The sequence below is a fragment of the Streptomyces sp. NPDC038707 genome, from assembly GCF_040636485.1.
In the GTDB taxonomy this organism is placed as follows: domain Bacteria; phylum Actinomycetota; class Actinomycetes; order Streptomycetales; family Streptomycetaceae; genus Streptomyces.
On sequence record NZ_JBEZUP010000011.1, the window covers coordinates 1 to 230,686 of the forward strand.

The 230,686-nt window shown below is 71.7% G+C and carries 190 protein-coding genes, 5 tRNA genes, 5 pseudogenes and 1 riboswitch (1 of these 201 cut by a window edge); of the genes and pseudogenes, 63 read left to right on the forward strand and 137 right to left on the reverse strand.

Going from position 1 to position 230,686, the window contains the following annotated elements; genetic code table 11:
• Positions 1-352: 352 nt before the first annotated feature.
• The 3 genes from AB0E62_RS17030 to thyX all read right to left on the reverse strand — a co-directional run bounded on the left by AB0E62_RS17030 (position 353) and on the right by thyX (position 4,045).
• Positions 353-2,038 (reverse strand): ribonuclease J, encoded by a 1,686-nt coding sequence (locus AB0E62_RS17030; RefSeq protein ID WP_362193502.1) that lies wholly within the window; start codon positions 2,036-2,038, stop codon positions 353-355.
• 159 nt (positions 2,039-2,197) lie between these two features.
• Entirely contained in the window at positions 2,198-3,097 is a 900-nt protein-coding gene (gene dapA, locus AB0E62_RS17035) for a 4-hydroxy-tetrahydrodipicolinate synthase (RefSeq protein WP_362193505.1), read from the reverse strand.
• Positions 3,098-3,307: 210 nt separating this feature from the next.
• Complete coding sequence (gene thyX, locus AB0E62_RS17040) at positions 3,308-4,045, reverse strand: FAD-dependent thymidylate synthase (protein ID WP_362193508.1); 738 nt, start codon at positions 4,043-4,045, stop codon at positions 3,308-3,310.
• 188 nt (positions 4,046-4,233) lie between these two features.
• Here thyX and AB0E62_RS17045 point away from each other — a divergent pair, with 188 nt between their 5' ends.
• Together AB0E62_RS17045 and AB0E62_RS17050 are read left to right on the forward strand one after the other, a co-directional pair.
• Positions 4,234-4,470, forward strand: coding sequence for a hypothetical protein (locus tag AB0E62_RS17045; protein WP_030784786.1), 237 nt, complete (start codon positions 4,234-4,236; stop codon positions 4,468-4,470).
• A 102-nt stretch (positions 4,471-4,572) separates the two neighbouring features.
• Entirely contained in the window at positions 4,573-5,127 is a 555-nt protein-coding gene (locus AB0E62_RS17050; RefSeq protein WP_362193512.1) for a hypothetical protein, read from the forward strand.
• Between the two features lie 96 nt (positions 5,128-5,223).
• Here AB0E62_RS17050 and AB0E62_RS17055 read toward each other — a convergent pair whose 3' ends face one another.
• From AB0E62_RS17055 to rpsO, 5 genes are all read right to left on the reverse strand, one after another.
• Positions 5,224-5,676 carry a hypothetical protein gene (locus AB0E62_RS17055; RefSeq protein WP_362193515.1) on the reverse strand — a complete coding sequence of 151 codons (453 nt, stop codon included), beginning with the start codon at positions 5,674-5,676 and terminating at the stop codon, positions 5,224-5,226.
• A 13-nt stretch (positions 5,677-5,689) separates the two neighbouring features.
• Positions 5,690-6,442, reverse strand: a complete 753-nt coding sequence (gene dapB / locus AB0E62_RS17060; RefSeq protein ID WP_362193518.1) for a 4-hydroxy-tetrahydrodipicolinate reductase — start codon at positions 6,440-6,442, stop codon at positions 5,690-5,692.
• A 26-nt stretch (positions 6,443-6,468) separates the two neighbouring features.
• On the reverse strand, positions 6,469-7,848 hold the full coding sequence (locus tag AB0E62_RS17065) for a pitrilysin family protein (RefSeq protein WP_362193521.1): 1,380 nt from the start codon (positions 7,846-7,848) through the stop codon (positions 6,469-6,471).
• Positions 7,845-10,064 (reverse strand): polyribonucleotide nucleotidyltransferase, encoded by a 2,220-nt coding sequence (locus tag AB0E62_RS17070; protein WP_362193524.1) that lies wholly within the window; start codon positions 10,062-10,064, stop codon positions 7,845-7,847. The genes AB0E62_RS17065 and AB0E62_RS17070 overlap by 4 nt, the downstream gene beginning before the upstream one ends.
• A 329-nt stretch (positions 10,065-10,393) precedes the next feature.
• The gene (gene rpsO / locus AB0E62_RS17075; protein WP_030784803.1) at positions 10,394-10,684 is read right to left on the reverse strand and encodes a 30S ribosomal protein S15; all 291 of its coding nucleotides are present in this window, start codon (positions 10,682-10,684) and stop codon (positions 10,394-10,396) included.
• 267 nt (positions 10,685-10,951) lie between these two features.
• On the opposite strand from rpsO, the gene AB0E62_RS17080 reads away from it, so the two are divergent.
• Positions 10,952-11,245 carry a DUF397 domain-containing protein gene (locus AB0E62_RS17080; RefSeq protein WP_030619136.1) on the forward strand — a complete coding sequence of 98 codons (294 nt, stop codon included), beginning with the start codon at positions 10,952-10,954 and terminating at the stop codon, positions 11,243-11,245.
• Between the two features lie 67 nt (positions 11,246-11,312).
• Here AB0E62_RS17080 and eccD read toward each other — a convergent pair whose 3' ends face one another.
• Positions 11,313-12,821 (reverse strand): type VII secretion integral membrane protein EccD, encoded by a 1,509-nt coding sequence (gene eccD, locus AB0E62_RS17085; protein ID WP_362194033.1) that lies wholly within the window; start codon positions 12,819-12,821, stop codon positions 11,313-11,315.
• A 355-nt stretch (positions 12,822-13,176) separates the two neighbouring features.
• Here eccD and eccCa point away from each other — a divergent pair, with 355 nt between their 5' ends.
• The 4 genes from eccCa to AB0E62_RS17105 all read left to right on the forward strand — a co-directional run bounded on the left by eccCa (position 13,177) and on the right by AB0E62_RS17105 (position 20,781).
• Positions 13,177-17,145, forward strand: a complete 3,969-nt coding sequence (gene eccCa / locus AB0E62_RS17090) for a type VII secretion protein EccCa (protein WP_362193528.1) — start codon at positions 13,177-13,179, stop codon at positions 17,143-17,145.
• Between the two features lie 201 nt (positions 17,146-17,346).
• On the forward strand, positions 17,347-17,817 hold the full coding sequence (locus tag AB0E62_RS17095; protein ID WP_362193531.1) for a hypothetical protein: 471 nt from the start codon (positions 17,347-17,349) through the stop codon (positions 17,815-17,817).
• A gap of 8 nt (positions 17,818-17,825) precedes the next feature.
• Positions 17,826-20,120 (forward strand): DUF6571 family protein, encoded by a 2,295-nt coding sequence (locus tag AB0E62_RS17100; RefSeq protein ID WP_362193534.1) that lies wholly within the window; start codon positions 17,826-17,828, stop codon positions 20,118-20,120.
• Positions 20,121-20,160: 40 nt separating this feature from the next.
• Complete coding sequence (locus AB0E62_RS17105; protein WP_362193537.1) at positions 20,161-20,781, forward strand: hypothetical protein; 621 nt, start codon at positions 20,161-20,163, stop codon at positions 20,779-20,781.
• Between the two features lie 394 nt (positions 20,782-21,175).
• On the opposite strand, the gene AB0E62_RS17110 is transcribed toward AB0E62_RS17105, so the two are convergent.
• The 5 genes from AB0E62_RS17110 to AB0E62_RS17130 form a co-directional block, all read right to left on the reverse strand.
• Positions 21,176-21,478, reverse strand: a complete 303-nt coding sequence (locus AB0E62_RS17110) for a WXG100 family type VII secretion target (RefSeq protein ID WP_030619120.1) — start codon at positions 21,476-21,478, stop codon at positions 21,176-21,178.
• Positions 21,479-21,516: 38 nt separating this feature from the next.
• Positions 21,517-21,858, reverse strand: a complete 342-nt coding sequence (locus tag AB0E62_RS17115; protein ID WP_189756285.1) for a WXG100 family type VII secretion target — start codon at positions 21,856-21,858, stop codon at positions 21,517-21,519.
• Positions 21,859-21,977: 119 nt separating this feature from the next.
• Positions 21,978-23,072 (reverse strand): S8 family serine peptidase, encoded by a 1,095-nt coding sequence (locus AB0E62_RS17120; protein ID WP_362194036.1) that lies wholly within the window; start codon positions 23,070-23,072, stop codon positions 21,978-21,980.
• Between the two features lie 198 nt (positions 23,073-23,270).
• On the reverse strand, positions 23,271-25,112 hold the full coding sequence (locus AB0E62_RS17125) for a hypothetical protein (protein WP_362193541.1): 1,842 nt from the start codon (positions 25,110-25,112) through the stop codon (positions 23,271-23,273).
• Positions 25,109-25,525, reverse strand: coding sequence for a hypothetical protein (locus AB0E62_RS17130; protein WP_362193544.1), 417 nt, complete (start codon positions 25,523-25,525; stop codon positions 25,109-25,111). Before AB0E62_RS17130 ends, AB0E62_RS17125 begins: the two co-directional genes overlap by 4 nt.
• Before the next feature lie 459 nt (positions 25,526-25,984).
• On the opposite strand from AB0E62_RS17130, the gene AB0E62_RS17135 reads away from it, so the two are divergent.
• The 4 genes from AB0E62_RS17135 to AB0E62_RS17150 all read left to right on the forward strand — a co-directional run bounded on the left by AB0E62_RS17135 (position 25,985) and on the right by AB0E62_RS17150 (position 30,019).
• On the forward strand, positions 25,985-26,497 hold the full coding sequence (locus tag AB0E62_RS17135; RefSeq protein WP_362193547.1) for a hypothetical protein: 513 nt from the start codon (positions 25,985-25,987) through the stop codon (positions 26,495-26,497).
• A gap of 65 nt (positions 26,498-26,562) precedes the next feature.
• Complete coding sequence (locus AB0E62_RS17140) at positions 26,563-28,863, forward strand: hypothetical protein (protein WP_362193550.1); 2,301 nt, start codon at positions 26,563-26,565, stop codon at positions 28,861-28,863.
• A gap of 155 nt (positions 28,864-29,018) precedes the next feature.
• Positions 29,019-29,420 carry a hypothetical protein gene (locus AB0E62_RS17145; RefSeq protein WP_362193553.1) on the forward strand — a complete coding sequence of 134 codons (402 nt, stop codon included), beginning with the start codon at positions 29,019-29,021 and terminating at the stop codon, positions 29,418-29,420.
• Positions 29,421-29,461: 41 nt separating this feature from the next.
• Entirely contained in the window at positions 29,462-30,019 is a 558-nt protein-coding gene (locus AB0E62_RS17150) for a hypothetical protein (protein ID WP_362193555.1), read from the forward strand.
• 388 nt (positions 30,020-30,407) lie between these two features.
• Here AB0E62_RS17150 and mycP read toward each other — a convergent pair whose 3' ends face one another.
• Together mycP and eccB are read right to left on the reverse strand one after the other, a co-directional pair.
• Positions 30,408-31,613, reverse strand: a complete 1,206-nt coding sequence (mycP, locus tag AB0E62_RS17155) for a type VII secretion-associated serine protease mycosin (RefSeq protein WP_362194039.1) — start codon at positions 31,611-31,613, stop codon at positions 30,408-30,410.
• 81 nt (positions 31,614-31,694) lie between these two features.
• Positions 31,695-33,224: a type VII secretion protein EccB gene (eccB, locus tag AB0E62_RS17160; protein WP_362193558.1), complete on the reverse strand. Its 1,530-nt coding sequence runs from the start codon at positions 33,222-33,224 to the stop codon at positions 31,695-31,697.
• Between the two features lie 197 nt (positions 33,225-33,421).
• Between eccB and eccE the strand changes: the two genes are divergently transcribed.
• The 3 genes from eccE (at position 33,422) to AB0E62_RS17175 (ending at position 39,162) form a co-directional block, all read left to right on the forward strand.
• The gene (gene eccE, locus AB0E62_RS17165) at positions 33,422-34,759 is read left to right on the forward strand and encodes a type VII secretion protein EccE (protein ID WP_362193561.1); all 1,338 of its coding nucleotides are present in this window, start codon (positions 33,422-33,424) and stop codon (positions 34,757-34,759) included.
• Positions 34,760-34,836: 77 nt separating this feature from the next.
• The gene (locus AB0E62_RS17170) at positions 34,837-35,544 is read left to right on the forward strand and encodes a hypothetical protein (protein WP_362194042.1); all 708 of its coding nucleotides are present in this window, start codon (positions 34,837-34,839) and stop codon (positions 35,542-35,544) included.
• A 321-nt stretch (positions 35,545-35,865) separates the two neighbouring features.
• Entirely contained in the window at positions 35,866-39,162 is a 3,297-nt protein-coding gene (locus tag AB0E62_RS17175; RefSeq protein WP_362194045.1) for an SCO5717 family growth-regulating ATPase, read from the forward strand.
• Between the two features lie 154 nt (positions 39,163-39,316).
• On the opposite strand, the gene AB0E62_RS17180 is transcribed toward AB0E62_RS17175, so the two are convergent.
• From AB0E62_RS17180 to rimP, 9 genes are all read right to left on the reverse strand, one after another.
• The gene (locus AB0E62_RS17180; protein WP_362193564.1) at positions 39,317-40,264 is read right to left on the reverse strand and encodes a bifunctional riboflavin kinase/FAD synthetase; all 948 of its coding nucleotides are present in this window, start codon (positions 40,262-40,264) and stop codon (positions 39,317-39,319) included.
• A 207-nt stretch (positions 40,265-40,471) separates the two neighbouring features.
• The gene (locus tag AB0E62_RS17185; RefSeq protein ID WP_362193567.1) at positions 40,472-44,002 is read right to left on the reverse strand and encodes a trypsin-like peptidase domain-containing protein; all 3,531 of its coding nucleotides are present in this window, start codon (positions 44,000-44,002) and stop codon (positions 40,472-40,474) included.
• 337 nt (positions 44,003-44,339) lie between these two features.
• A complete protein-coding gene (gene truB, locus AB0E62_RS17190) occupies positions 44,340-45,245 on the reverse strand; it encodes a tRNA pseudouridine(55) synthase TruB (protein WP_362193569.1) in 906 nt (301 codons plus the stop codon).
• On the reverse strand, positions 45,242-45,700 hold the full coding sequence (gene rbfA, locus AB0E62_RS17195) for a 30S ribosome-binding factor RbfA (RefSeq protein WP_362193572.1): 459 nt from the start codon (positions 45,698-45,700) through the stop codon (positions 45,242-45,244). The genes truB and rbfA overlap by 4 nt, the downstream gene beginning before the upstream one ends.
• A 52-nt stretch (positions 45,701-45,752) precedes the next feature.
• A complete protein-coding gene (locus AB0E62_RS17200) occupies positions 45,753-46,046 on the reverse strand; it encodes a DUF503 domain-containing protein (protein WP_362193575.1) in 294 nt (97 codons plus the stop codon).
• Between the two features lie 176 nt (positions 46,047-46,222).
• On the reverse strand, positions 46,223-49,300 hold the full coding sequence (infB, locus tag AB0E62_RS17205; RefSeq protein ID WP_362193578.1) for a translation initiation factor IF-2: 3,078 nt from the start codon (positions 49,298-49,300) through the stop codon (positions 46,223-46,225).
• Positions 49,301-49,445: 145 nt separating this feature from the next.
• Positions 49,446-49,742: a YlxR family protein gene (locus AB0E62_RS17210; RefSeq protein WP_362193581.1), complete on the reverse strand. Its 297-nt coding sequence runs from the start codon at positions 49,740-49,742 to the stop codon at positions 49,446-49,448.
• 160 nt (positions 49,743-49,902) lie between these two features.
• On the reverse strand, positions 49,903-50,889 hold the full coding sequence (gene nusA, locus AB0E62_RS17215) for a transcription termination factor NusA (RefSeq protein WP_362193584.1): 987 nt from the start codon (positions 50,887-50,889) through the stop codon (positions 49,903-49,905).
• 2 nt (positions 50,890-50,891) lie between these two features.
• Positions 50,892-51,413 carry a ribosome maturation factor RimP gene (rimP, locus tag AB0E62_RS17220; RefSeq protein WP_362193587.1) on the reverse strand — a complete coding sequence of 174 codons (522 nt, stop codon included), beginning with the start codon at positions 51,411-51,413 and terminating at the stop codon, positions 50,892-50,894.
• Between the two features lie 241 nt (positions 51,414-51,654).
• Between rimP and AB0E62_RS17225 the strand changes: the two genes are divergently transcribed.
• The 3 genes from AB0E62_RS17225 to AB0E62_RS17235 all read left to right on the forward strand — a co-directional run bounded on the left by AB0E62_RS17225 (position 51,655) and on the right by AB0E62_RS17235 (position 53,660).
• On the forward strand, positions 51,655-52,167 hold the full coding sequence (locus tag AB0E62_RS17225) for a hypothetical protein (RefSeq protein ID WP_362193590.1): 513 nt from the start codon (positions 51,655-51,657) through the stop codon (positions 52,165-52,167).
• The gene (locus AB0E62_RS17230) at positions 52,164-52,679 is read left to right on the forward strand and encodes a ferritin-like domain-containing protein (RefSeq protein ID WP_362193593.1); all 516 of its coding nucleotides are present in this window, start codon (positions 52,164-52,166) and stop codon (positions 52,677-52,679) included. The genes AB0E62_RS17225 and AB0E62_RS17230 overlap by 4 nt, the downstream gene beginning before the upstream one ends.
• Before the next feature lie 81 nt (positions 52,680-52,760).
• Positions 52,761-53,660: an aminoglycoside phosphotransferase family protein gene (locus AB0E62_RS17235; RefSeq protein ID WP_362193596.1), complete on the forward strand. Its 900-nt coding sequence runs from the start codon at positions 52,761-52,763 to the stop codon at positions 53,658-53,660.
• A gap of 362 nt (positions 53,661-54,022) precedes the next feature.
• Here the strand turns inward: AB0E62_RS17235 and AB0E62_RS17240 are convergent, their stop codons facing one another.
• The 6 genes from AB0E62_RS17240 to dxr form a co-directional block, all read right to left on the reverse strand.
• The gene (locus tag AB0E62_RS17240; protein ID WP_362193599.1) at positions 54,023-55,726 is read right to left on the reverse strand and encodes a proline--tRNA ligase; all 1,704 of its coding nucleotides are present in this window, start codon (positions 55,724-55,726) and stop codon (positions 54,023-54,025) included.
• A gap of 73 nt (positions 55,727-55,799) precedes the next feature.
• Positions 55,800-56,330: a GNAT family N-acetyltransferase gene (locus AB0E62_RS17245; protein ID WP_362193602.1), complete on the reverse strand. Its 531-nt coding sequence runs from the start codon at positions 56,328-56,330 to the stop codon at positions 55,800-55,802.
• Between the two features lie 20 nt (positions 56,331-56,350).
• Positions 56,351-57,199: a GNAT family N-acetyltransferase gene (locus AB0E62_RS17250; RefSeq protein ID WP_362193605.1), complete on the reverse strand. Its 849-nt coding sequence runs from the start codon at positions 57,197-57,199 to the stop codon at positions 56,351-56,353.
• A gap of 354 nt (positions 57,200-57,553) precedes the next feature.
• A complete protein-coding gene (gene ispG, locus AB0E62_RS17255; protein WP_362193608.1) occupies positions 57,554-58,711 on the reverse strand; it encodes a flavodoxin-dependent (E)-4-hydroxy-3-methylbut-2-enyl-diphosphate synthase in 1,158 nt (385 codons plus the stop codon).
• 170 nt (positions 58,712-58,881) lie between these two features.
• The gene (locus tag AB0E62_RS17260) at positions 58,882-60,186 is read right to left on the reverse strand and encodes a site-2 protease family protein (RefSeq protein WP_362193611.1); all 1,305 of its coding nucleotides are present in this window, start codon (positions 60,184-60,186) and stop codon (positions 58,882-58,884) included.
• Entirely contained in the window at positions 60,183-61,451 is a 1,269-nt protein-coding gene (gene dxr, locus AB0E62_RS17265) for a 1-deoxy-D-xylulose-5-phosphate reductoisomerase (RefSeq protein ID WP_362193614.1), read from the reverse strand. The genes AB0E62_RS17260 and dxr overlap by 4 nt, the downstream gene beginning before the upstream one ends.
• A 154-nt stretch (positions 61,452-61,605) precedes the next feature.
• On the opposite strand from dxr, the gene AB0E62_RS17270 reads away from it, so the two are divergent.
• The 3 genes from AB0E62_RS17270 to AB0E62_RS17280 all read left to right on the forward strand — a co-directional run bounded on the left by AB0E62_RS17270 (position 61,606) and on the right by AB0E62_RS17280 (position 63,849).
• On the forward strand, positions 61,606-62,064 hold the full coding sequence (locus tag AB0E62_RS17270) for a lamin tail domain-containing protein (RefSeq protein WP_362193617.1): 459 nt from the start codon (positions 61,606-61,608) through the stop codon (positions 62,062-62,064).
• Between the two features lie 5 nt (positions 62,065-62,069).
• Positions 62,070-62,513, forward strand: coding sequence for a hypothetical protein (locus tag AB0E62_RS17275; protein ID WP_362193620.1), 444 nt, complete (start codon positions 62,070-62,072; stop codon positions 62,511-62,513).
• 322 nt (positions 62,514-62,835) lie between these two features.
• A complete protein-coding gene (locus tag AB0E62_RS17280; protein ID WP_362193623.1) occupies positions 62,836-63,849 on the forward strand; it encodes a LacI family DNA-binding transcriptional regulator in 1,014 nt (337 codons plus the stop codon).
• Between the two features lie 53 nt (positions 63,850-63,902).
• On the opposite strand, the gene AB0E62_RS17285 is transcribed toward AB0E62_RS17280, so the two are convergent.
• From AB0E62_RS17285 to AB0E62_RS17315, 7 genes are all read right to left on the reverse strand, one after another.
• Positions 63,903-64,616 carry a hypothetical protein gene (locus AB0E62_RS17285; protein ID WP_362193626.1) on the reverse strand — a complete coding sequence of 238 codons (714 nt, stop codon included), beginning with the start codon at positions 64,614-64,616 and terminating at the stop codon, positions 63,903-63,905.
• 34 nt (positions 64,617-64,650) lie between these two features.
• Positions 64,651-66,858 carry a glycoside hydrolase N-terminal domain-containing protein gene (locus AB0E62_RS17290; protein ID WP_362193629.1) on the reverse strand — a complete coding sequence of 736 codons (2,208 nt, stop codon included), beginning with the start codon at positions 66,856-66,858 and terminating at the stop codon, positions 64,651-64,653.
• A complete protein-coding gene (locus tag AB0E62_RS17295; protein ID WP_362193632.1) occupies positions 66,855-68,825 on the reverse strand; it encodes a beta-galactosidase in 1,971 nt (656 codons plus the stop codon). The genes AB0E62_RS17290 and AB0E62_RS17295 overlap by 4 nt, the downstream gene beginning before the upstream one ends.
• Positions 68,822-71,002 carry a 1,4-beta-glucanase gene (locus tag AB0E62_RS17300; protein WP_362193635.1) on the reverse strand — a complete coding sequence of 727 codons (2,181 nt, stop codon included), beginning with the start codon at positions 71,000-71,002 and terminating at the stop codon, positions 68,822-68,824. Before AB0E62_RS17300 ends, AB0E62_RS17295 begins: the two co-directional genes overlap by 4 nt.
• Before the next feature lie 234 nt (positions 71,003-71,236).
• A complete protein-coding gene (locus AB0E62_RS17305; RefSeq protein ID WP_362193637.1) occupies positions 71,237-72,184 on the reverse strand; it encodes a carbohydrate ABC transporter permease in 948 nt (315 codons plus the stop codon).
• Entirely contained in the window at positions 72,181-73,197 is a 1,017-nt protein-coding gene (locus AB0E62_RS17310; protein WP_362193640.1) for an ABC transporter permease subunit, read from the reverse strand. The genes AB0E62_RS17305 and AB0E62_RS17310 overlap by 4 nt, the downstream gene beginning before the upstream one ends.
• Positions 73,194-74,876 carry an extracellular solute-binding protein gene (locus AB0E62_RS17315; protein ID WP_362193643.1) on the reverse strand — a complete coding sequence of 561 codons (1,683 nt, stop codon included), beginning with the start codon at positions 74,874-74,876 and terminating at the stop codon, positions 73,194-73,196. The genes AB0E62_RS17310 and AB0E62_RS17315 overlap by 4 nt, the downstream gene beginning before the upstream one ends.
• 334 nt (positions 74,877-75,210) lie before the next feature.
• Between AB0E62_RS17315 and AB0E62_RS17320 the strand changes: the two genes are divergently transcribed.
• Positions 75,211-78,045, forward strand: coding sequence for a glycoside hydrolase family 3 C-terminal domain-containing protein (locus AB0E62_RS17320; RefSeq protein WP_362193646.1), 2,835 nt, complete (start codon positions 75,211-75,213; stop codon positions 78,043-78,045).
• Positions 78,046-78,569: 524 nt separating this feature from the next.
• Here the strand turns inward: AB0E62_RS17320 and AB0E62_RS17325 are convergent.
• The 3 genes from AB0E62_RS17325 to AB0E62_RS17335 form a co-directional block, all read right to left on the reverse strand.
• Positions 78,570-80,015 (reverse strand): aldehyde dehydrogenase family protein, encoded by a 1,446-nt coding sequence (locus tag AB0E62_RS17325; protein WP_362193649.1) that lies wholly within the window; start codon positions 80,013-80,015, stop codon positions 78,570-78,572.
• A gap of 155 nt (positions 80,016-80,170) precedes the next feature.
• Positions 80,171-81,748 carry a PucR family transcriptional regulator ligand-binding domain-containing protein gene (locus tag AB0E62_RS17330; RefSeq protein ID WP_362193652.1) on the reverse strand — a complete coding sequence of 526 codons (1,578 nt, stop codon included), beginning with the start codon at positions 81,746-81,748 and terminating at the stop codon, positions 80,171-80,173.
• 105 nt (positions 81,749-81,853) lie between these two features.
• Entirely contained in the window at positions 81,854-84,319 is a 2,466-nt protein-coding gene (locus AB0E62_RS17335; protein ID WP_362193655.1) for an ATP/GTP-binding protein, read from the reverse strand.
• Positions 84,320-84,621: 302 nt separating this feature from the next.
• Between AB0E62_RS17335 and gabT the strand changes: the two genes are divergently transcribed.
• Together gabT and AB0E62_RS17345 are read left to right on the forward strand one after the other, a co-directional pair.
• The gene (gene gabT / locus AB0E62_RS17340) at positions 84,622-85,956 is read left to right on the forward strand and encodes a 4-aminobutyrate--2-oxoglutarate transaminase (RefSeq protein ID WP_362193658.1); all 1,335 of its coding nucleotides are present in this window, start codon (positions 84,622-84,624) and stop codon (positions 85,954-85,956) included.
• A gap of 401 nt (positions 85,957-86,357) precedes the next feature.
• A pseudogene (locus tag AB0E62_RS17345) lies at positions 86,358-86,993 on the forward strand (phosphatase PAP2 family protein); the annotation flags it as partial.
• Here AB0E62_RS17345 and AB0E62_RS17350 read toward each other — a convergent pair.
• The 8 genes from AB0E62_RS17350 to AB0E62_RS17385 all read right to left on the reverse strand — a co-directional run bounded on the left by AB0E62_RS17350 (position 86,935) and on the right by AB0E62_RS17385 (position 96,623).
• On the reverse strand, positions 86,935-88,758 hold the full coding sequence (locus AB0E62_RS17350; RefSeq protein WP_362193661.1) for a glycoside hydrolase family 18 protein: 1,824 nt from the start codon (positions 88,756-88,758) through the stop codon (positions 86,935-86,937). The pseudogene AB0E62_RS17345 and the gene AB0E62_RS17350 sit on opposite strands and share 59 nt — an antisense overlap.
• An 86-nt stretch (positions 88,759-88,844) precedes the next feature.
• Entirely contained in the window at positions 88,845-89,303 is a 459-nt protein-coding gene (locus AB0E62_RS17355; protein ID WP_362193664.1) for a hypothetical protein, read from the reverse strand.
• Between the two features lie 111 nt (positions 89,304-89,414).
• A complete protein-coding gene (locus tag AB0E62_RS17360; protein ID WP_362193667.1) occupies positions 89,415-90,845 on the reverse strand; it encodes an FAD-dependent oxidoreductase in 1,431 nt (476 codons plus the stop codon).
• Between the two features lie 57 nt (positions 90,846-90,902).
• Complete coding sequence (locus AB0E62_RS17365) at positions 90,903-91,703, reverse strand: ABC transporter permease (RefSeq protein ID WP_362193670.1); 801 nt, start codon at positions 91,701-91,703, stop codon at positions 90,903-90,905.
• Complete coding sequence (locus AB0E62_RS17370; RefSeq protein ID WP_362193673.1) at positions 91,704-92,633, reverse strand: ABC transporter permease; 930 nt, start codon at positions 92,631-92,633, stop codon at positions 91,704-91,706.
• Positions 92,633-93,784 (reverse strand): ABC transporter ATP-binding protein, encoded by a 1,152-nt coding sequence (locus tag AB0E62_RS17375; RefSeq protein ID WP_362193676.1) that lies wholly within the window; start codon positions 93,782-93,784, stop codon positions 92,633-92,635. The genes AB0E62_RS17370 and AB0E62_RS17375 overlap by 1 nt, the downstream gene beginning before the upstream one ends.
• 2 nt (positions 93,785-93,786) lie before the next feature.
• Positions 93,787-95,034, reverse strand: a complete 1,248-nt coding sequence (locus AB0E62_RS17380) for a spermidine/putrescine ABC transporter substrate-binding protein (RefSeq protein WP_362193679.1) — start codon at positions 95,032-95,034, stop codon at positions 93,787-93,789.
• Between the two features lie 53 nt (positions 95,035-95,087).
• Positions 95,088-96,623, reverse strand: a complete 1,536-nt coding sequence (locus AB0E62_RS17385; RefSeq protein ID WP_362193682.1) for a gamma-aminobutyraldehyde dehydrogenase — start codon at positions 96,621-96,623, stop codon at positions 95,088-95,090.
• Positions 96,624-96,831: 208 nt separating this feature from the next.
• Between AB0E62_RS17385 and AB0E62_RS17390 the strand changes: the two genes are divergently transcribed.
• A complete protein-coding gene (locus AB0E62_RS17390; RefSeq protein WP_362193685.1) occupies positions 96,832-97,395 on the forward strand; it encodes an NADAR family protein in 564 nt (187 codons plus the stop codon).
• Between the two features lie 481 nt (positions 97,396-97,876).
• On the opposite strand, the gene AB0E62_RS17395 is transcribed toward AB0E62_RS17390, so the two are convergent.
• On the reverse strand, positions 97,877-98,626 hold the full coding sequence (locus tag AB0E62_RS17395; protein ID WP_362193687.1) for a DUF4190 domain-containing protein: 750 nt from the start codon (positions 98,624-98,626) through the stop codon (positions 97,877-97,879).
• Between the two features lie 426 nt (positions 98,627-99,052).
• On the opposite strand from AB0E62_RS17395, the pseudogene AB0E62_RS17400 reads away from it, so the two are divergent.
• Together AB0E62_RS17400 and AB0E62_RS17405 are read left to right on the forward strand one after the other, a co-directional pair.
• A pseudogene (locus AB0E62_RS17400) lies at positions 99,053-100,178 on the forward strand (adenosine deaminase).
• A gap of 128 nt (positions 100,179-100,306) precedes the next feature.
• Complete coding sequence (locus AB0E62_RS17405; RefSeq protein ID WP_362193690.1) at positions 100,307-100,990, forward strand: glycerophosphodiester phosphodiesterase; 684 nt, start codon at positions 100,307-100,309, stop codon at positions 100,988-100,990.
• On the opposite strand, the gene AB0E62_RS17410 is transcribed toward AB0E62_RS17405, so the two are convergent.
• Positions 100,944-101,582 (reverse strand): NAD(P)-binding domain-containing protein, encoded by a 639-nt coding sequence (locus AB0E62_RS17410; RefSeq protein WP_362193693.1) that lies wholly within the window; start codon positions 101,580-101,582, stop codon positions 100,944-100,946. The two genes, AB0E62_RS17405 and AB0E62_RS17410, sit on opposite strands and share 47 nt — an antisense overlap.
• A 72-nt stretch (positions 101,583-101,654) precedes the next feature.
• Between AB0E62_RS17410 and AB0E62_RS17415 the strand changes: the two genes are divergently transcribed.
• Positions 101,655-102,029 carry a helix-turn-helix domain-containing protein gene (locus tag AB0E62_RS17415; protein WP_362193696.1) on the forward strand — a complete coding sequence of 125 codons (375 nt, stop codon included), beginning with the start codon at positions 101,655-101,657 and terminating at the stop codon, positions 102,027-102,029.
• Between the two features lie 148 nt (positions 102,030-102,177).
• A complete protein-coding gene (locus AB0E62_RS17420; protein ID WP_362193699.1) occupies positions 102,178-103,344 on the forward strand; it encodes a serine hydrolase domain-containing protein in 1,167 nt (388 codons plus the stop codon).
• On the opposite strand, the gene AB0E62_RS17425 is transcribed toward AB0E62_RS17420, so the two are convergent.
• Together AB0E62_RS17425 and AB0E62_RS17430 are read right to left on the reverse strand one after the other, a co-directional pair.
• Positions 103,334-103,867, reverse strand: coding sequence for a hypothetical protein (locus AB0E62_RS17425; protein WP_362193702.1), 534 nt, complete (start codon positions 103,865-103,867; stop codon positions 103,334-103,336). The genes AB0E62_RS17420 and AB0E62_RS17425 overlap by 11 nt on opposite strands.
• Before the next feature lie 31 nt (positions 103,868-103,898).
• Positions 103,899-104,543 (reverse strand): nitroreductase family protein, encoded by a 645-nt coding sequence (locus AB0E62_RS17430; RefSeq protein ID WP_362193705.1) that lies wholly within the window; start codon positions 104,541-104,543, stop codon positions 103,899-103,901.
• A gap of 85 nt (positions 104,544-104,628) precedes the next feature.
• Here AB0E62_RS17430 and AB0E62_RS17435 point away from each other — a divergent pair, with 85 nt between their 5' ends.
• Positions 104,629-105,309, forward strand: coding sequence for an IclR family transcriptional regulator C-terminal domain-containing protein (locus AB0E62_RS17435; RefSeq protein ID WP_362193708.1), 681 nt, complete (start codon positions 104,629-104,631; stop codon positions 105,307-105,309).
• 19 nt (positions 105,310-105,328) lie between these two features.
• Here the strand turns inward: AB0E62_RS17435 and AB0E62_RS17440 are convergent, their stop codons facing one another.
• The 3 genes from AB0E62_RS17440 to AB0E62_RS17450 form a co-directional block, all read right to left on the reverse strand.
• Complete coding sequence (locus AB0E62_RS17440) at positions 105,329-105,820, reverse strand: hypothetical protein (protein ID WP_362193711.1); 492 nt, start codon at positions 105,818-105,820, stop codon at positions 105,329-105,331.
• A 35-nt stretch (positions 105,821-105,855) separates the two neighbouring features.
• Positions 105,856-107,049, reverse strand: a complete 1,194-nt coding sequence (locus AB0E62_RS17445; protein ID WP_362193714.1) for a spermidine/putrescine ABC transporter substrate-binding protein — start codon at positions 107,047-107,049, stop codon at positions 105,856-105,858.
• A gap of 156 nt (positions 107,050-107,205) precedes the next feature.
• Positions 107,206-108,090, reverse strand: a complete 885-nt coding sequence (locus AB0E62_RS17450) for a helix-turn-helix transcriptional regulator (protein ID WP_362193717.1) — start codon at positions 108,088-108,090, stop codon at positions 107,206-107,208.
• A 140-nt stretch (positions 108,091-108,230) separates the two neighbouring features.
• Between AB0E62_RS17450 and AB0E62_RS17455 the strand changes: the two genes are divergently transcribed.
• Positions 108,231-109,235 carry an aldo/keto reductase gene (locus AB0E62_RS17455; protein ID WP_362193720.1) on the forward strand — a complete coding sequence of 335 codons (1,005 nt, stop codon included), beginning with the start codon at positions 108,231-108,233 and terminating at the stop codon, positions 109,233-109,235.
• A gap of 64 nt (positions 109,236-109,299) precedes the next feature.
• On the opposite strand, the gene AB0E62_RS17460 is transcribed toward AB0E62_RS17455, so the two are convergent.
• The gene (locus tag AB0E62_RS17460) at positions 109,300-110,739 is read right to left on the reverse strand and encodes a gamma-aminobutyraldehyde dehydrogenase (RefSeq protein ID WP_362193723.1); all 1,440 of its coding nucleotides are present in this window, start codon (positions 110,737-110,739) and stop codon (positions 109,300-109,302) included.
• A gap of 170 nt (positions 110,740-110,909) precedes the next feature.
• Between AB0E62_RS17460 and AB0E62_RS17465 the strand changes: the two genes are divergently transcribed.
• The 4 genes from AB0E62_RS17465 to AB0E62_RS17480 all read left to right on the forward strand — a co-directional run bounded on the left by AB0E62_RS17465 (position 110,910) and on the right by AB0E62_RS17480 (position 115,163).
• Positions 110,910-111,431, forward strand: a complete 522-nt coding sequence (locus tag AB0E62_RS17465) for an Lrp/AsnC family transcriptional regulator (RefSeq protein WP_030612872.1) — start codon at positions 110,910-110,912, stop codon at positions 111,429-111,431.
• 19 nt (positions 111,432-111,450) lie between these two features.
• Positions 111,451-112,815 (forward strand): aspartate aminotransferase family protein, encoded by a 1,365-nt coding sequence (locus AB0E62_RS17470; protein ID WP_362193726.1) that lies wholly within the window; start codon positions 111,451-111,453, stop codon positions 112,813-112,815.
• 189 nt (positions 112,816-113,004) lie between these two features.
• Positions 113,005-113,745, forward strand: coding sequence for an ATP-binding cassette domain-containing protein (locus AB0E62_RS17475; RefSeq protein WP_362193729.1), 741 nt, complete (start codon positions 113,005-113,007; stop codon positions 113,743-113,745).
• Positions 113,727-115,163, forward strand: coding sequence for a hypothetical protein (locus AB0E62_RS17480; protein WP_362193732.1), 1,437 nt, complete (start codon positions 113,727-113,729; stop codon positions 115,161-115,163). Before AB0E62_RS17475 ends, AB0E62_RS17480 begins: the two co-directional genes overlap by 19 nt.
• A 10-nt stretch (positions 115,164-115,173) precedes the next feature.
• Here the strand turns inward: AB0E62_RS17480 and AB0E62_RS17485 are convergent, their stop codons facing one another.
• The 11 genes from AB0E62_RS17485 to rpsB form a co-directional block, all read right to left on the reverse strand.
• Positions 115,174-115,971, reverse strand: a complete 798-nt coding sequence (locus AB0E62_RS17485) for a maleylpyruvate isomerase family mycothiol-dependent enzyme (protein ID WP_362193735.1) — start codon at positions 115,969-115,971, stop codon at positions 115,174-115,176.
• 22 nt (positions 115,972-115,993) lie between these two features.
• Positions 115,994-117,013, reverse strand: coding sequence for an ABC transporter ATP-binding protein (locus AB0E62_RS17490; RefSeq protein WP_362193738.1), 1,020 nt, complete (start codon positions 117,011-117,013; stop codon positions 115,994-115,996).
• The gene (locus AB0E62_RS17495) at positions 117,014-118,615 is read right to left on the reverse strand and encodes an iron ABC transporter permease (protein ID WP_362194048.1); all 1,602 of its coding nucleotides are present in this window, start codon (positions 118,613-118,615) and stop codon (positions 117,014-117,016) included.
• Between the two features lie 47 nt (positions 118,616-118,662).
• Positions 118,663-119,736 (reverse strand): thiamine ABC transporter substrate-binding protein, encoded by a 1,074-nt coding sequence (locus tag AB0E62_RS17500; RefSeq protein WP_362193741.1) that lies wholly within the window; start codon positions 119,734-119,736, stop codon positions 118,663-118,665.
• Between the two features lie 83 nt (positions 119,737-119,819).
• Positions 119,820-119,927: riboswitch (TPP riboswitch) on the reverse strand.
• A 23-nt stretch (positions 119,928-119,950) separates the two neighbouring features.
• Positions 119,951-121,057, reverse strand: coding sequence for a 23S rRNA (adenine(2503)-C(2))-methyltransferase RlmN (gene rlmN, locus AB0E62_RS17505; RefSeq protein WP_362193744.1), 1,107 nt, complete (start codon positions 121,055-121,057; stop codon positions 119,951-119,953).
• A 49-nt stretch (positions 121,058-121,106) separates the two neighbouring features.
• A complete protein-coding gene (locus AB0E62_RS17510) occupies positions 121,107-122,279 on the reverse strand; it encodes a cytochrome P450 (protein ID WP_362193747.1) in 1,173 nt (390 codons plus the stop codon).
• Positions 122,280-122,742: 463 nt separating this feature from the next.
• Positions 122,743-123,882, reverse strand: a complete 1,140-nt coding sequence (locus AB0E62_RS17515; RefSeq protein ID WP_362193750.1) for a phosphatidate cytidylyltransferase — start codon at positions 123,880-123,882, stop codon at positions 122,743-122,745.
• On the reverse strand, positions 123,882-124,439 hold the full coding sequence (gene frr, locus AB0E62_RS17520) for a ribosome recycling factor (protein WP_362193753.1): 558 nt from the start codon (positions 124,437-124,439) through the stop codon (positions 123,882-123,884). Before frr ends, AB0E62_RS17515 begins: the two co-directional genes overlap by 1 nt.
• 175 nt (positions 124,440-124,614) lie before the next feature.
• Positions 124,615-125,373, reverse strand: coding sequence for a UMP kinase (gene pyrH, locus AB0E62_RS17525; RefSeq protein ID WP_030785074.1), 759 nt, complete (start codon positions 125,371-125,373; stop codon positions 124,615-124,617).
• A 216-nt stretch (positions 125,374-125,589) separates the two neighbouring features.
• Positions 125,590-126,426, reverse strand: a complete 837-nt coding sequence (tsf, locus tag AB0E62_RS17530; protein ID WP_362193756.1) for a translation elongation factor Ts — start codon at positions 126,424-126,426, stop codon at positions 125,590-125,592.
• A 147-nt stretch (positions 126,427-126,573) separates the two neighbouring features.
• Positions 126,574-127,461, reverse strand: a complete 888-nt coding sequence (rpsB, locus tag AB0E62_RS17535; protein WP_030785090.1) for a 30S ribosomal protein S2 — start codon at positions 127,459-127,461, stop codon at positions 126,574-126,576.
• Positions 127,462-127,734: 273 nt separating this feature from the next.
• On the opposite strand from rpsB, the gene AB0E62_RS17540 reads away from it, so the two are divergent.
• Entirely contained in the window at positions 127,735-128,313 is a 579-nt protein-coding gene (locus AB0E62_RS17540; protein ID WP_362193759.1) for a M23 family metallopeptidase, read from the forward strand.
• On the opposite strand, the gene AB0E62_RS17545 is transcribed toward AB0E62_RS17540, so the two are convergent.
• The 9 genes and pseudogenes from AB0E62_RS17545 to AB0E62_RS17585 form a co-directional block, all read right to left on the reverse strand.
• The gene (locus AB0E62_RS17545) at positions 128,303-128,860 is read right to left on the reverse strand and encodes a helix-turn-helix domain-containing protein (RefSeq protein WP_362194051.1); all 558 of its coding nucleotides are present in this window, start codon (positions 128,858-128,860) and stop codon (positions 128,303-128,305) included. The two genes, AB0E62_RS17540 and AB0E62_RS17545, sit on opposite strands and share 11 nt — an antisense overlap.
• Positions 128,861-128,925: 65 nt before the next feature.
• Positions 128,926-129,768 (reverse strand): RNA polymerase sigma factor WhiG, encoded by an 843-nt coding sequence (whiG, locus tag AB0E62_RS17550; RefSeq protein ID WP_362193762.1) that lies wholly within the window; start codon positions 129,766-129,768, stop codon positions 128,926-128,928.
• Between the two features lie 320 nt (positions 129,769-130,088).
• Positions 130,089-131,249 carry a DNA-processing protein DprA gene (gene dprA / locus AB0E62_RS17555; RefSeq protein ID WP_362193765.1) on the reverse strand — a complete coding sequence of 387 codons (1,161 nt, stop codon included), beginning with the start codon at positions 131,247-131,249 and terminating at the stop codon, positions 130,089-130,091.
• Positions 131,246-131,887 (reverse strand): annotated as a pseudogene (locus AB0E62_RS17560) (ATP-binding protein); the annotation flags it as partial. The gene dprA and the pseudogene AB0E62_RS17560, both read right to left, overlap by 4 nt.
• A 180-nt stretch (positions 131,888-132,067) precedes the next feature.
• Positions 132,068-132,574: a peptidylprolyl isomerase gene (locus AB0E62_RS17565; protein ID WP_362194054.1), complete on the reverse strand. Its 507-nt coding sequence runs from the start codon at positions 132,572-132,574 to the stop codon at positions 132,068-132,070.
• A 150-nt stretch (positions 132,575-132,724) separates the two neighbouring features.
• Positions 132,725-133,309 carry a DUF6262 family protein gene (locus AB0E62_RS17570; protein ID WP_362193768.1) on the reverse strand — a complete coding sequence of 195 codons (585 nt, stop codon included), beginning with the start codon at positions 133,307-133,309 and terminating at the stop codon, positions 132,725-132,727.
• A complete protein-coding gene (locus AB0E62_RS17575) occupies positions 133,306-135,909 on the reverse strand; it encodes a site-specific integrase (protein ID WP_362193771.1) in 2,604 nt (867 codons plus the stop codon). Before AB0E62_RS17575 ends, AB0E62_RS17570 begins: the two co-directional genes overlap by 4 nt.
• Positions 135,906-137,084: an integrase gene (locus AB0E62_RS17580; RefSeq protein ID WP_362193774.1), complete on the reverse strand. Its 1,179-nt coding sequence runs from the start codon at positions 137,082-137,084 to the stop codon at positions 135,906-135,908. The genes AB0E62_RS17575 and AB0E62_RS17580 overlap by 4 nt, the downstream gene beginning before the upstream one ends.
• A 136-nt stretch (positions 137,085-137,220) precedes the next feature.
• Positions 137,221-137,502 (reverse strand): annotated as a pseudogene (locus AB0E62_RS17585) (ATP-binding protein); the annotation flags it as partial.
• Between the two features lie 168 nt (positions 137,503-137,670).
• Here AB0E62_RS17585 and AB0E62_RS17590 point away from each other — a divergent pair.
• From AB0E62_RS17590 to AB0E62_RS17600, 3 genes are read left to right on the forward strand one after another with little or no spacing between them, the layout of a single operon-like run.
• Entirely contained in the window at positions 137,671-138,774 is a 1,104-nt protein-coding gene (locus tag AB0E62_RS17590) for a tyrosine-type recombinase/integrase (RefSeq protein WP_362193777.1), read from the forward strand.
• Positions 138,775-138,776: 2 nt separating this feature from the next.
• Positions 138,777-139,112: a helix-turn-helix transcriptional regulator gene (locus AB0E62_RS17595; RefSeq protein WP_362194057.1), complete on the forward strand. Its 336-nt coding sequence runs from the start codon at positions 138,777-138,779 to the stop codon at positions 139,110-139,112.
• On the forward strand, positions 139,112-141,544 hold the full coding sequence (locus AB0E62_RS17600) for a hypothetical protein (RefSeq protein ID WP_362193780.1): 2,433 nt from the start codon (positions 139,112-139,114) through the stop codon (positions 141,542-141,544). The genes AB0E62_RS17595 and AB0E62_RS17600 overlap by 1 nt, the downstream gene beginning before the upstream one ends.
• A 57-nt stretch (positions 141,545-141,601) precedes the next feature.
• On the opposite strand, the gene AB0E62_RS17605 is transcribed toward AB0E62_RS17600, so the two are convergent.
• The 16 genes and pseudogenes from AB0E62_RS17605 to AB0E62_RS17680 all read right to left on the reverse strand — a co-directional run bounded on the left by AB0E62_RS17605 (position 141,602) and on the right by AB0E62_RS17680 (position 153,727).
• A complete protein-coding gene (locus tag AB0E62_RS17605) occupies positions 141,602-142,831 on the reverse strand; it encodes a hypothetical protein (RefSeq protein WP_362193783.1) in 1,230 nt (409 codons plus the stop codon).
• Entirely contained in the window at positions 142,797-144,137 is a 1,341-nt protein-coding gene (locus tag AB0E62_RS17610; protein WP_362193786.1) for a hypothetical protein, read from the reverse strand. The genes AB0E62_RS17605 and AB0E62_RS17610 overlap by 35 nt, the downstream gene beginning before the upstream one ends.
• Before the next feature lie 235 nt (positions 144,138-144,372).
• Positions 144,373-145,077: pseudogene (locus AB0E62_RS17615) on the reverse strand (magnesium chelatase domain-containing protein); the annotation flags it as partial.
• Positions 145,078-145,440 carry a YraN family protein gene (locus AB0E62_RS17620; RefSeq protein ID WP_362193788.1) on the reverse strand — a complete coding sequence of 121 codons (363 nt, stop codon included), beginning with the start codon at positions 145,438-145,440 and terminating at the stop codon, positions 145,078-145,080.
• Positions 145,441-145,566: 126 nt separating this feature from the next.
• Entirely contained in the window at positions 145,567-145,875 is a 309-nt protein-coding gene (locus tag AB0E62_RS17625) for a DUF2469 domain-containing protein (RefSeq protein WP_014675276.1), read from the reverse strand.
• 56 nt (positions 145,876-145,931) lie between these two features.
• Positions 145,932-146,450 (reverse strand): NUDIX hydrolase, encoded by a 519-nt coding sequence (locus AB0E62_RS17630; protein WP_362194060.1) that lies wholly within the window; start codon positions 146,448-146,450, stop codon positions 145,932-145,934.
• Between the two features lie 37 nt (positions 146,451-146,487).
• On the reverse strand, positions 146,488-147,273 hold the full coding sequence (gene lepB / locus AB0E62_RS17635) for a signal peptidase I (RefSeq protein WP_362193790.1): 786 nt from the start codon (positions 147,271-147,273) through the stop codon (positions 146,488-146,490).
• Positions 147,274-147,469: 196 nt separating this feature from the next.
• A complete protein-coding gene (gene lepB, locus AB0E62_RS17640; RefSeq protein WP_362193792.1) occupies positions 147,470-148,492 on the reverse strand; it encodes a signal peptidase I in 1,023 nt (340 codons plus the stop codon).
• The gene (lepB, locus tag AB0E62_RS17645; RefSeq protein ID WP_362193794.1) at positions 148,380-149,471 is read right to left on the reverse strand and encodes a signal peptidase I; all 1,092 of its coding nucleotides are present in this window, start codon (positions 149,469-149,471) and stop codon (positions 148,380-148,382) included. Before lepB (AB0E62_RS17645) ends, lepB (AB0E62_RS17640) begins: the two co-directional genes overlap by 113 nt.
• A complete protein-coding gene (lepB, locus tag AB0E62_RS17650) occupies positions 149,464-150,165 on the reverse strand; it encodes a signal peptidase I (protein ID WP_362193797.1) in 702 nt (233 codons plus the stop codon). Before lepB (AB0E62_RS17650) ends, lepB (AB0E62_RS17645) begins: the two co-directional genes overlap by 8 nt.
• A gap of 44 nt (positions 150,166-150,209) precedes the next feature.
• Positions 150,210-150,560, reverse strand: a complete 351-nt coding sequence (gene rplS, locus AB0E62_RS17655) for a 50S ribosomal protein L19 (RefSeq protein WP_069778487.1) — start codon at positions 150,558-150,560, stop codon at positions 150,210-150,212.
• 136 nt (positions 150,561-150,696) lie between these two features.
• Positions 150,697-151,530, reverse strand: coding sequence for a tRNA (guanosine(37)-N1)-methyltransferase TrmD (gene trmD, locus AB0E62_RS17660; RefSeq protein WP_362193800.1), 834 nt, complete (start codon positions 151,528-151,530; stop codon positions 150,697-150,699).
• Positions 151,527-152,072 (reverse strand): ribosome maturation factor RimM, encoded by a 546-nt coding sequence (rimM, locus tag AB0E62_RS17665; protein ID WP_362193803.1) that lies wholly within the window; start codon positions 152,070-152,072, stop codon positions 151,527-151,529. The genes trmD and rimM overlap by 4 nt, the downstream gene beginning before the upstream one ends.
• 82 nt (positions 152,073-152,154) lie before the next feature.
• Positions 152,155-152,394, reverse strand: a complete 240-nt coding sequence (locus AB0E62_RS17670) for an RNA-binding protein (RefSeq protein ID WP_005479813.1) — start codon at positions 152,392-152,394, stop codon at positions 152,155-152,157.
• 5 nt (positions 152,395-152,399) lie between these two features.
• The gene (gene rpsP / locus AB0E62_RS17675) at positions 152,400-152,819 is read right to left on the reverse strand and encodes a 30S ribosomal protein S16 (protein ID WP_030785131.1); all 420 of its coding nucleotides are present in this window, start codon (positions 152,817-152,819) and stop codon (positions 152,400-152,402) included.
• 305 nt (positions 152,820-153,124) lie between these two features.
• On the reverse strand, positions 153,125-153,727 hold the full coding sequence (locus AB0E62_RS17680) for a hypothetical protein (protein ID WP_362193806.1): 603 nt from the start codon (positions 153,725-153,727) through the stop codon (positions 153,125-153,127).
• A 519-nt stretch (positions 153,728-154,246) separates the two neighbouring features.
• Between AB0E62_RS17680 and AB0E62_RS17685 the strand changes: the two genes are divergently transcribed.
• Positions 154,247-155,104, forward strand: a complete 858-nt coding sequence (locus tag AB0E62_RS17685; RefSeq protein WP_362193809.1) for an SAM-dependent methyltransferase — start codon at positions 154,247-154,249, stop codon at positions 155,102-155,104.
• On the opposite strand, the gene ftsH is transcribed toward AB0E62_RS17685, so the two are convergent.
• The 6 genes from ftsH to AB0E62_RS17715 form a co-directional block, all read right to left on the reverse strand.
• A complete protein-coding gene (gene ftsH / locus AB0E62_RS17690) occupies positions 155,101-157,053 on the reverse strand; it encodes an ATP-dependent zinc metalloprotease FtsH (protein WP_362193812.1) in 1,953 nt (650 codons plus the stop codon). The two genes, AB0E62_RS17685 and ftsH, sit on opposite strands and share 4 nt — an antisense overlap.
• Positions 157,054-157,146: 93 nt before the next feature.
• On the reverse strand, positions 157,147-158,700 hold the full coding sequence (gene ffh / locus AB0E62_RS17695; protein ID WP_362193815.1) for a signal recognition particle protein: 1,554 nt from the start codon (positions 158,698-158,700) through the stop codon (positions 157,147-157,149).
• A gap of 84 nt (positions 158,701-158,784) precedes the next feature.
• Positions 158,785-161,238 (reverse strand): [protein-PII] uridylyltransferase, encoded by a 2,454-nt coding sequence (locus tag AB0E62_RS17700; protein ID WP_362193818.1) that lies wholly within the window; start codon positions 161,236-161,238, stop codon positions 158,785-158,787.
• A 29-nt stretch (positions 161,239-161,267) separates the two neighbouring features.
• Positions 161,268-161,606: a P-II family nitrogen regulator gene (locus AB0E62_RS17705; protein WP_030612756.1), complete on the reverse strand. Its 339-nt coding sequence runs from the start codon at positions 161,604-161,606 to the stop codon at positions 161,268-161,270.
• On the reverse strand, positions 161,603-162,940 hold the full coding sequence (locus tag AB0E62_RS17710; protein ID WP_362193821.1) for an ammonium transporter: 1,338 nt from the start codon (positions 162,938-162,940) through the stop codon (positions 161,603-161,605). The genes AB0E62_RS17705 and AB0E62_RS17710 overlap by 4 nt, the downstream gene beginning before the upstream one ends.
• Before the next feature lie 339 nt (positions 162,941-163,279).
• Positions 163,280-164,758, reverse strand: a complete 1,479-nt coding sequence (locus AB0E62_RS17715) for a hypothetical protein (protein ID WP_362193824.1) — start codon at positions 164,756-164,758, stop codon at positions 163,280-163,282.
• A 458-nt stretch (positions 164,759-165,216) separates the two neighbouring features.
• On the opposite strand from AB0E62_RS17715, the gene AB0E62_RS17720 reads away from it, so the two are divergent.
• Positions 165,217-165,873, forward strand: coding sequence for a bifunctional DNA primase/polymerase (locus AB0E62_RS17720; RefSeq protein WP_362193827.1), 657 nt, complete (start codon positions 165,217-165,219; stop codon positions 165,871-165,873).
• 113 nt (positions 165,874-165,986) lie between these two features.
• Here AB0E62_RS17720 and ftsY read toward each other — a convergent pair whose 3' ends face one another.
• On the reverse strand, positions 165,987-167,192 hold the full coding sequence (gene ftsY, locus AB0E62_RS17725; RefSeq protein ID WP_362193830.1) for a signal recognition particle-docking protein FtsY: 1,206 nt from the start codon (positions 167,190-167,192) through the stop codon (positions 165,987-165,989).
• 170 nt (positions 167,193-167,362) lie between these two features.
• Between ftsY and AB0E62_RS17730 the strand changes: the two genes are divergently transcribed.
• Positions 167,363-168,814: a cytosine permease gene (locus tag AB0E62_RS17730; protein WP_362193833.1), complete on the forward strand. Its 1,452-nt coding sequence runs from the start codon at positions 167,363-167,365 to the stop codon at positions 168,812-168,814.
• A 1,543-nt stretch (positions 168,815-170,357) separates the two neighbouring features.
• Here AB0E62_RS17730 and AB0E62_RS17735 read toward each other — a convergent pair.
• The 4 genes from AB0E62_RS17735 to AB0E62_RS17750 form a co-directional block, all read right to left on the reverse strand.
• A complete protein-coding gene (locus AB0E62_RS17735; protein ID WP_362193836.1) occupies positions 170,358-171,776 on the reverse strand; it encodes a sugar porter family MFS transporter in 1,419 nt (472 codons plus the stop codon).
• A gap of 249 nt (positions 171,777-172,025) precedes the next feature.
• Positions 172,026-175,715 (reverse strand): AAA family ATPase, encoded by a 3,690-nt coding sequence (locus tag AB0E62_RS17740; RefSeq protein WP_362193839.1) that lies wholly within the window; start codon positions 175,713-175,715, stop codon positions 172,026-172,028.
• A 249-nt stretch (positions 175,716-175,964) separates the two neighbouring features.
• Complete coding sequence (locus AB0E62_RS17745) at positions 175,965-176,168, reverse strand: hypothetical protein (protein ID WP_030612740.1); 204 nt, start codon at positions 176,166-176,168, stop codon at positions 175,965-175,967.
• A 381-nt stretch (positions 176,169-176,549) separates the two neighbouring features.
• Complete coding sequence (locus AB0E62_RS17750) at positions 176,550-176,831, reverse strand: acylphosphatase (RefSeq protein ID WP_362193842.1); 282 nt, start codon at positions 176,829-176,831, stop codon at positions 176,550-176,552.
• A gap of 158 nt (positions 176,832-176,989) precedes the next feature.
• Between AB0E62_RS17750 and AB0E62_RS17755 the strand changes: the two genes are divergently transcribed.
• Together AB0E62_RS17755 and AB0E62_RS17760 are read left to right on the forward strand one after the other, a co-directional pair.
• Entirely contained in the window at positions 176,990-178,261 is a 1,272-nt protein-coding gene (locus AB0E62_RS17755; RefSeq protein ID WP_362193845.1) for a CAP domain-containing protein, read from the forward strand.
• 58 nt (positions 178,262-178,319) lie between these two features.
• Positions 178,320-178,715 carry a helix-turn-helix domain-containing protein gene (locus AB0E62_RS17760; protein ID WP_362193848.1) on the forward strand — a complete coding sequence of 132 codons (396 nt, stop codon included), beginning with the start codon at positions 178,320-178,322 and terminating at the stop codon, positions 178,713-178,715.
• Here the strand turns inward: AB0E62_RS17760 and mutM are convergent.
• The 8 genes from mutM to recG form a co-directional block, all read right to left on the reverse strand.
• Positions 178,688-179,548, reverse strand: coding sequence for a bifunctional DNA-formamidopyrimidine glycosylase/DNA-(apurinic or apyrimidinic site) lyase (gene mutM, locus AB0E62_RS17765; protein ID WP_362193851.1), 861 nt, complete (start codon positions 179,546-179,548; stop codon positions 178,688-178,690). The two genes, AB0E62_RS17760 and mutM, sit on opposite strands and share 28 nt — an antisense overlap.
• 91 nt (positions 179,549-179,639) lie before the next feature.
• A complete protein-coding gene (gene rnc, locus AB0E62_RS17770; RefSeq protein WP_362193854.1) occupies positions 179,640-180,518 on the reverse strand; it encodes a ribonuclease III in 879 nt (292 codons plus the stop codon).
• Positions 180,519-180,537: 19 nt separating this feature from the next.
• On the reverse strand, positions 180,538-180,711 hold the full coding sequence (rpmF, locus tag AB0E62_RS17775; protein WP_007493396.1) for a 50S ribosomal protein L32: 174 nt from the start codon (positions 180,709-180,711) through the stop codon (positions 180,538-180,540).
• A 2-nt stretch (positions 180,712-180,713) separates the two neighbouring features.
• Complete coding sequence (locus tag AB0E62_RS17780; protein ID WP_362193858.1) at positions 180,714-181,358, reverse strand: YceD family protein; 645 nt, start codon at positions 181,356-181,358, stop codon at positions 180,714-180,716.
• A gap of 130 nt (positions 181,359-181,488) precedes the next feature.
• Positions 181,489-182,598 (reverse strand): cell division initiation protein, encoded by a 1,110-nt coding sequence (locus AB0E62_RS17785; RefSeq protein ID WP_362193861.1) that lies wholly within the window; start codon positions 182,596-182,598, stop codon positions 181,489-181,491.
• A gap of 57 nt (positions 182,599-182,655) precedes the next feature.
• Positions 182,656-183,165, reverse strand: a complete 510-nt coding sequence (coaD, locus tag AB0E62_RS17790) for a pantetheine-phosphate adenylyltransferase (RefSeq protein WP_362193864.1) — start codon at positions 183,163-183,165, stop codon at positions 182,656-182,658.
• Positions 183,162-183,749 carry a 16S rRNA (guanine(966)-N(2))-methyltransferase RsmD gene (gene rsmD / locus AB0E62_RS17795; RefSeq protein ID WP_362193867.1) on the reverse strand — a complete coding sequence of 196 codons (588 nt, stop codon included), beginning with the start codon at positions 183,747-183,749 and terminating at the stop codon, positions 183,162-183,164. Before rsmD ends, coaD begins: the two co-directional genes overlap by 4 nt.
• Before the next feature lie 41 nt (positions 183,750-183,790).
• The gene (recG, locus tag AB0E62_RS17800; RefSeq protein WP_362193870.1) at positions 183,791-185,995 is read right to left on the reverse strand and encodes an ATP-dependent DNA helicase RecG; all 2,205 of its coding nucleotides are present in this window, start codon (positions 185,993-185,995) and stop codon (positions 183,791-183,793) included.
• A gap of 525 nt (positions 185,996-186,520) precedes the next feature.
• Between recG and AB0E62_RS17805 the strand changes: the two genes are divergently transcribed.
• Entirely contained in the window at positions 186,521-189,478 is a 2,958-nt protein-coding gene (locus tag AB0E62_RS17805) for a tetratricopeptide repeat protein (protein WP_362193873.1), read from the forward strand.
• Positions 189,479-189,515: 37 nt separating this feature from the next.
• Here the strand turns inward: AB0E62_RS17805 and AB0E62_RS17810 are convergent, their stop codons facing one another.
• The gene (locus AB0E62_RS17810) at positions 189,516-191,273 is read right to left on the reverse strand and encodes a DAK2 domain-containing protein (protein ID WP_362193876.1); all 1,758 of its coding nucleotides are present in this window, start codon (positions 191,271-191,273) and stop codon (positions 189,516-189,518) included.
• Between the two features lie 258 nt (positions 191,274-191,531).
• Here AB0E62_RS17810 and rpmB point away from each other — a divergent pair, with 258 nt between their 5' ends.
• Positions 191,532-191,717, forward strand: a complete 186-nt coding sequence (gene rpmB / locus AB0E62_RS17815; RefSeq protein ID WP_003993230.1) for a 50S ribosomal protein L28 — start codon at positions 191,532-191,534, stop codon at positions 191,715-191,717.
• A 93-nt stretch (positions 191,718-191,810) separates the two neighbouring features.
• On the opposite strand, the gene thiD is transcribed toward rpmB, so the two are convergent.
• Together thiD and AB0E62_RS17825 are read right to left on the reverse strand one after the other, a co-directional pair.
• On the reverse strand, positions 191,811-192,596 hold the full coding sequence (gene thiD, locus AB0E62_RS17820; RefSeq protein WP_362193879.1) for a bifunctional hydroxymethylpyrimidine kinase/phosphomethylpyrimidine kinase: 786 nt from the start codon (positions 192,594-192,596) through the stop codon (positions 191,811-191,813).
• A complete protein-coding gene (locus AB0E62_RS17825) occupies positions 192,593-193,558 on the reverse strand; it encodes a thiamine-phosphate kinase (RefSeq protein ID WP_362193882.1) in 966 nt (321 codons plus the stop codon). Before AB0E62_RS17825 ends, thiD begins: the two co-directional genes overlap by 4 nt.
• Positions 193,559-193,827: 269 nt before the next feature.
• Here AB0E62_RS17825 and AB0E62_RS17830 point away from each other — a divergent pair, with 269 nt between their 5' ends.
• On the forward strand, positions 193,828-194,061 hold the full coding sequence (locus tag AB0E62_RS17830; protein WP_030612688.1) for an Lrp/AsnC ligand binding domain-containing protein: 234 nt from the start codon (positions 193,828-193,830) through the stop codon (positions 194,059-194,061).
• Positions 194,062-194,081: 20 nt separating this feature from the next.
• A complete protein-coding gene (locus AB0E62_RS17835) occupies positions 194,082-194,603 on the forward strand; it encodes a DUF3515 domain-containing protein (RefSeq protein ID WP_362193885.1) in 522 nt (173 codons plus the stop codon).
• A 13-nt stretch (positions 194,604-194,616) separates the two neighbouring features.
• On the opposite strand, the gene AB0E62_RS17840 is transcribed toward AB0E62_RS17835, so the two are convergent.
• The 3 genes from AB0E62_RS17840 to AB0E62_RS17850 form a co-directional block, all read right to left on the reverse strand.
• On the reverse strand, positions 194,617-195,774 hold the full coding sequence (locus AB0E62_RS17840; RefSeq protein ID WP_362193888.1) for a D-alanine--D-alanine ligase family protein: 1,158 nt from the start codon (positions 195,772-195,774) through the stop codon (positions 194,617-194,619).
• A gap of 123 nt (positions 195,775-195,897) precedes the next feature.
• Positions 195,898-196,908 (reverse strand): NAD(P)H-dependent glycerol-3-phosphate dehydrogenase, encoded by a 1,011-nt coding sequence (locus tag AB0E62_RS17845; RefSeq protein ID WP_362193891.1) that lies wholly within the window; start codon positions 196,906-196,908, stop codon positions 195,898-195,900.
• A complete protein-coding gene (locus AB0E62_RS17850) occupies positions 196,905-197,675 on the reverse strand; it encodes a 1-acyl-sn-glycerol-3-phosphate acyltransferase (RefSeq protein WP_362193894.1) in 771 nt (256 codons plus the stop codon). Before AB0E62_RS17850 ends, AB0E62_RS17845 begins: the two co-directional genes overlap by 4 nt.
• Positions 197,676-197,828: 153 nt before the next feature.
• Here AB0E62_RS17850 and cofC point away from each other — a divergent pair, with 153 nt between their 5' ends.
• Together cofC and AB0E62_RS17860 are read left to right on the forward strand one after the other, a co-directional pair.
• Positions 197,829-198,479 carry a 2-phospho-L-lactate guanylyltransferase gene (gene cofC / locus AB0E62_RS17855; RefSeq protein WP_362193897.1) on the forward strand — a complete coding sequence of 217 codons (651 nt, stop codon included), beginning with the start codon at positions 197,829-197,831 and terminating at the stop codon, positions 198,477-198,479.
• A gap of 10 nt (positions 198,480-198,489) precedes the next feature.
• Complete coding sequence (locus tag AB0E62_RS17860; RefSeq protein WP_030785223.1) at positions 198,490-198,693, forward strand: hypothetical protein; 204 nt, start codon at positions 198,490-198,492, stop codon at positions 198,691-198,693.
• Positions 198,694-198,764: 71 nt separating this feature from the next.
• Here the strand turns inward: AB0E62_RS17860 and AB0E62_RS17865 are convergent, their stop codons facing one another.
• The 4 genes from AB0E62_RS17865 to leuC all read right to left on the reverse strand — a co-directional run bounded on the left by AB0E62_RS17865 (position 198,765) and on the right by leuC (position 202,095).
• The gene (locus AB0E62_RS17865) at positions 198,765-199,430 is read right to left on the reverse strand and encodes an HU family DNA-binding protein (protein ID WP_362193900.1); all 666 of its coding nucleotides are present in this window, start codon (positions 199,428-199,430) and stop codon (positions 198,765-198,767) included.
• 137 nt (positions 199,431-199,567) lie between these two features.
• Positions 199,568-199,798, reverse strand: coding sequence for a hypothetical protein (locus AB0E62_RS17870; protein ID WP_362193903.1), 231 nt, complete (start codon positions 199,796-199,798; stop codon positions 199,568-199,570).
• Positions 199,799-200,071: 273 nt separating this feature from the next.
• Positions 200,072-200,665 (reverse strand): 3-isopropylmalate dehydratase small subunit, encoded by a 594-nt coding sequence (leuD, locus tag AB0E62_RS17875; protein WP_362193906.1) that lies wholly within the window; start codon positions 200,663-200,665, stop codon positions 200,072-200,074.
• 5 nt (positions 200,666-200,670) lie between these two features.
• Positions 200,671-202,095: a 3-isopropylmalate dehydratase large subunit gene (gene leuC / locus AB0E62_RS17880; RefSeq protein WP_362193909.1), complete on the reverse strand. Its 1,425-nt coding sequence runs from the start codon at positions 202,093-202,095 to the stop codon at positions 200,671-200,673.
• A 207-nt stretch (positions 202,096-202,302) separates the two neighbouring features.
• Between leuC and ndgR the strand changes: the two genes are divergently transcribed.
• Positions 202,303-203,019 (forward strand): IclR family transcriptional regulator NdgR, encoded by a 717-nt coding sequence (ndgR, locus tag AB0E62_RS17885; RefSeq protein WP_023546516.1) that lies wholly within the window; start codon positions 202,303-202,305, stop codon positions 203,017-203,019.
• A gap of 262 nt (positions 203,020-203,281) precedes the next feature.
• Here ndgR and AB0E62_RS17890 read toward each other — a convergent pair whose 3' ends face one another.
• Positions 203,282-203,779: a DUF4188 domain-containing protein gene (locus tag AB0E62_RS17890; RefSeq protein WP_362193911.1), complete on the reverse strand. Its 498-nt coding sequence runs from the start codon at positions 203,777-203,779 to the stop codon at positions 203,282-203,284.
• 80 nt (positions 203,780-203,859) lie between these two features.
• Here AB0E62_RS17890 and AB0E62_RS17895 point away from each other — a divergent pair, with 80 nt between their 5' ends.
• A complete protein-coding gene (locus AB0E62_RS17895; protein ID WP_362193914.1) occupies positions 203,860-204,504 on the forward strand; it encodes a MerR family transcriptional regulator in 645 nt (214 codons plus the stop codon).
• 59 nt (positions 204,505-204,563) lie between these two features.
• On the opposite strand, the gene AB0E62_RS17900 is transcribed toward AB0E62_RS17895, so the two are convergent.
• The 6 genes from AB0E62_RS17900 to AB0E62_RS17925 form a co-directional block, all read right to left on the reverse strand.
• A tRNA-Glu gene (locus AB0E62_RS17900) sits at positions 204,564-204,636 on the reverse strand.
• 43 nt (positions 204,637-204,679) lie between these two features.
• Positions 204,680-204,751: transfer RNA gene (locus AB0E62_RS17905), tRNA-Gln, on the reverse strand.
• A 21-nt stretch (positions 204,752-204,772) separates the two neighbouring features.
• Positions 204,773-204,845: transfer RNA gene (locus AB0E62_RS17910), tRNA-Glu, on the reverse strand.
• A gap of 29 nt (positions 204,846-204,874) precedes the next feature.
• A tRNA-Glu gene (locus AB0E62_RS17915) sits at positions 204,875-204,947 on the reverse strand.
• Positions 204,948-204,968: 21 nt separating this feature from the next.
• Positions 204,969-205,040 (reverse strand) — tRNA-Gln (locus AB0E62_RS17920).
• Between the two features lie 91 nt (positions 205,041-205,131).
• A complete protein-coding gene (locus AB0E62_RS17925) occupies positions 205,132-205,863 on the reverse strand; it encodes an HAD family hydrolase (protein ID WP_362193917.1) in 732 nt (243 codons plus the stop codon).
• Between the two features lie 41 nt (positions 205,864-205,904).
• Between AB0E62_RS17925 and AB0E62_RS17930 the strand changes: the two genes are divergently transcribed.
• Positions 205,905-206,189, forward strand: a complete 285-nt coding sequence (locus AB0E62_RS17930) for a hypothetical protein (RefSeq protein WP_362193920.1) — start codon at positions 205,905-205,907, stop codon at positions 206,187-206,189.
• A gap of 62 nt (positions 206,190-206,251) precedes the next feature.
• Here the strand turns inward: AB0E62_RS17930 and gltX are convergent, their stop codons facing one another.
• From gltX to AB0E62_RS17945, 3 genes are all read right to left on the reverse strand, one after another.
• A complete protein-coding gene (gltX, locus tag AB0E62_RS17935; protein WP_362193923.1) occupies positions 206,252-207,736 on the reverse strand; it encodes a glutamate--tRNA ligase in 1,485 nt (494 codons plus the stop codon).
• Positions 207,720-208,505 carry a fumarylacetoacetate hydrolase family protein gene (locus tag AB0E62_RS17940; protein WP_362193926.1) on the reverse strand — a complete coding sequence of 262 codons (786 nt, stop codon included), beginning with the start codon at positions 208,503-208,505 and terminating at the stop codon, positions 207,720-207,722. The genes gltX and AB0E62_RS17940 overlap by 17 nt, the downstream gene beginning before the upstream one ends.
• Before the next feature lie 234 nt (positions 208,506-208,739).
• Positions 208,740-208,934 (reverse strand): hypothetical protein, encoded by a 195-nt coding sequence (locus AB0E62_RS17945; RefSeq protein WP_362193929.1) that lies wholly within the window; start codon positions 208,932-208,934, stop codon positions 208,740-208,742.
• A 572-nt stretch (positions 208,935-209,506) separates the two neighbouring features.
• Here AB0E62_RS17945 and AB0E62_RS17950 point away from each other — a divergent pair.
• The 10 genes from AB0E62_RS17950 (at position 209,507) to AB0E62_RS17995 (ending at position 223,753) form a co-directional block, all read left to right on the forward strand.
• The gene (locus AB0E62_RS17950; RefSeq protein WP_362193932.1) at positions 209,507-213,412 is read left to right on the forward strand and encodes a nitrate- and nitrite sensing domain-containing protein; all 3,906 of its coding nucleotides are present in this window, start codon (positions 209,507-209,509) and stop codon (positions 213,410-213,412) included.
• A 9-nt stretch (positions 213,413-213,421) separates the two neighbouring features.
• Complete coding sequence (locus AB0E62_RS17955; protein WP_014675212.1) at positions 213,422-213,835, forward strand: roadblock/LC7 domain-containing protein; 414 nt, start codon at positions 213,422-213,424, stop codon at positions 213,833-213,835.
• Positions 213,836-213,946: 111 nt separating this feature from the next.
• Positions 213,947-214,345, forward strand: coding sequence for a DUF742 domain-containing protein (locus tag AB0E62_RS17960; protein ID WP_030612634.1), 399 nt, complete (start codon positions 213,947-213,949; stop codon positions 214,343-214,345).
• Positions 214,326-214,901 (forward strand): ATP/GTP-binding protein, encoded by a 576-nt coding sequence (locus AB0E62_RS17965; protein ID WP_181793988.1) that lies wholly within the window; start codon positions 214,326-214,328, stop codon positions 214,899-214,901. Before AB0E62_RS17960 ends, AB0E62_RS17965 begins: the two co-directional genes overlap by 20 nt.
• Positions 214,902-215,280: 379 nt before the next feature.
• Positions 215,281-218,589, forward strand: a complete 3,309-nt coding sequence (locus tag AB0E62_RS17970; protein ID WP_362193936.1) for a nitrate- and nitrite sensing domain-containing protein — start codon at positions 215,281-215,283, stop codon at positions 218,587-218,589.
• A gap of 10 nt (positions 218,590-218,599) precedes the next feature.
• Positions 218,600-219,013 (forward strand): roadblock/LC7 domain-containing protein, encoded by a 414-nt coding sequence (locus tag AB0E62_RS17975; protein ID WP_004983065.1) that lies wholly within the window; start codon positions 218,600-218,602, stop codon positions 219,011-219,013.
• Positions 219,014-219,109: 96 nt separating this feature from the next.
• Complete coding sequence (locus AB0E62_RS17980; protein WP_362193939.1) at positions 219,110-219,688, forward strand: DUF742 domain-containing protein; 579 nt, start codon at positions 219,110-219,112, stop codon at positions 219,686-219,688.
• Entirely contained in the window at positions 219,669-220,250 is a 582-nt protein-coding gene (locus tag AB0E62_RS17985; RefSeq protein ID WP_093769009.1) for an ATP/GTP-binding protein, read from the forward strand. The genes AB0E62_RS17980 and AB0E62_RS17985 overlap by 20 nt, the downstream gene beginning before the upstream one ends.
• Before the next feature lie 86 nt (positions 220,251-220,336).
• Complete coding sequence (locus AB0E62_RS17990) at positions 220,337-220,621, forward strand: hypothetical protein (protein ID WP_362193942.1); 285 nt, start codon at positions 220,337-220,339, stop codon at positions 220,619-220,621.
• A 36-nt stretch (positions 220,622-220,657) separates the two neighbouring features.
• Positions 220,658-223,753: an NACHT domain-containing protein gene (locus AB0E62_RS17995; RefSeq protein ID WP_362193945.1), complete on the forward strand. Its 3,096-nt coding sequence runs from the start codon at positions 220,658-220,660 to the stop codon at positions 223,751-223,753.
• A 61-nt stretch (positions 223,754-223,814) separates the two neighbouring features.
• Here AB0E62_RS17995 and AB0E62_RS18000 read toward each other — a convergent pair whose 3' ends face one another.
• The 5 genes from AB0E62_RS18000 to AB0E62_RS18020 form a co-directional block, all read right to left on the reverse strand.
• On the reverse strand, positions 223,815-224,006 hold the full coding sequence (locus AB0E62_RS18000) for an acyl-CoA carboxylase epsilon subunit (RefSeq protein ID WP_362193948.1): 192 nt from the start codon (positions 224,004-224,006) through the stop codon (positions 223,815-223,817).
• Between the two features lie 21 nt (positions 224,007-224,027).
• Positions 224,028-225,623 (reverse strand): acyl-CoA carboxylase subunit beta, encoded by a 1,596-nt coding sequence (locus AB0E62_RS18005; RefSeq protein ID WP_362193951.1) that lies wholly within the window; start codon positions 225,621-225,623, stop codon positions 224,028-224,030.
• Between the two features lie 154 nt (positions 225,624-225,777).
• Positions 225,778-228,078 (reverse strand): polysaccharide lyase 8 family protein, encoded by a 2,301-nt coding sequence (locus AB0E62_RS18010; protein WP_362193954.1) that lies wholly within the window; start codon positions 228,076-228,078, stop codon positions 225,778-225,780.
• A 34-nt stretch (positions 228,079-228,112) separates the two neighbouring features.
• A complete protein-coding gene (locus AB0E62_RS18015; RefSeq protein WP_362193957.1) occupies positions 228,113-228,619 on the reverse strand; it encodes a hypothetical protein in 507 nt (168 codons plus the stop codon).
• A gap of 1,085 nt (positions 228,620-229,704) precedes the next feature.
• Positions 229,705-230,115 (reverse strand): ATP-binding protein, encoded by a 411-nt coding sequence (locus tag AB0E62_RS18020; protein WP_362193960.1) that lies wholly within the window; start codon positions 230,113-230,115, stop codon positions 229,705-229,707.
• A 112-nt stretch (positions 230,116-230,227) separates the two neighbouring features.
• On the opposite strand from AB0E62_RS18020, the gene AB0E62_RS18025 reads away from it, so the two are divergent.
• Positions 230,228-230,686: the 5' portion of a helix-turn-helix transcriptional regulator gene (locus AB0E62_RS18025; RefSeq protein WP_362193963.1), read on the forward strand. It continues 363 nt past the right edge of the window; 459 of the gene's 822 nt are visible here — the first part of the coding sequence; its start codon is at positions 230,228-230,230; its stop codon lies off the right edge, out of view.

The following is a 230,686-nucleotide window of genomic DNA, read 5'->3' on the forward strand; positions in this document are numbered from 1 at the left end:
GGCGTTGACTTTTGGCACGCTGTTGAGTTCTCAAGGAACGGTCGCTTCCTTTGTACTCACCCTCTCGGGCTTTCCTCCGGGCGCTTCCCTTCGGTCTTGCGTTTCCGACTCTATCAGATCTTTTCTCGATCCGATTTCCTCGGTGCTTTCCAGGTTCCCGCTCTCGCGTTTCCCTTTCCGGCGGTTCCGACTTTATCAGAAGTTCTGAGCCGGTTTTCCCACCCGCTCCGGGCGACCATGTCCAGCACCTGAAGTGCTGGGGTTCCCGGGTGGGCGGAGCCGTAAACGTACTGGAGCGGGGCGCCTCGATGCAAATCGAGGCGCCCCGCTCCAGGTCAGTGCCGACGGGCCGTCAGACCTCCACGACCACGGGCAGGATCATCGGCCTGCGGCGATAGGTGTCCGAGACCCACTTGCCGAGGGTCCGGCGGACCAGCTGCTGGAGCTGGTGGGGCTCCACCACGCCGTCCTGGGCGGACCGCTCCAGGGAGTCCGTGATCTTCGGGATGACGGCGGCGAACGCCGAGTCCTCGATGCCGGAGCCGCGGGCCTGGATGTGCGGGCCTCCGGTGATCTTGCCGGTGGAGGAGTCGATGACGACGAAGACCGAGATGATGCCCTCGTCCCCGAGGATCTTGCGGTCCTTCAGGGCCGGCTCGCCGACGTCGCCGACCGACAGGCCGTCGACGTAGACGTATCCGGCCTGGACCTTCCCGGAGATCTTGGCCTTGCCCGCGACCAGGTCGACCACCACGCCGTCCTCGGCGATGACGATCCGGTCGTGCGGGACGCCGGTCAGGGCGCCCAGCTCGGCGTTGGCCCGCAGGTGGCGCCACTCGCCGTGCACCGGCATCAGGTTTCTCGGGCGGCAGATGTTGTAGAAGTACAGCAGCTCGCCCGCGGACGCGTGGCCGGAAACGTGCACCTTGGCGTTGCCCTTGTGGACGACGTGGGCGCCCCAGCGGGTCAGGCCGTTGATCACGCGGTAGACCGCGTTCTCGTTCCCCGGGATCAGCGAGGAGGCGAGGATGACCGTGTCGCCGTCGACGATGCGGATCTGGTGATCGCGGTTGGCCATCCGGGACAGGGCCGCCATCGGCTCGCCCTGGGAGCCCGTGCAGACCAGGACCACCTGTTCGTCGGGCAGGTCGTCCAGCGCCCGGACGTCGACCACCAGGCCCGCCGGGACCTTCAGATAGCCCAGGTCGCGGGCGATGCCCATGTTGCGGACCATGGAGCGGCCGACGAAGGCGACCCGGCGGCCGTACTCGTGCGCCGCGTCCAGAATCTGCTGGATGCGGTGGACGTGGCTGGCGAAGCTCGCCACGATGATCCGCTTGCGGGCGCCGGCGAAGACCTGCCGCAGGACGTTGGAGATGTCGCGCTCGTGCGGGGTGAAGCCCGGGACCTCGGCGTTCGTGGAGTCGGTGAGGAGGAGGTCGATGCCCTCCTCGCTCAGCCGCGCGAAGGCGTGCAGGTCCGTGAGGCGGTTGTCCAGCGGCAGCTGGTCCATCTTGAAGTCGCCGGTGTGCACCACCATGCCGGCGGGGGTGCGGATGGCGACGGCCAGGGCGTCCGGGATGGAGTGGTTGACGGCGATGAACTCGCAGTCGAACGGGCCGACGCGCTCGCGGTCCCCCTCCGCCACCTCCAGGGTGTACGGGCGGATCCGGTGCTCCTGGAGCTTGGCCTCGATCAGGGCCAGCGTGAGCTTGGAGCCGATCAGCGGGATGTCCGGCTTCTCGCGGAGCAGGAAGGGGACACCGCCGATGTGGTCCTCGTGACCGTGCGTGAGGACGATGCCCTCGATGTCGTCGAGGCGGTCCCGGATGGACGAGAAGTCCGGCAGGATCAGGTCGATTCCGGGCTGCTCCTCCTCGGGGAAGAGCACTCCGCAGTCGACGATCAACAGGCGGCCACCGTACTCGAACACCGTCATGTTCCGGCCGATTTCGCCGAGGCCGCCGAGCGGGGTGACCCGCAGGCCGCCCTGGGGGAGCGGCGGGGGCGGGCCGAGTTCAGGATGCGGATGACTCAAAAGACTCTCCTCAACCACGCGCGCCACGTACCGGTCGGGCACGTGGCGCGCATGACGTTCGTGCAGAAGCAGTTGTTGTGTGGGGTGCGGGCACCGGTGGCCCGCGTCTGCGGTTGTCGATTCAGTTGTGAAGCCCGTGCTGTGGTGCCAAGTCTTTAATCAGAGCTGTACCCCGCCGGCAGCAAGATCGATCTTGAGCTGGGCGATCTCCTCGGCGGAACACTCGACCATGGGCGAGCGCAGCGGTCCGGCGGGCAGGCCCTGGAGCGCGAGGGCGGCCTTGGTGGTCATCACGCCCTGGGTGCGGAACATGCCGGTGTACACCGGGAGCAGCTTCTGGTGGATCTCGGTGGCCTTGACGACGTCACCGGAGACGAACGCGTCCACCAGGGCGCGCAGGTCGGGGGTGACCAGGTGGCCGACGACCGAGACGAAGCCGACCGCGCCGACCGAGAGCAGCGGGAGGTTCAGCATGTCGTCGCCGGAGTACCAGGCGAGACCGGAGCGCGCGATGGCCCAGCTCGCGCGGCCGAGGTCGCCCTTGGCGTCCTTGTTGGCGACGATCCGGGGGTGCTCCGCGAGCCGGACCAGGGTCTCCGTGTTGATCGGGACGCCGCTGCGGCCGGGGATGTCGTAGAGCATGACCGGCAGGCCGGTGGCGTCGGCGACGGTCGTGAAGTGCCGGTACAGGCCCTCCTGGGGGGGCTTGTTGTAGTACGGCGTGACGACCAGCAGGCCGTGCGCGCCGGCGCGCTCGGCCTCGCGGGCCAGCTCGACGCTGTGGTGGGTGTCGTTGGTTCCGACTCCGGCGACGACGTGGGCGCGGTCGCCGACGGCTTCCAGGACGGCTCGTACCAGGTCCGATTTCTCCGCGTCGGTGGTGGTGGGGGACTCGCCGGTGGTGCCGTTGACGATCAGGCCGTCGTTGCCTGCGTCCACCAGGTGGGCGGCGAGCCGCTGCGCGCCGTCGAGGTCGAGTGCGCCGTCCGCCGTGAAGGGCGTGACCATGGCGGTGAGGACCCGCCCGAAGGGGGTCTGCGGAGTCGAGGTCGGAGCCATGGGTAACACGCTACTCGGTGCTGGATGCGGGGTCTGCTCGTGGGGTGTCGGGAAAGTCAGGACAAAGAAGGAGCCCGGCACTGCCTGCTCGGGGGTTCAAGCAGTGCCGGGTCCGTTTGATCAGGCTAGATGAACTTCTACAAATGCCGCAATACGGACACTTCGCGAGGCTGATCCGTACGCCCGTTCCCGGTGCGGGGACAAGGTTCCTTACGGAGCCACACGCCCGTTCGCGTTGAAGGCGGCGTACGTCAACGGCATGAGCTTCGCCCACTCCGCCTCCATCTTCTCGCCCACCATCTCGATCTCCCGCTGCGGGAAGGAGGGCACCTTGGCCAGCTCGTGCTGGGTGCGCAGGCCGAGGAAGTGCATCAGGGAGCGCGCGTTGCAGGTGGCGTACATGGAGGAGTACAGGCCGACGGGGAGGACCGCGCGGGCGACCTCGCGGGCGATGCCCTGGGCGAGCATCTCCTGGTAGGTGGCGTAGGCCTGGCGGTACGACTCCTCCATGGCGCGTCCGGTCAGGGCGTGCTGCTCCTCGGTGCCCTCCACGAAGACGTACTTGCCCGGCCGGCCCTCCTGGACCAGCTTGCGGCCGGCGTCGGGGACGTAGAAGACCGGCTGGAGCTCGCGGTAGCGGCCGGATTCCTCGTTGTACGACCAGCCGACGCGGTGCCGCATGAACTCGCGGAAGACGAAGATCGGGGCGCTGATGAAGAACGTCATCGAGTTGTGCTCGAACGGGCTGCCGTGCCGGTCGCGCATCAGGTAGTTGATCAGGCCCTTGGAGCGCTCGGGGTCCTTGTTCAGTTCGTCCAGGGACTGCTCCCCGATGGTCGACACACGGGCAGCGAAGAGCACGTCGGAGTCCGCCGCGCTGTGCTTGACCAGTTCGACGGTGACGTCACTGCGCAGGTCGATCTTCAGCTCATCCGGGGTGCGGGTCACGGTTGGACAGGTCCTTCCCACTGCTGCTTGAGGTTCGCGCCCACTGTACGGGGGGACTCGGCCGCGAACGAAAGCGACCTTGCCTGCGATTTTTTCCGGACATGGGGCACCTTTTGTGTCACTCGAACGTCTTTACCGGTGAAGCATGCCCATTCGATCTTCGTTTCCCGAAAGGAGCGGCAGCCGCCATGTTCCGTCGGCGAGAACCCGTACCCTTCGCCTTCCTGGCCGAGGCGGACAGGTTCCGCAGCAATGTGACTCCCCCGCCCCGACAGCGAGCGTCCTTCGGTGAACTGGCCGGGCGCTGGCTGCTGGGCCTCACCCTCGTCGCCGGGATCGTGGGGGCCCTGATAGCCGGCATGCCGGCGCTCTCCACGCCGTCCGACGCGCCGGCGCAGCAGTCCCAGGCGTCCCAGGGGCGCTGAGCGCGGGGCGCTGACACGTCCGGACGCGCACGGCTGGTGGGCGCACACCCGGCCGGATAGCCTCCGGGCACAGCCCCCGCGAGGAGCGAGTGAGGACCAGCCGTGCCCCTGCCCTTTCCGACGGCCGACCGCACCTTCGAGACGGCAGCCGAGAGTGCCCTGCCCCATGACGACCCGGACCGCTGGCGGCGCCCCTACCGGCCAGGTCCCTGGCGGGTGGGCATGGCCGCGCTGTGGCTGCTGCTCGCCTCGTTCGTGCTGTTCGGGGCGGTGTTCACCGCGCTGACCGGCTCGGTGACCAGTGCCGTGGCGGTACTCGTCGCGGGGCTGCTGATCATCGCGGGCGCGCTGCGGCTGCTGCGCATGGGCGTGTGGGTGAGCCGGCGAGGGCTGCGCCGGACCGGCTTCCTGCGGACGCGCACGCTGCCGTGGGCGCGGGTGGTGTCGGTGCGGACGGTGCAGCGGCCGGTGCGCTGGCTGGGGCTGCCCCGCACGGTGCAGGGTCAGGCGCTGGCCCTCGTCCGCACGGATCTGCCGCCCGACGACACCCCGCCGCTGCTGACCACGCACACCCTGGATTTCCTGGGCCGGCCGATGGCCTTCGACCGGGCCGCGGACACGGTGGAGGCGTGGGCGGCGGAGTGCGGACGCGACTGACCGCCCCAAAGACGCCACCGGCGCGGGGTGCCGGGCCGCAGATGCCGGGCCGCGGACGCCGGGGCGCGGGTACGGCCGGGGCGTCGCGGGCCCGGGTCAGGCCCGCACGGGCTTTCCGTCGTGCAGGGCGATGGCCCTCTGCATGGCCTTGCGGGCCCGCGGGGTGTCGCGGGCGTCGTGGTAGGCGACGGCGAGGCGGAACCAGCAGCGCCAGTCGCCGGGGGACGCCTCCGTCTCGGCCTTGCGCCGGGCGAAGACCTCGTCGGCCGAGTCACGGTCGATCCGGCCGCTGGGCAGGCGCTTCAGCTCGTCCACCGGCAGGCCGCCCTCGGCCTCCAGTTCGGCGGCCAGCTGGTTCGCCCTGCGGACGAACTGGGTGTTCTTCCACAGGAACCAGACGCCGATGACCGGCAGGATCAGCACCGCCACGCCGAAGGTGACGGTGAGGAGCGTGCCGGACTGGAGGAGCATCACGCCGCGGCTGCCGACCAGGACGAAGTAGAAGACCAGGACGGCGGCCGTGACGAGGTAGGTGATCTTCGCGCGCATGACGTGTTCGGGCTCAGCTCAGGTCCAGGAAGTGTTCCAGGCCGAAGGTGAGGCCCGGAGTGGTCACCACGCGGCGGGCGCCGAGCAGGATGCCCGGCATGAAGCTGCTGTGGTGCAGCGAGTCGTGCCGGACGGTCAGGGTCTCGCCCTCGCCGCCGAGCAGCACCTCCTGGTGGGCGAGCAGGCCGCGCAGCCGGACGGCGTGCACGGGGACGCCGTCGACGCTCGCGCCCCGGGCGCCGTCGAGGGCCGTGGCGGTGGCGTCCGGCGCCGGGGCCGTGCCGGCCGCCCGGCGGGCCTCGGCGATGAGCTGGGCGGTGCGCGTGGCGGTGCCGGAGGGGGCGTCCACCTTGTTCGGATGGTGCAGCTCGACCACCTCGACCGACTCGAAGTACGGCGCGGCGAGCTGGGCGAACTTCATCGTGAGCACGGCGCCGATGGAGAAGTTCGGCGCGATGAGCACGCCGGTCTCCGGGGACCGGTCGAGCCAGCCCCTCAGCTGCGCGAGGCGCTCGTCGGTCCAGCCGGTCGTCCCGACGACCGCGTGGATGCCGTGGCGCACGCAGAAGTCGAGGTTGCCCATGACCGAGGCCGGGGTGGTCAGCTCGACCGCGACCTGGGCGCCGGTCTCGGCGAGGGTCTCCAGCTTGTCGCCCCGGCCGAGGGCGGCGACCAGTTCCATGTCCTCGGCGGCCTCGACCGCCTTGACCGCCTCGGAACCGATCCGGCCCTTGGCACCGAGGACCGCCACGCGCAGCTTGCTCATGTTCCTGCTTCCTAACCGGTGGTGTTTCAGGCGACCGCGTCGTGCAGCCGGGCGGCCTGCTTGTCCTTGATCGGACCGATGACCGACAGCGACGGGCGCTGTCCCAGGATGTCGCGGGCGACCGCGCGGACCTCGTCGGGGGTGACCGCGGCTATCTTCGCCAGCATGTCGTCCACGGACATCTGCTCGCCCCAGCACAGCTCGCTCTTGCCGATACGGTTCATCAGCGCGCCGGTGTCCTCCAGGCCGAGGACGGTGGAGCCCCTCAGCTGGCCGATCGCGCGGGCGATCTCGTCGTCCGAGAGGCCGTTCTGCGCGACGTGGTCGAGTTCGTCGCGGCAGATCCGCAGCACGTCGTGGACCTGGCTGGGCCGGCAGCCGGCGTAGACGCCGAACAGGCCGCAGTCGGCGAAGCCGGAGGTGTACGAGTACACGCTGTAGGCGAGGCCGCGCTTCTCCCGGACCTCCTGGAAGAGACGGGAGGACATGCCGCCGCCGAGGGCGGTGTTGAGCACGCCCATGGCCCAGCGGCGGTCGTCGGAGCGGGCGAGACCGGGCATGCCGAGGACGACGTGCGCCTGCTCGGTCTTGCGGCCGAGCAGTTCGACCTTGCCGGCGGTGCGGAGCGTACGGCGGCCGTCGCGCGGGGCGATGGGCAGCGCCTCCGGGTTCCTGAGGGCGCCGGCCTTCTCGAAGGCCGCGCGGACCTGGCGGACGACCTTGGCGTGGTCGACGTTGCCGGCGCAGGCGACCACGAGGTGGGTCGGGTCGTAGTGCTTCTTGTAGAAGCGGCGGATGCGGTCGGCGGTGAGGGCGTTGACCGTGTCGACGGTGCCGAGGACCGGGCGGCCGAGGGCGTTGTCGCCGAACATGGTGTGCGCGAACAGGTCGTGCACGCAGTCGCCGGGGTCGTCCTCGGTCATGGCGATCTCTTCGAGGATCGCGCCGCGTTCGACGTCGACGTCCTCTTCGAGGATCAGCGAGCCGGTCAGCATGTCGCAGACCACGTCGATGGCCAGGGGCAGGTCGGTGTCGAGCACGCGTGCGTAGTAGCACGTGTACTCCTTGGCCGTGAACGCGTTCATCTCGCCGCCGACCGCGTCGAGCGCGGCGGAGATGTCGAGTGCGCTGCGGCGGGCCGTGCCCTTGAAGAGCAGGTGCTCCAGGTAGTGCGTGGCGCCGTTCAGGGACCGGGTCTCGTCGCGGGAGCCGACGTGGGCCCAGATGCCGAAGGTCGCGGAGCGGACCGAGGGCAGCGTCTCGGTGACGATGCGCAGGCCGCCCGGGAGGGTGGTCTTGCGGACCGTGCCGATGCCGTTGCTGCCCTTGATGAGGGTTTGGGTACGGGCGACGGCCCGCGCCTCCGAGGAGGGGCGGGCCGTCGCCTTCGAGCTACGGGACGTCACTGCTCGGCGTCGTCCTTCGACTCGTCAGAGCCTTCCTCGCCCTCGATCACGGGGATCAGGGAGAGCTTGCCGCGGGAGTCGATCTCGGCGATCTCGACCTGGACCTTCGCGCCCACGCCGAGGACGTCCTCGACGTTCTCCACGCGCTTGCCGCCGGCGAGCTTGCGGATCTGCGAGATGTGCAGCAGACCGTCCTTGCCGGGCAGCAGGGAGACGAACGCACCGAAGGTGGTCGTCTTCACGACCGTACCCAGGTAGCGCTCGCCGACCTCGGGCATCGTCGGGTTGGCGATGCCGTTGATCGTGGCGCGGGCGGCCTCCGCCGAGGGACCGTCGGCGGCACCGATGTAGATCGTGCCGTCGTCCTCGATGGTGATCTCGGCGCCCGTGTCCTCCTGGATCTGGTTGATCATCTTGCCCTTGGGGCCGATGACCTCACCGATCTTGTCGACCGGGATCTTGACGGTGATGATCCGCGGGGCGTTCGGGGACATCTCGTCGGGCCGGTCGATGGCCTCCATCATCACGTCGAGGATGTGGAGACGGGCGTCGCGGGCCTGCTTGAGGGCCGCGGCCAGGACGGAGGCCGGGATGCCGTCCAGCTTGGTGTCGAGCTGGAGGGCGGTGACGAACTCCTTGGTGCCGGCGACCTTGAAGTCCATGTCGCCGAAGGCGTCCTCCGCACCGAGGATGTCGGTGAGGGTGACGTAGTGCGTCTCGCCGTCGATCTCCTGGGAGATCAGGCCCATGGCGATACCGGCGACCGGGGCCTTCAGCGGCACACCGGCGTTCAGCAGCGACATGGTGGAGGCGCAGACCGAGCCCATGGAGGTCGAGCCGTTGGAGCTCAGCGCCTCGGAGACCTGGCGGATCGCGTACGGGAACTCCTCGCGCGCGGGCAGCACCGGCACGAGGGCGCGCTCGGCGAGGGCGCCGTGGCCGATCTCGCGGCGCTTCGGGGAGCCCACGCGGCCCGTCTCGCCGGTGGAGTACGGCGGGAAGTTGTAGTTGTGCATGTAGCGCTTGCGGGTCACCGGGGAGAGGGTGTCCAGCTGCTGCTCCATGCGGAGCATGTTGAGGGTGGTGACGCCCAGGATCTGGGTCTCGCCACGCTCGAACACCGCGGAGCCGTGCACCCGCGGGATGGCCTCGACCTCGGCGGCGAGCGTACGGATGTCCGTCACGCCACGGCCGTCGATGCGCTTCTTCTCCTTGATCACGCGCTCGCGGACCAGCTGCTTGGTGAGCGAGCGGTACGCGGCGGAGATCTCCTTCTCGCGGCCCTCGAACTCCGGAAGGAGCTTCTCGGCGGCGAGCGCCTTGACGCGGTCCAGCTCGGCCTCGCGCTCCTGCTTGCCGGCGATGGTGAGCGCCTGGGCCAGCTCGGGGCGGACGGCCGCGGTCAGGGCCTCGAACACGTCGTCCTGGTAGTCCAGGAAGATCGGGAACTCGGCGGTCGGCTTGGCGGCCTTGGCGGCGAGGTCGGCCTGGGCGCGGCACAGCACCTTGATGAAGGGCTTGGCGGCCTCCAGACCGGCGGCGACGACCTCCTCGGTCGGCGCCCCTGCGCCGCCCTCGACCAGCTTGATGGTCTTCTCGGTGGCCTCGGCCTCGACCATCATGATCGCGACGTCGCCGTCCTCCAGGACACGGCCGGCGACGACCATGTCGAAGACGGCGTCCTCCAGCTCGGTGTGGGTCGGGAAGGCGACCCACTGGCCGCTGATCAGCGCGACGCGGACGCCGCCGATCGGGCCGGAGAAGGGCAGGCCGGCCAGCTGCGTCGACGCGGACGCGGCGTTGATCGCCACGACGTCGTACAGGTGGTCGGGGTTGAGGGCCATGATCGTGGCGACGACCTGGATCTCGTTGCGCAGGCCCTTCTTGAAGGACGGGCGCAGCGGACGGTCGATGAGGCGGCAGGTGAGGATGGCGTCCTCGGAGGGCCGGCCCTCACGGCGGAAGAAGCTGCCGGGGATCTTGCCGGCGGCGTACATCCGCTCCTCGACGTCCACCGTCAGCGGGAAGAAGTCGAGCTGGTCCTTGGGGTTCTTCGAAGCGGTGGTGGCCGACAGCACCATGGTGTCGTCGTCCAGGTACGCCACGGCGGAGCCGGCGGCCTGCTTGGCCAGGCGGCCCGTCTCGAAGCGGATGGTGCGGGTGCCGAAGGGGCCGTTGTCGATGACGGCTTCGGCGTAGTGGGTCTCGTTCTCCACTAGCGTTTTCTCCTCGTCTTCGTCCTGTGCCTGCCCGTGTGGCAGGGGGACGGCGTGTGGAGAGGCGCTCCGTGCGGTGCGGGCCGGTCTTCGATCGAAGCACCCGGGGCTTCTCCCCGGGGGCCACTACCGAGGACCGGCGGCGACTGGGTGCGCTTCTCCTCGTTCTGTCTTCTACGCGGTGCGTCGTGCTACCACACTACAAAGCGTGAGTGACACTCCGCACGTTTCCACGTGTACGGCCGTGGTGACCGTGTGTGCGGCTCAGTCCCGCATACGGCAAAGGGAGCGGTCCCCGAGTCGTCGGGAACCGCTCCCCTCATGGCGACTTACTTGGCGCCGCCCGCCGCACCGCGGCGGATGCCGAGACGGTCGACCAGCGCACGGAAGCGCTGGATGTCCTTCTTCGCCAGGTACTGCAGCAGCCGGCGGCGCTGACCGACCAGGATCAGCAGGCCACGGCGGGAGTGGTGGTCGTGCTTGTGGGTCTTGAGGTGCTCCGTCAGGTCGGAGATCCGACGGGAGAGCAGAGCGACCTGGACCTCGGGGGAGCCGGTGTCACCCTCCTTGGTACCGAACTCGGCGATGATCTGCTTCTTCGTAGCGGCGTCGAGCGACACGCGTACTCCTCATGGTGTGTGAGTGGCCACCGAGTGCCCCCGGTCTACGTCTCGGGGGAGCTTCCGTTACTCGGGAGGCGGGGATCCGCTGGGCGCGGCCTCCAGAACACGGACGGTTCCGGGGGTGCGTACACAAACGGCCGTCACTCAGGGTACCAGGCGATCGCGGGCGCCTTGCGCCCGGTCGGCGAACGCCGCCGCCCCGGTGGCGCGCGCCACTAGGGTGAGCCCCGGGATCGTACCTACCTCGGGAAGGGGTCGCCGCAGATGGCGGAAACGGAAGCGGAGATGAAGGCGCGCAAGGAGCGCGAGCGGGACGAGCTGTACGCGCTCGACATCTCGGGCGTGGAGTGGCACTGCGCGCCGGGTACGGAGGAGCACGAGGAGCGGGTCGAGATCGCGTACCTGCCCGGGGGTGCGGTGGCGATGCGGTCCTCGCTCGACCCGGACACCGTGCTGCGCTACACGGAGGCGGAGTGGACCGCGTTCGTGCTCGGGGCGCGCGACGGGGAGTTCGATCTGAAGCCGATGGCGCACAACGGGGGCCTGGACGTGCAGTGAAGTGAGCGGCGCGGCGTGAGAAGGGGCGGTACGCGCGCGTACCGCCCCTTTTCGCGTCGTGTCCGCGTCAGCTGGTCATGGCGCGGGCCTTGGCGTACACGTCGAAGACGGCCAGGGCGAGCGGGATCAGGGTGAGCAGGACGAAGCCCTCGCAGATCTCCAGGAAGCGGCCCCAGAAGGGGGTCAGGCCGCCGCGCGGCAGGATCAGGCCGAGGGCCGTGACCAGGGCCGTGGCCAGGGCGATGGCCGCGATCAGCCAGATGGTGCGGATGTCGAGGTCGGTGCGGTCACCGGCCAGGGCGGCGCGCATGACGTGGTCCGGCGGGTTGAGGGCGAGGCCTAGGCCGAGCAGCACCAGGCAGGTGAGGCCGGCGGCGAGCACGGGGGCGACCTGGGCGGTGTAGCGGAACAGGCCGGCGCGCATGAGCATGGCGATGCCGGTGGCGAGGGCGAGCAGCTGGGCCCAGACGTCGTCGGAGAAGCCGAGCACGGCGCAGGCGCCCACGGCGAGCAGCGCGCAGCCGCCGACCATGCCGACGAGGAGTTCGTGGCCGCGCCGCGCCTGTGCCTCGATGCGCTCGGTGTCCACCGTTTCCTGCGCGGCGGGCTCGGCGCCGTAGGCGGGGCGGGGGGTGCCGCCGCTGCTGGGGTTCTCGAAGCCGATCGGCAGCCGGGCGAACCGCATGGACAGGCCGGGCAGGAAGGCGAGCCCGCAGACGGCGACCGGGGCGCACAGGGCGGCGGTCTCCCGGGGGGCCCAGTCGGTGAGGGTCGCGATGAAGACGGCGACCAGGGCGACCGCGGAGGCGGACACGAAGGCGACGAAGGGGCCGTCGCCGTGCGGTGAGCACAGGGCGAGGACGAGGGCGGCGACGAGGACGGCCGCGCACGCCAGCAGGAACTGGAGTCTGCCGATGCCCTCCCCGGCGCTCAGCGGCAGCAGTCCGCTGCCGGCGACGCCGATGCCCGGCAGTGCGCCGAGGCCGAGGGCGACGGCCGAGCCGCGGTCGTCGTAGACGCGGGCGCGGACGGCGGAGAGCACGACGAGCAGGACGCCGGTGACGGCGGCGAGGATGCCGGCCAGGCCGTGCATGTCGTGGCGCGGGTCGGCGGTCCACGCGACGAACGCGAGCAGGGCGGGCAGCACACCGCCGCCGGCCAGGCCGGCGGCCCGGGTCAGGTCGCCGCTCCACAGCTTGTGCTGCTTGGTGACGGAGGAGGCCACGGCCTCGGCGACGTCGTCGAAGACGGCCGGCGGCAGGGACTCGGCGAACGGGCGCAGGGTGAGCAGTTCGCCGTCGAGGATGCGCTGGGCGGCGAAGGACCGGGCGCTGTCCAGCACGGTGCCGTCGGTGCGGACCAGGTGGTAGCCGACCGGGGCGCCGGCCGCGGGGCTCTGCTGGGACAGCCGGAGGATCTCCGGGTAGAGGTCGGCGACCGGGACGTCGTCGGGCAGGGCCACGTCGATACGGCTGTCCGGCGCGACGATGGTGACCCGGCAGAAGCCGAGTCCGGTGCCGGACCCGGAACCGGAAGGGGCTCCCGTCCCGGGTCCGCCGGTGGCGGCGGCCGTCATGCTCACCTGCTGCTCCCCCTCAGTGGTGGTGGTGCGTCTGTGTGGTGCTCAGTGGTGGTGGTGCGTCGTCGTGCTCAGTGGTGATGGTGCGTCCGTGTCGTGAAGGTCCCGTGCCGGTTCGCCCGGTGCGCGGCGACCCGGCTGCCGTGGGGCGGGATTCCGGGGCCGCTCCCCCTCTCCCTTGAGGGGTTTGCCCCGGTATGTCCAGCCTGCTCGGCGTGTGCTCACGCGAACATCCGGCACCCTACCGCTCACCCGTGGGGCGTGAACTCAGTAGGATCGCGCGGCGGCCTGCGCCCGCCGGACACGGGGCGGCGGGCGGAACGCCTGGGTCGGGCAAGGGAATTGGTGAGCGGTGAGCCAGATTGTCGTCAAGCGCCCCCCTAGGGCGCTTCCGTCCGAAGTGCCCACGGAAGAGGTCGTTGTCCAGCCACCGCCCGAATTGCCGCGGGGGCATCAGGAGAGCGTGCTGATGCAGCTCCTGCCCACCCTGGGCATGGGCGGCTCCGTGGTCTTCTTCTTCACGAACGGCCAGCCGTTCATGAAGATCATGGGCATGATCATGATCGCCTCGACGGTGGCCATGTCCATCGCGATGGTGGTCCGCTTCCGCCGCGGCTCGCAGGGCCAGCTGGCCGACATGCGCCGCGACTACCTCAGCTATCTGTCGCAGACCCGCCGGTCCGCCGTGGCCACGGCCGGGAAGCAGCGGGACGCGCAGTACTACCTGCACCCCTCCCCCGAGCAGCTCTGGGCGCTGGTCGCCGAGGGCAGCCGGGTGTGGGAGCGGCGGCCCGGCGACGAGGACTTCGCGCACGTCCGCATCGGCCTGGGCGCACAGCCGCTGGCGACCCCGCTCGTCGCCCCGGAGACGGGACCCGTCGAGCAGCTGGAGCCGCTGACCGCGGGCGCGATGCAGCGCTTCCTCGCCGCGCACGGCAGTGTCGGCGACCTGCCGATGGCGGTGTCCCTGCGCGCCTTCTACCACGTCACGGTCAGCGGCGAGCCGCAGTCCGTACGGGCCTCGGCCCGCGCCCTGGTCGGCTCGCTGGCCTCGCTGCACTCCCCGCAGGACCTGGTCATCGCGGTGGCCGCGGGCCGGGAGGCGCTGGCGCACTGGGACTGGGTGAAGTGGCTGCCGCACGCGCAGGCACCCGGCGCGGTGGACGGCGCGGGCTCGCGCCGGCTCATCGGCTCCGACCCGCGCGAGCTGGAGGACCTGCTGGCCACCCGGCTGACCGGCCGGCCGCGTTTCCATCCCGCCGCGGCGCCGCTGCTGGACGAACCGCACATCGTGCTCGTCCTGGACGACCTGTCCCTGCTGCCGGACTCGGTGCTCGCCAACCCGGAGGGCCTCCAGGGCGTCACGGTCCTGGAGGTGGTGCCGGGCGAGCTGACCACGGCGGGCGGCGACCTGTCCATCGTCGTCCAGCCCGGCCTGCTGCGCCTGGAGTCCGGGCACGGCGAGGTGTACGAGGGCAGCCCCGACGCGCTGTCCTACGAGTCCGCCGAGGCGCTGGCCCGGCAGCTGGCGCCGCTGCGCATGGCCTCCGGCGGTGACGACGACGAGCCGCTGCTCGCCAACCTGGAGTTCACCGACCTGCTCGGCCTCGGCGACGCGGCCTCCGTCGACACCAAGCGGACCTGGCGCCCGCGCGCCCTCGCCGAACGCCTGCGGGTGCCGATCGGCCTCGGCGAGGACGGCCGGCCCGTGATGCTGGACCTGAAGGAGGCCGCGCAGGAGGGCATGGGCCCGCACGGCCTGTGCGTCGGCGCCACCGGTTCCGGCAAGTCGGAGCTGCTGCGCACCCTCGTGCTGGGCCTCGCGGTCACCCACTCCTCGGAGACCCTGAACTTCGTCCTCGCCGACTTCAAGGGCGGCGCCACCTTCGCCGGCATGGCGCAGATGCCGCACGTGGCGGCGGTCATCACCAACCTCGCGGACGACCTGACCCTGGTCGACCGCATGGGCGACTCCATCCGCGGCGAGCTGAACCGCCGCCAGGAGCTGCTGCGCGACGCGGGCAACTACGCCAACATCCACGACTACGAGAAGGCCCGCGCGGCCGGCGCCCCGCTCCAGCCGATCCCGTCCCTGGTGCTGGTGATCGACGAGTTCAGCGAGCTGCTGACCGCCAAGCCGGACTTCATCGAGATGTTCGTGCAGATCGGCCGGATCGGCCGTTCGCTGGGCGTGCACCTGCTGCTGGCCTCGCAGCGCCTGGAGGAGGGCCGGCTGCGCGGCCTGGAGACCTACCTCTCGTACCGGATCGGTCTGCGCACCTTCTCCGCGGCCGAGTCCCGGGCCGCGCTCGGCGTGCCCGACGCCTACGAACTGCCGAACGTCCCCGGCTCCGGCTTCCTGAAGTACGGCACCGACGAGATGGTCCGGTTCAAGGCCGCCTACGTCTCCGGCGTCTACCGCTCCGGCGGCCGGCAGACGGCCCTGTCCGCCGGCGGGCGCCTCCCGGTGGACCGCCGCCCGGTGCTGTTCACGGCCACCGAGGTGCCGGTGCGGTACACGGCGATCCCGCAGCAGCGCACCGACTCCGAGCCCGAGGTGGACGAGGCGCTGGCCGACACCGTCCTCGACGTGATCGTGCGCCGGCTGGAGGCGCAGGGCCCGGCGGCCCACCAGGTGTGGCTGCCGCCGCTGGAGAGCCCGCCGGCACTCGACGCGCTGCTGCCGGGCCTGGCGGCGGTGCCGGGCCGCGGTCTGACCCAGCCGAACTACGAGGGCGCGGGCCGCCTGGTGGTCCCGGCCGGCCTGGTCGACAAGCCGTACGAGCAGCGCCGCGACCGCCTGCTCCTGGACTTCTCGGGCGCGGCCGGCCACATGCAGATCATCGGCGGCCCGCAGTCCGGCAAGTCCACCCTGCTGCGCTCCCTGATCTGCGGCTTCGCACTCACCCACACCCCGCACGAGGTGCAGTTCTACGGCCTCGACTTCGGTGGCGGCGGAATGGCCGCGGTGGACGGCCTGCCGCACGTCGGCGGCATCGCCTCCCGCCTGGACCCGGAGCGGGTGCGCCGTACGGTCTCCGAGGTGTACGGCGTCCTGACCCGCCGCGAGGAGTACTTCCGTACGGCCGGCATCGCCTCGATCGCCGACTACCGCGCGCGGCGCGCCCGCGGCGACATCTCGGTCACCGACCAGCCCTGGGGCGACGTCTTCCTGGTCATCGACGGCTGGGGCAACTTCCGTACGGACTACGAGGGCCTGGAGCCCGCGGTCCTGGACATCGCCGCGCGTGGCCTCGGCTACGGCATCCACCTCGTCATCACCGCGTCCCGCTCGATGGAGGTCCGCGCGAACCTGAAGGACCATCTGATGAACCGCCTGGAGCTGCGCCTGGGCGACGTGATGGACTCGGAGATCGACCGCAAGGTGGCGGCGAACGTGCCTGCCGGGGTCCCCGGCCGCGGTCTGACCCCGCAGAAGCTGCACTTCATGGCGGCGGTTCCGCGGATCGACGGCCTCACCTCCGACACGGACCTGGCCGAGGCCACGGCCGCGCTCACCACCGAGGTCGGACGGCACTGGCAGGCGCCGGGCGCCCCCAAGGTACGGCTGCTGCCGCGCCGGCTGGACGCGGCCGATCTGCCGCCGGGCGACCGCTTCCCGCGGCGGGGCGTCGCGTTCGCGCTCGACGAGGAGAACCTGGAGCCGGTGTTCGTCGACTTCGACCAGGACCCGTTCTTCCTGATCTTCGGCGAGAGCGAGTCCGGCAAGTCCAACCTGCTGCGGCTGCTGATCCGGCAGCTGACGCTGCGGTACGGCGGCGACGAGGCGAAGTTCTTCGTGGTCGACAACCGCCGCGCCCTGCTGGACGTGACCCCCGCCTCCCACCTGGCGGAGTACATCCCCATGTCCAGCCAGATGGACCATCACATGACGGCGCTGGCCGACCTCATGCAGCGCCGCACGCCGACGGCGGACGTCACACCGCAGCAGTTGCGCGACCGCAGTTGGTGGCGGGGACCGCAGGTGTTCGTCGTCATCGACGACTACGACCTGGTCTCCACGTCCAGCGGCAACCCGCTCAGCGGTCTGACGGAAATGCTGCCGTTCGCCCGCGACGTGGGCGTGCGCTTCATCATCGCCCGCTCCTCCGCGGGCGCGGGCCGGGCCTCGTACGAGCCGTTCATGCAGCGCATGAAGGAACTCGGCGCCCAGGGCCTGATCCTGGCCGGCGACCCGGCCGAGGGCGACATCCTCGGCGGAGTCCGCCCCCGACCGATGCCGGCGGGCCGCGGCGTCTTCGTCTCCCGCAAGCGGGGGAAGCCGTTGGTTCAGACGGGGTTGGTGGAAGTGGAGTACTGAGTCACCTCCCGGCCTGCGGCACCAGATGCGCACCTACCGGATCCCGGCAGCCATTCGACTGCCGGGATCCGGCGTTTTTGCGGCACGGCGGCCGAGGGACCGGTTACGGCCTACTTCACCGATTGTCCTTGCAGCGTCAGGCGGCTCGTCATTAGCGTCGCATCGCGCGCGGTGAATCGCCGGTCCGAGCAAGGAGCCCCGATGGCCTGGGATGAGTGGGAAGACCTGAAGCGTCAAGCAAGCACGGAAAGGACGCCCCGTACCCAGTTGGACCAACTGGCCGACAGCGCCGGTGGGGGCGGCAAGGACTTGATAGTGCACCAGGACGACCTGGGCGCCATTGGGCATGAGGCCTATGCGCTGCATGATGCGCTTCGCAAGCAGGCGGACATCGACGGCATGGGCTCCGACGGGCGGAGCGCCGGCACCACCGCGCAGGCCGCGAACGAGCTCAGGAGTCACGGTTTCGCCACCGGGCCGGCGCTGTCGAGTTCCGTCAGGACTTGGACGAGCCAGGTGAACTCGCTCCTGCAAGCCTGCGCGACGATCTCGAATCACCTCAATTACTCACAGAAGACCCATACGCACGATGATGCCCTGATCGCCGCGTCTCTGAAACGGGCAGACGGTTCCGCCACACCCGTATCCGAGCTGAGTAAGTACTTCAAGTAACGGGAGTCATGGTGACCGTCTCGATGAGCGGCCTGACAGAAGTCGATCTGAGCAAGCTGGAGGCCAGTGTCACCGACTGGAAGTCGGTTGTGGACAAGCTCGATACCTTGGCGACCAGAGCCGAGGGAGGGTTACGAGCCAGGGCCGAGAGCGCACGGTGGGCTGGAGTCAACTCTGATGTCACCCGCGAGTTCGTCCGTAAAACGGCCAAGGAGTTCAGGGACGCACACGCCGAGGCCGAAAGCATCTACAAGGTTCTCGACGACGCGCACAGGGAACTCGTCGCCGTCCAGAAGAAATTGAGGACTGCCCTCGAGGAGGAAGCTCCCGCGCTCGGCGTCAAGGTGTACGAGTACGGGAGCCAGGGCGAGGGCCCGGTGATCCATGTCTTCTTTCCTCACGACCGGACGACGGACGACACCCGCACCGAGGAGGAACTCGGCAAAGCTCACGAACTGGCGACGCGCATCGCCAACCTGGTGGCCCACGGCCAAGAGATCGATGCTTCGGTGGCGCGCGCCCTCGCCAAGAGCCACGGCAGCGATGCACATGACTTCGGGCACGAAACATACACTTCACTCGACGACGCAGAGCAACAGCGGGCCACCGAATTGGCCGGGTTGGGCACCAGGATGAGCGATCGCCAACTCGCAGAATTCAATTCCATTATCAAATGGAACGCGAAGAACCCAGACTTCAGCACAGCGTTCTACGCATCACTCGGCGGCCCCGAAAAATTGCTGGAGTTCTACGGCCGCATGTCGCTCGACGGCACCGAGGGCGATGACAAGAAGCGTCTGGAACTGACCAGGCAGCTTCAACGGAACCTGGGAACCGCGCTGGCCACCGCAACCGACCCGGACAACAAGGCACATCTGCCGTCTTCCTGGGGTGAACGGTTCAGAAAGTTGGGCACAAAGCCGATCGAGCTGTATCCCGGGGCAACGACCTTGCCTTTCGGTTATCAGATTCTCGGCGGCCTGCTGCGGTACGGACGCTATGACCCGAGATTCATCAGCCCGATCGCAGAACATATCGTCCAGCTGCATCACAAGAACCCCGATTTCTTCATGCGCAACAAGCCGATGCCGGGCGGAGCCGACACGAACTGGGGGTTCAACCCGTCGGGCAAGGACGGTGCCGGGTACGATCCGCTCACGAGCGTGCTCGAGGGGCTGGGGCACAGCCCCGAGGCGGCGAAGAAGTTCTTCTCCGACGACATCCGCCCGACGGTGTACAACGAGGACGGCACGGTGAAGAAGGGTGCCGCCTTGGGCTATACGTACTTCGATGAGTTGACGAAGAAGGATGTCGAGTGGGCGCCCGACAGCCTGGCGGCCCCCGGCAGCGACGCCGCCGCGCACGCCCGCGAAGGCGGGCCGGACGCTCTGGGCCATGCCTTGGAGGCTGCCACGTTGGGACACTCCTACGACGACCCGGCACCGACATTACGTCGCGACAGCGTCTCAGCCGCTGTCATGGCGAAGGTCGTGGAGACATACGGCGATCCGGAAAGGATCCAGGATCCCCTAGCGGACAGCCTCGGTCGAATGGGAGCCGGTTACATCGATGACCTGAACTGGGCCCTGAACGAAAACCGTACGGACAGTCTGTACTATCCGGCGAACTCGACCGGACACGCGCAGTTCGGCGATGGAAACGCAATCAAGTTCCTGAGTGCGGTCGGACAGCACCCCGACGGCTATTCTGAAATCTCTACCGCTCAGCAGGTCTACGGAACCACCGCCTTGGAATCCCAAGTTCACGACGGTCACATCAACCAGCCACACGCACGGGAGGTAGTCCGTACCGGGGCAGAGATTCAGGGCATCCTGGATCAATCCCGGGCGGACCAGGTCAGGGCCGAAGGACTCGCAAGGGACGAGGCCTACAACAAGAGCCTGGAGAAGAAAGCCGGCTGGATTCAGTTCGGTGCCGGTGTCGGTATCGCGGCCGGCGCCGCTTTCCTCCCCCCGGTGGCCGCAGCCGGAGTAGCCGGCACCCTCATTCCCGTGTTCACCGACGCCGGCACGGGCGCGATCGGACAGCAGATCGCGAATGTGATCAGTGACGGCGCCGAGACGATGCAGCACGACAGTGCGGCTTCCGTGCACCAACAGACCAGCGAAGTCTACCGAGTCGGCCACAAAGCCGCCGCGGCGCCAATGGAAAGCTTCATGCGCAACCACGGGATCCGTCACGACGACGATGGGTTCGGGCAGGACCTGGAAGAGGCTTTGAACAGCGGCTATGTGAAGGGTACCGATGGAGAAAGCCAGCGGGGGGTGCTGCCCAATGCCTAGCCGAACCGCTCACCGAACGAGGCCGCTGCTTCTCGGCGCCATGCTGCTCACGGTCGCGCTCGCAGTCACCGGATGTCAGGAGGGTGATGCGCAGTCCAAGGACCCAGCCCATCAGAACAACACCGGTCATTCCTGCTCACAGGTCCTGAGCGCGGAAGCCAAGGCTGCCATGCTTCGGCTCGCTGATACTCCCGCGTCGACGAAGGCCGAGTACCTGGGCGAGCCCCGACGGACCGCCGAGCAGCTTGCCGCCCAGTATTTGACGGGTAAGACCGATGAAACGGGACTGAGTTTTTGCGGCGCCTATACGAAATCGTCCGGGCCCGCATCCGTAGAGGTGGAGTTCTCACTGAGCCGGAGGCTTCCCCGGGAGCGCGCGACTGCCACGGATTTCACGCGGTATCGCATGGGAAAGACGGCGCTCGTGGGGACCAAGACCGCCTTCCTGTACTTCGACTGCGCCAGCGCGAAGTTCGACGGGACCACACAGCTGGTCCGGGGAGAGGTACGCACCGCTCACGAGAACGCCGAACCACCTGCCGCCGCACGGAAGGATCACCTCCGTGTCCTGCACGACTCCAGCCGCGCCCTGTCGGGCCTGCTGGGGTGCGAGACGGGCTCCGGGATCACCGGACCGTTCGTCATGCCGGCCAGGATCTAGGCGGTCGGTGACGGGTACGCGCGGTGACCGGGAGTCGTCCGTTCGGGGCCGTGTGGCTCAGGGGGGCAGGGGGGCGTACGCGAGTGTCGCACCGAGGTCGCGTACATCCGCCTCAGGGGCCATGGACGCCCGCGCAACGCTGCCGCGGTGGCAGCCGCCTCGGATCCAGTAGCCCCGAGCGGGTACGTCATCCGTATCGGCGACGCGTACGGCGCCGACGTGTGGGTGATTACCACCGATCGGGTGCCGGCGCTTCGGCACGAGCATCGTCCCGGTTCCCTCGTAGGGCCGGTGCGCCCGGCACGACAGAGGGTGGGCACCTCCCGTGCGTGCCCACCCTTTTGCCCTGTCGCGCCGGTCCGTACCGTGCCGGTCGGTACCGTGCCGGTGCCGCTTACATGAAGTAGCTGGCGGCCTTCCGGTCGCCGCCCTGGTAGTCACCGCCGGCCGCGTGCACGACCTTGCCGATCTGGACCAGGGCCTCGTGGATGCCCTGGGCCTCGCGGTCCCAGGCGGCCTGCTGCTCGGTGTAGGCGTTGTGGGCCTCGCCCTCCCACATGCTGGCGACGCCGGCGACCTTCTGCTTGATGGCCTCGAGGCCCTCCTCGAGCCGCCGCGCGTGGTTGGCCAGCTGGGTGGCGGTCTCATCGAGACTGCCGTAGGAAACTTCGAGCTCGCCGCTGTTGTTGACGCCCATGATTGCTCCGTTGCTGAAAAGTGGTGACCTGGCGGGGATCAGTAGCTGGACAGGGCCGAAGTCGAGCCGCCGACGCTGACGTCGATGCTCTGGACCTGCGAGCGGACCTCGTCCTCCGTGCCGTCCTTGATCTTCCGGGTGGTGCTCATGGCCTCGATGAACTTGGCGAGGATGTTGCCGATGCGGACCATGCGCTCGTTGATCTCGGTCTGCTTGGCGTTGAACGCGCCGGCGCCGATGCCCTTCCAGTTGCCCTCGAGGCTGTCGATGAGGGCCTGCAGTTCCTTCAGCTGGCCCTTGATGCCCTCGAAACGGTGCAGAAGCTCCTTTTCAAGGACGATGATGTCCTTGTCACTTACCTTCTGGCGCTGCGTCGCCATTTCCATGCCTTTCTGTGTGAACTGACCTTGCCGGGCGCTGAGTCATGTGTCGGGCGTCAGCACTGATGGCAAGCGGGTCTCTGCTCACTCGGCGAATGAGCAGGTATGCGGGAGACCGCTCAGGCGTTACGGCGTGCGCGCAGCACGGCGAAACCGGCGCCTCCGATGACCAGTACGGCGGCTACGGCACCGATGATCACCCAGGTCTGGGTGCCGCTGCCGGAATCGGTGTCCTTCGCGGCGGGGGCGGAGGTGGGACCGTTGGCGGAACCCGTCTCCTTGCCCGGTTTCCCGGACGGTGTCCTGGCCGAGGAGCTCGGGGACGCCGTCAGCGTGCCGTTCTGGGCGGCGAGCGGATCGACGTCGGGCGGCCCGGGGTCGATGTCCTTGTTGATGAGCACTCGGCGCGGGCGGACACCGCCGTAGCCGAGGTACCTGCTGGGTGTGTCCTTCGGCCAGGAACGGGCGGCGGTGTCGACGAGGGAGCGCAGGACCTGGTTGGCCGTCCAGTCCGGGTGAGCGGACCAGATCAGGGCGGCGGACGCGGAGGCGATGGCTGAGGCGGGGCTGGTGCCGTCGGTGTCGCAGTACTCGGTGAACGTGCCGTCGCACCAGGAGGGGATGTGCAAACCCGGAGCCGAGAGGTCCACGTAGTTGTTGAACGTGGAGAACTTGGCCACCGTTCCGGTCTTGTCGAGGGCGGACACGCCGATGACGCCGGGGAAGTTGGCCGGATAGGAGGGCATATTGCCCTTGTCGCCGTCGTTGCCGATGGAGGCGAAGATCAATTTGCCTTTGGTCACCGCGTACTTGACAGCGGTGTCCGTGCCGTCGTGGATGTCCCCACCGGTGAAAGACATGTTGATGATTTTTGCATCGGTATCGGCGGCTGCCCGAATCGCTTTCGGCACGCTGGGCGTCCTGGCGATCTCCTCGCCCACCAACCCTCCACCATCGATGCGGAAGGGAATGATTTTGGCGTCCGGAGCGAGACCCTTGATGCCCCCGCCGGCTCCCGTACCCGCGATGATCTCGGCCATGGAGGTGCCGTGCCCTGCTTTGTCGTGGGTGACGTGGTAAGACACAGACTTGGGCACTTCGTCCACCAGCACCTGCCCCTTGAGGGAAGAAGTCGCCGGATTGACCCCACTGTCGATCACGGCGACCTTCACCCCCTTGCCCGTGCTGATCTTCCAGATGTCGTCAGCACCCATGAAGTCCAGGTACCACTCTTTGGACTGAATATCGACAGCGGCCGCTTCCGGAGCAAGCGTCGCCGACGTCACGACGAGCGCGCCCAGCGCCGAACACACGGCGGACAGACGCCGTACCTTGCGCCGCGTCAGGAGCGCCGTCATCGAGCCGCGTCGGCCGGTCCCTGGCTTCATGCCTGTCTGTGTCCTCGCTCGTGTTCAGTCGCTCGTCTTCGGCACATCGCGCCGCTGCTGCGACGAGCGGCGCTGTTCCTTCTCGGCGGTCCCGCCGGTACGACCGCTCTCGCCGTCCGAGCCCTGGCGGCCGCCCACGGCACCACGCCCGAGCCCGGAGCCGCTGGACTCGGAGCCCTTCGCCGCACCGCGGGGCACTCCGATGGCCCCCTCGGGGTTGCCCGCCGAGCGCAGTACCGCCTGGCTCGCGCCGGTTTCAGGCTGCATCCTGGGAGCACCGAAGACACCTCGCTGACCGATGGCGCCCTTCTGCGGCGTGGCGGAGGACGGTTCCTCGGCGCCGACGACCATACCGCGCGGCACACGGGGATTGGGCGTGCTTCCGGACGTACGGCCCGTGACGGGCTTGCCGCCCACGACACCGTTGCGCGCCGACCCCGTGGGACCAGTTGCTCCGGTACGCCCGCCGGAAGCGCCCGTCGTCCTCGGCATTCCCCCGGTGACGGGGCGGCCTGTCGGGGCATGCCCGGACTGTACGGGCCCGCGTGCGGCCGGCTGTCCCGGCGGGGTCGTGCGTCCCATGGCACGAGCGGCCTGTCCCACCGGTCCCTGCGGCACTCGGCTGCCCGGGACCGAACGCCCCGCCTGGCCCATCGGCCCTTGCGGGACACGGCCGGTGGAGACGGCACGCCCCGGCTCTCCCGTCGGGCCCTGCGGCACTCGGCCGGTTCCGGTGCCTGTAGGACCGGTACGCCCCTGGGCCGTCACCGGAGGTCGCCCGCCCGGCCCGTAGCCGGGAGTACGCCCGGTCGGCGTGACGGGGGGCGCCATCGGCCCGGTGGGCAGTGGCGGCAGCGGTCCGCCGCCGCTGGTCGTCGGCAGAGTGGGGGTCGGAGTGGTGGGCGACGGAGTGGTGGGCGCCTGCGGGGGCAGGGTGGTCGTGGTGTTGATCTCCGTGCCGACGTCGTGGCCGGAGGGCGCACCAGGCTCGTGGACTTCCTTGAGCGGGGGAACGGTCACGTGCCCGTGAGCCGTGGTCCCGTGAGCCGTCGTCCCGTGCGACGTGGCCGCAGCGGCGTGGCCGTCACCGGCATCGCCCCGGACCGCAGCCGTCGGTGTCGACGCGGACGACGTCGAGTCCGAACCGTACCCTCGCTTGACGTCGTCAGCGAAGGCTTTGGGCACTCCGAGGGTCGGAATGGGCTCGATCGGCTCCGGTTCCTTCGCCTTGCTCAGGTCCGTCGCCGCGACCTTGTAGTACGAGGCCAGCCGGTTCATCTGGTTGATGGCCTCTTGGCGGTTCTTCTCGACCTTCAGCGCGGCCGCGTAGTCGGGGTCGCTCTCGACCTGCTTGGCCTTGGGCAGCTCGGTGGGCAGCTTCTGCTCGGCCGCCGGTCGAGTGTCCCTGGGCGGCATGGAGATGCGGGCGGAGGCAAGTCCTGTGGCCGCTACGGACAGGTGGGTGCCGGCCGCGTCGGCGTATCCCGCGAGGCTGTTGGTGTAGTGGATGAGCTTCTGCGTGTAGGCGTGGAAGGCCTCGGCACCCTCGCCCTCCCAGTCGACCCTGAGATGCTGCTCCAGGTCCGACGCGGCCTTGCGGATGTCCTTGCCCGCGTCGAACAGGGACTTGCTGGTCAGTTCGAGGTGCTCCGGATTGGCATGCTCGACCAGGTCGATCATGTCGTTGAGCTTGTGGCCTTCGAAGTTCGTCGAGCCGACGAGGTTGACCCGGACCCCGCCGAACAACGGCATGTGCGCCAGCACGTTCTGCGCGGTCGTGATGGGCTTGACCTGCTGGCCCACCTCCTTGTCGACCTGCTGCGCGGCGGACTTGTACTCAGGCTTGTGCTTCCAGTCGTCGCTCACTTGAGGTCCGTCTTCCCCGTCGACTTGCCGTCCGCCCCCTGCTTGCCGGCGGTGCCCTTCGCCACCTCGTCCTGGTACTGCGCGCCAAGTTCCATGCGGATCTGCCAGAACCGCCGGTGGACCTGGTCCTCGGTGCCGTCGTAGGTGGCATCCGCCGCGTGCGAGGCGAGCTTCAGTGCCTCGATGTGCATTCCCAGCGTCTTCGAGAGGTGGGTGAGGCGTGAGTGGACGGTCTCGTACGCCGTATGCAGGTCGGTCGCCTCGTCGAACGGGGCGTTCGTACCACCGAACGACGACCGGCTCAGCGTCTGCTGCGCGATCTGGGACGGCCCGCCTTGCCCGCCTTCGAATTCCTTCAGCGCGCCGTCGAGTTTGTCCTTGAACTCCTGCAGCGCATCGATGCCACGCCTCATGCCCGAGCCGCCACCGTCGCCCACCGCGACCCCTTCCCCGTTTCCCCGTTGGTAGAGCTGGACGGACCGGGCGGCACCCGGCCGCGGCACCGATCCGTCGCGGACCACTGTAGTCACTGCGTAATTGACGGCCAACTGAACTATGCGACGGTTCAGTTGCGAAGCTGTCCTGAAGTGACCGACTCCTGGACGGCCGGATACCGACAAGACGGTCAATAACGACAGAAGAGTTTCGATATCTACGCAGAAGCTTCACATGTGCGGCGTGGTGAAAGCTTCGAAGCGGTCCGGGGTAGGACTGCGGCAATCACAGACCGACCCCGTAGCTCGCGAGCGGCACTCTCCGCCGGATTTTCACATCCGGCAGATCACACATGGAGGACATAGTGCATTTCTTCCCTGGCGTTCGTTGCTAGGTTGTGCCGGCACCGGACCAACCACGGGGGAAGGGGCCCTTGCATGGCATGGGACGAATGGGAGCAGCTCAAGACGCAGGCCGCCCAGGGGCAGTCAACGCACATGCGGCTCAACCAGGTCGACGGGGGCGGCGGTACCGCCGCGCTCCCCGGCAAAACCGGTGACCTGAAGGTCGGCCACAAGGACCTGGAGAAGATCGGCAGCTCCGCCCACCACCTGTACGAACAGCTGTGGGACAAGGCCCGTGTCGCGACCCCGAGCAGCGACTCCGCGGCCGGTGACCTCACCAAGCAGGGTTTCGCCCTCGGCGCCGGCCTCCAGCACGTCTCGAACCGCTGGGAGGAGCAGCTGAAGTCCCTGATGGACGCCTGCGCCCAGATCTCCAACCACATGCAGACCACCAAGGCCGTGCACGCGAACGACGAGCACTACATCCAGCGGCAGATGAGCAGCATCGACGCGCTGGACGACGGGTTCGACGAGAGGGTGGGGGCTCCGGGCAAGAAGAACGACTACGGGGTCCACGACAAGGGCAAGGGCAAGAAGGAGGAGTAGCGACGTCGGGTTGTTGACGACGCAGACGATCACACCGCCGGCACGCCTCCTTGGGACGACCATCAATGGACTTCAACGCGCTCTACCACGCCAACTACAAGCTGCTCGACGATGCCGTCAGCGACTGGTCGACACTCGTGAAGCACCTCGCGGACCTGAAGAAGGACGCCGAGGACGACCTGCACAAGGCTGCCAACGCGGCCGACTGGGCCGGTGTGAACGCCCAGGTCTCCAAGCAGTTCATCGGCAAGACGGCCGGCGAGTTCGGTGACGCCCACACACAGGCGACCACCATCCACAACATCCTCCGTGACACTCGGGACGAGCTGAAGACGTTCCACCAGCAGCTGACGGACGCGGTCTCGCGCGGTCAGAAGAAGAACCTGACCGTCGTCGACACGGGCTGTGGCCAGTTCACGGTCATGGGCAACACGCGGCCCGACTGGGCCTCGGACCCAAGCGGCAACAAGAGCGCGACCGACCAGAGGGACGTAGACGCCCTCCGCGACGAGATCCAGGGCATCCTCAGCAAGGCCACGGAGAGCGACAACTCGGCCAAGAACGTCCTCACGGCGATCGTCGACCAGGCCCGGATGGGGTTCTCGGACGCCAGTTACAACGACAGGGACACCGCGGCAGCAGCCGTCAAGGAAGCCGACGAGTTGGCGAAGCTGGCCAAGAAGGACATCGACGACCTGTCGGTGAAGGACTTCGACCGGCTCAACGCGGGGCTGAAGAGGTACCACGACGATCCGCTGTTCTCGGAGCGGTTCGCGAAGGACCTCGGGCCGGACGAGACTCTGTCCTTCTGGGCCAACGTCAGTGACCCCCAGGTCGCCTGGGACGTGAACCACGAGCGCCGCGACCAGTTGGGAGAGCTGCAGAAGAACCTCGGCCTCACGCTCGCCACGGCCAGCCAGAGCGACACGGCCGACATGACCGAGTGGAAGCGGCGCATGGTCGACATCGGCGACCAAGAGGTCGGCGGCAAGCGCGGCGGCCTGCTCGGATTCCAGGTCATGAGCAACCTGATGCGCGTGGGCGACTACGACGACGACTTCATGAAGCAGTACGGCAAGAGCCTCATGGAGACGGAGCGAACGTTCACGCATGACGGAAAGCACGCGGCCTGGCAGCGGATGGGATTCAGTCCCTATCTGAACCACATGAAAGGTGACTCCGGTTTCGATCCCTTGTCAGGCTATCTCAAGGGGCTGTCGAACAACCCTGGCGCCGCGACCGAGTTCTTCAACGACGACTTCATCCCGAAGGACGGCGACCACAAGACCGCGGTCTCCAACTTCAAGTACCTCTTCGAGGACCGTCACTGGCCGCATGAGAGCAACAGCGACCTGAGCCGCGGGGAGAGCACGGACGGCCGCGACAATCTGGCCTCAGCCTTGGAAGCGGCTGCCACGGGGCATCCTGCGGGCGAGCAGCCCACCGCTGACACCCCGGCGCATACTCCGGGGCAGGCCAAGCTGTTCGAGAGCATCGTGTCTTCGATCTCGGACGACAACGGACGCCTCACCGACCACGGTTACATGTCGGACAGCATTGGGCAGATCGCCTCGGAGTACCTTCCAGACATTGACCGCGCGATGACCGATGTGGAGCAGCATCCCGAAAAGGGTGACGAGGACGACCGGGCCGCTTGGGACCGCATTCAGAAGCTGTATCCGATCCAAGGCGCCGAGGCCGAACTGGACCGTCGCGAAGCGACGCGCTTCCTCTTCGCCGTCGGCCAGGACCCGAAGGGATACGCGGCTGTTGAAGTGGGCCAGAAGAATTACATGGGTGAGTTGATGGGGTATCACCTGAACCCTGAACTACCGGAGAATCAACGTCCGCACCACGATCTGGAACTCACGGTGCGGGACATCGGGCGACACTCCGGCCAGGTCTCCGGAGTCCTGGCCATGGGCCGGAACGAAGCGGTTGCAGGCCCGGCCGAAGCCTCGGACAAAGACTTCGACCACTCGGTCGCCCAGTGGAAGAACCTCATCTCCGGAACGGTCGGTACCGGCGTCGGCGTGGGGACTTCCTTCATCGCGTCTCCTGCTGTGGGCGCTGGAGTGGGCGGCGCCGCTGGAACCGGGACCAGCATGATGCTCGAGGAGCTTTTCAAGGATGCCGAGGGCGACGCCAAGGACAAGGCCGGTCCCAAAATGGGAGAGAACTGGCAGTTCGGCAACGCCGACAATATGAAGTACACCAGAAAGGCCACTTTCGAATCAGCCAAGGCATATCACATCGCTAACACCGATGACGTCGCTTCTTGGGCGGAGGACTCCTCCTCCAAGGGCTTCTTGGAGGGCGGCAATTACATGCAGCAAGTTGGGCCCGAGCTCATCACGGACATCTGATGCCGACATGGAGCCGGCCGAAGGCCGCGTACAAGCTCACTCGTTGGGTCATGGCGGGCACAGTAGCCGTCGCTGCGGTTGGCCTTGTGTCCGCGTGCTCGGAATCTACGCTTGAGAGGGAGCACACCGCGCCCACAGCCCTGTGTGGTGTTTCGGTGGATCCAGACCTTCTTTCTCCCTTTCTTCCAGCGGGTAAGAAGGTCGAGGTGCGGGAATCACGCCCTGTGCCCACCAGGAAGATGTGCCGGGTGGATGTGGACGGCCGCTGGGCGGTGATGGCCGATCTCCAGTGGTGGGAGGACGACGTTGACGTCTCTACCGTCGTCACAGCCAATCCGGAGACTGACAAGGCGGCGCAGTCGGCCGGCAACGGCTTTTTCTATACCGGTACAGGTGCGGTCAAGCTGGCCAAAAGTTGTAAGAATCCGGAACACGCCAGGCACCTGCTGTACACCTCGATCCAGGTCAATGACTCGGATCTCGGCAACAGCGCTGCCATGAAGAAGTTGGCGGCCGCCTTCACCGACGCGGTGGAGCGGTCCCGTGAGTGCTCGTAAGCCACCTGCCACCAGAAGGTGTCCTGGTCCTGGCTTTCAAGTTGGCCTACGCCCTCGATTCCCCGCCCTTCGAAGAGGGAAGGGGTGAGATCAAGGCCTCGGCTGTCTGCGCGACCTTGGGATCCTCGTCCGGGTCGGCTGAGGCGTTGCGAAGGGTTCTGCCCGACAAGTCCTCGTACTCCTTCGACGACCAGATCATGCATCGCCGTATCGACGACAGGGACCGCACGTACGAGACGTCCTGTTTCGTCAAAGGTGACGGAAAGATGCTGCTCACGGCAACGGCCGAGATGCTGCGGTACGACAAGGCCGATGAATGGGTGAATGACGTGGTCGCGAATGCCGCGCCGCTCTCCGCCGTGACGTCGTTCCAGGCCGGTGACAAGGCGATCGCCTCGGAGAAGCTCGCCGCCGTTTACGTCCCGTGCCGTGCCAAAGCCCCCCAGGAGCATCTGGGCGTCGTCGTGGAGCTCAAGCAGCGGGGCGGTGCCGCGGGCGGCCCGGAGGTGCGCGAAGGACTGATCTCGCTGGCCCGGAACGCCGCACTGTTCGCACACGAGGAGGCGAGGTGTGATGCGTCGGCCGAGGTGGTGGGGTGATGGGGTGAATCAGGCCGGTCCGGTGTCGGCCTCGTCTCGTTGTTGATTCACTCCTTCGGATGAAAGCGAGGCGGGACTCCTCCCGTCAGCACTCGCCCTTCCGGGGAGGTGCAGCCGTTCAGGTCGTCGGTCGCCCGGTGGACCGCGCTGGTCGGTTCGCCGTCGCTCCAGGAGCCGTCGTTGCAGGCGCCGGGGCCCTGGACGGTCAGGAGACGCCGGCGCCCGCGAGGCTCAGGGAGAGGACGCGGGGCGCGACGAGGGCGGAGGCCGGCAGGTGCGGCGCCGACGGGTTGACGTTCGGGCGCCAGGAGCGGATCTGTCCGACTTCACGCAGGCCATGGACGGGCCGGCACCGCGGAGGGGGCTGCGCCCAGTACGTTCAGCTGGTTCAGCGTGTCCATGAGCCGCCTCTCCCGAGGCCGCGGCGCCTGCGGCGGGCGTCGCGTACCGCCACCGCTCCGCCGCTCAGGCCCGCCACCAGGACCGCCACGGCCACCGCGACGTAGGTCGCGATGCGGGCCGTGCGTTCGCGGGGGGTCTCGCCGAGGGTGAGCTTCGCGGGGGTGGGTGCCTCCGCGTGGGTCAGGCCCGCGTCGGGGTGCGGGGACTCGATCGGGTGGTCGTCCTCGGTGAGGGCGCGGACCGGGTCCACCACGCCCCAGCCGACCAGGGGATCGTGGCCGGGGATGGAGCGCTCGGCGGTCTGCTCGATCTGGGCCACGATCTGCCGGGGCGTCCAGCGCTGGTGCTTGGCCTTGATCAGCGCGGCCACGCCGGCCACGTAGGGCGCGGAGAAACTCGTACCGTTGTCCGGGCAGTGGCCGCCCTTCGGGACGGTGGAGATCATGTCGACGCCCGGGGCCGCCACGCCGACGAAGTCGCCGGACTGGGAGAAGGCCGCGCGTTCGTTGTTGCGGTCGGACGCCGCCACCGCGAGGACCCCGGGGTACGACGCCGGGTACGTCTTCTTCCGGTTGCCGCCCAGTCCGTCGTTGCCGGCCGAGGCGACCACGACGATGCCGGCCGCCAGGGCCTCGTCCACCGAGCGCTGGAGGTCGGGGTCCGGGGCGGCGGCGTTGGCCGTGTCCTGGGAGATGTTGATGACGTCGGCCTTGGCGTGGATCGCGTGCCGGATCGCCCGGGCGAGGGTGACGGCCGTGCCGTTGCCGTCCGCGTCGTTCTGTTTGACCGGGATGATGGTGGCCTCGGGGGCGAGGCCGACGAAACCCGTACCCTTCATGGGGCGGGCCGCGATGATGCCCGCGACCCGCGTGCCGTGCCCGACGGTGTCGGTCGTGCCCTTGTTGTTGCCGCGGTCGAGGGGCTGGCCCTTCTTGTCCTTGGGGGGCAGGAAGTTGGCGCCCGAGGAGGCGTCGACGGCGTGCGCGAGCTGGGGGTTGGCCGTGTCCACGCCGGTGTCGATGACGGCGACCCTGACGTTCTTGCCCTTGGACTGGGCCCACAGCGCGTCCAGGTTGACGCGCTGCAGCGCCCAGGGCGTGCCGGCGTACTTGTGGTTGGTCTTGTCGAACGTGCACTGGTCGGAGGCGGAGTCCGCCACAGCCGTGGGTGCCGTCAGGAGGGTGGCGGCCATCGCCGCGGTCACCACCGAGGTCGTACGGGTCAAGGTCTTACGGGTGCGGGTGCGGAACGTGGGCGTCATCGGTCCGCCCCCTCAGGAGCCCTGCGGCTGGCGGGCCGCCGCGGTGGACAGGCGGGGTCCGGTCGGCAGGAACTTGGACCAGGGGGCGGGGATGGGGGCGGGGTTCACGTCGGCGTAGCCGAGGCGGGTCTGCGCGAGCCTGGCCTCCTGCTGGAGCTGCTTGCGCTGCTTGTCGGAGACGCCGATGCGCTTGTCCTCGCCGACGCTGTCGTCGTTGGACTGGAGCGCGTAGCGCAACCCGGTGTCGGTGACCAGGAAGACCGGGCCGGCCTTGGTCTCGCGGCCCTGGAACTGGCGGTAGAGCTGGCCGGAGCCGGCCGTGACGTAGGCGCTGGAGGAACCGGTGGGCAGGACGGCGGGGAAGTCGGTGCCGGCCCAGGTACTCAGGGTGGTGGCGCCGTTGTCGGGGTCGACGTGGTTGAGGATGGTGCAGACGGTGTTGCGGCTGCCGGCGGCCGGGGCGGGGTTGTTGACGGCGCTGGGCTTCTCGGTGGGCCAGGTGTGCTCGGCGGCGAACGGCTCGCCCCGGGTGATGGCGCCCGCGCTGACCTCCTGGGCGTGTCCGGCCTGGCCGAGCTTCACCAGGTCCGTGCTGGCCAGCAGGAGCTGGGCGACGAAGTCGGAGACGGGCGCGACCCGGCCGGGCAGGACGACGAAGTACTGCTCCTGGCCGTTGACCGGGGCGCGCAGCACCATGCCGACGCGGTTGGCCCGGTCGTCCAGCTGGCCGGGGGCGTGCGCGGCGGCGCCGGGCGCGCCGGTGACCGGCGGGAAGCTGACCGGGTCGCCGGGGTGGAGGGTGTCGATCCACTCCTTGGTCACCCGCTGCGGGGTGCGGTCGGCGCCCACGATGGTCTGGAGCAGCAGGGTGTCGCCGGCGTCCACGGGGTAGGCCCGTCCGTGCGCGTCGATCACGTACTGCTTCTTGTCCGGGGTGGCGACGTAGAGGAGTTCGCCGCCGCGCAGCTTCTGCCGGCTGCCCCGGAGCTTGCCCTGGTCGCGTTCGGCCAGGACGAACGCGGCCTTCTGGACGGAGCCGCCGCTGCCGCTCGGGCGCTCGCAGACGGCCCATTCCTTGGCGGCGCCGGCCTCCTTGCCGGAGGGCAGCCGGTCGGGGGCGTAGGGGATGCCGATGGTGACGCCGTGCGGGATCTTGCCGTTGTCGAGGACCGACTCGTCGACGGTGACCACGTCGACATCGCTCTGGGTGTCGAGGACGAGCTTGGCCGACGCCATGTTGAGGACCGGGTGGAGCTGGACCTTGTCCTTGGTCTTCAGGACGACGTACCGGGTGGTGGACTTGCTGGCGATGATCACCTTCTGGCCGGGGGCGTCCCAGCCCTGCGGGGCCGTGGGCTTGAACATCCCCCAGGCGCCGAAGGCCGCGAGCACGACCACGCCGACGATCGCGCCGGGCAGGATCGCGCGCAGTGGCCGGGGAGCCCCCTCGTCGGAGGCATCCGGTGACGACTGCACGAACGACGCGAGCATGCGGCGCTTCGCGAAGGTGTAGGCGTTGAGTTGGTCCCGCCGAGATGCCATCTGTGCCTGTTTCTCCCCGTGACTCGCCCGGAGCGCACCCGGGGACCACGCTCCCCCGCCCTCCGTTGTCGGACCCGGCCCCTACTATGCCTGGTATGGGGCGGGGCTCGTGGAGCGGGTAGGGTACCTGGGCCCTCAAGGGCCTTGTTCAGTGGCCTGGTTCCAGCGAGTTGTGAGCAAATCGGGGGGATGCAGTGATGGCTTCCGGAACGCGGACGCGAGCGCGCGGCCGGTCGGCGGCGCGAGGCCGTGCGGCCGGGTCCGGGTCCGCGCCGCGTGGTGCGTCCGCCCGGCGCGGTACGGACCGCCGGCAGGTCACGCCCGGGCTCAGGCAACGGCCGGGCCAGGCCGGGTCGTTCCGTTTGCAACGGCTTGTGCTGGTCGAGCTGGCGGCGGCCGTGCTGCTGGTGGGCTGGGCCGTCGGCATGGCGGTCCTGGTGCCGGCGGCGGTGGTCGCGCTGGTGCTGGTCCTGCTCGCCTTCGTACGGCGGCGGGGCCGGTCCCTGCCGGAGTGGCTCGCCACCGCGCGGGAGCTGCGGGCGCGGCAGAAGCGGGCCGCGAGCACCCCGGTACCGCCGGGCACGGAGCCCGGGCTGGTTCCCGCGGTGGAGTGCGAACCGGCCCTGCGCACGTACTCGTACGGCGCGCGGGACCGGCGGCCGGCCGGCATCGTCGGGGACGGCACGTTCGTCACGGCCGTGCTCCAGGTGGAGGCCGACGCGACCGCGCTGCGCGCCGAGCGGAGCCGCCAGCCGCTGCCGCTCGGCCTGGTGCGGGACGCGCTGGAGGTGGACGGCATCCGCCTGGAGTCCGCGCAGATCGTGCTGCACACGCAGCCGGCGCCCGCGCTGCACCTGCCCCAGCAGTCGGTGGCCGTCGCCAACTACATCCCGTTGCAGGAGCAGACCGGCGCCCCGGCGGTGCGCATCACCTGGATCGCGCTGAAGCTGGATCCCGAGCTGTGCGCGGAGGCCGTGGCCGCGCGCGGCGGCGGGCTGGAGGGCGCGCAGAAGTGTGTCGTACGGGCCGCGGACCATCTGGCGAGCCGGCTGACCGGCGCCGGGTTCCGGGCCCGGGTGCTGGACGAGGAGGAGCTGGTCGCCGCCCTCGCCACCTCGGCCTGCGCCAACCCGCTGGTCACCGCGGAGGCGGGGCGCAGCGAGACCCGGGAGCGGCGCACGGAGGAGTCGGGGCGCAGCTGGCGCTGCGACAACCGGCGCCACACCACGTACTGGGTGCGGCGCTGGCCTCCGCTGGGCGGCGGCGGGGCCGAGTCGCTGCCCCAGTTCGTCGCCCGGGTCACGGCGGTACCGGCCCTGGCGACCACCTTCAGTCTGACGCTCGCACCCGGGGAGCGGCAGGAGGTGTCGCTGTGCGGGCACCTGCGGGTGACCGGGCGCAGCGACGACGAACTGGTGGCGGCGCGCCGCGCTCTGGAGGCCGCCGCCCGGCAGTCGGGGGCGGGTCTGGCCCGGCTCGACCGCGAGCAGTTGCCCGGCGTGCTGGCCACTCTGCCCCTCGGAGGTGCGCGGTGACGACGATTCCGACGACGTACCCGGCGGCGGGCGGGTCGGCACCCGGTGCGCCGGGTCCGTCCGGGCCGCGGCGGGCGGTGGACCGGCTGCGGCACGGGCTGGGCCTGATCGGTCCCCGGCACGGCCGGCACGGGCTGCCCGTGCCGCAACTGGACGCGCTCGCCCTGCCCGTCGGGGACGACGGGGTGGTGGCCGGTGTCGACGCCGAGGGACAGCCGGCCGTGCTGGGCATCAACCGGCCCACGCCCTACGACGTCGTCCTGATCGGCGGCCTGTGGACCGCGCAGGTCCTGGCGCTGCGCTCGGCAGCCACGGGCGCCCGGGTCGCCGTGGAGACCGGCCGGCCGCAGGCCTGGATGCAGATGGTGCACGCGATGGGCGGCGGACAGAACGGCCTGTCCGTGTACGACGTCGGGCGGGTGCCGCCGCAGGGCGCCTCCGCCGGTACGCCGGTACTGGTGGTGCGGGACTGCGGTATGCGGCCCCCGCGCGGCCGGGTGGTGTCCGGTCCCTGGCAGTCGGTGCTGACGCTGCTGCCGTATCTCAGCCCGGTCGCGCCCCGGCTGCTGCGGCAGGCGCGGCTGGCCGGCATCCAGCGGGTCTCGCCGGACGAGGCGGCCGAACTCGGGCGCACGATGGGGCTGTCGCGGACCGAGGTGGAGTCACTGCCGGCGCTGCCCGACGGCGTCACCCTGTGGTGCACCGACCGTGACCGGCAGTACGTGCTGACGCAACCCACGGACGCCGAGATCGGATTGTTGGGCACGCCTCGCCGGATGGACTGAACTGCCCTTGCCCGTCCCTTTTGTTCGGGTGCCCTGGTGGCCCGGCGGGACGGGTGGGGCGTCCTCGGGCGGGCGGTGGCCCGCCGGGCGGACGCGGAGAGGCGGGCGGGCCTGCCGGGGTGCGGCTTCCGGTGATTAGGCTGGGAGCGGGCGCGATGGCAGGACCCGTGGACCGGCGTCGGTGTCCCGGAGGGCGGTCCGGTGCACCGGACCGCCCCGAACGACTACGGACGACTCGGTACGACACGACATGGTCGCCCCGGCACGGCATGAGGGTGCTCGACCACACCAGGAGGAATTGTGAGCAGCGATCGGGACGGGATGCGCGGGGGCTGGGACACACCCGGCGATGACCAGCCCGACGCGGAGGCGGTCGAGACCACCGGCGAGTTCACCATCGACTACGCTCCCCCCGCCTGGTACACGCAGAACGCCTCGGGTACGTCGGGAGGCGGGAGCGGTTTCCCCGGCTCCGGAGACCCGGGCACCGGGGCCGGTTCCGGTGTCCCGTCGTTCCCGGCGAGCCCGCCGTCCCCGGCTCCCGCGCCGCCGCCGGCCGTCCAGCCGACGGGCACTCCCGCCCAGGGCACTCCGTTCGCACCGCCGCCGGGGGCTCCGTTCACGCCGCCGCAGGGGGCCGCGTATCCGCCGGCCGCTCCCGCGCAGGCGCCCTCGGGCACGCCTGAGCAGGGCACGCCGTACGCCCCGCCCGCTTCCGGGAGTGCGCCGTACGCTCCTGCCTCCGCTCCCGAGGGCGCACCGTACGCCCCGGCCGCGCAGCCCGCGCCGCCGGCCGGCAGCCCTGTTCCGATGCCGCGGCTGCCCGAGGGCTTCGAGCCGCAGCAGCCGCAGCAGCCGGTGGCCGGACAGGAGGCGCCGGCCGCTCCCGCCGCGGTCGGTCCGGAGCCGGACAACGGGGACCTGGAGAGCGGGGCGACCATGCGTTTCTCCGCGGTCGCCTTCAAGCGCCAGATGGACGAGTTCGCCGAGCGCGCTGCGGCCGCCGCCAAGCAGACGGTCGAGGAGGGCGAGAAGGGTACGGAGGGCTCCGCCGGTTCGGCCGAGGGGGCCGGGGACGGGGACGGAGCCGGGGGTTCCGGGAAGGACGAGGAGGCCGCCGGTTCGGCTGCGGTGGCCTCGGACGCCGTCGTCCCCGGCGGCTCTCCGTCCGAGGGGGGCGAAGGCGGTGCGGAGGGTGCGGAGCCCGTCGCCACCGTGGATTCCGGGGCGGAGGAGGGCTCGGCCGAGAAGCCTGCCGAGGCGACCGCAGAGGAGGGTGGTGCCGGAGAGGGTGCCGCCGCTTCCGCGCGGACCGACGCTCCGGAGCCCTCCGAGCCCTCCGAGTCCTCGGAGCCCTCGGATGCCGAGCCGACGGACGGTACGGCTCCCCACGGTACGGCGCAGGCCCCGGCCGCCCGGGAGGGCGCTGTTGAGGACGGCACCGACGGCACGCCGGAGGACAGCGCTCCCGTCGACGGCACCCCGGCCGACGGCACCACGGCCGAAAGCGCCCCGGACCACGCCGTCCAGCAGTCCGCCGCCCCGCCCACGGACGCCCCGCAGGCCGCCACCCCGCAGCCCGGCGGCCCTCAGCCCGGAGGCTACGGCTTCCCGCCGCCCCCGGCGGCCCCGCAGCCCGGCGTGCCCCAGCCCGCTCCCGGTGCCCCGTTCGCCGCCGCGCCGCCCGCTCCCCCGGCTCCGCAGGGTGCCCAGCCCGGCTGGACGCCGCCGCCCGCGCCGCCGCACGGGGTGCCGCCGCTGCCGCCGGCGTACCAGCCCGCCGCGCCCGCGCCCGCTGCCCAGTGGCCGCAACAGCCCGGCCCGATGCCGGGTCAGCAGCCGCAGCCGGCCCACGGCCAGGGCCCGGCCGGTGTGCCCGGTGCGCAGCCGCCGTTCCAGCCGCAGGCCCCGCAGCCCGCGCCCGCCGCGTGGCAGCAGCCGGACAACCCGAACCAGCCCGGCACCCCCAGCCATCCCCACCAGCCGAACCAGCCCACCGCGCCGACGGCCGGTCCGCAGCCGCAGCCCGTCCCCAGCGGGCCCGTTCCGCCGAGCGGCTACGGCTTCCCGCCCCCCGGAGCACCCAATCCCCCGGCCCAGCCAGGCGGTTACGGCTTCCCCCAGCCGCCGGCGCCCCAGCCGAACCCCAACGGCCCCACCCCGCCGAGCGGCTACGGCTTCCCGCCGCCCGGCGCACCCGACTCCCCCGCGCAGCCCGGCGGTTACGGCTTCCCCCAGCCGCCGCAGGGCCCGGAGGCCGGCGCGCCGCAGGCGCCGCTCGATCCGCGTTCCGGTGCGGCGTGGCCGCAGCCCGTGCGGCACGACCAGCGGCAGCCGACCAACCCCGGTGCCGCGCCGCTCGGTTACACCGCCGCCGTGGAGCTGTCCTCGGACCGGCTGCTCAACAACAAGAAGCAGAAGGCGAAGAGCGGCCGGCCCGCGGCGGCCGGCGGCCGGTTCAAGCTGGGCGGGAAGAAGGAGGAGGCCGAGCGGCAGCGGAAGCTGGAGCTGATCCGTACGCCCGTGCTGTCCTGCTACCGGATCGCCGTCATCAGCCTCAAGGGCGGCGTGGGCAAGACGACCACGACGACCGCGCTCGGCTCCACGCTGGCCACCGAGCGGCAGGACAAGATCCTGGCCATCGACGCCAACCCGGACGCCGGCACGCTCGGGCGCCGGGTGCGCCGGGAGACCGGGGCCACCATCCGTGACCTGGTCCAGGCGATCCCGTACCTGAACTCGTACATGGACATCCGCCGGTTCACCTCGCAGGCGGCCTCCGGGCTGGAGATCATCGCCAACGACGTGGACCCGGCCGTCTCGACCACGTTCAACGACGAGGACTACCGGCGGGCCATCGACGTCCTCGGCCGGCAGTACCCGGTGATCCTGACCGACTCGGGCACCGGTCTGCTCTACAGCGCCATGCGCGGGGTGCTGGACCTCGCCGACCAGCTGATCATCATCTCCACGCCGTCGGTGGACGGTGCGAGCAGTGCCAGTACGACACTGGACTGGCTGTCCGCGCACGGGTACTCCGACCTGGTCTCCCGGTCCCTCACCGTGATCTCCGGGGTCCGTGAGACCGGCAAGATGATCAAGGTCGAGGACATCGTGGCGCACTTCCAGACCCGCACCCGCGGGGTCGTCGTGGTGCCGTTCGACGAGCATCTGGCCGCCGGCGCCGAGGTCGACCTGGACATGATGCGGCCGAAGACGCGCGAGGCGTACTTCAACCTCGCCGCGCTGGTCGCCGAGGACTTCACCCGGCACCAGCAGGCGCACGGGCTGTGGACGAGCGACGGCAACCCGCCTCCGGTGGCCGCCCCGCCGATGCCGGGCCAGGCCGCGCCCGGCCCGCAGGCGTACGGCGCCGGCCAGCCGCCCCAGCCGTATCCCCAGGCCCCGGGCCAGCCGTACCCGCAGGCACCCGGCCAGCCGTATCCCCCGGCGCAGCAGCCCTACCCGCCGCAGCAGGGCCGGCCGTACCCGGCCCAGCCGCAGCCGGGCGGCTACCCGCAGCCCGGACAGCCGCAGCCGCAGCCGCAGCCGCAGTCCCAGCCGTACCCCGGCCAGGGGCAGGGCCAGCAGCCGCCGCAGGCTCCGCCCCAGCAGTAAGGGGCCCAGGGAAAAGGGCGGCCGGTGCGCATCGCACCGGCCGCCCTTTCGCGTCGCAGAGCCGCCGCAGGCCGCCGAGAGCCGCCGCAGGCCGCCGAGAGCCGCCGTAGGCCGTCGGGAGCCGCCGTACAGCCCCCGTGCAGCCCGCCCCGTCCTACTTCTCCGCCGCCACGATCTCCCGGCAGCGCTGCACGTCCACGGCCATCTGCTCCAGCAGGGCCTCCAGCGACTCGAACTTCGCCTGGCCGCGCACGTAGGCGAGGAAGTCGACGGCGACGTGCAGGCCGTACAGATCGAGGCCGACGCGGTCGATGGCGTACGCCTCCACGGTGCGCTCGGTGCCGTCGAACTGCGGGTTGGTGCCGACGGAGACGGCGGCCGGCATGGCCTCGCCCTGGGCGTGCAGGAAGCCGGCGTACACGCCGTCGGCGGGGATGGCGGTGTGCGGGAGCGTCTCGACGTTGGCCGTCGGGAAGCCCATCTCCCGGCCGCGCTGGGCGCCGCGGACGACGATGCCCTCCACCCGGTGCGGGCGGCCCAGGATCTCGCGGGCGCCCGCGACATCGCCCTCGGCGACCAGGCGGCGGGTCAGCGTGGAGGAGAACGGCTCGCCGCCGCCCGCCTCGCCGGTGACGTACAGGTCGACGACGTCGACCTCGAAGTCGTAGGTCTTGCCCTGTTCGGCGAGGAACTCGACGTTGCCGGCGGCCTTGTGGCCGAAGCGGAAGTTGGGGCCCTCCACGACCGCCCTGGCGTGCAGCTTGTCCACCAGCACCTTGACCACGAAGTCGGCGGGCGACAGCTTGGAGAACTCGGTGGTGAACGGCAGGACGAGGACGGCGTCGACGCCCAGTTCGGCCATCAGCTCGGCGCGGCGGTGGTGCGGGGCGAGCAGCGGGGGGTGGCTGCCGGGGCGGACCACCTCGCTGGGGTGGGGGTCGAAGGTGACGACGACGGCGGGTACGCCCAGTGCGCGGGCGCGGTCGACGGCGTGCTTGATGATCAGCTGGTGGCCGCGGTGGACGCCGTCGTAGGAACCGATGGTGACGACGCTGCGCCCCCAGTCCTGGGGGATGTCCTCCAAGCCACGCCAGCGCTGCACTGTGACCGCTCCTCGAACCCTTGTCCGTGTCTGTCCTGACCTCGTTGTGCAGGTCTAAGGGTGCCATGCCGGGTGCTCGGCGCCGGCATCGGCATGGGGGCTGTGACGGGGGGCACGTCCTCCGTGGTGCCGGGCCGGTGCGCGTATGCCCCGTATCCGCCCAGGCCGGTGCGCGTACCCCCGGTACGCAGGCGTTCCCGGTCCCGCTCACGCCGGTACGCGGACGCCCGCGAGGTTCTCGATCATGCGGCGGGTGCCGGGGCCCACCAGGGCGGCCCAGTCGTCGGGGGCGTCGGTCAGCCAGCGGGCCAGGCGGGCGGCGAAGCCCGGCACGTGCCGGACGAGGTCGGCCAGGCCCCGGTCGCAGCGTGCGGCGCCCCCGGGGGCGCGGACGAGCAGGAGTCCCGTGCGGTGCACCAGGCTCCGGGTCTCCTCCTCCCCCGGCCCCGCCCCGGTGTCGTCGCGGGCCGCCGCCGCGTACAGGACGGCGTCCAGGACGGCCGGGTCCCGCTCCCGGTCGAGCAGGAACTCCAGCAGCTCGCGGCGCAGCGGACGGGAGGCGGGCGTGCCGGCGCCGGCCAGGACGGTGGCGAGGGAGGCCCGCAGGGGTTCCGGGCCGCCGTCGAGCAGGGCGGTGACCAGCGGGAGGAGGACGGGGTGCGCGGTGGGGCCCCGGTCCAGGCGGCGGCCGACGCGGCGGGCGAGGGGCCCGGCGGTCTCCGGGCGCAGCCGCACCGCCTCCTGGAGCAGCGCGGCGACCGGCCGGGCGTGGGCCGGGGTGCCGACCTCGGTCAGGGGGCGCAGATCCGCGCCCTCGGGGGTGCGCAGCCGGGCGCGGAAGGCGTCCAGGACGGGTGCGGGGTGGGTGGTCAGGGCCGGTACCAGGGCGCTGGGCGGGAGCAGCGGGTCGCCGTCGGCGAAGTGGCGCAGGGCGGCGGGCAGATGGCGGTCGCGGGTGTGCGGGTCGTGGACCAGGAGGGCGAGGGCGCCGCCGTGCAGGGCGCGGTCGGCGGGGCGGGCGAGCAGGGCGAGGGCGGCGCGGCCGAGCAGGGCGCGGTCCGCCGCCGTACGGACGTGGGGGGCGGCGCGCAGCCCGAAGGTGACGGCCGCGGCCCGGCGGGCGGGGCGCTCGTCGTGCGCCCAGCGGTCGGCCGCCCGGCACAGGGCCGGCGGCTCGTCCTCGGCGAGGTCGCCGAGCAGTTCCTCCGCGCGGGGGTGGGCGCAGGCCGCCAGCACCTCGGTGAGGTCGTCCGGGGCCCGGTGCCGGTGGGTGTGCAGCAGGGCCTGCGCGGCCGTGGCCACGGTGGCGCGCGGGGTCGCGGGCAGCGGCCGCTCGTCGGTGAACCAGCGGGTCAGCAGGGGTTGAACGGCCTGGGGCGCGGCGGCGAGCAGTGCGTCGACGGCGTCCAGGTAGCGGGGGACCGGCGCGGCGGGTGCCGGGTCGGCCGGCACGAGGCGGCGCAGCAGGTCCAGGCGCTCGGCGCCGGGGACGGGCAGCGCGGTCCAGAAGGCGGGGCCGAACTCGGCCGGTACGGGTCTCCGGTCCCGGCGCCAGGCGGTGATCCGGTCGGCGAGCAGGCACAGCACCTCGGTGTACGGGCTCGCGTCCGGGACCTGGAGCAGGGTCCGGGCGAGCAGCCGGGCGGCCCACCAGTTGCCGGTGTCGCGCTCCAGGGCGTCCGCCAACTCCCGTAAGCGGGTCGCCAGTTGACGGGGGCCGTGCTGGCGGGCGAGGAACAGCAGGGACTGGACCACGGGGCCGGTGCGGTGGTGCGGGACCGGGACCGGGCGGGCCGCTCCGGGCCGTTCGCCGGGCGCGCCGGGTGCGTGCACCAGGGCGCGCAGGGCCTCGTCCAGGTCCAGGTGCATGCCGTGCAGCCAGTCGGCCAGGTCCTCGTGGGCGAAGCGGTAGCCGCCGCCGGCCGGTCCGAGGAGGCCCTCGGCGAGGACGGCGGAGGCCCAGCCGGTGCCGGCGCCGCCGAGGCGGGCCGGGGCGGGTCCCCAGGGGAACACGGCCTCGAACGCTTCCCGGTCCAGGTCGCCCTGACCGGGCCCGAGGCTGCGCCGGGCCGCCTCGTGCACCTGCCCGGCCACCCGCGCGGCGAGCCGCCGTACGGCCGCGGCGCGCAGCCCGCTGCCGTCGGCGAGGCGGACCGCGACGCGCAGGCACACCAGGTCGAGGTAGGCGGCGAAGACGTCGTACCGGTCCAGGGGCCCGGCGGGCGGGGCGTCGGGGGCGGCGGCCCGGACCTCGGACAGCAGCCGGAGGGTGAGCGGGTGCCGGGCGTCCCGCGCGCCGAGGAGGCCGTCCGGAAGGCCGTGCCGGGCGCGGGCCCGTCGCGCCTCGTCGGCGGTGAAGTCCCCGACGGCGAGGCACGGGGGCAGCGGGACCACGGGTTCGCGGGGGCGGTCCTCCTCGCCGGGCGGGGTGTGGAGCACGTCCGCGGGGAACGCCCGCCCCGCGCGTTCCCAGTGTTCCTCCCGGCAGGCGACCACCAGGCGGGCCCCGGTCCCGTGGAGCCACTCGGCCGTGCCGCGGATCCACTCGGGCAGGCGGTCGGCGAGGGCCCAGGGCATCTCCTCGGGGCCGTCGAGGAGGAGCAGCAGCGGCCGGCCGGACCGGGCGGCGAGGCGGGCCAGGTGCTCCGGGGTGACATCGCCCAGGTCCTCGGGACGGACCGCGCGGGACGCGGCGACGATGCGGGCGGCGCGGGCCAGGGCGCGGCGGGCGGCGTCGGCCACCGAGCCGTCGGCGTCGGCCAGGTCGGCGCCGCGCAGCCACAGCGTGGGCGCGGGCCGCTCGCCCCGGGCGCGGCGGGCGGCGAGGGCCGCGAGCTGTGTCGTACGGCCGCTGCCCGGGGCGCCGACCAGGCCGAGTACGGGCCGGTCGCCGTCGGTGAAGGCGTCCAGCGCGCGGGCGATGCCGGGGCGCTCGACCGGGTCGGGGGCGCCCGGGGGGCCGTCCTGGCCCACCGAGGTCGTGGCCAGCTGGAGGATGCCGGCGAGGTTGAGGTCGGCGCCGTAGGCGGGGACGGTGGCCGCGTTGCGGGCGAGGAGGTCCGCGAGGGCGCCGTCGGCGGGCCGCAGCGAGACGGCGAAGCCGGCCTCGCGCCCGTCGGCGCGCAGGGCGGTGCCGAGGACGCCGACGACCGCGCCGGTGCGGGCGTCGCGCACCGGTCCCCCGGCCGCGCCGCCGCCGGGCCGGAGCGCGTCCCGGCCGGCCGTGCCGATGGCCAGTTCCAGCGCGTCCTCGAGGACGTGGGAGGCGTCCGCGGCGGTGTAGGTGGCGCGGGTGGCGGCCAGGACCCGTGCCTCCCGCCGGCAGCCGGCGGCGACGTGGACGTAGCTGCCCGCGTCGACCCGGTCCCGTACGGTCAGCGGCAGCGGGTCCGTGCCCAGGCCCTCGGTGCGGATCAGGGCGAGGCCCCGGCACGGCAGCGGGGTGACCGCGTCGGCGGTGATGGTGCGGGTGCGCTGTCCGGGGGCGTCCAGCAGCAGCCGGGGGCGGCCGTCGACGGTCTCGTGACTGGTGAGCAGGGTGCCCTCGTGGTCGGCGAGGAAGCCGAGGCCGAGCGGACGGCCGGCCAGGTCCCGGATCCGTACCAGGGCGGGGCCGGTGCCGCCGGCCGGGGCGGCACCGGGAAGGCCGCCGGGCACGGCCGGTGCTCCGGGTACGGGCTGCCCGTACCCCTGTCCCTCCCGGCGCCCGCCTTCGGTGCGCGGGCCCCGTTCCGCCATGGCCGTACCTCCCCGCCCGTCCCCGTGCCCTGACCAGACGGTAGGCAGGCGGGGAGCGGCGGGACAGTTCTCGCGGTGAACGCGCCCCCTTCCGCTCCCCCGGTTCACTCCGAGCGCCCGCCCGCTCGGGTGAATAGGCGGGGGCTGCTGGAAAACCCTAGGGGTGGGGGAAGAGGGGGACCGTGGAGCGGCGGCAGGGCCCGGCCGACGGCCGGCCGCCGCTCCACGGCGGAAACAGCGCGGCCGAGGCCTCACGGTGGAAACAGCACACCGGAGGCCCCACGACGGCCGTGACACGGCCGCTACGGCGCTCCGGCCGGGCTCAGGCTCATCAGGCTCAGCCGAAGACGGCCAGGCTCTTGGCCTTGCCCCGGTGCTCCTCCACGAGCGCCAGGAAGCGGTCCTCGGGGTCGAACACGGCCACCGGACCGGCTCCCGCGTACTCCTCGGGGATCTCCAGCCGGACGCCGTTCAGCAGCAGCCGGGCCCGCTTGGCGTCGACCTGCCAGCGCCGGAACGCGGCGCCCGCGGCCTCGGCGACCGGCATCACGGTCAGCTCCTGCTGGAGCTGGTCCAGCGTCCTGGCCGTGTCCAGCTTGTAGGGGCCGACCCGGGTGCGGCGCAGGGCGGTGAGGTGGCCGCCGACGCCGAGGTCGGCGCCCAGGTCACGGGCGAGGGCGCGGATGTAGGTGCCGGAGGAGCAGACCACCGACACCACCAGGTCGAGCACGGGCGTGCCGTCCTCGGCGACCGCGTCCCGGACGTCGTACACCGCGAAGGAGGAGACGGTCACCGGGCGGGCGGGGATCTCGAAGTCCTCGCCCTCGCGGGCCCGCTTGTACGACCGTACGCCGTCGATCTTGATCGCGCTGACCTTGGACGGCACCTGCATGATGTCGCCGGTGAGCTTGCCGATGCCCGCGTCGATGGCGTCCCGGGTCACCTTGGAGGCGTCGGTGGACGAGGTGATCTCGCCCTCGGCGTCGTCGGTGACGGTGGTCTGGCCCAGGCGGACGGTGCCCAGGTACTCCTTCTCGGTGAGCGCGAGGTGTCCGAGGAGCTTGGTGGCGCGCTCGATCCCGAGGACCAGGACGCCGGTCGCCATCGGGTCGAGGGTGCCGGCGTGGCCGACGCGGCGGGTCCGGGCGATCCCGCGCATCTTGGCGACCACGTCGTGCGAAGTGAAGCCCGACGGCTTGTCGACGATGACGAGGCCGTCGGGCGTGGTGTGCTTCTGGGTCATTCGGTGGCGTCGCCGTCCGTGTCGGTCTCGTCGTCCGCCGGCTTGCGGTAGGGGTCGGCGCCGGCGGCGTACGTGGCGCCGGTGGCCGCCTCGCGCACCTTCTCGTCGGACTGCCGGGCCTTGTCGAGGAGGTCCTCGATGGTCCGGGCGGTGTCCGGCAGGGCGTCCGCGACGAAGGTCAGGGTGGGGGTGAACTTCACCCCGGCCGCCCGGCCCACCTCGGAGCGCAGGATGCCCTTGGCGCTCTCCAGGCCCGCCGCGGCGGCCTTCCGCTCCTCTTCGTCGCCGTAGACCGTGTAGAAGACGGTCGCCTCCCGCAGGTCACCCGTGACCCGGGTGTCCGTGATGGTGACGTGTGAGCCGAGCCGCGGGTCCTTGATCCCGCGCTGCAGCTTCTGGGCCACCACCTCCCGGATGAGGTCCGCCAGCCTTTTCGCCCGCGCGTTGTCGGCCACTGGTCCGTCTCCCGTTCTTTCTGCTTGCTTGCGTTCTGTGGTCTGGTCGTCGTCAGTCGTCTTCGCCGTGGAAGCGGCGTCGGACCGACAGCAGCTCCACCTCGGGGCGGGCGGCGACCAGCCGTTCGCACCGGTCCAGTACGTCGGTGAGGTGCGTCGCGTCACCGGAGACCACGGCGAGGCCGATGACCGCCCGCCGATGGAGGTTCATGTGGTCCACCTCGGCCGCGCTCACGGCGTACTTCCGCTGGAGCTCGGCGACGATCGGGCGGACGACGGAGCGCTTCTCCTTCAGCGAGTGGACGTCGCCGAGGAGGAGGTCGAAGGACAGAGTCCCCACGTACATGTGTGTGCCGGGTTTACCCGCCGGTACGGGATCGATGGCCTGGAGCCACGTTACCCCGTGCCCGACGGCGGCTCGACCGGGTTTCCCGGCCCCCGGAGCCGCCGCGCCGCCCGGAAAACGGCGCGCTGGCCGGCGGGACCGTGATCCCGCCGGCCAGCTTCGGATGCCGTGGGCCGTTACGCCCGCGGCTTCTCGCGCATCTCGTACGTCGCGATGACGTCGTCGACCTTGATGTCGTTGAAGTTGCCGAGGTTGATACCGCCCTCGTAGCCTTCGCGGATCTCGGTGACGTCGTCCTTGAAGCGACGCAGGCCCTCGATGGTGAGGTTCTCCGCGACGACCTTGCCGTCGCGGATGAGGCGCGCCTTGGTGTTGCGCTTGACCTCGCCCGACCGGATGAGCACACCGGCGATGTTGCCCAGCTTGGACGACTTGAAGACCTCGCGGATCTCCGCCGTGCCGAGCTCGACCTCCTCGTACTCCGGCTTCAGCATGCCCTTCAGGGCCGCCTCGATCTCCTCGATCGCCTGGTAGATGACCGAGTAGTACCGGACGTCCACGCCCTCGCGCTCCGCCATCTGCGCGGCACGGCCGGCCGCACGGACGTTGAAGCCGATGACGATGGCGTCGGAGCCCATCGCCAGGTCGATGTCGGACTCCGTGACCGCACCGACGCCGCGGTGCAGGACGCGGATGTCGACCTCTTCGCCGACGTCCAGCTGGAGCAGGGAGGACTCGAGGGCCTCGACGGAACCAGAGGCGTCACCCTTGATGATCAGGTTCAGCTGCTGGACCTCGCCGGCCTTGAGCACCTTGTCCAGGTCCTCGAGCGACACACGGCGCGTGCGCTTGGCGAAGGCCGCGTTGCGCTCGCGGGCGGCGCGCTTCTCGGCGATCTGACGGGCCGTACGGTCCTCGTCGACCACCAGGAAGTTGTCGCCCGCGCCCGGGACGTTGGTCAGGCCCAGGACCTGGACCGGCGTCGACGGGCCGGCCTCGGCGACGTTGTTGCCGTTGTCGTCGAGCATGGCGCGGACCCGGCCGTAGGCGTCGCCCACGACCATCGTGTCGCCGACCCGCAGGGTGCCTCGCTGGACGAGGACCGTCGCCACGGCACCGCGGCCGCGGTCGAGACGGGACTCGATCGAGATGCCCTGCGCGTCCTGGTTCGGGTTGGCCCGCAGGTCGAGCGAGGCGTCGGCCGTGAGGATCACGGCCTCCAGCAGCGAGTCGATGTGCAGACCCTGCTTGGCGGAGATGTCGACGAACATGGTGTCGCCGCCGTACTCCTCGGCCACCAGGCCGTACTCGGTCAGCTGACCGCGCACCTTGGTCGGGTCGGCACCCTCGACGTCGATCTTGTTGACCGCGACCACGATCGGCACGTCGGCCGCCTTGGCGTGGTTGAGCGCCTCGACCGTCTGCGGCATGACGCCGTCGTTGGCCGCGACGACCAGGATCGCGATGTCGGTCGACTTCGCACCACGGGCACGCATGGCGGTGAACGCCTCGTGACCCGGGGTGTCGATGAAGGTGATCTTGCGGTCCTCGCCGTTGACCTCGGTCGCGACCTGGTAGGCACCGATGTGCTGGGTGATGCCGCCGGCCTCGCCCGCGATGACGTTCGTCTTGCGGATCGCGTCGAGCAGTCGGGTCTTGCCGTGGTCGACGTGACCCATGACGGTGACGACCGGCGGGCGGACCACCAGGTCCTCCTCGTCGCCCTCGTCCTCGCCGAACTCGATGTCGAAGGACTCGAGCAGCTCGCGGTCCTCCTCCTCCGGGCTGACGATCTGAACCGAGTAGTTCATCTCGTCGGCGAGGAGCTGGAGGGTCTCGTCGGAGACGGACTGGGTCGCGGTGACCATCTCGCCGAGGTTCATCATGACCGCGACGAGGGACGCCGGGTTGGCGTTGATCTTCTCCGCGAAGTCGGTGAGCGACGCGCCACGGGAGAGACGGATGGTCTCGCCGTTGCCGCGCGGCAGCATCACGCCGCCGACGCTCGGGGCCTGCATGGCCTCGTACTCCTGGCGCCGCTGCCGCTTCGACTTGCGGCCACGACGCGCCGGACCGCCGGGACGGCCGAAGGCACCCTGCGTGCCACCGCGGCCACCGGGACCGCCGGGACGGCCGCCGAAGCCGGGACGGCCACCGCCGCCACCGCCGGGACCACCCGGACGGCCGGCGAAGCCACCGCCGCCGCCACCGGGACCGGCCGGACGGCCGGCGAAACCGCCACCGCCACCACCGGGACGACCGGCGAAGCCGCCGCCGGGACGACCGCCGCCGCCACCGGGACGACCGCCGGCACCGGGACCGCGACCGCCGCCACCGGGGCCGGGACGCGGGCCGGCAGCGGGACGCTGCGGCATCATGCCGGGGTTCGGACGCGGACCGGCCGGGCCGGGACGCGGGCCGCCCTGCGGGCGGGGCATGCCGGCCGGCGACGGACGCGCGCCGCCGGCAGCCTGCGGACGCGGACCGCCGCCCTGGGCGCCGGGCGCCTGCGGACGGGGGGCGCCGCCGGGACCGCCGGGGCCAGGACGCGGACCGCCCTGCGGGCGCGGGGCCTGCGGGCGGGCCATGCCGGCGTTGCCGCCGGACGTGAAGGGGTTGTTGCCCGGGCGCGGACCGGCCGGACGGGCACCCGGACGCGGGGCCTGGCCGCCGGGACGCTGACCGCCCTGGCCCGGACGGGACGCCTGGCCCTGGCCGGGAGCGGGACGGGAGCCGCCGGGCTTCGGGGCACCGGGACGGGCGCCGCCGGGACGCGGACCCTGGGCGGCCGGAGCCTGCGGGGTCTGCGCGGCCGGGGCGGCCGGCGGAGCGGTGAACTCCGGGGCGGCCGGGGCCGGGCGCGGCGCGGGCTTGGGGCCGGGCACCGGGCGCGGACCCGGGGCGGCCGGGGCCGGCGCGGACGCCGCGGGGGCCGACGGGGCGGCCGGCTGCGGGGCAGCGGGCGCCGTCGGGGGCTTGGGAGCCGCAGCCGGCCGCGGGGCCGGGGCAGCGGGACGTGCCGCCTGCGCCGGGGAGGGCGCGGCGGGCTTGGGGGAGGCCTTGCGCGGGGCGGGCTTCGCGGACTTGCCGCTGCCACCGCCCTGGAAGGCGTCGGTCAGCTTGCGTACAACCGGCGCTTCGATGGTCGAAGACGCCGAACGGACGAATTCACCGAGTTCCTGGAGCTTGGCCATGACGACCTTGCTCTCTACACCGAACTCCTTGGCGAGTTCGTATACCCGGACCTTAGCCACTTCGCTCCTTTGAGGTCCGGGTTGAAGCCGGACCGTCGCTAGTTCATGGGCGTACTCATCGCGTACTCATCGAGTGCTCATCGCAATCTCGACCTGCTTTCGACTCGCGAGGTACCAGGCCGCACGGGGTTCCGTACGGCACGTCTTACGTCGTTGCCTGCTCGGCAACTGTTGTCTGCTCGACGTATTGGCGCAACGCCTTTGTGTCGAGCGGTCCCGGGACGCGCAGTGCCCGCGGGAACGCCCGGCGGCGTACCGCCTGGTCGAGACAGACCAGGGCGGGGTGCACGTAGACACCCCGGCCGGGCAGCGTACCGCGAGGATCGGGGACGCATGCATCCTCGATCTTCACGATCCGCAGGAGATCGTTCTTGGCCGCCCGCTCCCGACACCCCACACAGGTGCGTTCAGGGCATGCTCGGGCGTGCGTCCGGCCAGACACGGTTAAGTCTACCTCCCCGTACCGACCTCACCCCTTTGGGGCAAGAATCGAACGGCTGTTGTCGTGATCTCAGCGTCGGGCGTCCGGGATCCATTCCCCGGCCCCGGGGTCCGCCGGGCGGCTCCGGGGCTGGTCCGGGCTCCCCCGGGTGCGTGTGCGGCTACGCGCCCGCCTGCTCGGTGTCTGGCCGGATATCGATCCTCCAGCCGGTGAGGCGGGCGGCGAGGCGGGCGTTCTGGCCCTCCTTGCCGATCGCCAGCGACAGCTGGTAGTCCGGCACGGTCACCCGTGCGGAGCGGGCGGCCAGGTCCACGACCTCCACCTTGCTCACCCGAGCGGGTGACAGGGCGTTCGCGACCATCTCCGCCGGATCGTCCGACCAGTCGACGATGTCGATCTTCTCACCGTTCAGCTCGCCCATCACGTTGCGCACCCGGCCGCCCATGGGGCCGATGCAGGCGCCCTTGGCGTTCAGGCCCGAACGGGTGGACCGTACGGCGATCTTGGTGCGGTGACCGGCCTCACGGGCGATGGCGGCGATCTCCACCGAGCCGTCGGCGATCTCCGGCACCTCCAGGGCGAACAGCTTCTTCACCAGGTTGGGGTGGGTGCGCGAGAGGGTCACGGACGGGCCGCGCACGCCCTTGGCCACGCGGACCACGTACGACCTCAGGCGCATGCCGTGCGGGTACGTCTCGCCGGGCACCTGCTCCTGCACCGGCAGGATGGCCTCCAGCTTGCCGATGTCCACGAGCACGTTCTTCGGGTCGCGGCCCTGCTGGACCACGCCGGTGACGATGTCGCCCTCGCGGCCGGCGTACTCGCCGAGCGTCGCGTCGTCCTCGGCGTCGCGCAGCCGCTGCAGGATCACCTGCTTGGCGGTGGTGGCGGCGATACGGCCGAAACCGGACGGCGTGTCGTCGAACTCGCGGGCCTCCTGGCCCTCGGTGAGGTCCTCGGGGTCCTCCTTCGCCCACACGGTCACATGCCCGGTCTCCCGGTTGAGCTCCACGCGCGCGTGTCGGCGGCTTCCCTCGGTGCGGTGGTAGGCGATGAGGAGGGCCGACTCGATCGCCCCGACCAGCAGGTCGAAGGAGATCTCCTTCTCCCGGACCAAGCCCCGCAGGGCGCTCATGTCGATGTCCACGGCTACGCCTCCTCCTCTTCCTTCATGTCCTTCTTGCTGTCCTTGCTGTCCTTGCGGTTGAACTCGACCTGCACGCGCGCCTTGGCGATCTCCGGGAAGCCGAGCCTGCGGGTGGTGGCCTTGCGGCCCTTCACCCCGGGCACCTCCACGTCGACGCCCTCGTCGTCGACCTCCAGGATCCGCGCGACCAGTTCGCCGCCCTCCGCGAGCTGGAACTTCACGAGCCGGTCGGTGGCGCGCACGAAGTGCCGGTGCTCGGTGAGGAGGCGCTCCGCGCCAGGGGTTCCGACCTCCAGGTCGTACGCGTCGTCGCCCATCGCGTTGGTCTCGTCCAGCTTCGCCGAGAGCGCGCGGCTCACATCGGCGATCCGGTCCAGGTCCGCTCCGGTGTCGGAGTCGACCACGACGCGCAGCACCCGCTTGCGTCCTACGGAGTCCACGGCGATCTCTTCGAGATCCAGCCCATGGGAGGTGACGAGCGGTTCCAGCAGCTCTCGCAGCCTCTCGCTCTGGGTGGTGCTCATCCGGGTGACTCCTCGGCCGCGTGTGCTGTTGTGGGATGGGTCGCGTGTCAGGTCAAAGGGTACTGCCTCCGGCGGGGGGTGCTTCGCAGCAGGAGGCCGGGGCCGCGTGCCGACCCGGCCGCGTGCTCCCGGGTGGCCCGCCGAGCCGGTGACATGCGGCGGGCGCCCGCGCGGGTACGGTGATCAACGGCGGGCGCTTTCCCGCCCGTGTGTTCGTACAAGCACCCCGAGGACGTCAGCCGTGCCGTACCCACCGCCGTCGCGCACCCCCTCGGGGCCGCGCAGAAGAACCCTGCTCGCCTCGGCCGCCGGCGCCGCCCTGCTGACCGGTTGTTCGGCCGGGGCGGACGCCGGCGACGACGGCGCGCGGGCCGTCGCGCGGGCACGCGCGCGTGCGGCGCGGGACAGCCGGGGGCTGCTGGCGCGTTACGACGCCGTGCTCTCCGCGCATCCCGCCCTGACCGGCCGGCTGCGCCCGCTGCGGGCCCAGGTCGCGGCGCACGCGGCGGCGTTCGAGGACGGCACGGCGCCCTCACCGTCGGCGCCCTCACCGTCGGCGTCGAAGCCCCCGGCCGCGCCCGTGCCCGCCGCCGAGAAGGACGCGGTGGCCCAACTGGCCGCCGCCGAGCGCCTGCTGGCCGACCGGCGGGCCAAGGAGCTGCTGGACGTGCCGGGTGAGCTGGCACGGCTGCTGGCGTCGGTCGCGGCGGCCGGGGCCGCGCACGCGTACCTGCTGACGGAGGGAGCCCGGTGAGCGAGGAGACGGAGCGGCCCGAGGTGACCGCGCTCCAGGCGGCGCTGGCGGCGGAGCACGCGGCGGTGTACGGCTACGGGGTCGTGGGCGGGCGGATCGGCGAGCGGCGCCGGGCCGAGGCGCGGACGGCGTACGACGCCCACCGGGCGCGCCGGGACGCGCTGGTCCGCGCGGTACGCGACCTGGGTGCCGTCCCGGTCGCCGCGAGCGCCGCGTACGAGCTTCCGTTCCCGGTCGGGGACGGCGCGGCGGCGGCACGGCTGGCCGCGCGGCTGGAGGAGCGGGTGGCCGGGGTCTACGCGGACCTGGTGCGGGCGGCGACCGGCGCGCGGCGGGCCGACGCGGCCGGGGCGCTGCGGGAGGCCGCGGTGCGGGCGGTGCGCTGGAGCGGGGGGAGCGTAGCCTTCCCTGGGCTCGCCGAACGGTCCGGGGAGCGGACCGACGAGCTGACGGGCGCGGCCGGCACGACCCCCTCGGCCTCCGCGTCCGCCACGGCCCCGGCAAGGCACTGAGGCACCGGTACACGGCCCGCACACCCGTTGGAGGACGGACCGGGGGCCGGTGAAGACCCACACGAAGGGAACGACTCGCGCATGGCTTGGGAAGCGCCGCCGCGGCTGGTGCGGGCGCTCGGTGAGACGGCACCGGCCGGGGACGACTGGCTGGCGCGGCTGCCCTCGGCGGCCGAGGAGGCCGTCGCCCGGCGCGGGTTGACCGTCGAGCGGGTGCAACTGCCGGGCGGGCGCAGCAGCCTGGTGGTGCTGGTACGGCGGCCGGACGGCACCCCGGCCGTGCTGAAGCTGGCGCCGCCCCGGGCCCGCCCGGAGAGCGAGCGGGCCGCGCTGGCGCACTGGGCCGGGCTGGGCGCCGTACACCTGCTGGAGGACGGCACGCAGGACGGGGCGCTGCTGCTGGAGCGGCTGCACCCGGACGTGTCGGTGCGTTCGCTGCCGGAGGCGAAGGCGCTGCTGGAGGCGGCGGGGACGCTGCGCAGGCTGTGGGTGGAGCCGCCGGCCGGGCATGTCTTCGAGACCGTCGCCGAGCGCACCGGGCGGCAGGCGGCGGCCATGCGGGCGAGCGCGGCGGCCGAGCCGGAGGTGGCCCCGCTGGTGGAGGCGGCCCTCACCGCCCGCGAGGAGCTGCTGTCCGCGCCGCCCGAGGACCGGCTGCTGCACGGCACGTTCCGGCAGAGCAAGGTGCTGTCGGGCGAGCGGATGCCGTGGCTGGCGGTGGGACCGGACCCGGTGGTCGGCGAGAGCGCCTTCGATCTGGCGCGGCTGGTCCGGGACCGGGTGGAGGACCTGATCGCGCAGCCGTCCGGCCCCTCGACCACCCGGCGCCGGATCAAGCGGCTCGCGGAGTCGCTGGAGGTGGACCAGGACCGGCTGCACGGCTGGACGCTGTTCCGAGCGGTGGAGTCCGGGGTCCGGGCGCTCCGCGTGGGCCGGCCGGCGGACGCGGAACTGCTGCTGGAGTTCGCGGGCTGGCTGTAGCGAGGGCCGACGCGTAGCCACGGCCGGCCTGAGTGGCGACGCCCGCGGCACGACTGTCCGTAGCGGCGGCCGACCCGAGCGGCGGCTGACTGCGGCGACGGCTGCCAGGAGAAATCACCGGCCGTAGGAAGACTGGCCGCAGCGGCGCGGACCCCGGCACGGCCGACCGTCGCGACGGCAGACCGAAACGGCAGCCGGCCTAGGACGACTGACCACAGCGGCGGCTGGCCGAAGGGGCGACTGACCCGAGACACGGCCGACCGACTACCGGCCGGTGCGGCGGCCTACCGACGACGCCCCCGGGGAAGTCCCCGGGGGCGTCGTCGGTAGGTCAGGCGGTCGGCGGTAGGCCGGGCCGGGGGTCAGGCCGTCAGGCGGGCGATGGCTTCCTCGACCGTCAGTTCCTCGCGCTCGCCGGTCCTGCGGTCCTTCAGCTCCAGCACGCCCTCGGCGGCGCGGCGGCCGGCCACCAGGATCTGGGGCACGCCGATCAGCTCGGAGTCGGTGAACTTCACGCCCGGGGAGACCCCGGCCCGGTCGTCCACCAGGACGCGGACGCCCGCGGCGGCGAGCTTCCCGGCGACGTCGAGCGCCAGCTCGGTCTGGAGGGCCTTGCCGGCGGCGACCACGTGCACGTCGGCCGGGGCGACCTCCTTGGGCCACACCAGGCCCTTGTCGTCGGCGGTCTGCTCGGCGAGCGCGGCGACGGCACGGGAGACACCGACGCCGTAGGAGCCCATGGTGACGCGGACGGGCTTGCCGTTCTGGCCGAGGACGTCCAGCTTGAGGGCGTCGGTGTACTTGCGGCCGAGCTGGAAGATGTGGCCGATCTCGATGGCGCGGTCCAGCTTCAGGCCGGTGCCGCACTGCGGGCAGGGGTCGCCCTCCTGGACCACGACGACGTCCACGTACGCGTCGACCTCGAAGTCACGGCCGGCGACGACGTTCTTCGCGTGCGTGTGCTCCTTGTTGGCGCCGGTGATCCAGGCGGTGCCGGGGGCCACGCGCGGGTCGGCGATGTACTTCACCTTCTCGCCCAGGCCCTGCGGGCCGACGTAGCCGCGGACCAGCTCGGGGTGGGCGGCGAAGTCGGTCTCGGTGACCATCTCGACGACGGCCGGGGCGAAGTGCGCCTCGACCTTGTCCAGGTCCACCTCGCGGTCGCCGGGCACACCCACGGCGACGATCTCGCCGTCCACCTTGACCAGCAGGTTCTTCAGCGTGGCGGAGGCGGGCACGCCGAGCGAGGCGGCCAGCGTCTCGATGGTGGGGGTGTCCGGGGTGGGGATCTCCTCCAGCGCGGGCACGGCGGAGCCGTCGACCGGGGTGAGCTGGTAGGTGATCGCCTCGGTGTTGGCGGCGAAGTCGCAGTTCGGGCAGTCCGCGAAGGTGTCCTCGCCGGCCTCGGCGGGCGCGAGGAACTCCTCGGACTTGGAGCCGCCCATGGCGCCGGCGGTGGCGGCGCAGATGCGGTAGTCGAGGCCGAGGCGGGCGAAGATCCGCTGGTAGGCCTCGCGGTGCAGGGCGTACGAGGTGCCGAGGCCCTCGTCGTCCAGGTCGAAGGAGTACGAGTCCTTCATCAGGAACTCGCGGCCGCGCAGGATGCCGGCGCGGGGGCGGGCCTCGTCGCGGAACTTGGTCTGGATCTGGTAGAGGATCACCGGCAGGTCCTTGTAGGACGTGCACTGGTCCTTGACCAGGAGGGTGAAGATCTCCTCGTGGGTGGGGCCGAGGAGGTAGTCGCCGCCCTTGCGGTCCTTGAGCCGGAACAGCTCCTGGCCGTACTCGTCCCAGCGGCCGGTCGCCTCGTAGGGCTCGCGGGGCAGCAGGGCGGGCAGGGTGACCTCCTGGGCGCCGATGGCGTCCATCTCCTCGCGCACGATGCGTTCGACGTTCGCGAGGACCTTCTTGCCGAGGGGCAGCCAGCTCCAGATGCCGGCCGCCGTGCGGCGGACGTAGCCGGCGCGGACGAGGAGCTTGTGGCTGAGGACCTCGGCGTCCGCCGGGTCGTCGCGCAGCGTCTTCGCCATCAACTGGGACATGCGCTGGACCGGTGCGTTGGCCATGGTTCTCGTACTCCTGCCGGATAAAGGTGGTGGCATGGAGGTTATCCGGGCCGCCCGTGCCGGTGGAAATCGGTTAACGCCTGCGCAGCGGCAGCGGGGCGCCCATCACGGCGTAGGGGCGCGCCGCGCTCGGGAAGTGCACCTGGCGGGCGAGGTCGGTGTACCCGAGGGAGTGGTACAGGCCCCGGGCCGGGCTGTCGACGTCGATCGCGGACAGGATCGAGCGGGGTTCGTCGGCGGTGTCCGTGATGGTGGTGAGCAGCTTCCGGCCGATGCCCCGGTTCTGGTGGCCGGGGTGGACGTGCAGCTCGGTGATGACGAAGGAGTCGTCGAGCCAGGAGTCGTTGCCCTTCGCGCGCAGATAGGGCTCCACGACGGTGGACCACCAGTGGGTGCGGCTGTTGGGCATGCCGTACACGAAGCCGACGAGCCGGCCGCCGGCGGTCGCGCCGTAGGCTCTCGCGCCCTGGTACTGCATGTGGCGCTGGACGATCTGCCGGCGTACGGCGACCTCGTCCGGTCCCAGGCCGAAGGCGAGGGCTTGGACGGCCAACGCCTCGTCCACGTGGGCGGTGAGGTCCAGGGGGCCGATCACTGGGTCCATGCGGGGAGCGTACAGGGGGGTCAGAACAGCACACTCATGAAGGCTCCGACCTCTTCGAAGCCCACGCGCCGGTACGTCCTTCTCGCCGCGGTGTTGAAGTCGTTGACGTAGAGGCTCGCCACGGGGGCGACGTCCGCGAGGGCGTAGCGCAGCACCGCGGCCATGCCGGGGGCCGCCAGGCCCCTCCCCCGGTACTCGGGGGCCACCCACACGCCCTGGATCTGGCAGGCCTGCGGGGTCGCGGCGCCGATCTCCGCCTTGAAGACGACCCGGCCCCGCTCGTCCACGCGGGCGAAGGAGCGGCCGGAGCCGACGAGTTCGGCGACCCGGGCCTGGTAGAGCAGGCCGCCGTCGCCGGACAGCGGGGAGACGCCGACCTCCTCGGTGAACATCGCCACGCACGCCGGCATGATCGTCTCCATCTCGTCCTTGCGGACGCGGCGGACGTACGGGTCGGGGGCGATGTCGTCGGGCATGCGGTCGGTGACCATCAGCGGCTGGTGGGCGCGGACGTCGCGGGCCGGGCCCCAGTGCGGCTCCAGCAGCCGCCACAGCTCGGCGGTGGCGCCGGCGGGACCGACGATGGAGGAGCAGCGGCGCCCGGCGCGGCGGGCGCGGTCGGCGAAGGCGCGCACGGCGCGCGGGGTGGCGCACACGGGGACGAGGTTCGCGCCCGCGTAGCACAGGGACGTGAGCATGCCGTCCTCGTACCAGCCCCACATCTCGCCGCCGAGCCGCCAGGGGTCCAGGCCGGCGGCCCGGACCCGGGACGTCACGAAGGCGTTGGCGACCGGCTCGCGGTCGAGCACGGCGAGCGCCGCGTCCAGGTCATTCGGTTCCAGGACCCGGGTGGTGGTCTGGGTCAACACTACGGGGCCTCACGCTGGGGTTCTGCTGGTCCCGGCACTGTACCCCGGGTGCCCGGGAAGCGCTCCCCATCGATCTGGGACCGATCTGCGGCAGTCCTCCGGTGGCGGATACGAGTGATCCGCCACCTGATGGACGATCAGGGCCGGGGAGTCGCAGGTGACCCCGCTGCCGTCCGGCACATGGATCTCTCGCTGCCCAGGAAGAGGTCTCCCCTGGAGGCGCGTTCCCTGACTGTATGAAAATCAGGAGACAAGTGGGGCGTCGCGCCGAGGCAGCCCGGCAAGACCGTCCGGGCCGGGGTACGGCTGAGTCCCGCCACCGGGCGGTGACGGGACTCACAGAACGTACGAGGGTCAGCCCGCGACCGACACCGACGGCTCGCCGGAGGTCACGCCGTCCTTCTCCATCTGCTCGGCCAGCTTCATGGCCTCCTCGATGAGGGTCTCCACGATCTTGGACTCGGGGACGGTCTTGATGACCTCGCCCTTGACGAAGATCTGGCCCTTGCCGTTGCCGGAGGCCACGCCGAGGTCGGCCTCGCGGGCCTCGCCGGGGCCGTTGACGACGCAGCCCATGACGGCGACGCGGAGGGGGACCTCCATGCCGGTCAGGCCGGCCGTGACCTCTTCGGCGAGCTTGTAGACGTCGACCTGGGCCCGGCCGCAGGACGGGCAGGAGACGATCTCCAGGCCGCGCTGGCGCAGGTTCAGGGACTCCAGGATCTGGATGCCGACCTTGATCTCCTCCACGGGCGGCGCGCTCAGCGACACGCGGATGGTGTCGCCGATGCCCTGGGACAGCAGCGCGCCGAAGGCGACCGCCGACTTGACCGTGCCCTGGAAGGCGGGGCCCGCCTCGGTCACGCCGAGGTGCAGCGGGTAGTCGCACTGCTCGGCGAGCTGGCGGTACGCCTCGATCATGACGACCGGGTCGTTGTGCTTGACGGAGATCTTGATGTCCCGGAAGCCGTGCTCCTCGAAGAGGGACGCCTCCCACAGGGCGGACTCGACCAGCGCCTCGGGGGTGGCCTTGCCGTACTTCTGGAGCAGGCGGCGGTCCAGGGAACCGGCGTTGACGCCGATCCGGATCGGGGTGCCGTGGTCCTTGGCGGCCTGGGCGATCTCCTTGACCTTGTCGTCGAACTGCTTGATGTTGCCGGGGTTGACGCGGACCGCGGCGCAGCCGGCCTCGATGGCGGCGAACACGTACTTGGGCTGGAAGTGGATGTCGGCGATGACCGGGATCTGCGACTTCTTCGCGATGGTGGCGAGGGCGTCCGCGTCGTCCTGGGTGGGGCACGCCACACGCACGATCTGGCAGCCGGAGGCGGTCAGCTCGGCGATCTGCTGGAGGGTGGCGCCGATGTCGGACGTACGGGTCGTGGTCATCGACTGGACCGAGACCGGCGCGTCCCCGCCGACCGCCACGCTTCCGACCTGGATCTGCCGACTCTTCCGGCGCTCGGCGAGCTTGGTCGGAACGGACGGCATGCCGAGAGAAATCGCAGTCATCTGCTGTGCAACCCCAAGTCGTGGTTCAGGATCCGGGTCCCGTGAACGGCGGGCTCCAGGGTCCGAGATTACGGCACCGGGCCGCCCGCCACACATCACACCCGCCATCCCGCACTCGCACGGGCGGCCCGGAACCGCTTGGGATTCCGGGCCGCGTGAGCACCGGGTGGCTAGGAGATCTTCACCGGGTTGACGACGTCCGCGATCAGCACCAGGACGGTGAAGCAGACGAAGATTCCGGCCACCACGTACGCCACCGGCATCAGCTTGGCGACGTCGAACGGACCGGGGTCGGGCCGGCGCAGCACCTTGGCCAGATTTCGCCGCAGGGCCTCCCACAGGGCGCCCGCGATGTGCCCGCCGTCCAGCGGGAGCAGCGGGAGCATGTTGAACAGGAACAGGGAGAGGTTGAACATCCCGAGCGTCATCACGAACATCGCGACCTGCTGGGAGGCGGGGATGTCAAGGGTGGCGATGTCGCCGGTGAGGCGGGCGGCGCCGACGATGCCCACCGGGGAGTCCGGTTCGCGCGGGCCGTCGCCGAAGGCGGCGTCCCACAGGGCGGGGATCTTGCTCGGCAGGGCGGCGAGGGAGTCGACGGCGTCGCCGACCCGGCCGGTCATCCAGGACACGGAGTCGTCGAAGTCCATCTTGACCACGCCGGTGGCGGCGCCGAAGCCGAGGAAGCCGGCCTTGACGTACTTGCCCTGGACGTAGCCGCCGTTGGAGTCCTTCTCGGCGACCAGGTTGGTGGCGATGTCGGCGTGCAGGGTCAGCCGCTTGCCGTCGCGCTCGACGACGATGGGCACGTTCTTGCCCGCGCTGTCCCGGATGAGGTCCGAGAGGGTGCCCCAGTCCTTGGTGGGTCTGCCGTCGAAGGAGACGATCCTGTCGCGCGGCTGGAGGCCGGCGGCCTGGGCCGGGGAGGGCTTGTCGGTCTTCTTGCAGGTGTCGCGGTTCTCGCTCTGGGCGATGACGCAGGGCGAGACGGAGGCGACGGTGGTGGTCTGCTGCTCGAGGCCGAAGCCCATGAGCACGGAGAAGAACAGGCCGATCGCGAGGACCAGGTTCATGAAGGGCCCCGCGAACATGACGATGACCCGCTTCCACGGTTTGCGCGTGTAGAACATGCGCGTCTCGTCGCCGGGCCCGATCTCCTCGTAGGACGCCGCGCGGGCGTCCTCGATCATGCTGCGCCAGGGGGAGGTGGAGCGGGCGGTGATCCGGCCCTGCTCGTCGGGCGGGAACATGCCGATCATGCGGATGTAGCCGCCGGCCGGGATGGCCTTGATGCCGTACTCGGTCTCACCCTTCTTGCGTGACCAGATGGTCGGGCCGAAGCCGACCATGTACTGCGGCACGCGGATGCCGAAGAGTTTGGCCGTGGACAGGTGCCCCAGCTCGTGCCAGGCGATGGAGACGAGCAGGCCCACCACGAAGACCAGTATGCCGAGGATGAACATCAAGATCATCATGCACGCGCCTCCGCGGTCGCCGTCGTGGCTGTGAGTTCGCGGGCCCGGGCGCGGGCCCAGGTCTCCGCTTCGAGGACGTCCGACACCGTGAGCGAGGTTCCCGTGACCGGTGTGCCGTGTTCCTCGACCACCCGGGTGACGGTCTCCATGATCCCGTTGAAGGGCAGCGCGCCGTCCAGGAAGGCCGCGACGCACTCCTCGTTGGCCGCATTGAACACCGCCGGGGCCGTGCCCGCGAGCCGCCCCACGTGCCGGGCGAGGTTCACGGAGGGGAAGGCGTCCTCGTCCAGCGGGAAGAACTCCCAGGTGGAGGCCTTGCTCCAGTCGAAGGCGGGCGCGGCGTCGGGGACGCGTTCGGGCCAGCCGAGGCCGATGGCGATCGGCCCGCGCATGTCGGGGGGCGTCGCCTGGGCGATGGTCGACCCGTCGGTGAACTCGACCATCGAGTGGACGTACGACTGGGGGTGCACGACCACCTCGATGCGGTCGAAGGGGATGTCGTACAGCAGGTGGGCCTCGATGACCTCCAGTCCCTTGTTGACCAGGGTGGCGGAGTTCACGGTGATCACCGGGCCCATCGCCCAGGTGGGGTGGGCGAGGGCGTCCTGGACGGTGACGCCGGCCAGCTCGGCCTTGGTCCGGCCGCGGAAGGGGCCGCCGGAGGCCGTGACGACGAGCTTGCGCACATCGGCGCGGGTGCCGGCGGCCAGGGCCTGGAAGAGGGCCGCGTGCTCGGAGTCCACCGGGATGATCTGGCCGGGCTTGGCGAGCGCGGTGACCAGCGGGCCGCCGACGATCAGCGACTCCTTGTTGGCGAGCGCGAGGGTGCGGCCCGCCTCCAGGGCGGCGAGGGTCGGCGCGAGGCCGATGGAGCCGGTGATGCCGTTCAGGACGGTGTGGCAGTCGGAGGCCGCGACCTGGGTGGCCGCGTCGGGCCCGGCGAGGATCTCGGGCAGCGGCTCGGTGCCGTACGCGGCGGCGAGCGCCTCGCGCAGCGCGGGTACGACGTCCTCGCGGGCGACCGCCACGGTCCGCACCCTCAGCCGGTGCGCCTGCTCGGCGAGGAGGGCCACCCGGCCGCCGTTCGCGGACAGGGCGGTGACCCGGAAGCGGTCGGGGTTGCGCAGCACGAGGTCGATGGCCTGGGTGCCGATGGATCCGGTGGAGCCGAGGATCACCACGTCCTTGGGGCCGTCGCCGGCGACGGGGTCGTAGACGAGGTGCGGGTCGGCGAGGGGTGCCGGATGGGCGGGACTGTCGGTCATCCTCCCATTGTTGCGGCATGCGGCGGCGGTCCGGACAGCGCGTCCCCCGGGCGGGTGCGCCGACCGGGTTCCGCCTGTGAACCCGCCATGGAGATCATGTGATAAACACGTCGTTCCGCATGATTCACGGACGACATCCTGGGGGGATATCTCCATGCGCACTGTGCGCCTCCGTGCCGCCCTGCCCGCGCTCGCCGGCGCGGCCCTGCTCACCGGCACCCTGCTCAGCACCCCGGCCGAGGCCGCCGGCGGCGTCAAGATCTACCACGTGTGGTTCGACAGCCCCGGCAAGGACAACCGCACCAACAAGAGCCTGAACGGCGAGTGGGTCCAGCTGAAGAACACCGGCAGCCGGGCCGTCTCGCTCAAGGGCTGGGTGCTGAAGGACGCCTCCAACCACAAGTACGTCTTCCCGAACGTCAAGATCGGCGCCGGCAAGTACCTGAAGATCCACACCGGCAGCGGCTCGGCCACCACCTCCGACCGCTACCAGGGCCGCCGCGCCTACGTCTGGAACAACGACAAGGACACGGCCACCCTTGCCAAGTCCAACGGCAGCAAGGTCTCCTCCTGCTCCTGGACCACGCGGGACCCGAGCGACAAGTACTGCTGAGTCCGGTGGGGGCGGCGGGCGTCACCCGCATCACCGCTGTGATCTTCGCGGCCGCCGCCCTCACGCTCACCGCCTGCTCCGGCCCGGGCCATGCCGACGGCCCCGGTGGCGGAGAGCACCCCTCCAACGCCGGCACGCCCAAGGCCTCCCCGACGCCCAGCACCGACTGGAGCGCCGCCCGGAAGGCCGCCGGCATCCCGCCCGAGCCGACCGGCGCCAAACGCGAAGAGTCGCTCCGCGCGCTCGCCGCGGCCGATCCGGACATCGTGAAGTACGAGGAGAAGGCCATCGATGCGGCCCGCAACCAGTGCAGCGCCATCAACCACAGGGCGCGGCGCATGGACTGGGCGGCATCGCAGCGCTTCACGTACAAGGACGTCACCACCACCGAGGCCCAGGGCAAGAAGATCAACGAGGCACTCCAGGGCATCGGCTTCCGCAAGGTCTGACCGGAACCGCACGCGCGCCCGGGCAGGAGCCTCCTGACCGAGGCTGTTCCGCGCCCGGTCCTGCGGACGACGTCATCCCGACTGATGTCAGCCGCCCCCGTACGTGTCGGTCCACGCGGCCGCTCGGCGCGTACGCGGGCCGCGCTCATCGCGAACAGTTCGGTGCCGATGGCCCCCTGGGACACGGCGGAGACAGCCGTTGTCGAAGCGCTTCGACAGCCTATGGACACGACGATGTCCCTGGAGATAGAGTCAATCCTACCTTCATCCGACTCTGTTGGTACCGTGCAGAGTCGAAGCGCTTCACAAGCTTGGAGAGCGGATGGTCACCCTCGCCGAGGTCGCCCAGCACGCCGGAGTGTCGGCGAGCACGGTGAGCTATGTCCTCAGCGGCAAGCGGTCCATCTCCGCCACCACCCGGCAGCGGGTCGAGCAGAGCATCCGGGAACTCGGCTACCACCCGAACGCGGGCGCCCGCGCCCTGGCCGGCAAACGGTCGAACATCATCGCGCTGATGATCCCGCTGCGCACCGACATGTACGTGCCGGTGATGATGGAGATCGCCATCGCGGTGGCCACCACCGCCCGCGCGCACGGCTACGACGTCCTGCTGCTCACCGGCGAGGAGGGTCCCGACGCGGTGCGCCGGGTCACCGGCAGCGGGCTGGCCGACGCGATGATCCTGATGGACGTCGAGCTGGAGGACGAGCGACTGCCGCTGCTGCGGGGCACCGACCAGCCCTCCGTGCTGATCGGGCTGCCCGCCGACACGAACGGTCTGACCTGCGTGGACCTGGACTGGAGCGCGACCGGCGCGCTGTGCGTGGAGCACCTGGCCGGGCTCGGGCACCGGGACGTCGCCGTCATCGGCGAGGCCCCGGCGGTCTACGAACGGCACACCGGCTTCGCCGAGCGCACCCTGGACGGGCTGCGCTCCGCGGCCCGGGAGACGGGCGTACGGCTGCTGCACCGGCCGTGCGAGGGCGGGTACGACGCGATGGCCCTCACGCTGGCCCGGGTGTTCGACGAGCGCCCGGCGACGACCGGGTTCGTGGTGCAGAACGAGTCGGCGGTGGAGCCGCTGCTCGCGCTGCTGCGGCAGCAGGGCCGGGCGGTGCCCGAGGACGTGTCCGTGGTCGCGATCTGCCCGGACCAGGTCGCCGTGCAGGCCTCGGTGCGGCTGACGTCGGTGGCCATCCCCGCCCAGGAGATGGGCCGGCGGGCCGTGGAGCGCCTGATGGCCAAGCTGGACGGGCGGGGCGGCGACGAGGTCGTGCTGCTCGGGCCCGGGCTGACCCGGCGGGCGAGTTCGGGCCCGGCGCCGGCCGCGGACTGAGACCCGCCGGCGCCCCGGGGGCCGGCCCCCGCGGAAGGGCCGGCCCCGGCCGCTCAACCGCCGCTGACCGTCAGACTGTTGGTGGTGAAGTCCAGGCCGCCGGACGAGGACGTGATCTCGTAGCCGAACTGCACGTCACCGATGGTCTCGTTGCCGAACCAGCCCTTGGTGTCCTTGATCCACTTCAGGATCGGCAGGATGTTCACCGTGCCGGAGCCGGAGTTGGAGGTCCGGACGAAGGAGAAGACCGCGTTGGCGCCGTTGTCGCCCTTGTAGACGGTCCAGGTGTGACCGCCCAGGGTGACGGTGCCCTGCGCGGTGCCGAGGGGGCCGACGGGCCCGGTCTTGTTGACCCAGAGCATGATCTCGTAGTCGTAGTCCGTGTCCCAGATGTCGTACGAGGTGTTGTACGCGCCGCTCGCCGGGACGGTGACGTTGTAGGTGCTGGTGAGCGAGGTCAGGGAGGCGATCGGCTTGTTGATCACCTTCTTGGCGTTGGGGTAGGACTTGATCCCGCCGGTGTTGGGATGGTCGGCGTGCACGCCCCAGTTGGTGCCGGAGTTGGCCCAGACGCACTGGCTGCCCGCGCCCGAGCCCCAGATGTTGTTGTAGAGGGTGTAGCCGTTCAGGGTGGTGTTGCCCCACTGGTCGCAGGTGCTCCAGACGGCGGCGGAGGCGGGCGCCGAGGCGAGGCCGACGGTGGCGCCGAGGGCGAGGGCGGGGGCGATCAGGGCCTTGGCGACCCTGCCGATGGTGCTCGTTGCCATGGTGTCCCTTCCATGGGTGGGGGTGTGGGGAGGTTCACCGCGTCCTCAGGGTGAGGACGCGGGGTTCTCCGGCGACCAGGTCGAGGGGTTCGGTGCCGGAGGAAGTCCGCAGTTCCACGCGGTGGGTGCGGGCCGGGCGGACGACGGCCCGGGCGCCGTCCGGGTCCCAGGCGAGGTCGACCTCGGCGCCGAACCGGGTGCGGATGCCGCGCAGTTCGCCGCGCGGGCAGCTGTCCGGGACGGCGGGGAGGAGGATCAGGCGGTCCGGGGTGGACTGGAGGAGCGTCTCGATGAGCACGCCGGGGAGGGTGTGGGCGGCGTCCGCGTTGTAGACGTCGCGGTGGGGGTAGTGGGCGCTCATGAGGGAGGCGTGGAAGAAGTCGCCGTCGAGGACCCGGCGCAGGGCGCGGCCGGCCCGGTCCGGGTCGCGGAGCCGGGCGGCGATCAGGGCGTGGTGCAGATGGCCGTGGGCGGAGTCGTTCTCGGTGCCGCGCAGTTGGAGCGCCCGGTGGGCGGCGGCGGCCAGGCGCGGGGTGTCGTAGGGGGTGATCTCCTCCAGGGGCCAGACGCCGTAGAGGTGGCTGAGGTGGCGGTGGTCGTAGCGGTCGCGGAGGCCGGGCCAGGCCCATTCGGCGAGGGCACCGTCGGAGTTGATCCGGTGCGGGGGCAGCCGATCGGCCAACGCCCGCCATCTGTCGGCGTGTTCGGGGTGGTAGCGGGCGGCGGTGAGCAGGGTGTGGCGGGCGGCGGAGAGGTCCATGGCCGCGTTCAGCGCGCCCCAACTGCCGTTCGCCGGGCGGTTCTCCGGGGAGTAGGAGGGGACGATCACCAGGTGGCCGCCGGCGTCGGTGCGGGTGAGGAAGTCCTCGTGGAAGAGGGCGGCCTCGGCGAGGGCGGCGGCGGTGCGCGGGTCGCGCTCGCCGCGGATCTCGTCGTGGTCGACCAGCGGTTTGAGCAGCCAGTCGGCGCCGGCGGTCCACAGGTGCAGCGGGTACTCGCGGCTGAAGTGGTACGTCAGCCCGGACTCGCCGTCGCTGTGCGAGGGCGCGACCGCGCCCCGGGCGCCGAAGACCGCGCGGGCGTTGGCCCGCCAGTCGGGCAGTTGCCGGGCGACGAAGGCGGCCAGCGCCTCGGTGACCTCGGGCAGTGCGGCGGCGGGCGCGGCGGCGGTCTGGAGGTTGAGGTTGGCGTTGGTGGTGAAGGCGCCGGACCAGGCGGTGCCCCAGTCGCCGGTCCACAGTCCGGTGAGCCGGGGCGGGTGGTGGCCGCTGCTGGAGAGCAGGTGGTAGCGGCCGGCCGCGAACAGCCGCTCCAGCAGGGCCGGGCTGTGCGGGCGCTTCAGCAGTTCGGAGCCGGGCAGGGCGCGCTCGGCCGGATCGGCGCCGAGGTCCAGGGTGACCCGTAGGTAGGCGGTGCGGTGCCTCTCCAGGTGGCGGGCGAGCAGGGTGTCGTAGGGGTGGTCGGTGCCGTGGATCAGGTCCTGGAGGCGCCGGGACCCGGTGATGACGTCCGCCTCGCCGGTGTGCCGGAACACCCGGGTGAGCAGCAGCGCGGACCGGCAGCCGGTGACGCGGACGCCCGGCGGGGCGAGTTCCGTCCGGCCGCCGGTGACGGCGACGAGGGTGATGCCGGTGTAGGCGCGGTCGCTGTCCGGGTAGCGCACGCGCAGGCTGAGCAGGGCGCCCTCGGGAGTGAGCAGCGCGCCGTGCCCGACCCGCAGCCCGGCCGGGGCGCCCGGCAGCCGGTGGTCCAGGGTGATGTGCAGGTCGCCGGCGGTGACCTCGTGCACGATCACGTCGTCGGCGCGGGAGACGAAGACCCGGCCGGCGGCGCCGCGGCCGGCCGCCGTGACCTCGCCGCTGGTGAAGTCGACGGCCCGGCGCACCTCCCGGCCGCCGCCCGCCGGCCGGGACACCCGGATCCGGAAGGCGGGGTGGAAGGGCTGCACCCACTGGAGGGGGCGGCCGTCGGTGAAACGCTCGGCGGCGGTGAGGTCCCCGGCCAGCAGCCGGTCCTGGATGCCGGGCAGGGCGGCGGCCAGCCGGGGCGGCCGGGCGCGTTCGCCGCCGTTGGGCCGGACGAGGGTGTGGTGGGTGACGATGACCCGCTCGTCGTCCGGGTCACCGAACACCAGGGCGCCGTGGTGGCCGTTGCCGCTCAGGAAGGCGTCCTCCCAGCGCGCGGCCGGGGCCGGTTCCCAGGTGCCGTGGACCGGTGTGCCGTGGACCGGTGTGCCGTTCATGACCGCAGCACCGCCACGCCGTAGCGGCCGAGGGTGACCGCGTCCGTGACGTCCGTGCCGCCGAGCAGCTCGCGATGGGTGCCGGGCACCGGGACGGTGACCGGTTCCCGCCCGTGGTTCAGCAGGAACAGCAGGCCGCCCCGGCGTACCGCCTCCACCCCCTCGGGCAGTCCGTCCAGCACCGGCCGGATGCCGGCCCCGGCGGCGATGCCGGCCAGCAGGGAGCGCAGCGCCTCCGGCTCGGGCAGCGTGGACAGGTACCAGGCGCGGTCCCGGCGCAGCACGGCGGGCAGCCCGTCGAGTTCGCCGCCCCGGTAGGGCACGGTCTCGGCGGCCCCGGGCTCCGGCTCGATCTCCTCCGACCACAGCGTGCCGCGGAACCCCTCGCACGCGACGGTCTCCCCCGCCTCCAGCGGCCACCACTCGTGCAGGGTGCGGATCCCGAACAGCTCGCGCAGCCGGGCGTCCATGCCGCCGGGGCGGATGCGGTCGTCCTCGTCGACGACGCCGGTGAGGAAGCCGCAGACGAGGGTCCCGCCGCCGGCGGTGTACGCGAGGAGGTTGGCGAGGGCGGAGTCGGTGAGCAGGTACGACTGCGGGGCGACGACGAGCCGGTACCCGGACAGGTCGTCCTCCGGGTGGGCGAAGTCGGCGGTGAGGTGGGCCTCCCACAGGGCGCGGTGCCAGGCGGTGAGCACCTCGGGGTAGTCGACCAGCGTCGACAGCCGCCCTTCGTGGTCGCCGGCCCACCAGGAGTGCCAGTCGTGCAGGATCGCCACGTCGGCGGTGCTCCGGGTACCGGACACCTGGTCCGCGATCCGGGCCAGGTCGGCGCCGAGCTGCTTGACCTCCTGGAACGTGCGCCCCTCGGGCCCGGCGTGGCTGAGCATCCCGGAGTGGAACTTCTCGGCGCCCTGCCGGGACTGGCGCCACTGGAAGTAGCAGACGGCGTCGGCTCCCCGGGCGACGGCCTGGAAGGACCACAGCCGGTTCAGTCCGCGCGGCTTGGGGTGGTTGACCCCGCGCCAGTTGACCGGCCCGGCCGCCTGTTCCATCAGCATCCACGGGCCGCGCGCCTGCGACCGGGTGAGGTCCTGCACCAGCGCGCCGCGCTGGGCGCCGAGCGGGTCGCGCGGGTCGGGGTACAGGTCGACGGAGACGACGTCCTCCTCGCGGGCCCAGCGCCAGCCGTCCTGTCCGGTCCACAGTGGCATGAAGTTGGTGGTCACCGGCAGGTGCGGGGTGTGCCGGCGGACGATGTCCCGCTCGGCGGTGCAGCACTCCAGGAGCATGTCGGAGGTGAACCGCCGGAAGTCCAGCACCTGGCCGGGGTTCCTCATGTAGTGCGGGCGGCGCGGCGGCAGGATGCCGTCCCAGGTGTCGTAGCCCTGGCTCCAGAAGGCGGTGCCCCAGGCCGAGTTGAGGGCGTCGAGGGTGCCGTACTTCTCCCGCAGCCAGCGGCGGAAGGCGGCGGCGGCCTCGTCGCCGTGGTCGAAGGTGCAGTACTCGTTGTTGATGTGCCACATGGTCAGCGCCGGGTGGCCGGCGTACCGGGCGGCCAGGTCCTCGGTGATGGCGGCGGCGTACCGGCGGTAGGTGGCGCTGGAGTGCGAGAAGTGCTGCCGGCCGCCCCACCATTCGATCCGGCCGTCGGCGTCCCGGGGCAGGGTGTCCGGGTGCAGCCGGCCCATCCAGGGCGGCGGGGAGGAGGTGGGCGTGGCGAGGACGACCCCGATGCCGTGCTCGTGCAGGAGGTCCATCAGCCGGTCGAGCCAGCCGAACTCCCGGGCGCCCGGCTCCGGTTCGAGCCGCGACCAGGAGAAGACGCCCACCGTGGCGGAGTTGACGCCGGCCTCCCGCATCAGCCGGGCGTCCTCGTGCCAGGTCTCCTCCGGCCACTGCTCGGGGTTGTAGTCGCCGCCGAAGAGGAGGCGGCCCCGGGTGACATGGGCGAGGTCCGGCCTCATGCGGGCTCCCCGTACTGGATGCCCCGCCCGTTGGTGGCGAGGTAGACCCTGCCGTACCGGCGCGGGTCCCCGGTGATCGCCTGCCCGGTCCAGCCCCACTGGTGGGCGTCGTCGTTGACACGGACCCAGGTGCGGCCCTCGTCGTCGGAGCGCAGGACGGCCACGCCGGAGCCGGTGAGCGCGCCCACCTGGTAGAGCGCCGGGTAGCGGGCGCCGGGGGCGGGCTTGCCGAACCCGAGGGTGTACGCGGCCCGGACCCCGGCCACCCTGGTGAAGCCCGCCCCCGCGTCGGTGGACCGGTACAGCCCGTTCTCCTTGGCGCTCACCCACAGGTCACCCGTCCGCCCCGGCGCCGCGGCGAGCTGGAACTGGCTGTCGCCGGAGGGGAGGTGCGCGGACCGGGGAGTGAACGTGCGGCCGTGGTCGGTACTGCCGTACAGGGTCCCGGTGCCGGTGTCGTAGGCGTGGAAGACGGCCGGGTCGACGGGGTCGGCGACCGGGGTGGCGCCCTTGGGGAAGGACGGCACCTCGGTCCAGGTGCGCCCGTCGTCCGCCGAGCGGTGAGCGGGGTACCCGGTCCCGTCCCCGTGCACGAAGGTCCACAGCAGCACGCTGCCGTCGGCGCTGACGGCGATCGGTCCGGGGGCGTCCTCGGCGAGGGCGGGCTGGGCCGGGAAGGGCGCCCAGGTGCGTCCGCCGTCGGTGGAGAAGGCGCCGTTGCCGTGGTCGCCCCAGCCGGTGCGCACGACGTACGACGGTTTCGCCGCGGCGAGCGCGAGACCGGTCGCCGTGCCGAAGACCGGGTTGGTGGCCATGCCGGGTTTCGGGGAGGCGGTCAGCCGCTCGTGGTACAGCACGCCGATGTCCCCGTTGCCGCTGATCAGCGGGGCCGGGCCGGTGGGCGGTGAGATCAGCTGCCGGACCGAGGTCTCCTCCAGGCCGCGGACCCGGGGTGCCCAGTGGACGAGGTCGCGGGTGCCGTAGACGGTGGCCCCGGTGCCGTAGAGGAGGTGCGCGCTGTCGTACGGGTCCACGGCCACGGCCTGGATCCACCATCCGAACTTCGGCTTCTCCGCACCCCAGTCGAGGTAGGGCGTCTCGGACACGTCGAGGACGGCGGTGTCCTTCAGGGACACCCAGCTGCGGCCCCCGTCGATGCTGCGGTACAGGGTGTCGACCGCCGACCAGCGGTTGTTGGTGGACACCACGACCGTGCCCGGGCGACGGGAGGCCACGGCGACCCCGCCGTAGCCGAAGGTGTCGGTACCGCCCGGGACGACCGGGGTGACATCGGTCCAGGCACCGGTGGCCGTGTCCAGCTTGTGCACACTGCCGGTGGTCTGCCCGTTCGGGCCGGGCGTGTCGGCGTACGTGACGTACAGGGCGCGGGCGTCGTGGGCGGCGCGGACGGGGACCTTGGCGGAGGCGCCGCCGGGCTGTCCGGGGACGGGTTCCCAGCTGGTGCCGTCGGTGGTCCGGTACAGGTTCGGGTGCGCGCCCGTGCCGTCGCCGTCGCCCCAGCCGGCGTAGAGGGTACGGCCGGCGGCGACGAGCAGGGTGACGCCTTGACCGGTGCCGCTCGGGGTGCCCGGGAACCCGGTCTGCTGCTGCCAACTCGCGCCCCGGTCGGTGGACTTGAGCAGCCCGTCGTGGCGGGTGCCCAGCCACAGGGTGTCGCTGTCGCGGGGGTCGACGAGGAGCCGTTCACCGGTGCCGCGGCCGTCCTCGTTGGCGCCGAGCGGGACGGGGAGGCCGCTACGGCGCCAGGTGCGGCCGCGGTCCTCGGAGCGCAGGAGGGCTCCGTTGCCGGCCCAGGGCTGGGCGTACGTGCCGAGGGCCAGGTACAGCCGGTCGGGGTGGGCCGGGTCCACGGCCAGGGCCTCCACGCCGAGCAGGTTCCAGTCGTCCCAGCCGAGGTGGTCGGTCAGGGGGGTCCAGCGGTCGGTGTCCCGGTCCCAGCGGTAGGCGCCGCCGATGTCGGTGCGGGCGTAGGCGAGGCCCGGGGCGGTGGGGTGGAAGAGGAGGCCGGTGACGAATCCGGTACCGCCGACGACCGCGGTGCGCCAGCGGTAGGCGGGGGCGGCCTTCTCGGCTCCGGCCGCGTGTACTCGGGCGGGCATGCCCGCCAGTGCGGCGGCGGCTGCCGTTCCTGCGAGGACGGTTCTGCGGGTGGGCATGGGGCACCTCGGGAGGGGAGTCTCGGTACGGGGGGCGGGTGGGGGTGGGGACGCTTGCCCGCGCGTGCGGGGTGCCGCTGCGCCCACCCGTGCCGCCTCCAGCGGCACGACTGCCGGCAGCTGTGCGGGGGGGCGGGGCCGTGCCCCGTCAGGGGCGCGGGGAACTGCGCGAGCAACCCGTACGCACCCGCGGTCGCCGACGATCCGCACCGCCCCTTTGGACGGGCGCCCCGGTCACCCCTTCACCGCTCCCGTCAGCATCCCCTTGCGGAAATGCTTCTGGACGAACGGCGAGAGGACGGCCACCGGCACCAGGGCGAGCACCATGACCGCCATCTGGATGGCCAGGGGCGACAGTTGACCGGTGTTGATCTGGGCCGACAGCCCCACCGGCCGTTCCTGCTTCTGCACCAGCTGGATCATCACGTTCTGCAGCGGCATCTTCTTCTGGTCGGTCAGGTAGATCGACGCGTTGAACCAGGCGCTCCAGTACCCGACCGCGTAGAACAGCGTGATCACCGCGAGCACCGCCCGGGACAGCGGCAGCACGATCCGCCACAGGATCCGCCAGTCCCCCGCCCCGTCGATCCGCGCGCTGTCGATGAGTTCGGGCGAGATGCCCATGAAGAACCCGCGCAGCACGAGGATGTTGAACACGCTCACCGCGCTCGGCAGGATCAGCGCCAGGTAGGTGTCGGTGAGGCCGAGCGCCTGTACCAGCAGGTACGTCGGGATCAGCCCGGCGCCGAAGAACATCGTGGCGAGCAGCGTCATCAGGATCCAGCGGTGGCCCAGCGAGCCCCGGCGGGACAGGCCGTAGGCACACAGCACCGACACCGTCATGCTGAACAGCGTGCCGACGAGGGTCACCCCGACGCTGACCAGCGCGGCCCGCTGCACCTGGCCGCCGCCGAGCAGTTCCTGGTAGGCGACGAACGTGATGCCCTTGGGGATGACCACGAGCCCGCCGGTGTCGTCGATGACCTTCTTCGGGGACAGGCTGGTGACGATCACGATCCACAGCGGAAAGAGCACGGCGAAGCACGCGATCCCGAGGACCAGCCCCTTCGCCGCCAGCCCGGTCTTCGCCGGCTCCTCCTCCCAGGCCGGCCGGGGCGGCGCCGCCCACCGGTTCCGCTCGCGCACGCCCTCCGGCGCCGGCCGGTCGACCACGGCGCTCACTTCTCGTACACCCCCTGCTCGCCCATCAGGTGGGCCACCTTGTTCGCCACGAGGACGAGGGTCAGTCCGACGACGCCCTTGATCAGGCCGGCCGCCGCCGCGTAGCTGAAGTCCTGGTTGCGGATGCCGTTCCACCACACGTACGTGTCGAGCACCTCGGAGGCGTCCGGGCCGACCGCCTGCCGCTGGAGCAGGAACTGCTCGAAGCCGACGGTGAGGGCGTCGCCGACGCGCAGCACCAGCAGCAGGGCGATCACCGGCCGCAGCGCGGGCAGCGTGATGTGCCACATGCGGCGCCAGCGCCCGGCGCCGTCCATCGCGGCGGCCTCGTACAGGTCGTGGGAGACGGCGGCGAGGGCCGCGAGGAAGACGATGATGCCCCAGCCGGCGTCCTTCCAGACCATCTGGGCCGTCACCAGGTACTTGAAGACCGACGGGTCGGTCATGATGTCGAAGCCCGCGTGCCCGTGTTCGCGCAGGGTCTGCGCGAGGACGCCGGCGCCGCCGAAGATCTGCTGGAAGACGGTGACGACCAGCACCCAGGAGAAGAAGTGCGGCAGATACATGATCGCCTGGGCGACCGCGCGGACCCGGGGCCGGATCACGCTGTTGATGAGCAGGGCCAGCGCGATCGGGATCGGGAAGAACAGCACCAGCTGGAGGAAGAACAGGACGAACGTGTTCTGCACGGCGTGCCAGAACTCGGCGTCCTCGAAGACCCGTCGGAACTGTTCCAGGCCGACCCAGGGGCTCTGGAAGACGGCGACGAAGCCGTTGTCGCTGAGGTAGGGGTCGTAGTCCTGGAAGGCGATGATGTTGCCGAGGATCGGGACGTAGTTGAAGACCAGGAGCAGCAGCACCACGGGGAGGACCATCAGGATCAGGGTGCGGTCGCGCCGCAGTCTGGTGCGCAGGCCGAGTCCCCGGGTGCGCTCCCGGCGGCCGGTGGCGCCGCCGGACGCCACCGGTTCCCGCTTCGTCCCGGCCCGGCTGCGGGGCGCGGTACTGGTCACTGCGCCGAACCGGTGGAGTCGAGCAGGTTGCGGTACCAGTCACGCAGGTCGTCGCCGCCCTGCTTCTTCCACTCGGAGACCGCCTGCTGCACGTCGCCGATCTTCTTGCGGCCGCGTACGACGTCGTCCTCCAGCTGCTCGAAGTCGTCGGCGAGGTTGGACCAGCGGCTGGGTTCGGTGATCGTCAGGCCGTAGAAGGAGGACTTCTTGGTGAAGGCGCCCATGCGCTGCTGCCACTCGACCATGCCCCGGGTGACCTCGGGGAAGTCGGGGTGGGCGACGTAGGCGGCGGGCTTGCCGGTGTAGTCGAAGGCGCCCAGGACCTCGTTGACACCCTTGGTGGTCTTGGTGGGCACGCCCTTGGCCAGGGTGAAGTCGGTGCCCTCGACGCCGTACTCGGCGAGCAGGCGCTCCTTGGTGCCGTAGGGGGCGGCGCAGAAGTTGGCGATGGCGAGGAAGTCCTTGATCTTCTGCTCCGACGCCTTCTTGTTCACGAAGGTGAAGATGTTGCAGGGCTGGACGGCCCACAGCAGGGGGTCTTCGCCGTCGTGGGTGAAGATGTCCATCGCGGCCATCTCGAAGTCCGGGTTCTGGGCGTGCTGTTCGGAGGTCTTGCCGAACCAGTCGGACAGGTCGTTGTTGTAGACGAGGAGCTTTCCGGCGCCGAACCGGGTGCCGGCCGGGTTGGTGGTCTTGCCGGCCCTGTCGTCGGGGTGGACCACTCCGGCGGCGAACAGCTTGCGGGCCCACTCCAGGGCTTCGAGGTACTCCTCGGTCTCGAGGCGGTTGACCAGCTTGCCGCCCTGGAGGTTCCACCAGAGCGCCTTGTCGCTGCCGTTGAGGACGCCGAAGGCGTTGAACGCGGTCCACTTCATGTCGGAGCAGGCCCACACCCCGCCCTTGGCGTCGGTGGCCTCCTTCGCCCAGGCGAGGAACTCGTCGGTGGTCTTCGGGGGCTGCCAGCCGCGCCGGTCGAAGACGTCCTTGCGGTAGAAGGGCGCGATGTTGGTGACGTAGGGGGCGGGCAGCGGGACCGCCCGCAGCAGGCCGCCGAAGATGCAGCGCTGCCAGGCGTCGGTGGGGACGGCGGCGAGGTTCGGGTAGTCCTTGACCTTGTCGCCGGACAGGTAGGGGCCGAGGTCGGCGAACTTGGCGTTGACCGCGCTGGGGATCTTGCCCATCAGGTTCCAGCCGGGGACGACCACGACGTCCGGGATGTCGCTGGAGGCGAGGATCGCGCCGAGCTTCTCGTCGTAGGTGTTGCCGTCCTGGTTCTGCCACCTGGTCTCGACACCGATGGCCTCGTTCATGGCCTTGTAGTACGGGTTGCCGTTGTCCGGCGGGGTGCCCCACAGCGGTGCCATGATCGTCAGCTCGCCGCCGCTGCCGAGCTTCTTCGGCACCGAGGTCGTGAGCCGGTCCGGTGAGACGGCCTTGGTGAAACCGGCCGAGGAGCCGTTCTTCGCGGGGATGTCCGGGGCGACGACGCTCGAAGCCACGTAGGCGGGGAGGATCTTCCGGGCCGCCTTGCCCGAGGTGGTGCCTTCCTTGCGGCCCTCCTGCCCGCCGCCGCAGGCGGTGAGCAGCGGGAGTCCGCCGGCCACCGCCGCGGTGGCGACCGCGGTGGAGGCGAGGAAGCTTCTCCTGCTGGGGGCGGGGGAGGCGGCGTTCGGCGTCATTGCGTCAACCCTTCATGGCGCACCAGGACACCCGGCGGTGGGCCGTCGGTTGCGGTGTCTCGAGTGGATCGGCTGAGCGGAAGCGCGGGTGTGCGTGAGCAGCAGTCGAAGCGCTTCGATGTTGCTGCGAGGTTAAGTGAACACTTGGGGGCGCACAAGGGCCGATCCCAAGTTGCGCCGCCCAGCGCCCTTCCGGCGGCCCGACGCGCGCCTCGTAGCGTCCGGGAACGGTCGGCCCTGTTTCGTACCGGCATCTTGACACCCCGGCTGCCGCGCCCCGAGCATCGAAGCGCTTCGAAAGCGTCAGCCGCTCCATGCGCAAGGGGACCCACTCGTGACCGTTGACTCGCCGCCCACCCCGCCCTTCCGTGATCCGCGGCTGCCGTTCGCGAAGCGCGTCGACGATCTGCTGGCGCGGCTCACCCTGGACGAGAGGATCTCCTTCCTGCACCAGTTCGCGCCCGCCGTGGAGCGCCTCGGCGTGGCCGCCTGGCGCACCGGCCAGGAGGCGCTGCACGGGGTGGCGTGGATGGGCCCGGCGACCGTGTTCCCGCAGGCCGTCGGCCTCGGCGCGACCTGGAACCCGGAGCTGGTCCGGCGGGTCGGCGAGGCGGTCGGCAAGGAGGTCCGCGCGATGCGCGCCCGGGACGACCGCGTCGGCCTGAACATCTGGGCCCCCACGGTCAACCTGCTGCGCCACCCGCTGTGGGGCCGCAACGAGGAGGGCTACGCGGAGGACCCCAAGCTGACCAGCGCCATCGCCACGGCGTACACCCGGGGACTGCGCGGCGACCACCCGCTGTACTGGCGTACCGCGCCCGTGCTCAAGCACTGGCTGGCGCACAACAACGAGACGGACCGGGCGACTTCGTCGGCCTCCGTGCGCCCGCGCGTGCTGCACGAGTACGACCTGCGGGCGTTCCGGGAGACGGTGGAGGCGGGCGCGGTGGCCGGGGTGATGCCGGCCTACAACCTGGTCAACGGCCGCCCCAACCACGTCTCCCCGTATCTGCGCGAGCACCTGCGCACCTGGACCGACGAGGAGCTGCTGGTCTGCTCGGACGCGGGCGCGCCGTCCAACCTGGTCGACGCGGAGCACTACTTCGACACCCACGAGGAGGCCACCGCGGCGGCCCTGCTGGCCGGTGTGGACAGTTTCACCGACCACGGCACGGACGGCTCGCTGATCACCGCGCGGATCAAGGGGGCGCTGGAGCAGGGGCTGTTGACGGAGGCGGACATCGACGCTGCCGTGCGCCGCCAGCTCTCCGTCCGGTTCCGGCTCGGCGAGTTCGACCCGGGCCACGACCCGCACGCGGCCACCGGCGCCTTCGACACCCCGGCGCACCGGGCGCTCGCCCAGGAGGCCGCCGAGCAGGCGATCGTCCTGCTGAAGAACGACGGCGACCTGCTGCCGCTGGCCCCGGACACCCGGATCGCGGTCGTCGGGCCGCTCGCCGACGAGTGCAAGCTCGACTGGTACAGCGGCAGCCTGCTGCACCGCTCCACCCCGCTGGAGGGCCTGTACGAGCGGTTCGGCGCGCAGCGGGTGGAGTTCGCGGAGGGCGTGGACCGCATCCGGCTGCGGACGGCGGCCGGCGCGTTCCTGGCGGTGCCGGCGGCCCAGGCCCCGGACCGGGCGCGCGGCGCCGAGGGCGCGCTGGACCCGGCGCTGCTGTCCGGGCGCACCGATCTGCCGCCGCTCACCGCCGACGCGACCGGCAGCGAGTTCGCGCTGGTCGACTGGGGCGAGGGGGTGCTCACCCTGCGCGCCCCCGACGGCCGGTACCTCTCGGTGGCCGAGGACGGCTTCGTCCGCGCCTCCGCCGACCAGCCCGGCGGCTGGGTCGTGCAGGAGACGTTCCGCCTGGAACCGCACGCCGGTGGTCACCTCCTCAGGCACCTGGGCACGGGCCGCCATGTACGGGTCGCCGCCGACGGCGTGAAGGTTGCCGAGGAGGGCGATGTCTTCGAGGTGGTCACGGTCGAGCGGGGCGAGGACGCTGTGGCCCGGGTGGCGGCCGGGGCCGACGTGGTCGTGGTGGTGGCGGGCAACGACCCGCACATCAACGGCCGGGAGACCGAGGACCGTACGACACTGCTGCTGCCCGGGCACCAGCGGCGGCTGCTGCACGCGGCCCGCGCCGCCAACCCGCGCACGGTGCTGGCACTGGTGTCGGCGTACCCGTACGCGGTCGACGCGGACCGGCTGCCGGCCGTGCTCTGGACGGCGCACGGCGGGCAGGCGGCGGGCACGGCCCTGGCCCGGGTGCTGGCCGGTGACGTCTCCCCGGCCGGCCGGCTGCCCCAGACCTGGTACGCCGCCGACGCCGACCTGCCCGACCTGCTCGACTACGACATGATCGGCAGCCGCCAGACGTACCTGTACTTCGAGGGCACCCCCCTCTTCCCCTTCGGCCACGGCCTGTCGTACGCGTCCTTCGCCTACGCCGGCCTGACCGCCCGGGTGACGGACGGCTCGGTGCTGGTGGACTGCACGGTCACCCACACCGGGGACCGTCCGGCGGACGAGGTGGTCCAGCTCTACGGCCGGGCGGTCCAGGCGTCGGTACCCCGCCCGCGCCGGGAGCTGCTGGCGCACCGCAGAATCACGCTCGCCCCCGGCGAGACGGCCGCCGTCTCCTTCGAAGTCCCGTTGTCGGCACTGGAGTTCTGGGACGTGCGGCGGGGCGCGTGGCGGCTGGAGGAGGGCCCGTACGAACTGCTACTGGGCGCGTCCAGCGAGGATGTGCGGCTGCGGACGACCGTGCACCTCGACGGCGAGCCGCCGGCCCCGCGCACGGTGCGCGAACACGGCCTGCCGGCCGCGGACTTCGACGAGCAGTCCGGCGCCGCGCTCGTGGACCGCACGAAGACGGCGGGTGACGCGGTGACCCCGGCCCACGGCACGACGGCCGAACTGGTCTACCAGGCTTGCGACTTCGGCACCGGCGTACGCGCGGTGACGGTACGGGTGGCGGGCGAGGGCACCGTGGAGATCTCCCTGGACGCCGGACCGGCGCTGGCGGCACTCACCCTGGACTCCCCCACGGCGGGTCCGTACGCCTACACCGCCCTCTCGGCCGGCCTCACCGCCGCGGGCGTCCACGACGTCCGCCTCCAACTGCGCGGCCCCGTCCGGCTCGCGCACATCGGCTTCTCCGGTTGAGGGTCCGGAGGGGCCGCCGCCAGGAAGGGCCCCGGCACCGGAAGGCAGCGACGCCGGGGCCCTTCGGATCGGCGGTCCGGGCGCAGACTATCTGAAAACGGTTCCCGTTAACAGGGTGCCTGGCGGCCGGGCACACACGGCCTGCGCACGGGTGCCACAGCGGACCGGGGCCGGGACGCGTACCGGAAGGGCAGGCGCTTCTGCCGAACGCCGCCGCCGTGGCGCGCAACGTCGCACGTACCGCCAAGCCAGCAGCGGTTGGCGTCGCGGCCCTCGGCATCCCGGCCGCGCTATTCGTCTCGGCCGATGACAGACGTGCGCGGCGCGGATGGCTCCCTGTTCTCCCTGGGAACGACGCCTGCCACGCCGGGGAAGACGGCGGCGTGTTCTCGCGGTGTTCCCAGCCGAACCGGGAAAGCTTCGAAATCGGACTGTCCTGCCGGCTCAGAGGCGTCAAGAAGGAACGGCCGCAGCCCCCGCACAGTGGGCTGCGGCCGTTCTGTTTCTGACCTGTCCGTGGCAGGTCAGAGCGCGAGACCGGTCAGGACCAGGACGCGCTCGTAGGTGTAGTCCTCCATCGCGTACCGGACGCCTTCGCGGCCCACGCCGGACTGCTTGGCGCCGCCGTAGGGCATCTGGTCGGCGCGGTAGGACGGGACGTCACCGATCACCACGCCGCCGACCTCGAGGGCGCGGTGGGCGCGGAAGGCGACCTGGAGGTCGTGGGTGAACACGCCCGCCTGGAGGCCGAACTTGGAGTCGTTGACCGCGGCGAACGCCTCCTCCTCTCCGTCCACCTTGCGCACGGTGAGGACGGGGCCGAAGACCTCCTCGCAGGCGATCGTGACGTCCGCCGGCACGTCGGCGAGGACGGTCGGCGCGTAGGAGGCGCCGTCCCGCTTGCCGCCGGTGAGCAGGGTGGCGCCGGCCGCGACCGCCTCGTCCACCCAGGACTCCACCCGCTTGGCGGCGTCCTGACTGACCAGCGGGCCGACATCGGTCTTCGGGTCGGACGGGTCGCCGGTGACCTGGGCCTCGACGGCGGCGACGATGCGCGGCAGCAGCCGGTCGTACACGGACGCGTCGGCGATCACCCGCTGCACCGAGATGCAGGACTGGCCGCCCTGGTAGTTGGAGAAGGTCGCGATGCGGGTCGCGGCCCAGTCCAGGTCGGCGTCGGAGGAGAAGTCGCCGAGGACGACCGCGGCGCCGTTGCCGCCCAGCTCCAGCGTGCAGTGCTTGCGCGGCACCGAGTCCATGATCGCGTAGCCGACCTTGTCGGACCCGGTGAAGGAGATGACCGGCAGGCGCTCGTCCTGGACCAGGGCGGGCATGCGGTCGTTCGGGACCGGCAGGATCGACCAGGAGCCGGCCGGCAGCTCGGTCTCGGCGAGCAGGTCACCGAGGATCAGGCCGGACAGCGGGGTGGCCGGGGCCGGCTTCAGGATGATCGGGGCACCGGCGGCGATGGCCGGGGCGACCTTGTGGGCGCACAGGTTCAGCGGGAAGTTGAACGGCGCGATGCCGAGCACGACACCCTTGGGGAAGCGGCGGGTGAGCGCCAGCCGGCCCTGGCCGCCGGCGTCCGTGTCGAGCCGCTGGGCCTCGCCGCCGTTGAACCGGCGGGCCTCCTCGGCGGCGAACCGGAACACCGAGACCGCGCGGCCGACCTCGCCCCGGGCCCACTTGATCGGCTTGCCGTTCTCGGCGGAGATCAGCTGGGCGATCTCCTCGGTGCGCTCGGCCAGCCGCTTGCTGACGTGGTCCAGGGCGGCGGCGCGCACGTGCGCCGGGGTGGCGGCGAACTCGTCCCGCACGGCGTACGCGGCGGCCACGGCCTCCTCGACCTGCGCCTCGGTCGGCACGCTGACCGAGGCGACGAGCCGGCCGTCCCACGGGGAGGTGACGTCGAAGGTGTCCTCGCCGGTGACCTGGCGGCCGGCGAGCCAGAAGGCATGGGTGGAAGTCATGTACGAGTCCCGGCCCTTCCGCGTTGGGGGTGTGCTTGGCTTGCGAGGTCCACGGTAGGGCGGGGGCGGCCGAGGGTCGTTTGTCCGAGTCGTAGCAGTCGGGACGGGGGCTGCGCCGGTTTGGCGAGGTGGCCGGCCGGGCGGGAACCCGTCGGTCACTCCGCCGCCGTCGCCTTCAGGGCGAGCCACAGCTCCATGCGGACGTCGGGATCGTCCAGGCTGCGGCCGAGGATCTCCTCGACCCGCCGCATCCGGTACCGCAGGGTGTGCCGGTGGACCCCCAGATCGGCCGCGGCGGCGTCCCACTGCCCGTGCCGGGACAGCCAGGCCCGCAGCGAGGCGACCAGGTCGCCGCGCCCGGTGGCGTCGTGCTCGCGCAGCGCCCGCAGCAGCCCGTCGGCGAACGCCTTCACCGCGTCGTCGGCCAGCAGCGGCAGCACGGACCCGGCCGCCAGCTGCTCGTGCTCCACGAACACCCGGCCCCGCCGCCGCGCCACCGACAGCGCCTGTTCGGCCTGCTTGTACGCCGCCGACGCCGCGGTCGGCCCGGTGGGCGCGGAGAGGCCCACGACCAGGCCGTCCTCGTCCGCCCGGCCCGGCTCCGGCCGCGCCCGCTCGGTCTCCCGCGCGGCGGCGTACGCGGTGCACGCGGACACCGCGGCGCCCCCGTCGGCGGCCACCACCACCAGCCGCTCCCCCTCGGGCACCACCAGCACGGCCTCCCCGGCCCGGGCCGCCGCGGTCTCCACGGTCTCGGCGAGTTCGCCGAGGTGCTCGCCCGCCGGGCCGGTCCCGGACTCGGCGACGACCATCCGGAACGGTGCGTCCAGCAGCGCGCCGTACAGATCGCCGGCGACGGCCCGGGCGTGGTCCGGTTCCCCGGCGAGCAGCATGCGCAGCACCGCCGTGCCCACCCGCTGCTCGGCCGCGTGCAGCGAGCGGGAGCGTTCGGTGGTGAGGGTGAGCAGGGCGATGGCGGAGTGCACGGCGTACCGCTCGGCGGTGCCGAGGGCGGCGGCGGTGCCCACGGCGAGTGCGGCGCGGGGGCGGCGGCCGGTGCCGAGGCTGTGCAGCTCCACCCGGTCCTCGTGGTCCGGTCCGCCGACCACGGAGGAGGCGGGGGCGGGCCGCTCGCGCAGCCGCTCGACCTCGGCGGTGAGCCGGGCGGCGCGGCGGCCGGCCCACTCCGGGGCGGCGGCGACGACGGCGCCCGAGGCGTCGTAGAGCGCCGCCCAGCCGTCGACCTGGGCGGCGAGCGCGCCGAGCACGCCCTCGGGGCCGGCGCCGAGGGCCTGCCTGGTCAGCTCGCGCTGGGCGGCGAAGCCGGCGGTGACGGCGCGGTACTGGTCGGCGGCGATGGCCGCGGAGACGGCCTTGCTGATGGCGAGGAACGGGGTGCGGCGGGGGACCTCCAGCAGCGGCAGGCCCTCCTCGGCGCAGGCGTCGACGAGCGGCTGGGGCGTCTCGTCGTAGTTCACGCCGACGGCGAACCCGAGCCCGACGACGCCGGCGCCGACCAGCCGGCGCACGTACCGCCGCATGGCCTCCCGGTCCTCCGCGTCCAGCTTGAGCGCGGTGATCAGCAGCAGCTCGCCGCCCTCCATGTAGGGCACGGGGTCGGCCAGCTCGCTGACGTGCGCCCAGCGGACGGGCACGTCGAGGTGGTCCTCGCCCGCGCGCACGGTCAGCTTGAGCGCGGAGTGGTTGACGAGCGAGGCGAGAGTCGGGGGCATGGGGCCTTCACGGTGAGGGGATCCGGGCGCGGTGAGACGGTCCGGTGATCTTTTGGCCGCGGTGTATGAACGGCCCACCCCGATTCTGCCTCACCGTACGACCGCTCACCCCCGCAGATCGACCAGCAACGGCGGCGCGTGCTCCCCCCGCACGGTGGTCAACGACAACACCGCATGCCCCGGCGGCACCCCATGAGCCAACTCGGACGCGGACCAGCGCTCCCGCTCCACTTGACGGACGGTGACGGCCTCCGTGGTGACCGCCTTTCCGGTCACCAGTTTGCGCAGGGCATGGATCGCGCGGGTCATGGGCTGGTCCGCGAAGACGGTGTGCTGGGCCACGTCACGCGTCTCCACCCACTGGGTGCCCCAGGCTTCCGCGAACCGGCTGCCGTCCCAGGTGGTGACTCCGGAGAAGGCCATGCGGCAGCCCACGGCCGCGTACAGCGGTCCGTGCAGCGCCTCGGGCACGTCGCCGACGGTGCGCAGGGCGAGCACCACGCCTGCGTTGCGGGAGCGCAGACGCTGGATGCGGCGGACGGATTCGGCCGTGACGGCGCCGGTGGCATCGTCCAGGACCAGACAGGCGAAGTGGTTCCGTTCGCCCTGCGTCACCACGGCTCCGAACTGTGCCAGGAGCAGCCGGGTGATCAGCCGGGATGCCTCGTCGTAGCCGCGATCGGGGAGGTCGATCCGTACCCGCAGGGGATGGTGTGCGATGGCGCGCAGCGAGAACGGCCGGGCTTCCCCCTGGTCGGCACCGAAGAATCCGGCGAACGCCGGCCGGTCCAGCGCGGCCAGGCGGTCGGCCAGAACCGGGCCGGGATCGCCGGGACCGCCGGCCTGCCGGGCCCGCGCGTCGAGCTCGCGGCGCATCATGGGGTGCTGATCCCCCTCGAGCGCGGCGCGCAGCTCGGCCAGGGCCGAAGGATTCGCTTCCAGCAGTTCGCGGAGCCGCGGCAGCGTCGGGAAGCGCCCGTACGCCGCCCGGTAGGGGCCGAGGAGCTGGGCCAGGGCGGTGACGGACCGTTGCCCGCTGACCGCGTCCAGGTCGCCCGCCAGTCCCTCCGCCAGAAAGGCCGCGGCCTCGTCCGGGTCGACGGAGTCCGCGTAGGGGTCCAGGTCGTACACGGAGGCCGGGTCTCCGAGGCGCACGACGACGTCGTAGGCGGAGTCGGGACCGAGCGGGGTGCCTGCCGTGCAGACAGCGACAATCGCGCACTGCCCGGCGAGGGCCTGCAGCCCCAGCGACTCGACGACCGGCCGGATCAGGTGCTGTGTCTTGCCTGAGCCAGGGGGTCCCACGGCCAGCAGAGAGGTACCGAGGGTGTCGGGTCCGAGCGCCGCTCCGGCTCCGCCGTAGGCGCTGGGGGTGCGGTCTCCGGCGGCCCACTGCCCGATACGGACCTGTCCGGTCAGCAGATCGTGCCGGGCGGACCGGCCCGGCAGGTCGCGGGCGCCGGAGGGATGGGTCCAGGCGGTGGCGCCGTCGCGGAGCACCGTCGCGGCGAAGGAGGAGAGCCCCGCGCGAGCCCGGGCCACGGTCCACATGTGGCCGACTCTCGCGCAGTCCACGTCGTTCATCCGGCCGGCGTGCAGCTCGGTGGTCAGCACGTCCGCGGCCTGGTGCTGACCGGCTTCCCGCAGCTCGGGCCAGTGGGACGGCCGCCGTACCACTGGCCGCTCGGTGACCTGGGCCTCCTTGGCCCGGGTGCGCGCGGCGATCGCCTCTTTGGCGAGGGCCCACCAACCGCCGATCCGGGCGAACGGCCACAGCACCAGCAAGGTGATGAGCGTGTACAGCGTGGCCGTGGACGGCACGGACGCGAAGACCGAGTAGTCCCCGGTGAGCAGGACGATGAGGGAGAACAGCGGATCCTGGACGGGCAGGGGGTTCCAGCCGACACCGAAGGCATGAGGGAAGACGAAGGCCAGCGCGATGAGCGCGCCCAGGGCCGCGATCAGGGCGCGCGCGGGCTGCGAACGGCGGGTGACGACGTGCCGGATGATGTCCGGCCAGCTGCCGAGGCGCGCCATGGCGAAGACGATGACGCCGAAGGCCACGCCATCGGCCACCGTGACGGCCTCGACCCCCTGATAGCCCTTCGGCGAGGTGGTTCCGGCCCACCACCAGTCGTCGGGGGTGAGGAGCTTCAGCAGGGTCCACTGATACGGGATGCTGCCGTGCCGCCACAGTGACCACAGAAAGAGCCCTGCCGCCAGGGGGACGAAGAAGCCGACGACGGTGACGGGAGCCAGGCGCTGCTCCTGGCGCGCGGCCTTGGGCCGCCGGTAGCCGTAGCGCCAGAGACCGGGACCGACCGCGGGCCGTGGCTCGTCGAGCCAGTCCGCGACGGGTGAGCGGGGAGACGCGGCGGGTGGGGCGTAGGGGGGCGGCGGGCTGTCCGTCCCCGGCATGTCCGGAGCCCGCGTCGGCCGCGGTGGCACGACCGAGGCACGGTACGACGGTGACGCGCCCGACGGTGCCGCCGTCCCCCCGGGCACCCCCCCACCCCGCGGCCCCGGTGGCGCGGGCGTTTGTGGTGCGTCTCGTGTGCCGTCGGTGTCCATCGCCCCTGCCCCCTGACCAGCCGTTCCGTCCGCCATTGCGTCCACCGTCGCGTTTGCCGTCGGCGTGCCAATCTAACGCCCCGGCCAGGGGAGTTCACCGCTTACACGGCCGAAGCGGGCCACAGCCGTCCGGGCGGGCTATGTCCACCGCGGACAAGGGGACGCGCCGACAACGCCCACATGGAGCATGCCCACCCCCCGAAACCGGTCTTAGCCTGCGAGAAAAGAAGGTATGCGTCCGTAAACGCACCGCCCGGAACCGCCCGGGACCGCCCGGTACGCAAGATCATCAGGGAGCCCCCATGACCGCACTTCCGCAGGAGCGCCGCGTCGTCACCGCCATCCCCGGCCCGAAGTCGCAGGAGCTTCAGGCCCGCCGGACCGCCGTGGTCGCCCAGGGTGTGGGTTCCACGCTGCCGGTCTTCGTCACCCGCGCCGGCGGCGGTGTCATCGAGGACGTGGACGGCAACAGCCTCATCGACTTCGGCTCCGGTATCGCCGTGACCTCGGTCGGCGCCTCCGCCGAGGCCGTGGTGCGCCGCGCGAGCGCCCAGCTCGCCGACTTCACCCACACCTGTTTCATGGTCACCCCTTACGAGGGCTACGTGGCGGTCGCGGAGGCCCTCGCCGAGCTGACCCCGGGCGACCACGCCAAGAAGTCCGCGCTGTTCAACTCCGGCGCCGAGGCCGTCGAGAACGCCGTCAAGATCGCCCGTGCCTACACCAAGCGGCAGGCCGTCGTCGTGTTCGACCACGGTTACCACGGCCGGACCAACCTGACCATGGCGCTGACCGCGAAGAACATGCCGTACAAGCACGGCTTCGGCCCGTTCGCCCCCGAGGTCTACCGCGTGCCGGTGGCGTACGGCTACCGCTGGCCGACCGGTCCGGAGAACGCGGGCCCGGAGGCCGCCAAGCAGGCCATCGAGCAGATCACCAAGCAGGTCGGCCCGGACAACGTCGCCGCGATCATCATCGAGCCGGTGCTGGGCGAGGGCGGCTTCATCGAGCCCGCCAAGGGCTTCCTGCCCGCGATCCGCCAGTTCGCCGCCGACAACGGGATCGTCTTCGTCGCCGACGAGATCCAGAGCGGTTTCTGCCGGACCGGTCAGTGGTTCGCGTGCGAGGACGAGGGCATCGTCCCGGACCTGATCACGACCGCCAAGGGCATCGCCGGCGGTCTGCCGCTCGCCGCCGTGACCGGCCGCGCGGAGATCATGGACGCCGCGCACGCCGGCGGCCTCGGCGGCACCTACGGCGGCAACCCGGTCGCGTGCGCCGGTGCGCTCGGTGCCATCGAGACGATGAAGGAGCAGGACCTCAACGCCAGGGCGAAGCGCATCGAGGAGGTCATGAAGGGCCGCCTCACCGCCATGGCCGAGAAGTTCGACATCATCGGCGACGTGCGCGGCCGCGGTGCGATGATCGCGATCGAGCTGGTCAAGGACCGTGCCACCAAGGAGCCGAACCCGGAGGCCACCGCCGCGCTCGCCAAGGCCTGCCACGCCGAGGGCCTGCTGGTGCTGACCTGCGGCACCTACGGCAACGTGCTCCGCTTCCTGCCCCCGCTGGTGATCGGCGAGGACCTGCTGAACGAGGGTCTCGACATCATCGAGCAGGCGTTCGCGCGCATCTGAGCCGCGCGGCGGACCGAGAGGTCCGCACCTGCGGCGGTACCTGCGGCAGGCCGTGTGAAGAAGGTGTGCGGGGTGGATGGCGGGACGGGATTCCGCCTGCCCAACCGCCCCGGCCTGCCGTAGGTTCTGTCCGGATGAGAGATACACCCCGTCCACGGGGAACCGTGGACGGATCCGGGCCGAGGCCTCCCCAGCTTCGATCCGGTCGTGCCCTCGCGCACACATCCGGTGCCTCACGGCTCCGGGATCTCCTCACCGATCGGACGGTCGCCGCCCCAAACCCCCCGGGGCGCGCGGCATTTCCGGTCCGGACGGCCGCCTCGGAACCACCCCCCCTGTTCCGGGGCGGCCGACCTCCTCCCCCGGCGCCCCCGCAGGAGCGGACCTGCGAAGCTTGGCCCATGCTTCTCCTGGTCCTCGCGGTGCCGGCCCTCGCCCTGATCACCTGGCAGGTCGTCACCGACGGGCCGCTGCTGCGGCCGGACGCCGAGGTGAGCCGGGCCCTCGTCCATCCGGACGGGTTCTCCCAGTTCCTCTCCGACCTCGGCAACGCCCAGGTCGCCGTCCCGGTGCTGGGTGTCGTCCTCGCCGCGGTCCTGTGGCTCGGCCGGGCCCGGGGCGTCCCGCGCTGGTGGCTGCCGCCGCTGACCGCCGCCGTGCTGCTGGCGCTGGTCCCGGCGGTCGTCGTACCGCTGAAGGAGTGGACCGGCCGGCCGGGGACACCGGCGGTGCCCCCGGCTACGGGCTACTTCCCGTCCGGTCATACCGTGACGGCGCTGGTCGCCTACGGCTCGGCGGCCCTGCTCCTGCTGCCCTGGCTCCGCTCCCCCGCGGCCCGCCGCGCGCTGGCGGCCGGCTGCGGGGTCCTGGTCCTCGGGGTGTCCTACGGGCTGGTCCGCCACGGCTACCACTGGCCGCTGGACGTGGTGGCCGGCTGGTGCCTGGGCGCCGTCCCGCTGGCCGTCCTCGCCCGGGTGGTCAGCCGAAGTACGCGTCGAAGTTCTTCTGGAACTCCCAGTTCGCGTACCGGTCCCAGTTCACCGACCAGGTCATCAGGCCGCGCAGGGCGGGCCAGGTCCCGTGGGTCTGGTACGAGCCGCAGTTCGTCTTCTTCGTGAGGCAGTCCAGGGTCTTGGTCACCTCGGCCGGGGAGACGTGGCCGTTGCCCGCGTTCGTGGACGCCGGCATGCCGATGGCGACCTGGTCGGGGCGCAGCGGCGGGAAGACGTTGTTCTGGTCGCCCGCGACCGGGAAACCGGTGAGCAGCATGTCGGTCATGGCGATGTGGAAGTCGGCGCCGCCCATGGAGTGGTACTGGTTGTCCAGGCCCATGATCGGTCCCGAGTTGTAGTCCTGGACGTGCAGCAGGGTCAGGTCGTCGCGCAGGGCGTGGATCACCGGGAGGTAGGCGCCGCAGCGCGGGTCCTGGCCGCCCCACTTGCCGGTGCCGTAGTACTGGTAGCCGTTCTGCACGAAGAACGTCTCCGGTGCCATGGTCAGGACGAACTTGGCGCCGTACTTGGCCTTCAGGGTCTTCAGCGCGGAGATCAGGTTGACGATCACGGGTGTGGTCGGGTTCCTGAAGTCCGTGTCGCCCGTGTTCAGGGACAGCGAGTGGCCCTCGAAGTCGATGTCGAGACCGTCGAGGCCGTAGGTGTCGATGATGTTCGAGACCGAGGAGACGAAGGTGTCGCGGGCCGCGGCGGTGGTCAGCTGGACCTGGCCGTTCTGGCCGCCGATGGAGATCAGCACCTTCTTGCCGGCCGCCTGCTTGGCCTTGACGGCCGCCTTGAACTCGGCGTCGCTCTCCACGTTCGGGCACTCCGTGACCGGGCAGCGGTTGAAGCGGATGTCTCCCGAGGTGACCGAGGTGGGTTCACCGAAGGCCAGGTCGATGACGTCCCAGCTGTCGGGGACGTCGGCGAGCCGGGTGTAGCCGGCGCCGTTGGCGAAGCTGGCGTGCAGATAGCCGACGAGGGCGTGGGCGGGCAGGTCGGAGGAACCGCCACCGCCTCCGCCGCCGCCCGTGCCGGGGCTGGTCGTGGCGGTGACGACCGCGGACTTCGCGGACTCGCCGGCCTCGTTCACCGCGGTGACCTGGAAGGCGTACGCCGTGGCGGCGGCGAGTCCGGAGACGGTCGCCGACGTGCCGGTCACCGTCTGGACCTTGACGCCGTCGCGGTAGACCGCGTAACTCGTCGCGCCGCTCACCGCCGACCAGGTCAGGCCGACGGAGGAGGAGGTCACGGTGGTGGTCTTCAGGCCGGCCGGGGCGGCGGGCGGCTGGGTGGTGCCGCTGCCGCCGGGGCCGACGAGGCTGATGTCGTCGGCCTGGTAGGCGCCGGTGCCGTACCAGCCGTGGGTGTAGACGGTGACCTTGGTGGTGGTGGCGCCGGTGCGGAAGGTGGTGCTGAGCTTCTGCCAGTCGGGGGCGGACTGGGTCCAGGTGGAGACGTCGGTGGTGCCGGTGCCGCTCGCGCCCAGGTAGACGTAGGAGCCGCGGACGTATCCGGACAGGGTGTACTGGGCGTTCGGCTGGACGCTCACCGTCTGGGAGCACTGGGCGTGGTCGCCGCCGGCCGGGGTGGCCTGGAGCGCGGACGTGCCGCTGTGCACGGGCGAGTTCACCGTCGTGCCGGCGGTGCAGGTCCAGCCGGTCAGGCCGGACTCGAAACCGCCGTTGACGGCGACGTCCGCGTCGGCCGCACGGGCGGCCGACGAGAGCGCGGTGATACCGGGCACGGCCAGGACTGCGGCCGTGAGCGCGGCGAGGACGGATCTGCGACGTCTGGCGCGTTCCACAAGGGCCTCCGGGGTCGGGGGAGTTGGAGGAGCGGGAGCGCACACAATTTGGTCCAGACCAATCCTGCTGTCAAGGTGTCCGGGCGTTACCCGTCCGCCTCACCCCGCCGGGCCCGCTCCGCCGCCGCCTCGTGCATCGCCAGTTCCAGCAGCGCCGGGTCGGTCAGCGTGCCGGAGCCGTCCGGCTCCACCAGCCAGCGCACGCCCCGGGCCGGCCGGCCCGGATACGGCACGACGATCCAGGTGCCGGCCCCGGCGGTGCGGACGCCGGTGCCGAGCCAGCGGGCCGCGGTGCCCGGGGGCACCAGGAACCCGAGCCGGTCGTCGCCGGGGCCGGCGAGCACCGGCCCGGGCCGGCCGAGCAGGCGGCAGAGCACGTCCAGGGTCGGGTAGCCGAGGTCACCCGGCAGGAACAGGACGTCCCAGGCCTTGCCGGCGGGCAGCAGCGCGACCCCCAGGGGGCTGCGCTCCCACTGCCGGCGGCAGGCCTCGGGGTCCGGTGCGACGGATGCCAGCCATCCGGCGGCCGTCTTCGCCCCAGTCATCAAAAAGCCTCCCTCTCTCTCGTGGACGCGGGATGCGTCACGAGGGGAGAGGGAGGCAGCCCCGGGGCATTACGCGACTTCGCCCGGTCCGCCCGGGTGAACCGGGTCACATCAGCTGTCGAAGCCCAGCCCCAGCCGGTCCATCGTCCGCAGCCACAGGTTCCGCCGGCCGCCGTGCGCGTCCGCGCGGGCCAGCGACCACTTGGTGAGGGCGATCCCGGTCCAGGCGAACGGCTCGGGCGGGAACGGCAGCGGCTTCTTGCGGACCATCTCCAGCTCCGTGCGCTCGGTGCGCTCCCCGTCCAGCAGGTCCAGCATCACGTCCGCGCCGAAGCGGGTGGCGCCGACCCCGAGGCCCGTGTAACCGGCCGCGTAGGCCACACGGCCCTGGTGGGCGGTGCCGAAGAACGCGGAGAACCGGGAGCAGGTGTCGATCGCGCCGCCCCAGGCGTGGGTGAAGCGGACGCCCTCCAGCTGCGGGAAGCAGGTGAAGAAGTGGCCGGCGAGCTTGGCGTACGTCTCGGGCCGGTCGTCGTACTCGGCGCGCACCCGGCCGCCGTACGGGTAGACGGCGTCGTAGCCGCCCCACAGGACGCGGTTGTCGGCGGAGAGCCGGAAGTAATGGAACTGGTTGGCGCTGTCCCCGAGGCCCTGCCGGTTCTTCCAGCCGACGGCGGCGAGCTGCCCGGCGGTCAGCGGCTCGGTCATCAGGGCGTAGTCGTAGACCGGGACGGTGTACGAGCGCACGCGCCGCACCAGGCTGGGGAAGATGTTGGTGCCGAGCGCGACCTTGCGGGCGCGGACGGCGCCGTACGGGGTGCGTACGGCCATCCCGGCGCCGTAGGTCTTCAGGGTGAGGGCGGGCGTGTGCTCGTAGATCCGCACCCCGAGCCGGAGACAGGCCTGCTTCAGGCCCCAGGCGAGCTTGGCCGGGTGCAGCATGGCCACGCCCCGGCGGTCCCACAGGCCCGCCTGGAAGGTGGGCGAGTCCACCTCGGCGCGCACGGCGTCGGCGTCCAGGAACTCGATGCCGTCGGCGAGGCCCTTCTCCTCCAGTTCCCGGTGCCAGTCCTTCAGCTCCCAGGCCTGGTAGGTCTCGGTGGCCACGTCGATCTCGCCGGTGCGTTCGAAGTCGCAGTCGATGTTGTACCGGGCGACGGCGGCCTCGATCTCGTCGAGGTTGCGCCGGCCCAGCTCCTCCAGCCGGTGGATCTCGCCGGGCCAGCGGGTCAGGCCGTTGGGCAGCCCGTGGGTGAGGGAGGCGGCGCAGAAGCCGCCGTTGCGGCCGGAGGCGGCCCAGCCCACCTCGCGGCCTTCCAGCAGGACGACATCGCGCCCGGGGTCGCGCTCCTTGGCGTTCAGCGCGGTCCACAGTCCGCTGTAGCCGCCGCCGATCACCAGCAGGTCGCAGGTCTCGGCGGAGGTGAGGGCGGGCTCGGCGGCCGGCTTGCCGGGGTCTTCCAGCCAGTACGGGACCGGCTGGGCTTCGGAGAGAGAGGCGATCCAGTTGTCTTTCCCACGGCTCATGGCGCTTGGGGCCATGATTTCAACTCCCTACAGAGGCTTTCCGAGAAGGCCCGAGAAAAAGGCCTGTGAGGCCTATGCCTTTTGCTTGTTCCGGCGGTTTCCGACGGCCATCGCGACCAGGACGAACAGGACGGCGAGGAGGAACATGGCGGTACCGATCACATTGATCTGCACGGGCGTTCCGCGCTGCGCCGAGCCCCAGACGAACATCGGGAAGGTGACGGTCGAGCCGGCGTTGAAATTGGTGATGATGAAATCGTCGAAGGAGAGCGCGAACGACAGCAGCGCGCCCGCGGCGATCCCGGGTGCCGCGATGGGCAGGGTGACCCGCCAGAAGGTCTGCACGGGACCGGCGTACAGGTCCCGGGCGGCCTCCTCCAGACGCGGGTCCATCGACATCACGCGCGCCTTGACCGCGGTGACGACGAAGCTCAGGCAGAACATGATGTGGGCGATCAGGATCGTCCAGAAGCCCAGCTGGGCGCCCATGTTGAGGAACAGGGTGAGCAGCGAGGCGGCCATGACCACCTCGGGCATCGCCATCGGCAGGAAGATCAGCGAGCTGACGGCGCCGCGCGCGCGGAAGCGGTAGCGGACCAGCGCGAAGGAGATCATCGTGCCGAGGACCGTGGCGCCGACCGTCGCCCAGACGGCGATCTGGAGGCTGAGGGACAGCGAGCCGCACATGTCGGCGACCCCGCACGGGTCCTTCCAGGCGTCCGTGGAGAACCGCTGCCATTCGTAATTGAAGCGCCCCTTCGGTTTGTTGAAGGAGAACACCGTGACGACGACGTTCGGCAGCAGCAGATAGGCGAGGGTCAGCAGGCCGGCGATGACGACGAGCCGGCGCTTGAGCCAGTTGAGGAAGGGCATCTAGACCAGGTCCTCCGTCCCCGACCGGCGGATGTAGAAGGTGACCATGGCCAGGATGGCGGCCATGAGGATGAAGGAGAGGGCGGCGGCCGTCGGGTAGTCCAGGACGCGCAGGAACTGCGTCTGGATGACGTTGCCGATCATGCGGGTGTCGGTGGAGCCGAGGAGTTCGGCGTTGACGTAGTCGCCGGCGGCCGGGATGAAGGTGAGCAGCGTCCCGGAGACCACGCCCGGCATGGACAGCGGGAAGGTGACCTTCCGGAAGGTGGTCCAGGGCCTGGCGTACAGGTCGCCAGCCGCCTCGTGCAGCCGGCCGTCGATCCGCTCCAGCGAGCTGTACAGCGGCAGGATCATGAACGGCAGGAAGTTGTACGTCAGCCCGCACACCACGGCCAGCGGGGTGGCCAGCACCCGGTCACCGGCCGTCCAGCCGAGCCAGCCGGTGAGGTCCAGGACGTGCAGGGTGTTCAGGGCGTGCACGACCGGGCCGTTGTCGGCGAGGATCGTCTTCCAGGCGAGGGTGCGGATCAGGAAGCTGGTGAAGAACGGCGCTATCACCAGGATCATGATCAGGTTGCGCCAGCGGCCGGCCCGGAAGGCGATGAGGTAGGCCAGCGGATAGCCGAGCAGCAGGCACAGCACGGTCGCGGCGGCGGCGTAGCACACGGAGCGCAGGAACTGCGGCCAGTACGCGGACAGTGCGTCCCAGTAGGTCGCGAAGTGCCAGGTGACCTTGTAGCCCTGTTCCAGGGAGCCCTGCTGGACGGAGGTGGAGGCCTGGTAGACCATCGGCAGCGCGAAGAAGACGATCAGCCACAGCATGCCGGGCAGCAGCAGCCAGTACGGGGTGAGCCGGCCGCGCCGGCGCGGGGGCTTCTCCTCGGGTGCCGCGGGGTTGAGCGGCGGGGGCGCCTCGGTGAGCGTGGACATCAGGCGGCGACCTCTTCCTCGGTGCCCGCGTCGATGTCCTGGCCGGCGTCCAGCGCGAAGGTGTGGGCCGGGCTCCAGTGCAGGACGACCTCGGCGCCGGGCACCAGCCGGCCGTCGCGCTCGACGTTCTGCACGTACACCGACAGGCCGGGGCAGACCGGGCTGTCGATGACGTACTGCGTGGAGACGCCGATGAAGCTGGCGTCGGCGATCTTCCCGGTGAGCCGGTTGCGGCCGGCCGGGATCTCCCCCGCGTCGTCGGCGTGCGTGAGCGAGATCTTCTCCGGGCGGATGCCGACCAGCACCTTGCCGCCGGCTGCCGTCGGGGCGGTACACCGGGCGCCGGGCAGCACCAGCTTGCCGTCGCCCGCCTTCAGCACGACGTCGTCGCCGCTGCGGGTGTCGACCTCGGCCTCGATCAGGTTGGAGGTGCCGAGGAAGTTCGCGACGAACGTGGTCCGCGGGTTCTCGTACAGGTCGGCCGGCGCGCCGAGCTGCTCGACCCGGCCGCCGTTCATCACGGCGACCGTGTCGGCCATGGTCATGGCCTCCTCCTGGTCGTGCGTGACGTGGACGAAGGTGATGCCGACCTCGGTCTGGATGCGCTTGAGCTCCAGCTGCATCTGGCGGCGCAGCTTCAGGTCGAGGGCGCCGAGCGGCTCGTCCAGCAGCAGCACCCTGGGGTGGTTGATCAGGGCGCGGGCCACGGCGACCCGCTGCTGCTGGCCGCCGGAGAGCTGGTGCGGCTTCTTGCGGGCCTGCTCGCCCAGCTGGACCAGCTCCAGCATCTCCTCGACCTGCTTCTTCACGCTCTTGATGCCGCGCCGGCGCAGGCCGAAGGCGACGTTCTCGAAGATGTCGAGGTGCGGGAAGAGCGCGTAGGACTGGAACACCGTGTTCACCGGCCGCTTGTACGGCGGCAGCCGGGTGACGTCCTGGTCGCCGAGCCGGACGGTGCCCGTGGTGGGCTCCTCCAGGCCGGCGATCATGCGCAGGGTGGTGGTCTTGCCGCAGCCGGAGGCGCCGAGCAGGGCGAAGAAGGAGCCCTCCGGCACGGTCAGGTCCAGCGGGTGCACGGCGGTGAAGGAGCCGTAGGTCTTGGAGATTCCCGAGAGGCGGACGTCGCCGCTGTTGTCTGGTGTCGTCTTCATCGTCACGCCCCTGTGAGCTTCGCGAACTTTCCTTCGTAGGCCGTCTCTTCCTTCTGGCTCAGGGAGCGGAAGGCATGGGACTTGGCCTGCATGGCCTGGTCGGGGACGATCAGCGGATTGTCCGCCGCGTCCTGGTCGATCTTCGCAAGGTAGGGCTTCACCCCGTCGACCGGTGTCACGTAGTTGATGTACGCGGCGAGCGCGGCGGCCTGCCGCGGCTCGTAGTAGAAGTCGATCAGCCGTTCGGCGTTCGTCTTGTGGCGGGCCTTGTTGGGGACGCACAGGTTGTCGGTCGACGTCACATAGCCGCTGTCGGGGATGACGAAGTCGATGTGCGGGTTGTCCGACTTGAGCTGGACGACGTCACCCGCCCAGGCGACGCAGGCCGCGAAGTCGCCCTTGGACAGGTCGGAGGTGTAGTCGTTGCCGGTGAAGCGGCGGATCTGGCCCTTGTCGACGGCCTTCTGGAGGCGGGCGATGGCCGCGTCGTAGTCGTCGTCGGTGAACTTCGCGGGGTCCTTGCCCATGTCGAGCAGGGTCATGCCCACGCTGTCGCGCATCTCCGACAGGAAGCCGACGCGTCCCTTGAGCTTCGGGTTGTCCAGCAGGTCGGAGACCGAGCGCACCTCGATGCCGTCCAGTGCCTTCTTGTTGAAGGCGATGACGGTGGAGATGCCCTGCCAGGGGTACGAGTACGCCCGCCCGGGGTCCCAGTCCGGGTCGCGGAACTGGGCCGAGAGGTTGGTGTAGGCGTGCGGCAGGTGGGAGGGGTCCAGTTTCTGCACCCAGCCGAGGCGGATCATCCGGGCGGCCAGCCAGTCGGTGAGGACGATCAGGTCCCGGCCGGTGTCCTGGCCGGCGGCGAGCTGGGGTTTGATCTTGCCGAAGAACTCGTTGTTGTCGTTGATGTCCTCGGTGTAGTGGACGGTGATGCCGGTCCGCTCGCGGAAGGTCTCCAGGGTGGGGTGGTGCTTGCCGCTGTCGTCGACGTCCAGGTACTCGGTCCAGTTGGAGAAGTTGACCACCTTCTCCGTGGCCGAGCGGTCCTCGGCGGAGGTGCCGCCCTCGCTCCTGCCCGCCGCGGGGATCCCGCAGCCGGCGAGCGTCCCGAGGCCGCCGGCCGCGAGCGCGCCGCCCGTCGCGGCCCGCAGCAGCGACCGGCGGGTCAGGGCGGCCCGGCCGCCGCGCAGGCTGCGCCGCAGGGCGGCCGCTTGGGGCGGGGTCAGGCGTTCGGGCTCGTACTGCTCCATGCGCGTGGTGCCCTTTCGGGAGGGATCGGCCTGGTCAGTGGCCTGGTCGGTCTCTAGCGGTCCCCGAAGACGGTGCGGTGCCAGTCCTTGGCGGCCACCGCGGTGTTGTCGAACATGACGTGCTTGACCTGCGTGTACTCCTCGAAGGAGTACATCGACATGTCCTTGCCGAAGCCCGACGCCTTGTAGCCGCCGTGCGGCATCTCGCTGATGATCGGGATGTGGTCGTTGACCCAGACGCAGCCGGCCTTGATCTCCCGGGTGGCCCGGTTCGCACGGTAGACGTTGCCGGTCCACGCGGAGGCGGCCAGGCCGTACGGCGTGTCGTTGGCCAGCCGCAGCCCCTCGTCGTCGGTGTCGAAGGGCAGCACGACCAGGACCGGGCCGAAGATCTCCGACTGGACGATCTCGCTGTCCTGGGCCGCGTCCGCGATCAGGGTGGGCCGGTAGTAGGCGCCGTCCCGCAGGTCCCCCTGGGGTGCCTCGCCGCCGGTGACCACGCGCGCGTGGCCACGCGCCCGGTCCACGAAGCCGGCCACCCGGTCGCGCTGGGCGTGCGAGATCAGCGGCCCGAGGTCGGTGCCGGGGGCGAACGGGTCGCCGAGCCGCACGGTCTCCATGAGTGCCGCGGTCCGCTCCACGAACGCCTCGTACAGCGGACGCTGCACGTACGCGCGGGTGGCGGCCGTGCAGTCCTGCCCGCTGTTGATGAGCGAGCCCGCGACCGCGCCGTGCGCGGCGGCCTCCAGGTCGGCGTCGTCGAAGACCACGAAGGGCGCCTTGCCGCCCAGCTCCAGGTGCAGCCGCTTGACGGTGGCGGTGGCGATCCCGGCGACGCGCCGGCCGACGGCGGTGGAACCGGTGAAGGAGGTCATCGCCACGTCCGGATGCCCGACCAGGTGCTCGCCGGCCTCCTTGCCGGTCCCGGTGACGATGTTGACCACCCCGTCCGGGATGCCCGCGTCCGTGGCCGCCCGCGCGAACATCAGCGAGGTCAGCGGGGTGATCTCGGCGGGCTTCAGCACGATGGTGTTGCCCGCGGCGATGGCCGGGAGGATCTTCCAGGCGGCCATCTGGAGCGGGTAGTTCCAGGGCGCGATGGAACCGACCACCCCGATGGGCTCGCGCCGGACGTACGACGTGTGGTCCCCGGAGTACTCGCCGGCGGACTGCCCCTGGAGGTGCCGGGCGGCGCCCGCGAAGAAGGCGGTGTTGTCGACCGTGCCCGGCACGTCGAACTCCCGGGTGAGCTTGAGCGGCTTGCCGCACTGGAGGGACTCGGCGCGGGCGAGGTCCTCGGCGCGCTCGGCGAGCACGGCGGCGAACCGGTGCAGCGCCTCCGCGCGTTCGCCCGGGGTGGCCGCGGCCCAGCCCGGGAAAGCCTCCCGCGCGGCGGCGACGGCCGCGTCCACGTCGTCGGGGCCGGCCAGCTCGTAGCGGTACGCCTCCCGGCCGGTGGCGGGGTCGACCACGGCGTGGTGGCGGCCCGAGGTGCCCTTGGCCGGCCGGCCGGCGATGAACTGCGCGCCGTCCGCGAACCGGTCCTGGGCGGGGAATCGTTCCGGGGTGGCGGTGCCCGGGTTGTGCATGTCGTTCTCCTCCGCCGTGACGCCCCGTCCCGGGGGTGGTGACGTAGCTCCAGCTCGAATTGAGTGCCGATCCTGACAGAGCAGTAGGGCACCAACAAGTGATTCCGTTGTTGCCTTTTGGTTACGCGACGGAATCTGTCGACCAGGTGTCGAGTCGGGGGGTGAAAGGACGGACGGAGTGTCAGTGGTGCGTGCCAGACTCGCGTGCATGGGAAAGACCGACGGGGTGGAATCCCTGATCAGGGAGGTCCGGGCGGGGGCCCGGCCGAAGTACCTCCACTTCTGGGGGCACCGGCCGCGGCCGGACGGGCGGACCGGCGCGAGCTGTCTGAGCCAGTGGTGGCCGTCACCGTTCGTGGTGGACGGCGTGGAGTACGCGACGGCGGAGCACTGGATGATGGCCGCCAAGGCCCGGCTGTTCGGGGACGCGGAGACGGAGCGCCGGGTGCTGGCCGCGGAGCATCCCGCCGCGGCGAAGAAGGCGGGGCGGCTGGTCCGCGGGTTCGACGAGGAGACCTGGGAGCGGGAGCGGTTCCGGATCGTGGCCGAGGGCAGCGTGCACAAGTTCGCCGCCCACGCCGACCTCGGTCAGTTCCTGGTGAACACCGGGGACCGCGTGCTGGTGGAGGCGAGCCCCGTGGACCGCGTCTGGGGCATAGGCCTCGCCGCGGACGACGAGGCGGCGTCGGACCCGGAGCGGTGGAAGGGGCTCAACCTCCTCGGCTTCGCCCTGATGGAGGCACGGGAGCGGTTGGCGGGGTCGGGGGGCTGAGACACCGGCCCGCGGCGGCGACGGGCGGGCGCCTGGGCCGGCCGGCGGGACCGGCCACGTCGGACGAAGGTACGCGGCCGGCCGGAACGCCGACGGCCGACGGGACCGGGACCGGACACGAAGGACTGACGGAGCCTGGGGCGGGGCGGTCGACGGAGGCAGGCCCGCTCCCCGGGACCGGCCACGTCGGACGAAGGCACGCGGCCGGCCGGAACACCGACGGCCGACGGGGCCGGGACCAGGACCGGACACGAAGGACTGACGGAGCCTGGGGCGGGTCACCCGACGGCCGCACGGTCAAAGGCAGGAGGCGGACGGGGCAGGTGACCCACGGCCTACGGGACCGGGACCGGACACGAAGGACTGACGGAGCCTGGGGCGGGTCACCGACGGCCGCACGGTCAAGGGCAGGAGGCGCACGGGGCAGGTGACCGACGGCCGACGGGGCCGGGCCGGCGACGGACCGGCGGGCGGCGAGGGGTCAGCCGAACGCCGCGATGATGGCGGCGAACACGATCAGCACCAGCACGACGCCCGTCACACCGCAGATGAGGCCGGCCAGGGCCACGCCGGGGTTCGTGGCCTCGCCCCGCTTCGCCTTCCCCCGGCCCAGCGCGCCGAAGATGATCGCCAGAACGGCCAGCACCAGGGCGAGCGGCCACGCCAGGAAGCCGATGTCCGCGAGGATGCCCAGCACGAGGGAGGCCGTCCCCATGCCGTTGCTCGGCGGCGCCTGCGTGCCGGACCAGCCGTAGCCGTAGCCGTTGCCGGCGGGGTAGGGGGCACCGGCGTACGGGGCGTGGGCGTAGGCGGGCAGGGTGCCCGGGTAGCCGTACGGCACCTGTCCCGGGCCGTCGGGCGCGATGGGCGGCGGCGGCACGGGTTCCGCTCCCGCGGGCGGGCCGAAGACATGCGGGGCCGGGGCCGCCGGTCCGGCGGCAGGGGGTGCGAAGGGATTCGGGGCGGGATACGGGTCCGGGCCGGGAGCCGCGAAGGAATGCGGGCCCTGGTGCGGGCCGGAAGGGGCGAAGGGGTGCCGCGGGGGTGTGGGCGCGGGGGGCGCGAAGGGGTTCGGCTGCGGGGCGGCGGGCGGGGCCGGCACGGCGTGCGGCGCGGCGGCCGGGACCGCGGTTCCGTCGGCGGGACCGGCCCAGCGGGCGGGCGGGGCGGCGGCGGGCGCCGGCCGCTCCGGGGTCGCCGGCAGCGAGGTCAGGGTCCGCTGGTCGTGCACGGAGGCGGGGGCCGGGGGCGCGTCGTGGAGGCGCGCCTGGGCCGCTCCGGGTGCCGCGGACGCCGGTGACCGGTCCGCTCCCGGCGTCGCGGGAGCCGGTGTCCCCTCCGCCCCTGCCCCTTCCGCCCCGGGTTCCGCCGGTCCCGGTATTCGGTCCCCGGGGGACGCCACAGAGGCCGGTGCCGGTGCCGTCTCCTTGTCCAGGGAGACCCGGTGGCCCAGGGAGTCCCGGGGAGTCGCGGATCCGTACCCGGGAGCCGGTGCGCCCGTTTCCTGGAGGGGCGCGGTCTGCTCCCCCGGTGTGGACTGCGGCGCCTCGTCGGACATGGTGAAGGGACCCCTCTCCTGGACGTCCCGTCATGCTACGGGCCGCACGGGACACCGCGGCCCCGGGGCCTACGATGAACCCGCGCCACCGATCAGCCGATCACCGCGCCCGGGCCGCCGCCGCGGTCCGCGGGCGCCGTTCCCGGGGAGGAACCCCTTGACCGACACCGCCGTACCCGCCACCGGCACCGCCGACCGCGGGCTGCACGCCTTCATCGCGGGACTGCCCAAGGCCGAACTGCACGTCCACCACGTCGGTTCCGCCTCCCCCCGCATCGTCTCGGAGCTGTCCGCCCGCCACCCCGACTCGAAGGTCCCCACCGACCCCGAGGCCCTGGCCGACTACTTCACCTTCACGGACTTCGCGCACTTCATCGAGGTCTATCTGTCGGTGGTGGACCTGATCCGCACCCCCGAGGACGTCCGGCTGCTCACCTACGAGGTGGCCCGCGACCTGGCCCGGCAGCAGGTGCGGTACGCGGAGCTGACCATCACCCCCTTCTCCTCCACCCGGCGCGGGATCGACGAGCGGGCCTTCATGGACGCGATCGAGGACGCCCGCAAGGCCGCCGAGGCGGAGTTCGGGACCGTACTGCGCTGGTGCTTCGACATTCCCGGCGAGGCCGGCCTGGAGGCGGCCGAGGAGACCGTGCGGCTGGCCACCGAGGACCGGATCCGCCCGGAGGGCCTGGTGTCGTTCGGGCTCGGCGGGCCGGAGATCGGTGTGCCCCGGCCGCAGTTCAAGCCGTACTTCGACCGGGCCATCGCCGCCGGCCTGCACTCCGTGCCGCACGCCGGGGAGACGACCGGCCCGGAGACGGTGTGGGACGCGCTGCGCGACCTGCGCGCCGAGCGCATCGGGCACGGCACCAGTTCCGCGCGGGACCCGGAGCTGCTGGCCCACCTCGCCGAGCACCGCATCCCGCTGGAGGTCTGCCCGACCTCCAACATCGCCACCCGCGCGGTCCGCACCCTGGAGGAGCACCCGGTCAAGGAGTTCACCCGGGCCGGGGTGCTGGTGACGATCAACTCCGACGATCCGCCGATGTTCGGCACCGACCTGAACAACGAGTACGCGGTCGCCGCCCGGCTCCTGGGGCTGGACGAGCGGGGCCTCGCCGCGCTCGCCAAGAACGCCGTGGAGGTCTCGTTCCTGGACGCGGCGGGCAAGGCCCGCATCGCCCGGGAGATCGACGACTACACCACCGCCTGGCTCGCCGGCTGAGCCGGCCGGCGAGCCCGGCACCCCCGGCCCCCGCCCGCCGAGCGGGGGCCCGCGCCGTACGCCCAGCACCCCGGCCCGGCCGGGCCCCCCACCCGGCGCCCGGCCGCCGCACGGCCACAATGGGGCCCATGCAGACCGTGACCGCCGTGGCCCACCGCGGCGACCCCTACCGTTTCCGTGAGAACACCCTCGACTCGCTGCGTTCCGCGCTCGGGCGGGGCGCGGACGCCGTCGAGATCGACGTACGGCTCACCCGGGACGGCGTGCCCGTGCTGCTGCACGACGAGACGCTGCGCCGGCTGTGGGGGGTGGACCGGCCGCTGGGCGCGCTGACCGCCGAGGAGCTGCGCGGGCTGACGGCGGGCGGGGTCCCGACGCTGGCCCAGGCGCTGGCCGCGACCGGTGAGAGCCGGGTGATGGTGGACCTGTGCGGGCCGGTGGGCCGCCGTACGGTCGAGCGGACGCTGGACGTGATCCGGCAGAGCGGCGCGCACGACCGCGTCTGCTTCAGCGCGGGCGCCGAGGCGATGCTCGCCCTGCGGGCCGCCGACCCGGCCGCGGAGATCGCCCTGACCTGGACGACCCTGGCCCCGCCCCGCCCGGCGCTGCTCGCCGCGGTCCGGCCGCGCTGGCTCAACTACCGTTTCCCGCTGGTCGGCCGGGAACTGGCGGCCCGGGTCCACCGCGACGGCTGCCTGCTGTCCGTGTGGACCCCGGACACCCGCCGCTCCATGAGCAGGCTGCTGGAGCTGGGCGTGGACTCGATCACGACGAACCGGATCGACGTCCTGCACGCCCTGCGCTCCCGCTGACCCCGGCGAACTCCAGCGGCGGCGCGATCGCCTGGGCGTCCGCGCCCTCCCCCACCCACAGCCGGATCAGCAGCGCGGCCGTCGCCTCCACCAGTCCGGCCCGGTCCAGCCCGCCGGCGTCCAGCGGCGTACCGCCCAGGTCACGGACGAGCCGCCGGACGACGGCCAGGGCCTCCGTGTCGTCCCCGCACAGCGGGACGGCGAGCGGGCGGCCTGCGAAGACCGGCGGGGTCAGCCGCCACACGCTCTCGTGGCACAGGTTGAACGCCTTGACCACGCGGGCGGCGGGAGCGGCGGCGGCGATCCGCTCGGCCGCGGCCGGGCCGCCGGCCGTGAGCAGCCCGAAGCCCGGGCCGACGGGGTTGGTGCAGTCGATCAGCACCCGCCCGGCCAGGGTGTCGGCGAGCCCGGCGACGACGTCCACGACCGCCGGGTACGGCACGGCGAGCAGCACCGCGTCGGTGCCGTGCCCGGCCGCCGCGCGCAGGCCGCCCCGCGACCGGCTGCCGGCGACCACGTCGTGCCCGGCGCGTTCCCACTGCTCGCCCAGTGCCCGCGCCATGGCTCCGGTACCGAGAATTCCGATGCGCACGATGTCCTCCCGTTGTCCGTCCGTCCGGATTCGGGCACGACAGTAGGAAGCCGCTCGGGCACCATTCGGTATGTGAGCCATGACCAGCCCTTCCTCGCCGACTGCCGGGCTCGCCTGGCCTTCGATCTGCTCGCCAACACCTGGAACGCGGTGGTGCTGTGGGCCCTGCGGGACGGCCCGTGCCGGCCGGGCGCACTGCGCGCGCGGATCGGCGGGATCAGCCCGAAGGTGCTGACCGAGACGCTGCGGCGGCTGGAGTTCAACGGGCTGGTGGCCCGCCGGGCGTACGGCGGCGCACCGCCCCGCGTGGAGTACGGACTCACCGGGCTGGGACGGACGTTGCTCGCGCCGATCGACGCGTTCGGGGTGTGGGCCTTCGAGCACGGCGACGAGGTCATGGCGGCTCAGGAGCGGTACGCCGGAGACGGCCGGGCTCCGCTCCCGTAGGGGTCGCCCCCGAAAACTCCCCTACGGCACACGGCTGTTGACCGGGGTCGCACCGGGGTCCGGCACCCTCCTCGGTGAGGATCCGGGCGGCGGTCCACCGGCCGAGGATGATCACGAAGCCGTCCCCGATCTCCTCGAGGAGCCCGCCATGCGCCGTACCCGCGGTACCCGCACGTCCCGCCGCATCCGCCGCAGCGCCCTCGTGGCCGCCGGACTCGTCGCCGCGCTGGCCGCCGGTTCACTGGCCGGACCGGCGTTCGCCGCACCGGCGCCCGCGCCCGCCCCGGTCACCGCACCCGGCCCGGACGCCGAGGCCCTGTCCGACGCGCTCGCCGGGCTGCCCGACCACGACGTCACCGCCGCGCTGGTGCGCGTGGACGGACACGGCGGCTGGCGCGGCACGGCCGGCGTGCGGGATGTCCGCACGGGGGCGCCGGCCCTGGAGAACGCGCGGTTCCGGGCCGGTTCGGTGACGAAGGTGGTCACCGCCGCGATCGTGCTGCAACTGGCGGCGGAGGGCCGCATCGACCTCGACGGCACCGTGCGGCACTATCTGCCGGGCCTGCTCACCGGGGACTTCGAGAAGCCCGTCACCGTACGGCAGTTGCTGAACTACACCAGCGGCCTGTGGTCGGGGGCGTCATCCGGCGACACGGGCGAGGAGGACCCTGCGCACCGCTTCGGGACGCGGACGCCCCGGCAGGTCGTGGCCGAGGCCGTGGCCCGGGGCCCGGCGTACCCGCCGGGTGCGCGGCAGACCTACGGCAACATCCACTACACCGTGCTCGGCCTGCTCATCGAGGAGGTGACCGGTGACTCGTACGCCCACCAGGCCCGGGTGCGGATCTTCCGGCCGCTGGGCATGCGGCACAGCTCCTTCCCCGCCGCCGGGGACACCAGGATCCACGGGCCGCACAACCGGGGCTACGACTGGATCGACGGCAAGCTGGTCGACGTGACCGAGTGGGACATGACCGACCGGTTCGCGGCCGGCGACCTCATCTCGACCACCGCCGACCTGGAACGGTTGCTGGTCGCGCTGTTCCGCGGCCGGGTGGTGCCCGAGCCGCAGCTGCGGGAGATGTTCACCCCGCCCTTCCGCGACGCGCGCTACGGCGCGGCGCTGGAGCGGACCGAGGTGAACGGCAAGGAGGTCTGGGGCAAGGGCGGCTCGCGCCCGGGCTGTGTCACGGTGATCGCCGCGACGGAGGACCTGTCCCGGACCCTCGTCTACGCGGTGAACTCCACCGACGCCAAGGGCGCCGGCCAGGAGGCCGCCGCCGAGCGCTTCGCGCTGCCCGCGTTCAAGCGCTGACGGACGCGGCGGCCGGGGGCGCGGGCGGGGCGCCGAGCGCCTCCAGCCGCTTGATCTTCTTCCGGACGACGTGGAGCGGGACGACGCCGAAGACCCCGAAGGACATGTCGATCAGGCTCCACCAGAAGGGGATGCCCCGGACGGGTCCGCAGACGAGGGCGAGCGGGATGATCCCGGCGCACGCGATCATCCCGAACTCGACCACCCAGATGTTGCGGACGGGGTCGCGGTACGGGCCGTAGAACGCGACCGCGATGACGAGGTGGGCGAAGGCCAGCCAGTCGGTGCCGTACAGCACGAAGGGGTGCTCGGCGTCGACGGTGTCCAGCCCCTCGCGCACCCGGACGATCCACGCCATCAGGCCGGGCAGGTGCTCCGGCACGGACAGGGCGCGCAACGCGCTCTCGGTCCAGCGCAGTTCGTGCACCAGCGGAAAGGCGGTGGCCCCGCTGAGCACGAGGCACACGACGAAGAGGACCAACCAGGCGCGGATGCCCTTGAGCAGGGCGGCTCTGTCGCTCATGGCAGGAGCGTACGCCCGGAATTGAACATGTTCAAAACCTGTCCCAGTGCAGCACCCGGTCCCGGGGGATGCGCGGGGCCGGCCGGAAGTCGGTGCCCAGGGTGAAGGCGACGGGAATGAGCGCCGCCTGCATGACGTCGTCGTACGGGATGCCGAGCACCCGGGCCGACTCCCGCTCGTCGACCAGGTTCCCGGTGGTCCAGCAGGTGCCCAGCCCCCGGGCGCGGGCGGCGAGCATGAAGCTCCACACCGCCGGCAGGATGGACCCCCAGGTACCGGCCTGGCGCAGGACCGGGGCGTGGTCGGTACGGCCCTCCACGCACGGCACGACGAGCGCCGGGACCTCGTGCAGGTGCGCGTACAGGTGCGCGGTGCCGGAGTAGACCCGGTCCATCCGGGCCACGGACGCCCGCCGCACGTCCCGCTCCGGAAGGGGTTCGCTCGCGCCGGGCGTGGTCACCCCGGCCCGCCACACGTCCGCCAGGGCGGCCCGCTGCTCGGGATCGGTGACGACGACGAAGTGCCAGCGCTGCCGGTTGCGTCCGCTCGGCGCCTGGACGGCCAGGTCCACGCACTCCTCCAGCAGCCGGCGCGGCACCGGGCGGGTGAGGTCGAGGCGGTGGCGGACGGCGCGGGTGGTGGACAGCAACTGGTCGGAAGAGAGAGCGAGATCCATGCGTTGACCCTGCCGGGCGGGGCCGGCCGGCGGCAACGCCCGGCTTTCACTGAGCGAAACGCGGGCGGGGCGGACGGAGGAGCGGATGGCGGAGAGCGTCGCGGGACGGGTCTTCTCCGTGCTGGACGCGTTCGTGGACGCGCCGGTCACACTGCGCCTGACGGAGATCGCCCGCCGCACGGGGCTGCCCGTGCCGACCGCGCTGCGCATGGTGCGGGAACTGGTGGCCTGGGGCGGGCTGGAGCGGGGGGCGGACGGCTCCTACCGCCTCGGTACCCGGATCCGTGCCCTCGGTGCCGCCGCCCCCTGCCCGCGCGGCCTGCTGGACACCGCGCTCCCGGCGCTGCGGGCCCTCACCGCCCGCACCGGCGGGCACGCGGACGTGGTGATCCCGGCCGGCGGTAGGGCGCTGTGCCTGGTCACCGGCGCACGGCTGCCCCCGCACGCCACGGCCGCCGGCCAGGTGCTGCTGGCCCACGGTCTGCTCCCGGCCCCGGCCGCCGCCGGGCGGCACACTCCGCGCACCCGCACCGCTCCAGGCGCGCTCGCCGCCCGCCTGGCCCTCGTCCGCTCGTCCGGCCTGGCCGAGGCCCACGAGGAGCACCGGCTGGGCGAACTCTCCTTCGCCGCCCCGGTGTTCCGGGCCGGCTCCCCCGTGGCGGCGGTGACCCTGACCGCCCCGACGACCGCCCGTTCCGCCCGCCTCGCCCCGGCCGTGCGCCGGACGGCGGCGACGGTGAGCCGCGCGCTCAACGAGCAGGCCTGACGCAGCCGGCCGCGGTGGGTCAGTCGAAGGCGTTGAAGAGGACTCCGCCCAGCGTGGTGAGGTGATAGAGGCGGATGCGGCGCCACTCCTCCCGGGTCAGTGCCGAGGTGTCCACGGCGGACAGCGGCGTGGTGAGCCGTTCGCGGTCGAGCACGGCGAGTCCCGCGTCGGTGAAGGCGCGGGCCCACGGCGGCGGCGTCAGGAACTCCTCGTCGTACCAGTTCCGGCGCTCCGTGGCGAACGCGGTCCACGGGTGGTGGGCGTGGCACAGGACGACGGTCTCGCCCGCGCGGTCGAGGACCGACCCGATGTGGAAGGAGCGGGGACGGCTCCGCTCCTCCACCTCGCCCACCGTGCCCCCGGCGATGCGGGCGGCCGTGTACAGGGCGGTGCGGAACGTCCGCAGGTCCGTCACGGGAAGCGGGCTGGTGTCCCCGGGGCCGAGGAAACCCGTCGCCCCGCGCGGCAGCACGAAGTCCTTGACCTTGTCCTTGTCCTTGGCCTTGTCCATCGGCTCATCATGCCCGCGCGTACCGGGCCGGCGGCTCACAGGCCCACGATGCCGTTCCACCGCCGGGTGAACTCCGGGCGTTCCGTGGAGCTGATGTCGCGGGCGACGGCCAGGCGTTCGCGCAGGACGGCGTCCGGGAAGATCAGGGGGTTGTCGGCGAGGGCCGCGGTGTCCTTGTCCGGGTCGGCGGCCAGCACCTCCCGGGCGGCCGGGACCGGGCAGACGTAGTTGACCCAGGCGGCGAGCTTCGCGGCGACCTCGGGCCGGTAGTAGTAGTCGATCAGCCGCTCGGCGTTGGCCTTGTGCCGGGCCCGGTCGGGGATCATCAGCGAGTCCGACCACAGCTCGGCGCCCTCCTCGGGGACGACGAAGCGGATGTCGGGGTTGTCGGCCTGGAGCTGGATGACATCGCCGGAGTACGCCTGGCAGGCCAGTACGTCCCCGCTCACCAGGTCCTTGGTGTAGTCGTTGCCGGTGAAGCGGCGGATCTGGCCCCGGTGCACCTCCCGCTCGACGCGGTCGCACATCCGGTGGAAGTCGTCCGCGGTCCAGCGGGTGATGTCCACGCCGTCGCCCTGCATGAGCAGTGCGAACGCCTCGTCCAGACCGGACAGCAGGGTCACCCGGCCCTTGAGGTCCCGCGCCCAGAGGTCCTTCACGTGCCGGATGTCCCGGCCGAGCTTGCGGCGGTTGTAGGCGATGCCGGTGATCCCGGACTGCCACGGCACGGTGAACCGGCGGCCCTTGTCGAAGGCGGGCGAGCGCAGCAGCGGGTCGAGGTTCCGCGCCACCTCGGGCTGGCGGGCGCGGTCCATCTCCTGGACCCAGCCCAGCCGGACGTACCGGGCGCACATCCAGTCGCTGATGACGATCAGATCGCGGCCGGTGGGCCGGTGGTTCATCAGCGAGGGGCTGATCTTGCCGAAGAACTCGTCGTTGTCGTTGATCTCCTCGACGTAGTCCACGGAGATCCCGGTGCGCTTCTCGAACCCCTCCAGCGTGGGCCGCCGGCCCGGGTTGTCGTCGGCGGTGTCGATGTACAGCGGCCAGTTGGCCCAGGTCAGCCTCTTGTCGGCCGCGGACTCGTCGGGCGCGGAGCGGTCCCCGGGCTTGACGTAGGCGGCGGGCACCCCGCACCCGGCCAGCGCACCGAGCGCGGCGGTGGAGCCGAGGGCGGCGAGCAGGGTGCGGCGGGACGGCACGGAGGCCGGAGAGCAAGTCGGGGGCACCCCGGAAGCATGCCGTTTCGTCGCCCGGAGCGACAATCGACGCTGCGTCGAGCGGTCCGGCGCCTGTCCGACACCTTGTCGATCACCGCGCCGGAGTCCGCCGACTCCCGCGCCCGACGGGCTGGTTCAGCCGGCCGCCTGCCCGGCCGCCCCGGTTCAGGCGCCGTCCGTTCCCCAGCCGGCCGGTCCGCTTCGGGCGCCGTCCGCTCCCCAGCTTCCCACCAGCCCCAGTGCCTCCTCGGCCCCGGTCCCCGGCGCCGGCAGATAGCTGACCAGCACCTGACCGGGCTCCGGGGTGTGCAGCACCTCGAAGTCCAGGGCGAGGGCGCCGACCAGTCGATGGCGCAGGATGTGCCGGCCGGGGCCCTTGTCCCGGACGTCCTGCCGGGCCCACAGCGCGGCGAACTCCTCGCTCTTCATGGCGAGCGTGCCGATGAGGGAGGCGAGGGCGGGGTCATCGGGGTAGCGGCCGACGCCCATCCGCAGGAAGGCGACGGTCGCCTCCGCCTTCGCCGGCAGGCTGTCGCCGAGCAGGGCGCGGTAGCGCTCGTCGAGGAAGGCCAGGTGGGCGAAGGTCCGCCGCTCGGGCGGCAGATCGCCGAAGTCGCCGAAGACGGCGGCGGCGAGCGGGTTCCAGGCGAGCACCTGGGTGAGGTGGCCGCAGACGTAGGCGGGGCCGGGCTGGGCGTCGACCAGCCGGCGCAGGGCGGGCCGTACCGCCTCGGCGGCCGGGGCCGCCTCCGGGCGGGCCCGGTCGGGGCGGGCCAGGCCGCGCAGGTACGCCCGCTCGTCCGCGTCCAGCCGCAGGGCGCGGCCGACGGCGTCCAGGACGCCGTCCGACACATGCGGGTTGCGGCCCTGCTCCAGCCGTACGTAGTACTCGACGCTCACTCCCGCGAGCTGGGCCAGTTCCTCGCGCCGCAGTCCGGGCACGCGCCGCGTCCCGTAGGTGCTCAGGCCGACGTCGGCCGGGGTGAGCCGGGCCCGCCGGGACCTGAGGAACTGGCTCAGTTCGGTGCGTCGTTCGCCGATTGCCGTCATGCGACCGAGTATCCCGGGTCCGGGGCGCGCGAGGGTGGTCAACTCTTTCCCCCCTCAAAGCCGTGCCTGCCTGGCCGGCGGCGGGGCGCGCAGGGTGGTGGACGTCAGCGAACAGCCCACATGAGCAAGGACGTACGACGATGACTCTCCCCCTCCGCCCCCTCGGCTCCTCCGGTCTCGACATCTCCGTGATCGGGCTCGGCGCCTGGTCGTTCGGCGGCGACGGCTGGCGGTTCTCGTGGGGCACGCAGGACGACGCGCAGTCCGTCGCGACCGTGCACCGAGCGGTCGAGCTGGGCGTCAACTGGATCGACACGGCCGCCGTGTACGGGCTCGGGCACTCGGAGGAGGTGGTCGGCAAGGCGCTGGCCGCCCTGCCGGAGGCCGACCGGCCGTATGTGTTCACCAAGGCGGGCCTGGTGTGGGACCCGGCGGACCCGGCGGCGGCGCCCCGGCGGATCATGCGGCCGGACAGCGTACGGCGTGAGGTCGAGGACTCGTTGCGCCGGCTCGGCGTGGACGTGATCGACCTGTACCAGGTGCACTGGCCGGACACCGGCGCCGCACTGAACTGGGACGGCACCGAGCCGCCCGAGGACGCGCGGGCCACCGAGCTGGAGGAGTACTGGCAGGTGATGGCCGATCTGAAGGCCGAGGGCAAGGTGCGCGCGATCGGACTGTCCAACCACGGCCCCGAGTTGCTGGAGCGGGCGCGGCGGATCGCCCCGGTCGACGCGGTCCAGCCGCCGCTGTCCCTCCTGAACCGCTCGGCCGAACCGGAGATCGACTGGGCCGCCGGCCACGGCACCGGTGTGATCGCCTACCAGCCGCTGCACTCGGGCCTGCTCACCGGGGCCTTCACCCGGCAGCGGCTGGAGTCCCTGGACCCGTCCGACTGGCGCCGCACGCACCCGGACTTCACTACGGACCTGGACGCCAACCTCCGTACGGTGGACCGGCTGCGCACGGTTGCGCGGGAGCACGGCACGACGGCGGGGGCGGTCGCGATCGCCTGGGTGCTGGCCCGCCGGGGTGTGACGGGCGCGATCGCGGGCGCCCGCAGGCCGGACCAGACGGCGGACTGGGAGCGGGCCGCGCACCTCGGACTGACCGGGGACGAGCTGGAGTTCGTCGCCGGGGAATGAGAAGACGGCGCGGCCCCGGACGGGGAGGGGAATCCGTCCGGGGCCGCGCCGCCGTGCGCGCCGCTTACGCGTCCAGGGAGGTCATCACGTGCTTGATGCGCGTGTAGTCCTCGAAGCCGTACGCCGACAGGTCCTTGCCGTAGCCGGACTTCTTGAAGCCGCCGTGGGGCATCTCGGCGACCAGCGGGATGTGGGTGTTGATCCACACGCAGCCGAAGTCGAGCTTCTTGGACAGGCGCATCGCGCGGGCGTGGTCCTTGGTCCACACCGAGGACGCGAGGGCGTACTCGACGCCGTTGGCGTACTCGACGGCCTGGGCCTCGTCGGTGAAGGACTGCACGGTGATGACCGGGCCGAAGACCTCGTTCTGGACGATCTCGTCGTCCTGCTTGAGGCCGGAGACGACGGTCGGGGCGTAGAAGTAGCCCTTGTCGCCGACCCGCTGACCGCCCGCCTCGACCTTGGCGTGGGCCGGGAGGCGCTCGATGAAGCCGGCTACCTGCTTGAGCTGGTTGGGGTTGTTCAGCGGGCCGAACAGGACGTCCTCGTCGTCCGGGTGGCCGGTCTTGGTCTCGGCGGCGGCCTTGGCGAGCGCGGCCACGAACTCGTCGTGGATGGACTCCTGGACGAGGACGCGGGTCGCGGCCGTACAGTCCTGGCCGGCGTTGAAGAAGCCCGCCATCGAGATGTCCTCGACGGCCTTGGCGATGTCGGTGTCCTCGAAGACCACGACCGGAGCCTTGCCGCCCAGCTCCAGGTGGACCCGCTTGAGGTCCTTGGAGGCGGACTCGGCGACGGACATGCCGGCGCGCACGGAGCCGGTGATGGAGGCCATCGCCGGGGTCTCGTGCTCGACCATCATCCGGCCGGTGTCGCGGTCGCCGCAGATGACGTTGAAGACGCCCTTGGGCAGGATCGAGCCGATGATCTCGGCCATCAGGACCGTGGAGGCGGGGGTGGTGTCCGAGGGCTTCAGCACGACCGTGTTGCCCGCCGCGACGGCCGGGGCGAACTTCCACACGGCCATCATCATCGGGTAGTTCCACGGCGCGACCTGCGCGCAGACGCCGACCGGCTCACGGCGGATGATCGAGGTCATCCCCTCCATGTACTCGCCGGCCGAGCGGCCCTCCAGCATCCGGGCCGCGCCCGCGAAGAAGCGGATCTGGTCGACCATCGGCGGGATCTCCTCGGAGCGGGTCAGCCCGGTGGGCTTGCCCGTGTTCTCCACCTCCGCCGCGATCAGTTCCTCGGCGCGCTCCTCGAACGCGTCGGCGATCTTCAGGAGGGCCTTCTGCCGCTCGGCGGGGGTGGTGTCCCGCCAGGCCGGGAAGGCGCGGGCGGCGGCCTCCATGGCGGCGTCGACGTCCGCCTGTCCGGACAGCGGCGCGGTGGCGTACGCCTCGCCCGTCGCGGGGTTGACCACTTCGGTGGTCCGTCCGTCGGCGGCGTCCCGGAACTCACCGTCGATGTAGTTGCGCAGACGACGCAGCTCGGTGCTCACTGCCGGCCTCCTGATCTGGTTCGGGCTGTCCAATCGCTGAGACACCCACCCTAATCGCCGTACCCACGTTTTCAACACCCCCACCGGCGTTCGATCTGCGAAATCCGCAAGGTCACGTCTCTCAAACAACGGATTTCATCGATCTGGCCTTGCAAAACTGTCGAGACCTGGTGCACAGTGAGGTCGTGGCCAGTCGAAGCGCAGACCAGAGGGACTCGTCCCGCGAGTCCAGGAACGGCAACAGTCCCCAGCTGGACGCCGTCTCCCTCGCCATCATTCAGCAGCTCCAGGAGGACGGCCGCCGGCCGTACGCCGCGATCGGCAAGGCCGTCGGCCTGTCCGAGGCGGCCGTGCGCCAGCGCGTGCAGAAGCTGCTGGACCAGGGCGTGATGCAGATCGTCGCCGTCACGGACCCGCTGACCGTGGGCTTCCGCCGGCAGGCGATGGTCGGGATCAACGTCGAGGGCGATGTCGAGTCGATCGCGGACGCGCTGACCGCCATGTCGGAAGTCGAGTACGTGGTGATGACCGCGGGCTCGTTCGACATCCTCGCCGAGATCGTCTGCGAGGACGACGACCACCTGCTGGACGTCATCAACAAACGCATCCGGGCCCTGCCCGGGGTGCGCTCCACCGAGAGCTTCGTCTACCTGAAGCTCAAGAAGCAGACCTACATGTGGGGAACCCGATAACCGTGAGGACCCGATAACCGTGAGCACCAAGGACCTCAGCCGCACCGCGTACGACCACCTGTGGATGCACTTCACCCGCATGTCCTCGTACGAGAACTCCCCCGTCCCGACCATCGTCCGGGGTGAGGGCACCTACATCTACGACGACAAGGGCAAGCGCTACCTCGACGGTCTCGCGGGTCTGTTCGTGGTCCAGGCCGGTCACGGCCGCACGGAACTCGCCGAGACCGCCGCCAAGCAGGCGCAGGAGCTGGCCTTCTTCCCGGTGTGGTCCTACGCCCACCCGAAGGCCGTCGAGCTGGCCGAGCGCCTGGCCAACGAGGCCCCCGGTGACCTGAACAAGGTCTTCTTCACCACCGGCGGCGGCGAGGCCGTCGAGACCGCCTGGAAGCTCGCCAAGCAGTACTTCAAGCTGACCGGCAAGCCCACCAAGTACAAGGTCATCTCCCGCGCGGTCGCCTACCACGGCACCCCGCAGGGCGCCCTGTCCATCACCGGCCTGCCGGGCCTGAAGGCCCCCTTCGAGCCGCTGGTGCCGGGCGCGCACAAGGTGCCGAACACCAACATCTACCGCGCGCCCCTCTTCGGCGACGACCCGGTCGCCTTCGGCCGCTGGGCCGCCGACCAGATCGAGCAGCAGATCCTCTTCGAGGGCCCGGACACCGTCGCCGCGGTCTTCCTGGAGCCGGTGCAGAACGCCGGCGGCTGCTTCCCGCCGCCGCCCGGGTACTTCCAGCGGGTGCGCGAGATCTGCGACAAGTACGACGTCCTGCTCGTGTCGGACGAGGTCATCTGCGCCTTCGGCCGCCTCGGCACGACGTTCGCCTGCGACAAGTTCGGCTACGTCCCGGACATGATCACCTGCGCCAAGGGCATGACCTCGGGCTACTCCCCGATCGGCGCCTGCATCATCTCCGACAAGCTCGCCGAGCCGTTCTACAAGGGCGACAACACCTTCCTGCACGGCTACACCTTCGGCGGCCACCCGGTCTCCGCCGCGGTGGGCCTGGCCAACCTCGACCTGTTCGAGCGCGAGGGCCTCAACCAGCACGTGCTGGACAACGAGGGCGCCTTCCTGCAGACCCTGCAGAAGCTGCACGACCTGCCCATCGTCGGCGACGTCCGCGGCAACGGCTTCTTCTACGGCATCGAGCTGGTGAAGGACAAGAACACCAAGGAGTCCTTCAACGACGAGGAGACCGAGCGCGTCCTGTACGGCTTCCTCTCCAAGGCGCTGTTCGACAACGGCCTGTACTGCCGTGCCGACGACCGCGGCGACCCGGTCATCCAGCTCGCCCCGCCGCTGATCTCCACCCAGGAGACCTTCGACGAGACCGAGCAGATCCTGCGGGCCACCCTCACGGAGGCGTGGACCAAGCTCTGAGTCGTCCGACCGGATGACCACACCGGCCCCGGCGCCGTCCGTTCGAGTGGAACGGCGGCCCGGGGCCGCGTGCTGTCCGGGCCCCGGTCCGCGTCCTGCCTAGCGTGCCAGTGACCGATCGGCCCCGCCTTCGTTCCCCCGGACGGGGGAACAGGCACGGGGAAACGGATCAGAACCGAGGTGTACGCCATGGAGGCCCCACCGGACAACGACGTGCTCTGGGCACGCTCCCTGCACTTCACGCACCGCGACGGCTCCCCCGGGCTGGCCGGGGTCTCGCTCGGCGTGCGGCAGGGCCAGATCCTCGCCGTCAGCGGACCGCGCGGCAGCGGCAAGACCACCTTGCTGCGCTGCCTGTCCGGCCTGGTGCCGGCGTGCTCCGGCGAGGTCTGGTTCAACAGCTCCCCCCTGCACACGCTCGGCCCCGCCGCCCTCGAGCGGCTGCGCCGGGAACGCTTCGGCTGGATCGACCCCGAACCCGTGCTCGTCCCCGAGCTGTCCGTCTGGGAGAACGCCGCGCTGCCCCTGCTGCTGCGCGGCGCCGGCCGCCGCCGGGCGAAGGTCCGCGCGCTGGAGTGGCTGGAGCGCCTCGATGTCGGCGACCGGGCCCGCTGCCGCCCGCGCGCGCTGCGGCACGCCGAGCGCCAGCGCGTCGCCATCGCCCGCGCGCTCGCCCCCGGCCCCGAGGTGCTGTTCGCCGACGAGCCGACCGCGCCGCTGCACCACGCCGACCGCACCCAAGTGCTGCGCACCCTGGCCACGGCCGCCCGCTCGCACGGCATCACGGTCGTCCTCGCCACCCAGGACCCCGACACCGCCGCGCTCGCCGACCGCACGGTGCCCCTGCTGGACGGGCGCCGCGTGCACACCGTGCACCTGCCGGACGCCCCCGACGCGGAAGGCCGGGCGGCGTGCTCGCTCTCCGCCTGACCCGCGCCGCCCGGCCCGCCGTCCAGCTGCGCCGCCTGCTGGTGGCCGCCGCCTCGGCGGGCACCGGCCTGCTGCTGCTGTCCAGCCTCGCCCACGCCCTGGCGCACCCCGAGGCCGCCGACGCCGCCGCGCTGCGCCTGGCCTGGTGCGCGGCGCCGCTCACCGCCACGGTGTACCTGGCGCTCGCGGTGGCCCGCACCGACCCCGGCACCCGGCCGCGCGCCGGCCTGTCCGCCGCGGGCCTCGGCCCGGCCGGGCTCATGGCCCTGACCGCACTGACGACGGCCCTGTCCTGCGCGCTGGGCTCGCTGCTGGCCCTGCTGCTCTTCCTGCATCTGCGCGGCGACCTCACGGGCCTGCCGTTCGACGGCGCGGCGGCCGGTCTCCTGGCCGCCGGACAGCCCCTGCCGGTCCCGGCGGCCGTGACCCTGCTCACCGTGCTCCCGGTCACCGCGACGGCGGCGGTGGCCGTGGCGCTGCGGCCCCGGGAGCCCCGCCCTCCGGTGCGGGCCGCGCGACGGTTCGGCCGGTTCGGCGCCTCCGGCGGCTCGCCGGGGACGGAGACCTTCGGCGCGTACGGCCGCTTCCGGGCCCGGGCCGCAGCCGGAACCCGGGCCCCGGCCCGGCCGCACCCCGCGGACCCTCCCGCCACCGGGGCGGCGGGCGCGGCCGTGGGCGGGCGGAGCCGGACGCGGGGACGGACGGCGACGGACGGCGGCGGACCGGCACCGGGTACGACGGGCACGAACGCCGACGGCCGGGCGGTGGGCGCGGACGGCGGCGGACCGGGGCCGGGCATCGCGGCCCGCCCCGAACTCCCGGTGCCCGCCCTGGACACCGGCGTACGGTCGCCCGCCGGACTGCCCTGGGGGGTCGCCCTGGTCACCGCCGGACTGGCCGCGCAGGCCTACGCCGGCCGCTCCGCCCCCGTCCCCGGCCTCGCCCTCCTGCTCGGCTGGCTCCTCATCGGCACCGGCCTGGTGCTGGCCGGCCCCGGCCTCACCCACCTGTGCGGCACGCTGCTCCAGGCCGGCCGCCCGGGTGTGCTGCGGCTCCTGGCCGGCCGGGGCCTCATGGCGGAGGCCGCCCGGCTCGGCCGCCCGCTGGGCGTGGTCTGCGCGGTGGCGTCCGCCGGGTGCGCCCTGACCGCACTGCCGGGCGGCCCGGCACCGGACCTCGGGCCGCTGTCCGCGCTCGGCGCGCTCGTCGTCGGCGGCGCCACGCTCGCCACGCTGTTCACCGCGGCCGTGGAGTCCCGTCAGTACCGCGCGGACACCACCGCCACGCTGCTCCGCCTGGGCGCGCGCCCCGCCCTGCTGCGCGGGGCCGCCGCGCTGCGCGCCGCCGCCCTGCCGGCCCTGTGCGGCCCGCTCGTCCTGGCCGTCGCCCTGCTGTCGGCCCTGCCCCTGAGCCGCTGAGCCCCCGGCCTCAGCCGAAGGTGGCCCGCTCCAGCCAGAAGTCCAGCAGTTCCCGGTCGCCCAGCACCTCCAGGCCGGGGGCGTCCGGGGGCAGCCGGCGGTAGAAGGCGAGCAGCACGGAGGTGAGCGGGCCGCGCAGGGCCACCGTCGCCTTCTCGTGCCCGCGCCGCCAGCCCACCCCGTCCGGGCCCAGCTCGATGAGCCATTCGGCGTTCAGGTCCGGGCCGGCGTCGGTGGCGTGCAGATGCAGGGAGCGGCCGGGCCCGCGCAGCTCCCGCAGCCGCTCGTCGGCGGTGTGGCGCTGCACCCACTCCACGATCTGGAGCCACTCGTCCAGCGCGTCGGCCGCGATCTCCGGTGCGACCTCGTAGGGCAGTCCGGCGGCGAGCGTGGCGTCGGCGCGGTGCACGGTGATCTCGTGCGTCATCCGGCGGGCCCAGAACCCGGCGGTCGGCCACCCGGCCCACGTCCACACCCCGGCGTCCGGGCCGGCCTCGCGCAGCGCGCCGACGACCCGCTCGCCGGCGTCCGCGAGCCAGGTGTCCAGCACCGCCGCGTCCCCGCGCTGCTCCGGCCCGCCGAACAGCGGGACCCGCTCGTCCGGGATGTTCTCCCGGGCCCGGGCGCGCACCAGGGCGTCCACCCAGCGCAGGGCGCCGCCCAGGTGCCGTACGAGGTCTTCCAGCGACCAGTCCGGGCAGGTCGGCACGGTCGCGGACAGGTCGGCTCCGGAGGTCACCACGGCTCTCAACAGGCCGACCTGGTGGGCGATCTCGTCGCAGTAGCGGTCATGGGTGAGTACGGGCATGACCTCACCCTAGGGCGGATGATCAATCCAGTACGGCGATTTCCGCCGCGTCGAACTCCACGCCGACCGGGGCGCCGGGTTCGGGGGCGTCGCGCAGCGCGCAGGCCGCCTCCAGGCGCGGGCCGTCCGCCGGCTGGAGGTGGACGGCCACGTGGGAGCCCTTGAAGGTGCGGGCGGTCACCGTGCAGGACAGGCCCTGGCCGGCGGGCACCAGCCGGACCCCGGCCGGGCGGACCAGGACCGTGCGGCTGCCCCGCGCCGAGCCGTCGGGGACGGGCAGCTTGCCCCACGGGCTGTCGGCGACCGTGCCGGTGACGGTCGCCGGGACCACGTTCTCGAAGCCGAGGAAGCGGGCCACGAACGCGTCGGCGGGCCGCTGCCACACCTCCACGGGCGTCCCGGACTGCGCGATCCGTCCGTCCCGCATCACCACCACCCGGTCGGCCAGTGCGAACGCCTCGCCCTGGTCGTGGGTCACGGCGAGCACGGTCGTGCCCAGCCGGCCGAACAGTTCCCGCAGTTCGACCACGAGGCGTTCGCGCAGCGAGCGGTCGAGCTGGCCGAGCGGTTCGTCCAGCATCAGCAGCCGGGGGCGGGGCGCGAGCGCGCGGGCGAGGGCCACGCGCTGCTGCTCGCCACCGGACAGGGCGGCCACGGCCCGCCGGGCCGCCCCGGGCAGGCCGACCAGGTCGAGCAGCCGGCCCACCTCGGCGTCCCGTTCGCTGCGGGCGACGCCGTGCATGCGCAGCCCGAAGGCCACGTTGGCGCCGACGTCCCGCTGCGGGAACAGCTGGTGGTCCTGGAACATCAGGCCGACGTCGCGCTTGTGTGCGGGCACCCCGTTCTGGTCCCGGCCGTCCAGCACCACCCGTCCGGAGTCCAGGCGTTGCAGTCCGGCGACCGCCCGGAGCAGCGTCGACTTCCCGCTGCCGCTGGGCCCGAGCACGCACACCACCTCGTGCTCGGCGACCTCGAGACCGACCCGGTCGAGGACGGCCCGCCCGCCGAAGCGCACGGTCGCGGCATCCAGGCTCAGCAGCATCTAGAACTCCCCCGTCCGGTCGGTGCGCAGCCGCTCCAGGACGAGCAGCGCGGCGGCGCACACCACCATCAGAATGGTCGAAAGGGCCATCGCCTGCCCGTAGTTGAGATCGCCGGGGCGGCTGAGCAGCCGGGCCACGGCGACCGGCAGCGTGGGGTTGTCGGGCCGGGCGATGAACACGGTCGCCCCGAACTCGCCGAGCGACACGGCGAACGCGAAGCCGGCCGCGACCAGCAGCGCCCGCCGCACCAGCGGCAGGTCCACCTCCCGCCACACCCGCCAGGGGGAGGCCCCGAGCACGGCGGCGGCCTCCCTGAGGCGTACGTCCACCGCGCGCAGCACGGGCAGCATGGTCCGTACGACGAAGGGGGCGCCGACGAGGGCCTGGGCGAGCGGTACCAGGATCCAGGACTGGCGCAGGTCCAGCGGCGGCTTGTCGAGGGCGATCAGGAAGCCGAAGCCGACGGTCACGGCGGACACGCCGAGCGGCAGCATCAGCAGCGCGTCGAAGCCCCGGACCAGCCGTCCGGCGTCCCGGCGGGCCAGCGCGGCGGCGGCGAGGGCGCCGATCACGACGGCGATGGCGGTGGCGGCGACGGCGTACTGGAGCGAGGTCCACACCGCGTGCACGGGCGCCACCAGGAACGTACCGCCGTCCGCGTCGGTCAGCGCCCGGTAGTAGCCGAGGCCGGGCGCGTCCAGGGAGCGGCGGACGAGGACGCCGAGCGGCAGCAGCAGGAGCAGGGCGATGGTGACGAGGACCCCGGCGAGCAGCGCCCACTGCCCGGCCCCGCGTGGCCGGCGCGCGGTCACGGCGGCGTCGACCAGGCGCAGCGCGGTCTCCCGCCGCCGTACCGTCCAGGCGTGCACGGCGAGGATCGCGCCGACGGCGGCGAACTGGACGAGGGTGAGGACGGCGGCCGTGGTCAGGTCGAAGACCTCGGAGGTCTGCCGGTAGATCTCCACCTCGATGGTGGAGAAGGTGGGGCCGCCGAGGATCTGGACCACGCCGAAGGAGGTGAAGGTGAACAGGAACACCATCAGGGCGGCGGCGGCCACGGCGGGACCGAGCGCCGGCAGGGTGACCCGGCGCCAGGCCGTCAGCGGGGAGGCGCCGAGCATCCGGGCGGCCTCCTCCTGCCGGGGGTCGAGCTGGGCCCACAGCCCGCCGACCGTGCGGACGACGACCGCGTAGTTGAAGAAGACATGGGCGAGCAGGATCGCCCACACCGTGGTGTCGAGCCGTACTCCCCACAGCTCGTCCAGCAGGCCGCCGCGTCCGAGCAGGGCCAGGAAGGCGCTGCCGGCGACGACGGTCGGCAGCACGAACGGCACGGTGACGACGGCCCGCAGCACCCCCCTGCCGGGGAAGTCGTACCGGGCGAAGACATAGGCGGCGGGCAGGGCGAGCAGCAGGGTCAGCGCGGTGGAGGCGAGCGCCTGCCAGGTGGTGAACCACAGCACGTGCCGGATGTCCGGGCGGGTGACGACGTCCGCGATCCGCCCGAGGTGCCACGTGCCGTCCGCCTTCAGCCCGCGGGTGACGATCGCGGCGACGGGCCAGGCGAAGAACAGCGCGAAGAACGCGACGGGCAGGGCCATCAGCCCGAGCCGAGCCGCGCTCCCGCGCCGGTCCCGCGCCTTGGCGGTCACTTCAGTACGAGCGACGTCCACGAGGAGACCCACTGGTCGCGGTTGGCGGCGATCTTGTCGGGGGCCAGGGTCTCGGGGTCCTTGGCGGCCGGGCCGTACTCGGTGAAGTCGGCGGGTACGGCGGCTCCCTCCACGACCGGGTAGACGAACATGTTCAGCGGCATGTCCTGCTGGAACTCCCGGGTGAGCAGGAAGTCGAGGAACGCCTTGCCGCCCTCGGGGTTCTTCGCGTTGCTCAGCAGCCCGGCGTACTCGGTCTGCCGGAAGCAGGTGCCGTAGGCCACCCCGGTCGGGGCGGTGGCGGGCCGCTTCTTGGCGTAGATCACCTCGGCGGGCGGCGAGGAGGCGTACGAGACCACCAGCGGCCGGTCGCCGCCTGCCTTCCTGCCCTCGGAGGACCCGGAGAACTCCTGGTAGTAGGCCTGCTCCCAGCCGTCGACGACCTTCACGCCGTTGGCCTCGAGCTTCTTCCAGTAGCCCGGCCAGCCCTGGTCGCCGAACTTCGCGGCGCTGCCGAGCAGGAAGCCGAGGCCCGGCGAGGAGGTGGCCGCGTTCTCGGTGACGAGGAGGTTCTTGTACGCCGGCTTGGCGAGGTCGGCGAAGGACTCGGGCGGGGTCAGCTTGTGCGCGCTGAACCAGGCCTTGTCGTAGTTGACGCAGATGTCGCCGGTGTCGACGGGCGTGACCCGGTGCTTGTCCTGGTCGACACGGTTCTCCGGCCGGACGGAGCCGGCGCCCTTCGGCTCGTAGGGCTGGAACAGTCCGTTGTCCAGGGCCCGGGAGAGCAGGGTGTTGTCGACGCCGAAGAAGACGTCGCCCTGCGGGTTGTCCTTGGTGAGGATCGCCTTGTTGACGGCCTGTCCGGCGTCGCCGTCCTTGAGGACCCTGAGCTTGTACCCGGACCGCTTCTCGAAGTCCTTGACGACGCTCTTGGAGACGCTCCACGAGTCGTGGCTGACGAGGGTGACGGTCTTGGGGTCCGCGGACGACCCGGACCCGGACGCACCGCACGCGGACAGCGCGAGCAGGCCGAGCCCGGCCGCCACGGCCACGAGGGTCTTGTTGTGCACTGGATGTCCTCCTGGGGGTTGGCCAGGAAGAGACGCGGCCCTGCCCGGACCGCCGCGCGGGCGGCCCGGGCAGGGCGCAACAGCTTGAGTGGTGACCGAACTTCCTACCCAGAATGACCTGGGCGAGGTTCAGAGGGTCTGCGGCCCGGTTGCCGCACTCTCAGCGCTGTGGCGCTCCCCTGTCGGAATATGAAGATGTGTGGACCTGGTCAGATTACCGCTCGGTGGCCGCGAGCTGACCACAGGCTCCGTCGATCTCCTGACCCCGCGTGTCCCGGATGGTCACGGCTACCCCGTGGGCGGCGATGGCCTCCACGAACGCCTTCTCGTCCTCCGGCCGCGACGCGGTCCACTTCGACCCCGGGGTGGGGTTGAGCGGGATGAGGTTGACGTGCACGGGCTTGCCCTTGAGCAGCCGGCCGAGCCGGTCGCCGCGCCAGGCCTGGTCGTTGATGTCCCGGATCAGCGCGTACTCGATGGACAGCCGGCGGCCCGACTTCTCGGTGTACTCGAATCCGGCGTCCAGCACCTCGCGCACCTTCCACCGCGTGTTCACCGGGACGAGGGTGTCGCGCAGCTCGTCGTCGGGGGCGTGCAGGGAGATCGCCAGCCGGCACTTGAAGCCCTCGTCGGCGAACCGGTGGATGGCCGGCACCAGACCCACGGTCGAGACAGTGATCCCGCGCTGCGAGAGCCCCAGCCCGTCCGGGGCGGGGTCAGTGAGCGCCCGGATGGCCCCGACGACCCGGTTGTAGTTGGCGAGGGGCTCGCCCATCCCCATGAAGACGATGTTGGACAGCCGCGCGGGCCCGCCGGGCACTTCCCCGTCCCGCAGCGCCCGCATGCCGTCGACGATCTGGTGGACGATCTCCGCGGTGGACAGGTTCCGGTCCAGCCCGGCCTGTCCGGTCGCGCAGAACGGGCAGTTCATCCCGCATCCGGCCTGCGAGCTGATGCACATGGTCACCCGGTCCGGGTACCGCATCAGCACGGACTCGACCAGCGTGCCGTCGAACAGCCGCCACAGCGTCTTGCGCGTGGTCCCCTCGTCCGTGGACAGATGGCGGACGACGGTCATCAGCTCCGGGAACAGCGCTTCCCGGAGCTTGGCGCGCGAACCGGCGGGGATGTCGGTCCACTGCTCCGGGTCGTGCGCGTACCGCGCGAAGTAGTGCTGCGAGAGCTGCTTGGCACGGAACGGCTTCTCGCCGATCCCGGCCACCGCGTCCTTGCGTTCGGCGGGCGTGAGGTCGGCGAGATGCCGCGGCGGCTTCTTGGCTCCGCGCGGCGCGACGAAAGTGAGTTCTCCGGGCTTAGGCATGGCGTAACCAGTGTCGCAGATCCAACCGGGTGACCCGGAAAGCCCGCTCTCACCAGGTGACCGGCAGGGTTCTCGGGCCGCGGATCAGGCCCCGCCGTTGGAACTCGACCTGCCCGGGCGGTACGGCCAGCCGGAGGGCGGGGAAGCGGGTCAGGACGGCGCCGATCATGACCTCGGCCTCCATGCGGGCCATCACGGCGGCCAGGCAGTGGTGGGGGCCGTGACCGAAAGCCAGGTGGGCGAGGTGCTCCCGGTCGAAGTCCAGGGTGCCGGGGTCGGGGAACACGCCCGGGTCGCGGTTGGCGGCCAGGTAGGCGTTGTAGACCACGTCACCGGCGCGGATCAGCCGGCCGGCCACCTCGACGTCCTCGGTGGCGATCCGGGGGATGCCGACGCCGTTGCGGTGCGGGACGTAGCGGAACAGCTCCTCCACCGCCCGGGGCAGCAGCTCCGGCTCGCGGCGCAGCCGGTCCAGGTGGCCGGGGTGGGTGAGCAGCGCGTACATCATGGAACCACTGTTGCTGCGGACCGCGTGGCCGCCGCTGACCTGGACGGCGATCGCGAGGGAGACCGCCTCCTCGTCGGTGATCTCGCCCTCGGCGGCGGCCCGCGCCAGCACTCCGGCCAGGTCCTCCCGGGGTTCCTCGCGGCGGCGCCGGAGCAGTCCGGCGATCCGCTCCCGGGTCTCCCTCGCGGCCTCGCGGGCCCGCTCCCCGGACGCGGCGCCCGCCGACAGCAGGGCCTCCCCGGTCGCGGCCCAGTCCTGCCGGTCCTCCTCGGCCACACCGAGGAAGTCGCGGAGCACGGCGAGCGGGAAGGGGTTGTGCAGATGCTCCATGAGGTCGGCCGGGGCTCCGGCGCGGGCCATTCCGTCGAGCAGTTCGGCGGCCCTGCGCTCGGCGAGCGGACGCAGCCGCCGCATGCTCCGCCCGGTGAACGCGCGGGCTACGACCCGGCGCAGCCGGGTGTGCCGGGGCGGATCGATGTACTGGAGGCCGGCCGTCCGCGAGGCGACCGGCACCGGCCGCATGGTGGTGACCTCGCGCCGGGCGACCCGTTCCCGGGAGAAGCGCGGGTCGGAGGTGACGAAGCGGACGTCTTCGTACCGGGTGACCAGCCAGGCCCACCCGGCACCGTACGGCAGCCGGATCCGCGCGACCGGCTCCTCGCGCGCCACCTCGTCCAGGAAGGGATCGGGATCGAGCGCGGGCAGATCGTCCACAGGCCAGAACCGCACCGGCGGGACGGCCCCGGGCCCGGGGCACCCGCGCGCGAGAACAGGAACGGGGGCGGAGGCCGGGCCCGTGGAGACACGGGCGGAGGACGCCGGTCCGGAGGCCGGGCAGGCGGAGACGGAGGCCGGGCACACCGAGGCGTGGGCCGGGCAGGCGGAGACGCGGGCGGGGGACGCTGAGCCGGAGGCCGGGCAGGTGGACGCGGAGGCGGGGGCGGGGTCGAGGGGCATCGGGCACACTCCCTGCTGCGGCGCCGGGCGGCGGCGCGACCGCCGCCCTGTGAGGAGTCTGCCGCGCACGGCACCGGACCGCCGATTCCTGCTGCGGCATCCGGGTGCGGCCCGGCTCACGGCTACGACTCACCGCTGCGACTCACCACTGCGACTCGCCGCCACGACGACGGCCCCCGCCCTGCTGCGACACAGGACGGGGGCCGGGAAGCCGTACCGCTCACGCGGAGCCGACGAAGACCACCATCAGCAGCCACACCACCGGAGCCGTCGGCAGCAGCGAGTCCAGGCGGTCCATGATGCCGCCGTGACCGGGGAGCAGGGTGCCCATGTCCTTGATGCCCAGGTCCCGCTTGATCATGGATTCGCCGAGGTCGCCCAGCGTGGCGCTGGCCGCGACCGCGAGCCCCAGCAGCAGGCCCTGCCACCAGGCCCCGCCGTCGATCAGGAACTGCATGCACAGCGCGCCCGCCACCATCGCGAACAGCACCGCTCCCAGCAGGCCCTCGCGGGTCTTGCCCGGGCTGATGCGCGGGGCGAGCTTGTGCTTGCCGAAGCGCCAGCCGACCGCATAGGCACCGGTGTCGCTGACGACCGTCAGCAGCAGGAAGGTCAGCACCCGCCAGGGACCGTCGTCGGCGGCGAGCATCAGCGCCACGAAGGTCGCCAGGAAAGGCACGTAGAACGCGGCGAAGACACCGGCCGTGACGTCCTTGAGGTAGCCCTCCGGACGTTCCGTCATGCGCCAGACCAGGGTGGCCAGGGCGGTGAGGGCCATGGCCACCCACGCGCCCTCCGCGCCGCGCACATAGCCGGCGACGACCATGGCCGCACCGCCCACCGCGAGCGGCACGAGCGGCGCCCTGATCTCCTTGCGCTCCTTGAGCCTGCTGGTCAGCTCCCACAGCCCGACGACGACGGCGATCGCTATCACGCCGACGAACACGGCCTTGACGACGAACAGGGACGCGACGATCACCACACCGAGCCCGACGCCGACCCCTATGGCCGCGCCCAGGTCCCGGCCCGCGCTCTTCTTCTGCGGCGCCGGTGCCGGCGGCGGCTGCGGGACGTCGGACATGGGCTCCGGGTTCTGGGTCTCGGCCGGGAGCTCCCGGGCCTGGAACGTCTCGTCTCGGAACAGGGGGCCGCCCAGCCGAGCGGCCCCCCGGTCGTCGTCCTGGTCCGAGCCGTACGCGGGGCCGTCGGGCACGACGGGCATGGGGCGAGTCTGCTGCGCCTCAGGCGCATCGTACGCGGGACCCGCCGGGGCAGCCCCCTGGAGAGGCCCGCCCGCGGCGGGCCCCCAGTAGCCGGTCTGCCCCGCCGGTGGCGGCGCTCCCCAGGAAGAGTCGCTCATCAGACTTCGAGCAGCTCCGCTTCCTTGTGCTTGAGGAGCTCGTCCACCTGGGCGACGTACTTCGCCGTCAGGTCGTCGAGGTCCTTCTCCGCACGGCGGCCCTCGTCCTCACCGATCTCGCCGTCCTTGACGAGCTTGTCGATGGCGTCCTTGGCCTTGCGGCGCACGGAGCGGATCGAGACCTTCGCGTCCTCGCCCTTGGCCTTGGCGACCTTGATGTACTCGCGGCGGCGCTCCTCGGTCAGCTCAGGGAACGTCACCCGGATGATGTTGCCGTCGTTGCTGGGGTTGACGCCCAGGTCGGAGTCGCGGATCGCCTGCTCGATGTTGCGCAGCGCGCTCTTGTCGAACGGGGTCACGACCGCCATGCGCGGCTCCGGCACGGAGAACGAGGCCAGCTGGTTGATCGGCGTCGGGGCACCGTAGTAGTCGGCCACGATCTTGTTGAACATCGCCGGGTGCGCACGGCCGGTGCGGATCGCGGCGAAGTCCTCCTTGGCGACCACGACGGCCTTCTCCATCTTCTCCTCGGCCTCGAGGAGGGTCTCTTCGATCACCACTTGCTCCTGCGTGTCTTGAGTAAGGCCCGGCTCCGGTTCCTGCGTCGGTCGGCGGCCGGCTGCGTCGCGTCTTCTTCCTGCACGGTTCCCGACCGGCAGGACATTGTCCATCCCCCGGCCGGGGTCCGGCCCCTTCACAGGGCCGCACATCACCGGCCGGGTCGATCCCGGGTCAGTCCCGGCTGCCCTGGTCACCCACCAGCGTGCCGATCTTCTCACCCTTGACGGCGCGGGCGATATTGCCCTCCGCGAGAAGCTCGAAGACGAGGATCGGGAGCCGGTTGTCACGGCACAGCGTGATGGCGGTGGCGTCGGCGACCTTGAGGTCCCGGGTGATGACCTCGCCGTAGCCGAGCGCGTCGAACTTGACGGCGTCGGGGTTGGTCTTGGGGTCGGAGTCGTAGACCCCGTCCACGCCGTTCTTGCCCATGAGCAGCGCCTCGGCGTCGATCTCCAGGGCGCGCTGGGCGGCGGTGGTGTCGGTGGAGAAGTAGGGCATGCCCATACCGGCGCCGAAGATGACCACGCGGCCCTTCTCCAGGTGGCGCACGGCGCGCAGCGGGATGTACGGCTCGGCGACCTGGCCCATGGTGATGGCGGTCTGCACGCGGGACTGGATGCCCTCCTTCTCCAGGAAGTCCTGGAGGGCGAGGCAGTTCATCACGGTGCCGAGCATGCCCATGTAGTCGGAGCGGGCGCGGTCCATACCGCGCTGCTGGAGTTCGGCGCCGCGGAAGAAGTTGCCGCCGCCGATGACGACCGCGATCTGCGCCCCGTCGCGCACGACGGCCGCGATCTCGCGGGCGATCTTGTGCACCACGTCCGGGTCGACGCCCAGGCCCCCGCCGCCGGAGAAGGCCTCTCCGGACAGCTTCAGCAGAAACCGGCCGCGTACTTTGCCGTCGTCGCTCTTCTGGGCCTTGGTGGTCATGGGGGATCCCGCCTCTTTCACGTGTTGCACATACGAAGAAGGCCATTGCCGATGGGGTCGCTTTTCGCTCCCATGCGCGGCAATGGCCTCCTCGTCAGATCTGCTGTCGTCCGCCGCACGCCGGGGTGGGGCGAGGGGGACGGACGACTGCGGTCGACCCTATCGGGATTTCCTCGCGGATCTCCCCGGGGGTCGCGCGTCGATCACGGTACGGACTCAGATGCCGACCTTGATGCGCGAGAAGCGCTTCAGGGTGACACCGGCCTCGTCCAGAACCTTCTGGACCGACTTCTTGTTGTCCAGCGCGTACGGCTGGCCGAGCAGCGTGGCGTCCTTGAAGAAGCCGTTCAGCCGACCCTCGACGATCTTGGCGATCGCGGCCTCGGGCTTGCCCTCGGCGCGGGTGGTCTCCTCGGCGATGCGACGCTCGGACTCGACGACGTCGGCCGGCACCTCGTCCTTGGAGAGGTACTTCGGCGCGAAGGCGGCGATGTGCTGGGCGACGCCCTTGGCGACCTCGGCGTTCGGCTTGTCGAACTCGACCAGGACACCGATCTGCGGGGGCAGGTCGGGCATGGTGCGGTGCATGTAGGCGGTGACGTAGCCGTCGGTGAACTGCGCGAAGCGGTCCAGGACGATCTTCTCGCCGAGGTTGGCGTTGGCCTCGTCCACGAACGCCTGGACGGTCTTGCCGGACTCGATCTCGGAGGCCAGCAGGGCCTCGATGTCGGCAGGGTTCGTCTTGGCGACGTGCTCGGCGATGGCCTGGGCCACGGCCTGGAACTTCTCGCCCTTGGCGACGAAGTCCGTCTCGCACTTCAGCTCGACCAGGACGCCGGAGGAGTTGTCGTCGGCGATGATGGAGACCACGGCGCCGTTCTCGGCGGAGCGGCCCTCGCGCTTGGCGACGCCCTTCTGGCCCTTGATGCGCAGCGCCTCGACGGCCTTCTCGACGTTGCCCTCGGCCTCGTCCAGCGCCTTCTTGCAGTCCATCATGCCGGCGCCGGTCAGCTCACGGAGCTTCTTGACGTCGGCGGCGGTGTAGTTCGCCATGAGTCTGTGAGTCTTTCTCGAAGTCGAAGATCCAAGGTCAGGGGATCCGCGTCGACAGGGAGAGGTGCATCCGCGACGCGCCCTTGACCTACGGGTGAACAGCGGGGGCGGACTTCATGTCGCCGCCCCCGCCATCAACGCTGACGGTCAGGCCTGCTCGCCCTCGGCGGCCGGCGCCTCGGCGGCCGGGGCCTCCGCGGCGGGGGCCTCGGCGGCCGGGGCCTCGGCGGCGGCGTCGGCGGCCGGGGCCTCCTCAGCCTTCTTCTCGCCCTCCAGCAGGTCGCGCTCCCACTCGGCGAGCGGCTCGCCCGCGGCCTTCTCACCCTTGTCACCGGCGGCCACGCCGGAACGGGCGATGAGGCCCTCGGCGACGGCGTCGGCGATCACGCGGGTGAGCAGGGTGACGGAGCGGATCGCGTCGTCGTTGCCCGGGATCTTGTAGTCGACCTCGTCGGGGTCGCAGTTGGTGTCGAGGATCGCGACGACCGGAATGTTGAGCTTCCGGGCCTCACCAACGGCGATGTGCTCCTTCTTGGTGTCCACGATCCAGACGGCGCTGGGCACCTTCTGCATCTCGCGGATACCACCGAGGGTCTTCTCCAGCTTGGCCTTCTCGCGGGAGAGGACCAGCAGCTCCTTCTTGGTCAGACCGGAGGCGGCGACGTCCTCGAAGTCGATCTGCTCGAGCTCCTTGAGGCGCTGCAGACGCTTGTAGACGGTCGAGAAGTTGGTGAGCATGCCGCCCAGCCAGCGCTGGTTGACGTAGGGCATGCCGACGCGGGTGGCCTGCTCGGCGATGGCCTCCTGCGCCTGCTTCTTCGTGCCGACGAACATGACCGTGCCGCCGTGGGCGACGGTCTCCTTGACGAACTCGTAGGCGCGGTCGATGTACGACAGCGACTGGAGCAGGTCGATGATGTAGATGCCGTTGCGCTCGGTGAAGATGAAGCGCTTCATCTTCGGGTTCCAGCGACGGGTCTGGTGACCGAAGTGGACGCCGCTCTCCAGCAGCTCCCGCATCGTGACGACGGCCATGGCCGTTTCTCCTTGGTGTTCTCGGTTGTGCCGCGTCCGCCGGACGGCGGTCGCGCCTGACGCCCGCGACGCGCCGTGCCACGAAGGACCGAGGGGCGCTTGGCAGGGACCGTTGCCGGCCGCCGTACCGGGGCGTGCGAAGTCGACCCGGTGACCCGGATCGCCAGAAGAAGTGTACGGGACCGACGGGGTGCCGGGTGACGGCGCTGTCCACAACCGGCGAGTAGTCCACAGGCCCGGGCCGGAAGCGGCGGGCTGCGGGACGGTGGACGCATGCGCCACACGACGTTCTGGACGGCCGTGCCGCTGGTGCTGGCGGCGGCCCTGCTGACCCCTCTGGCCTGGGCGGACGCCCCGCTCCCGGCCCCGCCGACGGCTCCCGCGCCCCCGGTCCCGGCCCTCGCCCGCGCGTGGCCGGTCGGCACCCGACCGCCCGTCCTGCGCGGCTGGCGGCCACCGGCGACGGTCTACGGCCCCGGGCACCGGGGAGTGGACCTGGCGGCCCCGGCGGGCTCCCCGGTCCGCGCGGTGGCCCCCGGCCGGGTGCTGTTCGCGGGCCGGGTGGCGGGCCGGGGCGTGGTCTCGCTGGCGGTCGGCGGAACGGACCTGCGGACGACGTACGAGCCGGTCCGGGCTTCGGTGCGCGAGGGCGACGAGGTGGCCGCGGGCGCGGTGGCCGGCACCCTGGAGGCGGGCGCCCACTGCGGTGGCGCGCCCTGCCTCCACTGGGGCCTGCTGCGGGGCGGAACCTACCTGGACCCGCTGTCGCTGCTGCCTCCGTGGCTGCTGAACGGCGGCCCGTCGCGGCTGCTGCCCGTCCGGCCGGACCGGCCGGCCGCGGTCAGCCCTTGACGCCCCGCAGGGCCATGCGCACGGCCGCGTCCGTCACCACCGCGGGGTCCTCCGCGGCACCCAGCTCGATCCGCCGCACCGCGGCGTCCACCACCCCTTGCAGGAGCATCGCCGCCAGCCGGGGCTGCTCGTGCCCCAGCTCCGCCAGCGCCTCGACGATCAGCGCGACCAGTCCCCCGTGGGCCGCCCGGATCTTCTCCCGCGCCCCGGCGTCCAGTTCGCTCGCGGAGATGGCGACCACCGCGCGGTGGCGCCGGTCGCCGACGAGCGCGAGCTGCTGCCTCACGTACGCCTCGACCCTGCCCTCGGCCGAGCCGGCCCGCTCCATGGCCGCCTCGACCTCCGCCGCCCAGACGGGGAAGTCGGCCTCGCACAGCTCCTCGACCACCGCGGCCCGCGACCGGAAGTACTCGTACACGGACGACCGCGCCAGCCCCGTGCGCTCCGCCAGCGCGGGGAAGGTCAGCGCCTCCGTCCCGCCCTCGGACAGCAGGGTCCGAGCCGCGTCCAGCAGGGCGGCTCGCTGCATCGACCGGTGTTCGGCCACGGAGGCCGCTCGAATCCTTGGCACGCCGACCACTGTACGGACCCGCCCCGCCGGAAGGGGAGGCGTCAGCGCCCGAAGCCGGCCAGCTTGGCCCGGAGCTGGAGCACGGACTTGGTGTGGATCTGGCTGACCCGGCTCTCGGTGACGCCGAGCACGTTGCCGATCTCGGCCAGGGTGAGCCCCTCGTAGTAGTAGAGCGTGACCACCGTCTTCTCCCGCTCGGGCAGGGTGTTGATCGCCCGGGCCAGGAATCGCCGCAGTTCCCGGTCCTCGGCCACCTCCACCGGGTTGTCGGCGGCGGTGTCCTCCAGCGTGTCCATCAGACTGAGCCGGTCCCCGCCCTCGCCGCCGACGTGCAGCAGTTCCTCCAGGGCGACCACGTTGGCCAGCGACAGCTGGCTGAACACCGCGTGGAGTTCGTCGATCTCCATGCCCAGTTCGGCGGCGACCTCCCCTTCCGTCGGGGTCCGCCGCAGCCGCGCCTCCAAGGTGGCGTAGGCGCGCTCGACATTGCGCGCCTTCTGCCGGACCGATCGGGGAATCCAGTCCAGCGCCCGCAGTTCGTCGATCATGGCGCCGCGGATCCGGGTGATCGCGTACGTCTCGAACTTGATCTCCCGGTCGATGTCGAACTTCTCGATCGCGTCGATCAGCCCGAACACCCCCGAGGAGACGAAGTCGGCCTGCTCCACATTGGGCGGCAGCCCGACGCTGACCCGGCCCGCCACGTACTTGACCAGCGGCGAGTAGTGCAGGATCAGCTGCTCGCGGAGCCGCTCGTCCCCCGTCGCCTTGTACGACCGCCACAGCTCGTCGAGCGTCGAGGGTGCGGGCGGTCGGGCGCTGCCACCGTCGCGGGCGGCTGGGGGGATCGCCGCCCGGTCGGACCCGGAGGTGTGCTGGGGCATTCGTCGCCTTGTGCCGTTCTGCCGTGAAGTGCCGTGGGTTGCCGTGAAGTGGGTGGGAGTGGGGTCGGTGCGGAGAAGGGGGCTGACTGGGTGAGGTGTCGGTCTGGTGTCGGGTTGACGCGGTCTGCGTCGCACCTTCGTGAGCGTAGCGTGACTATGGAGTCGCGGTGTGCGAACAAGACGGCTCCACCCGTGCGCGGGGGCACGCGCCGGGCGGATGACGCCGGGCCGCGGTTCGCTCTCCGTGACCGGCCGGAGGTGCCAACTCCGGGAAACCCCAAGGCTTTCGGGGGTTCCCCCGGACGGCCGAACACGGGGGGTCAGCACGGTGGGTGACCGTCGCGGACCGAGGTCACCGCCTGGCGTGTCAACTTCCAGCCATCGCCGTGTCGTTCGACATAACCAAGTGCTCGGAGTTCGTACAGCCTCGCGACGGCGTCCTCCCGGGTGGTGCGCGCGCCGAGCGCGATCTCCCCGACGGGGGCGGCGCGGCCGGCGGGCAGGGCGGCGAGCACCCCGCGGGTGTGCGGTTCCAGCAGGTCACGGGGGAGCACCGGGCCGCGCCGGACGGGAGCGAGATCGCCCATGGCGCCGACGAGTTCGATGACCTCCGTGGCGTCGGTGACCAGGGTGGCCTCGCCGCGCAGCAGGTCGTGCACGCCGGCGGAGAGGGCGCTGGTGACCGGGCCGGGCACGCCCATGGTGAACCGGCCGAGGCGCTGTGCGGCCCGCGCGGTGGCCAGCGAGCCGCTGCGGCGGGCGGCCTCCACGACGACCGTGCCGCGGGTCAGCGCGGCGATGACGCGGTTGCGGAGGATGAACCGGCTGGGGGTCGGGTGTTCGCCGGGCGGCAGTTCGCCGACGAGCAGTCCCTGGTGGGCGATCCGGCCGATCAGGGCGGCGTGGCCGCGGGGGTAGGGCTGGTCGACACCGCAGGCCAGGACGGCGACGGTGGCGCCGCGGGCGGCGAGGGCACCGCGGTGGGCGGCGCCGTCGATGCCGTAGGCGCCGCCCGACACCACCACCCAGCCGCGCTCGGCGAGGCCGGCGGCGAGGGTGGCCGCCGTGTGGGTGCCGTACTCGGTGCAGGCGCGGGCGCCGACCACGGCCACGGAACGCAGCGCCCACATCCGCAGGCTGGGTCGGCCGCGCACCCACAGTCCGAGGGGCCGGCCGTCGCCGAGGTCGTCGAGCTGGCGGGGCCATTCGGTGTCCCCGGGGCACACGAACCGTGCCCCGGCGGCCCGGGCGAGTTCGAGGTCCCGCTCCGGTTCGGCCCGTCCGGCCCGCGCGAGCAGTCCCGCCCACCGGGTGGCGGTGACCCCCGGCAGGGCCGCGCCCCCGCACCGCAGCCGCCGCACCACTTCCCCCGCCCCGAGCTCCCGCACCCACCGCCCCCCGGCCTCGTCCCCCGGCTCGATCACCCGCCCGAGGAAGACCCGCCCGAGCAGGTCGTCCCCGGGGCCCTCGGCGCCGGTCATGCGAGCGCTCCGAGGGCCATCGGCACCCCCCGGGGGACGCCGGTGCGCAGGTGGAGGGCCAGGGCGACGTCGGTCGCGTCCGGGCGGTCGTGCCCGAGGAGGTCGGCGACCGTCCAGGCGACGCGCAGCACCCGGTCGATACCGCGGGCGGTGAGCACGCCGCGCTCCAGGCTGCGTTCGGCCTCGTCCATCGCCCCGGCGGCGGGGTGGTACCGGCTGCGCAGTTCGCGGCCGGGCACCTCGCTGTTGGTGCGCCACGGGGTGCCGTCGAGGCGGGCCGCCGCCCGCTCCCGGGCCTGCCGCACCCGGCCGGCCACGACCGCCGTGGACTCCCCGCGGGCGCCCGGCTCGGTGAGCTGTGCCCGGGTGACCGGATCGACCTCGACCCGCAGATCCACCCGGTCCAGCAGCGGTCCGGACAGCCGGGACTGGTAGCGGCGGATCGCCGACGGCGGGCACTCGCACAGCGAGTCACGGAGCGAGAAGCGGCCGCAGGGACAGGGGTTGGCCGCCAGGACCATCAGGAACCTCGCCGGGAACCGGACCACGCCGGCGCTGCGCGCGATCACCACGTGCCCCGACTCCAGCGGCTGGCGCAGGGCGTCCAGGGTCTGGCTGTGGAACTCGGGAGCCTCGTCCGCTTTTCCGACTGCTGAACTGTTCGCCCTGTGGCTGAGCTGGGGTTATGCGTCACGTGGGTGTCCGTGACGCTTCTCGGCTGCCGGTCCTCAACGCAGGACCGCCCGGGGCGTCAGCCCCGGGCGGTCCTGGTGTGGTGCTGTGCCGACGCCGTGGCGCCTGCGGTCACACGGCGAGAACTACTCGACGAATTCAGCGCGCTCGATGATGACGTGGTCCTTCGGGACGTCCTGGAACCCAGCCGCGGAGCCCGTGGCGACCTTTTCGATCCCGTCCACGACCTCTCGGCCCTCGATCACCTCGCCGAAGACCGCGTAGCCCCAGCCCTGCACGTTCTTGCCGCTGTGGTTCAGGAAGTCGTTGTCGGCGAGGTTGATGAAGAACTCCGCCGTGGCCGAGTGGGGCTCCATCGTGCGGACCATGGCGATGGTGTACTTGGTGTTCTTCAGCCCGTTGTCCGCTTCGTTCTGGATGGCCTCACGGGTCGTCTTCTTGCTCATGCCAGGCTCGTATCCACCGCCCTGGATCATGGAGCCCTTGATGACTCGGCTGAAAAGCGTCCCGTCGTAGAAGCCCTCCTTGACGTAACGGAGGAAGTTCTCGGTCGTCACCGGGGCCCTGTCTGCATCGAGCTGCAGGACGATGTCGCCGTGGTTGGTTGCCAGCTTGACCTTGGACACGAAAATCCTCGCTTATCGCACTCGCCCATGCTCAACGCATGGTCACAGCCCGCTCAGAGCTGCATCAGCCTGTTCAGGTAGGTCACCGTCAGCGATCACCCGATTACGATCTCAGTGATCATAGGGCTCTCGATCCTGACTGCTGTCCGGTTTCCGTCAATCCCGACCGCCAGGGGTGAGTGTCTGCTCCAGAAGTCGGACTTCGAGGGCGGCGATGCGCTTATCGGCGAAGCGGAGGTTAGAGCGGGCTCCCTCGAGTCGTTCCTGGAGGGTGCGGTGTTCTCGGGTGAGCTGTTGGACGCGGTGCTTGAGGGTGGTGTTCTCGGCGGTCAGGGCCTGAAGGGACTCGCCGGGAACCATCTGGTCGAAGTCGCGGATCTGTCCCATGAGCTCGCCGATCCGCTGCCGCTGGGACAGGACCTCATTCTGGGTGCGGGTGAGCTCGGCCTCGGCGTTCAACGCGCGTTCGCGCCAGGTCGCCTCGATCTGATCGTGCTGCTGCTGGGCCTGACGGTCGTGGCGGCTGCGGCTGTCGGCGACGGCGTTCGCCACGAGCATGCGAGCCTCGGTGTTCTCGTAGAGGAACGTGGCAGACACGCCCGCGCGCTGGGCAATGCCGCGGATCGTGGGCCTGCCGCGTTCGCGGCGGAGCTGACCGATCGCGGTGGCGACCTGTTCGAGCTTCTGCCGAGTCTGGGTGCGGCGGGCTGCGATGGCTGCTGCCGTGGACTCCGGTCTCACGCGGCTTCCTCGTCGGTCTCGGTTTCATGGCGGGCGAGTTCCTGGGCGCGAAAAACAGTGCTCCAGACGCGGCCGAAGTAGTCCTGAGGCCGACGCAGGTCAAGGGCGAGGGCCTCGTCCAGGAGCCCGACAGCGGCCAAGGCCTTCTCCAGGCCGTCAATCGCGCGGGCGGTGGGCTCGAAGAGCCCGTGGAGGTAGTCGGCGACCTTGGGGTCGTCGGCGCCCTCGGCGACCGTGCGCCATTGCTCGCGTTTGCGGTGCCAGTAGACGAGGTCGGCGCCGGAGAGGACGAACTTGTCGCAGTTGTGGCAGTCCACGTTCCAGGGGCAGGCCTCACCGTTGACGACTGGCTGAAAGGTGCAGAACCCGCCCTCGGCAGGGGTGGAACGGCGGGTGAGGTCGATCGCGAGGGCCTCGGCCTGCTCACGGGTCATGTCCTCGCCGGCGGACAGGACCAGGCCCGGCTCCGCCGAGCCCGGTCCTGCGACCCAGACGGTGTTGAGTGCCTGTTCGAGCTTGGGGTCAGTGTTCGCGAGGTGAACGTAGTGCTCGGCCATTGCGTCGGAGACCTGGCCGAGATAGCGCTTCACGTGGGTGAGGTTCGCGCCGGCCTTGAGGAGGTTGGTCGCCAAAGTGTGGCGGGCCTGATGTGCGACGCAATGGGCGAGATCAAGAGTTGCCACCCACTTGCTGAACCGGGTCTGGAACCATGCATAGCTGACGCTCTTGAGGAGTGACCGGTTGGTTCCGCGCCGCGGGAACAGGGCGATCTCCAACCGCTCCCGCGCGGTCGGCGGTCGTCCGTGCCGCTGGACGAATCGGGCGACGGTCTTGGCCTGACGCTGCTCAATCGCGTGGAAGAGCCGCTCCGGGATGCGGATGCCCTCGTCCATGTTCCCGACCTTGGTCTGGTCGTGCCAGAACATCGGCAGGTCCTTGTAGCGGCCGATGCACTCCAGCCGCACTTCGAGGACCTCGCTGCAGCGGCGCCCGGTCATCACCAACGCTTCCCAGACCAGCCGCAGCCCGCGATCCTCGACGTCCATGTCGTCCAGCCGCTGGAGGTTGGGCCCGTTGGCCAACGCTCGGGCGATCTCGTCGGAGAACGGCTTGCGGCGCCCGCCCCGCTTGTTCCCTCCGTGGGGAAGGGCGACGACGAACGCATTGTCCACTCCGAGCTGCGGTGCCCGGCCGTTTTCCATGGCCGCGCGCAGAACCTGCCGGGCCCCGTCGAAAACCCGGCTGATGGTTGCGGTGTTGATCGCGTTGGGTTCGCCCGTGCGGATGTCGTGGATGGCCAAGGACTTCAGTCCGTGCGCCGCCCGGTAGCGCTGGTCGGATACGAAATCGAGCATGTGCTGCCGTGTCAGGAACGAGGGGTCGTGGCCTCCCTCCGGAGCACGGCTTTCCAAGAAGGCGGACAGTTCCATGCAGCCGCGCTTGGAGTTCGCGATCGGGGTGATGCTCCGCGGCGGGTCGGTCAGCAGCCGGTGCTCGAGCCACTCCCAGAGAAGATCACGCAGCCACCGCTGCGAGACCCCGGTCAGGTCGATGTGGCCCGCGCTCTGTTTGAGCCGGACACCGAAGTGGTCCAGCTCGATGTAGCCGTACTCCTTCGTGTCTTCCCGCGTGAAGTAGAGCAGCTGCAGATACCGGAGCATCCGCCTGGCGATCTTCGCCTTGTTGACGGAGTCCTGCCGGAACCGATCAAGATCAAGGTCCGCCAGTGAGGAGACGTCGTGACGGCGGCAGTAGTTCACCACATGCTGTACGAACGTCAGCGGCCAGTGGGCCCCTTCGGATGGGCCCTGGATGTGCTGGACGATCGTCCATTTGATCTCCGCCCGCACCAGTGGTCGCAGTCCGAGCAGGGACAGCCTTCCGTCCATTCGCGCGATCGGGTCCTCTTGAACGCACCAGCGCCCGAACGCCGCCCGGTCCTCGTAAACGATCTTCTGTGGCTCCGCAGTTACGTGCTTGCCGGCCGCACCCACGCATCGGGCTCCGCCCGGCAGGCCGGCAGCCTGGTAGCGCGACCTGTGCACGAAACACAAGCCGAGCCAGTGTGCCGCCGGGTCCGCGCAGGCGACCACCTGGCATTTCCCGAAGTCCGGATACGGTTTCCGGCCGATCAGGAACACATCGATGCCGTCGGGCCTGCCCTTCTTCCGCTGGTAGGCCTGCCAGGAGACGAGGTTCTCGGTGTGCAGGTAGCAGAGCCCGTCGCCGCCGTAGGCCAAGGCGTGAGGGCAGATCAGACAGGGTGTCCGGCCCCGTCCCCCGCGAGGCTTGAGCGGTTGCGCTTGGTCCCTGAAGCCGACGATGTTCCCGCCCGCCCGCTGCCACTCGCCCCATTCCCTGTCGTGGGTGCAGCAGAAGTCCCGGGCGGTCTCACGGCCCCGCGCGCATCCATCGACACGACACCGCCATCCGAAGGCGGGATGGTCGGGGCCAACCGTGATCACGTCGCTGCGGAACACGGGATCGAATCCCGGGGCCGCGATCAGCGCCTCCAGGAGTTCGAGCCGGTCGGTGGTCGTGCGCGTCTGCGGCGAGGTTCCGGCCCCGACGACCGGAAGAAGCGGAAGGCGATGACTCACTCGGTCTCGCCCCAGACCGTCTGCAGGGCCGCGCCGAACTCGGGAGAGTGCAGATCCGGGTGCCCGTAGACCTCGTCGACCATCTTGGCCGACGCCCAGTTGCCGACCGTCTTGGCGATCATGCTGTCCCCGTCGGTGACGTCCATGACGTCGTTGGTGAACTGGTGGCGGAATGCCTGCGGTTTGATCCGTCCCGGCAGGCCGGCCCGGCGCCCCGCCCGGCGCAACACGCTTCGCGCCGCGTCCGCGGTCCACGGCTCGCCCCGGCGAGGGCCCGACAGCTGGATCAGCAGCATGCCGTGCGCGGAGGCATACCGCCTGTATTCCGTGGTCATGTATTCGAAGTAGCTGCTGATCATCGCCGGGCTGACCAGGTAGATCTCCCCCTTGGTCACCACTCCGTCGACCACCGACCAGTCCGGCTTGATCTTCGCCGCTGCCCGGTTGGGATTGCCCCTGCGATGACAGACATGGACGTGCGGTGCCTTGCAGTCCCCGCACTCCGCGTTCTCGCGCAGGTGCAGATCCGACAGGTGGAGGCCCGTCAGCCCTCCGATCCGCATCGAGGTATCGGACAGCCAGGTCACCATCATCCGGTCGCGAGCTGTGTTCACGGCGCCCAGAAGGTCCTGCCGGGCTCCGTCGGGCAGCATCTTCGGATGTCGGCGCTTGGCGGGCCGACGCGGACCCAGAGGGTTGGCCGGCATCGACTGCTTCACGTGCCCCAGGAAGGCCCGGCCCCGGTCGGCCTTCGTCGGCAGCCGTCTCCCGGTGAACTCGGCCACCAACGCGTCGTTGACCCCACCGCCAGCGCAGACGTGCAGGTAGAAGCCTTTCAGACACGCCGCAGCCACCTGAAGCGCCGAGTCCCCGCAGGGGCGCTTCGGCGGAACCCGCCACGGCTGCCCGTGGGGCATCATCACCTTCGCGCCGATCGCCCCCATGTAGCGATGGAGGTCCAGGAGCCGCACCGTCTCGGTCGACAGCCCTTCCCGGACACGCCAGCGCAGGTGATCGACGAGGTGGTACGCGTACGTCCGCTGCGTGCCCGACCCATCGAACTGACGCAGGAACCCGTCCGATTCCTCGTCGACCGTGCCGTCGGGCCACAGAATCGCGTACGACCACCCACCGCCCGCAGGCAACGTCTGCACCCGCAGGTCCTGCAGGACCATCCCCGTACGCACATCAGCTCCCGCTCGTCATGTTGCTACGTGCGGGATGCTTCCAGCGCGTTCGGTAAATCAGTCCGTAACGGGCAGAAGGTTCCTACTGGCGGACTATCAGGTGACACAGAGGGCGTACGGAAAAGTCCAGGAAGAGCACCCCGCGGTGGGCCAGGGACACCGCCCCGGGCCGGGCGATGCCGGGACCGCCGCCGACGAGCGACTGCATGGTGGCCGAGTGGTGCGGCGCGCAGTAGGGAGCGACGTCGATGAGCGGCTTGCCCGGGGGCAGCAGACCGGCGACCGAGTGCACGGCCGTGACCTCCAGCGACTCCACTCGGGTGAGCAGGGGGAGGACGGCGGGCAGGCGCTCGGCGAGCATGGTCTTGCCCGCGCCGGGCGGACCCTCCAGGAACAGGTGGTGTCCTAACCGGGCGGAATTGCATCTGATGCACGAACGCTCAGCGCCCTAACCGGCCGATCTGCGCAAACGCTAGAGCATCTACACCCTCCCCCTCAAGGCCACCACCAGGCACTTTGCCAACCATCGTGCATTCGATGCATGATTCGGTCGGTCAGCGGCAAGGGAGTCTTGGTGTCAGATCGGCATGAACCGGAAGGGTCCGCGCGGTTGCAGCTCGTCTCGGGCGTAACCCTCCTGCATCCCGAGGACGCGGTCTTCGACGCGATGCTCGATGGTTGGTACCGGCAGCAACGAGGCGGCCGGAATCTTGAGCACAAGACGGTCAGCGACCGGCAGGCGCGCGTACGTGACTTCATGGATTTTGCGGGTGAGTACCCGTGGCACTGGAACGCCGGCCACATGGACGACTGGTCGAGCCATCTGGTCGCTGAGCTGCACCGGAAGCCCTCCACGATCCGCAACTACCAGTCTGCGATCAGGCTGTTCTGCGACTACCTGATCAATCCGCACTACCGGTGGGCTGAGGAGTGTGAGGAACGCTTCGGTACGCATCCGGTGCAGATCTGCCACGAGTGGAACACCGTCGCCCACCTGGTCGACTACGAGGGGGACGAAGACCGTCGGCCCTTCACCCGGAAGGAATTGCAGGCCTTCTTCGACTACTGCGACGACCGGGTCGAGCGGGTGCTCCGCAAGGGTCGGAAGGGGGCTCTGCACGCCTACCGCGACGCCACGATGTTCAAAGTGATCTACGCGTGGGGCCTTCGCCGCACAGAGGCCTCGCGGCTGGACCTAACGGACTTCCATCGCAATCCTAAGGCCCCGGAGTTCGGCCGCTACGGCGGTCTCCAGGTCCGATACGGCAAGCGCACTCGAGGATCGGCCTATCGCCGACGAGAGGTTCTGTCTCTGATGGACTGGGCAGTCGAGGCCGTCGAGGACTACGTCATCAACATCCGCCCTCGCTTCGGCTATCCGGACCACCCCGCCCTCTGGGTGACCGAGCGAGGCGGCCGCGTCAGGCCACGGGAGATCGACGACCGCTTCGCCGACTATCGCAAAGACATGGGACTCGCCGAGGAACTGGTGCCTCACTGCCTGCGGCACAGTTACGTGACCCATCTGATCGAAGACGGCGCCGACGAGACCTTCGTACAGCAGCAGGTCGGACACCGTTTCAAGTCCACAACCGCGATCTACACGTCCGTCAGCGGCGACTTCATGAACACGATGATGCGTCAGCACCTGAATCAGACCCTCGCCCCGATGGGATGACGATGCCCTCGAAACTTGACTACCAGTGGCACTTGCGCGAGCTCATGGCCAAGAGGGGCATGTACTCCACCACTGCCCTGCAGCCTCTGCTCGCCGAACGCGGGATCAACCTGTCCACCAGCCAGGTCTATCGGCTCGTGACGGAGAAGCCCGAGCGATTGAGCATGAAGGTCCTCATGGCCCTGCTCGACATCCTCGGCTGCCCGATGGACGAACTGATCGAGCCGGTCACCGCGGCCGCCCGGCCGCGCAAGGCCGCCGGCGCCGAACTGGCCGTCGATCCCGGAGTCGGGGCCTTCCGCCCGAAGCGAGCTCGGATCTCGGGAGCCGATTCTTGATGGCAACCCCCCTGCCGGAACCAGCTTCCGTCGCGAGCGTTACCGCCACGATCGTGGCCGCCGTCCGCCAGGCCGAGCCCCGGCTCGGGGAGTCCGTGATTCGTACGGCCGTAGCGAACACATGCGTCGCCCGGACCAAGCGTCGCCGCGTCGCCCGTGCTCTGGAAGGCGATCCAGGCCTGCTCACGAGCGGCCGGGCAGACGGGCCGGTGGCCGTCGACCAGTTGATCCACGCACTGAAAGCGATGGGCGCCCAGCGCCTGGTCGCCCCGCGTTGCCCGAAATGCGGCACGCAGGACGCTTTGCTTAGCGAAAAGCTCGACGGCCGCAGAATCTGCCAGCCCTGCAAGACCGCCTTCCGGGCCACCACACGACCGTGTTCGGACTGCGGTTCCACCCTCAACGTCAACTGCCGGGACAGGCACGGACGCCCTGTCTGCCGCGGATGCCGACCGGGCGACGGTGAGGACCCCGTCGCCCGCCTGGTCGACCAGATCGCGCCCCTGGCTCCGGGGCTGGAGCCTGAACAGCTCCAGGCCGCGATCCGGGCTTCCAACAAGCAGCCGTATGCCCTGCTCAAGGTCTCTTGGGAGATCGAGGACCGGCCCGGTCTCCTGACCGGTGAGGGCGCCCACGGTTCACCGCACCTGATGCGGCTCCTCATCGAGGTGCACAAGATCGGCGCAAGCGGCATCGTGCTCCCTGCTTGCCCGCAGTGCTCAACCGATCGGCCGCTGTTATTCAAAGGCCACAACGGAATGCGGATCTGCCGCGGCTGCTACGACGCCGAACGGTCTCAGCCCTGCACCGGCTGCGGCAACGACCGCCCGGTCGTGGCTCGCTCGGACAGCGGCGGGGCTCTCTGCGGCACGTGCTCAGCCCATGATCCGGAGAAGTTCGAGCAGTGCATCCAGTGCCGCCGCCACCGCCAGGTCGGGAGGCGAACGCCCGACGGGCCACTCTGCCGATCTTGCTACCGCCTGCCTGTCGATCGGTGCTGCCTCTGCGGCCGGCGTCGGCCCTGCATCGGAGCCAGTACCTCAACACCCCGCTGCGAGACGTGCTACCAGGTCAAGCACCCCTGCTACCAGTGCGGCAGAACCTTCTATCCCCGTGCCCGCACCCCCGACGGCTACCTCTGTCACACCTGTTTCACCAAGGACCCGGTCGCCTACCGCACCTGCATCGGCTGCGGCGAGTCCGCCGTCCTCTGGCACCACGGACTCTGCCCTCGTTGCGCCTGCATCCGCCGCCTCAACGAGCTCCTGGCCACGTCTGACGGCGTCATCCGCCCCGGCATGGAGACAGCGTTCGAAGCTCTCAGCACGGCAGCCGATCCGCGATCTGTTCTCTCGTGGATCGCGCCGAGGACCAGAGCGGCCAGCGTGTTGTCCCAGCTGGGAACCGACGGCTTCCCCGTCGACCACTCCACGCTTGACCAGTATCCCCGCAGCAAAGCCGTCGACTACCTGCGAGGAGTCCTAATCACGGCGGGCGCCCTGCCGCACCGCGATGAACAAATGGTGGCCCTGAAACAGTCGCTGGCCAAGATCTTCGACGACGTCTCGGACGCCGACGACCGCAAGTTGCTGCAGGCATTCGCTCAGTGGGACCAGATCGGCCGCCTTCGGCGCCGTCTCGTCGGCCGCCCCGCCACCTACAACCAGATCAACACCATACGAGTCAATGTTCGACAAGGTGCTCGTCTCATGAAGTGGCTCCGCGATCACGGCACTGACCTGGGCAAGTGCAGCCAGCGAGAGATCGATCAGTGGCTGTCGGAGGGCAAGTCCGTACACCTTCACGCCAGGCCGTTTGTGAAATGGGCGGTTGCCCGCGGCCATGCTTCCGGCTTGATCGTCCCCTCGCCGACTCGCACCAACCCGACACCGCCCCTCGACACCGAGAAGCGGATCGAGCTGTCCCAGAAGCTCCTGACGGACGTCACGATCCCTCTTGACCTGCGTGTCGCCGGCCTGATGGTGGTGCTCTTCGCTCAGTCCTCCACGGCGATCGCGAAGATCCGCGTCAACCAAGTGCTGCAGACCGCGGCAGGCGTCCATCTTGCTATCGGACGAGACCCGCTCCACCTCCCCGGTGCTTTCGGCGAACTGGTGACCCAGCTGGCCGCCGAGCGTCGTGCCTACTCCGCTATCGGACGCGACAGCACCAGTCCATGGCTGTTTCCTGGCCGGCACCCCGAGCGCCACCTCAGCCCTGCAACCCTCCTCCAACGACTGAAGGCGCAAGGGATCACAGCTCGTGCCAGTCAGCACGCCGCTCTTCGGGACCTCGCCGCTGCCCTGCCCGAGAGCGTCATCAACCGGCTCCTCGGCATCAGCATTTCCTCAGTTGACCGCTGGAAGGCTGGCGGACAGTGGGCGGCCTACGCGGCAGAGCTGGCCCGCCGGGGCACCCCATTGCGCAACTAGCGATATCCCCCCTACCAATAAAGACCGAGCGGAATTACGTGAAACGCGAGCTGGAGGTCAGGACGTCAGAGTGGCAGGGGATTCGGCGCCGGAACTAGCTCCCACCCCTACCTCGCTGGTCAGAACTCGATCTAGCTCGTCAAAGCTTGCATCGCACGATCGCAAGAAAGCAGCAATCAGGCGGCGCGTATGCCCGAACGTGTCCCGACCAAGCCCCAGACGCATGACTACGGAGGAATCGATTTCCCGACGTTTGACCAGCCGCTCAAAGACGAAAAGGTCTAGCTGTCGCGGAAATACGCGAGCAACCGGAGCATCACCCTTGAATCTCCAACAGAGCTCCGCGAGAGAGCCTGCATAATGCGGAGGCTCGGGGAGGAACGCACCAATCGCCTCGGTACGAACTTCGGGGGCAACTTTCACAGCAGAAAGTACGCCGGCGACATACTTATCAACCGCGTCGGAAATTTTCCGCATCTGATGCATTGGAACGGCGCCTTCGGCAAGGCGCTCGGCAACTAGATGGTCCCAATCAGCTCGACTCAAGGTCATCGCAGTTGCAGCGGCGGCCACCAGCTTCAGAGCGAGGATGCTGACTCCCTCTGCAGCCAGCCACCGGACAGCTCGAGCCTCCCCATCCTGAAGCCGCGGAGTCCAGTGCCGTCCGATCCCTTGCAACAGATCGATGAGCTGTTTGATCGCCAAGAAGGGTTCAAGGAACAGAACCTCTCCGCGAAGGAACTTGAATGCCCGATCGAGGTCCGCATTACCGCGGCATGCATCACGGGTATCCCGCTCCAGAGTAAGAGCATCGACGCCGTGAGCCCCCAGGTTTGCCATTTTCCCAACGGCATTACCTTCTCGGCGCTCAAAGTCCTCGACGCTCTGCGCCGTCACGTCGAGGCTTCGACCAAGCTGCCGAATGCGGCTGGTAACACCTTTGGCAATCGTCAGCTCCGCAGCGTCTGCACCGACGAGCTCTCGAAGGCCACGAAGCCAGACAAGGCGATCAAGCGGCTTTTCCGCGCTCTTCCCCGTTCCGGATTTAACTTCCCCAATGTGTTTGATCTGCGCTAGGTGAGGGGTGAAGTCGAAGGCGAAGAGATCTAGATCAGTGACCAGGAGTGGCTCTTGATAGTAGCGCTCCAGGTTGACTCCGTAGCGCGAATAGAAGCCCTCCCAGAACCAAAGCTGGGCAACCCGTGCCTCCAAGAGTTCTCCAGGTTGCGGTGTCCTGGGGGCTGCTGTCTTTTTAGCGCCCGAACGGGCTCTCGCTCCTGACTGCACGCTGGACCTCCTTCCTCAACTCAAGAATCGTGGCGGTGGTGATCTCGTCACTGGCCGCGTCATCCGCCAGCTTGGATCGGTCCTCCTCCGGCGTTACAAACATGCCGGGGGCGTTCTCAACTTTGAGGGAGGAGCCTTCTCCAGGAACATTCCCGATGCTGGCCTTGAGCCAGTCAAGGCCATCTCGAACGATTTCTTCCTTGACCAGTTTGAGGAAGGCTCTACCGTTCGGAAGTTCCTCAACCTGCACGACACCGTGAGATTCCAACAGATGGTAGTCGGTTCCGATATTGGTGGCCGGGCCGACAGAGCCATAATTCAAGAGCTTTGACACCAGGACGACCGGATCATTGATCCGTCCCCGGCCAAGCATGGCCTTCTCGCGCCCAAAGAGAATGTGCGCAATGAAGAGCTTGCGTAGATGCAGCGCTTCCGTAGTCGTCGACTGGTCGTCTGCGGTCTGAATCAGAGGAGAAAAAACGTAGGTCTGTGAAAGAGGCACCCCTGAAGCGTTTGACTTCACCGTTCCGGTCTGAATCAATCCAACTTTGCGAGCGCTCTTCAGAATGCTGGGATTCCCACCAACGGCATCGAGGGTGGACCCAGGCTTCGTCGACGCCTGTTCGCAGATTGAAAGCAGTGCATCACGCTCTCCCGGAGGGAGGTTGCGGAGAAATGAAGCCATCTGGATCTGATTGGTCCCCCAAACATGAGGGTTGAAGATCACATCCTCGTTCAGGTCGCTGGAGAAGACTCGACGGTTTATAGAAGTTGCCAGCGAGATCTCGAAACCTCGCGCCGCCGCACGGTCTGAAATACCGAGTCGAACGATCTGGTCGAGATGCTGAGTCTTGGTCAGCGGAGCCCACGACGCGATCTCAACACTGTGAAGGAGTGCGAGTTCCTCTTCAGACGGCCTAAGTTGCCCCAAAACCCTGAACGTCTGTTGGATTACAGTGCCGCCGACCCCGACGAACTCTTCGACACTCTGAACAACACCGTCTGAGTCAAGCGTGAAGTCGATTACATTCGCCTGTTTGAGCACCGGGAGGACCTGTAGGCTAAGAATGCTCTCGGGAATCCCGGACAGTCTCGCAAAATGTCGAATAGCCTGCGCATTTGTGATTCGCCCATAGCCGTGCATGCGCGATGCAAAGTCCATTGCCTGGCCAGCTAGCAGCAGGGTGGCAATATCGGCTCGGATTACATTATTGGTCACCATGGGAGCCTGCTGCTGCAAGAACAGGACGGCTCGCCCCAGCCGACGCTCCACCGCGACAGAGTCACCCTGTCCAGTCATCGCCATGACACCCGTCCCCCTACCCTCAACGTGCTCGTCATCCTACGGCGCATGGGCGACCTGTATCAGTCGATTGTCTCCCCTGCCGTCGGTCAGGACATCGACCGCAGCGCCCCTCCGCAGCCGCCTCTCTGTAGCCCTGCAGGCGGTACGTCCACGCCCGCTGACGAGCGATCTGCTGTCGCGAGACCGCAGGTGGCGTCGAGGCATTGCGCAGCTTCTGATATCCGCCCCTACCAATACCGGCGGCGGCCACCTCCACGGCCGTGCGGGCGGCGGTCTGTCCCACGACGTCCGCCAGGTCGTGGTCCTGGTCGTGCTGCGCGGCGCCGGCGCTGTGCATGCCGGTGGCCGCGCCCGTGCCGGGCACCCGCAGCCCGGCCAGCAGGGGATCGGGGCGGCCCTGCTCGTGCGGTGCCTCGTCGGGTACCGGCTCCTCGGCGAGGACCGCGATGAGCTGCCGCAGACTGCGCACCCCGAGCACGGACACCCCCGGGACCAGCGAGGCCTCGGCGGCGGCGCACTCGGGCACGACCACCTGCTCGTACCCGGCGTCGGCCGCCGCGAGGACGGCCGGCAGGATGCCCCGTACCGGACGCACCCGGCCGTCCAGGCCCAGCTCTCCGATCATGACGATGTCGGCGAGGACACGGGGATCGATCCGTTCGGCGGCACCGAGCACCGCACAGGCCACGGCCAGGTCGAAGCCCGAGCCGGCCTTGGGGACCGAGGCCGGGCTGAGTCCGACGGTGAGCTTCTTCTGCGGCCACTCGCCGCCCGAGTTCACCACCGCCGCCCGTACCCGGTCGCGGCTTTCTGTCAGGCTCTTGTCGGGGAGGCCGACCAGGGTGAAGGCCGCCACTCCGGGTTCCAGGTCGGCCTGGACCTCCACGACGACGCCCTCGACGCCGACCAGGGCGACGGAGCAGGTGCGGGCGAACGCCATTCAGGCCACCCCCCGTGCGTGCTCGACGGAGGGCGCGCCCCGGCGGGGCAGGAGGACGCCGACGAGGTCGATGCGGACGCCGCCCGGCGGGGCTCCGCCGTGGGCCTGGATCCAGTGTTCGGCGAGGGCGCGCAGCCGGGCCGCCTTCTCGGGGGTCACCGCGGCCATCGGATGTTCGTAGGAACCGCCCCTGCGGGTCTTCACCTCGCAGACGACGAGCGCGTCCCCGTCCCGCGCCACGATGTCGATCTCGCCGGACCGTCCGCTGCGCCAGTTGCGCTCCAGGATCGTCATGCCGGCCTCGGCGAGCCGCCGGGCGGCCAGGTCCTCGCCGTATTTGCCGATTGCCTCTCGTGCGTTCATGTCGGCACCTCCTCGGCGCCCACCGTCACGCATCCCGGCCCCCGCTGTTGATCTTGGGGGACTACTGGCCGGTTGTGGAAAACTCCGTCACCCGAACGAGTTCGGTCTTCCGGAAGCCGCGGGTCATCAGCCGCCCGGCAGCTCCAGGTCGCTCTTGTTCAGCTCCTCAATGTTCACATCCTTGAACGTGAGGACTCGCACCTGCTTGACGAAGCGAGCCGGGCGGTACATGTCCCAGACCCAGGCGTCGGCCATGGTGACCTCGAAGAACACCTCGCCCTGGACCGAGTGCACCTGCATCTCGTAGTCGTTGGTGAGATAGAAACGCCGCTCGGTCTCGATCACGTATTTGAACAGACCGACGACATCTCGGTACTCCCGGTAGAGCTTCAGCTCCATCTCGGTCTCGTACTTTTCGAGGTCCTCGGCGCTCATGGCATGTTCCCCTTCAGCCGTGCGATCCCACCATTGTGCGCCAGTCCGAGGGGCCCTCAGACGATTTCCGTGTCGAGGGTCACGGGGCTGGCCGGGGGGCCTTCGTCGAGCAGCGTGCGCAGCAGCTCGGCGAGTCTGGTCGGATACACCGTCTCACGTGCCCGGGCCAGTTCCCGACACGTCCACCAGCGCGCTCCGGCGACGCTGCGCCGCTCCAGTTCCGTCAGCCCCGTCGCGGCGGTGGCCGTCTGGCTGGTACGGGCCAGGTAGTACCACTCGTCCTGGTCCCAGCGGCGGCCCGCGAACGGGAACGAGCACCGTCGCCGCCAGAGCACCGGGCCCAGTCGGACGTCGGTGATGCCGGTCTCCTCCGCGAGTTCCCGCAGCGCGGCCTCCTCGCGTGTCTCGCTGCCCTCCAGTCCGCCGCCGGGCGTGAACCACCAGTCGTCGTCCGGGTCGTCCGGCTCATGGCCGTGCAGGAGGAGGATGCGGTCCTGGGGGTCGAGCAGCACCACCCGCGCCACCTTGCGCGGGCCCCCCGCGCCCTCGTGCGGCGCCTCGTCCTCGTACGGCACCCCGTCCTCGTGCGGCTCCTCCTTCGGCCGCGTCGTCTCAGCGGGCACCGGCCGTCTCCTGGCGGGGCGGGGCGGTGCGGGAGCGGCCGAGGCGGGTCGCGATCGGACCGTAGGCGCCGCCGCCGAGGACCAGCACCGCGCCGGCCACGATCAGCACCTGCAGCGTGCGCAGCGGGCCCGGCTCGGAGAGGGCGCCCAGTGTCTCGAAGCCGGTGGGGCGCTCCAGCATGCCCTTCCAGGGCCAGACGACGGCGTCCACGCGGGCCGAGACGGCGTCGCGGGAGACGGTGCCCCGCGCCGCCTCGCTGAGGTGGGCGGTGGAGTCCAGGGAGCCCTGGCGTTCGTCGCCGAGGAGGAACAGCCGGCCCTCGGGGACGGTCACCGTGCCGAAGCCCTTCAGCTCGGCCTGGCTGCCCTCGGGCAGATAGGGCTCCTCGATCGGCTTGCCGTCGACGGTCAGCTTGCCGCCGGTGCAGCAGGACACGGTGTCACCGCCCACGGCCACCACGCGCTTGACCACCTTGGAGTTGGCGACCCAGTTCTTGTCCTCGAAGACCACCACGTCACCGCGGCGCACCTCGTCGCCGTCGACCCGCTGGGCCAGTACCCGGTCGCCGGCGGCGATGGTGGGGGACATGGAGCCGGTCGGAACGGTGTACGGCCGGTAGACCACCGCCGCCCACGCGAAGCCGCCCAGGAACAGCACCAGCCCGAGCGCCACCGCCACTCCGGACAGCCGCTGCCCGAGCCGGCCGCCGCCGTCCCGTGCCGTACCGGTGCCGCCGCCCGACGGGGCCGTACGCGTCATGCTCTCGCCACCCATGGACCCGCACCCTACCCGGCGGTACCGAACGAGGGCAGCCCCTTCCTCTCGACCGCGACCACCGTCGGGAACGGCCGAGCCGGCCGGAGCATCAACAGGGCCAGGGCACCGGTGCCGGGCATTGAGAACCGGAGCGGACGCGCCTCCCGAACGGCCGCGTCCACCGGCCGGCCGCGGGCTCCGGCCCGGCCGGGGGTCACAGCTCGGCGGGACCGCTCCCGGTCGCCGTCGTCGGCCGCTGCGGCCCCGCCGCCTCGCGCCCGGCGCGCCGGCGGCGCCACAGCGCCACCGGCAGCACCGCGGCGACGGCCAGGCCCTGCGGGGCCGCCGTCAGGGACGCGGCGGCGGAGCTCTGCCGGTCGAGACCGGGCTGGTCGAAGGTGTCCGGGACGGGCAGGGTGCCCCAGCGGTTGATGGGCCAGGCCTTGACGATGGCACGGCCGACGACCTTGTCGACGGGGACCATGCCGTGGTTCCTGTCGGACTGGTTGTACCGCGAGTCGCGGGAGTTCTGGCGGTGGTCGCCCATCACCCAGATGTAGCCCTTGGGCACCTTCACCTTGAACTGGCCGCCCTGGTCGTCCACGCTGCACGGCGTGTTGCCCGGGTAGACGTACGGCTCGTCCAGCGCCTTGCCGTTGACCTTCAGCGGGCCGCTGTTCTTGCACTCGACCGTGTCGCCGCCGACCCCGATCACCCGCTTGATGAGGTCCTTCTCCTCCGCCGAGGGCATCAGGCCGACCCAGCTGAGGACCTTCTGCACCGGGTTCGGGGTCGGCGTCGGCTCGCCCGCCAGCCAGTTGTCCGGGTCGTGGAAGACGACGACCTCGCCGCGCTCGGGCTCGGAGCCGAACCAGGGGGTGAGCTTGTCGACCAGGACCCGGTCACCCTGCTGGAGGGTGTTCTGCATCGAGTCGGACGGGATCGAGAACGCCTGCACCAGGAACGTCTTGATCAGCAGCGCCAGGACCAGCGCGATGCCGATCAGGATCGGCAGCTCCTTCCAGAAGGAGCGCGACTGCTTCGGCCGCCGCGCCCCCGCGACCGGCGCCGCGGTCCCGTCACGCGGCTCGCCCTCCGGCGTGTTCCCGTCGCCGTCCGCGCGGTCATTCCCGGAGTTCACGGTGCCGTCCGGTACGGGCACGTCCGGTTCCCCGGGGTGTCCGCGGTGCTCCTCGCCGTCGTGCCCGGATCGTGCGCCAACCGCCACATCCCCCACGCCAACTCCTCACTCTGTGCCGCTGCCTGCCCCACACACTGCGCAGGCCCACCACTCCCATAACGAGCGGGAGTTCCGCAGGGGTCGCAAGCCGTGTCATTCCGTTCCGATTCTCCGGGGCAACCCTATGCGACACCTGGGGAACGGCGGCCGTCCCCGACGCCGAGTCGGGGACGCTTGCGAAGGTTTTAGGTTCCGCGAGGCGCGTCCAGTGGCCGGCCGGCCAGCCGATGACCATGGCCCGCCCGACCACCGATTCCACGGAGACCGTGCCGCCGTAGGGGGTGTCCTGGTGGGAGCGGGAGTCCGCGGAGTTGCCCCGGTGGTCGCCCATGACCCACAGCCGGCCCTCGGGGACGGTGATGTCGAAGGGCGTGGCGGAGGGCTGGTCACCCGGATAGAGGTAGTCGCCCTCGGTGAGCGGTACGCCGTTGACGGTGACGCGGCCCTGTGCGTCACAGCACCTCACATGGTCGCCGCCGACTCCGATGACCCGTTTGATCAGGTCTTTCTCGTTGTCGGACGGCAGCAGGCCGATGAAGCCGAGCCCTTCCTTGAGCTGCTTGAGGACGACCGGGTCGTTCTTCTTGGCGGTCTGCTCGTCCTGGAGCCAGCCGCCCGGGTCGTGGAAGACGACGACGTCCCCGCGCTCGGGTTCGGCGCCGAACCAGGGGGTGAGCTTGTCGACCAGGACCCGGTCGCCGATCCGGATGGTCTGCTCCATGGACCCGGACGGGATCACGAAGGCCTGGACGAGGAAGGTCTTCAGGACGAGGGCGATGAGGACGGCGACGCCCACCAGGAGGGGGATCTCCCGGACGGCCGAGCGTCTGCGCTTGCGCTTGACCTTGCGCTGGAGCCTGCGGCGCTCCGCGCGGGTGCGGCCGCCGCCGGGCGCGGAGGCGCGGCGGCCCCCGGTGGGCAGCGGGTTGTCGGCGGGGCCGGCGGGCACCCGGCGCGGCTTGCCGCGGTTACCCATGGCCGCCCTCCGCCGGGGCGTCGGGCACGCCCGCGTAGGCGGACGGCCGGGTCAGGTGCGTCCAGTGGCGGTACGGCCACAGGATCCAGTCGGCCCGGCCGATGACCTCCCCCACGGGGATCATGCCGCCGCCGGGCGAGCCGAGGTGGTCCCGGGAGTCGCTGGAGTCGCTGCGGTGGTCGCCGAGGACGAACAGCCGGCCCGCCGGGACGACGACGTCGAAGGGCACGCTGGAAGCGCTGTCCCCCGGATAGAGGAACGAGGTCTCGTCGACCGGACGGCCGTTCACCTCGAGCCTCCCCCGCTTGTCACAGCAGACCACGTGGTCTCCGCCTACCCCGACGACCCGCTTGACGTAGTCGGCGTCCCCGAAGTACCCGGTTCCGTCGAACACGATCACGTCACCGCGGCCGGGCCGGGCACCGAAGCGGTACGCGAGCTTGTTCACGAGGACGCGGTCCCCGATCCTCAGCCCCTGCTCCATGGAGCCGCTCGGAATCTGGAACGGCTGCACCACGAAGGCGTTGAGGACCAGCAGGAACGCCAGGCCGGCGAGGAGGGTGAGGGTGATCCGGCCGCCCGGGAGCCAGTCGGCGAGCCGGGCCACCGACGCGAAACGCGACCGGCCCTCCGCCCCCGGGGAACCGGGGTGGGAGGAGCGGTCGCGTTCGGTCGGCTGTGCTTCGGTGTCCATCGGAGCCAGATGCTATCCGGCCCCGCTGTGAACCGTCAGAGCGCTCAGCTCTCGCGCTTCTCCTTGATCTTCGCGGCCTTGCCGCGCAGGTCACGGAGGTAGTACAGCTTGGCGCGGCGCACGTCACCACGGGTGACCAGCTCGATCTTCTCGACGATCGGGGTGTGCACCGGGAAGGTGCGCTCGACGCCGACGGAGAACGAGACCTTGCGGACCGTGAAGGTCTCGCGGACACCGGAGCCCTGGCGGCGGATCACAACGCCCTTGAACTGCTGCACACGGGAGCGGTTGCCCTCGATGACGCGCACGTGGACGTTGACGGTGTCACCCGGACGGAAGGCCGGGATGTCGCTGCGCAGCGACGCGGAGTCGACGGAGTCGAGCAGGTGAGACATTTCGTCTGCTTTCCTCGTTGATGCCACAGGTCATCAACGGAAACTAGGGGTTCCAGGAGGACTGCCGTGCGGATCGGGGCGGGCGTCGTATCCCCCTGTGGCAGGGGCGCTCGCCGGACGGACGCACAACAGCGGCCTATTCTTCCACGCCCTCGGCGCGGCGCCAAAATCGGCCGTACGGATCCCCGTCCGGGTCCGGTTCCCAGCCCAGGATGGAGAGCATCTCGCGGTCCTTCTTGTCGAAGGCCTTGGGGTCGCAGCGCTCGATCAGGTCGGGCCGGTGGGCGGTCGTACGCTTCAGGGCCTCGTCGCGGCGCCAGCGGGCGATCTTGCCGTGGTGGCCGCTGAGCAGCACCTCGGGGATGTCCCGGCCGCGCCAGACGGGCGGCTTGGTGTAGACCGGGCCTTCCAGGAGGTTGGCCATCGCGCCGGGGGCGAAGGAGTCGTCGCGGTGGGACTCGGCGTTGCCGAGGACGCCGGGCAGCAGCCGGGCGACGGCCTCCGTGACGACCAGGACGGCCGCCTCGCCGCCGGCCAGGACGTAGTCGCCGATGGAGACCTCGTAGACCGGCAGGCGGGTCGCGTACTCGTCCATGACGCGCCGGTCGATGCCCTCGTAGCGGGCCGGGGTGAAGATCAGCCAGGGGCGTTCGGAGAGTTCGACGGCCAGTTCCTGGGTGAACGCGCGGCCGCTGGGCGTGGGCACGATCAGCGCGGGGGCGTGGGCGCCGGACTCGTAGCCGTCGGCGAGGACGGTGTCGAGGGCCTCGCCCCAGGGGCCGGTCTTCATGACCATGCCGGGGCCGCCGCCGTACGGTGTGTCGTCCACCGTGTTGTGCCGGTCGTACGTCCAGCTCCGCAGGTCGTGCACGTGGACGTCGAGCTGTCCCCGCGCGCGTGCCTTGCCGACGAGGGAGACGTTCAGCGGTTCCAGGTACTCGGGGAAGATCGTGACGACGTCGAGCCTCATGCGTCCTCGTCCCGGGAGGAGGCGATCTCGGCGCGGTCGTCGATCAGGCCCGGCGGCGGCGTGATGACCGCCCGCTGCTCGGTCAGGTCGATCTCGGTGACGATCTCCTCCACGAACGGGATCATCACCTCGCTGCCGTCCGGGCGCTCCACGATGAACAGGTCCTGGTGGGGCAGGTGGGAGATCTCGGTGATCCGGCCGACCTCCGTGCCGTCCACGGTGACCACGTCCAAGTCGACCAGCTGGTGGTCGTAGTACTCGTCCTCGTCCTCCGGCAGTTCCTCCGGGTCCACCTCGGCGATCAGCAGGGTGTTGCGCAGGGCCTCGGCCGCGGTGCGGTCGGTGACGCCCTCGAAGCGCAGCAGGAGGCGGCCGCTGTGCACCCGCCCCGTGGCGATGGTCAGCGGTCCGGCGGAAGCGGGCTCCGTGGCGAGTACGGCGCCGGGGGCGAGCCTGAGCTCCGGCTCGTCGGTACGTACCTCGACGGTGACCTCGCCCTTGATGCCATGGGCACGGCCGATCCGTGCGACTACGAGCTGCACCTGTCCAAATCTCCTGTCATACGACTGCGGGCCGGGGACGGCCCAGTGGCCCTCCCCGGCCCGAGCCGGTTGCGATGAAGCGTCAGCGAACGTGGTCCACGTCGACGAGGTCGACGCGGACACCGCGGCCGCCGATGGCGCCCACGACGGTACGCAGGGCGCGCGCGGTGCGGCCGTTGCGACCGATCACCTTGCCGAGGTCGTCGGGGTGGACCCGGACCTCCAGCACGCGTCCGCGGCGCAGGTCGCGCGAGGCGACCTGCACATCGTCAGGGTTGTCGACGATGCCCTTCACGAGGTGCTCAAGCGCCTCTTCGAGCATGCTGCTCAGGCCTCGGTCGACTCGGACTCAGCCGCGGCCTCGTCCTTCTTCTCAGCCTTCTTCTTCTGGGTGATCGCCTCACCCTTGCCCTCGTCGTCACCGCCGAGGGCCTCGAACGACGGACGGGCCGGCTTGGGCTCGGCGACGAGCAGCGGCGCGGGAGCCGGCTCGCCCTTGAACTTCTGCCAGTCGCCGGTCTTCTTGAGGATGGCGAGCACGGGCTCGGTGGGCTGCGCGCCGACACCCAGCCAGTACGCCACACGCTCGGCGTCCACCTCGATGACCGACGGGTTGTAGGTCGGGTGGTACTTGCCGATCTCCTCGATGGCCCGGCCGTCACGGCGGGTACGGGAGTCGGCGACGACGATGCGGTAGTGAGGCGAACGGATCTTGCCCAGACGCTTCAGCTTGATCTTGACTGCCACGGGAGTGGGTTCTCCTGGAATTGACGTGGTTGGGCACGGCGAGACGCCGCGTGGGGTTGCGGTACCCGAGTGCCCGATGGACGCGTCAGCCGGAGGAGAGAGGGGTCCTGTGCGGCTGTCGAGTACAGCTAGCCATTCTGCCACACCCCGCGGGCCGCTCCGGTCCGCGGGGTGGACGAGGGGTGATGGGCAGACCTGGCAGGCACCCGGCGTGGAGGTGAGGGCACGTCGGGCGCGCTGCCCGGTCCGATGGGGTCGCCGGCCGCGACCCGGCAGCCACGAGATGCCGGTTCCGCGGGCCGTGCTCACGCCACTCCCACGACCTCCGGGATCCTGAAGGGCTTGCCGCAGCCGCCGCAGACGATGGGGGCCTGCGCGAGGACCGACGGGACGACCCGGACGTTGCGCCCGCAGTCGCACACCGCCTTGACCCGGACACCGCCCCCGGAGGAGCCGTGCCGGGCGGCCGGGCCGCGGAAGGTGCGGGAGGTGTCGGCGGAGGTGGCGGCGAGGTGGGCCTTCAGCGCGCGCTGAAGGCGCTCGATGGTCGGGCGGTAGCGCCGCTTCGCCTCGGCGTTCAGCGTGACCAGGGAGAAACCGCTGCTCGGGTGCGGCTCCTCGGGGTGGTCCAGGCCCAGCTCCTCGGCGATCGCGAGGAAGCGGCGGTTGTGGTAGCGGCCCGCCCGGGAGGTGTCCCGGACGCCCCGGGCGGCGGCGATGCCGTGGACTGCCTCATGCAGCAGCCGTTCGAAGGAGAGTTCGTGACCACACGCGGACGACGACTCTCCGATCAGGGACTCCGGTGCGGCAAGGTCCGGCAGCTCGGGGTGGTGCCGCTGAATGTCGGCCCACGCCTGCGCCAGCTCTGCGGCGAGGACAGGTGGTGTCTGTGTCTGTGTCGTGCTCACGTAATGACAACGAGCGGGGGTGCCTCTGTGTTCCTATTCCGGGGCATCCCAAATAATTTGCACGTACCCGTCAGTTGCCGCTGATGCGTCCTGACGAGGGCGGGTGCGCTGATCTGCGGAGAAGCGGCACAGCTCCGCCCAAGCCGGTGCGTAGGCGACGCTACGCACCACCGGTGGACCCCTGAGGCGCACGGGACGTCGGCCGCACGACAGGCGCGTCCGGCCGCTCGCGGCCCCGGCCCGTCCCGGCCGGCGTCCCCGCCCGCGCGACGTTACCGCGCCCCGGCCCGCCGCCCGCCACCGGCCCACCCCCGTGCGCGGCCACCGTACGGCCCGCCAGGTTGCCGGGATGTGAATTCTCGCCACACCCGCGTCCACGGCCCAAGCCGGACCCCGCGACCACTGGACGGCGCCGCGGCCCCGGAGTTACCTGGCATACGTGGGAAGTGCGCGCGGACACGGCACGGGGGCCACGCGACCGAATACAGCGACGGACCGTCGGCGGATTGGGGCGCTTCTATGACACCTACGCTCGTGCGGCAGCACGTGGCTCACGCGGACCCGGCTCACGCGGACCCCGCACCCCGCGTGGACCTGGGCGCACGCGCGCGTGACTGGTCCGAGATCCAGGAGCGGATGCTCGTACCGCTCTACGAAGCCGTCTACGACCGACTCGGCGTGGGCCCCGGAAGCCGGCTGCTGGGTCTGCGCTGCGGTTCCGGGCTCGCCCTGCTGCTGGCGGCCTCCCGGGGCGCCGCGGTCACCGGGGTCGACTCCGCCTTCCCGGAACGGCTCGCCCTCGCGCGCGCCCGCCTGCGGCCCGGCTCCCCGCCCGGTGGCAGACGCGCGCGCGGCGCCCCGCACCTCCTCGACGGCCCGCCCGCCGCGCCGGCGGACGGGGAGCCGTACACCCTGGTGACCGTCTTCGAGCCGGGCGACGCCGACGGGCTCGGCGAGCTGCTCGCCGCCGTCCTGCCGCTGGCCGCGCCCGGGGCCGCCGTGGTGCTGGCCGGCTGGGGGCCGCCCGAGCGGTGCGCCACCGCCTCGGTGCTGCGGGTGGCCGCCGGACCGGCCGGCCCGCTGCCCGGCGCGAACGGCTGGCGGCCCGCCCGCCGCGACGACCTGGAGGAGGCCGCCGCCCGGGCCGGGCTGCGGCCGGACGGCTCCGGCCGGGTCGCCTGCCCGTTCGGGTACGCCGACCTCGACAGCGCCGTACGGGGACTGCTGTCGACCGGTCTGTTCGACGCGGCCCTCGCGGCGACCGACGCCCGGCAGGTCGACAAGGAGCTGACGGAGGCCCTGCACCCGCACCGCCGCCCGGACGGCACGGTGTGGATGCCGAACGTCTTCCGCTACCTGGTCGCCCGGGTCCCCTAGGCTTCCCTGCCCTCCTTGCCCCCCTTGGCCAGGCGGGGGATCCCGGCGACGCGGTACGCGTCCGCCTCCTCCAGCGTCTCGTTCTCCAGCAGGGCGTGCGCGAGCGCGTCGAGGCGTCCCCGGTGCTCGCCCAGCTTGTGGCACGCCTCCGCGTAGCACTCGTCCACGATCCGCCGCATCTCGGCGTCGATGACATCGAGGGTCCCCGGGGCGGCGGCGAGGCCGTAGGCCTGCTGGGCGTCGTTCGGCAGCGCGGACAGCCGGCCCACCCGCTCGCTCATGCCCCAGCGCGAGACCATGCCCCGGGCGATGTTCGTGACCTGCTCCAGGTCGCTCTCGGACCCCGTGGTGATCACGCCGTAGACCACCTGCTCGGCCGCCATCCCGCCCAGCGCGCCGATGATCCGGCCGCGCAGGTACTCCTCGGTGAACGCGTACTTGTCCGATTCCGGCGTCGACAGCGTCACGCCCAGCGCCCGGCCGCGCGGCACGATCGTGATCTTGCGGACCGGGTCGGCGCCCGGCTGGAGCATGCCCAGCAGCGCGTGCCCGCTCTCGTGGTACGCGGTGCGCCGGCGCTCCTCCTCCGGCATCACCAGCGGGCGCTCCGCCCCGAGCTGCACCTTCTCCAGCGCCTCGGACAGGTCGGAGCCGGTCACCTGCCGCTGCTTCCGCTTGACGGCGAGCAGCGCGGCCTCGTTGGCCAGGTTCGCCAGCTCCGCGCCCGTCATGCCGGGTGTCGTACGGGCCACCTGCGCGAGGTCGACGTCGTCGGCGAGCGGGATGTCCCGGGTGTGGATCCGCAGGATGGCCTCGCGTCCGCCGCGGTCCGGCGGCGAGACCTGCACCACCCGGTCGAAGCGGCCGGGGCGGGTCAGGGCCGGGTCGAGGATGTCGGCGCGGTTGGTGGCCGCGATCACGATCACGCCCTCCGAGCCGGAGAAGCCGTCCATCTCGGTGAGGATCTGGTTCAGGGTCTGCTCGCGCTCGTCGTGGCCGCCCATCGACGCGCCGCCGCCGCGCGCCCGGCCGATGGTGTCGATCTCGTCGATGAAGATGATCGACGGCGCCACCTTGCGGGCCTCCGCGAACAGCTCCCGCACCCGGGAGGCGCCCACGCCCACGATCATCTCGATGAACTCGGAGGCCGAGGCGGAGAAGAACGGCACGCCCGCCTCCCCGGCCACCGCCCGCGCCAGCAGCGTCTTCCCGGTGCCGGGCGGGCCGGCCAGCAGCACGCCCCGGGGCATCTTGGCACCCATCCGGCGGTAGGCGTCGGGGTTCTTCAGGAAGTCGACGACGTCGTTCAGCTCGGCCTCGACCTCGTCGATGCCGGCCACGTCGGCGAACGTGGTGCGCTTCTCCCCCGGCACCAGTTCCACCGGCTTGGGCGGCGCCTTGCGGCCGAGCATCCCGCCCGCACCGCCGAGCCCCGCGCTCATCCGCCGCGCGACGAACACCCACACCGCGATCAGCAGCAGCATCGGCGCCAGCGAGATCAGCAGGTTGGCGAGAAAACTGCGGTGCTGGACGACCGGCTCGGCCGTGACGGTGACCTTGTGCCGGGTCAGGTTCGCCCACAGGCCGTCGTCCGCGAACGACGGCCGCTCGGTGTTGAACTTGGTGTATCCGCCGCCGCCCTCCGGGTTCTTCCGCTCCTTCTTCAGCTGGCCCTGGAGGGAGTCGCCCTTGGCGTAGATCTTCGCGACGTTGTCCTCGTTCACCTGCCTGCTGAACTCGGTGTACGAGATCGTCGGCTCGTTCGCCTGGTCGACGTAGGACAGCACCAGGTTGGCGATCAGGTACACGATCAGCGCGGTGAGGACCAGCCGCCACCAGCCGCCCCGCATCCCGCGCCCGCCGGGCGGCTGCCGGGGCGGTTCCTCCGGGGCGCCCTCGGTGCGCCAGGGCTGGTCCGGCGACTTGCGCGGCGGAGCGGGGTTGGTCATACCGGGACGGTACGACAGCCGACCCGCACCGGCATGCGCAAGGGGCGCCCCTCCGGTGGAAGGGCGCCCCCGTGCGACGTACGGGCCGACGGGTCAGCCCATGAACTTCTTGAACTCGTCCGGCAGCTCGAAGTCCTGGCCGCCCTGCTGGCCGGGCAGGCCGAGCGCGCCCCCGGCCTGCGCGGCGGCCTCGCGGCGCTGGGCCGCCTCCAGTTCCTGCTGCTTGCGCTTCATCGGGTTGCCGGAGCGCTGCTTGCCCTTGGCCTTCTTCTGCTGCTTCTTCTGCCGGCCGGGGCCGCCGCCCATGCCCGGGATCCCCGGCATGCCCGGCATGCCGCCGCCCTGGGCCATGCGCGACATCATCTTGCGGGCCTCGAAGAACCGCTCGACCAGGCCCTTGACCGCGCTGACCTCGACACCGGAGCCCTTGGCGATACGGGCGCGGCGGGAGCCGTTGATGATCGTGGGGTCCTGGCGCTCGGCCGGGGTCATGGACTTGATGATCGCGGCGGTGCGGTCGACGTCCCGCTCGTCCAGGTTGGCGATCTGGTCCTTGATCTGGCCCATGCCCGGGAGCATGCCGAGCAGCTTGCTGATGCTGCCCATCTTCCTGACCTGTTCCATCTGGGACAGGAAGTCGTCCAGGGTGAAGTCCTGGCCCTTCTTGGAGGCCAGCTTGGAGGCCATCTTGGCGGCCTCTTCCTGGCTGAAGGTCTTCTCCGCCTGCTCGATCAGGGTGAGCAGGTCACCCATGTCGAGGATGCGGGAGGCCATCCGGTCCGGGTGGAACGCGTCGAAGTCGTCCAGCTTCTCGCCGTTCGACGCGAACATGATCGGCTTGCCGGTGATCTGCCGGATGGACAGCGCGGCACCGCCGCGGGCGTCGCCGTCGAGCTTGGAGAGCACCACGCCGTCGAAGCCGACGCCGTCGCGGAACGCCTCGGCGGTGTTGACGGCGTCCTGGCCGATCATCGCGTCGACGACGAACAGGATCTCGTCGGGCTGGACCGCGTCCCTGATGTCGGCGGCCTGCTGCATCATCTCCTGATCGATGCCGAGGCGGCCGGCGGTGTCGACGATGACGATGTCGTGGACACGGGACTTCGCGTGCTCGATCGAGTCCTTGGCGACCTTCACCGGGTCACCGACGCCGTTGCCCGGCTCGGGGGCGTAGACGGCGACACCGGCGCGCTCGGCGACGACGCTGAGCTGGTTCACGGCGTTCGGGCGCTGGAGGTCGCACGCGACGAGCAGCGGGGAGTGGCCCTGTTCCTTGAGCCACCGGCCGAGCTTGCCCGCGAGGGTGGTCTTGCCCGCGCCCTGGAGACCCGCCAGCATGATCACGGTCGGCGGCTGCTTGGCGAAGCGGAGCCGCCGGGTCTCGCCGCCGAGGATCTCCACCAGCTCGTCGTTGACGATCTTGATGAACTGTTGCGCCGGGTTGAGCGCCTTGGAGATCTCGACCCCGAGCGCCCGCTCCTTGACGTTCTTGACGAACGTGCGGACGACGGGGAGGGCGACGTCGGCTTCGAGGAGCGCGATGCGGATCTCACGTGCCGTGGCGTCGATGTCCGCCTCGCTGAGCCTGCCCTTGCCCCTGAGGGACTTGAAGGTGGCTGAGAGGCGGTCGGAGAGAGTATCGAACACGGCGGCGTCGGTCCTCAGAGTCGGAAGCTGGGTCGCCTTCAAGAGTATCTGGCTCCGCAAGCGGATCGGCCCTGGCCGCGAAGGTCACCCCCGCAGCGTCTCCTCCAGTACCCGCGCCAGCGACCCCGCGTCCTCCTGCGGCAGCGGCGCGCCCGTGCCCGTCGTGACGTAGAAGGCGTCCACGGCGTTGGCTCCCAGCGTCGACACGTGCATGCTCCGCACCCGTACGCCCGCCTTCTCCAGGGCCGTGCCGATGCGGTGGAGCAGGCCCGGGGCGTCCTGGGCGCGGACCTCGATCACCGTGGCGTGGCGGGAGGCGGCGGGGGCCACCGTGACCCGGGGCGGCGGGGCGGTCCAGCCGCGCCGGCGGGGGTAGGCCGCGTCGCGTTCGGCGAGGCGGCCGGCGATGTCCAGGGAGCCGTCGAGGGCGCGGACGAGGTCGGTGCGCAGCCGGGCCGCCTGGGGCAGGGAGCCGTACTCGGCGGCGACCCGCCAGTCGAGCAGCAGGATCGTGCCGTCCTCGTCCACGTCCGCCGGCAGGCGCAGGGCGCGCAGTTCCGCCGTGCGGACGGTGAGGCGGTGCACGGCGAGGACCCCGGCGACCGCGGGCAGGACGCCCGGCTGGTCGGGGACGGCGATGAGGAGTTCGACGCCGAGCGGTTCCGGTTCGCCGGCCGGCTCCCCGCCGGGCACGGGCTCGGTCTGGGCGCGCAGGGCGAGGACCGGGCCGCCGGTGCGGAAGGCCTCCACGGCGAGGCGTTCCTGCTCGGCGGTGGGCGCGGCCGGTTCGGGTTCGTCGGGTGCTTCCCCGGCGAGGACGCCGGAGACGCGCCGGACCAGGTCGGCGACGAGGGAGCCGCGCCAGGCGGACCAGGCGGCCGGGCCGGTGGCGAGGGCATCCGCCTCGGTGAGGGCATGCAGCAGTTCCAGGGTGCCCTCGGTGCCGACCGCGTCGGCGACGGCGCGGACGGTGGCGGGGTCGTCCAGGTCGCGGCGGGTGGCGGTCTCGACGAGCAGCAGGTGGTGGCGGACCAGCGTGGCCAGCACGGTGACGTCGGCGCGGTCGAAGCCGATCCGCGCGGCGACGTCCTTGGCGATGATCTCGCCGGCCACCGAGTGGTCGCCGGGCCAGCCCTTGCCGATGTCGTGCAGCAGGGCGGCGACCAGGAGCAGGTCGGGGCGGCCGACCCGGCGGGTGAGGGCGGAGGCGCGGACGGCGGTCTCGATGAGGTGCCGGTCCACGGTCCAGATGTGGACGGCGTTGCGCTGGGGGCGGCAGCGGACCCGTTCCCAGTCGGGCAGCAGGCGGGCGATCAGTCCCTCGGCCTCCAGGGCCTCCCATACCTCGACGGTCGGGCGGCCGGAGCCGAGCAGGGTGACCAGTTGTTCGCGGGCCTCGGCGGGCCAGGGGGTGGGCAGGGGGCGCGCGGTCTCGGCCATGCGCCGGACGGCGTGCAGGGAGAGCGGCAGGCCGGCCTGCGCGGCGGCGGCAGCGGCGCGCAGCGGGAGGACGGGGTCGCGGTCGGGGCGCGCGGCGCGGGCCAGCACCACTTCGCCGTCCTGTTCCACGACGCCCTCGGCGAGCGGTGAGCGTTCGGTGGCCGGCCGGCCACCGCCGATCAGGGCGCGCAGCCGGGGTCGTACGGCCCGGGAGCGCAGGACGCGTCCCACCTCGCGCCAGGTGACGTCGCCGGCGTACGCGATGACGCGGGCGGCTTCGTAGACCTGGCGCAGCAGGGTGTCGGCGTCGAGCAGGCCCAGTTCGGCGGCCACCTGGTCCTGTTCCTGGAGGGCGAGCCGGTCGGTGGCGCGGCCGGTGGCCAGGTGGAGGGCGTCGCGGACGTCGAGCAGTCGGCGGCGGGCGTCGGCCAGGCCCTCGCGGGGGGCGTCGGCGAGCCAGGAGGCGGCCACGGCACGCAGCACGGTGGCGTCGCGCAGGCCGCCGCGGGCTTCCTTGAGGTCGGGTTCGAGCAGGTAGCGCAGTTCGCCCTGGCGGGCGGCGCGCTCGGCGCACAGGTCGCGGAGTTCGGGCAGGCGCCTCGGGGCCTGGTTGCGCCAGTCGGTGAGGACTGCGGTGCGCAGGCCGGCGGTGAGGGTGCTGTCGCCGGCCAGGTGGCGGGCGTCCAGCAGGCCGAGGTGGGCCTTCAGGTCCTCGGCGGCGGTGGTGCGGGCCTCGGCGGGGGTGCGGACGGAGTGGTCGAGGGCGAGGCCGAGGTCCCAGACGGGGTACCAGACGCGGTCGGCGAGGGCGGCGACGGCGCCGGGGTCGGAGCCGTCGTGCAGCAGGACGAGGTCGAGGTCGCTGCGCGGGGACAGCTCCCCGCGGCCGTAGCCGCCGACGGCGACGAGGGAGACGCCCCGGGCCGGGCCGGCCGCCGCGCGGAACAGTCCGGCGAGCCAGTCGTCGGTCAGTCCGGCGAGGGCGGAACGGCGCGGCGGCCCGGACCGCGCGTCCCCGTTGAGGAGGCGCAGCCGGGCCGCCGCGTAGCCGCCGGGCTGCGCGTCTTCCGTCCCCGTGTACGTGTCCGTGCCCGTCACCCGGCGACTCCTCTTCCTGTCGGTGCTGGTCAGAGTGCGTCCGGACCGCGTTCGCCGGTGCGGACGCGGACGGCGGTCTCCACCGGCAGGGACCACACTTTGCCGTCCCCGATCTTGCCGGTGCGGGCGGCCTTGACGATGACCTCGATCAGTTGCTCGGCGTCGTCGTCCTCGGCCAGGACCTCCACGCGGACCTTGGGGACGAGGTCGACGGTGTACTCGGCGCCGCGGTAGACCTCGGTGTGGCCGCGCTGCCGGCCGTAGCCGCTCGCCTCGGTGACGGTGAGCCCGTGCACCCCGAAGGCCTGGAGGGCTTCCTTGATCTCGTCGAGCCGATGGGGCTTGACGACTGCGGTGATGAGCTTCATGCGTCCACCTTCCGGGTCTGTACGGCGGCCGGGGCGGCGGTGCCGGCTGCGGTGACGCCGCCGCCGGCGCCGCTGAAGTCGTATGCGGTCTCGGCGTGTTCGGCCCGGTCGATGCCGGAGATCTCCTCGTCCTCGGTGACCCGCATGCCGAGGGTCCGGTCGAGGAGGAAGGCGAGGACTGCGGAGGCGACCAGGGAGTAGGCGAGGACCGCGAAGACACCCGCGCACTGCTTCCACAGCTGGTCGAAGCTGTGGTCGCCGTAGAAGACGCCGGTGGCGGTGGACTGGCCCTTGCCGGTGGCGAAGAAGCCGACGAGCAGGGAGCCGAGGATGCCGCCGACCATGTGGACGCCGACCACGTCGAGGGAGTCGTCGTAGCCGAACCTGAACTTGAGGCCGACGGCCGCGGCGCAGGCGACGCCGGCGATCGCGCCGACGGCGATCGAGCCGAGCGGGGAGACCGCGCCGCCGGAGGGGGTGATGGCGACCAGGCCGGCGACCGCGCCGGAGGCGGCGCCGAGGGTGGTGCAGGCGCCGTGCCGGATCTTCTCGTAGGCGAGCCAGGCCAGCATCGCGGCGGCGGTGGCGACCTGGGTGTTGACGAACATCAGCGCGCCCACGCCGTCGTCGTTGCCGAGCCAGGAGCCGGCGTTGAACCCGAACCAGCCGAACCAGAGCAGGCCGGCGCCGAGCATGACCAGCGGGAGGCTGTGCGGGCGCATGGGGTCCCGCTTGAAGCCGACGCGCTTGCCGATGACGAGGATGACACCGAGCGCCGCCGCACCGGCGTTGATGTGGACCGCCGTACCGCCCGCGAAGTCGATCACGCCCAGCTTGAAGGCCCAGCCGTCGGCGGCCCAGACCCAGTGGGCCACGGGGATGTAGACGAGGGTGGCCCACAGGGCGACGAAGAGGGCCCAGGCGGAGAACTTCACCCGGTCGGCGAGGGCGCCGCTGATCAGGGCGGGGGTGAGGATCGCGAACATCAGCTGGAAGACCATGAAGACGAAGACCGGGATGGTGTAGCCGTCCCAGAGTTCGGTGAGGCCGATGTCGCTGAGGCCGATCCAGTCGGCGTTGTAGCCGATCAGGCTGTTGCCGTTGCCGAAGGCGAGGGAGAAGCCGTAGAGCACCCACAGGATGGTGACGATCCCGAGGCTGATGAAGCTCATCATCAGCATGTTCAGGGTGCTCTTGACGCGGACCATGCCCCCGTAGAAGAAGGCCAGGGCCGGGGTCATGAGCATCACCAGGGCGGAACAGATGAGCATGAAGCCTGTGTTGGCGGACGACAGTCTGGGTGCGTCCGCCGCAAGCATGATGGCTGGTGCCATCGGCGTCTCCTCGTCGATTGGTACGGCCCCGTGCGGGCGGTGCCTGGCGGTCCGGTCGGGTGAGGGGTGGGCCGGTTGTGCGCCACGAGACTCGCGCAGCGCGGTTTCGGTGGAAGCCCCTCGTTGTTTCGCCGGGGTGACGAAGGCGCCCTGCGTGTTACGCGTCGATGAAGCGGGGGATGCCGGGCCGCGCCGGTCGTTATCGTGGCGCAACCTTCCGCGGGGTGTTCCCGTGGGGGAACGGACCGGCCGCGGCGGTCCTCTCGATGACCTGGCATGGGGGAGCCGAGTCGGGCAGTTCGGGAGGACCGGCCGCGGCCGGGGCTGGGGGTGCCGGGGTCAGCCTGCCTCGGCGGCCTCGGGCAGGTCGGCGGCGAGTTTCTCGGAGAGGTCGATCACGGCGGCCAGTTCGCCGTAGTCGCGCACGGCCGTGCCGACCGTCTTCCGGATGCGGGTGTTCACCCGTTCGGAACGGACCTTCTTGGCGATGTCCAGGGCCTTCGCCGCGTACTCGGTGCTGCGCTCGGGTTCGCGCTGGAGCAGGTGCACGGAGGCCATGCCGATGAGGTTGAGCGCGTACGACCGCTGGTGATCGGAGTCCTTGGCGAACAGCTCCACGGCGCGCCGCATGAGCGGTTCGGCGAGGGAGGCGTAGCTGGGGCTGCGCCCGGCGTTGTAGGCCAGGTCGCGGTAGGAGTGGGAGTTCTCCGCGTACAGCTCGGCCTCGGAGAAGAAGCGGATCCAGTCGGGGTCCGGCTCGTCCCAGTCGCCGGCCTCGGCGAAGGTGTCCTCGGCCATGCGGACGGCGCGTTTGGTCTTCCCGGGCTGGCCCATGTTGGCGTAGGCGCGGGCCTCCATCGCATACAGCATGGCCTGGGTGCGCGGGCTCGCGCAGTCACGACTGCCGTACTGGGCGAGGTGGATCAGTTCCAGGGCGTCGTCGGGCCGGCCGAGGTGGATCATCTGGCGGCTCATGCTGGAGAGGACGTAGGAGCCGAGCGGCTTGTCGCCGGCCTCCTTGGCGGCGTGCAGGGCGAGCACGAAGTACTTCTGCGCGGTGGGCTGGAGGCCCACGTCGTACGACATCCAGCCGGCCAGCTGGGAGAGTTCGGCGGCGATCTGGAACAGCTTGCGGGTGGTGGCCTCGGGCTGGGGTTCCTGGAGCAGGTCGGTCACCTCGTGCAGCTGGCCGACGACGGCCTTGCGGCGCAGTCCGCCGCCGCACTGGGCGTCCCACTTGCGGAACATGCGGGTGGTGGACTCCAGCAGGTCCAGCTCGGGCTGGGAGAGCCGGCCGGGCCTGCGGGAGTCGAGCACGGAGGCGGGCTCGGCGGGGACCGGGGTGCCGGGGGCGGGGACGAGCCAGCGCTGCATGGGCTCGATGAGGGAGGGCCCCGCGGACAGCGCGAGGGAGGTGCCGAGGAAGCCGCGCCGGGCGAGCATCAGGTCGCTGCGGGAGAACTCGCCGAGCAGGGCGACCGTCTGCGGGCCGGTCCAGGGCAGGTCGACCCCGGAGGCGGCGGGCGACTGGCGGGCGGCGCGCAGGCCGAGGTCCTCGATGGAGACCACGCAGCCGAAGCGCTCGGAGAACAGCTCGGACAGGATGCGCGGGATCGGTTCCCGGGGGTTCTCCCCGTCGAGCCAGCGGCGCACCCGGGAGGTGTCGGTCGAGATGTGGTTGGCACCCAGCTGGCGTGCCCTGCGGTTCACCTGCCGGGCCAGCTCGCCCTTGGACCAGCCGCTGCGCACGAACCACGAGCCGAGCAGTTCGTTGGGGCGCTTTTCCGCGCTCGTACCGCTACCGCCGTTGCCGCCCACTGGGATGCCCCCATTTCCTGAGACCACTTGTCACCTAGTGCGCCAAGCCTTATCAGAATGCCGGTAAATAACGCCTCCTGTCCGGCGATTCTCCACCCTTCGAACGACCGGGCGACTTGCCTCCGGCATACCCGCGGACGCATGCGCCCCCCTGAGCTCGCGCACTCAGAGTAATCTCTCGATCACCCTCCAGTCCCGGGCGTCCCGGAAACGCCACCATTCGCCACCCCTTCGAATGGACACACGATTGACCGGGCGCGCTGTACTGGCGGGGGACCGGCGGAAGACGGCGGAGTGATGCATTCAGGGGCGCACGGAGCCCGATATGCCACCTGGTGCGCTTCAAGGCGCCGCACTGACCCCATCACCGAGCGGGCAGGCGGAGCCGTAGCGTTACGTTCCGCTTCCGTCTCGTTCCGTGTCGTAACCACCGGCGCGCAGGACCCGTTGGAGGGGGCATGGGCTTCACGATCGGCGGCATCCGCGAGATCCGCTCCGGATCGCGTCGGCGCGGGCGCCTGGCGGAGTGCACCACCGTCGCCGAGTTCACCGGGCTGTGGGGCTGGGACGTGGTGCCGGGGGCCCGGGCCGCCGGCGGCGCCTGCTCGTGCGGACGGTCCGGCTGCCCGGCGCCGGGCGCGCATCCCCTGGAGTTCGCGCCCCCGGTCCCGGCCGGGGCCACGCTGGACGAGGTGAGCCAGGCCTGGTCCGAGTTCCCGGGCGCCTCCGTGATGCTGCCGGTCGGCCAGGCGTTCGACGTCCTGGAGGTGTCCGAGCCGGCCGGCCGCCGCGCCCTGGTCCGCCTGGAGCGGATGGGCCTGCCCCTGGGCCCGGTCACCGCGACCCCGGACGGCCGCGCCCACTTCTTCGTCGCTCCCGGCGCCGCCGCCGACCTGCCCCGGCTGCTGTACCGCCTGGGCTGGGACGACCCGGCCGCGCTGGACCTGCGCGGCCTCGGCCCGGGCACGCACATCACCGCCCCGCCCTCCGACCGGGGCGGCCTCGGCCCGGTGCGCTGGCTGCGCCCGCCCGCGCTGGACTCGGCGACACGGCCCCCGGCGGCCCGGCTGCTGCTGGGGACGCTGGCCTATGTGGCGCACCGGTCGCGGGGGTAGATCGCGGGGGCAGACAGAACGGCGGGACAAAGAGCGGCGCCCGCCCCCGACTGCACCTTGGGGGCGGGCGCTCTCACTGGACCACCTGGGAACGTTCCTAGGTGGTGAAACGCTCAGTCGCCGATCAACGCGTCCACGAACGCCTCCGGCTCGAACGGCGCGAGATCGTCCGCGCCCTCGCCGAGCCCGATCAGCTTCACCGGCACACCCAGCTCGCGCTGGACCGCGACCACGATGCCGCCCTTGGCCGTGCCGTCCAGCTTGGTCAGCACGATGCCGGTGATGTCCACGACCTCGGCGAACACGCGGGCCTGCACCAGACCGTTCTGACCGGTGGTGGCGTCCAGGACGAGCAGCACCTCGTCCAGCGGCGCGTGCTTCTCCACCACGCGCTTGACCTTGCCCAGCTCGTCCATGAGGCCGGTCTTGGTGTGCAGGCGTCCGGCGGTGTCGATGAGCACCACGTCGACGCCCATCTCCTTGCCCTCCTTCACCGCGTCGAAGGCGACGGAGGCGGGGTCGCCGGCCTCGGGACCGCGCACGGTGTGGGCGCCGACGCGCTCACCCCAGGTCTGGAGCTGGTCGGCGGCGGCGGCACGGAAGGTGTCGGCGGCGCCGAGCACGACGGTGCGGCCGTCGGCGACCAGGACCCGGGCGAGCTTGCCGGTGGTGGTGGTCTTGCCGGTGCCGTTGACGCCGACGACCATCACGATGCCGGGCTTGCGGCCCTCGGGCTCGGTCTTCACCGTGCGGTCGACGTCGGTGCCGACCAGTTGGAGGAGTTCCTCGCGGAGCAGGCCGCGCAGTTCCTCGGGGGTGCGGGTGCCGAGCACCCGGACGCGTTCGCGCAGGCGCTCGACCAGTTCCTGCGTGGGCTGCACGCCGACGTCGGCGGTGAGCAGCGTGTCCTCGATCTCCTCCCAGGTGTCCTCGTCCAGGTGTTCGCGGGAGAGCAGGGTGAGCAGGCCCTTGCCCAGGGCGTTCTGCGAACGGGACAGGCGGGCGCGCAGCCGGACGAGCCGGCCCGCGGTGGGCTCCGGGACCTCGATCTCGATCTCGGGAGCCTCGGCGACGGGGGGCTCCTCGACGACGACCGCGGGGCCGCCCGGGAGATCCACCTCCTCGATCGTCCGGCGCGGCTCGTCGCGCGGCGTCTCGGCCTCTTCGCCGACGTGCGGCTCGGCCGGGGGCGCGGTGATGTCGGGCGCCTTCGGGGGCGGCGGGGGCAGCGGCTTCCGGCGCCGGCTGCCCACGATCAGCCCGCCGAGTGCGCCGAGCACGACCACGGCGATGACTACAGCAAGGATGACGGTTTCCATAACCCGACCAGTATCGGCCATGGGGTCCGCGAGAACCCCGTTTGTGACTTCCTCCGAGAGACAAAGGCCACTTAACACGAGGACTCGGAGCAAAGTACGATGGTGGGGCCTCTATCCACGCGCGTAGAGTCCCCACGTCACCTTGTCCCCCCATGTCAGGCACCTCTTCCATGAGCACATCCGCCGAGACCGAAGGCGCTCTCGAAACCCGCGGTATCGAGCAGGTCCCCGACGCCGAGCGCACCGCGCGTCCGCGGCAGCTGTTCCCCACCTGGGTCGGCGCGAACATCAGCGTCCTGCTGCTGACGATGGGCGCGAGCCTCGTCGTCGCCTACCACCTGAACTTCTGGCAGGCCCTGGTCGTCGCCGTGGCCGCGCCGATCGTGTCGTACGGCCTGGTGGGACTCATCGGCATCGCGGGCAAGCGGGGCGGCGCGCCCGGCATGGCGCTCTCGCGCGCGGTCTTCGGGCAGCGCGGCAACCTGCTGCCCGGTTCGCTGATCTGGGTCGCCCGCTGGGGCTGGGAGACGATCAACGCGGTCACCGGCGCGTACGCGATGCTCACCATCCTGGACATCCTGTTCGACATCAAGGCGAACAACGTGCTCGACATGGTGACGCTGCTGGTCTTCGTCGTGGCGACGTTCGCGATCTCCGGGCTCGGCATCAACGCCGTGCAGAAGTGCAACAAGTACGCGACCTATTTCTTCGGCGTCTTCTCGGTGCTGGTGCTCGGCTATCTGGTGGCGGACACCGACTGGTCGAAGGTGATGCACCACAGCGCCGGTTCCACGGCCTCGGTGATCACCGGCGTCGGCATGATCGCCGCCGGCGGTGTCAGCTGGATCCCGTCCGCCCCGGACTTCACCCGCTATCTGCCGCGTACGGCGTCCTCGAAAGCGATCGTGGGGACGGCGGTGGGCGGCGCCGGTGTCGTCGTGCTGCCGATGGTGCTGATGGGTGCGGTGATGGCGGTCTCCACCCCGGACCTGGCCTCGGCTAGCGATCCGGTGTCCTTCCTGGGCGAGATCCTGCCGACGTGGATCGCGGTGCCGTACCTGCTCATCGCGCTGATCGGCATGCTGCTGATCAACTCGATGTCGATGTACTCGGCGGGCTTCACCGCGCAGACCCTCGGCATCAAGGTGCCGCGCCACTGGGCGGTCTCGGTGAACGCGGTGATCTCGCTGGTGTTCGGCGGGGTGCTGATGCTGGTGGCGACCAGCTTCATGGGCTCCTTCATCGCGTTCCTGTCGCTGCTGGCGGTCGCCTTCTCCGCGTGGGTCGGCGTGTTCGGCGCGGACATGCTGCGCCGCACCGAGTACGACGGCCGGGCCATGGCCGACACCACCCGCACCAGCGCCTACTGGTACAAGGGCGGCTTCTCCCCCGCCGCGGTGGCCGCCTGGGCGGTCGGCCTGGTGTCGGGCCTGATGTTCACCACCTCCGACTGGTTCACCGGCCCGCTGGCCACGAACAACGTGATCGGCGAGTACGGCCTCGGCTGGGTCGCCACGATCGTGATCTCCGGGGTGCTGTACCTGGTGCTGCCGAAGCCGGCGACGGTCACCCCGCCCGCGGCCGAGGAGATCGCCGGGCAGCCCGCGGCCAGCGGCGCCTGACACCGGCCGGCGCGCCGATCACTGACGTCCCCCTCCACCGAGCCGTACCGGAGGGGGACGTCGCATGCCCGCACGGTCGTACACCTCAGCCTCGTCGCGCCCGGCCCGCCCGGTACCGGGCCGCCTACGCGGACGGACGGGCACGGCATCACCGTCGTGCGGACCGGGGAGTACCGCGGCGCGGGGAACGACTGGCTGCCGTCGCCCTTCGTCTCCCCCGGTCGGCTACCGACCTGGGGCTCACGGCGTGAGTACGCGAGGGGTTCGGTATGCCCGGGCCGCAGGATACGGCTCACCCCCGCCCACTCCCTGCCACTGACCGGCGGGGCCGGGATCGCGGTGCCGGACCCGCCGAGCGGCGGCCGACTGGTGACGGGGCCGGGACCGGGCACCGGCCCGGGGGACAGTGCTCGCCGTCACCGACGCCGCTCACGGCGTGGGTCGGCGAGGCAGTACGCCCGGGCTGGGTTACGGCTCACCCCGCCCGCACCCCTGCCGCTGACCGGCGGCCGGGATCGCCCCGCACACCCACCGAGCGGCGGCCGACCCGCGACGAGACCGGGCACCGGGCACCGGGCACCGGGCACCGGGCACCGGGCACCGGGCACCGGGCACCGGGCACCGGGCACCGGCCGGAGACTACGCGCTGTCCGGCGCCGACCGGCCGGACCTCGGCCACCTCCGGGACGAGCCGCCGGAGACTCCGCTCACCGCGTGGGCCGATGAGGGGTTCGGTATTACCTGGGCCGGAGGATACGGCTCACCCCCGCCCGCCCCCTGCCACTGACCGGCGAGGCCAGGATCCCCGCGCCGGACCCGCCGAGCGGCGGCCGACCGGTGACGGGGCAGGGACCGAGCACCAGCCTGAGGGACAGTGCTCGCCGTCACCGACGCCGCTCACGGTGGGGGTCGGCGAGGCGGTACGCCCGGGCCGCAGGATACGGCTCACCCCCGCCCGCCCTCTCCGCTGACCGGCAAGGCCGGGATCGCCGCGCCGCACCCACCGAGCGGCGGCCGACCCGCGACGAGGCCGGCACCGGGCACCGGCCGGAGACCACGCGCTGTCCGGCGCCGACCGGCCGGACCTCGGCCACCTCCGGGACGAGCCGCCGGAGACTCCGCTCACCGCGTCGGCCTTCCGCCACCGGCCGGCGGCTCCTCGGAGGCCGCCGCCCGCTGGGCCGCCCGGTGGGCCTGCCGTTCTTCCTCCCCCCGGTGCGTGTCTGCGGCATCAGGCCGTCCAGGCTCTGCTCCAGGGTGAGGCCGTGCGCCGGAGGGCCGAGCCGGGCCGGTGCTCGTATGACACCGCCGCCCCGCCGGGACGGAGCAGCGCGGTTGCGGCGGCCGGGGTCTTCGTCCAGCTCTCGGTGCCGTGCGGGGCGAGTCGCTCCGCGCACCCGCCGGGGGGGCGGGCCGGTGGGCGTACGACACCGCCGCCCCCGGTCCGGGCGGGTGCCGGGACCGGGGGCGGCGGACGGGTTCGAGGAGAGGGGCAGCGGGGTCTTGGCCCTTCTCCCCGAGTTCGGGGGCCTCGCTACGAGGCTCAGCCCATCTCCTCCAGGGACTTGCCCTTCGTCTCCTTGACGAACTTGAGGACGAACGGGATGGAGAGCGCGGCGAAGATGGTGTAGATCACGTAGGTGCCGGAGAGGTTCCAGTCGGCCAGCGACGGGAAACTCGCGGTGATGGCCCAGTTGGCGATCCACTGCGCGGAGGCGGCGACACCGAGGGCGGCGGCGCGGATCCGGTTCGGGAACATCTCGCCGAGGAAGACCCAGACCACCACACCCCAGGACAGGGCGAAGAAGAGGACGAACAGGTGGGCGGCGATCAGGGCGACCCAGCCCTGGGTGCTCGGCAGCTTGCCGTCGACCAGGTGGTAGCTGAACGCCCAGGCCTCCAGCGCCAGGCCGACGACCATGCCGACCGAACCGATGAGGGCGAGCGGCTTGCGGCCGATGCGGTCCACGAAGATCATCGCGATCACGGTGCCGACGATGTTGATGATCGAGGTGGTGAAGGAGTAGAAGAACGAGTCGGACGGGTCGACGCCGACCGACTGCCACAGCGTCGAGGAGTAGTAGAACGCGACGTTGATGCCGACGAACTGCTGGAAGACCGACAGGCCGATACCGATCCAGACGATCGGTTTGAAGAAGAAGGAGCCGCCGAGCAGGTCCTTGAAGGAGGACTTGTGCTCGCTCTTCATCGCGTGCTCGATCTCGGCGACGCGGGCGTCCAGGTCGGTGTCCTTGCCCTCGACCTCGGCGAGGATCTCCCGGGCGCGCTCACGCTTGCCGGCGGAGAGCAGGAAGCGGGGGGACTCGGGGATCGCGAAGGACAGCATGCCGTAGAGGACGGCCGGGACGACCATCACACCGAGCATGACCTGCCAGGCCTCCAGGCCCATCAGCTTGCCGCGCTGGTCGCCGCCGGCGGCGTTGAGCAGACCCCAGTTGACCAGCTGGGAGACGGCGATGCCGACGACGATCGCGGCCTGCTGGAAGGAGCCGAGCCGGCCACGGTAGGCCGGCGGGGCGACCTCGGCGATGTAGGCGGGGCCGATCACGGAGGCCATGCCGATGGCGAAGCCGCCGATGACGCGCCAGAAGGCGAGGTCCCAGAGCGCGAACGGCAGTGCGGAGCCGACGGCGCTGACGGTGAACAGGACGGCGGCGATCTGCATGCAGCGGATGCGGCCGATGCGGTCGGCTATGCGGCCGGCGGTGGCGGCGCCGATGGCGCAGCCGATCAGCGCGATAGCGATGACCTGGGCGAGGGCGGCGGAACCGACGTCGTAGCGGTCCCGGATGGCCTCGACGGCGCCGTTGATCACGGAGCTGTCGTAGCCGAAGAGGAAGCCGCCCATGGCGGCAGCCGCCGCGATGAAGATGACGTGCCCGAGATGTTCGGGGTGAGCCGACCTGGCTCCTGACTGAGGTGCCTGCGCTGTGCTGGTCACGGTGTAACTCCTCGGGCCACGGCAACGCTGCCGGGTGGGGGCGAGCCCTTCCAGGTCTCCAGTGGCGCATACGGACGAGCCACTTACACCTGAAGGTAAAAGCAACGTTGCAGAGACTATGCCTTCAAGTTTCGAAGTCAATAGTTCAACGACTGTGAGTTTTGAGATATGCCCGACGATCTTGTGTTCAAGAACTGAACACTGAGCCGGTGGATCTTCCGTGGACCCGCTAGTGGATCTTGAAAACGCCTAGCGCAGCCGCTGGGAGATGACCTTGGACACGCCGTCACCCTGCATGGAGACGCCGTAGAGCGCGTCGGCCACCTCCATCGTGCGCTTCTGATGCGTGATCACGATCAGCTGCGAGCTCTCCTGGAGCTCGCGCATGATCCCGATCAGCCGCTGGAGGTTGGTGTCGTCCAGCGCGGCCTCGACCTCGTCCATGACGTAGAACGGGCTCGGCCGGGCCTTGAAGATCGACACCAGCAGCGCCACCGCGGTCAGCGAGCGCTCGCCGCCCGAGAGCAGGGAGAGCCGCTTGACCTTCTTGCCCGGCGGCCGCGCCTCCACGTCCACGCCCGTGGCGAGCATGTTCCCGGGGTCGGTCAGCACCAGCCGGCCCTCACCGCCGGGGAACAGCCGGCCGAACACGCCCTCGAACTCGCGCGCGGTGTCCCGGAAGGCCTCGGTGAAGACCTGCTCGACACGCTCGTCGACCTCCTTCACCACCTGGAGCAGGTCGGCGCGGGTCTTCTTCAGGTCCTCCAGCTGCTCGCCGAGGAACTTGTGCCGCTCCTCCAGCGCGGCGAACTCCTCCAGCGCCAGCGGGTTGACCTTGCCCAGCTGCTGGTACGCCCGCTCGGCCGCCCTGAGCCGCTTCTCCTGCTCGGCGCGGTCGAAGGGGCGGGGCAGATTGCGCGGGTGCCCGGGGTCCTCGGGCAGGCGCTCGCCGTCGGCGGGGGGCGAGGGCGGCACCGGCTGGTGCGGCCCGTACTCCGCCACCAGCCCCTCCGGCTCGACACCCAGTTCCTCCAGCGCCCTGGTCTCCAGCTGCTCGATGCGCAGCCGTTTCTCAGCTCCTAGTACCTCGCCCCGGTGTACTGAATCCTTCAACTTGTCGAGTTCCGCCTTGAGTTCACGGCCGGCCGTGCGAGCGGCGGCCAGTTCGCCCTCGCCCCGGGCCTTGGCCGCCTCGGCGGCGGCGCGCTCCTGTTCGGCGCGGGCGAGGGACGCCTCCACGTGCGCGAGGAGCTGCCGGGCGCCGGAGGCGACGGCCCCCGCCACGGCCGCCTCGTGACGCAACCGGGCCCGGCGCCGCTCGGCACGCGCGCGTGCCTCGCGTTCGGCACGGGCCGCCCGGTCGAGCCCGTCGGCACGGCCGGCGAGGCCCTTGACCCGCTCCTCGTGCGTACGGACCTGGAGGCGGGCCTCCATCTCGGTCTGCCTGGCGTTGGCCCCGTCGGCGGCGAGCCGGTCGCGGACCGAGGTGTCCGGCTCCTCCTCCACCGGGGCCTCCTCGGCCACGGCCAGCCGCTCGGCCAGTTCCTCGGCCTCCTGGAGGGCGTTGTCCAGCGCCTCCTGGGCGCGGGCCGCCGCCGCGGCCGACCGCTCGGCCTCGCCGGCCGCGCCGCGGGCCTGGCCGGCCAGGCGGCCGAGCTGCTGGGCGACGGCCGACTTCTCCCGCTCGGCGGCGCGGCGCCGCTCGCCGAGTTCCGCCACGGCGGCCGCGGCCTGCCCGCGGCGCTCGGCCGCCGCCTGCTGCGCCTCGGTGAGCTGCCGGCAGCGGACCTCCAGCTCGGCCAGTTCGGCCGCGGCCTCGTCCACGGCGGCCTGTACCTCCAGCAGGCTGGGGGCACCGGCGGAGCCGCCGTGCGCGAGGTGGGCGCCGAGGAGGTCGCCTTCGGCGGTGACGGCGGTCAGGTCGGGGCGGGCGTGGACGAGGGTCTCGGCGTCGGCCAGGGCGTCGACCACGACGATGTCGCGCAGGACCCGGCGGACGGCGGGCATGAGGTCGGCGGGACCGTGGACGAGGGAGGCGGCGAAGAGGAGGGGGGCGGCCGGGGGGCGGGCGTCGGCGGGCGCGGTGGGTCGCAGGGCTGAGCGGGCGTCGTCGGGTGCGGGTGCGTCGTGGTTGCCGGCGCCCTCACGAGGCGCCGAGCCGGTGTCGTCGAGCACCGGTTCGCCGTGGTGGCCCGTGCGCCTCCGGGGTGTTTCCTCCGGGGTTCCCGTCAAGAGGAGGGTGGCTCGGCCGGCGTCCTGTTTGCGGAGGAGGGTGAGGGCCTCCGCCGCCGCCGCGGGGGTGGTGACGGCGAGGGCGTCGGCCGCGGTGCCGAAGGCCGCCGCGAGGGGGATCTCGTAGCCGGGGGTGATCCTCAGGAGTTCCGCCGCCGGGCCGAGGACGCCGGTGAGGCGGTCCCGCGCGCCGAGCAGCATGCCGGTGCCGTCCTTGCGGCGCAGCCCCAGCGCCAGCGCCTCATGCCGGGCCTGGGTGGCCGCGCGGGTGCGCTCGGCGGCGGTGAGGGCGTCGCGGGCCGCGCTCAGCGCGTCCTCGGCGCCGGCCAGCTCCCGCGCCGCGGCCTCGTACCGCTCGGCCAGGTCCGCGTCGCCCGCGTCCAGGCCGTCGACCTCCGCGCGCAGCGCCTCGTACTCCTCCTGCGCGCGCACCGCCCGCTCCCGGGCCTCGTCGCGGGCCGTGGTCAGCCGGTCGATCTCGGCCTGGGCGGAGGCGACGCGCGAGCGGGCCGCGTTGACCTGCCCCAAGAGGCGGGCCAGGCCCTCGCGGCGGTCCGCGATGGCCCGGGCGACGTCCTTCAGCCGGCGCTCCTCGGCCGCCAGTTCCCGCTCCAGTTCGGCGCGGTGCGCGACCGTGTCGTCCAGTGCCCGCTGCGCCGCCTCCAGGGCGGCCGTCAGCTCGGCCTCCTGCTCCCGGACGCGGGCGGCCTCGCGTTCCAGGTCCTCGGGGTCCCGGCCGCGCCGCTCCTCCGGCGGGACGGAGGTGGCGCTCTTGACCCGGGCTTCGGCCAGGGAGACCGTGCCGCGGACGCGCTCGGCGAGCTGGGACAGCTCGTACCAGGTCTGCTGGGCGCGCGTCAGGCGCGGGGCGAGGCGGCGTACCTCGTCCTCCAGCCCCGCCTCCCGCTGCAGGGCCTTCTTCAACTCCTGCTCGGCGGTCTCCTTGCGCTCCTTCAGCGCCGCCTCGTCGGCGATCTCGGCCTGGAGGGCCTCGCGCAGCCGCACCAGGTCGTCGGCGAGCAGCCGCAGCCGGGCGTCGCGCAGGTCGGCCTGGATGACGGCGGCCCGGCGGGCCACCGCCGCCTGGCGGCCCAGGGGCTTGAGCTGACGGCGCAGTTCGTCGGTGAGGTCCTGTACGCGCGCGAGGTTGGCCCGCATCGCGTCCAGTTTGCGCAGCGCCTTCTCCTTGCGCTTGCGGTGCTTGAGGACGCCGGCCGCCTCCTCGATGAAGGCGCGGCGGCCCATGGGATCGGCGTGCAGGACGGAGTCGAGCTGGCCCTGGCCGACGATGACGTGCATCTCGCGGCCGATGCCGGAGTCGGACAGCAGTTCCTGGATGTCCAGCAGCCGGCAGGTGTCGCCGTTGATCTGGTACTCGCTGCCGCCGTTGCGGAACATGGTCCGCGTGATGGTGACCTCGGCGTACTCGATGGGCAGGGCGCCGTCGGAGTTGTCGATGGTCAGGGACACCTCGGCGCGGCCGAGCGGCGGGCGGCCGGTGGTGCCGGCGAAAATGACGTCCTCCATCTTGCCGCCGCGCAGCGACTTGGCGCCCTGCTCGCCCATGACCCAGCTGAGCGCGTCCACGACATTGGACTTGCCCGAGCCGTTCGGGCCGACGACGCAGGTGATCCCGGGTTCGAACCGGAGGGTGGTCGCGGAGGCGAACGACTTGAACCCGCGCAGGGTCAGGGCCTTGAGGTGCACGCCCCTGGACTCTACCCGCCGCCGTCGCCCGCCCGGCTCACGAACCCTCGCCACCGCGCGGTTTCGTCATTGGTCACGCAGGGCACACCAGATGTTGAAGAAGGTGAAAGGATGCGCGGGGGAAAGAACGAAGGGACGCCGAAGCGTCCCTTGCAACTCTGACGACTGGATCGCAGCCGTCCGATCAACTGAGCGGTTGATACGGGCAACCCGATCACTGTCTCTGCTGTTGTGGAGCTGATGCAGCAATCAGGTGAGCGCAGGCTCCGCCTGGTGTGCGTCGATGCTCTCCATGATCCTCTCCTGAGAGGCGGCAGCCGTCAGCGCTTCGTTCTCCGCCTGGATCCGTCCGAGCTCGGACTCCAGGTCCTGGACACGCTGCTGCAGCCGTCGCATCTCGGCGAGGAGTCGAGGGTCGGAGCCGCCGACGTAACCGAGAAGCGCCTTTGCCATGATGGATGGTCCTCCACAATGAGTGACCGACCGATGCGGTTGGGTCGTGAGGGATTCGCACCCGCGGTGCTTGGCACATCCGGGTGTTGCTCTGCTGTTGTTCCATGCCAAACAGCTAAGGTGCGCGGGGCTTTCAGCGTCTCACCAAAAAGTTTGAGGGTCAACACGATCACGCCCTGTATTGGAGGGCAACCCGGGGCGCACGGCCGGGAACACGGCGGTGCTGCGGCTTCTCCGGAGCCCTGAGGGCGTGGCGACCAGCAGTACCTGCGGAGCCTGCCATGCCCCGCCCGTCTTGGCAACCACCAGGGCGTTTCCGCTTCCGGGGGGTGCCCGCGGGGCCCCGTGGCGCACGGTCCGAGGGGGCGGGGCGGAGCCGGATCAGCGGATCGCGAAGCCGTCGTAGCCGCCGCGCGGTGTGTCCCAGATCTCTGTCACACCGTCCACGCGTCCGGGCGTGTCGCTGCCCTGGAGCCAGTCGAGCAGCCCCTCGCAGCCCGCGCGCGGCCCCTCCGCGACCACCTGGACCCGGCCGTCGGCCAGATTGAGAGCAAAACCACTCAGCCCGCCGATCTCCAGGGCCTTGGCCCGCGTGAACCAGCGGAATCCCACGCCCTGCACGTGTCCACGCACCCAGGCGACCAGTCGTACGTCCTCGCTCATGGCTGCAACCTAACCGGCCGGTGCCGCTCGGGACACGGCGGACCCCAGCGACATCGGGTACCGTCCGGACCCGGTGAATCGTGGCTGAAACCACTCGAAGGAGTGGAGTGGGTCGGCCGTGCGGACGAGGAACGCGTACGAGGAAGAGGACAGGGATCATGGGACGCCACCGACGCTCCGCCGCCGGAAGCGACGACCCTGGGCACTCGCCCGCGCACTCGCCCTCCGGGCACCGGCCGGTCCCCCGGGACATCGGGCGGTATCCGGCCCCGGAGGCCTACGCCGAGGCCACCGCGAAGGCGCAGGCGTATCTGTTCGCGACGGACGACGCACCGGCGCCGGCCGCACCCGAGTCCGGCTCCGGCTCCGGCTCCGGCTCCGGCTCCGGCTCCGGCTCCATGAACGGGGACGGCAACGGCGACGCGGCCCGTGGCGACCGGCGGTGGATCAAGGCCGTACGTCCGGTGCGCGCCGCCCTGCTCGGGGTGTCCGTGGCCGTCGTCCTCGGCACGGTCACGGTGGCCACGGGCGCGGTGCCCGGGCTGGAGCGGTACGGACTCGGCGGCGGTACGCACACCACCGGCGGCGAGCGCGTGGGAACCGTGGCCTCCCCCGGCAACACGGCGAGCGGGCAGGGCGGCACCTCGGGCAGCGCCGGTGCCGGTACCCGTACCGATGCCGGTGTCACGGCGGGTTCCGGCGGGGCCGGCAATGAGCGCTCCCCCCGGTCCCCCGGCCCGTCCCTCTCCGCCTCCGCGTCGAAGCCGGCGCCCGCCCGGCCGGCCCCCTCGCGGACGGCCACCGGGAAGCCCACGCCGAGGACCGGACCGGCCAAGCCCGCCGAGCCCTCCGCCTCGGCGAAGCCGTCCGCGTCCGTCACTCCGGCCGAGTCCACGCGGCCCGGACCCGAGCCCACCAAGCCCAAGCCCGCCAAGCCCAAGCCCAGCAAGCCCGAGACCTCCAAGGCCACCCCGTCCCGTACGGCCGCTCCCTCCCGTACGCCCGGGACCCCGGCCCCGGCGCCCTCCTCGCCCACGGACACGGTGGAGCGGGAGGCCGCCGTCGAGGCGGAGGTGCTGAAGCTGGTCAACGACGAGCGGGCGAAGGCCGGGCTGGGCGCGCTCGCGGCGAACTCCGCGCTGACCGGGCTGGCCGAGGCGTTCAGCGACGACATGGCCGCGCGGGGCTTCTTCGCGCACACCGACCCGGACGGCAGGACGCCGTGGGACCGGGCGGCGCGGGCCGGGGTGACCGGCCTGGGCGGCGAGAACATCGGCCGGGGCCAGGCTGACGCGGCGGCCGTGCTGGCGGCGTGGATGGACAGCCCGGAGAACCGGGCCAACATCCTGAACCCCGGCTTCACGGCCTTCGGCGCGGGCGTCCGCCTCGGGACGGGCGGCCCGTGGTGGACGCTGGAGTTCGGGAACTGAGCCTCCCACGAGTAAGCGCAACCTTCTGGTAAGCGCTGTGGGGACGTACCCTGAGGGCATGACGGCCACCACCCAGGACCCCGACGACCTCGCGTACAACGTCTTCGCCAAGGCCTGCCCCTCGCGCGGCACGCTGGAGCACGTCACGGGCCGCTGGGGCGGGCTGACGCTCGGCGCTCTGTACGAGGGGTCGCTGCGCTTCAACGAGCTGCGCCGGCGCGTCGACGGGGTGAGCGAGAAGATGCTCTCCCAGACCCTGCACGCGCTGGAGCGGGACGGCCTGGTGCACCGCGAGGCCCAGCCGACGAACCCGCCGCGCGTGGACTATGAGCTGACGCCGCTGGGCCGCCGGGTCGCCGAGCGGCTGCTGGCGCTCATCCACTGTGTGGAGGACGCGATGGACGACGTCCTCGCGGCCCGCGTCCGCTACGACGAGACGCGCGGCGCCCGCTGACACTTCGGGCAGAAGTAACTGGACCGGTTCATCCACGGGCGGCGCCGCATGGGGGTGGCGCACCGCTTGCACGGCAGCCCCTCACGGCCGTACGCGTCCAGCGAGCGGTCGAAGTAGCCGGATTCGCCGTTGACGTTGACGTACAGGCTGTCGAAGCTGGTGCCGCCCACGGCGAGGGCCGCGTTCATCACGTCCCGGATGTGTCCGAGGAGTTCCGCCGTGACCGGGCGGGTGAGGTTCGCCGTCGGGCGTTCGTAGTGGATCCGGGCTCGCCACAGCGCCTCGTCCGCGTAGATGTTGCCGACGCCGCTGATCAGCGACTGGTCGAGCAGGGCCCGCTTGACGGTGGTCCGCTTGCGGCGCAGCGCCCGGTGGAAGGCCTCGTCGTCGAAGAGCGGATCCAGCGGGTCGCGGGCGATGTGCGCGATGACGTCGGGCAGGCCGTCGGCGGTGTTGTCGTGCAGCGACAGGCCGCCGAAGGTGCGCTGGTCCACGAAGCGGAGTTCGGTGCCGAGCCGGTCGGCGAACCGGATCCGGATGCGCAGGTGCTTCTCGTCCGGCGCGTCATGGGGCTGCACCAGCAGCTGACCGCTCATGCCGAGGTGGGCCAGGACGGACTGGTCGGTCTCCTCCAGCGGCAGCCACAGGTACTTGCCGCGCCGGCGCGGGGTGCCGATGTGGTGGCCCTTGAGCCGGTGCGCGAAGTCGTCGGGACCGGCGAGGTGCCGGCGGACGGCGCGCGGGTGCAGCACCTCGGTGCCGGCGACGGTCCGGTGGGCGACCCAGCGCTCCAGGCCCCGCCGGACGACCTCGACCTCGGGCAACTCGGGCATCGGACCCCCCGTGAGAACCGTACGGACCGGTGGACGATACGAGCGCCCGCGCCGGCGTGGACGGCCGGGCGGGCGCTCGGGTACTGCTTGGTCAGGCGGTGGCGGAGGACGGGTCGGTGTCCTTGACGGACTCCCCGGCCGCCTCGACGGCCGCGTCGGCCGTCTCCCGGACGGGTTCCTCGGCCGCCTCGGCGAGCTCGTCCGCCTTGGCGAGCTCCTGCGCCTTGGCGCGCTCGTCCGCCGCGGCCCGGATGGACCGCCAGGCGGACTCGGCGGCCTGCTGCTCCGCCTCCTTCTTGCTGCGGCCGGTGCCGGTGCCGTACGAGACGCCCCCGACGCGGGCGGCAGCAGTGAAGGTCTTCTCGTGGTCGGGGCCGGTCTCCGTGACCAGGTACTCGGGCACGCCGAGCCCCTCGATCGCGGTCAGCTCCTGGAGGGAGGTCTTCCAGTCCAGGCCGGCTCCGAGGTTGGAGGACTTCTCGATCAGCGGGTCGAACAGGCGGTGCACCAGTTCGGAGGCCGCGTCGAGGCCCTGGTCGAGATAGACCGCGCCGATCACCGCTTCGAGGGTGTCGGCGAGGATGGACGCCTTGTCCCGGCCGCCCGTGCCCTCTTCACCCCGGCCGAGCCGGATGAAGGCGCCGAGGTCGAGGCCGCGGCCGACCTCCGCCAGCGCACGCGAGTTGACCACCGCGGCCCGCAACTTGGCCAGCTGGCCTTCGGGCAGGTCGGGGTGGGTGCGGTACAGCGTGTCCGTGACGACGAGGCCGAGCACGGAGTCCCCGAGGAACTCCAGCCGCTCGTTCGTCGGCAGGCCGCCGTTCTCGTACGCGTAGGAACGGTGGGTCAGCGCACGCACCAGAAGGGCGGACTCGACCTGGTAGCCGAGCCGCCCTTCCAGAAGCGTGTGGGACGAGGCCTGCGGACTACCCCCGCGCTGGCGGGGACTAGCTGCTTTCGCGTCAGTCATCGGGCCTCTCACCAGCCACTCAGACTTCGAGGACCTGGCGCTTGTTGTAGGTGCCGCAAGACGGGCACGCGATGTGCTGCAGCTTGGGCTCGTGGCAGCGCTCGCACGCAACCAGGGTGGGGACCGCAGCCTTCCACTGCGACCGGCGGTGGCGCGTGTTGCTGCGCGACATCTTCCGCTTCGGAACAGCCACGGCTACTTCTCCTGCTTCTCGTCGACGCCCGCTTCGGCGCCGCTCATCTCGTCCTTCTCGCCGTCCGTGGTGGTGCCGGCGAGTCCCTGCAAAGCCGCCCAACGGATGTCGACGGCGTCATGATGGTGGTCCGGGTCGTCCGCGAGCCGTACTCCGCACTCGGAGCACAGACCCGGGCAGTCTTCCTGGCACACCGGCTGCATCGGCAGTGCGAGCACCACCGCATCGCGCAGCAGAGGTTCGAGGTCGATCAGACCGTCCTCGATGAAGAGCCTGCCCTCGTCGTCCTCGGCGTCGTCGCCCGGTTCCGCGATCACACGGCCCCGGTCGTCGGCGTCAGGGTACGAGAACATCTCCTGGAAGTCCGCTTCGAGCTCCAGCCCGACCGGCTCCAGACACCTTACGCACTCCCCCTCGGCCGTTGCACGGGCGGTGCCTGTGACAAGCACCCCTTCCATGACCGACTCGAGTCGGAGTTCGAGCTCCACCGGGCTGCCTTCCGGCACTCCGATGACTCCCTGGATGCCGAGATCCCGGGGAGCGTCGATCTCGCGGGTCAGGCGCTGCAGCGCGCCAGGACGCCGGCCCAGCTCGTGCGTGTCGATCACGAGGGGGTTGCGGTGGTCGAGGCGGGCGTTGGAAGCCATTCCTGCTTTCGATCTGCGAACTCGGAGGGACGCCGCCCGGCGGTGTCCCCGGGCAGCGGTGATCGCGGGCATGCGCGACCGAACAGCCAGGATACTGGACCTTTCGCTCAGCGCCCAATCCGGTCCCGCGCTACAGCCCCCGGCCCTGTTCGTACGCCCGCAGCTGCTCCGCGCTGATCATGCTGGTGTCGAAGAGGCTGGTCTCGTCCAGGGCGTAGCCCTGCTGGGGCTGCGGCTGCGCTTGCCGGGCCTCGTGGGGCTGCGGGGTCTGGTGAGGCTGGTGGGCCTGCTGGGGGTGATGGGCGTCGTAGCCCTGGTAGCCGTAGGGGTCGGCCTGTCCGTAGCCGTACGGGTCCTGGGCCGGCGGGTACTCCGGCTGCTGCGGGAAGCCCGCGTACGGGTCGGGCTGCCGGTCGGGGGCGCCCTGCGCGGGCTCGTAGCCGGCGGCGGGGGCGTAGGCGGGCCGGGGATCGTAGGCGGGCCGGGCCGGCTCGGGCTGCCTGCGGTCCGCGCGGTCGCTGTCCGCGAGGGCCGCGAGGTCGGCGAGGTAGTCGGCGTCGCTGGAGTGCTGGAAGGTCGTGGTGTCGTCGGCGAGCGCGCCGAGGTCGTCGGTGGCGATCCGGCCGTGCAGCTTCTGCCGGCCCCGGCCGACGGCCTCCAGGGTCTTGGCGAGGACCGCCTCGAAGGCGCCGAGCTTGGCGTCCACGTAGGCGTCGGCGTCCCGGCGCAGGGTCTCCGGGTCATGGCTGCGCTCGGGGGCGTCCTCGTCCGCGTAGCCCTGCTCGTCCAGGCCCGGTCCGGTGCCGAGGAGCTTCTCGCGGCCCCGGCCGACCGAGCCGAGGGTCTTGGTCAGGACGACCTCGAAGTTGGCGAGCTTGGAGTCCACGTAGTCGTCGGCCTCGGCGCGGATCTCCTCGGCCTCCCGGCGGGCCTCGGCCAGGATGCGGTCGGCCTCGGCCTGGGCGCGGCGGGCGATCTCGGTCCCGGAGACCAGCGAGCCGCGCTCGGCGTGCGCGCTCTCGATGATCCGCTCGGCCTCCTGGCGGGCCTGCTCGACCAGCTGCTCACGGTCGCCGATCAGTTCCCGTGCCTGGGCGAGGGAGCCGGGCAGCGCCTGGCGCACCTCTTCGAGCATCGCGAGCAGTTCGGCGCGGTTGACCACGCACGACGCCGACATGGGCATGGACCGGGCGCCGGAGACCGTGGAGACGATCTCGTCGAGCTTCTTCTGCACGTCCACCTGTGCTCGCCACTCTCTACAGCCGGGTTGGAGACGGACGGGACGACTGTAGCCCCATCACTCCCCGGAGAGGCGGCTGTTCAGCGCCTCCAGCACCCGCGGGGGCACCAGGTGGGAGACGTCCCCGCCCCAGGCCGCGACCTCCTTGACGAGGGAGGAGGACAGGAAGCTGTAGGTGGGGTTGGTGGGCACGAACAGCGTCTCGACGCCGGTGAGGCCGTTGTTCATCTGGGCCATCTGGAGTTCGTAGTCGAAGTCGCTGACGGCGCGCAGGCCCTTGACGATGGCGGGGATGTCGCGCTGCTTGCAGAAGTCGACGAGGAGGCCGTGGAAGGACTCGACGCGGACGTTGGCGTACTCGGAGGTGACCTCGCGGATCAGCTCGATCCGCTCGTCGATCCCGAAGAGGCCCTTCTTGGACTTGTTGATCATCACCGCGACGTAGACCTCGTCGTACAGACGGGAGGCCCGGGCGATGATGTCGAGATGTCCGTTGGTGATCGGGTCGAACGACCCGGGACAGACGGCGCGGCGCACTTGTGATCCCTCGCTCTCCGGTCCGGTCATCGTGCGTCTTCGCACGTAGAGGCGGCGCGACCGTACCAAAACGTTCCCTCGCCGTAACGACGGGACCGGATCGCCTCGAAGCCGTCCGGCCAGTGGAATTCGCCGCCTCTGGTGCTGCGCTCCACGGTGACGAGCGCTTGCTCAGCGAGCCAGCCCTCCGAGTGGAGTGTGAGCAGGATCTCGCGAAGATCGCGATCCGTGACGGCGTACGGCGGGTCGAGGAAGACCAGGTCGTACGGCTCGGCGGGGGGCGCGGTGCGGATGACTTGTTCCGCTTTGCCCGCCCGGACCTCGGCGCCGGGCAGGCCGAGGCTGCGCACGTTCTCGCGGACGGTCCGCGCCGCGCGGGCGTCGGCCTCGACCAGGAGGGTGTGGCTCGCGCCCCGGGACAGGGCCTCCAGGCCCACGGCGCCCGAGCCGGCGTAGAGGTCGAGGACGCGTGCGCCGTCCAGCGGGCCGCCGAGGAGGGACTGCCAGGTGGAGAAGAGACCTTCGCGGGCGCGGTCGGAGGTGGGGCGGGTGCCGGTGCCGGGGGGGACGGCGAGGCGACGTCCGCCGGCTGCGCCGGCGATCACGCGGGTCATCTTCGGTCCTTGCTCGTGGGTCGGTTCGGGTCCAGTGTGGCTCACCCCTTCTCCAGGTACTGCTCCCGCTCCTCGTCCAGCAGGGCGTCCAGGGCCGTGCGCAGGCCCGGCAGGTGCTCCAGCTGGGGGTCGGCCGCCACGACCGCCGCCGCCTCCGCCCTCGCCTGGGCGATGACCTCCTCGTCCTCGATGACGGCCAGCACCCGCAGGCTGGAGCGGGCGCCGGACTGGGCCTGGCCCAGGACGTCGCCCTCGCGGCGCTGTTCGAGGTCGATGCGGGACAGCTCGAAGCCGTCCAGGGTGGCGGCGACGGCGTTCAGCCGCTGGCGGGCCGGGCTCGCCTCGGGCATCTCGGTGACCAGCAGGCACAGGCCGGGGGCGGAGCCGCGGCCGACCCGGCCGCGCAGCTGGTGGAGCTGGGAGACGCCGAAGCGGTCGGCGTCCATGATGACCATGACCGTGGCGTTCGGGACGTTGACGCCGACTTCGATGACGGTGGTGGCCACGAGGACGTCGGTCTCGCCGGCCGCGAAGCGGCGCATCACGGCGTCCTTGTCGTCGGGGTGCATACGGCCGTGCAGGACCTCCACCCCGAGGCCCTTGAGGGGGCCGCGGCCCAGCTGGTCGGCCACGTCGAGCACGGCGAGCGGGGGCCGTTTGTCCCCCTCGCCCTCGGCGGGCTTCGGGCCGGCCTTCTTCGGGTCGTCCTCCTCGTCGCCGATGCGCGGGCAGACCACGTACGCCTGGTGGCCGGCCTCGGCCTCCTCGCGGACCCGTTCCCAGGCACGGGCCAGGAAGCGGGGCTTGTCGGCGGCCGGGACGACATGGCTGGCGATCGGGGAGCGGCCGGCCGGGAGCTGGTCCAGCACGGAGGTCTCCAGGTCGCCGAAGACCGTCATGGCGACCGTGCGAGGGATGGGGGTGGCCGTCATGACGAGCAGGTGCGGGGGCTGTTTCCCCTTGCCGCGCAGGGCGTCGCGCTGCTCCACGCCGAAGCGGTGCTGCTCGTCGACCACCACCAGGCCGAGGTCGTGGAACTGGACCTTGTCCTCGATCAGGGCATGGGTGCCGATGACGATGCCGGCCTCGCCGGTGGCCAGGTCGAGCAGGGCCTGACGGCGGGCCGCCGTGCCCATCGAGCCGGTGAGCAGCACCACCTTGGTGGCGTGGTCGGCACCGCCCAGCATCCCGCCCTCGGCCAGTTCGCCCATCATCTCGGTGATGGAGCGGTGGTGCTGCTGGGCGAGCACCTCGGTGGGCGCGAGCATGGCCGCCTGTCCGCCCGCGTCGACCACGGCGAGCATGGCGCGCAGGGCGACCAGGGTCTTTCCCGAGCCGACCTCGCCCTGGAGCAGGCGGTGCATGGGGTGGGCGGCGGCGAGGTCGTCGAAGATCTCGCGGGAGACCTTCTGCTGGCCCTCGGTGAGGGTGAAGGGCAGGCGGTCGTCGAAGGCCGCGAGGAGGCCGTCCGGGCCCGGGACGCGGGGTACGGCGGGCAGGTGGGTCTCGGCGTGCCGGCGGCGGGCCAGGGCGACCTGGAGGACGAAGGCCTCGTCCCACTTCAGGCGGGCGCGGGCGTCGGCGATGTCGGCCTTGGTGTGCGGCCGGTGGATCTTGAGCAGGGCCTCGGGGAGCGGCAGCAGGCCGCGCCCGGCGCGCAGGGAGTCCGGGAGCGGGTCGAGGGCCTCCTGGGCGCTGGGCAGCACCGTCTGGACCGCCTTGCCGATCTTCCAGGACTCCAGTCTGGCGGTCGCGGGATAGATCGGGATGAGGGCGCCGGCCCAGGACTCGACGGCCTCCTCGCCGTCGCCCCGGAGCAACTCGTAGGCCGGGTGGGCGAGCTGGAGGCGGCGGTTGAAGAGGGACACCTTGCCGGCGAACATCGCGCGGGTGCCCGGCAGGAGGTCCTTGTGGGGTTTGTGCACGCCGTTGCCGAAGAAGACGAGCTGGAGCCGGCCGCTGCCGTCCGTGATCGTGACCTCCAGGCGCTGGCCCTTGCCGCGGGGCGCCTTGGCCGAGGCGAAGGTGTGCAGCCGGGCGTCGGCGACCTGGGCGACCACCGTGACGTGCTCGTCCATGGGGAGGTCGGCGAGGTGGGTGAGCTGGCCGCGTTCCTCGTATCTGCGCGGGTAGTGGTGCAGCAGGTCGCCGACGGTGTGCAGGCCGAGGTGCTCGGCCATCACCTTCGCGGTGGCGGGGCCGAGCACCTTCTTGAGCGGTTCTTGCAGTGCGGGCACGTCACCCATTGCACACCACGCCACTGACAATGCCGCAGACCACGGCCCGCGCCGCCCGGGCGAGATGCCGTAAACATCAGGGAAACTCCTGGTCAGACGCGCTGATCCGGGCCTAGGATGGCGCGCTCCGGCCATCCTTTCCGCGGTCACCGTCCCACCGGGACCGCCCGACCCCGCGCCGCACGCACGCCTCCCCCGGCGCAGTGACGATGGATTCCCAGACCGCACAGGCATCCCAGGCACCCCGCCCGCCGCACAGACCCCGCATGTCCCAGGCCGGTCCGCGAGCCGACGGTCCGGGGGCGGGCGTCCTGGACTCACCGCGCGGCAGCGCGCCCCGCGGCCGTCCGGCGCCGGGCCGGCCTGAGCCGCTGGTGCGCGGGATCGTTTCGCCCGACGGTCCCGGGCCGGCCGGTACCGCGGCCGGGGCGCCGTACGGGCGGGCGCGGCGCTCGCGGCCGGCCCGCCCGGCGCTGCCGCCCGGCCGGGCGTTCACCGGGCTGCTCACGGGGCCCACGGGGAGGGGGACGGACGATGAGTGAGATCACGGACATCGACGCGCTGCGTCAGGCGCTGGCGGAGAACTCCGAGCGGCCGGAGGGTCCGGCCCGCAACGCGCGCGCGGAGGAGCTGCTCGCCGAGGCGGAGCGGCTGGATGTCCCGCTCGCCGTGATCGAGGCGCTCGGGCACCAGCTGAAGGTCTGCAACCACAGCTCGCAGAAGGACAGGATGTTCGCCCCGTTCGCGCGGCTGCTGCGCATGTGGGACGAACGGCCCGGGGACTTCGACGAGCACGAGACGCACGCGCTGCACTGGGCCTTCAAGTGGATGACGGCGGGCATGCTGGACCAGCCGCACATCCCGCTGGCCTCCATCGAGAAGTGGCTCGGCGAGATGGAGCGCCGCTACCGGCTCGCCGGGCACTCCGAACGGGCGGTGCGCGCCGCCGAGTTCGGGGTGGCCGCGCACGTCGGCGACATCCCGCGCGCGCGGCGGGCGTACGCCGCGTGGCTGGCCGCCGACCGCGACCGGATGGCCGACTGCCCCGCCTGCGAGCTGCACGAGCGGGGCGTCTGGCAGGTCCGGTGCGGCCGGGACGCCGAGGCACTCGCACTGTGGCGGCCGGTGCTGGAGGGCGAGTTCTCCTGCGCGCGCGAACCGCACTCCGTCCTGGCCTCCTCGCTGGCCCCGCTGCTGCGGCTCGGCCGGGTGGACGAGGCCCGCGCCCACCACCTGCGCGGTTTCCGGCTGGTGCGCCCGCTGGAGAGCATGCGGAGCGCGTACGCCGGCCACGTGGAGTTCTGCGCGCTGACCGGGAACGAGACGCGGGGCGTGGAGCTGCTGGCCGAGCGGCCGGCGTACCTCACCGACGCCGGGCATCCGCGCAGCAGGCTCGACTTCCTGGCCGTGGTGGCGCTGCTGCTGGACCGGCTGACCGAGCGGGGGCTGGGCGGGCAGCCGGTGCCGGGGCCGGACGGGCGGAGCTGGACCGCGCGGGAACTGGCCGCGTACGCGCGCGCGGAGGCGACGGATCTCGCCGCGCGGTTCGACCGCCGCAACGGCACGTTCGCCGTCGGCGACCGCATCCGGGCCCGGATGGACCAGCGGCCGCTGGTGGAGCGGCTGCCGCTGGGGGTGCGCGTGGCCCGGCCCGCCGTGGCGCCGGTGGCACCGGAGGCCTCCGAGGAGCGGGGACTGCCCGCGCTGCTCGCCGAGGCGCGGCGGCAGTCCGGCACCCTGCGCCCGCACGCGCTCCAGGCATGGGCGGCGGTGGCGCGGGCGGCCGGGGACACCGGGCTGGAGCCGCGCGACCGCGCGGAGATCGCCGACCACGAGGCGATGGCCCGCGGCGCCGAGGGGCTCCCCCTGTTCGAGCGCGCGGCCCGGCTGTACGCGGAGGCGGGCGACCCCGGGGAGGCCCTGGCGGCACGCGCGCGTGCGGCGTACGTCCGCGCCCTGGAGGGCGAGGTCGAGCCGGCCCTGGCCACGGTCACCCGCCTGTACGACGAGGTGCTGGCCCTCTACGCCGACGAAGGCACGGAGCTGCGCCAGACCGCGGCGGTGGCGATGAGCCGGGCCCGGATCCTGATGCGCCGCGCCCACGCGACGGTGGACGGGGACGCCGGGGGCGTGAACGGTGTCCGTCGTTCCGGGGTGGCGGTGCGGGAGGCGGCCGGCGGGGCCGAGGCGGCCGTGCGGGAGGTGCTGGCGCTCGTCGAGGGGCGCGGCGAGGGGGACGTCCGGCTGGCGGCGCGGGCCGCCGAGGCGCGCGGGATGCTCGCCGAGCTGGCCGGGATGACCGGGGACGCGCGGCGGGCGGCGGAGCTGTTCCGGCGCTCCGCCGACGCGTACGTGGCCGCCGGGCTGCCGTGGTTCGCCGTGGAGTACGAGGTCCAGGTCGCCGCCCTCGCCCACCAGGCCGGTGATCTCGCCGGGGCCGCGGACGCGCTGCGGGCGGCGCTGGAGCACGGCGGGCCGTACGTGGAGCCGGTCGGGCGGGCCCAGCTGCACCTCCAGCTCGCCGAGGTGCTCGGCGCCCTGGACGCGCCCGCCGAGGCCGCCGGGCACGCGTTCGAGTCCGCGCACTGGGCCGACGAGGCGGGCGAGGGTGCCACCGTGGGCGCCTGGGCGCGGCAGCAGCTGGGCGGGTTCCTGCTGCGCCGGGGCCGGTACGCGGAGGCCGCCGAGGTGCTCCGGTCCGCGCTGGCCGACCTGAGTCCCGGCACGCACGGCGACGAGGCGGTGGTCCAGGCCCGCTGGTGGCTCGGGGACTGCCTGGCCGAGCTGGGCGAGCACCGGGCCGCCGCCGGGGAACGGCTGGCGGCCGCCGAGCTGGCCCGGCACTGGCCCGAGCAGCAGGACCACGCCACGCTCGCCCACCTCGCCGCCGAGTCGCTGGGCAACGCCGGTCTCGCGGCCGAGGCGGACCGGGCCTACGCGCGCGCGGGCGGTCTGTGGCGCGCCCTCGGCAACGCGCCGTTCCTGGTCCGCTCGCTGCGCGCCCGCGCCTGGCTCGCGCTGGCCGGGGAGGCCGGCGCGGCACCCGCCCGTGCGCTGATGACGGAGGCGGTGCGGGAGTGCGAGGCGGCGCTGGCGGCGGCCCGGGGCGCGGAGCGGGCGGAGCTGGCCGCGGAACTCGGCGGCACGTACCGGCAGTTCGCCGAGCTGCTGGCCCGCTCGGCGACCGAGGAGGCCGAGGACACGGCGATCCGGGCCGTGTTCGAGGCGGCGCTGGAGCAGATGACCCGGGCCGTGGCGGTGTTCACCACGCTCGGCGCGGCCGGGCTGCACGGCCGTACCGGCGCCGAGCTGGGCGCGGGCTGGCTGGAGGCCGACCTCGGGCGTCCGGAGCGGGCGGAGGCACGCGCGCGTGCGGTGCTCGCGGTCTACGAGGGCGCCGACGACGCGGACGAGACGGTGCGGGCCCGGCGGGAGGAGGCGGCCCAGATGCTCCAGGCGGCCCGGGAGGGAACGGACCCGGGACGGGACTGAGCCGCCGCCGGCTCACCCCGGGCCGGCCCCGCCCGGCTCACTCCACGCCGATCAGCAGCAGCGCGCCCTGCCGGCCGCCGTCGTACACCACCGTGTCCACGGCGAGGTACGACTCCCGTACCCGGGCCTCCAGGCGGGCGGCGACGGCGCTGGGGGCTCCGTCGCCGACGACGAGGGTGACCAGTTCGCCGCCGGACTGGAGCATGCGGTCCAGGACGGTGCGGGCGGTGGCGGTGACGTCCGTGCCGATCACCGCCACATCGCCGTCGATCAGGCCGAGCACGTCCCCGGCCTGGCAGATCCCGGCCGTGGTCCAGGACTGGCGCTCGGCGACGACGACCTCGGCGTACCGGGTGGCGCCCGCCGCGGAGGTCATCTGGACCACGTCCTCGTCGAACCGGCGCCGCGGCTCGTGCACCGCGAGCGCGGCGATGCCCTGGACCGCCGAGCGGGTCGGGACCAGGGCCACCCGGATGCCCTCGGCACGGGCCTGCTCGGCCGCGACGGCGGCGGTGTGGCGCAGTTCGGCGTCGTTGGGCAGCAGGACGACCTCGCGCGCGTGGGCCCGCCGTACCGCCTGCACCAGCTCCCCGCTGGCGGGCGGCTCCCCGGGGCGCGCGAGGACGGTGGTCGCGCCGGCCTCGCCGTACAGTCCGGCCAGCCCCTCGCCGGGCACGACGGCGACGACCGCCCGCCCGGCGGGCGCGCCGGACGGGTGCGTGCGGCCGGGGTGCGGCCCGGCGTGCCCGAAGTGCGTGATCCGGATCCGGTGGGGCCGGCCGGCCTCCACCCCGGCCTCCACGGCGGCGCCGGCGTCGTCGACGTGCACATGGACGTTCCACAGTCCGTCGCCGCCGACCACGACCAGGGAGTCCCCGAGGGCGTCGAGCCGGGCGCGCAGCCGGGTCACGGCCGCGTCGTCGGCCTCCAGCAGGTAGATCACCTCGAAGGCGGGCCCCCCGGTCTCACCCCGGTCACCGTCCTGAGCCGCGTCGGCGGCGCAGGCGGAGTCCGTACCCGGGTCCCGGCCCCCGGCGCCCGCTCCCGCGGGCCCCGCGCCGGAGCCGCCCCCCGCGGTCTCCCGGACCGCCTCCCCCGTGACCGCCTCCACCAGCGCCCCCAGCACCGCCACCAGCCCGCGGCCGCCCGCGTCGACCACCCCGGCCCGGCGCAGCACGCCGAGCTGGTCGGGGGTCGCCGCCAGGGCCGCCCGCGCGCCCTCGTAAGCGGCCCGCGCGACCGTGCGGCAGTCGTCCCCGGCCTCCTCGGCGGCGTCGGCGGCGGCCGAGGCGACCGTCAGCACCGTGCCCTCGACGGGGTGCGCCACGGCCTGCCGGGCCAAGTCGGCGGCCCGGCGCAGGGCGAGCCGCAGCCCCGGGCCGTCGGCGCGGGAGGCGGAAGAGGCGAAGGGGGCGGAAGAGGCGGAGGGGGCGGAAGGGGCGGGCGACGGCTCCCCCGCCTCGGCGAGCACCTGGGCCATGCCCCGCAGCAGCTGCGCGAGGATCGTCCCGGAGTTGCCCCGGGCCCCGATCAGCGCGCCGTGGGCCATGGCCCGGGCCGCGTCGCCGAGGGAGGGCTCCGCGCGGCCGGTCCCGTAGCCGGCGAACACCGCCTCCACGGCCGTGGCCGCCGACTCCAGGGTCAGGTAGAGATTGGTCCCGGTGTCGCCGTCGGCCACCGGGTAGACGTTGATCGCGTCGATCTCCTCCCGGGCCCGGCCCACCGCGCGCAGCGCCAGGGAGCACCAGGTACGCACCGCGAGAGCATCGAGGAATGTCTGCGGCACCTGCGCCACCTGCGCCTCCCTGACCCGGTCGTACGTGGGAGGCAGCGTAGACCCCGGACCGGTGTCCTCCGGAAGCGGGCCGGGAGCGGGTGCCTGATCAGCCATGGTAGTTTCGTTGTACTGGCGCAGCCGTTGTATGCTGCTCCGGTTGCCCGATCCCGATCGGGCCATTCCCCTGGCAGCGCCACTCAGATCACAGGTCTTAGGATCTCGATCCCGGCATGCCGGGATCAACCGTAAGTGCATCTGAAGTCTTTGGAGTGACCCGTGGCTGCCAACTGCGACGTCTGCGGCAAGGGGCCGGGCTTCGGCAACAACATCTCGCACTCGCACCGCCGTACGTCCCGCCGCTGGAACCCGAACATCCAGCGTGTGCGTACCGTGGTCGGCGGGACGCCGAAGCGCGTGAACGCTTGCACCTCGTGCATCAAGGCCGGCAAGGTCTCGCGCTGACGCTACAGCTGAGCGCGCGGCCACTGTCTGGTTCGCTGCACGGAGCCGGTCCACCTCGCGGTGGGCCGGCTTTTTGCCGTCCCCGCGCGCGGATCAGCTCCTGAACCGCCAGCCGTGATCCACCGGCCCGATTCCCGCGCCGAGGGCGAACCCGGCGGCGATGGCCCCGGTGACGTACTCCTTGGCCGCCGTGACCGCCTCCGGCACGGACTTGCCGAGGGCCAGTCCGCAGGCGATCGCCGAGGCGAGGGTGCAGCCGGTGCCGTGGGTGTGCCGGTTGTCGTGCCGGGGCGCGCGCAGCAGGTGCTCCTCGGAGCCGTCGGTGAGCAGGTCCACGGCGTCCCCGGACAGGTGCCCGCCCTTGATCAGCACCCAGCGCGGCCCGTACGCCAGCACGGCCGCCGCGGCCCGGCGCAGATCCGCCTCGGACTCCACCCGTACCCCCGTGAGCTGCGCCACCTCGTCCAGGTTGGGGGTGGCCACGGTCGCCGCGGGCAGCAGCTCGGTGCGGACGGCGTCCAGCGCGGAGGCGGCCAGCAGCGCGTCGCCGTGCTTGGAGACGCCCACCGGGTCCACCACGGCCGGGGCGTCCGTGCCGGAGATCAACTCGGCGACCGCCCCGACCAGTTCGGCGGAGGCCAGCATGCCGGTCTTCACGGCCTGGACGCCGATGTCGTCCACGACGCTGCGGTACTGCGCCCGGACCGCAGCCGCGGGCAGTTCCCAGGCGCCCTGGACGCCCAGGGAGTTCTGCGCGGTCACCGCGGTGAGCACGCTCATGCCGTGCACGCCGTGCGCCAGCATCGTCTTCAGGTCGGCCTGGATCCCCGCCCCGCCGCCGGAGTCGGAGCCCGCCACCGTGAGCACCCTGGGGATCATGACTCGATGTCCCCGAAGTGGTCCCAGCCGCCCTTGCTGGTCCAGGGTGCCCCGTCGACCGTCACCTGGGGCAGCGCGGAGGGGTTGAGGACCTCCCCGATGACCTTCCAGCGGGCCGGGAGTTTCACGTCCGGCGGGAAGGTGGCCACGATCGCGTGGTCCTCGCCCCCGGACAGCACCCACTGGAGCGGGTCCACCCCGACGGCCTGGCCGATGTCGTGCATCTGCGTGGGGATGTCGATCGCGCCGGACCGGATGTCGATGCGGACCTTGCTGGACTCGGCGATGTGCCCGAGGTCGGCGATCAGGCCGTCGCTCACGTCGCACATCGCGGTGGCGCCGAGCGCGGCGGCGGCCGGCCCCGCGTGGTACGGCGGCTCGGGTCGCCGGTGCGCCTCCACGAAGGCGCGCGGCGAGCGGAAGCCGCGGGAGAGCACCGCGTACCCGGCCGCGGACCAGCCGAGCCAGCCGGTGACGGCCACCAGGTCGCCGGGCTGGGCGCCGGCCCGGGTGACGGGTTCGTGGTTGCGCAGATCGCCGAGCGCGGTGATCGACACCATGATGGTGTCGCCGCGTACGACGTCCCCGCCGACCACGGAGGCGCCGGCGACCTGGCACTCGTCGCGCAGGCCGTCCATCAGCTCGGTGGGCCAGGTGACCGGCAGTTCGGCGGGGACGACCAGGCCGAGCAGCAGCGCGGTGGGCACGGCGCCCATCGCGGCGATGTCGGCGAGGTTCTGCGCGGCGGCCTTGCGGCCCACGTCGTAGGCGGTGGACCAGTCGCGGCGGAAGTGCCGGCCCTCCAGCAGGATGTCGGTGCTCGCCACCACCCGGCGGTCGGGCGCGGCGACCACCGCGGCGTCGTCGCCGGGGCCGACCCGGACGGCCGGGGTGGTGGTGAGACGGGAGGTGAGCTCCCTGATGAGCCCGAACTCCCCGAGCTCACCAACAGTGCCCTTCATGACCCTTGCTCCCCTTCTCTGCCATGCCGTGCCCGGTCGCGCGTCTTCAGTGTCCCCGATACGGTCGAGGTGTCCGTCGTCGCGGTCGCCCGGCCGCCGGCGCCGGCCACAGGTGACCGTCCGTGCGGTGCCGGTGACCGTCACCGTCCGCCGTGCCCGCGCCCTGCCGCGCAAGCCCGTGTACCGGAGGTCTCCCCGCGGGGCGCGGCGACGCGATACCGTGGCGTTCCTTTTCCCCACATGATCCTCGTGGCCGCCCTGGAGGTTCCGTGGTACAGGCGTACATCCTGATCCAGACGGAGGTCGGCAAGGCGTCGACCGTCGCCGAGACGATCAGCAAGCTCCCTGGAGTGATCCAGGCCGAGGACGTGACGGGTCCGTACGACGTGATCGTGCGCGCCCAGGCCGACACGGTCGACGAACTCGGCCGCATGGTGGTCGCGAAAGTCCAGCAAGTGGACGGCATCACGCGCACCCTGACCTGCCCGGTCGTGCATCTGTAGCCCCCGTCTACGCTTGGCCGGTGAACATCTTCCGTCACCGGCCTTTCGGCCTGCTCGCAGTGGCCCTGCTCGTCGCGGTCGCGGGCTGCTCCGCGGCGGACGACGGCGGCACCGTGGCGGTGCCCACCCCGGACGCGCGGACCGCCCCGCTGTGCCGGGACCTGGACAAGGCGCTGCCACGGAAGGTGGACGGGCGGACCCGCCGGGACCCGCAACCCCCGTCCGCCTACACGGCGGCCTGGGGAAGCCCGGCGATCATACTGCGCTGCGGCATCCCCCGGCCGCCCAAGATGATCGATCCGAAGGTGGCCCTCGGGCAGGACCCCGACGCGATCGGCGGCGGGGTCGACGGCGTCGACTGGCTGATGGAGAAGCAGGACGACGGGACGTGGCGGTTCACCACGTCCTTGCGCCGCGCCTATGTGCAGGTGACCCTGCCGGAGAAGCTGTCCGGGCCGGACGACAGCGCGCAGGTGCTGTCGGACCTGGCGGCGGCCGTGAAGAAGGCGATCCCGAAGGGGCTCGCCTCCATGCGGCACTGACCGGGACGCGGGCTCAGCGCAGCCCGGTCGGGCGGCGCAGCGCCGCCTCCAGCAGACGGTCGACCAGTTCGGGGTAGCTCACGCCCGACGCCTGCCACATCTGCGGGTACATCGAGATCGGCGTGAAGCCGGGCATGGTGTTGATCTCGTTGATCACGAACTCGCCCTCCTCGGTGAGGAAGAAGTCCGCGCGGACCAGGCCCTCGCAGGAGGTCGCCTCGAACGCCTCGACCGCGAGCCGCCGCACCTCGGCGGTCTGCTCCTCGGTGAGCGGGGCCGGGACGATGCCGGGCGTGGAGTCGATGTACTTGGCCTCGAAGTCGTAGTAGGCGTGCGCGTCCGGCGGCGGGATCTCGGCCGGGACGGAGGCGCGCGGGCCGTCCTCGAACTCCAGGACGCCGCACTCGATCTCGCGGCCCCGTACGGCGGCCTCGATGAGGATCTTCGGGTCGTGGCGCTGGGCTTCGGCGATGGCCTCGTCCAGCCCGGCGAGGCCGTCGACCTTGGTGATACCGATGGAGGAGCCCGCGCGGGCGGGCTTCACGAACAGCGGCCAGCCGTGCTCGCCGGCGAAGTCGACGATCCGCCTGCGGGCGGCGGACTCGTCCCGGTCCCACTCGCGGGGCCGGATGACCAGGTACGGGCCGACCTTGAGCCCGTACGAGGCGAGGACCCGCTTCATGTACTCCTTGTCCTGGCCGACGGCCGAGGCGAGCACGCCCGAGCCGACGTAGGGCACCCCGGACAGCTCCAGCAGGCCCTGGAGGGTGCCGTCCTCGCCGTAGGGGCCGTGCAGCACCGGGAAGACCACGTCGACCTCGCCGAGCGCCTTGGGCACGGAGCCGGGCTCGCTGTAGACGACCTCACGGCTGGTGGGCTCGACGGGGAGCACCACGCTGCCCTCCTGCTCCTCCGCGAGGTCGCCGACCTCGGGGGTGCGGCGGTCGGCGATGGCCATCCGCTCCGGCTCGTCGGCGGTGAGCACCCAACGGCCCTCCCGCGTGATGCCGATCGGCAGGACGTCGTACTTCGTCCGGTCGACGGCCCTGAGGACCGCGCCGGCGGTGACCATGGAGATCCCGTGTTCGGAGCTGCGCCCGCCGAACACGACGGCCACGCACGGCTTGCGCGCCGGCTGCTCGGGGTTCTGGGGAAGGTTCTCGGTGCTCATATCGCGTTGAGCGTACCTGGAGGTAGACGACAAGTCAGCGCGCGCTCCCGGGCCGTCGCTCAGCGTCGCACGGATGGTCGCGGAGCGTCGTGGACGGCCCGGTACGGGGCGTCGGGGCGGGGTTCAGCGCCGTTCGGGCTTGGCGCTGCGGGCCATCAGTTCCTTGAGCGCGGCGACCGGCGACTTGCCCTCGTGCACGATCTCCACGACCGTCTCGGTGATGGGCATGTCGACGCCGTGCCGGCGGGCCAGATCCAGCACGGACTCGCAGGACTTGACGCCCTCGGCGGTCTGCTTGGTGACGGCGATGGTCTCCTGGAGGGTCATGCCCTTGCCGAGGTTGGTGCCGAAGGTGTGGTTGCGGGACAGCGGCGAGGAGCAGGTGGCCACCAGGTCGCCGAGGCCCGCGAGACCGGAGAAGGTCAGCGGGTCGGCGCCCATCGCGAGGCCGAGCCGGGTGGTCTCGGCGAGGCCCCGGGTGATGAGCGAGCCCTTGGCGTTGTCGCCGAGTCCCATGCCGTCGGCGATGCCGACGGCGAGCCCGATGACGTTCTTGACCGCGCCGGCGAGTTCGCAGCCGACCACGTCGGTGTTGGTGTACGGCCGGAAGTACGGCGTGTGGCAGGCGGCCTGGAGCCGCTGGGCGACCCGCTCGTCGGTGCAGGCCACGACGGCCAGGGCGGGCATGCGGGCGGCGATCTCCCGGGCCAGGTTGGGCCCGGTGACGACCGCGATCCGGTCGGCGCCGACCTTGGCGACGTCCTCGACGACCTCGCTCATCCGCATGGTGGAGCCGAGTTCGACGCCCTTCATCAGGGAGACGAGGACGGTGTCCGGCGCCAGCAGCGGCGACCATGCGGCGAGGTTCTCGCGCAGCGTCTGGGAGGGGATCGCGAGCACGGTGAAGTCCGCGCCGGCGAGCGCCTCGGCGGCGTCGGCGGTGGCGCGCAGGTTCTCGGGGAGTTCCACGCCGGGCAGGTAGTCCGGGTTGGTCCGGGTGGAGTTGACCGCCTCGGCCAGCCGGGGCCGGCGGGCCCACAGGGTCACGTCACAGCCCGCGTCGGCGAGCACCATGCCGAAGGCGGTGCCCCACGAACCGGTGCCCATGACGGCCGCCCGCACAGCCTTGCTCACTTGGTCTGCCCTTCCGTCTGCCTGCCCCGCGCCTGCGCCTGGGTGCGGCGCCGCTGCTCGATCCGCTCCCGGCGCGGGTCGTACGGCGTCTCGGGCGCCTTCTCGCCGCGGATCTCCTCCAGCAGCCGGGTGATGGCCGCCATGATGACCTCGGTGGCCTCCTTCAGCACGTCCGGGGTCATCTCCTTGCCGTAGAAGCGGGAGAGGTCCACGGGCGGGCCCGCCAGCACGCGGTGGGTCTTGCGCGGGAAGAGGTTCGGCTTCTTGGCGTACGGCGGCAGCAGTTCGTTGGCGCCCCACTGGGCGACCGGGATGACCGGGCACCTGGTCTGCAGGGCGACCCGGGCGGCGCCGGTCTTGCCGGTCATGGGCCAGCCGTCGGGGTCGCGGGTGAGGGTTCCCTCGGGGTAGAAGGCGACGCACTCGCCGCGCTCCACGGCGTCGATGGCGGCCCGGAAGGCGCTGAGCGCGTCGGTGGACTCGCGGTAGACGGGGATCTGTCCGGTACCGCGCATGGCGGCGCCGACCAGTCCCTTCTTGAAAAGGCCGCTCTTCGCCAGGAATCGCGGGACCCGTCCGGTGTTGTACTGATAGTGCGCGTATGCGAAGGGGTCCACGTGGGAATTGTGGTTCACCACGGTGATAAATCCGCCCTCGGCCGGAATGTGCTCCATTCCACGCCAGTCCCGCTTGATCAGAATCACCAGCGGCGGTTTGCAGATCACCGCGGCGAAGCGGTACCAGAAGCCGATTCTGCGGCGGGGCACAAGGACACCTTCCTCTAGGACTGCCACCCCGGCGGGGGCCGCACAAGTGTGGCCCCGGGCCGCCGGTCTGTCGAGAACACCGTACGCCCCGCTCCCCTCGGCACCTCAGAGCCCGGGGGACAATGAACGGGTCGAGGGAGGGACGGTACGCCGGTGCAGTGGACCTTGGTCATCCCGCTGAAGCCCCTGGCCCGGGCCAAGAGCAGACTCGCGGACACCGCCGGTGACGGGGTGCGCCCGGGGCTGGCGCTGGCGTTCGCGCAGGACACGGTGGGTGCGGCGCTGGCCTGTGCGCGGGTGTCGGATGTGGCGGTCGTCACGGACGACGAGCTGGCCGGCCGGGAACTGGCGGCACTGGGCGCGCGGATCGTCCCGGACTCCCCCGGCGGCGGCCTCAACGCCGCGCTGGCCCATGGCGCGGCGGTCGTACGGCGCCACCGTCCCGGCGCCGCGGTCGCGGCCCTGAACGCCGATCTGCCGGCCCTGCGCCCCGCGGAACTGTCCCGGGTGCTGGGCGCCGCCGCGGAATTCCCCCGGGCTTTTCTGCCGGACGCGGCCGAGGTGGGCACGACTTTGCTGGCGGCGGCCGGCGGCCAGGAATTGCGTCCCGCGTTCGGCGTGCATTCCCGCGCCCGCCACCGGGCCTCCGGCGCGACGGAACTGGCGCCGGCGGGGGTCGATTCCGTACGGCAGGACGTGGACACCGGCGCGGACCTGCGCGCGGCCCTGGCCCTGGGGGTGGGCCGGTTCACGGCGGCGGTGGCGGCGGGGCTGCTGGTCCCGGGTTCCCGGGACGCCCACTAGGCTGGCGGCCATGCAGGCCACCGCATACACCTACGACCCGGAGACCCGCAGCGGCCAGGTGCTCCTCGACGACGGCACCCCGGTGCCCTTCGACGCCGCCGCGTTCGACGCCGGCGGCCTGCTGCTGCTGCGCCCCGGGCAGCGGGTGCGGATCGAGACGGAGGGCGAGGGTGACGCGGCGCGGATCACCCTCGTCACCCTGCAGACCCTGTAACCGTCCTCGCACACGCCGCGGGCCGGGCTCCTGCGGGGAGTCCGGCCCGGCGCGTGAGTGCCCTGGCGGCCTTACGACGTCGCCTTGCGGGCGGTCGTCTTCTTGGCGGTGGTCTTGCGGGCCGTCGACTTCTTGGCCGGGGCCTTCTTCGCGGTGACCTTCTTCGCCGGGGCCTTCTTGGCGGTGGTCTTCTTGGCCGCGGTGGTCTTGGCGGTCGCCGTGGTCTTCTTGGCGGGGGCCTTCTTCGCCGTGGTCTTCTTCGCGGCGGCCGTCGTCGTCTTCTTCGCCGGCGTCGCCTTCTTCGCCGTGGTCTTCTTCGCCGCACCCGCGCCCGCGCCCGCGGCCGTCGTCTTCTTGGCGGCGGCCTTCTTGCCGGCGGCCTTGGCGATGGTGGGCGGCGGGCCGGACAGGCTGCCCTTCGGCGCCTTCTTGACGGCGACCTCGCCGCCGCGCGGGAGCTTCTTGGAGCCGCTCACCAGGTCCTTGAAGCCCTGACCGGCGCGGAAACGCGGCACGGAGGTCTTCTTGACCCGAACCCGCTCGCCCGTCTGAGGATTACGGGCGTAACGGGCGGGGCGGTCCACCTTCTCGAAGGACCCGAAGCCGGTGACCGAGACCCGCTCGCCCGCGACGACCGCGCGGACGATGGCGTCCAGGACATGATCGACAGCATCGGCGGCCTGCTGGCGGCCGCCCAACTTGTCGGCAATCGCTTCTACGAGCTGCGCCTTGTTCACGTCTTCCCCTTCGGAGACATCGCCAGAACGAAAGTGTTCAAGCTTTTTCGCACGTTAGGCAGATATATACCGCAAATCAAACACGAAACGGGCTTATCACCCTTGTGCCGCAACGGACTCGGTCGTCTCGGACGGTTTCAGCGGTCCTCTTCCGGGATCCGACCCGCGTCGAGATCCGTGGTGAACCGATCGAGCCGCCTTGCCGCGTCGGCGAGGTCGTGCTTGGCCGCGGCCGTAATGACCAGCAGCTTCCGGGTCAGCGCCACCCGTACGCCCTCCGGGACTTGCAGTGCGCGCACTCTTGCGTGCGCTTCCTTGAGTTGGTTCGCGACCGCCGTATAGAGCTGGAGTTGGCCGTCGTGTTCCATGCACAGATTGTGCCATCTGGGGCGAGTTGTCGCCTGCGCAGGGGGCAACTACCGCCTCAATTGGCTTTCCAGGCACTTGCGAAGCAGCCGGACACAGCACTCAGTTACCCAACCAACGCCCTTCATAACACAGGAAGTTGAGAGAATCCGCAGGACAGGGCGGGTGCGTCCGGAGACAGACATGCCCGTACCCCCGATCGTGGCGATCGGGGGTACGGGCGGGATGTCGCGGTGGCCGAAACCCGACCCTCGCGGGGCGGGGTCCGCGCCGGATCAGACCTGGAGCGTGCGCGGCTTGTACGCGGGGCGCCCGGCCTCGTAGGCGGCGATGTCGGCCTCGTTCCGCAGCGTGATGGAGATGTCGTCCAGGCCGTTCAGCAGCCGCCAGCGGGAGTTCTCGTCCAGCTCGAAGGAGGCGGTGATGCCCTCGGCGCGCACCTCACGCGCCTCGAGGTCCACGGTGATCTCGGCCGTGGGGTCCGCTTCGGTCAGCTCCCACAGCGCGTCCACGATCTTCTGGTCCAGGACCACCGTGAGCAGGCCGTTCTTCAGCGAGTTGCCGCGGAAGATGTCGGCGAAGCGAGCGGAGATCACGGCCTTGAAGCCGTAGTTCTGCAGCGCCCAGACCGCGTGCTCGCGCGAGGAGCCGGTGCCGAAGTCGGGGCCGGCGACCAGGACCGTGGCACCCTGCCGCTCGGGCCGGTTGAGCACGAACTCGGGGTCCTTGCGCCAGGCCTCGAACAGCCCGTCCTCGAAGCCGTCGCGGGTGACCTTCTTGAGCCAGTGAGCAGGGATGATCTGGTCGGTGTCGACGTTGCTGCGGCGCAGCGGGACGGCCCGGCCGGTGTGGGTGGTGAAGGCTTCCATGGTTCTCAGACTCCAGCGGGCGCGGGGACGTCGGTCAGGTCGGCCGGGGAGGCCAGGTGGCCCAGTACGGCGGTGGCGGCCGCGACCTGCGGCGACACCAGGTGCGTACGGCCGCCCTTGCCCTGCCGGCCCTCGAAGTTGCGGTTGGAGGTGGAGGCGGAGCGCTCGCCCGGGGCCAGCTGGTCCGGGTTCATGCCGAGGCACATCGAGCAGCCCGCGTGCCGCCACTCGGCGCCGGCCTCCTTGAAGACCACATCCAGCCCCTCGGAGACGGCCTGGAGACCGACCCGCGCGGAGCCGGGGACGACCAGCATCCGTACGCCGTCGGCGACTTTGCGGCCGCGCAAGATGCCGGCGGCGGCGCGCAGGTCCTCGATGCGGCCGTTGGTGCACGAGCCTACGAAGACGGTATCCACGTTGATGGAGCGCAGCGGCTGCCCAGCCTCCAACCCCATGTATTCCAGGGCCTTTTCGGCGGCCAGGCGCTCCGAAGCGTCTTCGTACGAAGCCGGGTCGGGGACGGACGCCGAAAGCGGCGCGCCCTGGCCGGGGTTGGTGCCCCAGGTGACGAACGGCGACAGTTCGGCGGCGTTGATGACCACCTCGGCGTCGAAGACGGCGTCGTCGTCGGTGCGCAGGGTCTTCCAGTACGCGACGGCCGCGTCCCAGTCGGCGCCCTCGGGGGCGTGCGGGCGGCCCTTGAGGTACTCGAAGGTGGTCTCGTCGGGGGCGATCATGCCGGCGCGGGCACCGGCCTCGATCGACATGTTGCAGATGGTCATCCGGGCCTCCATCGAGAGCTTCTCGATGGCGGGGCCGCGGTACTCCAGGACGTAGCCCTGGCCGCCGCCGGTGCCGATCCGCGCGATGATCGCGAGGATCAGGTCCTTGGCGGTGACGCCGTCGGGCAGCTCGCCCTCGACGGTGATGGCCATGGTCTTCGGGCGGGCCATGGGCAGCGTCTGGGTGGCCAGCACGTGCTCGACCTGCGAGGTGCCGATGCCGAACGCCAGCGCGCCGAAGGCGCCGTGCGTGGAGGTGTGCGAGTCGCCGCAGACGACCGTGGTGCCGGGCTGGGTCAGGCCCAGCTGCGGGCCGACGACGTGCACGACGCCCTGCTCGACGTCGCCGAGCGGGTGCAGCCGCACCCCGAACTCCGCGCAGTTCTTGCGCAGGGTCTCCAGCTGGGCGCGGGAGACCGGGTCGGCGATGGGCTTGTCGATGTCGAGGGTCGGGGTGTTGTGGTCCTCGGTCGCGATGGTGAGGTCGAGGCGGCGGACCTTCCGGCCGCTCTTGCGCAGACCGTCGAAGGCCTGGGGGCTGGTCACCTCGTGCAGCAGGTGCAGATCGATGTAGAGGAGGTCGGGCTCGCCCTCGGCGCGCCGGACGACGTGGTCGTCCCAGACCTTCTCCGCGAGTGTCCTACCCATCGCTTTCCCTCCGGCCGGCAAACGTCCACCGACCCAACTAGAGATCTTGAGGAGCGGTGACTGCCCTTTCCGGGGCCCCTGAACGTCGTGATTCCGGGCGTCCACCGCCAGGCCCGCTGGTCCTCGGGCCGCCGTGTGGTTCCAGGGTGGCGCGTTCCACGGAAAATTGAACTTGCGTTTCACAGAGTGAGACGTGAATATCGTTTCATGGACAACAGTAGCGGCGTCGGCGTTCTGGACAAGGCGGCCCTCGTCCTGAGCGCTCTGGAGTCCGGTCCGGCCACCCTCGCGGGTCTGGTCGGAGCCACCGGACTGGCACGACCCACGGCCCACCGCCTGGCCGTGGCCCTGGAACACCACCGCATGGTGGCACGCGACATGCAGGGCCGGTTCATCCTCGGCCCGCGCCTCGCCGAGCTCGCGGCGGCGGCGGGCGAGGACCGCCTGCTGGCCACGGCGGGCCCCGTGCTCACCCACCTCCGTGATGTCACCGGCGAGAGCGCGCAGCTCTACCGGCGCCAGGGTGACATGCGGATCTGTGTGGCCGCGGCGGAACGTCTCTCCGGCCTGCGGGACACCGTCCCGGTCGGCTCCACGCTCACCATGAAGGCGGGCTCCTCGGCGCAGATCCTGCTCGCCTGGGAGGAGCCGGAGCGGCTGCACCGGGGGCTGCAGGGTGCCCGCTTCACGGCGACGGCCCTGTCCGGCGTACGGCGGCGCGGCTGGGCCCAGTCCATCGGCGAACGGGAGCCGGGCGTCGCGTCCGTCTCCGCGCCCGTGCGCGGTCCGTCCAACCGCGTGGTGGCCGCCGTGTCCGTCTCCGGCCCCATCGAGCGCCTGACCCGCCACCCGGGCCGCATGCACGCCCAGGCGGTCATCGACGCGGCGGCCCGCCTCTCGGAGGCCCTGCGCCGCTCGGGGTGACCGCGGGAACCAGAGCGCCCCGGCCCCGGGAAGGACCCGCCTCAACGCCGCGGCAGGCCCTTCCCGGGGCCGGGGCGCCTCTTCGCTTCGGGGGCACGGCCTCCTCCCCCACGCGGGAAGTCTCTCCGCCTGAAGGAACCCGGCCTGAAGGAGCTCGCCGCATGGGGGGCGCGGCGCGGGGCGGTACCGATCCGCGGCTTCGCCGCGTGGCCGCGAACGGCCTCGGCGGACCAGGCCCGCCCCGGCGGCACCTCCAGGGCGCTCAGGCGCCTCCCGCCGCGCCCGACCGATGGGCGAACCGGTCCTTGGCGTAGCGCCCCCGCTTCTCCAGCGGCACCCGGCCGTGCGCCGCCGCCAGCCCGAACGCCGGCATGTCGGCGTAGACCGCCTCGTAGGACCCCTCCGGCACGACGTACGTCTCGTGCCATATCCCCACCTGCCCACGCAGCTTCCCGGCCCGCTCCAGGCGGTTGAGCCGCGCCCACGCGGCGTGGTGGAACGCGTCGGGCGCCGTCGCGTACGCGTACAGCTTCTCCTTCGACTCCCAGTACTGCACGACGTAGTACGACCGCGGGGACGCCGTCAGCAGCACCTTGCCCAGCAGGCCCCGCCCCCGGTCCTTCTCCAGTTCCCGCAGCATGCGGGACATCGCGAGCAGCACGGGCAGCCACAGCCGCACGGCCGCGAAGCGGTTGATGCGCACGCCGATCAGCAGGACGACGACCTCGCCCCGGGCGTCGGCGGTGGTACGGGACACCATGACTTCCCCCTCATAGGTGAGCGGCGCTATCCGGCAGCCAGTGCTTGGATAGTGCCGTTATCCAAGAAGGGACGCAAGGGATGCGGCTTGCCGAGCTGAGCGAACGCAGCGGTGTGTCCACCGCGACGATCAAGTACTACCTGCGCGAAGGGCTGTTGCCGCCCGGCCGCCAGATCAACGCCACGACGGCCGAGTACGGCGAGGAGCACCTGCGCCGGCTGCGCCTGGTCCGGGCCATGGTCCAGGTGGGCCGGCTGCCGGTGGCGACCGTGCGCGAGGTGCTGCGGCACGTGGACGACGACTCCCTGGGCCGCTCCATCCGCCTGGGCGCGGCCCTGTGGGCGCTGCCGCAGGTGCCGGAGCCGGACGAGGACGACGCGTACGTGCGAGCCGCGCACGAGGAGGTCGCCGCGCTCCTGGACCGGCTCGGCTGGACCAACGCCAAGCAGCTCGCGCCCCTCTCCCCCGCGTACCGCTCGCTGGTGGTGGGGGTGGCCGCGTTCCGCCGGCTCGGCTACGACTGGGGGGCGGAACGCCTCGAGCCGTACGCCGAGTTGATGCGCCGGACGGCCGTCCTGGACCTGGACGGCCTGGAGCGGCGGCCGTCGGAGGCGGAACGGGTCGAGTACGCGGTGCTGGCCGCGATCCTCAACGAGCCGTTGCTCCGGGCACTGCACCGGCTGGCCCAGGAGGAGGAGGCGGCACGGCGGTACGGCTTCGAGTGAGCCGGCGGGCGCGGACACGGCGAAGGCCCCCCACCGAGGTGGAGGGCCTTCCCTGTGCGTACCCCCGACCGGATTCGAACCGGCGCTACCGCCTTGAGAGGGCGGCGTGCTAGGCCGCTACACAACGGGGGCGTGGATCTTACAAGCGTTCGATGTACGACGCCGCAGATCCGAGCTGGTCTACCTGGACTCGAACCAAGACTAACTGAACCAGAATCAGTCGTGCTGCCAATTACACCATAGACCAATGATGGTTTAGACCAGTCAGTACCCCCGACCGGATTCGAACCGGCGCTACCGCCTTGAGAGGGCGGCGTGCTAGGCCGCTACACAACGGGGGCCCTAGCGATCCCGACAAGATCGAGATCAGTACCCCCGACCGGATTCGAACCGGCGCTACTGCCTTGAGAGGGCAGCGTGCTAGGCCGCTACACAACGGGGGCTTTGCAGATAAGCTCTGCGAGCTGGCCTACCTGGACTCGAACCAAGACTAACTGAACCAGAATCAGTCGTGCTGCCAATTACACCATAGGCCACTGGAACTCAAGCCCCTGCGGGGGTTCTCGTTCTAGCTTGCTCCTCGGGGCTTTGGCCTTCCGGCCCGCGCCCCTCGGCGCAGAAAGAACATTACCCGAAGGTGGACGGGGCTCCAAAACGGGTATCGGCGCGGACGAGCGCCGGGAGTTCGGCGAGGGTCGAGATCCGGTGCGCGACGGGCTGCCCGGCGGACCGTACGAGGGCGGTCCCGCGGTCGATCCACACGGACAGCAGGCCGGCCTCGGCGGCGCCCCGGCCGTCGATCTCCGGGTGGTCGCCGACGTACGCCACCTCGTGCGGGGGCAGCCCCAGCGCCTCGCAGGCCGCCAGGAAGGCGCCGGCCTCCGGTTTGGAGACGCCCAGCTCGGCGGCGCACAGGACGGACTCGAAGCGGTCGAGGAGGCCGAGGGCGCGCAGCTTGTGCTCCTGGACGGTGAGGCTGGAGTTGGACAGCACCGCGTGCCGGTAACCGGCCGCGAGGGCGTCCAGGGCGGGCAGGACGTCCGGGAACAGGCTCCAGGCGGCCTCGTAGTGGCCCAGATAGCGCTCGAACCAGGCGTCGGCCTCGCCGTCGGTCAGGTCCCGGCCGAGGAAGGCCCGGGTGCGGTCGCGGCGCTGTGTGACGAAGTCCACCTCGCCGGCGGAGAACCGGGCCCACTGGGCGTCGGTGATCTCCCGCCAGCGCAGCAGCGCCCGCTCCACGTCGCCGTACGCGGCGAGCAGCCCCTCGGCCACCAGGTGCGCCCGCATGCCCGCGCGGTCCGCGCTCGTGTAATCGAAGAGGGTGTCGTCCACGTCCCAGACGACGGCTCTGATCGTCATACGACCGACGGTACCGCCATGCGGCTGGCACACTGAGGGACATGAACGAGTACCGCGTCCAGTTCACCGTCGAGGCCCGTGCCACCTACGACGCGCTGCCCGCAGAGCGCCGTGCGCAGCTGGACAGGGCCGTCCGCGTACTGGCTCGCGATCCGTTCCGGAAGACCTCGACCGCGCAGCTGGGCCCCGACGAGCACCTGCGCAAGGCCTATGTGGCCCCCGGCGTCATGCTGGAGTACATGGTGGCCGGCGCGGTCATGGTCGTCGTCGTGCTGGAGATCTTCGACGAGAGTCACTACCTGGTGGACGAAGCCGACGCTCAGTGACACACGCCTGAGGGGCGGCGCCCGGAGGTCCGGGGGCCGCCCCTCAGGCGTGGTGGGCCGGTTTACGCGGTGAGCCTGGCCAGGGCCGCGTCGATCCGGGCCAGGGTCTTCTCCTTGCCCAGGATCTCCAGGGACTCGAACAGCGGCAGGCCGACGGTGCGGCCGGTGACGGCCACCCGGACCGGGGCCTGGGCCTTGCCGAGCTTGAGGCCGTGCGCCTCGCCGGCCGCCAGGACGGCCTCCTTCAGCGCCTCGGCCGAGGACCAGTCGGCCGCCTCCAGCTTCTCCCGGGCGGTGCGCAGCAGGGCGTCGGAGCCCTCCTTCATCGCCTTGGTCCAGCTCGCCTCGTCGAAGACCGGCTCGGGCAGGAACAGGAAGTCGACGTTGTCGGTGATCTCCGACAGGACCTTCAGGCGGGTCTGGGCGTGCGGGGCGATCGCCTGCCACTTGGTCTCGTCGAAGTCCTCCGGCGCCCACGGTGCGAACGGGGCCCGCAGCCACGGCCGGCAGCGCTCGGTGAACTCCTTCACCTCGAGCATGCGGATGTGGTCGCCGTTGATGGCCTCGCACTTCTTCAGGTCGAAGCGGGCCGGGTTGGGGTTCACGTCGGCGATGTCGAAGGCCCGGACCATCTCCTCGATCGTGAAGATGTCCTGGTCCGCGGAGAGCGACCAGCCGAGCAGGGAGAGGTAGTTGAGCAGGCCCTCGGGCAGGAAGCCCTGCTCGCGGTAGAGGTTCAGCGAGGACTGCGGGTCGCGCTTGGACAGCTTCTTGTTGCCCTCGCCCATCACGTACGGCAGGTGGCCGAACCGCGGGACGTCCTTGGCGATGCCCAGCTCGATCAGCGCCTTGTACAGCGCGATCTGGCGCGGGGTGGAGGAGAGCAGGTCCTCGCCGCGCAGGACGTGGGTGATCTCCATCAGGGCGTCGTCGACCGGGTTGACCAGCGTGTACAGCGGGGCGCCGTTCGCGCGGACGATGCCGTAGTCGGGCACGTTCTCCGGGGTGAAGGTCAGCTCGCCGCGGACCAGGTCGGTGAACGTGATCGTCTCGTCCGGCATCCGGAAGCGGACGATGGGCTCGCGGCCCTGCGCCTGGTACTGCTCGACCTGCTCGGCGGTCAGCTCGCGGCAGTGGCCGTCGTAGCCGGAGGGCCGGCCCGCGGCGCGGGCGGCCTCGCGGCGGGTGTCCAGCTCCTCCTGGGAGCAGTAGCAGTGGTAGGCGTAGCCGCCGTCCAGCAGCTTGCGGGCGACGTCCTGGTAGATGTCCATCCGCTGCGACTGGCGGTACGGCGCGTGCGGGCCGCCGACCTCGGGGCCCTCGTCCCAGTCGAAGCCGAGCCAGCGCATCGCGTCGAGGAGCTGCTGGTAGGACTCCTCGGAGTCGCGGGCCGCGTCGGTGTCCTCGATGCGGAAGACCAGGGTGCCCTGGTGGTGCCGGGCGAAGGCCCAGTTGAACAGGGCGGTGCGCACCAGGCCCACGTGCGGGTTACCGGTGGGCGAGGGGCAGAAACGGACGCGTACAGGTGCGCTAGCCACGCTTGACAACCTTGTTGGTGAGAGTGCCGATGCCTTCGATGGTGACGGCGACCTCGTCGCCGACGTTCAGGGGGCCGACCCCCGCGGGGGTTCCGGTGAGGATGACGTCGCCGGGGAGCAGCGTCATGGCCTCCGAGATGTTGACGACCAGGTCCTCGATGGAGTGGATCATCTCGCTCGTACGGCCCAGCTGGCGCTGTTCGCCGTTGACGGTGAGCTGGATGGTCAGGTCGTTCGCGCGGGCGAGGTCCAGGTCCGTCTCCACCCAGGGGCCGAGCGGGCAGGAGCTGTCGAAGCCCTTGGCCCGGGCCCACTGCTTCTCGCGCTTCTGGACGTCGCGGGCGGTGACGTCGTTGGCGCAGGTGTAGCCGAGGACGACGTCCTTGACGCGGTCGCGCGGGACCTCGCGGCACATGCGGCCGATGACGACGGCCAGCTCGGCCTCGTGGTGCAGCTCCTGGGAGAACGACGGGTACTGGATCTCGTCGCCGGGGCCGATCACCGAGGTGGACGGCTTGAAGAAGGCGAACGGTGCCTCGGGCACCTCGTTGCCCAGTTCGCGCGCGTGCTCGGCGTAGTTGCGGCCGAAGGCCACGACCTTGTTGGGGAGCACCGGCGGGAGCAGCCTGACCTTGCTGAGCGGCACCTTCGTCCCGGACAGTTCGAAGTCCGCGAACGGGATGCCCTTGATGATGTCGAGGACGAGTTCGTCCTGCTTGTCGCCCTCGACCGCGCCGAAGGCTACGTTCCCGTCGATGGAGAACCTGGCGATGCGCACGGGATGCTCGCGCCCCTCACTGAGAACCGGCGTATTGACGCCCCAGGTTATCGGAGCTATAGGACGCTCACCTCTGCTGGGGGTGTCGCCGCAGGTCAGAAAGGGTCACGGGGTTGTGGGCGGCTCGGCCGGACCGGCGGCGAAGCGCGTACTCGCACCCGTGCCCGTACAGACGGGCGCGGCCGGAGGGATCGTCGTGCGATCCCCGCGGCCGCGCCCGGTGAAGCTCGTCGGTCACTCGCCGGCCGGGGCTCCCGAGCCCACCGGGACGTCCATGAGGACGGTGCGCCGGGGGTTGGCAGTCTGGGCGGGGAGGTCGACGGAGTGCTCCGGCAGCTCGGGCGTGTGCAGCTCGCCGGCGTCCTTCAGGTGCGCCAGGGTCGTGCGTCGCGGGTTGGCTATCTTGCGGAACATCATCGTCGTCTTCACCGTTGTCGTCCTGTCCCCTCTGGGGGAGTGGGTGGGCAGAGTCGTCCGTCTTGTAAAGCGTCAGGCTAAACATCCGATTCCCCGACGAAGTCGCCAACTGTCCCCGAGAAGTGTGTGAGTTTGCTCACCAACTCATGGGCAAACCGGTCAATTCCGGCCGTCAACCGGGCCTAACTAAACGGACATTGGGCACCTGAAGCCATCATTCCGCTCCTGATCATGTCGACTGGGACACCTGCCCCCGACCGGCAACTCGCCGGAGTATGACCGTTTTCGACCGAAACTGACTCCACGGCTGGTAACCCACCACTCACACGTTGTCACAGAGGTCACAGCTCGGCCCGCTGCCCTTGTTGGAGATCCTGCACTGTGCTGGAATTCCACGGACCGCCGCGGGATCGAGCCGGCGCACAGGGGGCGCGACACAGCGCCGAGTGGCGGCGAGACAGGGGGAAGCCAGCGCCGGTCACTCAAGACCACCCGGGGGGCGTATTCAGGGCGCTCCCCACAACGCCGACACCGTGTCCCTCCGTTCACCCGGAGGGGCGCCTGGTCCAGAGGTTGCGACGCTAGTGCAGGGACGTTTCAAGAGGGATGGCAGCGCTTCGGCGGAGCCGGAGCCGCACGGCGGGACCGACCGCGGTTCAACGCCCCAGCACGCCCAGAAGCCGGGACCGGCCCCGGCCAAGGACGGCGGCGGACGCCCCGGCGCCCCCACCCCGACGGCCCCCGCGAAGACCGCCCCCTCCGGCGCCCCCACGCCGACGGTGAAGCCCGCCCCGGGCGGTTCCACCGGCCCCGGTTCCCGGCTGGCCCTGCGTAACTGGCGCATCTCCACCCGCCTGGTCTCGCTGCTCGCCCTCCCCGTGGTCGCGGCCACCTCGCTGGGCGCCCTGCGCATCAACGAGAACCTGAACGACATCCAGCAGCTCGACAACATGAAGCTGCTGACGGAGATGACCAAGCAGGCCACCGAGCTGGCCGCGGCGCTCCAGGAGGAGCGCGACCAGTCCGCCGGCCCGCTGGCGCGCGGCGGCCTGAACGCGAACGACTACCAGATCAAGGCCTACCAGCAGAAGACCGACCGGGCCCGTGACGACTTCCTCGACGACTCCGAGAAGATCGACGCGGCGAGCAAGGACGGCAAGCTCCAGGGCGTGCGCGACGCGCTCGTCGGCCTCGCCAACCAGCTGGACGACCTGGCCAAGATCCGCCAGAAGGCGTACGCGTCGGAGCGGAACGCCTCCCAGACGGTCGAGTCGTACCACCGTCTGATCACCCAGCTCATCGGCCTCTCCCAGGACATGGCCGAGGCGTCCAGCAACCCGGAGATGATCTCCCGCACCCGTGCCCTGGCGGCCTTCTCCACCGCCAAGGAGTACGCCTCCGTGCAGCGGGCCATGATCGCCGCCGCGCTGCCGGCCACCCCCTCCACCAAGGGCGACCTCACCGAGAACGACCGTCTCTACGGCCAGTCGGCGTACGAGAGCGAGAACTCCGAGCTGGCGATCTTCCGGAAGATCTACGCCGACCAGAACACCGAGGAGCTGCTGAAGCCGATCGACGAGGGCAACCCGACGATCGAGGCGGCCGACACCTACGCCAAGCGCTCCTTCGAGTCCCCCGACGGCCTCCAGCAGCTGCCGGCGCGCTCCTACAAGGACTGGGTGGACGACAGCTCGACCAAGATCGAGCAGATGAAGAAGATCGAGCACACGCTCCTGGAGGAGATGGAGCAGAAGGCCCGCGAGCTGAAGAGCGCCACCCAGCGTGAGGCCATCATCTCCGGTGCGCTGATCCTGCTCGTGCTCGGTGTCTCGCTGGTCGGCGCGTTCGTCGTGGCCCGCTCCATGATCCGCTCGCTGCGCCGGCTCCAGGAGACCGCGACCAAGGTCGCCCAGGACCGCCTGCCCGAGCTGGTCAAGCAGCTCTCCGAGTCCGACCCGCAGGACGTGGACACCTCCGTGGAGTCGGTCGGCGTGCACTCCCGGGACGAGATCGGCCAGGTGGCCGCGGCCTTCGACGACGTGCACCGCGAGGCGGTCCGCCTCGCCGCCGAGCAGGCCCTGCTGCGGGGCAACGTCAACGCGATGTTCACCAACCTCTCGCGCCGCTCCCAGGGTCTGATCCAGCGTCAGCTCTCGCTGATCTCCGAGCTGGAGTCCCGCGAGGCCGACCCGGACCAGCTGTCCTCGCTGTTCAAGCTGGACCACCTCGCGACCCGTATGCGCCGTAACGGCGAGAACCTCCTCGTGCTCGCCGGTGAGGAGCCGGGCCGCCGCTGGACCCGCCCGGTGCCGCTGGTCGACGTGCTCCGTGCCGCCGCGTCCGAGGTGGAGCAGTACGAGCGCATCGAGCTGGCCTCCGTCCCCACCACCCAGGTCGCCGGCCGGGTCGTCAACGACCTCGTGCACCTGCTCGCCGAGCTGCTGGAGAACGCGACCTCCTTCTCCTCCCCGCAGACCAAGGTCAAGGTCACCGGTCACGCGCTGCCCGACGGCCGCGTCCTGATCGAGATCCACGACACCGGTATCGGCCTGTCCCCCGAGGACCTCGCGGCGATCAACGAGCGGCTCGCCTCGCCGCCCACCGTGGACGTGTCCGTGTCCCGCCGCATGGGCCTGTTCGTGGTCGGCCGGCTCTCGCAGCGGCACGGCATCCGCATCCAGCTGCGCCCGTCCGACTCCGGTGGTACGACCGCGCTGGTCATGCTGCCGGTGGACGTCGCCCAGGGCGACAAGAAGCCGGTTCCGGGCAAGCCCGGCGGCCCCGTGCCGACCGGTGGTCCGGCCGCCGCGCAGGCCGCCGCCGGTGCGGCCGCGGCCCGGCGGCAGGCCGGAAACCACGGTGGCGCCCCGGCCGGCGGCGGTCTGCTCGGCGGCGGTCCGGCCCCGCGCGGCCAGGCCGGTCCCGGCCAGGGTCCCCGCGCCGCGCTGCCCAACCCGGGCCAGGGCGGACGTCCCGGTGCGCCGGGCGGAGCGCGCGGTCCGCAGGGCGGCCCCGGTGCCGCGCCGCAGCAGGGCGGCCGGATGCCGGCCGGTTCCGGCGCGGGCGGCTTCGGCGGCCAGGCGCCGGGTGCGCCGCAGGGCCTGCAGGCCGCCCACCCGAACGGTGCGCAGCAGCAGGACCTCTTCGGCGGCGGCGACGGCGGCCGCAAGCGGTCCGGCAAGCCGGCCGACCAGGGACGCCGGCCCCAGTTGCCGCCGCGCGGCGGCCCGCGGGCCGAACTGCCCGGCGGGGAGCCGCAGTCCCGCACTCCGGGCTGGGCCGCCGACCAGGCCCCGCTGTCCCGGGACGCGCTGGACACCCCGCGCGGCCACGACGAGCGGGACCCGGCGCGGACCGCGCACATGCCGCGCGTGGACGACCGGCAGGGTCCGGGTGCGACCGCGGAGATGCCCCGCGTCGACGCCCAGGGCCCGGCCGCGACGGGTGAGTTCCCCCGTCCGGAGCTGCCCGGCGCGGGCGACTCGGCCCAGCAGACCGGCCAGTTCGCCCGCCCGGACGACCTCCGCCAGACGGGCCAGTTCCCGCAGCTCGACAACGCACAGCAGACCGGCCAGTTCCCGCAGCTCGACACCCCGCAGCAGACCGGCCAGTTCCCGCAGGTCGACACCCCGCAGCAGACGGGCCAGTTCCCGCAGCTCGACAACGCCCGGCACACGGGCCGGTTCGCGCGTCCGGACGCCGAGCGGCAGGCGGGGCCCTTCGACGGTCCCGGCACCCCGCAGGACACCGGTTCGTTCGCCCGCTCCGACGTGTTCGGCGCCCCGGGCGCCGGCCGGCCGGACCACGGTGACCGGCACACGGGCCAGTTCCCGGCGCCGCAGGCCCCGCAGGCGTACGACAGCGGTGCCGACGGCGGTTTCGACGGCGGCTCCACCGGCCGGCACGCCCTGCCCGGGCGTCCGGACCCCGGCCACACCGGGCAGTTCGAGCGCCCGCGGCCGGCCGGCCACGACGACTTCGGCGCCCCGCGCCCGGCCGCTCCGCAGCAACAGCGTCCGGCCCGCACCGAGCCGGAGGCCCTGCCGCCGGCCAGCGGTCCGGGAGACGGCCGTACCCCGCTGTTCGACACGCTGGAGACCAACTGGTTCCAGCAGCAGCAGGAGAACGCGCCCGCGTCGCCACAGACGCAGCCGCAGTCACCCGCGTCCGCCCCGCAGCGGTCCGGGCCGAACACCGGCTCCTGGCGCACCTCGCCGAACGACGAACTCGTCCGGCAGGCCGAGCGCGTGCGGCAGCCCGCCGCGGGCGGGGTCACCACCTCCGGCCTGCCGCGCCGCGTGCCCCGGGCGAACCTCGTGCCCGGCACCGCCCAGCAGCAACAGCACCAAAGCGGTCCGCAGGTCTCGCGTGCGCCCGATGACGTACGCGGCCGGCTGACCAATCTCCGTCGGGGCATCGCTCAGGGCCGTCAGGCCGGCAGCGGCCAGACCGGCAGCTTCCCGAGCCCCACTCACCAGCAGGAGCGTTAGTTGAGTCCGATGAGCCAGGCGGCACAGAACCTGAACTGGTTGATCACCAACTTCGTGGACAACACCCCCGGGGTGTCCCACACGGTGGTGGTCTCCGCCGACGGCCTTCTGCTGGCGATGTCCGAAGGCTTCCCGAGGGACCGCGCCGACCAGCTGGCGGCCGTCGCCTCCGGGCTGACCTCGCTGACGGCCGGGGCGTCCCGGATCTTCGAGGGCGGCACCGTGGCACAGACGGTCGTCGAGATGGAGCGCGGGTTCCTCTTCCTGATGTCCATCTCGGACGGGTCGTCCCTCGCGGTGCTGGCCCATCCCGAGGCGGACATCGGTCTCGTCGGTTACGAGATGGCACTGCTCGTCGACCGCGCGGGTGCGGTACTCACCCCGGACCTGCGCGCCGAACTCCAGGGCAGTCTGCTCCACTGACCGGCCCCGGCACCACCCACCTCACGAAAACACCGTCCGGCCGCCACAATCCCCCCACCGGCCCCGTCAGACGGCTTGACTGACCAACTAGCTGTCCCGCCCGGAGGATTCATGACCCCGCCCACCGCCCATCATGATCCGTACGCGGAGCCGTACGGGGACGAGGGCGACCAGCCGCTGGTGAGGCCCTACGCCATGACCGGCGGCCGGACCCGGCCCCGCTACCAGCTCGCCATCGAGGCGCTGATCAGCACCACGGCCGACCCGGCCGTGCTCATGGGGCTGCTCCCGGAGCACCAGCGCATCTGCCACCTGTGCCGTGAGGTCAAGTCGGTGGCCGAGGTCTCGGCCCTGCTGAACATGCCGCTCGGTGTGGCCCGGATCCTGGTGGCCGACCTCGCCGAGGCCGGCATGGTCGCCATCCACCAGCCTGGTGGCGACGAGAACAACGGCGGCGCTCCGGATGTGACGCTGCTCGAAAGGGTGCTCAGTGGACTTCGCAAGCTCTGACGCGGGCCGGGCCACCACCTCCGCGAAGATCGTGGTGGCGGGCGGCTTCGGCGTGGGCAAGACCACGTTCGTCGGCGCCGTCTCGGAGATCAACCCGCTGCGCACAGAGGCCGTCATGACGTCCGCGTCGGCCGGCATCGACGACCTCACCCACACCGGAGACAAGACCACCACCACGGTGGCCATGGACTTCGGCCGCATCACCCTGGACCAGGACCTCATCCTCTACCTGTTCGGCACCCCCGGACAGGACCGCTTCTGGTTCATGTGGGACGACCTGGTCCGCGGCGCCATCGGCGCCATCGTCCTCGTCGACACCCGCCGCCTCGCCGACTGCTTCCCCGCCGTCGACTACTTCGAGAACAGCGGCCTCCCCTTCGTCATCGCCCTCAACGGCTTCGACGGACAACAGCCCTACAGCCCCGACGAAGTCCGCGAAGCACTCCAGATCGGCCCCGACACCCCCATCATCACCACCGACGCCCGCCACCGCGCCGACGCCAAGAGCGCCCTCATCACGCTCGTCGAGCACGCCCTGATGGCACGCTTGAAGTAGCGGTCAAGTGCGTCGGGCTTTACGGCAGTTGTCGTAGAGGTTTCGGAGCCGGCTGTGGCCTTTGACACGGTCGGCTCCGGGGTTCATAACAGTTCGGCAGAGGAATGCCCGGGTATCACCACGCCACGCGGTCGAACGGTGCCGCTGCGCGCACGAACCCCCCGCCTTTTGACAAGTCTCGCTCTTTATGACCGTTTTATCTGGCGTTTACAACGGCTCCACCACAGGCTCCCGCTGTTTGGAATCGCGCTGGTCCACGTGCTGGAATGCCTGAACTGCCCAATGGTCGAAGACGTACTCCGTAGTGGTCTGTCGCGGACCGGGCTCTGAGAGACTGCGGCACGACGTAGGTGCCGACCGCCGAGAGGTTGTTGGTCGAGTGAGGCGAAGCAAGAACGGTCCCGAGCCGTCGGCACGGGGCAACTTCACCCCGCCGCCGCGCGCTGCGGCGCCCACCCCCGTCACCGGCGCGCAGCCGGCGGCGGCTCCGGCGTCCGGTGGCCGTCTCTCCCCGCGGAACTGGCGGGTGCCGACCCGGCTGAACGCGATCCTGCTCATACCCGTGCTGGTCGGCCTCGTCATGGGCGGCTTCCAGGTGAAGAGTTCGATCGACACCTGGCAGGAGGCCCGCGACGCCGAGAACACCGCCCGTCTGGTGCGCGCCGCCCTCTCCTACGCCGACGCCCTGGAGAACGAGCGCGACGTCAGCGCCGAGCCGCTGCTCCTGAACAAGAAGGACGCCCAGAGCAAGGCGGTCGTCGACAACGCCCGCAAGGCCACCGACCGGGCCGCCGACGCGTTCGAGGAAGCCGCGAAGAGCGCGCCGGACAAGTCGGGCATCAAGCGTCGGCTGACGCTGTTCCACGAGGCCGAGCCCGGGCTGGCCCGGCTGCGGCAGGCCGCGTTCACCTCCCGGATGACCGGCGTGAAGACCGAGGAAGGCTACGTCGAGGTCATCCACCCGCTGATGGAGTTCGCCAACGAACTCGGTCTGGGCACCGGAAACATCACCTCCTACGGCCGTACCGTCTACGCGATGTCGCTGACCAAGGCGGCACTGTCGCTGGAGCGGTCGATCGGCACCCATCTGCTGGTCAAGCCCGGCCCGGACGCCCCGAACCTGGCGTCCCAGCAGATCTCCCTGTCCTCGTACGCCTACCTGGAGCGCATCGCGCTGGAGGAGTACAAGGGCGGTGGCACCGCGGCCGACGCGCAGAAGCTGGAAGACGCCACGTCGAAGATCCAGACGGACGCCGCCGCGCTGGCCCGCAAGGCCAAGGCGGAGGACCCGAAGTACGTCGCCCCGCCGGCGGACCCGACCGACATGGTCACGGCGCTGGCCACCATGAAGGACACCGGCGCGCTCACCCGCCAGGGGCTGGCCGCCAAGGGCATCACCACCGCCAACTGGTGGGCGGTCAACACGCTGAAGTACAAGGCCTACCACCAGATCGAGACGGACCTGGCCGACAAGGCGGTGAGCGAGGCGTCCGGCATCGCCGACGACGCCAAGACCTCCGCCCTGATCACCGGCGCCGTCGTCGTCATCGGTCTGCTGGCCGCGTTCATCCTGGCCGGCATGGTGGCCCGGCAGATGAGCCGCTCGATGCGCCGGCTGCGCAACGCCGCCTTCGGCATCGCCGAGCAGCGGCTTCCGATGCTGGTCGACCAGCTCTCCCGCACCGACCCCGGCCGGGTCGACACCCGGGTCGAGCCGATCCCCATCACCAGCAAGGACGAGATCGGCGAGGTCGCCCGCGCCTTCGACCAGGTGCACCGCGAGGCGGTCCGGCTCGCCTCCGAGCAGGCGCTGCTGCGGGGCAACATCAACGCGATCTTCACCAACCTCTCGCGCCGCAACCAGTCGCTGATCGAGGGCCAGTTGACCCTGATCACCGATCTGGAGAACAACGAGGCCGACCCGGACCAGCTGGAGAACCTCTTCAAGCTGGACCACCTGGCCACCCGTATGCGCCGCAACGGCGAGAACCTGCTGGTCCTCGCCGGCGAGGAGCCCGGCCGCCGCTGGGACCAGCCGGTGCCGCTGGTCGACGTGCTGCGCGCGGCCTCCTCCGAGGTGGAGCAGTACGAGCGCATCGAGCTGTCCGGGGTGCCGGAGGCCGAGATCCACGGCCGTGCGGTCACCGACCTGGTGCACCTGCTGGCCGAGCTGCTGGAGAACGCCACCACGTTCTCCTCTCCGCAGACCAAGGTCCGGGTCACGGCGACCCGGCTGCCCGACGGCCGCGTGATGATCGAGATCCACGACAAGGGCATCGGTCTGACCGCGGAGGACTTCGCGGACATCAACCACAAGCTGGCCAACCCGCCGACCGTGGACGCCGCGATCTCGCAGCGCATGGGCCTGTTCGTGGTCGGCCGGCTGTCCGACCGGCACGGCATCCGGGTCCAGCTGCGCCCCTCGGGCGAGCAGGCCGGTACGACGTCCCTGGTCATGCTGCCGGACGCGATCACGCACGGCGGTGGCGGCGAGGCCCCGCTGGAGCGCGAGGAGTTCACCGTCTCGCAGATCATCCCGGAGCAGCAGTTCCAGGGTGGGGACTTCAGCGTTCCGCAGCAGCCCGTGCGCACCGCCGCCGAGCTGGGCTTCGACGACAGTCGCTACACCGAGACCCCCGACGGCGGCCGGGAGCTGAACCCCATCGGCCGCACCCGGATGCGCGAGGAGCGCCGCGCCGCGCTGGAGGCCCAGCACGGCCGGCCGCACGCCGAGCCGCAGCACGAGAGTGCCGAGGCCCCCTACCAGGACCCGTTCACCGGCCGGCAGCAGGCGTATCAGGAGCAGCCGCAGCAGGCGTCGTACGAGACGCCGGCGTACGAGGAGCAGCACACCGGCTCGTACGAGGAGCAGCACACCGGGTCGTACCAGGAGCAGCCCACCGGCTCGTACCAGGAGCAGTCCACCGGCTCGTACGAGGAGCCGCACAGCGGATCGTACGAGCGGCCGTACCCGCAGGCGTACGACGAGCAGTACTACGCGCCGACCGGTGAGGTGCCGCAGCCCGAGGGCTTCCTGGCCGACGGTGGTTACCCTGAGGCCCCGGCGCCCTACGCCGAGCCCGCCCCGCAGCCGTCCTACCAGGACGACTGGCCGCAGCAGGACGGTTACCAGAACGGCTATCCGGCCCAGTACGCTCCGGAGGCGGAAACCCCGCAGGCCGCTGACGCGGATGAGCGGAACGGCGTAGGCTTCGACCGTCCGGGCACGGACTCTCCCGCCGCGCACGAGCTGACCGATGCCGGGCTGCCCCGCCGTGGCTCCGCCGCGAGCGGCTCACAGGGCGCCGGCTCCGCGAACGCGAACGGCACGGCGCGCGTGCGGCAGGAAGCGGCGTCCCCGGCACCGGGGAGCACGCAGGGCACGGGCGGCGACGGCGACTGGCGGTCGGCGAACGACGAGCGGTGGCAGCAGGCCGCGCAGCTCAGGAAGCCCAAGGCAGGCGGGGTCACCGCCTCCGGCCTGCCGCGGCGGGTGCCCAAGGCCAACCTGGTCGAGGGTTCCGCCGAATCCACCCCCCAGGGAGGCCCACAGGTCTCCCGCGCCCCGGAGGACGTCCGGGGCAGGCTGAGCAACCTGCGTCGGGGCGTCCAGCGCGGGCGCAGCGCAGGCAGTGATACGAACGGCCAGGGCTTCGGTCCTGACAGCACCTACGACCAGGAGCGTTAGTGTGAGCCCGATGAGCCAGGCGGCACAGAACCTGAACTGGTTGATCACCAACTTCGTGGACAACACCCCGGGGGTGTCCCACACGGTGGTGGTCTCCGCCGACGGACTCCTTCTGGCGATGTCCGAAGGCTTTCCCCGCGACCGCGCCGACCAGCTCGCGGCCGTCGCCTCCGGTCTGACCTCGCTGACCGCCGGTGCCTCGCGCATCTTCGAGGGCGGCAGCGTGAACCAGACGGTTGTGGAGATGGAGCGAGGATTCCTCTTCATCATGTCCATCTCCGACGGGTCGTCCCTCGCGGTGCTGGCCCACCCGGAGGCGGACATCGGGCTCATCGGGTACGAGATGGCCCTCCTGGTGGACCGCGCGGGCACGGTTCTCACCCCGGATCTCCGCGCGGAGCTCCAGGGAAGCCTTCTCAACTAGTAATCGGACGATGCGTATACGTGTCCCGGGGCCGTAAGGTTTCGGGACGCGGCTTCCACAGGGATGGGTGCCCGGCGCAGTTCGGAGGAGGAGAAAGTGGCAACACCCCCAGGCGGTTCGTCTACGGGCAATTGGTCGTACGGCCCTGCACAGGGTCCGACCGACGGCTCGGCGAACCCGTACGGATTCCCCTCCACCCCCGACCACCGCCGGCCCTACACCCCGCAGGGCCCGGGCCCGTACAACCAGCCGCCGTACGACCAGCCGCAGGCGCCGCGCATCCAGCCGGTCCAGCCGCAGCGCCGTCCCGAGCCGGCCCCGGCCTCGGCGTCGAACAACCCCCTGGTGCGTCCGTACGCCATGACCGGCGGCCGGACCCGCCCGCGCTACCAGCTCGCCATCGAGGCACTGGTGCACACCACCGCCGCTCCGCACCAGATGCAGGGCCAGCTGCCCGAGCATCAGCGGATCTGCAACCTGTGCCGGGAGATCAAGTCGGTGGCCGAGATCTCGGCCCTGCTGACGATCCCCCTCGGCGTGGCCAGGATCCTCGTCGCCGACTTGGCGGAGGCGGGCCTGGTCGCCATCCATCAGCCCGGCGGCGACGAGAACGCCGGTGGCCAGCCAGACGTGACACTGCTCGAAAGGGTGCTCAGTGGACTTCGCAAGCTCTAGCGGCGGTCCTTCCCGCTCCACCACCTCCGCGAAGATCGTGGTGGCGGGCGGCTTCGGCGTGGGCAAGACCACGTTCGTCGGCGCCGTCTCGGAGATCAACCCGCTGCGCACAGAGGCCGTCATGACGTCCGCGTCGGCCGGCATCGACGACCTCACCCACACCGGAGACAAGACCACCACCACGGTGGCCATGGACTTCGGCCGCATCACCCTGGACCAGGACCTCATCCTCTACCTGTTCGGCACCCCCGGACAGGACCGCTTCTGGTTCATGTGGGACGACCTGGTCCGCGGCGCCATCGGCGCCATCGTCCTCGTCGACACCCGCCGCCTCGCCGACTGCTTCCCCGCCGTCGACTACTTCGAGAACAGCGGCCTCCCCTTCGTCATCGCCCTCAACGGCTTCGACGGACAACAGCCCTACAGCCCCGACGAAGTCCGCGAAGCACTCCAGATCGGCCCCGACACCCCCATCATCACCACCGACGCCCGCCACCGCGCCGACGCCAAGAGCGCCCTCATCACGCTCGTCGAGCACGCCCTGATGGCACGGCTGCGGTAACCCGGCCCCGCGGGCAACCGACGCGGGCTCCTGTCGCTCTTCCTTGAGGACAGGAGCCTTTGTCGTGGTACGTACGGGCGGGTCCCATGCATGTGATCGAGGTCGACGGCTGGCGCGCGCTGCTGTGGGCGGCGCTGCTGCTGGTGCCGAGCGCGCTGGTGTCCTCGGCCCTGCTGTTCCCGCTGCGGGCACGGCTGCGCGGCCCGCTGCTCCTCGGCTGGCTGACCACGTTCCTGACCGCCGTCCTGCTGCCGCTGTGGACCCCGGGTCTGCGGCTGACCTCCCTGTGGCCGGCGGTCTGCGTGGCCACGCTGTCCCTGCCGCTGGACCCGTGGCTGCGAAAGCGGGACGAGAGGCAGCGCGACGGGTGACAATGCCCCCGGCCATGTATGTCGAGGGAGCGGGCATTGAGCGCTGAGGCAGCGGCGGCGCTACGACTGGGCACGACCGTGGCGAAGACCGCGGCGCAGTTGTGGCTCGGCGGGAGGCGGCGGGAACAGGAACGGCGGCTGGACATGGCCGGGCTGATCCGGCTGCGGGTGTCCGGGCTGCGCTTCCAGCGGGGGGTGCACCGGCAGTTCGAGGAGATCGCGGACGCGGTGTACGACCGGCTGGCGCCCTTCCTGGAACGGGAGTTCCCCGGCCTGGACGAGAGCGCCCGGCAGGCCGTGATCGACGGGGTGTGCGACACGTTCGAGGCGGCGGACCTCTCCGACGAGGCGGTGCTCGCGGCGGACGTGAACCCGGCGGAGATCGTACGCAAGATCACCAGGGCGGTACGCCCGCCGGCCGGCCTCGGCGAAGCCGAAACGCGCCTGTACGAGCTGCTGTTCACCGAGTGCGTCGAGTACTACGTGCGGATCGTGCGCGGGCTGCCGGTCTTCGAGGAACGCGCGCTGACCGAACTCCTGGGCCGTACGACGTCTTTGGGCAGCGAGATCGCCCGGGTGCTGGAACGGCTCCCCGACCGCTCCCTGTTCGCCCCGGAGGGCACGGACCGGGACGGCGATTTCCGGCGCCGCTACCTGGAGCTGGTCAGCACGACGCTGGACGAGGTCGAGCTGTACCGGCGCACGTCCGACCGCGCGGGCGCGCGGGTACGGCTGTCGGTGGCGTACGTGAGCCTGCGGGCCACGGGGGACGACGGCGACCGGCGCCGCCCGGCCCGCTCGCTGCCGGTGCCGCGGTCCGACATGAGCGACTGGGAGGAGCCCGGCACCGAGAGCGCCGGCATGCGGGTGGAGTCGGCGCTCGGCGGAGCGTCCCGGGTCCTGCTGCGGGGCGAGGCGGGCTCCGGCAAGACGACGCTGCTGCGCTGGCTGGCGATCACGGCCGCGCGGGGCGCGTTCACCGGGGAACTCGCGGACTGGAACGGCCTGACACCGGTGTTCGTGAAGCTGCGCGAGTACAGCGGCCGGGAGCTGCCGAAGCCGGAGGCGATGCTGGACTCGGTGGCGGGGCAGATCACCGGGGTCATGCCGAAGGCGTGGGTGGAACGCCAACTCGTCGACGGCAGGGCCCTGTTGCTGATCGACGGCGTGGACGAACTGCTGGACGGCGAGCGACGGGGGGTCCGCGACTGGCTGCGGGGCCTGCTGACCGCGTACGGGTCGGCGCGGGTCGTCGTCACCTCCCGCCCCGCCGCCGCCCGCGCGGACTGGCTGCGCCGGGAGCGGTTCACCGCGCTCCACCTGGACCGCATGACCCCGCCCGACCTCGCGGCCTTCGTCCGGCAGTGGCACCGGGCGGTGCGCGAACTGGACGACGACCTGCCCTGCCGGGCGGACGAACTCCCGCACTACGAGCAGTCGTTGCTGACCAGCCTGAAGGACCGACCGCACCTCCAGTCCCTCGCCGGTACGCCGTTGCTGGCGGCGATGCTGTGCGCGATGCACCTCGACCGGGGCAGCCGGCTGCCCCGGGACCGCATGGAGCTGTACCGCGACGCGCTGCACACGCTGGTCCACGAGCGGGACGCGGACCGTCACGTGCCGAGCGCGGTGGACGGCCGGCTGAGCCTGAACGACAAGCTGGTGCTGCTCCGGGACCTGGCGTGGCGGCTGTCGGACAACAACCGCAGCGAGATCGGGCTCGAGCAGGCCGCGGTGCACGTGGGCCGGAAGCTGCGGGGGATGCGGCACCTGGACGAACAGGACGGCGCGCGGGTCCTGCAACAGCTCCGGGACCGCGCGGGCATCCTGCGCTCCCCCGCCGAGGGCCGCCTCGACTTCGTCCACCGGACCTTCCAGGAGTACCTGGCCGCGGAGGAGGCGGCGGAGGAGGACCGCGTCGGCAACCTGGTGGAGCGGGCGCACCTGGACCTGTGGCGCGAGACGATCATCATGACGGCGGGCCACGCGAACCGGCCTCAGCGGGAGGAGCTGCTGGGCGGCATCCTGGACCGGGCGGCGGCTGAGCCCCGGTACGCCAGGAAGCTACGGCTCTTGGCGGCGGCCTGTCAGGAGACGGTTCCGGAGGTCTCCGAGGGGCTGGCGGACCGGTTGGAGGAGGCGGTGTCGGCGTTGCTGCCGGCGCGGCGCCCTACGGATCCTCCGGCGCTGGCCGCGGTGGGGCCGAGTCTGCTGCGCAGGATGCCCCGGTCACTGGAGGAGCTGACACCGAAGGCGGCGGCGCAGACGGTACGGACCGTGGCGATGATCGGCGGCGACGCGGCGTTGGGGTTGCTGGAGGGGTATGCGGAGGACCGGCGCGACGAGGTGGTCTCGGCACTCATCGAGGCATGGTCGTATTTCGATGCGGATGCTTACGCCGATCGGGTGATGGCCAGGCTGCCGCTGAGCGGGCGCTGGGTGGAGCTGACGCACTCCGCCCAGCTACCGGCGGCGGTGCGGCTGGAGTCGCTCACCTGGTTGTGGGTCGCGTACGAACTCCAGGACCTGTCCGACCTCCCCACGCTCCCGGCGCTTCAGTCGCTGGCATGCAGAGTACGTGGCACGGCCGACCTGACCTCGTTGACGCGCTTCCCCGCGCTCGATCACATCAACCTCATCGGTACTGCCTCGCTCCGGCACCCGGAAGCACTGGCGGACCTGCCGGAGCTGCGCCACGTGCAGTTGCCGCTCACGACCTCGAACGGCATCCCCGGCCTCCCCGACCTTCCGAAGCTCTCCCTGATGGGGCTCTCAGGTGTCACAGCGGAGACACGACTGGACTTCCTGGCCCCGTACCAAGGCATCACGTATCTGTACGTGGGCGCGGACACGCGGAGCCGCCTGCCCGCACTCGCCCCACTGTCCGTGCTGCCCAGCCTGCGCAGCCTGTGGTTCTACGACTTCGACGCCCGCGATCTGCCCCGGCGGCTCGTGTCGGCCTGTCCGGGGCTCAGCGGTCTCGGTCTGTCCGGGTGCCTCGCCCCCACGGCATTCGCCGGCCTGCCGTCACGGCTGGAGTGGCTGACCGTCATCGGCTGCGAAACCGAGGAAGGCCCCATCACCAGGCGCACCAAGCTGAATCTGCCCGGCGTCAGGGTCACCATCGCCTGAACACACCACGGCCCCGCCCTCCCAAAGGAGAACGGGGTCGTGGTCAGGCGAAGCGCGGCGCTCAGTGCCAGCTGTGCGGGGCCCGGAAGCCCGGCTCGCGCTCCAGGCGGCGCCAGCCTGCCCGGGCGCGGACTCGGTGGATGGGGGCGGGGGCCGGCTGGGCCGCCGCCCGGGCCAGGAGGAGGGCCGTGATGGCGGCGACTTCCTCGGGCTCGGCGTGGCCCTTTTCGACGCGGATGTCAGGAGTACTCATGGGTGTCGGTCTCCGTGAGGGTTACTGCGGCGGGTTGCCGTGCTTGCGGGAGGGCAGGTCGGCGTGCTTGGTGTGCAGCATCGCGAGCGACTTGATCAGCACCTCGCGGGTCTCGGCTGGGTCGATGACGTCGTCCACGAGGCCGCGCTCGGCCGCGTAGTACGGGTGCATCAGCTCGGCCTTGTACTCCTTGACCATCTTCTGCCGCATGACCTCGGGGTCCTGCGCCGCGGCGATCTGCCGGCGGAAGATGACGTTGGCCGCGCCCTCCGCGCCCATCACGGCGATCTCGTTCGTCGGCCAGGCGTAGGTCAGGTCGGCGCCGATCGACTGGGAGTCCATGACGATGTAGGCACCTCCGTACGCCTTGCGCAGGATGAGCGAGATCCTCGGCACGGTCGCGTTGCAGTAGGCGTACAGCAGCTTCGCGCCGTGCCGGATAATTCCGCCGTGCTCCTGGTCGACACCGGGGAGGAACCCGGGGACGTCCAGGAAGGTGACGATCGGGATATTGAAAGCGTCACACATCTGGACGAAGCGCGCAGCTTTTTCACTCGCCTCGATGTCCAGGACGCCCGCGAGGACCTGGGGCTGGTTGGCGATGATGCCGACGACCTGGCCGTCCAGGCGGCCCAGGGCGCAGATGATGTTGCGGGCCCAGCGCTCGTGGACCTCGAGGTACTCGCCGTCGTCGACGATCTCCTCGATGACCTTGGTCATGTCGTACGGCCGGTTCCCGTCGACCGGGACCAGGTCCAGGAGGACGTCGCTGCGGCGGTCGACCGGGTCCGAGGACTCCGCGCGCGGGGGGTTCTCGCGGTTGTTCTGCGGGAGCAGGGAGAGGAGGTAGCGCACCTCGGCGATGCACGTCTCCTCGTCGTCGTAGGCGAAGTGGCACACACCGGAGGTCTCGGCGTGCACGTCGGCGCCGCCCAGGCCGTTCTGGGTGATCTCCTCGCCGGTGACGGCCTTGACCACGTCGGGGCCGGTGATGAACATCTGCGAGGTCTCGCGGACCATGAAGACGAAGTCTGTGAGGGCCGGGGAGTACGCGGCGCCGCCCGCGCACGGACCGAGCATCACCGAGATCTGCGGGATGACGCCGCTGGCCTTGGTGTTGCGCTGGAAGATGCCTCCGTAGCCGGCGAGGGCGGAGACGCCCTCCTGGATCCGGGCGCCCGCGCCGTCGTTCAGGGAGACCAGCGGCGCACCGGCCGCGATGGCCATGTCCATGATCTTGTGGATCTTGGTGGCGTGGGCCTCGCCCAGCGCGCCGCCGAAGATCCGGAAGTCGTGGGCGTAGACGAAGACCGTACGGCCCTCGACCGTGCCCCAGCCGGTGATCACACCGTCGGTGTACGGCTTCTTCGCCTCCAGGCCGAAACCGGTCGCCCGGTGCCGGCGCAGCTGCTCGACCTCCTGGAAGGACCCGGGGTCGAGGAGCAGTTCGATCCGCTCCCGTGCCGTCAGCTTGCCCTTGGCGTGCTGCGCCTCGGTCGCCTTCTCGCTCGGACCCGCCACGGCCCGCGCACGGATCTCGTGCAGCTCGGCGACCCGTCCGCGCGCGTCCGTCGGCTCGCCGGTCGGCTCACCCGTCGTCTCTTCCAAAACGGTCATGTAGCGACCTTACGAAGGACATCAAGAAAAGCGAGCCGTCGACTCTGTACAGTCTCCGGCCCGTTTTCCTGGTACGAGTGAACAGAACCAACGGGGCGTGCAGCCGTTCCGACTGGTCAGGCGGGCATCCCGTTGTAGGGAGGCCACAAACCGATCAGCTGAGAGTCACCTCACATTCATGGGTGGCACATGCCATCCCCGGAGTGACACGGAGCCTCAGACGGCGGCCCGCCGACAGCACCTCGACACCCTCGCCGGCCCGGGCGACCGCGCGCACGGGGCGGTCCCAGACCAGTTCCAGGGGGGCTCCGGTGCGCGGTGGCTCGCTGATCCGCAGGGCGGCCGTACGGCCCCGGCGCACGACGAGCACGCTCGCGCCGGCCGAGACGGTCAGTTCCCCCACCGTACCCGTCCCCCAGAAGGTGCACGCCGTCAGCCCCAGCCGGGGGACGGCGACGGCCTGGGCGGTGGTGTCGTTGGCGAGGACGGTCAGCCAGTGCCGGCCGCCCGCGCGGGCGGCGGTCTCGGCGCGGGTGGCGCCGGGCAGCAGGACGTAGGCGTAGCGGGCGTCGGCCGGGTCGGTGCCGTGGTCGAGCCAGAGGATCTGCCAGCGCCGGGTGCGCCGTTCGGGGCTGCTGGTGGTGTTGATGTCGGCCCAGGCGCCGGTGCGGTCCTCGCGCAGGGTGCGCAGCTCGCCGCCGTGGGGCAGGACCCAGCCGCCGTGGCCCTCCAGGTGGGCCCAGTTCCCTCCGCGTACGAGGGACTGGGTGCCGTTCTCGCCCAGGTTGCGGTTGTCCACGACCGTCTCCACGGGCACCCCGTCGGCGCAGGAGATCCCGGCGCCGAGGCAGACCACGGCGTCGTCGAGGAAGAACCAGGACTTGTGGGCCTCGAGGGTGGAGCCGAGGCCCTTGAGGTGCTGGCCGACGGCCGCGTACGTGCCGTCGGTGGTGCCGCCGACCCAGCGGACGGCGGGTCTGGGGGCGCCCCATTCGCCGCCGGCCCGGTCGGCGAGCCGCCGGGTGGAGACGGTGGTGCCGGGCAGCCGGTACCAGTCGACGGTGGGCCAGTACCAGTCGGTGTACTGGTCGCCGCTCCCCCGGGGCCACCAGGAGAGCATCCCGGAACCGGTGTGCCAGCCGCGCGGGTTCTCGCCGTTGCCGCATTCATAGTGGGCGATGCGGTCGCTGGCCATGGCGAGGGCGGCGGTGAAACGGAGGGTGCGGTGGACGGCGCGGTCCATGGCGGGGAACAGCCGGTGGCCGAGGGGTTCGGGGGCGGCGGGCACGGGCGAGGCGGCGACGGTGTGCAGCCGGGCGAGGTCGGCCACACCGAACTGAGCCGCCGTCAGAACCGGCACGACGGTGTCCCGTTCGATCCAGCCCTTGATCCGGCCGTACCACCGCTCCCGTTCCGCCGGGCTCGCGCCGCCGGCGAGCAGGGCGATGGCGGCGATCAGGGCCTGCCCGTGGTAGTGGTCGCCGCGCATGATGCCCTGGTCGTCGGAGCGCAAATAACCCCTGCTGATGGCGCGGCCGTTGACGCAGTCCATGACCAGTCCGTCGTGGATCAGCGGCGCGTAGGCGTGCTCGACGCTGTCCAGGACGTTCTGCCGGGCGGGGTCGGTGATCTCCCACTCCGAGCCGGCGAGCAGCGCGAACAGCCGCCCGAGGCCGTCGAGGAGGACCTGGCCGTAGGTGCCCGAGTAGGCGACCCAGGTGTGCTGGACGAAGGACCCGTCGGCGTAGAGGCCGTCGCCCTGGGTGACGTACGGGAAGACGGGCGAGAGGGCGTCGCGGGCGAGGGCGATCTTCTGCGGGCTCCGCCCGAGGATGCCGCGCAGGGCGACCGAGCGGCACAGGTCGACGCGGTTGGCGCCGGTGCTGGTGCCGGAGTAGTCGGTGAGCATCGTGTCCGGCAGGAAGTGGTCGACGGCCGCGCAGGCCGCCGCGATCCGGTCCGGGCCCGCCTGCGGGTACAGCGCGGCGGTGACGTCCATCAGTAGGCGGGGGCTGCCGATCTGCCACTCCCACCAGTTGCCGTAGCGGGTGGTGGCCGGGTTGTAGACGGTGGCGGAGAGGTGGTCGAGGCCGCGTAACACGTCCGTGAGGAGGCCGGGGTCACCGGTGACGCCGGTGCCGGTCTGGACGTACGCCTGGGTCATGGTCCACAGGCGGTTGTAGCTGAAGGTGATGCCGGACGGCGGGTCGAAGGGGTGGCCGGGCCAGAGGGTGGCCGGGCCGGGGAGCATGGCGGCCTGGAACTCCCGGGCTCTCCTGCCGAGTTGGGCGAGCCGGGAGGCGTACGGTTCGGCGGCCGGGTCGTAGCCGGTGCCGAGCGCGATGCCGAGCCAGCGCCCGCGCAGCGTCTCGTACGGGTCGGGGCCGGCCGCCCGCGCGCTCCACCCGGGGGTGGCGGCGAGGGCGGCGGCCAGCAGCAGTGCGCGTCGGGTCATGCGGAGGGGCCCGGTCACCGCCGTCGCCGCCCGGTCAGCAGCCGCCGCAGTTGTAGTAGAGGACGTCCCAGTGGTTGCCCTCGTCGGCGTAGATGTTGCCGGAGCCGGACTGGTACTGCGGGGCGCCGTCGCCGCGCAGGCCGATGTACGTGAAGGTGTTCTTGACGTACGACGTCACGCACGTGTTCTTGCCGTAGTCGAGCTTGTAGCCGTTCCAGTGGGAGTACGTGCCCGAGGCGTGGCCGGTCTCGGTGCCGCCGGTGATGTTGAGCGCGCAGCCGCTGGCGCTCTTGAGGGTCTGGGCGCCCTGGGCGGTTGCCAGGTTGAGCTGCTCGAAGGACGTACAGGTGGGGTTGTTGCGGTCGGAGCAGTTGCCGGAGGACGACCAGGTGATGCCGGACTGGCGGAACATCGAGGTGGCGGTGGCGTGGCTGATCTTGGTGACGGCGGTGGTGGCGGAGGCGTCGGGGGCGGCGCCTACGAGGGCGAGGCCGGGGGTGGCGACGAGGGCGAGGGTCGTCAGCAGCGAGCGGATCTTCATGGGGGGCCTTCCTGCGGTGGGCCGGACTTTTCTGGGGCGGCTGTGCAGGTGGTGCAGGCCAGATGGTGCCCGAGGGAGCGGGGGATGCACCAGAGGCACGAACGGGTGACTGTGTGCTCATGCGGGGGGACACCGCAGCAAGGCGGAGATTCTGCGATCAAGCAGGCGTGAGGGTGTTGGGGGGTTGAGGGGGTTGGGGGGTTGAGGGGGTTGGGGGGGTTGGGGGCGCCGCCGTGAGTGGGGGCTCCGGTGTTCGTCAGTGGCCGTTGGGCCGCTCGCTTCTTGGTCAGTGTCGGGCTTCCGCGAGGTGAGTCAAGGGCGCGTTCCGCGTCGGCTGCGCCGATGGGCCTCCGGCCCACCCTTGACACACCTCGCTCCAGCCCGGGTCAGAAGCGAGCGAGCGGCCCGAAAGAGCAGTGGCCCAGCCCGGTACCGGACCCATGGGTGGGCTGTGAGCCCCTGTTGGCAAGGGTGCGCGATCGCGTCTCGCCTGCACGCCGGGCGGGGTCGGCGGCTTGCGGAGGGTGGGTGGTGGGGTCGGCACTCGGCGGCCAGGGCCAGGGGGTGGCTAGTTATGGGCAAGCAGTCCAAAACGAGCCCCTCGGCGGCCCGCGCCCACGGTTGCATTCGAGGGGGCGGGAATGTCGGCTTGGCAGGGCTGGGGCCAGGGGGTTGGTTATGGACAGGTATTTCCAAAACTAACCCCCCGCCGTATCGGCCAGCGCCCCGGCGAGGCCCCGGCCATCGAAGGACCGGAAGGGGCACCGTGTGGCCGAGGCCTCCGAAGGGGGGCCTGTTTGACTTGCTGGTCCGCCCGCCGTGACGGCCGTCAGACGCCGAACCGGCCCGGAGTGCAGGCGAGGCGCGAACGCGTATCCCCGACCCACGATGCGAACGCAGCCGACGGTAGGGGCCAACCAAGTCCAGCCGGCCACTTTCCCCTGGCCGCCCGCTCGCTTCTTCCCCGTGCTGGAGTGAGGTGTGTCAAGGGTGGGCCGCAGGCCCATCGGCGAAGCCGACGCGCAAGCGCCCTTGACTCACCTCGCGGAAGCACGACACTGACCAAGAAGCGGGCGGCCCCACGGTCACTTCACGAGGAACTCACACCACACGATCTTTCCTGGGTTCCGCTCCCCCACGCCCCACTTGTCCGCCAGGGCGGCGACGAGAAGCAGTCCCCTGCCGTGTTCCGCGTCCACGTCCGTAGTCGGGTCCGGGCAACGGATTTCGCCGGGGCCACTGTCGTGCACCTCCACCCGTAGGGCGCCTTCCGCATGCAGCACCAGACGGAGGAGGAAACCACGGCCCGCTGGAACGCCGTGCAAAAGGGCGTTCGTCGCCAACTCGCTCACGCAGAGCAAAACATCATCGCCGCGCCGGGCCGCCGCCCAGTCGGTCAGCGTCTGCCATGCGAACTGCCGTGCGAGCCGTACCGACCTGCGGTCCCGACGGTAGAACGCCTGGCGCGTGTGGGGGTGTTGGGTTTGTGCATTCACCAGGCCACTGTCACTTTCCGTCACTACGCTGGGGCAGTGCGTGAACTCGTATTCCTGATTACTACGAGTCCACTACGACAGATCGGCGTGCATCCGGGGGAAAGGAACGGCCATGCACGTGGCACCCAGGCCCAAGAAGGTCGGTTCGTGGTACGCGGTCGGCGCGCTCGTCGCCCACTACCGCAAGAAGGCACGCCTCACCCAGGAACAGTTCGCCGAGATGGCCAACATCTCCGTCGACACAGTGAGGTCCATCGAGCAAGGGAGGCTGGCCCTACAGTCCGACCGCGCCGAGCAGTTCGATGAACTACTGGAGACAGGGGGTGCGTTGTCCGTCCTGGTGGCCAGACTGCCGGTACGGGATCGGATCGTTCAGTTCGCGCAGGGGCTGGTCGATCACGAGCAGGAGGCGGTGAGCATCCTCTCGTACCAGAGCCTGGTGGTTCCAGGACTACTCCAGACACCTGAGTACTGCCGCGCGGTGTTCGACTATCGCTACCCGGCGCTCGGGAACGAAAAGGCCGAGCAGTGGGTTCAGGCTCGCATGGATCGGCAGTTGATCTGGAAGCGG

Excerpts from the sequence above, each read along its gene's own strand:
- dapA (WP_362193505.1), bottom strand. The coding sequence starts at position 3,097 with ATGGCTCCGACCTCGACTCCGCAGACCCCCTTCGGGCGGGTCCTCACC.
- AB0E62_RS17045 (WP_030784786.1), top strand. The coding sequence starts at position 4,234 with ATGTTCCGTCGGCGAGAACCCGTACCCTTCGCCTTCCTGGCCGAGGCG.
- AB0E62_RS17055 (WP_362193515.1), bottom strand. The coding sequence starts at position 5,676 with ATGCGCGCGAAGATCACCTACCTCGTCACGGCCGCCGTCCTGGTCTTC.
- dapB (WP_362193518.1), bottom strand. The coding sequence starts at position 6,442 with ATGAGCAAGCTGCGCGTGGCGGTCCTCGGTGCCAAGGGCCGGATCGGT.
- AB0E62_RS17080 (WP_030619136.1), top strand. The coding sequence starts at position 10,952 with ATGGCGGAAACGGAAGCGGAGATGAAGGCGCGCAAGGAGCGCGAGCGG.
- eccD (WP_362194033.1), bottom strand. The coding sequence starts at position 12,821 with ATGACGGCCGCCGCCACCGGCGGACCCGGGACGGGAGCCCCTTCCGGT.
- AB0E62_RS17095 (WP_362193531.1), top strand. The coding sequence starts at position 17,347 with ATGGCCTGGGATGAGTGGGAAGACCTGAAGCGTCAAGCAAGCACGGAA.
- AB0E62_RS17100 (WP_362193534.1), top strand. The coding sequence starts at position 17,826 with ATGGTGACCGTCTCGATGAGCGGCCTGACAGAAGTCGATCTGAGCAAG.
- AB0E62_RS17105 (WP_362193537.1), top strand. The coding sequence starts at position 20,161 with ATGCTGCTCACGGTCGCGCTCGCAGTCACCGGATGTCAGGAGGGTGAT.
- AB0E62_RS17110 (WP_030619120.1), bottom strand. The coding sequence starts at position 21,478 with ATGGGCGTCAACAACAGCGGCGAGCTCGAAGTTTCCTACGGCAGTCTC.
- AB0E62_RS17115 (WP_189756285.1), bottom strand. The coding sequence starts at position 21,858 with ATGGCGACGCAGCGCCAGAAGGTAAGTGACAAGGACATCATCGTCCTT.
- AB0E62_RS17120 (WP_362194036.1), bottom strand. The coding sequence starts at position 23,072 with ATGGGTGCTGACGACATCTGGAAGATCAGCACGGGCAAGGGGGTGAAG.
- AB0E62_RS17130 (WP_362193544.1), bottom strand. The coding sequence starts at position 25,525 with ATGAGGCGTGGCATCGATGCGCTGCAGGAGTTCAAGGACAAACTCGAC.
- AB0E62_RS17135 (WP_362193547.1), top strand. The coding sequence starts at position 25,985 with ATGGCATGGGACGAATGGGAGCAGCTCAAGACGCAGGCCGCCCAGGGG.
- AB0E62_RS17140 (WP_362193550.1), top strand. The coding sequence starts at position 26,563 with ATGGACTTCAACGCGCTCTACCACGCCAACTACAAGCTGCTCGACGAT.
- mycP (WP_362194039.1), bottom strand. The coding sequence starts at position 31,613 with ATGGCCGCCACCCTCCTGACGGCACCCACGGCTGTGGCGGACTCCGCC.
- eccB (WP_362193558.1), bottom strand. The coding sequence starts at position 33,224 with ATGGCATCTCGGCGGGACCAACTCAACGCCTACACCTTCGCGAAGCGC.
- eccE (WP_362193561.1), top strand. The coding sequence starts at position 33,422 with ATGGCTTCCGGAACGCGGACGCGAGCGCGCGGCCGGTCGGCGGCGCGA.
- AB0E62_RS17175 (WP_362194045.1), top strand. The coding sequence starts at position 35,866 with ATGCGCGGGGGCTGGGACACACCCGGCGATGACCAGCCCGACGCGGAG.
- AB0E62_RS17185 (WP_362193567.1), bottom strand. The coding sequence starts at position 44,002 with ATGGCGGAACGGGGCCCGCGCACCGAAGGCGGGCGCCGGGAGGGACAG.
- truB (WP_362193569.1), bottom strand. The coding sequence starts at position 45,245 with ATGACCCAGAAGCACACCACGCCCGACGGCCTCGTCATCGTCGACAAG.
- AB0E62_RS17200 (WP_362193575.1), bottom strand. The coding sequence starts at position 46,046 with ATGTACGTGGGGACTCTGTCCTTCGACCTCCTCCTCGGCGACGTCCAC.
- rimP (WP_362193587.1), bottom strand. The coding sequence starts at position 51,413 with ATGAGCACCACCCAGAGCGAGAGGCTGCGAGAGCTGCTGGAACCGCTC.
- AB0E62_RS17235 (WP_362193596.1), top strand. The coding sequence starts at position 52,761 with ATGGCTTGGGAAGCGCCGCCGCGGCTGGTGCGGGCGCTCGGTGAGACG.
- AB0E62_RS17240 (WP_362193599.1), bottom strand. The coding sequence starts at position 55,726 with ATGGCCAACGCACCGGTCCAGCGCATGTCCCAGTTGATGGCGAAGACG.
- AB0E62_RS17245 (WP_362193602.1), bottom strand. The coding sequence starts at position 56,330 with ATGGACCCAGTGATCGGCCCCCTGGACCTCACCGCCCACGTGGACGAG.
- ispG (WP_362193608.1), bottom strand. The coding sequence starts at position 58,711 with ATGACTGCGATTTCTCTCGGCATGCCGTCCGTTCCGACCAAGCTCGCC.
- AB0E62_RS17260 (WP_362193611.1), bottom strand. The coding sequence starts at position 60,186 with ATGATGATCTTGATGTTCATCCTCGGCATACTGGTCTTCGTGGTGGGC.
- dxr (WP_362193614.1), bottom strand. The coding sequence starts at position 61,451 with ATGACCGACAGTCCCGCCCATCCGGCACCCCTCGCCGACCCGCACCTC.
- AB0E62_RS17270 (WP_362193617.1), top strand. The coding sequence starts at position 61,606 with ATGCGCACTGTGCGCCTCCGTGCCGCCCTGCCCGCGCTCGCCGGCGCG.
- AB0E62_RS17280 (WP_362193623.1), top strand. The coding sequence starts at position 62,836 with ATGGTCACCCTCGCCGAGGTCGCCCAGCACGCCGGAGTGTCGGCGAGC.
- AB0E62_RS17285 (WP_362193626.1), bottom strand. The coding sequence starts at position 64,616 with ATGGCAACGAGCACCATCGGCAGGGTCGCCAAGGCCCTGATCGCCCCC.
- AB0E62_RS17290 (WP_362193629.1), bottom strand. The coding sequence starts at position 66,858 with ATGAACGGCACACCGGTCCACGGCACACCGGTCCACGGCACCTGGGAA.
- AB0E62_RS17295 (WP_362193632.1), bottom strand. The coding sequence starts at position 68,825 with ATGAGGCCGGACCTCGCCCATGTCACCCGGGGCCGCCTCCTCTTCGGC.
- AB0E62_RS17300 (WP_362193635.1), bottom strand. The coding sequence starts at position 71,002 with ATGCCCACCCGCAGAACCGTCCTCGCAGGAACGGCAGCCGCCGCCGCA.
- AB0E62_RS17315 (WP_362193643.1), bottom strand. The coding sequence starts at position 74,876 with ATGACGCCGAACGCCGCCTCCCCCGCCCCCAGCAGGAGAAGCTTCCTC.
- AB0E62_RS17325 (WP_362193649.1), bottom strand. The coding sequence starts at position 80,015 with ATGACTTCCACCCATGCCTTCTGGCTCGCCGGCCGCCAGGTCACCGGC.
- AB0E62_RS17330 (WP_362193652.1), bottom strand. The coding sequence starts at position 81,748 with ATGCCCCCGACTCTCGCCTCGCTCGTCAACCACTCCGCGCTCAAGCTG.
- AB0E62_RS17335 (WP_362193655.1), bottom strand. The coding sequence starts at position 84,319 with ATGGACACCGACGGCACACGAGACGCACCACAAACGCCCGCGCCACCG.
- gabT (WP_362193658.1), top strand. The coding sequence starts at position 84,622 with ATGACCGCACTTCCGCAGGAGCGCCGCGTCGTCACCGCCATCCCCGGC.
- AB0E62_RS17355 (WP_362193664.1), bottom strand. The coding sequence starts at position 89,303 with ATGACTGGGGCGAAGACGGCCGCCGGATGGCTGGCATCCGTCGCACCG.
- AB0E62_RS17360 (WP_362193667.1), bottom strand. The coding sequence starts at position 90,845 with ATGGCCCCAAGCGCCATGAGCCGTGGGAAAGACAACTGGATCGCCTCT.
- AB0E62_RS17365 (WP_362193670.1), bottom strand. The coding sequence starts at position 91,703 with ATGCCCTTCCTCAACTGGCTCAAGCGCCGGCTCGTCGTCATCGCCGGC.
- AB0E62_RS17370 (WP_362193673.1), bottom strand. The coding sequence starts at position 92,633 with ATGTCCACGCTCACCGAGGCGCCCCCGCCGCTCAACCCCGCGGCACCC.
- AB0E62_RS17375 (WP_362193676.1), bottom strand. The coding sequence starts at position 93,784 with ATGAAGACGACACCAGACAACAGCGGCGACGTCCGCCTCTCGGGAATC.
- AB0E62_RS17380 (WP_362193679.1), bottom strand. The coding sequence starts at position 95,034 with ATGGAGCAGTACGAGCCCGAACGCCTGACCCCGCCCCAAGCGGCCGCC.
- AB0E62_RS17385 (WP_362193682.1), bottom strand. The coding sequence starts at position 96,623 with ATGCACAACCCGGGCACCGCCACCCCGGAACGATTCCCCGCCCAGGAC.
- AB0E62_RS17390 (WP_362193685.1), top strand. The coding sequence starts at position 96,832 with ATGGGAAAGACCGACGGGGTGGAATCCCTGATCAGGGAGGTCCGGGCG.
- AB0E62_RS17405 (WP_362193690.1), top strand. The coding sequence starts at position 100,307 with ATGCAGACCGTGACCGCCGTGGCCCACCGCGGCGACCCCTACCGTTTC.
- AB0E62_RS17420 (WP_362193699.1), top strand. The coding sequence starts at position 102,178 with ATGCGCCGTACCCGCGGTACCCGCACGTCCCGCCGCATCCGCCGCAGC.
- AB0E62_RS17425 (WP_362193702.1), bottom strand. The coding sequence starts at position 103,867 with ATGAGCGACAGAGCCGCCCTGCTCAAGGGCATCCGCGCCTGGTTGGTC.
- AB0E62_RS17430 (WP_362193705.1), bottom strand. The coding sequence starts at position 104,543 with ATGGATCTCGCTCTCTCTTCCGACCAGTTGCTGTCCACCACCCGCGCC.
- AB0E62_RS17435 (WP_362193708.1), top strand. The coding sequence starts at position 104,629 with ATGGCGGAGAGCGTCGCGGGACGGGTCTTCTCCGTGCTGGACGCGTTC.
- AB0E62_RS17440 (WP_362193711.1), bottom strand. The coding sequence starts at position 105,820 with ATGGACAAGGCCAAGGACAAGGACAAGGTCAAGGACTTCGTGCTGCCG.
- AB0E62_RS17450 (WP_362193717.1), bottom strand. The coding sequence starts at position 108,090 with ATGACGGCAATCGGCGAACGACGCACCGAACTGAGCCAGTTCCTCAGG.
- AB0E62_RS17455 (WP_362193720.1), top strand. The coding sequence starts at position 108,231 with ATGACTCTCCCCCTCCGCCCCCTCGGCTCCTCCGGTCTCGACATCTCC.
- AB0E62_RS17475 (WP_362193729.1), top strand. The coding sequence starts at position 113,005 with ATGGAGGCCCCACCGGACAACGACGTGCTCTGGGCACGCTCCCTGCAC.
- AB0E62_RS17485 (WP_362193735.1), bottom strand. The coding sequence starts at position 115,971 with ATGCCCGTACTCACCCATGACCGCTACTGCGACGAGATCGCCCACCAG.
- AB0E62_RS17490 (WP_362193738.1), bottom strand. The coding sequence starts at position 117,013 with ATGCTGCTGAGCCTGGATGCCGCGACCGTGCGCTTCGGCGGGCGGGCC.
- AB0E62_RS17495 (WP_362194048.1), bottom strand. The coding sequence starts at position 118,615 with ATGGCCCTGCCCGTCGCGTTCTTCGCGCTGTTCTTCGCCTGGCCCGTC.
- rlmN (WP_362193744.1), bottom strand. The coding sequence starts at position 121,057 with ATGCCTAAGCCCGGAGAACTCACTTTCGTCGCGCCGCGCGGAGCCAAG.
- AB0E62_RS17515 (WP_362193750.1), bottom strand. The coding sequence starts at position 123,882 with ATGAGCGACTCTTCCTGGGGAGCGCCGCCACCGGCGGGGCAGACCGGC.
- pyrH (WP_030785074.1), bottom strand. The coding sequence starts at position 125,373 with ATGACCACCAAGGCCCAGAAGAGCGACGACGGCAAAGTACGCGGCCGG.
- tsf (WP_362193756.1), bottom strand. The coding sequence starts at position 126,426 with ATGGCGAACTACACCGCCGCCGACGTCAAGAAGCTCCGTGAGCTGACC.
- rpsB (WP_030785090.1), bottom strand. The coding sequence starts at position 127,461 with ATGGCCGTCGTCACGATGCGGGAGCTGCTGGAGAGCGGCGTCCACTTC.
- AB0E62_RS17540 (WP_362193759.1), top strand. The coding sequence starts at position 127,735 with ATGCGCCACACGACGTTCTGGACGGCCGTGCCGCTGGTGCTGGCGGCG.
- whiG (WP_362193762.1), bottom strand. The coding sequence starts at position 129,768 with ATGCCCCAGCACACCTCCGGGTCCGACCGGGCGGCGATCCCCCCAGCC.
- dprA (WP_362193765.1), bottom strand. The coding sequence starts at position 131,249 with ATGACCGGCGCCGAGGGCCCCGGGGACGACCTGCTCGGGCGGGTCTTC.
- AB0E62_RS17580 (WP_362193774.1), bottom strand. The coding sequence starts at position 137,084 with ATGGTCCTGCAGGACCTGCGGGTGCAGACGTTGCCTGCGGGCGGTGGG.
- AB0E62_RS17595 (WP_362194057.1), top strand. The coding sequence starts at position 138,777 with ATGCCCTCGAAACTTGACTACCAGTGGCACTTGCGCGAGCTCATGGCC.
- AB0E62_RS17600 (WP_362193780.1), top strand. The coding sequence starts at position 139,112 with ATGGCAACCCCCCTGCCGGAACCAGCTTCCGTCGCGAGCGTTACCGCC.
- AB0E62_RS17610 (WP_362193786.1), bottom strand. The coding sequence starts at position 144,137 with ATGGCGATGACTGGACAGGGTGACTCTGTCGCGGTGGAGCGTCGGCTG.
- AB0E62_RS17620 (WP_362193788.1), bottom strand. The coding sequence starts at position 145,440 with ATGAACGCACGAGAGGCAATCGGCAAATACGGCGAGGACCTGGCCGCC.
- AB0E62_RS17625 (WP_014675276.1), bottom strand. The coding sequence starts at position 145,875 with ATGAGCGCCGAGGACCTCGAAAAGTACGAGACCGAGATGGAGCTGAAG.
- lepB (WP_362193790.1), bottom strand. The coding sequence starts at position 147,273 with ATGGGTGGCGAGAGCATGACGCGTACGGCCCCGTCGGGCGGCGGCACC.
- lepB (WP_362193794.1), bottom strand. The coding sequence starts at position 149,471 with ATGGGTAACCGCGGCAAGCCGCGCCGGGTGCCCGCCGGCCCCGCCGAC.
- lepB (WP_362193797.1), bottom strand. The coding sequence starts at position 150,165 with ATGGACACCGAAGCACAGCCGACCGAACGCGACCGCTCCTCCCACCCC.
- rplS (WP_069778487.1), bottom strand. The coding sequence starts at position 150,560 with ATGTCTCACCTGCTCGACTCCGTCGACTCCGCGTCGCTGCGCAGCGAC.
- trmD (WP_362193800.1), bottom strand. The coding sequence starts at position 151,530 with ATGAGGCTCGACGTCGTCACGATCTTCCCCGAGTACCTGGAACCGCTG.
- AB0E62_RS17670 (WP_005479813.1), bottom strand. The coding sequence starts at position 152,394 with ATGCTCGAAGAGGCGCTTGAGCACCTCGTGAAGGGCATCGTCGACAAC.
- AB0E62_RS17685 (WP_362193809.1), top strand. The coding sequence starts at position 154,247 with ATGACACCTACGCTCGTGCGGCAGCACGTGGCTCACGCGGACCCGGCT.
- ftsH (WP_362193812.1), bottom strand. The coding sequence starts at position 157,053 with ATGACCAACCCCGCTCCGCCGCGCAAGTCGCCGGACCAGCCCTGGCGC.
- AB0E62_RS17705 (WP_030612756.1), bottom strand. The coding sequence starts at position 161,606 with ATGAAGCTCATCACCGCAGTCGTCAAGCCCCATCGGCTCGACGAGATC.
- AB0E62_RS17710 (WP_362193821.1), bottom strand. The coding sequence starts at position 162,940 with ATGGCACCAGCCATCATGCTTGCGGCGGACGCACCCAGACTGTCGTCC.
- AB0E62_RS17720 (WP_362193827.1), top strand. The coding sequence starts at position 165,217 with ATGGGCTTCACGATCGGCGGCATCCGCGAGATCCGCTCCGGATCGCGT.
- ftsY (WP_362193830.1), bottom strand. The coding sequence starts at position 167,192 with ATGGAAACCGTCATCCTTGCTGTAGTCATCGCCGTGGTCGTGCTCGGC.
- AB0E62_RS17730 (WP_362193833.1), top strand. The coding sequence starts at position 167,363 with ATGAGCACATCCGCCGAGACCGAAGGCGCTCTCGAAACCCGCGGTATC.
- AB0E62_RS17745 (WP_030612740.1), bottom strand. The coding sequence starts at position 176,168 with ATGGCAAAGGCGCTTCTCGGTTACGTCGGCGGCTCCGACCCTCGACTC.
- AB0E62_RS17750 (WP_362193842.1), bottom strand. The coding sequence starts at position 176,831 with ATGAGCGAGGACGTACGACTGGTCGCCTGGGTGCGTGGACACGTGCAG.
- AB0E62_RS17755 (WP_362193845.1), top strand. The coding sequence starts at position 176,990 with ATGGGACGCCACCGACGCTCCGCCGCCGGAAGCGACGACCCTGGGCAC.
- AB0E62_RS17760 (WP_362193848.1), top strand. The coding sequence starts at position 178,320 with ATGACGGCCACCACCCAGGACCCCGACGACCTCGCGTACAACGTCTTC.
- mutM (WP_362193851.1), bottom strand. The coding sequence starts at position 179,548 with ATGCCCGAGTTGCCCGAGGTCGAGGTCGTCCGGCGGGGCCTGGAGCGC.
- rnc (WP_362193854.1), bottom strand. The coding sequence starts at position 180,518 with ATGACTGACGCGAAAGCAGCTAGTCCCCGCCAGCGCGGGGGTAGTCCG.
- AB0E62_RS17780 (WP_362193858.1), bottom strand. The coding sequence starts at position 181,358 with ATGGCTTCCAACGCCCGCCTCGACCACCGCAACCCCCTCGTGATCGAC.
- coaD (WP_362193864.1), bottom strand. The coding sequence starts at position 183,165 with ATGACCGGACCGGAGAGCGAGGGATCACAAGTGCGCCGCGCCGTCTGT.
- rsmD (WP_362193867.1), bottom strand. The coding sequence starts at position 183,749 with ATGACCCGCGTGATCGCCGGCGCAGCCGGCGGACGTCGCCTCGCCGTC.
- recG (WP_362193870.1), bottom strand. The coding sequence starts at position 185,995 with ATGGGTGACGTGCCCGCACTGCAAGAACCGCTCAAGAAGGTGCTCGGC.
- AB0E62_RS17805 (WP_362193873.1), top strand. The coding sequence starts at position 186,521 with ATGAGTGAGATCACGGACATCGACGCGCTGCGTCAGGCGCTGGCGGAG.
- thiD (WP_362193879.1), bottom strand. The coding sequence starts at position 192,596 with ATGATCCCCAGGGTGCTCACGGTGGCGGGCTCCGACTCCGGCGGCGGG.
- AB0E62_RS17825 (WP_362193882.1), bottom strand. The coding sequence starts at position 193,558 with ATGAAGGGCACTGTTGGTGAGCTCGGGGAGTTCGGGCTCATCAGGGAG.
- AB0E62_RS17840 (WP_362193888.1), bottom strand. The coding sequence starts at position 195,774 with ATGAGCACCGAGAACCTTCCCCAGAACCCCGAGCAGCCGGCGCGCAAG.
- AB0E62_RS17860 (WP_030785223.1), top strand. The coding sequence starts at position 198,490 with ATGCAGGCCACCGCATACACCTACGACCCGGAGACCCGCAGCGGCCAG.
- AB0E62_RS17870 (WP_362193903.1), bottom strand. The coding sequence starts at position 199,798 with ATGGAACACGACGGCCAACTCCAGCTCTATACGGCGGTCGCGAACCAA.
- leuD (WP_362193906.1), bottom strand. The coding sequence starts at position 200,665 with ATGGAAGCCTTCACCACCCACACCGGCCGGGCCGTCCCGCTGCGCCGC.
- leuC (WP_362193909.1), bottom strand. The coding sequence starts at position 202,095 with ATGGGTAGGACACTCGCGGAGAAGGTCTGGGACGACCACGTCGTCCGG.
- ndgR (WP_023546516.1), top strand. The coding sequence starts at position 202,303 with ATGGACAACAGTAGCGGCGTCGGCGTTCTGGACAAGGCGGCCCTCGTC.
- AB0E62_RS17890 (WP_362193911.1), bottom strand. The coding sequence starts at position 203,779 with ATGGTGTCCCGTACCACCGCCGACGCCCGGGGCGAGGTCGTCGTCCTG.
- AB0E62_RS17895 (WP_362193914.1), top strand. The coding sequence starts at position 203,860 with ATGCGGCTTGCCGAGCTGAGCGAACGCAGCGGTGTGTCCACCGCGACG.
- AB0E62_RS17925 (WP_362193917.1), bottom strand. The coding sequence starts at position 205,863 with ATGACGATCAGAGCCGTCGTCTGGGACGTGGACGACACCCTCTTCGAT.
- AB0E62_RS17930 (WP_362193920.1), top strand. The coding sequence starts at position 205,905 with ATGAACGAGTACCGCGTCCAGTTCACCGTCGAGGCCCGTGCCACCTAC.
- AB0E62_RS17955 (WP_014675212.1), top strand. The coding sequence starts at position 213,422 with ATGAGCCAGGCGGCACAGAACCTGAACTGGTTGATCACCAACTTCGTG.
- AB0E62_RS17960 (WP_030612634.1), top strand. The coding sequence starts at position 213,947 with ATGACCCCGCCCACCGCCCATCATGATCCGTACGCGGAGCCGTACGGG.
- AB0E62_RS17975 (WP_004983065.1), top strand. The coding sequence starts at position 218,600 with ATGAGCCAGGCGGCACAGAACCTGAACTGGTTGATCACCAACTTCGTG.
- AB0E62_RS17990 (WP_362193942.1), top strand. The coding sequence starts at position 220,337 with ATGCATGTGATCGAGGTCGACGGCTGGCGCGCGCTGCTGTGGGCGGCG.
- AB0E62_RS18000 (WP_362193948.1), bottom strand. The coding sequence starts at position 224,006 with ATGAGTACTCCTGACATCCGCGTCGAAAAGGGCCACGCCGAGCCCGAG.
- AB0E62_RS18005 (WP_362193951.1), bottom strand. The coding sequence starts at position 225,623 with ATGACCGTTTTGGAAGAGACGACGGGTGAGCCGACCGGCGAGCCGACG.
- AB0E62_RS18010 (WP_362193954.1), bottom strand. The coding sequence starts at position 228,078 with ATGACCCGACGCGCACTGCTGCTGGCCGCCGCCCTCGCCGCCACCCCC.
- AB0E62_RS18015 (WP_362193957.1), bottom strand. The coding sequence starts at position 228,619 with ATGAAGATCCGCTCGCTGCTGACGACCCTCGCCCTCGTCGCCACCCCC.